The 230,686-nt window shown below is 62.2% G+C and carries 195 protein-coding genes, 3 tRNA genes and 1 other RNA gene (1 of these 199 cut by a window edge); 112 read left to right on the top strand and 87 right to left on the bottom strand.

What is annotated here, in order from left to right; translation table 11 throughout:
• The 5 genes from ACIPZF_RS10420 to ACIPZF_RS10400 form a co-directional block, all read left to right on the top strand.
• Positions 1-850: the end of a TonB-dependent siderophore receptor gene (locus ACIPZF_RS10420; protein ID WP_400798559.1), read on the top strand. 1,544 nt of this gene lie to the left of the window's left edge; the window shows 850 of its 2,394 coding nt (coding positions 1,545-2,394); its start codon lies beyond the left edge, outside the window; the stop codon is at positions 848-850.
• Positions 851-1,772: 922 nt separating this feature from the next.
• On the top strand, positions 1,773-3,332 hold the full coding sequence (locus ACIPZF_RS10415; protein ID WP_400798557.1) for a type I restriction-modification system subunit M: 1,560 nt from the start codon (positions 1,773-1,775) through the stop codon (positions 3,330-3,332).
• On the top strand, positions 3,329-4,609 hold the full coding sequence (locus tag ACIPZF_RS10410; protein WP_400798554.1) for a restriction endonuclease subunit S: 1,281 nt from the start codon (positions 3,329-3,331) through the stop codon (positions 4,607-4,609). Before ACIPZF_RS10415 ends, ACIPZF_RS10410 begins: the two co-directional genes overlap by 4 nt.
• 1 nt (position 4,610) lies before the next feature.
• On the top strand, positions 4,611-5,762 hold the full coding sequence (locus tag ACIPZF_RS10405) for an anticodon nuclease (RefSeq protein WP_400798552.1): 1,152 nt from the start codon (positions 4,611-4,613) through the stop codon (positions 5,760-5,762).
• A 119-nt stretch (positions 5,763-5,881) separates the two neighbouring features.
• Complete coding sequence (locus ACIPZF_RS10400) at positions 5,882-8,980, top strand: type I restriction endonuclease subunit R (protein ID WP_400798918.1); 3,099 nt, start codon at positions 5,882-5,884, stop codon at positions 8,978-8,980.
• A 291-nt stretch (positions 8,981-9,271) separates the two neighbouring features.
• On the opposite strand, the gene ACIPZF_RS10395 is transcribed toward ACIPZF_RS10400, so the two are convergent.
• From ACIPZF_RS10395 to ACIPZF_RS10350, 10 genes are all read right to left on the bottom strand, one after another.
• Entirely contained in the window at positions 9,272-9,547 is a 276-nt protein-coding gene (locus ACIPZF_RS10395) for a hypothetical protein (RefSeq protein WP_400798549.1), read from the bottom strand.
• Positions 9,544-10,524, bottom strand: a complete 981-nt coding sequence (locus tag ACIPZF_RS10390) for an integrase domain-containing protein (protein WP_400798547.1) — start codon at positions 10,522-10,524, stop codon at positions 9,544-9,546. Before ACIPZF_RS10390 ends, ACIPZF_RS10395 begins: the two co-directional genes overlap by 4 nt.
• A gap of 943 nt (positions 10,525-11,467) precedes the next feature.
• A complete protein-coding gene (locus ACIPZF_RS10385; protein WP_400798545.1) occupies positions 11,468-12,724 on the bottom strand; it encodes an integrase domain-containing protein in 1,257 nt (418 codons plus the stop codon).
• 187 nt (positions 12,725-12,911) lie between these two features.
• Positions 12,912-13,303, bottom strand: a transfer-messenger RNA (tmRNA) gene (gene ssrA, locus ACIPZF_RS10380).
• Positions 13,304-13,401: 98 nt separating this feature from the next.
• A complete protein-coding gene (locus ACIPZF_RS10375) occupies positions 13,402-13,695 on the bottom strand; it encodes a hypothetical protein (RefSeq protein WP_400798542.1) in 294 nt (97 codons plus the stop codon).
• Positions 13,696-13,890: 195 nt separating this feature from the next.
• Positions 13,891-14,139, bottom strand: coding sequence for a DUF3077 domain-containing protein (locus ACIPZF_RS10370; RefSeq protein ID WP_400798540.1), 249 nt, complete (start codon positions 14,137-14,139; stop codon positions 13,891-13,893).
• 4 nt (positions 14,140-14,143) lie between these two features.
• A complete protein-coding gene (locus ACIPZF_RS10365; protein ID WP_400798538.1) occupies positions 14,144-14,413 on the bottom strand; it encodes a hypothetical protein in 270 nt (89 codons plus the stop codon).
• Between the two features lie 614 nt (positions 14,414-15,027).
• Positions 15,028-17,859, bottom strand: a complete 2,832-nt coding sequence (locus ACIPZF_RS10360) for an FAD-binding and (Fe-S)-binding domain-containing protein (protein WP_400798535.1) — start codon at positions 17,857-17,859, stop codon at positions 15,028-15,030.
• 74 nt (positions 17,860-17,933) lie between these two features.
• Positions 17,934-19,079: an FMN-dependent L-lactate dehydrogenase LldD gene (gene lldD / locus ACIPZF_RS10355; protein WP_400798533.1), complete on the bottom strand. Its 1,146-nt coding sequence runs from the start codon at positions 19,077-19,079 to the stop codon at positions 17,934-17,936.
• A gap of 63 nt (positions 19,080-19,142) precedes the next feature.
• A complete protein-coding gene (locus ACIPZF_RS10350; RefSeq protein WP_400798530.1) occupies positions 19,143-20,813 on the bottom strand; it encodes a lactate permease LctP family transporter in 1,671 nt (556 codons plus the stop codon).
• A gap of 255 nt (positions 20,814-21,068) precedes the next feature.
• Between ACIPZF_RS10350 and ACIPZF_RS10345 the strand changes: the two genes are divergently transcribed.
• Positions 21,069-21,836 carry an FCD domain-containing protein gene (locus tag ACIPZF_RS10345; protein ID WP_400798528.1) on the top strand — a complete coding sequence of 256 codons (768 nt, stop codon included), beginning with the start codon at positions 21,069-21,071 and terminating at the stop codon, positions 21,834-21,836.
• A gap of 123 nt (positions 21,837-21,959) precedes the next feature.
• Here the strand turns inward: ACIPZF_RS10345 and smpB are convergent, their stop codons facing one another.
• Positions 21,960-22,442: an SsrA-binding protein SmpB gene (smpB, locus tag ACIPZF_RS10340; protein WP_400798526.1), complete on the bottom strand. Its 483-nt coding sequence runs from the start codon at positions 22,440-22,442 to the stop codon at positions 21,960-21,962.
• 163 nt (positions 22,443-22,605) lie between these two features.
• Here smpB and ACIPZF_RS10335 point away from each other — a divergent pair, with 163 nt between their 5' ends.
• The gene (locus ACIPZF_RS10335) at positions 22,606-23,040 is read left to right on the top strand and encodes a type II toxin-antitoxin system RatA family toxin (RefSeq protein WP_400798523.1); all 435 of its coding nucleotides are present in this window, start codon (positions 22,606-22,608) and stop codon (positions 23,038-23,040) included.
• Between the two features lie 61 nt (positions 23,041-23,101).
• On the opposite strand, the gene ACIPZF_RS10330 is transcribed toward ACIPZF_RS10335, so the two are convergent.
• On the bottom strand, positions 23,102-23,638 hold the full coding sequence (locus tag ACIPZF_RS10330; protein ID WP_400798521.1) for an outer membrane protein assembly factor BamE: 537 nt from the start codon (positions 23,636-23,638) through the stop codon (positions 23,102-23,104).
• A gap of 97 nt (positions 23,639-23,735) precedes the next feature.
• On the opposite strand from ACIPZF_RS10330, the gene fur reads away from it, so the two are divergent.
• Positions 23,736-24,140: a ferric iron uptake transcriptional regulator gene (gene fur / locus ACIPZF_RS10325; protein WP_046788147.1), complete on the top strand. Its 405-nt coding sequence runs from the start codon at positions 23,736-23,738 to the stop codon at positions 24,138-24,140.
• Positions 24,141-24,334: 194 nt separating this feature from the next.
• Here fur and recN read toward each other — a convergent pair whose 3' ends face one another.
• Positions 24,335-26,008, bottom strand: a complete 1,674-nt coding sequence (gene recN, locus ACIPZF_RS10320) for a DNA repair protein RecN (RefSeq protein WP_400798518.1) — start codon at positions 26,006-26,008, stop codon at positions 24,335-24,337.
• Between the two features lie 191 nt (positions 26,009-26,199).
• Here recN and grpE point away from each other — a divergent pair, with 191 nt between their 5' ends.
• The 8 genes from grpE to ACIPZF_RS10280 all read left to right on the top strand — a co-directional run bounded on the left by grpE (position 26,200) and on the right by ACIPZF_RS10280 (position 36,603).
• Positions 26,200-26,754 (top strand): nucleotide exchange factor GrpE, encoded by a 555-nt coding sequence (gene grpE, locus ACIPZF_RS10315; RefSeq protein WP_400798516.1) that lies wholly within the window; start codon positions 26,200-26,202, stop codon positions 26,752-26,754.
• Between the two features lie 101 nt (positions 26,755-26,855).
• Positions 26,856-28,781 (top strand): molecular chaperone DnaK, encoded by a 1,926-nt coding sequence (gene dnaK / locus ACIPZF_RS10310; protein ID WP_400798513.1) that lies wholly within the window; start codon positions 26,856-26,858, stop codon positions 28,779-28,781.
• Between the two features lie 198 nt (positions 28,782-28,979).
• Positions 28,980-30,104 (top strand): molecular chaperone DnaJ, encoded by a 1,125-nt coding sequence (gene dnaJ / locus ACIPZF_RS10305; RefSeq protein WP_400798511.1) that lies wholly within the window; start codon positions 28,980-28,982, stop codon positions 30,102-30,104.
• 13 nt (positions 30,105-30,117) lie between these two features.
• On the top strand, positions 30,118-30,921 hold the full coding sequence (dapB, locus tag ACIPZF_RS10300) for a 4-hydroxy-tetrahydrodipicolinate reductase (RefSeq protein ID WP_400798508.1): 804 nt from the start codon (positions 30,118-30,120) through the stop codon (positions 30,919-30,921).
• Between the two features lie 311 nt (positions 30,922-31,232).
• The gene (gene carA / locus ACIPZF_RS10295; protein WP_400798505.1) at positions 31,233-32,369 is read left to right on the top strand and encodes a glutamine-hydrolyzing carbamoyl-phosphate synthase small subunit; all 1,137 of its coding nucleotides are present in this window, start codon (positions 31,233-31,235) and stop codon (positions 32,367-32,369) included.
• 106 nt (positions 32,370-32,475) lie between these two features.
• Complete coding sequence (gene carB / locus ACIPZF_RS10290; RefSeq protein WP_400798504.1) at positions 32,476-35,697, top strand: carbamoyl-phosphate synthase large subunit; 3,222 nt, start codon at positions 32,476-32,478, stop codon at positions 35,695-35,697.
• Complete coding sequence (greA, locus tag ACIPZF_RS10285; RefSeq protein WP_400798502.1) at positions 35,694-36,176, top strand: transcription elongation factor GreA; 483 nt, start codon at positions 35,694-35,696, stop codon at positions 36,174-36,176. Before carB ends, greA begins: the two co-directional genes overlap by 4 nt.
• Positions 36,154-36,603 carry an MFS transporter gene (locus ACIPZF_RS10280; protein ID WP_346615327.1) on the top strand — a complete coding sequence of 150 codons (450 nt, stop codon included), beginning with the start codon at positions 36,154-36,156 and terminating at the stop codon, positions 36,601-36,603. The genes greA and ACIPZF_RS10280 overlap by 23 nt, the downstream gene beginning before the upstream one ends.
• A 12-nt stretch (positions 36,604-36,615) precedes the next feature.
• Here the strand turns inward: ACIPZF_RS10280 and yhbY are convergent, their stop codons facing one another.
• Complete coding sequence (yhbY, locus tag ACIPZF_RS10275; RefSeq protein ID WP_003249945.1) at positions 36,616-36,924, bottom strand: ribosome assembly RNA-binding protein YhbY; 309 nt, start codon at positions 36,922-36,924, stop codon at positions 36,616-36,618.
• A gap of 102 nt (positions 36,925-37,026) precedes the next feature.
• On the opposite strand from yhbY, the gene rlmE reads away from it, so the two are divergent.
• From rlmE to ACIPZF_RS10195, 16 genes are all read left to right on the top strand, one after another.
• The gene (gene rlmE / locus ACIPZF_RS10270; protein ID WP_400798500.1) at positions 37,027-37,653 is read left to right on the top strand and encodes a 23S rRNA (uridine(2552)-2'-O)-methyltransferase RlmE; all 627 of its coding nucleotides are present in this window, start codon (positions 37,027-37,029) and stop codon (positions 37,651-37,653) included.
• Between the two features lie 203 nt (positions 37,654-37,856).
• Positions 37,857-39,761 (top strand): ATP-dependent zinc metalloprotease FtsH, encoded by a 1,905-nt coding sequence (gene ftsH / locus ACIPZF_RS10265; protein ID WP_400798498.1) that lies wholly within the window; start codon positions 37,857-37,859, stop codon positions 39,759-39,761.
• Between the two features lie 8 nt (positions 39,762-39,769).
• On the top strand, positions 39,770-40,621 hold the full coding sequence (gene folP / locus ACIPZF_RS10260; protein ID WP_400798496.1) for a dihydropteroate synthase: 852 nt from the start codon (positions 39,770-39,772) through the stop codon (positions 40,619-40,621).
• 16 nt (positions 40,622-40,637) lie between these two features.
• The gene (gene glmM, locus ACIPZF_RS10255; RefSeq protein ID WP_400798494.1) at positions 40,638-41,978 is read left to right on the top strand and encodes a phosphoglucosamine mutase; all 1,341 of its coding nucleotides are present in this window, start codon (positions 40,638-40,640) and stop codon (positions 41,976-41,978) included.
• Positions 41,979-42,044: 66 nt separating this feature from the next.
• Positions 42,045-42,800: a triose-phosphate isomerase gene (tpiA, locus tag ACIPZF_RS10250; protein WP_400798491.1), complete on the top strand. Its 756-nt coding sequence runs from the start codon at positions 42,045-42,047 to the stop codon at positions 42,798-42,800.
• A 4-nt stretch (positions 42,801-42,804) separates the two neighbouring features.
• Positions 42,805-43,197, top strand: a complete 393-nt coding sequence (gene secG, locus ACIPZF_RS10245) for a preprotein translocase subunit SecG (RefSeq protein ID WP_400798488.1) — start codon at positions 42,805-42,807, stop codon at positions 43,195-43,197.
• A 20-nt stretch (positions 43,198-43,217) separates the two neighbouring features.
• Positions 43,218-43,303, top strand: a tRNA-Leu gene (locus ACIPZF_RS10240).
• A gap of 98 nt (positions 43,304-43,401) precedes the next feature.
• Positions 43,402-43,478 (top strand) — tRNA-Met (locus tag ACIPZF_RS10235).
• A 130-nt stretch (positions 43,479-43,608) separates the two neighbouring features.
• Entirely contained in the window at positions 43,609-44,067 is a 459-nt protein-coding gene (gene rimP, locus ACIPZF_RS10230) for a ribosome maturation factor RimP (protein ID WP_016391791.1), read from the top strand.
• A gap of 59 nt (positions 44,068-44,126) precedes the next feature.
• Positions 44,127-45,608, top strand: a complete 1,482-nt coding sequence (gene nusA / locus ACIPZF_RS10225; protein ID WP_400798485.1) for a transcription termination factor NusA — start codon at positions 44,127-44,129, stop codon at positions 45,606-45,608.
• A gap of 27 nt (positions 45,609-45,635) precedes the next feature.
• Entirely contained in the window at positions 45,636-48,164 is a 2,529-nt protein-coding gene (gene infB / locus ACIPZF_RS10220; RefSeq protein WP_400798483.1) for a translation initiation factor IF-2, read from the top strand.
• Between the two features lie 116 nt (positions 48,165-48,280).
• Positions 48,281-48,679 carry a 30S ribosome-binding factor RbfA gene (gene rbfA / locus ACIPZF_RS10215; protein ID WP_400798480.1) on the top strand — a complete coding sequence of 133 codons (399 nt, stop codon included), beginning with the start codon at positions 48,281-48,283 and terminating at the stop codon, positions 48,677-48,679.
• 3 nt (positions 48,680-48,682) lie between these two features.
• Positions 48,683-49,600, top strand: coding sequence for a tRNA pseudouridine(55) synthase TruB (truB, locus tag ACIPZF_RS10210; protein ID WP_400798477.1), 918 nt, complete (start codon positions 48,683-48,685; stop codon positions 49,598-49,600).
• Positions 49,601-49,746: 146 nt separating this feature from the next.
• Positions 49,747-50,016, top strand: a complete 270-nt coding sequence (gene rpsO / locus ACIPZF_RS10205) for a 30S ribosomal protein S15 (protein ID WP_012274241.1) — start codon at positions 49,747-49,749, stop codon at positions 50,014-50,016.
• Positions 50,017-50,265: 249 nt separating this feature from the next.
• Positions 50,266-52,371: a polyribonucleotide nucleotidyltransferase gene (gene pnp, locus ACIPZF_RS10200; RefSeq protein WP_400798474.1), complete on the top strand. Its 2,106-nt coding sequence runs from the start codon at positions 50,266-50,268 to the stop codon at positions 52,369-52,371.
• 267 nt (positions 52,372-52,638) lie between these two features.
• Positions 52,639-52,989: a BON domain-containing protein gene (locus ACIPZF_RS10195; protein WP_400798472.1), complete on the top strand. Its 351-nt coding sequence runs from the start codon at positions 52,639-52,641 to the stop codon at positions 52,987-52,989.
• A 79-nt stretch (positions 52,990-53,068) separates the two neighbouring features.
• Here ACIPZF_RS10195 and ACIPZF_RS10190 read toward each other — a convergent pair whose 3' ends face one another.
• On the bottom strand, positions 53,069-53,371 hold the full coding sequence (locus ACIPZF_RS10190; RefSeq protein ID WP_400798469.1) for a putative quinol monooxygenase: 303 nt from the start codon (positions 53,369-53,371) through the stop codon (positions 53,069-53,071).
• Positions 53,372-53,431: 60 nt separating this feature from the next.
• Between ACIPZF_RS10190 and ACIPZF_RS10185 the strand changes: the two genes are divergently transcribed.
• The gene (locus ACIPZF_RS10185; RefSeq protein WP_400798467.1) at positions 53,432-53,845 is read left to right on the top strand and encodes a VOC family protein; all 414 of its coding nucleotides are present in this window, start codon (positions 53,432-53,434) and stop codon (positions 53,843-53,845) included.
• A 99-nt stretch (positions 53,846-53,944) separates the two neighbouring features.
• Here the strand turns inward: ACIPZF_RS10185 and ACIPZF_RS10180 are convergent, their stop codons facing one another.
• The 13 genes from ACIPZF_RS10180 to dksA form a co-directional block, all read right to left on the bottom strand.
• Positions 53,945-56,881, bottom strand: a complete 2,937-nt coding sequence (locus tag ACIPZF_RS10180) for a DUF748 domain-containing protein (protein ID WP_400798465.1) — start codon at positions 56,879-56,881, stop codon at positions 53,945-53,947.
• A gap of 78 nt (positions 56,882-56,959) precedes the next feature.
• On the bottom strand, positions 56,960-57,829 hold the full coding sequence (locus ACIPZF_RS10175; protein WP_400798462.1) for an oxygenase MpaB family protein: 870 nt from the start codon (positions 57,827-57,829) through the stop codon (positions 56,960-56,962).
• A 38-nt stretch (positions 57,830-57,867) separates the two neighbouring features.
• Positions 57,868-59,802, bottom strand: a complete 1,935-nt coding sequence (gene acs / locus ACIPZF_RS10170) for an acetate--CoA ligase (protein WP_400798459.1) — start codon at positions 59,800-59,802, stop codon at positions 57,868-57,870.
• Between the two features lie 190 nt (positions 59,803-59,992).
• Positions 59,993-61,657, bottom strand: coding sequence for a glucose-6-phosphate isomerase (gene pgi / locus ACIPZF_RS10165; protein WP_400798456.1), 1,665 nt, complete (start codon positions 61,655-61,657; stop codon positions 59,993-59,995).
• A 144-nt stretch (positions 61,658-61,801) separates the two neighbouring features.
• Positions 61,802-62,665, bottom strand: coding sequence for a pantoate--beta-alanine ligase (gene panC / locus ACIPZF_RS10160; RefSeq protein WP_400798454.1), 864 nt, complete (start codon positions 62,663-62,665; stop codon positions 61,802-61,804).
• Positions 62,662-63,462, bottom strand: coding sequence for a 3-methyl-2-oxobutanoate hydroxymethyltransferase (gene panB / locus ACIPZF_RS10155; RefSeq protein WP_400798451.1), 801 nt, complete (start codon positions 63,460-63,462; stop codon positions 62,662-62,664). Before panB ends, panC begins: the two co-directional genes overlap by 4 nt.
• 246 nt (positions 63,463-63,708) lie before the next feature.
• Positions 63,709-64,188: a 2-amino-4-hydroxy-6-hydroxymethyldihydropteridine diphosphokinase gene (gene folK, locus ACIPZF_RS10150; RefSeq protein ID WP_400798448.1), complete on the bottom strand. Its 480-nt coding sequence runs from the start codon at positions 64,186-64,188 to the stop codon at positions 63,709-63,711.
• Complete coding sequence (locus tag ACIPZF_RS10145) at positions 64,185-65,573, bottom strand: polynucleotide adenylyltransferase PcnB (RefSeq protein ID WP_400798445.1); 1,389 nt, start codon at positions 65,571-65,573, stop codon at positions 64,185-64,187. Before ACIPZF_RS10145 ends, folK (ACIPZF_RS10150) begins: the two co-directional genes overlap by 4 nt.
• 958 nt (positions 65,574-66,531) lie before the next feature.
• Positions 66,532-67,974 (bottom strand): sigma-54-dependent transcriptional regulator, encoded by a 1,443-nt coding sequence (locus ACIPZF_RS10140; RefSeq protein ID WP_400798442.1) that lies wholly within the window; start codon positions 67,972-67,974, stop codon positions 66,532-66,534.
• Between the two features lie 4 nt (positions 67,975-67,978).
• Positions 67,979-70,954, bottom strand: coding sequence for a sensor histidine kinase (locus ACIPZF_RS10135; protein WP_400798440.1), 2,976 nt, complete (start codon positions 70,952-70,954; stop codon positions 67,979-67,981).
• Entirely contained in the window at positions 70,938-71,114 is a 177-nt protein-coding gene (locus ACIPZF_RS10130) for a hypothetical protein (RefSeq protein ID WP_003250005.1), read from the bottom strand. Before ACIPZF_RS10130 ends, ACIPZF_RS10135 begins: the two co-directional genes overlap by 17 nt.
• Positions 71,115-71,322: 208 nt before the next feature.
• On the bottom strand, positions 71,323-72,210 hold the full coding sequence (gene gluQRS, locus ACIPZF_RS10125) for a tRNA glutamyl-Q(34) synthetase GluQRS (RefSeq protein WP_400798437.1): 888 nt from the start codon (positions 72,208-72,210) through the stop codon (positions 71,323-71,325).
• Positions 72,211-72,275: 65 nt separating this feature from the next.
• Positions 72,276-72,722, bottom strand: a complete 447-nt coding sequence (gene dksA / locus ACIPZF_RS10120; protein ID WP_054892595.1) for an RNA polymerase-binding protein DksA — start codon at positions 72,720-72,722, stop codon at positions 72,276-72,278.
• Positions 72,723-72,933: 211 nt separating this feature from the next.
• Here dksA and ACIPZF_RS10115 point away from each other — a divergent pair, with 211 nt between their 5' ends.
• Positions 72,934-74,106, top strand: coding sequence for a pyridoxal phosphate-dependent aminotransferase (locus ACIPZF_RS10115; RefSeq protein WP_400798434.1), 1,173 nt, complete (start codon positions 72,934-72,936; stop codon positions 74,104-74,106).
• A 3-nt stretch (positions 74,107-74,109) separates the two neighbouring features.
• Complete coding sequence (gene sfsA / locus ACIPZF_RS10110) at positions 74,110-74,820, top strand: DNA/RNA nuclease SfsA (protein WP_400798431.1); 711 nt, start codon at positions 74,110-74,112, stop codon at positions 74,818-74,820.
• On the opposite strand, the gene ACIPZF_RS10105 is transcribed toward sfsA, so the two are convergent.
• A complete protein-coding gene (locus tag ACIPZF_RS10105) occupies positions 74,810-75,127 on the bottom strand; it encodes a Rieske (2Fe-2S) protein (protein WP_400798428.1) in 318 nt (105 codons plus the stop codon). The two genes, sfsA and ACIPZF_RS10105, sit on opposite strands and share 11 nt — an antisense overlap.
• A gap of 148 nt (positions 75,128-75,275) precedes the next feature.
• On the opposite strand from ACIPZF_RS10105, the gene ACIPZF_RS10100 reads away from it, so the two are divergent.
• Genes ACIPZF_RS10100 through ACIPZF_RS10085 form a run of 4 tightly spaced genes read left to right on the top strand, consistent with a single transcriptional unit; the run spans position 75,276 to position 78,855 of the window.
• A complete protein-coding gene (locus ACIPZF_RS10100) occupies positions 75,276-76,160 on the top strand; it encodes a hemin ABC transporter substrate-binding protein (RefSeq protein ID WP_400798425.1) in 885 nt (294 codons plus the stop codon).
• A gap of 50 nt (positions 76,161-76,210) precedes the next feature.
• Positions 76,211-77,194 (top strand): FecCD family ABC transporter permease, encoded by a 984-nt coding sequence (locus tag ACIPZF_RS10095; protein ID WP_400798917.1) that lies wholly within the window; start codon positions 76,211-76,213, stop codon positions 77,192-77,194.
• Entirely contained in the window at positions 77,194-77,961 is a 768-nt protein-coding gene (locus ACIPZF_RS10090; protein WP_400798422.1) for a heme ABC transporter ATP-binding protein, read from the top strand. The genes ACIPZF_RS10095 and ACIPZF_RS10090 overlap by 1 nt, the downstream gene beginning before the upstream one ends.
• A 12-nt stretch (positions 77,962-77,973) precedes the next feature.
• Positions 77,974-78,855, top strand: coding sequence for a ChaN family lipoprotein (locus ACIPZF_RS10085; protein WP_400798419.1), 882 nt, complete (start codon positions 77,974-77,976; stop codon positions 78,853-78,855).
• A gap of 359 nt (positions 78,856-79,214) precedes the next feature.
• Here the strand turns inward: ACIPZF_RS10085 and ACIPZF_RS10080 are convergent, their stop codons facing one another.
• Both ACIPZF_RS10080 and ACIPZF_RS10075 read right to left on the bottom strand, forming a co-directional pair.
• The gene (locus ACIPZF_RS10080; RefSeq protein ID WP_400798416.1) at positions 79,215-79,493 is read right to left on the bottom strand and encodes a TfoX/Sxy family protein; all 279 of its coding nucleotides are present in this window, start codon (positions 79,491-79,493) and stop codon (positions 79,215-79,217) included.
• A 177-nt stretch (positions 79,494-79,670) separates the two neighbouring features.
• Entirely contained in the window at positions 79,671-81,233 is a 1,563-nt protein-coding gene (locus tag ACIPZF_RS10075; protein WP_400798413.1) for an AAA family ATPase, read from the bottom strand.
• 117 nt (positions 81,234-81,350) lie between these two features.
• Between ACIPZF_RS10075 and mrcB the strand changes: the two genes are divergently transcribed.
• The 9 genes from mrcB (at position 81,351) to msrQ (ending at position 91,214) form a co-directional block, all read left to right on the top strand.
• Positions 81,351-83,672, top strand: a complete 2,322-nt coding sequence (mrcB, locus tag ACIPZF_RS10070) for a penicillin-binding protein 1B (protein WP_400798410.1) — start codon at positions 81,351-81,353, stop codon at positions 83,670-83,672.
• A 15-nt stretch (positions 83,673-83,687) separates the two neighbouring features.
• Positions 83,688-84,476: a tetratricopeptide repeat protein gene (locus tag ACIPZF_RS10065; RefSeq protein ID WP_400798407.1), complete on the top strand. Its 789-nt coding sequence runs from the start codon at positions 83,688-83,690 to the stop codon at positions 84,474-84,476.
• Positions 84,476-84,808, top strand: coding sequence for a YqcC family protein (locus tag ACIPZF_RS10060; RefSeq protein ID WP_400798404.1), 333 nt, complete (start codon positions 84,476-84,478; stop codon positions 84,806-84,808). Before ACIPZF_RS10065 ends, ACIPZF_RS10060 begins: the two co-directional genes overlap by 1 nt.
• A gap of 408 nt (positions 84,809-85,216) precedes the next feature.
• Positions 85,217-86,941 carry an acetolactate synthase 3 large subunit gene (locus ACIPZF_RS10055; protein WP_400798401.1) on the top strand — a complete coding sequence of 575 codons (1,725 nt, stop codon included), beginning with the start codon at positions 85,217-85,219 and terminating at the stop codon, positions 86,939-86,941.
• Between the two features lies 1 nt (position 86,942).
• Positions 86,943-87,434, top strand: a complete 492-nt coding sequence (ilvN, locus tag ACIPZF_RS10050; RefSeq protein ID WP_003250040.1) for an acetolactate synthase small subunit — start codon at positions 86,943-86,945, stop codon at positions 87,432-87,434.
• 55 nt (positions 87,435-87,489) lie between these two features.
• Positions 87,490-88,506 (top strand): ketol-acid reductoisomerase, encoded by a 1,017-nt coding sequence (gene ilvC, locus ACIPZF_RS10045; protein WP_003250043.1) that lies wholly within the window; start codon positions 87,490-87,492, stop codon positions 88,504-88,506.
• A 150-nt stretch (positions 88,507-88,656) separates the two neighbouring features.
• Entirely contained in the window at positions 88,657-89,508 is an 852-nt protein-coding gene (gene pssA, locus ACIPZF_RS10040; protein WP_400798398.1) for a CDP-diacylglycerol--serine O-phosphatidyltransferase, read from the top strand.
• Between the two features lie 78 nt (positions 89,509-89,586).
• Entirely contained in the window at positions 89,587-90,600 is a 1,014-nt protein-coding gene (gene msrP, locus ACIPZF_RS10035; protein ID WP_400798395.1) for a protein-methionine-sulfoxide reductase catalytic subunit MsrP, read from the top strand.
• Complete coding sequence (gene msrQ, locus ACIPZF_RS10030) at positions 90,600-91,214, top strand: protein-methionine-sulfoxide reductase heme-binding subunit MsrQ (protein ID WP_400798392.1); 615 nt, start codon at positions 90,600-90,602, stop codon at positions 91,212-91,214. The genes msrP and msrQ overlap by 1 nt, the downstream gene beginning before the upstream one ends.
• Before the next feature lie 366 nt (positions 91,215-91,580).
• Here msrQ and tyrS read toward each other — a convergent pair whose 3' ends face one another.
• Complete coding sequence (tyrS, locus tag ACIPZF_RS10025) at positions 91,581-92,780, bottom strand: tyrosine--tRNA ligase (protein WP_400798389.1); 1,200 nt, start codon at positions 92,778-92,780, stop codon at positions 91,581-91,583.
• Between the two features lie 215 nt (positions 92,781-92,995).
• On the opposite strand from tyrS, the gene ACIPZF_RS10020 reads away from it, so the two are divergent.
• Positions 92,996-94,414, top strand: coding sequence for a peptidoglycan DD-metalloendopeptidase family protein (locus ACIPZF_RS10020; RefSeq protein WP_400798386.1), 1,419 nt, complete (start codon positions 92,996-92,998; stop codon positions 94,412-94,414).
• A gap of 4 nt (positions 94,415-94,418) precedes the next feature.
• On the top strand, positions 94,419-95,510 hold the full coding sequence (locus ACIPZF_RS10015) for an anhydro-N-acetylmuramic acid kinase (protein WP_400798384.1): 1,092 nt from the start codon (positions 94,419-94,421) through the stop codon (positions 95,508-95,510).
• A 53-nt stretch (positions 95,511-95,563) separates the two neighbouring features.
• Here the strand turns inward: ACIPZF_RS10015 and erpA are convergent, their stop codons facing one another.
• A complete protein-coding gene (gene erpA, locus ACIPZF_RS10010; protein ID WP_400798381.1) occupies positions 95,564-95,914 on the bottom strand; it encodes an iron-sulfur cluster insertion protein ErpA in 351 nt (116 codons plus the stop codon).
• A 146-nt stretch (positions 95,915-96,060) separates the two neighbouring features.
• Positions 96,061-97,095 carry an N-acetyl-gamma-glutamyl-phosphate reductase gene (gene argC, locus ACIPZF_RS10005; protein WP_400798378.1) on the bottom strand — a complete coding sequence of 345 codons (1,035 nt, stop codon included), beginning with the start codon at positions 97,093-97,095 and terminating at the stop codon, positions 96,061-96,063.
• Positions 97,096-97,237: 142 nt separating this feature from the next.
• Here argC and hemJ point away from each other — a divergent pair, with 142 nt between their 5' ends.
• From hemJ to ACIPZF_RS09975, 6 genes are all read left to right on the top strand, one after another.
• Positions 97,238-97,663, top strand: coding sequence for a protoporphyrinogen oxidase HemJ (hemJ, locus tag ACIPZF_RS10000; RefSeq protein ID WP_400798375.1), 426 nt, complete (start codon positions 97,238-97,240; stop codon positions 97,661-97,663).
• 30 nt (positions 97,664-97,693) lie between these two features.
• Positions 97,694-98,650 carry an NAD(P)H-dependent flavin oxidoreductase gene (locus ACIPZF_RS09995; RefSeq protein ID WP_400798372.1) on the top strand — a complete coding sequence of 319 codons (957 nt, stop codon included), beginning with the start codon at positions 97,694-97,696 and terminating at the stop codon, positions 98,648-98,650.
• Between the two features lie 67 nt (positions 98,651-98,717).
• Positions 98,718-99,500, top strand: a complete 783-nt coding sequence (locus tag ACIPZF_RS09990) for an SDR family NAD(P)-dependent oxidoreductase (protein ID WP_400798369.1) — start codon at positions 98,718-98,720, stop codon at positions 99,498-99,500.
• A 64-nt stretch (positions 99,501-99,564) separates the two neighbouring features.
• Complete coding sequence (locus tag ACIPZF_RS09985; RefSeq protein ID WP_003255518.1) at positions 99,565-99,903, top strand: histidine triad nucleotide-binding protein; 339 nt, start codon at positions 99,565-99,567, stop codon at positions 99,901-99,903.
• A 66-nt stretch (positions 99,904-99,969) separates the two neighbouring features.
• Positions 99,970-100,617, top strand: coding sequence for a 2-polyprenyl-3-methyl-6-methoxy-1,4-benzoquinone monooxygenase (coq7, locus tag ACIPZF_RS09980; RefSeq protein ID WP_400798366.1), 648 nt, complete (start codon positions 99,970-99,972; stop codon positions 100,615-100,617).
• A 9-nt stretch (positions 100,618-100,626) separates the two neighbouring features.
• On the top strand, positions 100,627-101,667 hold the full coding sequence (locus ACIPZF_RS09975; RefSeq protein WP_400798363.1) for a DUF2157 domain-containing protein: 1,041 nt from the start codon (positions 100,627-100,629) through the stop codon (positions 101,665-101,667).
• A 40-nt stretch (positions 101,668-101,707) separates the two neighbouring features.
• On the opposite strand, the gene ACIPZF_RS09970 is transcribed toward ACIPZF_RS09975, so the two are convergent.
• The gene (locus ACIPZF_RS09970) at positions 101,708-102,130 is read right to left on the bottom strand and encodes an OsmC family protein (protein ID WP_004376171.1); all 423 of its coding nucleotides are present in this window, start codon (positions 102,128-102,130) and stop codon (positions 101,708-101,710) included.
• A gap of 192 nt (positions 102,131-102,322) precedes the next feature.
• On the opposite strand from ACIPZF_RS09970, the gene crp reads away from it, so the two are divergent.
• The gene (gene crp / locus ACIPZF_RS09965) at positions 102,323-102,967 is read left to right on the top strand and encodes a cAMP-activated global transcriptional regulator CRP (RefSeq protein WP_400798360.1); all 645 of its coding nucleotides are present in this window, start codon (positions 102,323-102,325) and stop codon (positions 102,965-102,967) included.
• Here crp and ACIPZF_RS09960 read toward each other — a convergent pair.
• The 4 genes from ACIPZF_RS09960 to ACIPZF_RS09945 form a co-directional block, all read right to left on the bottom strand.
• On the bottom strand, positions 102,964-103,668 hold the full coding sequence (locus tag ACIPZF_RS09960) for a biotin/lipoate A/B protein ligase family protein (RefSeq protein ID WP_400798357.1): 705 nt from the start codon (positions 103,666-103,668) through the stop codon (positions 102,964-102,966). The two genes, crp and ACIPZF_RS09960, sit on opposite strands and share 4 nt — an antisense overlap.
• A 169-nt stretch (positions 103,669-103,837) precedes the next feature.
• Complete coding sequence (trpC, locus tag ACIPZF_RS09955; protein WP_400798354.1) at positions 103,838-104,671, bottom strand: indole-3-glycerol phosphate synthase TrpC; 834 nt, start codon at positions 104,669-104,671, stop codon at positions 103,838-103,840.
• Positions 104,668-105,717, bottom strand: coding sequence for an anthranilate phosphoribosyltransferase (trpD, locus tag ACIPZF_RS09950; RefSeq protein WP_400798351.1), 1,050 nt, complete (start codon positions 105,715-105,717; stop codon positions 104,668-104,670). Before trpD ends, trpC begins: the two co-directional genes overlap by 4 nt.
• A 9-nt stretch (positions 105,718-105,726) precedes the next feature.
• Entirely contained in the window at positions 105,727-106,320 is a 594-nt protein-coding gene (locus ACIPZF_RS09945) for an aminodeoxychorismate/anthranilate synthase component II (protein ID WP_400798349.1), read from the bottom strand.
• A gap of 374 nt (positions 106,321-106,694) precedes the next feature.
• Between ACIPZF_RS09945 and estP the strand changes: the two genes are divergently transcribed.
• On the top strand, positions 106,695-108,596 hold the full coding sequence (estP, locus tag ACIPZF_RS09940) for an esterase EstP (RefSeq protein WP_400798346.1): 1,902 nt from the start codon (positions 106,695-106,697) through the stop codon (positions 108,594-108,596).
• A 35-nt stretch (positions 108,597-108,631) separates the two neighbouring features.
• Here the strand turns inward: estP and trpE are convergent, their stop codons facing one another.
• The 9 genes from trpE to ACIPZF_RS09895 all read right to left on the bottom strand — a co-directional run bounded on the left by trpE (position 108,632) and on the right by ACIPZF_RS09895 (position 119,299).
• A complete protein-coding gene (gene trpE / locus ACIPZF_RS09935) occupies positions 108,632-110,110 on the bottom strand; it encodes an anthranilate synthase component I (RefSeq protein ID WP_400798344.1) in 1,479 nt (492 codons plus the stop codon).
• Between the two features lie 67 nt (positions 110,111-110,177).
• Positions 110,178-110,996 carry a phosphoglycolate phosphatase gene (locus ACIPZF_RS09930; protein ID WP_400798341.1) on the bottom strand — a complete coding sequence of 273 codons (819 nt, stop codon included), beginning with the start codon at positions 110,994-110,996 and terminating at the stop codon, positions 110,178-110,180.
• Positions 110,993-111,667: a ribulose-phosphate 3-epimerase gene (gene rpe, locus ACIPZF_RS09925; RefSeq protein ID WP_400798339.1), complete on the bottom strand. Its 675-nt coding sequence runs from the start codon at positions 111,665-111,667 to the stop codon at positions 110,993-110,995. Before rpe ends, ACIPZF_RS09930 begins: the two co-directional genes overlap by 4 nt.
• A 118-nt stretch (positions 111,668-111,785) precedes the next feature.
• A complete protein-coding gene (locus tag ACIPZF_RS09920) occupies positions 111,786-112,613 on the bottom strand; it encodes an ABC transporter permease (protein ID WP_400798336.1) in 828 nt (275 codons plus the stop codon).
• Positions 112,614-112,624: 11 nt separating this feature from the next.
• A complete protein-coding gene (locus tag ACIPZF_RS09915) occupies positions 112,625-113,872 on the bottom strand; it encodes an ABC transporter permease (RefSeq protein ID WP_400798333.1) in 1,248 nt (415 codons plus the stop codon).
• Positions 113,873-113,932: 60 nt separating this feature from the next.
• Positions 113,933-114,967 (bottom strand): ABC transporter substrate-binding protein, encoded by a 1,035-nt coding sequence (locus tag ACIPZF_RS09910; protein WP_400798331.1) that lies wholly within the window; start codon positions 114,965-114,967, stop codon positions 113,933-113,935.
• Between the two features lie 40 nt (positions 114,968-115,007).
• Positions 115,008-116,132 (bottom strand): ABC transporter ATP-binding protein, encoded by a 1,125-nt coding sequence (locus tag ACIPZF_RS09905; protein ID WP_400798328.1) that lies wholly within the window; start codon positions 116,130-116,132, stop codon positions 115,008-115,010.
• Between the two features lie 139 nt (positions 116,133-116,271).
• Positions 116,272-116,904, bottom strand: coding sequence for a response regulator (locus tag ACIPZF_RS09900; RefSeq protein WP_400798914.1), 633 nt, complete (start codon positions 116,902-116,904; stop codon positions 116,272-116,274).
• 7 nt (positions 116,905-116,911) lie between these two features.
• A complete protein-coding gene (locus ACIPZF_RS09895; protein ID WP_400798326.1) occupies positions 116,912-119,299 on the bottom strand; it encodes a PAS domain S-box protein in 2,388 nt (795 codons plus the stop codon).
• Positions 119,300-119,394: 95 nt separating this feature from the next.
• On the opposite strand from ACIPZF_RS09895, the gene ACIPZF_RS09890 reads away from it, so the two are divergent.
• Positions 119,395-120,393 carry an alpha/beta hydrolase family protein gene (locus ACIPZF_RS09890; RefSeq protein ID WP_400798323.1) on the top strand — a complete coding sequence of 333 codons (999 nt, stop codon included), beginning with the start codon at positions 119,395-119,397 and terminating at the stop codon, positions 120,391-120,393.
• A 102-nt stretch (positions 120,394-120,495) separates the two neighbouring features.
• Here ACIPZF_RS09890 and ACIPZF_RS09885 read toward each other — a convergent pair whose 3' ends face one another.
• Genes ACIPZF_RS09885 through ACIPZF_RS09875 form a run of 3 tightly spaced genes read right to left on the bottom strand, consistent with a single transcriptional unit; the run spans position 120,496 to position 122,949 of the window.
• Complete coding sequence (locus tag ACIPZF_RS09885; protein ID WP_400798320.1) at positions 120,496-121,260, bottom strand: TerB family tellurite resistance protein; 765 nt, start codon at positions 121,258-121,260, stop codon at positions 120,496-120,498.
• 1 nt (position 121,261) lies between these two features.
• Positions 121,262-121,933, bottom strand: coding sequence for an N-acetylmuramate alpha-1-phosphate uridylyltransferase MurU (murU, locus tag ACIPZF_RS09880; protein ID WP_400798318.1), 672 nt, complete (start codon positions 121,931-121,933; stop codon positions 121,262-121,264).
• Positions 121,930-122,949, bottom strand: coding sequence for an aminoglycoside phosphotransferase family protein (locus tag ACIPZF_RS09875; protein ID WP_400798315.1), 1,020 nt, complete (start codon positions 122,947-122,949; stop codon positions 121,930-121,932). The genes murU and ACIPZF_RS09875 overlap by 4 nt, the downstream gene beginning before the upstream one ends.
• Positions 122,950-123,080: 131 nt before the next feature.
• Between ACIPZF_RS09875 and ACIPZF_RS09870 the strand changes: the two genes are divergently transcribed.
• The 11 genes from ACIPZF_RS09870 to ACIPZF_RS09820 all read left to right on the top strand — a co-directional run bounded on the left by ACIPZF_RS09870 (position 123,081) and on the right by ACIPZF_RS09820 (position 137,036).
• Positions 123,081-125,885: an LPS-assembly protein LptD gene (locus tag ACIPZF_RS09870; RefSeq protein WP_400798312.1), complete on the top strand. Its 2,805-nt coding sequence runs from the start codon at positions 123,081-123,083 to the stop codon at positions 125,883-125,885.
• Positions 125,866-127,185 (top strand): peptidylprolyl isomerase, encoded by a 1,320-nt coding sequence (locus ACIPZF_RS09865; RefSeq protein WP_400798310.1) that lies wholly within the window; start codon positions 125,866-125,868, stop codon positions 127,183-127,185. The genes ACIPZF_RS09870 and ACIPZF_RS09865 overlap by 20 nt, the downstream gene beginning before the upstream one ends.
• Positions 127,182-128,171, top strand: coding sequence for a 4-hydroxythreonine-4-phosphate dehydrogenase PdxA (gene pdxA / locus ACIPZF_RS09860; RefSeq protein WP_400798307.1), 990 nt, complete (start codon positions 127,182-127,184; stop codon positions 128,169-128,171). The genes ACIPZF_RS09865 and pdxA overlap by 4 nt, the downstream gene beginning before the upstream one ends.
• Positions 128,168-128,968, top strand: a complete 801-nt coding sequence (gene rsmA / locus ACIPZF_RS09855) for a 16S rRNA (adenine(1518)-N(6)/adenine(1519)-N(6))-dimethyltransferase RsmA (protein ID WP_400798304.1) — start codon at positions 128,168-128,170, stop codon at positions 128,966-128,968. The genes pdxA and rsmA overlap by 4 nt, the downstream gene beginning before the upstream one ends.
• A gap of 149 nt (positions 128,969-129,117) precedes the next feature.
• A complete protein-coding gene (apaG, locus tag ACIPZF_RS09850) occupies positions 129,118-129,498 on the top strand; it encodes a Co2+/Mg2+ efflux protein ApaG (RefSeq protein WP_400798302.1) in 381 nt (126 codons plus the stop codon).
• Positions 129,498-130,364 carry a symmetrical bis(5'-nucleosyl)-tetraphosphatase gene (locus ACIPZF_RS09845; protein ID WP_400798299.1) on the top strand — a complete coding sequence of 289 codons (867 nt, stop codon included), beginning with the start codon at positions 129,498-129,500 and terminating at the stop codon, positions 130,362-130,364. Before apaG ends, ACIPZF_RS09845 begins: the two co-directional genes overlap by 1 nt.
• Positions 130,365-130,379: 15 nt before the next feature.
• Entirely contained in the window at positions 130,380-130,712 is a 333-nt protein-coding gene (gene glpE / locus ACIPZF_RS09840; RefSeq protein WP_400798296.1) for a thiosulfate sulfurtransferase GlpE, read from the top strand.
• Between the two features lie 282 nt (positions 130,713-130,994).
• Positions 130,995-132,917: a PrkA family serine protein kinase gene (locus tag ACIPZF_RS09835; protein ID WP_400798294.1), complete on the top strand. Its 1,923-nt coding sequence runs from the start codon at positions 130,995-130,997 to the stop codon at positions 132,915-132,917.
• 118 nt (positions 132,918-133,035) lie between these two features.
• Positions 133,036-134,307, top strand: a complete 1,272-nt coding sequence (locus ACIPZF_RS09830) for a YeaH/YhbH family protein (protein WP_400798291.1) — start codon at positions 133,036-133,038, stop codon at positions 134,305-134,307.
• The gene (locus ACIPZF_RS09825) at positions 134,304-135,872 is read left to right on the top strand and encodes a SpoVR family protein (protein WP_400798289.1); all 1,569 of its coding nucleotides are present in this window, start codon (positions 134,304-134,306) and stop codon (positions 135,870-135,872) included. Before ACIPZF_RS09830 ends, ACIPZF_RS09825 begins: the two co-directional genes overlap by 4 nt.
• A gap of 57 nt (positions 135,873-135,929) precedes the next feature.
• Positions 135,930-137,036 carry a multifunctional CCA addition/repair protein gene (locus ACIPZF_RS09820; protein ID WP_400798286.1) on the top strand — a complete coding sequence of 369 codons (1,107 nt, stop codon included), beginning with the start codon at positions 135,930-135,932 and terminating at the stop codon, positions 137,034-137,036.
• A gap of 95 nt (positions 137,037-137,131) precedes the next feature.
• Here ACIPZF_RS09820 and folK (ACIPZF_RS09815) read toward each other — a convergent pair whose 3' ends face one another.
• Positions 137,132-137,641, bottom strand: coding sequence for a 2-amino-4-hydroxy-6-hydroxymethyldihydropteridine diphosphokinase (gene folK, locus ACIPZF_RS09815; RefSeq protein WP_400798284.1), 510 nt, complete (start codon positions 137,639-137,641; stop codon positions 137,132-137,134).
• Entirely contained in the window at positions 137,632-137,988 is a 357-nt protein-coding gene (gene folB / locus ACIPZF_RS09810; RefSeq protein ID WP_400798282.1) for a dihydroneopterin aldolase, read from the bottom strand. Before folB ends, folK (ACIPZF_RS09815) begins: the two co-directional genes overlap by 10 nt.
• Before the next feature lie 74 nt (positions 137,989-138,062).
• Between folB and plsY the strand changes: the two genes are divergently transcribed.
• Positions 138,063-138,632 carry a glycerol-3-phosphate 1-O-acyltransferase PlsY gene (gene plsY / locus ACIPZF_RS09805; protein WP_400798279.1) on the top strand — a complete coding sequence of 190 codons (570 nt, stop codon included), beginning with the start codon at positions 138,063-138,065 and terminating at the stop codon, positions 138,630-138,632.
• Positions 138,633-138,648: 16 nt separating this feature from the next.
• On the opposite strand, the gene tsaD is transcribed toward plsY, so the two are convergent.
• Positions 138,649-139,674 (bottom strand): tRNA (adenosine(37)-N6)-threonylcarbamoyltransferase complex transferase subunit TsaD, encoded by a 1,026-nt coding sequence (tsaD, locus tag ACIPZF_RS09800; protein ID WP_400798276.1) that lies wholly within the window; start codon positions 139,672-139,674, stop codon positions 138,649-138,651.
• Between the two features lie 204 nt (positions 139,675-139,878).
• Here tsaD and rpsU point away from each other — a divergent pair, with 204 nt between their 5' ends.
• The 5 genes from rpsU (at position 139,879) to ACIPZF_RS09775 (ending at position 148,256) form a co-directional block, all read left to right on the top strand.
• A complete protein-coding gene (rpsU, locus tag ACIPZF_RS09795; protein ID WP_003255575.1) occupies positions 139,879-140,094 on the top strand; it encodes a 30S ribosomal protein S21 in 216 nt (71 codons plus the stop codon).
• A gap of 303 nt (positions 140,095-140,397) precedes the next feature.
• Positions 140,398-142,380: a DNA primase gene (gene dnaG / locus ACIPZF_RS09790; protein ID WP_400798273.1), complete on the top strand. Its 1,983-nt coding sequence runs from the start codon at positions 140,398-140,400 to the stop codon at positions 142,378-142,380.
• A 67-nt stretch (positions 142,381-142,447) separates the two neighbouring features.
• The gene (gene rpoD, locus ACIPZF_RS09785) at positions 142,448-144,298 is read left to right on the top strand and encodes an RNA polymerase sigma factor RpoD (protein WP_400798270.1); all 1,851 of its coding nucleotides are present in this window, start codon (positions 142,448-142,450) and stop codon (positions 144,296-144,298) included.
• Positions 144,299-144,419: 121 nt separating this feature from the next.
• The gene (locus tag ACIPZF_RS09780; protein ID WP_400798267.1) at positions 144,420-148,163 is read left to right on the top strand and encodes an EAL domain-containing protein; all 3,744 of its coding nucleotides are present in this window, start codon (positions 144,420-144,422) and stop codon (positions 148,161-148,163) included.
• 16 nt (positions 148,164-148,179) lie between these two features.
• Positions 148,180-148,256: transfer RNA gene (locus tag ACIPZF_RS09775), tRNA-Ile, on the top strand.
• A gap of 47 nt (positions 148,257-148,303) precedes the next feature.
• Here the strand turns inward: ACIPZF_RS09775 and ACIPZF_RS09770 are convergent.
• The gene (locus ACIPZF_RS09770; protein ID WP_400798264.1) at positions 148,304-148,957 is read right to left on the bottom strand and encodes a hypothetical protein; all 654 of its coding nucleotides are present in this window, start codon (positions 148,955-148,957) and stop codon (positions 148,304-148,306) included.
• A 98-nt stretch (positions 148,958-149,055) separates the two neighbouring features.
• Entirely contained in the window at positions 149,056-149,610 is a 555-nt protein-coding gene (locus ACIPZF_RS09765) for a serine acetyltransferase (RefSeq protein WP_400798261.1), read from the bottom strand.
• Positions 149,611-149,731: 121 nt separating this feature from the next.
• Here ACIPZF_RS09765 and ACIPZF_RS09760 point away from each other — a divergent pair, with 121 nt between their 5' ends.
• The 13 genes from ACIPZF_RS09760 (at position 149,732) to ACIPZF_RS09700 (ending at position 162,118) form a co-directional block, all read left to right on the top strand.
• Positions 149,732-150,193 carry an Lrp/AsnC family transcriptional regulator gene (locus tag ACIPZF_RS09760; RefSeq protein WP_400798259.1) on the top strand — a complete coding sequence of 154 codons (462 nt, stop codon included), beginning with the start codon at positions 149,732-149,734 and terminating at the stop codon, positions 150,191-150,193.
• Positions 150,194-150,358: 165 nt separating this feature from the next.
• Entirely contained in the window at positions 150,359-150,772 is a 414-nt protein-coding gene (locus ACIPZF_RS09755; protein WP_400798256.1) for a toxin, read from the top strand.
• Positions 150,750-151,064: a helix-turn-helix domain-containing protein gene (locus tag ACIPZF_RS09750; RefSeq protein WP_400798253.1), complete on the top strand. Its 315-nt coding sequence runs from the start codon at positions 150,750-150,752 to the stop codon at positions 151,062-151,064. Before ACIPZF_RS09755 ends, ACIPZF_RS09750 begins: the two co-directional genes overlap by 23 nt.
• Positions 151,065-151,225: 161 nt before the next feature.
• A complete protein-coding gene (locus ACIPZF_RS09745; protein ID WP_400798250.1) occupies positions 151,226-152,908 on the top strand; it encodes a flavin monoamine oxidase family protein in 1,683 nt (560 codons plus the stop codon).
• 15 nt (positions 152,909-152,923) lie between these two features.
• Positions 152,924-153,718, top strand: coding sequence for a carbon-nitrogen hydrolase family protein (locus ACIPZF_RS09740; RefSeq protein ID WP_400798249.1), 795 nt, complete (start codon positions 152,924-152,926; stop codon positions 153,716-153,718).
• 10 nt (positions 153,719-153,728) lie between these two features.
• The gene (gene pqqF, locus ACIPZF_RS09735; protein WP_400798246.1) at positions 153,729-156,014 is read left to right on the top strand and encodes a pyrroloquinoline quinone biosynthesis protein PqqF; all 2,286 of its coding nucleotides are present in this window, start codon (positions 153,729-153,731) and stop codon (positions 156,012-156,014) included.
• A 229-nt stretch (positions 156,015-156,243) separates the two neighbouring features.
• The gene (pqqA, locus tag ACIPZF_RS09730) at positions 156,244-156,315 is read left to right on the top strand and encodes a pyrroloquinoline quinone precursor peptide PqqA (protein WP_008365141.1); all 72 of its coding nucleotides are present in this window, start codon (positions 156,244-156,246) and stop codon (positions 156,313-156,315) included.
• Positions 156,316-156,402: 87 nt separating this feature from the next.
• Positions 156,403-157,314 (top strand): pyrroloquinoline quinone biosynthesis protein PqqB, encoded by a 912-nt coding sequence (pqqB, locus tag ACIPZF_RS09725; protein WP_400798244.1) that lies wholly within the window; start codon positions 156,403-156,405, stop codon positions 157,312-157,314.
• A 9-nt stretch (positions 157,315-157,323) separates the two neighbouring features.
• Positions 157,324-158,079, top strand: coding sequence for a pyrroloquinoline-quinone synthase PqqC (pqqC, locus tag ACIPZF_RS09720; RefSeq protein ID WP_400798241.1), 756 nt, complete (start codon positions 157,324-157,326; stop codon positions 158,077-158,079).
• Positions 158,076-158,351 (top strand): pyrroloquinoline quinone biosynthesis peptide chaperone PqqD, encoded by a 276-nt coding sequence (pqqD, locus tag ACIPZF_RS09715; protein ID WP_400798238.1) that lies wholly within the window; start codon positions 158,076-158,078, stop codon positions 158,349-158,351. Before pqqC ends, pqqD begins: the two co-directional genes overlap by 4 nt.
• A complete protein-coding gene (gene pqqE / locus ACIPZF_RS09710; protein WP_400798235.1) occupies positions 158,323-159,471 on the top strand; it encodes a pyrroloquinoline quinone biosynthesis protein PqqE in 1,149 nt (382 codons plus the stop codon). Before pqqD ends, pqqE begins: the two co-directional genes overlap by 29 nt.
• Positions 159,437-161,275 (top strand): prolyl oligopeptidase family serine peptidase, encoded by a 1,839-nt coding sequence (locus ACIPZF_RS09705; protein WP_400798232.1) that lies wholly within the window; start codon positions 159,437-159,439, stop codon positions 161,273-161,275. The genes pqqE and ACIPZF_RS09705 overlap by 35 nt, the downstream gene beginning before the upstream one ends.
• A gap of 96 nt (positions 161,276-161,371) precedes the next feature.
• A complete protein-coding gene (locus ACIPZF_RS09700) occupies positions 161,372-162,118 on the top strand; it encodes a hypothetical protein (protein ID WP_400798229.1) in 747 nt (248 codons plus the stop codon).
• A gap of 51 nt (positions 162,119-162,169) precedes the next feature.
• Here ACIPZF_RS09700 and ACIPZF_RS09695 read toward each other — a convergent pair whose 3' ends face one another.
• Positions 162,170-162,328: a YqaE/Pmp3 family membrane protein gene (locus ACIPZF_RS09695; RefSeq protein WP_003177654.1), complete on the bottom strand. Its 159-nt coding sequence runs from the start codon at positions 162,326-162,328 to the stop codon at positions 162,170-162,172.
• 139 nt (positions 162,329-162,467) lie between these two features.
• Entirely contained in the window at positions 162,468-163,751 is a 1,284-nt protein-coding gene (locus tag ACIPZF_RS09690) for an aspartate aminotransferase family protein (protein WP_400798226.1), read from the bottom strand.
• 209 nt (positions 163,752-163,960) lie between these two features.
• On the opposite strand from ACIPZF_RS09690, the gene ACIPZF_RS09685 reads away from it, so the two are divergent.
• Positions 163,961-164,863, top strand: coding sequence for a LysR family transcriptional regulator (locus ACIPZF_RS09685; RefSeq protein WP_400798223.1), 903 nt, complete (start codon positions 163,961-163,963; stop codon positions 164,861-164,863).
• A gap of 250 nt (positions 164,864-165,113) precedes the next feature.
• On the opposite strand, the gene ACIPZF_RS09680 is transcribed toward ACIPZF_RS09685, so the two are convergent.
• The 9 genes from ACIPZF_RS09680 to bioB all read right to left on the bottom strand — a co-directional run bounded on the left by ACIPZF_RS09680 (position 165,114) and on the right by bioB (position 175,584).
• On the bottom strand, positions 165,114-166,892 hold the full coding sequence (locus ACIPZF_RS09680; RefSeq protein ID WP_400798220.1) for an acyl-CoA dehydrogenase C-terminal domain-containing protein: 1,779 nt from the start codon (positions 166,890-166,892) through the stop codon (positions 165,114-165,116).
• Between the two features lie 99 nt (positions 166,893-166,991).
• Positions 166,992-168,275, bottom strand: coding sequence for a diguanylate cyclase (locus tag ACIPZF_RS09675; RefSeq protein ID WP_400798217.1), 1,284 nt, complete (start codon positions 168,273-168,275; stop codon positions 166,992-166,994).
• A gap of 293 nt (positions 168,276-168,568) precedes the next feature.
• Positions 168,569-170,374 (bottom strand): phenylacyl-CoA dehydrogenase, encoded by a 1,806-nt coding sequence (locus ACIPZF_RS09670; protein ID WP_400798214.1) that lies wholly within the window; start codon positions 170,372-170,374, stop codon positions 168,569-168,571.
• A 336-nt stretch (positions 170,375-170,710) separates the two neighbouring features.
• Positions 170,711-171,007, bottom strand: a complete 297-nt coding sequence (locus ACIPZF_RS09665; protein WP_400798211.1) for a pyrroloquinoline quinone biosynthesis protein PqqE — start codon at positions 171,005-171,007, stop codon at positions 170,711-170,713.
• A 118-nt stretch (positions 171,008-171,125) separates the two neighbouring features.
• Positions 171,126-171,806: a dethiobiotin synthase gene (gene bioD / locus ACIPZF_RS09660; RefSeq protein ID WP_400798208.1), complete on the bottom strand. Its 681-nt coding sequence runs from the start codon at positions 171,804-171,806 to the stop codon at positions 171,126-171,128.
• A gap of 10 nt (positions 171,807-171,816) precedes the next feature.
• On the bottom strand, positions 171,817-172,635 hold the full coding sequence (gene bioC, locus ACIPZF_RS09655) for a malonyl-ACP O-methyltransferase BioC (protein ID WP_400798205.1): 819 nt from the start codon (positions 172,633-172,635) through the stop codon (positions 171,817-171,819).
• Positions 172,628-173,359, bottom strand: a complete 732-nt coding sequence (locus ACIPZF_RS09650) for an alpha/beta fold hydrolase (RefSeq protein WP_400798203.1) — start codon at positions 173,357-173,359, stop codon at positions 172,628-172,630. The genes bioC and ACIPZF_RS09650 overlap by 8 nt, the downstream gene beginning before the upstream one ends.
• Complete coding sequence (gene bioF, locus ACIPZF_RS09645; protein WP_400798200.1) at positions 173,352-174,524, bottom strand: 8-amino-7-oxononanoate synthase; 1,173 nt, start codon at positions 174,522-174,524, stop codon at positions 173,352-173,354. The genes ACIPZF_RS09650 and bioF overlap by 8 nt, the downstream gene beginning before the upstream one ends.
• Position 174,525: 1 nt before the next feature.
• Positions 174,526-175,584 carry a biotin synthase BioB gene (gene bioB, locus ACIPZF_RS09640; RefSeq protein WP_400798198.1) on the bottom strand — a complete coding sequence of 353 codons (1,059 nt, stop codon included), beginning with the start codon at positions 175,582-175,584 and terminating at the stop codon, positions 174,526-174,528.
• 89 nt (positions 175,585-175,673) lie between these two features.
• Here bioB and ACIPZF_RS09635 point away from each other — a divergent pair, with 89 nt between their 5' ends.
• The 4 genes from ACIPZF_RS09635 to rarD all read left to right on the top strand — a co-directional run bounded on the left by ACIPZF_RS09635 (position 175,674) and on the right by rarD (position 179,270).
• Positions 175,674-176,411: a ComF family protein gene (locus tag ACIPZF_RS09635; RefSeq protein ID WP_400798195.1), complete on the top strand. Its 738-nt coding sequence runs from the start codon at positions 175,674-175,676 to the stop codon at positions 176,409-176,411.
• Positions 176,412-176,437: 26 nt separating this feature from the next.
• Positions 176,438-177,202, top strand: a complete 765-nt coding sequence (locus ACIPZF_RS09630) for a TOBE domain-containing protein (RefSeq protein ID WP_400798192.1) — start codon at positions 176,438-176,440, stop codon at positions 177,200-177,202.
• A gap of 141 nt (positions 177,203-177,343) precedes the next feature.
• Positions 177,344-178,318 (top strand): serine/threonine protein kinase, encoded by a 975-nt coding sequence (locus ACIPZF_RS09625; RefSeq protein ID WP_400798189.1) that lies wholly within the window; start codon positions 177,344-177,346, stop codon positions 178,316-178,318.
• A gap of 64 nt (positions 178,319-178,382) precedes the next feature.
• Positions 178,383-179,270: an EamA family transporter RarD gene (rarD, locus tag ACIPZF_RS09620; protein WP_400798186.1), complete on the top strand. Its 888-nt coding sequence runs from the start codon at positions 178,383-178,385 to the stop codon at positions 179,268-179,270.
• A 76-nt stretch (positions 179,271-179,346) separates the two neighbouring features.
• Here rarD and ACIPZF_RS09615 read toward each other — a convergent pair whose 3' ends face one another.
• Complete coding sequence (locus ACIPZF_RS09615) at positions 179,347-179,865, bottom strand: glycine cleavage system protein R (RefSeq protein ID WP_400798185.1); 519 nt, start codon at positions 179,863-179,865, stop codon at positions 179,347-179,349.
• A gap of 455 nt (positions 179,866-180,320) precedes the next feature.
• Here ACIPZF_RS09615 and ACIPZF_RS09610 point away from each other — a divergent pair, with 455 nt between their 5' ends.
• Positions 180,321-182,498 (top strand): malate synthase G, encoded by a 2,178-nt coding sequence (locus ACIPZF_RS09610; RefSeq protein WP_400798182.1) that lies wholly within the window; start codon positions 180,321-180,323, stop codon positions 182,496-182,498.
• A 131-nt stretch (positions 182,499-182,629) separates the two neighbouring features.
• Here the strand turns inward: ACIPZF_RS09610 and ACIPZF_RS09605 are convergent, their stop codons facing one another.
• Positions 182,630-183,076 (bottom strand): response regulator, encoded by a 447-nt coding sequence (locus tag ACIPZF_RS09605; RefSeq protein ID WP_400798179.1) that lies wholly within the window; start codon positions 183,074-183,076, stop codon positions 182,630-182,632.
• A gap of 179 nt (positions 183,077-183,255) precedes the next feature.
• Here ACIPZF_RS09605 and ACIPZF_RS09600 point away from each other — a divergent pair, with 179 nt between their 5' ends.
• The 8 genes from ACIPZF_RS09600 to ACIPZF_RS09565 all read left to right on the top strand — a co-directional run bounded on the left by ACIPZF_RS09600 (position 183,256) and on the right by ACIPZF_RS09565 (position 194,342).
• Positions 183,256-185,193, top strand: a complete 1,938-nt coding sequence (locus ACIPZF_RS09600; RefSeq protein ID WP_400798176.1) for a putative nucleotidyltransferase substrate binding domain-containing protein — start codon at positions 183,256-183,258, stop codon at positions 185,191-185,193.
• Entirely contained in the window at positions 185,190-185,900 is a 711-nt protein-coding gene (locus ACIPZF_RS09595) for a PolC-type DNA polymerase III (RefSeq protein ID WP_400798173.1), read from the top strand. The genes ACIPZF_RS09600 and ACIPZF_RS09595 overlap by 4 nt, the downstream gene beginning before the upstream one ends.
• Positions 185,901-186,000: 100 nt before the next feature.
• The gene (locus tag ACIPZF_RS09590) at positions 186,001-186,519 is read left to right on the top strand and encodes an RNA polymerase sigma factor (RefSeq protein ID WP_400798170.1); all 519 of its coding nucleotides are present in this window, start codon (positions 186,001-186,003) and stop codon (positions 186,517-186,519) included.
• Positions 186,516-187,472: a FecR domain-containing protein gene (locus ACIPZF_RS09585; RefSeq protein ID WP_400798167.1), complete on the top strand. Its 957-nt coding sequence runs from the start codon at positions 186,516-186,518 to the stop codon at positions 187,470-187,472. The genes ACIPZF_RS09590 and ACIPZF_RS09585 overlap by 4 nt, the downstream gene beginning before the upstream one ends.
• Before the next feature lie 200 nt (positions 187,473-187,672).
• Positions 187,673-190,105 carry a TonB-dependent siderophore receptor gene (locus ACIPZF_RS09580; protein ID WP_400798164.1) on the top strand — a complete coding sequence of 811 codons (2,433 nt, stop codon included), beginning with the start codon at positions 187,673-187,675 and terminating at the stop codon, positions 190,103-190,105.
• 82 nt (positions 190,106-190,187) lie between these two features.
• Positions 190,188-191,300, top strand: a complete 1,113-nt coding sequence (locus tag ACIPZF_RS09575) for a PepSY-associated TM helix domain-containing protein (RefSeq protein WP_400798162.1) — start codon at positions 190,188-190,190, stop codon at positions 191,298-191,300.
• A complete protein-coding gene (locus ACIPZF_RS09570; protein WP_400798159.1) occupies positions 191,297-191,470 on the top strand; it encodes a hypothetical protein in 174 nt (57 codons plus the stop codon). Before ACIPZF_RS09575 ends, ACIPZF_RS09570 begins: the two co-directional genes overlap by 4 nt.
• 70 nt (positions 191,471-191,540) lie before the next feature.
• On the top strand, positions 191,541-194,342 hold the full coding sequence (locus ACIPZF_RS09565; protein WP_400798156.1) for a dermonecrotic toxin domain-containing protein: 2,802 nt from the start codon (positions 191,541-191,543) through the stop codon (positions 194,340-194,342).
• Here the strand turns inward: ACIPZF_RS09565 and ACIPZF_RS09560 are convergent.
• From ACIPZF_RS09560 to glnE, 8 genes are all read right to left on the bottom strand, one after another.
• Positions 194,303-195,745 (bottom strand): lipopolysaccharide kinase InaA family protein, encoded by a 1,443-nt coding sequence (locus ACIPZF_RS09560; protein ID WP_400798153.1) that lies wholly within the window; start codon positions 195,743-195,745, stop codon positions 194,303-194,305. The two genes, ACIPZF_RS09565 and ACIPZF_RS09560, sit on opposite strands and share 40 nt — an antisense overlap.
• On the bottom strand, positions 195,745-196,497 hold the full coding sequence (locus tag ACIPZF_RS09555) for a lipopolysaccharide kinase InaA family protein (RefSeq protein WP_400798150.1): 753 nt from the start codon (positions 196,495-196,497) through the stop codon (positions 195,745-195,747). The genes ACIPZF_RS09560 and ACIPZF_RS09555 overlap by 1 nt, the downstream gene beginning before the upstream one ends.
• Positions 196,494-197,228 (bottom strand): lipopolysaccharide kinase InaA family protein, encoded by a 735-nt coding sequence (locus ACIPZF_RS09550; RefSeq protein WP_400798147.1) that lies wholly within the window; start codon positions 197,226-197,228, stop codon positions 196,494-196,496. The genes ACIPZF_RS09555 and ACIPZF_RS09550 overlap by 4 nt, the downstream gene beginning before the upstream one ends.
• Positions 197,228-198,034: a lipopolysaccharide core heptose(I) kinase RfaP gene (rfaP, locus tag ACIPZF_RS09545; RefSeq protein ID WP_400798144.1), complete on the bottom strand. Its 807-nt coding sequence runs from the start codon at positions 198,032-198,034 to the stop codon at positions 197,228-197,230. The genes ACIPZF_RS09550 and rfaP overlap by 1 nt, the downstream gene beginning before the upstream one ends.
• Positions 198,031-199,155, bottom strand: a complete 1,125-nt coding sequence (locus ACIPZF_RS09540) for a glycosyltransferase family 4 protein (protein ID WP_400798141.1) — start codon at positions 199,153-199,155, stop codon at positions 198,031-198,033. Before ACIPZF_RS09540 ends, rfaP begins: the two co-directional genes overlap by 4 nt.
• Positions 199,155-200,213, bottom strand: a complete 1,059-nt coding sequence (waaC, locus tag ACIPZF_RS09535) for a lipopolysaccharide heptosyltransferase I (protein WP_400798138.1) — start codon at positions 200,211-200,213, stop codon at positions 199,155-199,157. The genes ACIPZF_RS09540 and waaC overlap by 1 nt, the downstream gene beginning before the upstream one ends.
• Positions 200,214-201,263, bottom strand: coding sequence for a lipopolysaccharide heptosyltransferase II (gene waaF / locus ACIPZF_RS09530; RefSeq protein WP_400798136.1), 1,050 nt, complete (start codon positions 201,261-201,263; stop codon positions 200,214-200,216). It abuts the gene before it with no gap.
• Between the two features lie 212 nt (positions 201,264-201,475).
• Complete coding sequence (gene glnE, locus ACIPZF_RS09525) at positions 201,476-204,409, bottom strand: bifunctional [glutamate--ammonia ligase]-adenylyl-L-tyrosine phosphorylase/[glutamate--ammonia-ligase] adenylyltransferase (RefSeq protein ID WP_400798135.1); 2,934 nt, start codon at positions 204,407-204,409, stop codon at positions 201,476-201,478.
• A gap of 383 nt (positions 204,410-204,792) precedes the next feature.
• Between glnE and aceE the strand changes: the two genes are divergently transcribed.
• From aceE to ACIPZF_RS09500, 5 genes are all read left to right on the top strand, one after another.
• On the top strand, positions 204,793-207,438 hold the full coding sequence (gene aceE / locus ACIPZF_RS09520) for a pyruvate dehydrogenase (acetyl-transferring), homodimeric type (protein WP_172227487.1): 2,646 nt from the start codon (positions 204,793-204,795) through the stop codon (positions 207,436-207,438).
• A 13-nt stretch (positions 207,439-207,451) separates the two neighbouring features.
• Positions 207,452-209,092 carry a dihydrolipoyllysine-residue acetyltransferase gene (gene aceF, locus ACIPZF_RS09515; protein ID WP_400798132.1) on the top strand — a complete coding sequence of 547 codons (1,641 nt, stop codon included), beginning with the start codon at positions 207,452-207,454 and terminating at the stop codon, positions 209,090-209,092.
• 316 nt (positions 209,093-209,408) lie between these two features.
• Positions 209,409-212,096: a putative bifunctional diguanylate cyclase/phosphodiesterase gene (locus tag ACIPZF_RS09510; RefSeq protein WP_400798131.1), complete on the top strand. Its 2,688-nt coding sequence runs from the start codon at positions 209,409-209,411 to the stop codon at positions 212,094-212,096.
• A 169-nt stretch (positions 212,097-212,265) separates the two neighbouring features.
• Complete coding sequence (msrA, locus tag ACIPZF_RS09505) at positions 212,266-212,934, top strand: peptide-methionine (S)-S-oxide reductase MsrA (RefSeq protein WP_400798128.1); 669 nt, start codon at positions 212,266-212,268, stop codon at positions 212,932-212,934.
• A gap of 3 nt (positions 212,935-212,937) precedes the next feature.
• The gene (locus ACIPZF_RS09500; protein WP_400798126.1) at positions 212,938-213,561 is read left to right on the top strand and encodes a glutathione S-transferase; all 624 of its coding nucleotides are present in this window, start codon (positions 212,938-212,940) and stop codon (positions 213,559-213,561) included.
• Positions 213,562-213,672: 111 nt separating this feature from the next.
• On the opposite strand, the gene ACIPZF_RS09495 is transcribed toward ACIPZF_RS09500, so the two are convergent.
• Positions 213,673-214,173 (bottom strand): ATP-dependent zinc protease, encoded by a 501-nt coding sequence (locus ACIPZF_RS09495; RefSeq protein ID WP_400798124.1) that lies wholly within the window; start codon positions 214,171-214,173, stop codon positions 213,673-213,675.
• Between the two features lie 182 nt (positions 214,174-214,355).
• Here ACIPZF_RS09495 and ACIPZF_RS09490 point away from each other — a divergent pair, with 182 nt between their 5' ends.
• Positions 214,356-215,243, top strand: a complete 888-nt coding sequence (locus ACIPZF_RS09490; protein WP_400798122.1) for an acyltransferase — start codon at positions 214,356-214,358, stop codon at positions 215,241-215,243.
• A 221-nt stretch (positions 215,244-215,464) separates the two neighbouring features.
• Complete coding sequence (locus ACIPZF_RS09485) at positions 215,465-216,814, top strand: APC family permease (RefSeq protein WP_400798120.1); 1,350 nt, start codon at positions 215,465-215,467, stop codon at positions 216,812-216,814.
• A 3-nt stretch (positions 216,815-216,817) separates the two neighbouring features.
• Here ACIPZF_RS09485 and ACIPZF_RS09480 read toward each other — a convergent pair whose 3' ends face one another.
• Complete coding sequence (locus ACIPZF_RS09480; protein ID WP_400798117.1) at positions 216,818-217,396, bottom strand: DUF2780 domain-containing protein; 579 nt, start codon at positions 217,394-217,396, stop codon at positions 216,818-216,820.
• 160 nt (positions 217,397-217,556) lie between these two features.
• Here ACIPZF_RS09480 and ACIPZF_RS09475 point away from each other — a divergent pair, with 160 nt between their 5' ends.
• Positions 217,557-218,039 carry a TIGR02594 family protein gene (locus ACIPZF_RS09475; protein ID WP_400798115.1) on the top strand — a complete coding sequence of 161 codons (483 nt, stop codon included), beginning with the start codon at positions 217,557-217,559 and terminating at the stop codon, positions 218,037-218,039.
• A 38-nt stretch (positions 218,040-218,077) separates the two neighbouring features.
• On the opposite strand, the gene fdhA is transcribed toward ACIPZF_RS09475, so the two are convergent.
• From fdhA to ACIPZF_RS09440, 7 genes are all read right to left on the bottom strand, one after another.
• Positions 218,078-219,277 carry a formaldehyde dehydrogenase, glutathione-independent gene (fdhA, locus tag ACIPZF_RS09470; RefSeq protein WP_400798112.1) on the bottom strand — a complete coding sequence of 400 codons (1,200 nt, stop codon included), beginning with the start codon at positions 219,275-219,277 and terminating at the stop codon, positions 218,078-218,080.
• A gap of 270 nt (positions 219,278-219,547) precedes the next feature.
• Positions 219,548-220,405, bottom strand: coding sequence for a formyltetrahydrofolate deformylase (purU, locus tag ACIPZF_RS09465; RefSeq protein WP_400798109.1), 858 nt, complete (start codon positions 220,403-220,405; stop codon positions 219,548-219,550).
• Between the two features lie 10 nt (positions 220,406-220,415).
• Positions 220,416-221,048 (bottom strand): sarcosine oxidase subunit gamma, encoded by a 633-nt coding sequence (locus tag ACIPZF_RS09460; RefSeq protein ID WP_400798106.1) that lies wholly within the window; start codon positions 221,046-221,048, stop codon positions 220,416-220,418.
• 183 nt (positions 221,049-221,231) lie between these two features.
• Positions 221,232-224,249, bottom strand: a complete 3,018-nt coding sequence (locus ACIPZF_RS09455) for a sarcosine oxidase subunit alpha (protein WP_400798103.1) — start codon at positions 224,247-224,249, stop codon at positions 221,232-221,234.
• A complete protein-coding gene (locus ACIPZF_RS09450; RefSeq protein WP_400798100.1) occupies positions 224,246-224,581 on the bottom strand; it encodes a sarcosine oxidase subunit delta in 336 nt (111 codons plus the stop codon). The genes ACIPZF_RS09455 and ACIPZF_RS09450 overlap by 4 nt, the downstream gene beginning before the upstream one ends.
• 14 nt (positions 224,582-224,595) lie before the next feature.
• A complete protein-coding gene (locus tag ACIPZF_RS09445; protein WP_241805618.1) occupies positions 224,596-225,846 on the bottom strand; it encodes a sarcosine oxidase subunit beta family protein in 1,251 nt (416 codons plus the stop codon).
• Positions 225,847-225,861: 15 nt separating this feature from the next.
• Complete coding sequence (locus ACIPZF_RS09440; protein WP_400798099.1) at positions 225,862-227,115, bottom strand: serine hydroxymethyltransferase; 1,254 nt, start codon at positions 227,113-227,115, stop codon at positions 225,862-225,864.
• Positions 227,116-227,418: 303 nt separating this feature from the next.
• On the opposite strand from ACIPZF_RS09440, the gene ACIPZF_RS09435 reads away from it, so the two are divergent.
• A complete protein-coding gene (locus tag ACIPZF_RS09435) occupies positions 227,419-228,459 on the top strand; it encodes a low specificity L-threonine aldolase (RefSeq protein ID WP_400798096.1) in 1,041 nt (346 codons plus the stop codon).
• Between the two features lie 105 nt (positions 228,460-228,564).
• Here the strand turns inward: ACIPZF_RS09435 and ACIPZF_RS09430 are convergent, their stop codons facing one another.
• Entirely contained in the window at positions 228,565-230,502 is a 1,938-nt protein-coding gene (locus ACIPZF_RS09430) for a methyl-accepting chemotaxis protein (RefSeq protein ID WP_400798094.1), read from the bottom strand.
• Between the last annotated feature and the right edge of the window lie 184 nt (positions 230,503-230,686).

Below are 230,686 nucleotides of genomic sequence, written 5' to 3'. Positions count from 1 at the left end.
GAACGACGCCACCACCAAGGCCGTTTTCCTGCAGCAGAACCTGTCGTTCTACGACCGCGTGATCGCCACCGCCGGTGTGCGTAACGACTCGATGGACCTGTCCAGCAAGGAATACATCGGCGCTGCGGGGACTGAGAAAGACAACTTCTCCGAAACCTCCTACCGCGCGGCGCTGACTTACATCGTCAACGATGAGGTGTCGACCTACGTGAGCATGGTCGAGTCCGTCTCGCCGCCACAGGTTGGCGTGACACCACAGACCGGCAAGCAGTATGAAGTGGGCGTGAAGTACTCGCCCATGGGCATGGATGCACTGTTCTCTGCCGCTGTTTATGACCTGACCCAGGAGAACGTCACCATCGCCGTGGTGTTGCCGAGCGGCATCATCGAACAGCAGACCGTGGGTGAGTCCCGCGTGCGGGGGCTGGATCTGGAAGCCAAGGCGCAGCTGACTCAGGAGATCAGCCTGATCGGGGCGTATTCCTATATGGAGTCCGAGGTGGTGCGTGGGACGTTGCGCAGTGGTGCTTCGCTCAAGGGGAATGAGTTTACGACGGCGCCGAAGCATACGGCTTCGTTGTGGAGCTACTACGACGTGCCGGGGACTGACGTGAGCGTTGGACTGGGGGCGCGGTATGTGGGGGCTTACTACATGGATGCGGCCAATACCAAGAAGAGTGATGGGACTACGTTGTTTGATGCGGCGCTGAATTATCGGATTGCCAAGGGGACGGACCTGGCGCTGAATGTGAGTAATTTGTTTGATGAGCAGCATGTGGTGGGGTCGGGGACGGCGAATTACTACAACCCGGGGCGGGAGGTTACGGCTAAGGTTAGTTATAGCTGGTAGGACTGGGGGGAGCGTGATGCCCGCTGTGCGGTGGGCATTGCGTGAGATGGCGTAGATTGCAGGCACAAAAAAAGACGCCCGAGAGCGTCTTTTTCTTTTTCGGATTTGGTGGGCCGGGGTAATTTGAAACAACTCGGTATCTATTTGTTTTTTCTGGTTAACAATTTATTGGTCAGCTAGCTTGGAATACCAGTTGGAACGCTGCGTGGTCTGGATTCCGATGGACGGAACTTTTTGAGCTCCGCCCTCAGAAACGAATCGGGATCGAATCTCTCTAGGAAATGGTCGCGCTGTTGATTGTTACCCCTACGCGTACTATGTCCCCACTCGCAGGCACATTCACTATTGCGATACATAGGCCCATCTCTGCGATCAGTCCCCACGCTTGATCAGCAGGCGCCTTTACCGGGTCAGCTTCGGTCAGCGGCAACGCAGACGGGGAGCCGCTTATTCCCAAGTGCCTTCAGATGTGTGGTGTCGGTCACGTCTCAAAAGATGTCTTCAAAACGAAGACCGGTACCGAAAATGATCTTTCGAGACCGTCTCATCTGGATAAACTCGCCCAAGTTTGCGACGTGCACAAGCGTGGAGCTGAGCAAGAAAACTCGGGCTACCCTCCGCCCACCCTTAGAGGGCAGATCCTTACGCTGGCAGGGAAAAGCAAGAGAAACGGTATCGGCATTCATCCACACGGCAGGTGGTTTCCCTACGCCATCAAGTCGTAAAAGTCAACGTGTTTTGGTGGGTATGTTATTGATTGTAGGGTACAAAGAAAGCCCACGGCAGTATATCTGATTGAAGAGAGCACATAGAATGAGCATCTGTGTGCCAACGTCGACTCGACACGCACATAACACGATCCAGGTCAGGTCCGAATGCTACGGAATGACCATGTAAACCGCATTGAAACAGGATAAGCAGTATGACCAGTGCCCAACAGCGTTACACCCTGCACCGTCAGATCTGGGCCATCGCCAATGACGTGCGTGGCGCCGTCGATGGCTGGGATTTCAAGCAGTACGTGCTTGGCACCCTGTTCTACCGTTTCATCAGCGAGAACTTCATCGACTACATCACCGGCGGCGACAGCGCGGTTAATTACGCGGCGATGGAGGATGATGATCCGCTAATCGCCGCCGCCAAAGATGACGCCATCAGGACTAAGGGCTATTTCATTGCCCCCAGCCAATTGTTCAGCAACGTGGTCGCCAAGGCGAGCAGCAACGACAGCCTGAATACCGATCTGGCGCGAATCTTTGCCGCTATTGAGAGCTCGGCCAGCGGCTACGCTTCCGAGCAGGACATCAAGGGTCTGTTCGCTGACTTCGACACCACCAGCAACCGCCTGGGCAATACCGTTGCCGACAAAAACAAGCGTTTGGCGGATGTACTCAAGGGTGTGAGCAAGCTGGAGCTTGGCACTTTCGATGCCAGTCACATCGACTTGTTCGGCGACGCCTACGAGTTTCTTATATCCAACTACGCGGCCAATGCCGGTAAATCCGGCGGCGAATTCTTTACCCCGCAGCATGTGTCGAAGTTGATCGCCCAGTTGGCGATGCACAAGCAGACCAGCGTCAACAAGATCTACGACCCAGCTTGCGGCTCCGGCTCGCTGCTACTGCAGGCGAAAAAGCATTTCGACGCCCATGTCATCGAAGATGGGTTCTTCGGCCAAGAGGTGAACCATACCACCTACAACCTGGCGCGGATGAACATGTTTCTGCACAACATTAACTATGACAAGTTCAACATTCAGCTTGGCGACACGCTGCGCGCCCCGCACTTCGGGGACGACAAACCCTTCGACGCCATCGTCTCCAATCCGCCGTATTCGGTGAAGTGGATCGGCAGCGACGACCCCACGCTGATCAACGACGACCGCTTTGCCCCGGCCGGCGTGCTGGCGCCCAAGTCCAAGGCGGACTTTGCATTCGTGTTGCATGCACTGAGCTACCTTTCAAGCAAGGGCCGCGCGGCTATCGTCTGCTTCCCCGGCATCTTTTACCGCAGTGGCGCCGAACAGAAGATCCGCCAATACCTGGTGGACAACAATTATGTGGAGACGGTTATCTCGCTAGCGCCCAACCTGTTCTTCGGTACTACCATCGCCGTGAATATTCTGGTGCTGTCCAAACACAAGCTGGACACCACCATTCAGTTCATCGACGCCAGCGCGCTGTTCAGGAAAGGTACCAACAACAACCTGCTAGAAGACGCGCATATTGCGCAGATCATGCAGGTGTTTGACAGCAAAGCGAGCGTCGAACACTTCGCGCAATCGGTGTCGCTGGAAAAGGTGGCCGGTAATGACTACAACCTGTCGGTCAGCAGTTATGTTGAAGCCAGAGAAACCCGCGAGGTGGTGGATATCGTCCAGCTCAATGCGGAGCTGAAAGCCACCGTCGCCCGGATTGCGCAGCTGCGCACTGAGATCGAAGCCATCGTGGCGCAGATCGAAGGCGAGGAGCTGGAGGCATGAGTGGCGTGGATTTTTTGGATAAGCTGCTGGATGGAGTAGCAGTGGAGTGGAAGTCAGTTGCAGAGGTATTCCACTTGAGAAACGGCTATACGCCGTCAAAATCCAATAGCGACTACTGGAAGAGTGGTACTATTCCTTGGTTTAGAATGGAAGATATCCGTCAGAACGGTCGGATACTTGGTGACGCACTTCAAAAAATTTCAAAAGAAGCTGTAAAAGGAGGAAGGCTGTTCCCGGCCAATTCAATTGTCATTGCAACTTCTGCAACGATCGGTGAGCACGCACTTGTTACTGTCCCGCACTTGGCCAACCAAAGGTTTACTTGTTTGGAGTTGAGATCTGAGTTTGTTAATGATCTCGACATGAAGTTTATTTTTTATTACTGCTTCTTGCTTGCTGCTTGGTGCAAAAAAAATACGACGACGTCTAGTTTTTCCTCGGTGGATATGGACGGCTTTAGGAAATTTAAAATTCCATTGCTTTCGCCAAGTGATCCTAAAAAATCTTTGGAAATACAAGCCGAAATTGTCCGGAAATTGGATGCCTTTACCGAGCTTACCGCCGAGCTTACTGCCGAGCTTACCGCCCGCAAAAAGCAATATAACTACTACCGCGATCAGTTGTTGAGTTTTGAAGGCGGGGAGGTAAGTTGGAAGGCGTTGGGAGATATTGGCGAGTTCATTCGCGGTAAGCGATTTACAAAGGCTGATTACGTCGAAGAAGGCATTCGTGTCATCCACTACGGTGAAATTTACACCCGATATGGTGTATGGGCGGACCACGCATTTTCAAAGGTTCGAGATGACATGGCTAGTTCGCTGCGCTATGCGGAGCCGGGTGATGTTATCTTGGCCGGCGTCGGCGAAACGGTGGAAGATGTTGGCAAGGCTGTTGCGTGGCTAGGAACTCAGAGCGTGGCCATTCACGACGATAGTTATGCTTTTCGCCACTCAATGAATCCTAAGTATGTTTCCTATGCGATGCAAACGGCTTCATTCAATTCTCAGAAGACTAAGCATGTGTCTAGCGGGAAAGTTAAACGCATACTCATTGAGGGTTTTAAAAAAGAAGTTCGTATTCCTGTTCCATACCCCGATGATCATGAAAAATCGCTTGCAGAACAGTCTCGTATCGTAGCTACTCTTGACAAGTTTGACACGTTCATCAACTCCATCAGCGGTGGCTTGCCCCGGGAGATCGAACTGCGCCAGAAGCAATACGAGTATTATCGCGATCTGCTGCTGAGCTTCCCCAAGCCGGAAGAGACGGTGGCCTGAAATGAGCAAGACGTTGACCGAGATCGCCGAGCAGTTAAAAAACGCCAATAAGAAGGTGCAGCTGATCTATGCCTTCAACGGCACGGGCAAGACGCGCCTGTCGCGCGAGTTCAAGCAGTTGGTCGCTAAGGGCGACGGTGAAGAGGCGTTTGATCCACCGGCGGCGTCGCGCCACAAAGTCATCTACTTCAATGCTTTTACCGAAGACCTGTTCTATTGGGATAACGACTTGGCGCTGGATGCCGAGCCCAAGCTGCGGATTCAGCCCAACTCATTCACGGACTGGCTGCTCGCGATGCTTCGTGACCTAGGGCAGGACGGCAACATTGTTAGGTACTTCCAACATCACACAAGCGACAAACTGACCCCGCATTTTAGTGCAGACTTTTCGGAAGTCACTTTTTCGCTGGAGCGCGGTGATGACGAAGGCTCGGGGAATCTCAAGATTTCCAAGGGTGAAGAAAGCAATTTCATATGGAGTATTTTTTACACGTTGCTTGAACAGGTCGTCAGCACACTCAATGTGCCTGAGCCGGAGGACCGTGAGACGCGGGAGTTCGATCAGTTGGAGTACGTGTTCATCGATGACCCGGTGAGTTCACTGGACGAAAACCATCTTATCGAGCTGGCGGTCAATCTTGCAGGGCTGATCAAGGCCAGTCCTTCGGACCTGAAATTCGTCATCACCACCCACAGCCCGCTTTTCTACAACGTGCTGCACAATGAGCTTGGCCTCAACAAGGGTGGCAAAAAAGAGGGTTGCTATTTACTGGGCCGTCTCGAGGACGGCAGCTTTGATCTGTGCGTCAAATACGGCGACTCCAACAAGAGTTTTTCTTACCATCTCCACTTGCGGCAGACCCTTGAGCAGGCGATTGCAGCTGGCCTGGTACAGCGCTACCACTTCACCCTGCTGCGCAACCTCTACGAAAAAACCGCCAGCTTTCTGGGTTATCCGCAATGGTCCGCGCTTTTGCCTGGCGACAAGCAGGCTTACCTGAACCGCATTATGCAGTTCACCAGCCACAGCACGCTGTCCAATGAGAGCGTCACTGAGCCAACCCCGCAGGAAAAGCAGACGGTCAAGTTGCTGCTGGACCATCTGCTGGCCAACTATGGCTACTGGCAGGAAGAAGAGGCGTCAGGTGTCTGAGTGCATGGGCGTCAGCTCATTCATCACCAGGGACATTCCGCTGGCCGTGCATTCGCAATTGCCCACAGTGGAGGAAGTTGAAAGCGAACTCGCACAGGGATATGGGGAGACCTCAAGCAATGACTGATTACAAGACCATCGCCGAGTCCAACACCTTCATCGTGCTCGACAGGTACGCCAGAGAATGGAAAGTTGCAGAGAGTTACCAGAGCGAAGGCGATCTGGAGCGCGAGTTCATCCAGGATCTGGTCAATCAAGGCTATGAGCATTCCACCGGGTTGAAGACGATGCCGGCGCTACTGGCCAATGTGCGCACGCAGTTGCAGGCGTTGAACAGCGTCGAATTTTCCGACGCCGAGTGGGCGCGCTTCGTGGAAAGCTGGTTGGACAAGCCCAGCGAAAGCATCCTCGACAAGACCCGCAAAGTCCACGACGACCATGTGCATGATTTCGTGTTCGATGACGGGCGCATCCAGAATATTTACCTGCTGGACAAGAAGAACCTGGCACGCAACAAGATGCAGGTCATCAAGCAGTTCGAGCAGGCAGGCAGCCACGCCAACCGTTATGACGTGACGATTCTGGTCAATGGTCTGCCGCTGGTGCAGGTGGAGTTGAAAAAACGTGGCGTGGCGATACGCGAAGCCTTCAATCAGGTGCACCGCTACAGCAAGGAGAGCTTCAATATCGAGCATTCGCTGTTCAGGTATCTGCAGCTGTTCGTGATCTCCAATGGCACCGATACGCGCTACTTCGCCAACACCACGCAACGCAACAAGCACAGTTTCGACTTCACCATGAACTGGGCGCAGGCCGACAACAGCCCGATCAAGGATCTGAAGGACTTTACCGCGACCTTCTTCCAGAAGCGCACTCTGCTCGATGTACTGCTCACCTATTCGGTGTTCGACGTCAGCAACACCCTTCTGGTGATGCGCCCATACCAGATTGCCGCCACCGAGCGCATCTTGTGGAAGATCCGCAGTTCCTGGCAGGCCAAGCGTTGGAATAGCACCGAGGGCGGCGGTTATATCTGGCACACTACCGGATCGGGCAAGACGCTGACCAGCTTCAAGGCTGCGCGCTTAGCCACCGAGCTGGAGTTCATCGACAAAGTATTCTTTGTGGTGGACCGCAAGGATCTGGATTACCAGACCATGAAGGAGTACCAGCGTTTTTCACCCGACAGCGTTAATGGCTCGGAGAGCACGGCGGGCCTCAAGCGCAACCTGGACAAGAACGACAACAAGATCATCGTCACCACCATCCAGAAGCTCAACAACCTAATGAAGAGCGAAGGCGACCTGCCGGTGTTCCACCAGCAGGTGGTTTTCATCTTCGACGAGTGCCACCGCAGCCAGTTTGGCGAGGCGCAGAAGAATCTAGAGAAGAAGTTCAAGCGCTTCTATCAGTTCGGCTTCACCGGTACGCCGATCTTCCTGAAAAATGCGCTGGGCGCCGATACAACCGCCAGCGTGTTTGGGCGCGAGCTGCATTCCTATGTAATCACCGATGCTATCCGTGACGAGAAGGTGCTCAAGTTCAAGGTGGACTACAACGATGTCCGTCCACAGTTCAAGGCTCTGGAAACCGAGCAGGACGAGAAGAAGCTCAGCGCCGCGGAGAACCGCCAGGCGTTGCTCCACCCCACGCGCATCCGGGAAATTTCGCAGTATCTGCTCACGCATTTTCGCCAGAAGACCCATCGTTTACAGGGAGCAAACAAGGGCTTCAATGCCATGTTCGCGGTTAGCAGTGTCGATGCCGCCAAGTCGTACTATGAGACGCTGCAGAAGCTGCAGGAAGACAGCGACAAGCCGCTGCGCATCGCTACCATCTTCTCCTTCGCCCCCAATGAAGAACAGGACGCCGTTGGCGACATCGTCGATGAGAGCTTCGAAGTGTCGGCGATGGATAGCACCGCTAAAGAGTTCCTGAGCGCGGTGATTGCTGATTACAACGCGCTGTTCAAAAGCAATTTCGGCGTGGACAGCAAGGGCTTCCAGAACTACTACCGCGACCTGGCGAAGCGCGTGAAGGGTCAGGACATCGACCTGCTGATCGTGGTCGGCATGTTCTTGACCGGCTTCGATGCGCCAACGCTGAACACGCTGTTCGTCGACAAAAACCTGCGCTATCACGGTCTGATCCAGGCCTATTCACGCACCAACCGCATCTTCGATGCCACCAAGACTTTCGGCAATATCGTCACCTTCCGCGATCTCGAGCAGGCTACGGTCGACGCCATCACGCTGTTCGGTGACAAGAACACGCGCAACGTGGTGTTGGAAAAAAGTTACAAACAGTACATGGAGGGCTTCACTGACGCGCTGACCGGTGAGGCGCGGCGTGGGTTCATGGATGTGGTGACGGAGCTGGAGCAACGTTTTCCCGACCCTGCCAACATCATCAAGGAATCGGAGAAGAAAGATTTCGCCAAGTTATTCGGCGAGTACCTACGCGTAGAAAACGTGTTGCAGAACTACGACGAGTTTGCGGCGCTGAAGGCGTTGCAAACAGTCGATATCAGCGACCCGCAGGCCGTGGAAGCATTTAAGCTCGAACACCACCTGGATAACGAGAAGCTTGCCGAGCTGCAGACCATCCGCCTGCCTGCCGAGCGCAAGGTGCAGGACTATCGCTCCACCTACAATGACATCCGGGATTGGCTGAGGCGCGAGAAAGCGGGCAACGAAGTAAGAGAGTCCGCTATCGACTGGGACGATGTGGTGTTCGAGGTGGACCTGCTCAAGTCCCAGGAAATCAATCTAGATTACATCCTTGAGCTGATCTTCGAGAAGAACAAGAAGGTCAATGACAAGGCGGTACTGGTCGAGGAGATGCGCCGGGTGATTCGCGCGAGCCTGGGCAATCGCGCCAAAGAAAGTCTGGTGGTGGACTTCATCAACCAGACCGATCTGGACCGGATTGATGACAAGGCTAGCGTGTTCGATGCTTTTTACACTTTCGCCCAGTCAGAACAGCGGCGCGAGGCGCATGAACTGATCAGCGATGAGGAGCTGAATGAAGTGGCAGCGAAACACTACATTGCCATTTCACTAAAGCGGGAGTTTGCTAGTGATCATGGAACTGAGCTCAGTTCCGTTTTACCTAAGATGAGCCCACTTAATCCGGCTTACTTGGCAAAAAAACAAAGCGTCTTTCACAAAATTGCTTTTTTTGTCGATAAGTTCAAGGGTGTTGGAGGGCAAATTTAATGGGCGACCTGTTTGCGTTCCCATGCCTAATATTTGGAGTGCTGGAATGACTGTCATAACACGGCCTACTAGCGGCTCGTAGGCTGCCGCGAGTCCCCTATTCGTCTTCACAGACCTGTTGGGGACTTCGAAGAATAGCAGCTTGGCGCGGGTGACTGCCTTGGCTCCTAGCGATGACGGCGAGATTCGGGAGGGCGTAGTTAACAGTGGCGTCGAGCTTGGCAGCTTAGGCGCGCAGTCTTGCGGTCCTGACCGAAGGGTCTCTATGGGGGCGATAGCAGCGGGTCTCACTCAGAGATTGAAATCCCATGTTTTTTGTAATCGACGAGCGAGCAGCCGCACGGTCAGCAAATAGTAATACCGTGTTGCATTGCTGCGTCGATTTAGGCGATGTTCGAGAAACCAGGTCACATGCTTTCGCCGCCAAACCCAGGGCGTCTCTCGCTTCCAGCGTTCTGCGATGTCAGCTTGGATAATTTTCGCCTGTCGTAAATGGCGTTGCCGTGTTGCTTGCGACCCGGTCAGCACGCCAGCCAAGAACAGCTCCATATCGAATGGCTTACTCATGCCCGCCCACCAATGTAAGCCGCGACCACGTCAATTCGACCATGCCCCAGTTCATGGCTGATTTTCCTCCGGGCCTCACGATCAAGTCTCCTATCAACCAGGTAACATTGGCCGCCGTTGATAGGCGCGCGGTGTTGGGTGATTTGCTCATAGCGCTCACAAGCGTATGCCGCCCGTAGCTCATGGAAGCCTTTGAGGTTGTGGCTATGGAGGATGTCCCGCGCTGGGCGAATGACTTCTTGCAGAAGGTTCATGTAGCTTTCGCGTGGCTCAATCAGGTTGCGGCTACTCGCAGGTGAAACCCGCCGTGCAAACTTAAGTGCATTTCGAACATGGCCGTCCACCGCAATCCAACGCGGCGCCGAAACACCGGCGCGACCGCCTTTGGTACCATCCTGAATATTAATCCTACCTAGCTCATTGGCTTCACGGCTCAAGCGTGGCAGGTCGGCCAAGATGGCCTCCCGCAAGCGCATGCCGGTGGCTCGCGCTAACAGAACAATCGCGGCGGCCCGTGCATAATGTTGGCCGCAAAGCGCATCGACGATTTGGTGTATCTGTTCGCGGTCTTGGCCCTGCGGCACCGAATGACGAACCCTGGTGCGCTGCATAACCAACGCCTTGCTCGGACTTAGCAATTTGACGTACTGATCACCGCGAAGCGCCGCCATGGTCCTGTTAACACTGGATAGCCGGTTTTGTGCGGTGCTGACGGCGAGGTCACCGCGCCTTACCACTTCAAGTAGATACGCCGCGTAGTCGGCCAACACTTTGCGATCAATCTGCCGCGCATCATTGATGCCGGGCCCCTGTTCGGAGCGGCACCATTTCACGAATGCCTGCCACCGATCACAGTGTGCCTTCACCGTGCCGTAGTGGCCGCCGCCGAACATGTCTTTCAGCGCTTGCGGACCTGCGTAGCTCAATTGCCTGCCGTAGCCGAAATTACGGCCATCTCGTTTACTCACCAATGCCATGTCGGTCACCTCATCGTCCGCTCTTCGATCCTCGCCCCACGTCATCCCGCCAAGAATGTTGAGTGTTATCAGGGATCAAGGCCCCTGCGACCTGTGGGGAATGTCCTCTTCGCGGGACTGGCGACTCCTTACGTCCGGGAGCAAGGGCATCTCATGATCTGGCCTCCTGAGCACCGTTACCGGTGGGCGGGTGGAGGCCGCGCTGGCTGACGAGACCAGCGCCTGAAAGATCCTGAGCCGGGTGAACGCAGCAATGCGATGACCGGGGCATGCCTGACTGTCAGTCAGGTGCAGTCCATTCCCTGGTCTGCGGCACCATCATCTGCATGGCTGTTGCTGGTGACATCGGCGTTTGTCACGCCAATTGTCACGAGGGGAATTGCCGCTGAGCCATGTGCGATCAGGGCTGCAGCAGTGTCAGGAGCGCCCGTCTCTTTCCAGTGAAAGAGACGGGCGCAGGTTGGCGCACGCGAAATGGCCAAGCGGATAGGTTGCTGCTGAGCAGATGGGTAGGGTGGTTGCCGCAGGGGCAACGATATTGAGTGGGCGTCCATCACATGGGTAGTGACCGTACGAGCTGCCGGACGCGAATCGTACTTGCGGGTGAACCACCGCGGGAGCGGCGTGACCTATAAGGCTCGGGTCACCTGGGGTGCTGTCATCGACAGCCTTTGCACGGCCAGTTCTACGCCTATGGATAAACCCGGTCAAGGGCCGAAATTAAGCGCCCTTGAGGACGTGAAAAGCGGTTATCCATCGGTGGAATTACTTGGTAAATCCCGGACAACGTCGTGGCTTTTAGCTCTTCAAAATGAGGTCCATCCAAACAGGGCGGCTTTGCAGCCCTGTTCGGATGGACCCGCGCTGAGAAGCAGATAAGCGAGGCTGCTTGCCCCGAATCTTGGACGCTCAGTTGTTTCCGCAATTCTTGCGCCGTACAGAGCTAGCGGATCGGCACCACGTTCTTGTCTCTGACTTGGCCGTACGCTGAGGCGAGCAGGCTGCCGGTGGCGGCTTTCTGGATGTACTCACTCCACCAGGCCATCATCGGGCGCCGGCGCTCGATGTAGTCGGCTCGGTTGTAGGCGCTGCGCACCTCATCCTTGTCGACATGCGCCAGGGCTACCTCGATGAGCTCAGGATCCCAGCCATGTTCATTCAATATGGTGCTAGCCATCGAGCGCATGCCATGGCTGACCAACCGATCCTGGAACCCCATACGTTTCAACGCCATGTTGGCCGTCTGGCTATTGGCATGGGTGCGTGGATTTCTATCGGCCGTGAAGACGTATTCGCGATGTCCGCTGTGTGTCTTCAATGACTCCAACAGTGCGACAGCATGATCACTCAGCGGGATGCTGTGTGGGCGGCGCTTCTTCATCCGCTCCGGTGGGATAGTCCAGACACGCCTTTCAAAGTCGATGTCTGCCCAGCGTGTGGTCGCCGCCTCGGCGGGGCGAGTCATCGTGTGCAACTGCCATTCGATCAGGCAGCGGGTCGTGCGTTTGATGCTGGCGTTCGCGATCTCCAGCATGAGCTCGGGGAGCTCTTCGGGTGGAAGCGCGGCCATGTTCTCTTTCTTGGGCTTCTTGAATACTGCCCGAATGCCGGTGAGCGGGTTGGCGAAGATCAGGCCGGAATTTACGCCGTAGGTCATGATCTCGTTTAGTCGCTGGCTAAGTCGCTTGACCGTTTCCAAGCTGCCTTTCGCTTCGATTGGACGAAGCAATGCGATCACCATCGGCGCGGTGATTTTCACCAGTGGTGTCGTCCTCAAGTCGGGGAACACGTGCAGCGTGAGCGACCGCCAAATGTCCTCGGCATAGGCCGGGGTCACCGAGTCTTTCTTGAGCTCGAACCAGGCGGTGGCCACGTTCTCAAAGGTGTGTTCCGTTTCTGCACGCTTGGCTTCATTCAGCGTGTTGCGCTGCACCTTCGGATCAATGCCTTGAGCGAGCAGCTCGCGGGCTTCGACTGCCTTCTTTCGTGCGTTCGCCAGTGACAGTTCGGGATAGGTCCCGAAGCCGATGTTGATACGCTTCTTGGTCACAGGTTCGCGGTAGTTGAAATTCCACAGCAACGAGCCATTGCTGCGTACTCGGAGCTGCAAACCGTCACCGTCCGTGAGGACGTAATCCTTGGACGCGGGTTTGACTCCCTTGAGCTGTCGATCGGAGAGGCGGAGGTTTTGAGCAGGCATGAGATTGTCCTCAGGCACTGATTCGGTATTCCAAAGATTAGCACCGGATGAGGTGGAATACCGTCTGGAATACCTGAGTGGCTGGAACTCAAAAACTCTCAAAAGACCGCAAAAGCGCTGGAAGCCGCGTATTTACTGGATCGCAGGCACAAAAAAAGACGTCCGTGGACGTCGTTTTTTGATCATTTGGTGGAGCCGGGGGGATTTGAACCCCCGTCCGCCAGTACTCCGCTGTCGGTACTACATGCTTAGCCGTGTCTACTGATTTAATCCGCAGCCGCCCGACGGGCAGGGTGCTTTGGATGAGTTGGGTAAGTTTTAGTCGCTTTGCCCCCAACGTGCTACACGACGATCCTGTTCTGTATGACAATCATTTCGGGTTTACAGGCATCCCCTGATGATTGCTGGAGCCGAAGCTACCAGGAGAGCGGGCTCAGCTGCTTACGCAGCGAGAGCGTAGCCCTCGTAGTTTTCGTCATTGGCAACTATAGAAAGTTGCAACAGTGGATTTACGAGTTCTGTTACCAACTCGGCATGCACCTAGAGTTTCGCTACCGGCGTCGAATCCTAATCGGCCCCACACTCAGCTCTAGCTGACCGTACCTTTCGGCACGTGGGGTGGAGTATACGCGCTAAAGCGGGCGGCGTCGACTGCGGGTTCGGCCGCCCGCTCCAGGTCAGGCACCGCTGCCGCCGGCCGAGCCGCTGCCTTTCTCGGTTTTCTCCAGGCGTTCCAGCACCTTGCTGGTGATGGCGATGCATTCTTTGGTGTCGCCCGAGGCTTGGGCGGCCTTGGCTTTGTCGACTTGTTCGGTCATGGCTTTGTCCAGGCCTTCGGAGGTGGCGCCGGCGGTGGCCATGCTATCGTCGATTTTCTGCAGGTTGATGGTGCACAGGTCTTCGGCGGCGAACACCGGGGAAGCCAGGAGGGTGGCGGCCGCGAAGAGGGCCGAAAGCGCGGTACCTTTCATGGGTGTCTCCTTGAAGGCCTCTGGAAGGTGGGCCTGTAAGGGTGGACTGTTGGGGGTTGGCCAGGGTTCCATTGAGATAGTGGCTAGGCGGCATGATGGGTGATGCGGGATGTTGCGGGCGAGGGCTTTGCCCTCGATTCGCGGGCAAGCCCGCTCCCACAGGGAATTGTGCTGGGCTGTGGGAGTGGGTGGGGTTTAGTGCGGTTTGGTCAGGCTGCGTTCCATGTCATCGATCAGTGCTTTGGCCATCTCGCTGAGGATCCGTGCGGCGCTGCCGGCCTGGCGGTCGTTTTCCATTTCGGCTTCGGTGGTGAGGTGGCGGATGCAGCCGAGCAGGACGGACAGCTGGCTGAAGGCGTGTTCGAAGGGGACGCCGGGTTGCAGGCGGAAGAGGTCGAATGATTCTTTACCGGCGGTGGTGATCTTTTTCAGTTCGTCATTCATAGGGTCACCTTTGCCTTTGCGCATTGTAGAGGTCGGTCAAGGCGTGCTCGATCAGCGCTCGGGAGGTTTCGGAGGCGTGGGCGGCGTTGCTGAGCATGTTGACGCCGGGTTCGCCGTCGTAGGTGCGGCAGTGTTCGTCGATGGTTTCGATGACGCCGCGTAACAGCTCGCTGGCGTGGGCGAGGGCGTCTGGGGTGGGCATGTCGGTGTGGATGGAGAAGTAGGGGTTGGCGATGAGTTTGAGGCGGGGTGGGTCGGGGACGATTTTTTTCATGGTGAAGATCCGATCAAGGCTAAATAAAAGCTGCCCTTCGTCTTCCTCTCACAGAATAGGGTGGCAGCCGAACGCGGGGTGAGAGACCGGCAAAGATCGGCACAAACCGGCCAGGACGAAGCCTGCCCGCGTTGCGGCTGCCATAGCAGTACTGCCGAAATTTGCGGGCTCTCACACCCAAATCGCCAAAATTGACGACTCTGGGAAATTAGCCCTGATGGGTGTGAGCAACAACAGCGAAACGGCAGCGTGGGTCGTAGGATAATTCCCAAAGCATTCAAACCAGAAGCATTTGGTTGCAGGTTCGGAATGATCTGACGTGTGGGCCGGGTGCCTGTCGGGAGATTTTTTGCGCGTGGGAGATCGAGCGCCGCCCGCGCGGCGCATCGCGAGCAACGTCGGGGCGCCGAACCGTCGCTCCTACGTTTGTTTCGGGCCAATTTTGCCTGCGGGTCAGGCGCGCGAACGCCTTGGTGCATGTCTCGATATCGAGGCGTACAAACAAGGCGGCCGCGCGCGTATGTCACTGACCTAACTGGTCGAAAACAAACGTAGGAGCGACGGTTCGGCGCCCCGACGTTGCTCGCGATGCGCCGCGCGGGCGGCGCTCGATCTCAACATCGCTGCAAATCTCCCGGCGGGCGCATGGGCCGGGTAACGCGGTCCACCAGATAAACCAACCCGTGATAATCAATCCCGCTATGGTTGGACAATCCAATCTCACAGGTCCGGCTGGTGGAAATCCCTTCACTGCAATACTGCACGGCGTCCTTCAGGCCACGCAGCGAGTGCGCATTCAGCTCCGGCGTGGTGAAGCCTTTGTCACCGGCAAACCCGCAACAATGAATCCCCTCCGGTATCACCACCTGCTTGCTGCAGCGCCGCACCAGGTCGATCAGTGCCTGGCTTTCACCCAGGTGCTGGGTGCTGCAGGTCACGTGCACGGCCACGGGGTCTTCCTGCGGGGTGAACTCCAGCTTGTCCATCAGATGGGTGCGGATGAAGCGCACCGGGTCGTACAGGTCGAGGCGGGTGTCGCCCAGGTCTTGCACCAGGCGCAGGGTGCAGGGGCTGGTGTCGCAGTAGATCGGGTCGAGGCCGCCGCGGCTGGCGTGCAGCAGGGCGTTGATCAGCTCCTGGCGTTTGTGTTCGGCCTGTTCGGGGTAGCCTTTGGAGGCGAACGGCTGGCCGCAGCAGAGGCTGTCGGGGTTGTCGGGAAAGACGACTTGGTAACCGGCTTTTTCCAGCAGGGCGCGGGTCTTGTCGAGCAGCGAGCTTTGTTCGCGGTCGGCGAAGGCTGGGCCCATCACCCGTGAGACGCAGGCGGCCAGGTACACCACGCGGGGGCGGGCGTCGTTGCTGGCGGGGCCGAAGGCGATGCTGCGCAGGGGCTGCGGCATGGCTGGGGACCATTGCGGCAGGCGGCCTTTGCTGGCCTTGCTGAGCGTGGCGCTCAGGCGGGCCAGGCGCGGGGCGCCGAGCAGCTTGCGGGCGGTGTTGGCGGCGCTGAGGGTGAGGCGGGCGCCGGCCAGGGCGGTGTTGAAATGGTCGGCCAGCCAGTGGGCGGTTTTGGCGTGGTCGGCGGCCTGGCTGCGCAGCTTCTTCACCAACTCGCCGGTGTTGATGCCGACCGGGCAGCGCTGGGCGCACAGGCCGGTGGCGGCGCAGGTGTCGAGGCCTTGGTACTGGTAGGTTTGCAGCAGTTCGCGGGTGTCGATGCCGGCGCGTTTTTTTGCCTGGATGTCGCGCCACATGACGATGCGCTGGCGGGGGCTGAGGGTCAGGCCTTTGGACGGGCACACCGGTTCGCAGAAGCCGCACTCGATGCATTTGTCGACGATCTCGTCGGCGGCGGGCAGTGGCTTGAGGTTTTTCAGGTGGATGTCGGGGTCTTCGCTGAGCACCACGTCGGGGTTGAGGATGCCATTGGGGTCGAGCAGGCGCTTGAGCGTCCACATCAGCTGATAGGCGTCGTGGCCCCACTCCAGCTCCACGAATGGCGCCATGTTGCGGCCGGTGCCGTGCTCGGCTTTGAGCGAGCCGCCGAACTCGACCGCCACCAGCTGCGCCACGTCGTCCATGAAGGCTTGGTAGCGGGCGACTTCTTCGGCGCTGTTGAAGCCTTGGGTGAAGACGAAGTGCAGGTTGCCTTCCAAGGCGTGGCCGAAAATGATCGCTTCGTCGTAGTGGTGTTTGTCGAACAGCTGGATCAGGCGGTTGACGCCTTCGGCCAGTTGCTCGATGGGGAAGGTCACGTCTTCGATGATCACCGTGGTGCCGGTCTGGCGCACGGCGCCGACGGCGGGGAAGGTGTCTTTGCGGATTTTCCACAGCTGGTTGTACACCGCCGGGTCTTCGCTGAAGTCGACCTTTTGCTCCAGCGGATAGTCGGCGATGGCGGCCATGGTTTGTTGTAGCTGTTCGTGCAGCAGCGTCTGGCTGGCGGCGCGGGACTCGATCAGCAGGGCGCAGGCGTTGTCCGACAGGCCTTTTACCCACAGCGGCATGCCCGGCATGTTCTGCACCGAGCGTAGGCTGCGGCGGTCGAGCAGCTCGACGGCGGACACCGGCTGGCGCTTGAGCACGGTGACTGCGCGGCAGCAGCTTTCCACGCTGGGGAACACCAGCAGGGCGCTGGCCTTGTGTGGGTGGTCGGGCACGGTGTCGTAGGTGACGGCGCTGATGAAGCCCAGCGTGCCTTCGGAACCGACCAGCAGGTGCTGCAGGATATCCAGCGGCTGGTCGTAGTCCACCAGGGCGTTGAGTGACAGGCCTGTGGTGTTCTTGAGCCGGTATTTGTGCCGGATGCGGTCGGCCAGTTCGGTGTTGGCGCGGGTTTCGCGGCCGAGGCGGGCGAGGGATTCGAGCAGCTGGGCGTGGGACGTTTCGAAAGCGGCGACGCTGGCCGGGTCTTCGCTGTCCAGGCGGGTGCCGTCGGCCAGCACCAGGCGCAGGCCGGCCAGGGTGTGGTAGGTGTTCTGCGCGGTGCCGCAACACATGCCGCTGGCGTTGTTGGCGACGATGCCGCCGATCTTGCAGGCGTTGATCGAGGCCGGGTCTGGGCCGATCTTGCGTCCGAAGGGGGCCAGCCAGACGTTGGCCTGGGCGCCGATGACGCCGGGTTGCAGGCGGATCTGCTCGCCTTGGCCACGGATTTCCCGGCCGTTCCAGTTATCGCTGAGCACGATCAGCACCGAGTCGCTGATGGCCTGGCCGGACAGGCTGGTCCCGGCGGCGCGGAAGGTCACCGGCACGCGCTCGCGCTGGGCCAAGTGCAGCAGCCCGACCACTTCGTCTTCGGACTCGACGCGCACCACCAGCTTGGGAATCAGCCGGTAGAAACTGGCGTCGGTGCCGAAGGCCAGGGTCGAGGTGGGGTCGTCGAAGCGGCGTTCGGCGGGTATCAGGCGCTCGGCATCACGCAGGAACGCGGCGGGCAGGCTCATGCAGTCTCCTCGCGGGGCCACGGCGTCTGGTGCGCGGTGTGCCCCGGTCATTCAGGCGGTGTTGTTGCAGGCGTTCAAGCGCCCAGTTCGCGGACCAGCGAATCGCGGCTGATCTCGCTGATGGTCTTGGCGCCGGTCAGCACCATGGCAACGCGCATCTCTTTCTCGAACAGTTCGAGCAGTTTTTTCACTCCGGCCTGGCCATGCACGGCGAGGGCCCAGAGGAAGGCGCGGCCGATCAAGACGGTGTCGGCGCCGAGGGCGATCATGCGCACCACGTCGAGGCCGCTGCGGATGCCGGAGTCGGCGAGGATTTTCAGGTCGCCTTTCACTGCATCGGCAATCGCCGGCAAGGCGCGGGCGCTGGACAGCACGCCGTCGAGCTGGCGGCCGCCGTGGTTGGAGACGACGATGCCGTCGGCGCCGAACTTGACTGCGTCACGGGCGTCGTCGGCGTCGAGGATGCCTTTGATGATCATCGGGCCGTCCCAGAATTCGCGGATCCACTCCAGGTCTTTCCACGAGATCGACGGGTCGAAGTTATTGCCCAGCCAGCCGATGTAGTCGGCAAGGCCCGTGGGGTTGCCGCGGTATTTGGAGATGTTGCCCAGGTCGTGCGGGCGGCCCATCACACCCACGTCCCAGGCCCACTCGGGGCGGGTCATGGCTTGCAGCACGCGGCGCATCGGGCCGTTGGCGCCGCTCATGCCGGAGTGGGCATCGCGGTAGCGGGCGCCGGGGACGGGCATGTCGACGGTGAATACCAGGGTTTTCACCCCGGCGGCCTTGGCCCGCTCCAGGGCGTTGCGCATGAAGCCGCGGTCTTTGAGGACGTACAGCTGGAACCACATCGGCCGGTCGATGGCCGGGGCGACTTCTTCGATCGGGCACACCGACACGGTGGACATGGTGAACGGGATGCCATGCGCGGCAGCTGCGCGTGCCGCCTGCACTTCGCCGCGGCGGGCGTACATGCCAGTGAGGCCGACCGGGGCCAGGGCAACGGGCATGCTCAGGGTCTCGTCGAACAGCTTGGTTTCGAGGCTGAGCTCGGACATGTTCTTCAGCACGCGCTGGCGCAGGGCGATGCTGGCCAGGTCCGAGACGTTGTGGCGCAGGGTGTGCTCGGCATACGCGCCGCCATCGGCGTAGTGGAACAGGAAGGGTGGCAGCTTGCGTTGTGCTGCGGCGCGATAGTCGGTGGAGGCGGAAATGATCATGGATTCTCGCAGCGTGGGTTGAAGGAGATGCCGGGCGCGCCTGGGCGCCCGGCCCCTTTCACTTTAGTGATGAACCAGCATGCCGGTCAGCCAATAGGCCTGGACCAGGGTGATCAGGCCGACGATGGTGGCGAAGAACAGGCTGTGCTTGACGGTGAAGCGGAACAGGTCGGATTCCTTGCCGACCAGGCCGGTGGCGGCGCAGGCCACGGCGATCGACTGTGGCGAAATCATCTTGCCGGTCACGCCGCCGCTGGTGTTGGCCGCCACCAGCAGGGTGTCGTTGACCCCGATCTGGTGCGCGGTGGTGGCCTGCAGCGAGCTGAACAGGGCGTTGGACGAGGTGTCGGAGCCGGTCAGGAACACGCCCAGCCAGCCGAGGAACGGCGAGAAGAACGGGAACGCGGCGCCGGTGCCGGCCAGGACCAGGGCCATGGTCGAGGACATGCCCGAGTAGTTGGTGACGAAGGCGAAGGCCAGCACCATGCCGATCGACAGGATTGGCCAGCGCAGTTCCCAGAAGGTCTCTTTGAAAGTGGTCAGACCAGTTTTGAGGTTGATCTTCAGCACCGCCATGGAGATCAGCGCGGAGAGGAAGATCGCCGTGCCGGTGGCGGAGATCGGGTCCAGCTTGAATACGGCTGGCATTGCGGTCGGCGCGGTGACGATCGGGGCGGTCTTGACCACCAACTGGTCGAGGTGCGGGATGGCGAAGTTGAACACGAAGTTGTACATCGCGCCGCCTGGGGCGAAGGCGGCCTTGAATGGTTTCAGGGTCCAGATGGTGACCAGCACGGTGAGGATCAGGAACGGCGACCAGGCTTTGAAGATTTCGCCGAAGCTGTAGGGGCTTGGCTGGCTGCCGCTCGGTTGTACCACGGCGGCGCCGACGCTGCCCTTGGCTTCGGCGAACGCGCGCTTGGGCTGCCACACTTTCAGGAACAGGGTCAGGCTGATCAGGCTGGCCAGGGCCGAGGTGATGTCCGGCAGTTCTGGGCCGATGAAGTTGGAGGTGAAGTACTGGGTCACGGCGAAGCTCAGGCCGGCGACCAGGGCCGCAGGCCAGGTTTCTTTCACACCGCGCAGGCCGTCCATCATGAACACCAGCCAGAACGGCACGAACAGCGACAGCAACGGCAGTTGGCGGCCGGTCATGGCGCCGATGTGGAAGGCGTCGATGCCGGTCACTTGCCCAGCGACGATGATCGGGATGCCCAGGGCGCCGAAGGCTACCGGTGCGGTGTTGGCAATCAGGCACAGGCCGGCGGCGTACAGCGGGTTGAAGCCCAGGCCCACCAGCAGTGCGGCGGTGATGGCCACCGGGGCGCCGAAGCCGGCCGCACCTTCGAGGAAGGCGCCGAAGCAGAAGCCGATCAGCAGCACTTGCAGGCGCTGGTCGTCAGTGATCGACAGCACCGAGCTGCGGATCACCTCGAACTGGCCGCTCTTGACCGTGAGTTTGTACAGGAACACCGCGGCAACGATGATCCATGCGATTGGCCAGAGGCCGTAAAGGAAGCCGTACCCTGCGGCAGCCAGGGCCATGTCGACAGGCATCTGGAAGGCGAAGATCGCCACCAGGATCGACAGTGCCAGGGTGATGCTGCCGGCGACGTGGCCTTTGAGGCGGAACACGGCCAGGGCCAGGAAGAAGAACACGATGGGGATGACCGCCGCCAGTGCGGACAGGCCAAGACTACCAAGCGGGGAATAGAGTTGTTGCCAGGTTTGCATATGGGGTAACCCCTAATTGTTGTTGGTCAGCACTGGCATTGGATAATTGGTAAGACCAATTTACAATGGCTGGTCGCTAGGTTAAAAGCGCAGTTGTGGGTGTGTCAATTTGTCCTGTGCAAAACTTTGGTCGTGTGCCGATGAGCGGGCGGTTGATGGCCTGGGAAAATCGTCAGCTGATGGGTGCTGGCGTGGCGCGGATCGGCGAGAATGGACGCCCCCTGAAATTTGCCGGGGGTTTGTGGAGAGTGAGTGATGGTTTTTGATCAGGTCCGCCAACGGCGCCTGTCCGACGACATCGTCGATCGGTTGGAAGGGATGATCCTGGAAGGCACGCTGACCTCGGGCCAGCGGCTGCCGGCCGAGCGCGCCCTGGCCGAACAGTTCGGCGTGTCGCGGCCGTCACTGCGTGAGGCCATTCAGAAGCTGGTGGCCAAGGGGCTGCTGGTCAGTCGCCAGGGTGGCGGCAATTACGTGGCTGAGTCACTGGGCTCGACCTTCAGCGACCCGTTGCTGCAGTTGCTCGAACACAGTGCCGAGGCGCAGCGCGACCTGCTGGAGTTTCGCCATACGCTGGAAGCCTCGTGCGCGTATTACGCGGCGCAACGGGCCACGGAACCTGATCGGCTCCGCCTCAAGGCCGCGTTCGACAGGCTGCAGGACTGCTATGCGCGGGCTGACGAGGTGACGCGTGCGGAGGAGGGGACGGCGGATGCGCAGTTTCATCTGGCGATTGCCGAGGCGAGCCACAATGCGGTTTTGCTGCATACCATCCGCGGGCTGTTCGACCTGCTCAAGCGCAACGTGGTGACCAACATTGGTGGCATGTACCAGCAGCGCACGGAAACGCGCGACATGCTGATCAGTCAGCACCGTGAGTTGTATCAGGCGATTGTCGAGGGTAGGGCGGAGGAGGCGCGTGAGGTGTCCAGCCGGCACATTCTGTATGTGCAGGAGGTGCTGGAAGAGGCGCAGCATGAAGCGCAGCGGGTGGCGCGGGCAGAGCGGCGCAGCGGGCGCTGAGATTTTTTTGGCAGTGCCGGCCTCTTCGCGGGGCAAGCCCGCTCCCACAGTTCTTGAGCTCGACGCTGTCACTGTGGGAGCGGGCTTGCCCCGCGAAGAGGCCCGCATGAGCAACAGAAAGACTTAGTCTTCCTTGCCCTTGTTGCGCACCGCCCGCTGCAGCTCGCGGTTGGAATCACGCTCGCGCACGGTATCGCGCTTGTCGTATTCCTTCTTGCCCTTGCCCAGCGCGATCTCGCACTTGATCAGGTGCTTGCTCCAGTACAGCGCCAGGGCCACACAGGTGTAGCCCTTCTGCGCCACCGCAGCCTCCACACGCTCGAGCTCGCGCTTGTTCAGCAGCAGCTTGCGCGTGCGGATGGGGTCGGCGATGACGTGGGTGCTGGCGGTGGTCAGCGGGGTGATGTGGCTGCCGAACAGCCAGGCTTCGCCATCCTTGAGCAGCACGTAGCTGTCGGTCAGGTGCGCCTTGCCGGCCCGCAGGCTCTTTACTTCCCAACCGGACAGGACCAGCCCGGCCTCGAACTTGTGTTCGATGAAGTAATCGTGTCGCGCCTTCTTGTTTTGCGCGATGGTCCCGGTCGGATGTTTCTTTTGTTTAGCCATAGGGGCGGCATTATAGGCAAGTCATTGCGTCGTCGGCTACGGGATTTAGGCGCGCTTGAGCCACCGCAATGAATACCGGACAATACAGGCCCTGTCATACGCACAGAACCTGTTTTCGGCACGCTGCGAAGCGCCGCCACCCAGCCTTGGAAGTGACGCCTGGATGACTACCCATATTCAACGCTCCGCCCTGCTGCCGTACCCTGCCCAGGCGCTTTACGATCTGGTCAATGATGTTGCCAGCTATCCCAAATTTCTGCCCTGGTGCTCGGGTTCGACGGTGATCGAAGCCAGCGACACGCACATGCGCGCCAAGCTGGATGTGGCGAAGGGTGGCATGAGCCAGCATTTCGTTACACGTAACGTGCTGGTGCCGGGGCAGTCGATCGAGATGAACCTGGAGGAAGGGCCGTTCACCCAGCTGCATGGTGTGTGGGTGTTCAAGCCGCTGGGTGAGAAGGCCTGCAAGATCAGCCTGGACTTGTCGTTCGATTATGCCGGGTCGATCGTCCGCGCCACCCTCGGCCCGCTGTTCAATCAGGCCGCCAACACCTTGGTGGATGCCTTCTGCCAGCGGGCTAAAGAACTCTACAGCTGACGTTTCGCCCGCCCACAAAAAAGCCCGGACATTGATCCGGGCTTTTTCATGTCGCCGGCAATTACCGCGGCGAAGTTTCCAGTGGTGCTGGGGTCGGGACCGGCGTAGTCTCGATGGTGTCGATTTCGCGCTGGATGGACTCTTCCACCGAACCAGGTTTGGCCGGTTTTTCTGCCGGCTGCGACGCTGGCTGCTCGGGCTGAGTGCCTGGGCTGACCGTGGTGTCGCCGCTGCCACCGAGGATTTCCTGGTCGCGGCTCACACCTGGCATGAAATCGCCCGACAGGCTGACCAGCTGGTCGCTGTCGTTGAAGAAGATGCTCATGCGCTCCTGCTGGCGTTGGCCGCCACCAGGCTGCAAGCTGTACAGGTAGTCCCAACGATTGGTGTTGAACGTATCCTGGAGCAGAGGGTTGCCCATGATAAACCTTACTTGCCGGCGGGTCATTCCGGGGCGTAATTGGTCTATCATGTCCTGCGTGACGACATTGCCCTGCTGGATGTCGATTTTGTAAACCCCGGGAAACGAGCAACCGGCGAGTGCGAGCAGTCCCACGAAGGTGAGGCTGGTTAGCAAGTGCTTGGTGTTGTTTTGCATCGGTGGGCGACTTCCACTATCTTGGCTGGACAACGTAAACCCCGATCATACCCGTATTAAGAGAAGCTGCGAAGCAGCATCGGCGAGAAAGCTGACCATGGTTGAAAATAGCGAATTGCGCAAAGCCGGTCTCAAGGTGACACTGCCTCGAGTCAAGATCCTTCAGATGCTCGATTCGACCGAGCAACGTCACATGAGCGCCGAGGATGTCTACAAGGCGCTGATGGAGGCTGGCGAGGACGTCGGTCTGGCAACCGTTTATCGCGTACTGACCCAGTTCGAGGCTGCTGGCCTGGTGGTACGCCACAACTTCGATGGCGGCCACGCGGTATTCGAGCTGGCGGACGGCGGCCACCACGACCATATGGTCAACGTGGATACCAGCGAAGTCATCGAGTTCATGGACGCTGAAATCGAGCGCCGCCAAAAGGAAATCGTGGCCGAGCATGGCTACGAGCTGGTGGACCATAACCTGGTCCTCTACGTGCGTAAGAAAAAGTAACGATTTCGATCGTTACCAACAACAAAGGCGACCCTAGGGTCGCCTTTGTGCTTTCTGCTGGCTGCAATGGACCCTTCGGAGGACTGCTGTAGGAGCGACTTCAGTCGCGAACACCGGCAGAGCCGGTGCCATCCACCATGTCGATTGCTTCGCGGCTGAAGCCGCTCCCACAGGATATGTACTCCAGTGGGGCTTCAAGCCTTGCCGCTGACCACCATCTTGCGCGCATGCGCCAGCGATTCCTTGGTCAGGTCGATGCCGCCCAGCATTCGCGCCACTTCTTCTACCCGCTCCCGCTTGCCCAGATTGGCCACGGCGGTGTGGGTGGTATCGCTGTTGCGCACTTTGTGCACGAACAGATGGTGATGCCCCTGCGCCGCGACCTGTGGAAGATGCGTGACGGTCAGCACCTGGCCGCGTTCACCCAGCCGGCGCAGCAATTGGCCGACGATCTCTGCGGTAGGGCCGCCGATGCCCACATCGACCTCGTCGAACACCAGCGTTGGAATGCGCGAGGTCTGCGCGGTGATCACCTGAATCGCCAGGCTGATGCGTGATAGCTCACCGCCCGAAGCGACCTTGGCCAAGCCTTTGAGCGGCTGCCCGGGGTTGGCGCTGACCAGCAGTTCGATCTGCTCAAGGCCATGTGGCGAAGGGTCGTTGCCTTCATTTGGCGTCAGTTCGATGCAGAAGCGACCGCCCGGCATGCCCAGGCGCTGGATTTCCTGCTCCACCGCAATGGCCAGCTGCTGCGCCGCCTGCTGGCGCAAGGCGCTCAGCTCAGTGGCTCGTTCCTGATAATGCTGGGCAAAGGCGGTCAGCTCCTCGCCAAGGCGCTCGACTGACTCGTCGCTGGCATTCAGGCCTTCCAGCTCATCCATCAACTGTTGCTGCAGGTGGGGCAGCTCGGTCGGGTGCACGCGGTGTTTGCGCGCCAGGGTGTAGATGGTGTCGAGGCGCTCTTCCAGGGCTTGCAGGCGCATGGGGTCGGCGTCGAAGTTGTCGAGGAAGCGGTTGAGTTCGCCGATCGCTTCCTCGATCTGGATCTGCGCACTGGCGATCAGGTTAGAGGCCTCGCCCAGGGCTTTTGGCGTGTTGGCGGCGGCGCCCAGGCGGTTGAGGCTGGTGGTGAGGGCGGCGAGCACATTGCCCGAGTCGCTCTCGCTGCACTGGTCGATGACCTGGCGGCAGATGCCGAACAGGGCCTCGGCGTTGGTCAGGTTCTTGTGCTCTTGCTCCAGCTGCTCCAGTTCGTTTTCACCCAGGCCGAGGTTGTCCAGTTCTTCGAGCTGATAGCTGAGCAACTGGTGGCGGGCGCGTTGCTCGTCGCCGGAATTGGACAGGCGCTCCAGCTCCAGGCGGGTTTGATTCCAGCGCTTGGCGGCCAGCTGCACCTGGCGCGCCAGGTCGATGGCGCCGGCGTACTCGTCGAGCAGGCGGCGGTGGGTGTCGGTCTTGAGCAGCGACTGGTGTTCGTGCTGGCTGTGGATGTCAATCAGCAGCTCGCCGAGCGCCTTGAGATCGCCCAGCGGGCAGGGCGTGCCATTGATATAGCCGCGGCTGCGGCCTTCGGCGGTGATGACCCGGCGCAGGATGCACAGGCCTTCGTTGGCCAGGTCGCGCTCGGCCAGCCAGGTATGGGCTTCGGGGATGTCCACCAGGTCGAAGGTGGCCAGGATATCCGCCTTGTCCGCGCCGGGGCGCACCACGCCGCTGTCGGCGCGGTCGCCCAGGGCCAGGCCGAGGGCGTCGAGCATGATCGACTTGCCGGCGCCGGTCTCGCCGGTGATGACGGACATGCCGCGGGCAAGTTCGAGGTCGAGGTGCTCGACGATGGCGTAGTTATGAATGGACAGGTGCACCAGCATTGGGGCGGCTCCCGAAGATCAAGTCTGGTTATTTATACAGTACTTTTTTCGGCTCTGCCAATGCCCTCCGGCAGATTGTTTGCCTGCCCTTTAAAGCCGCTTGCCCCTTGAAGCTGGTTTTTCCGGCCCCATATAGCCGGCAGACACGGCGAGCTTTGCTCGTACCACAGAAATTGCGCAGGAGAGACCTCATGGCTGACGAACAGCTGAAAGATCAAGACCTTAACCCCGAAGAGACTGGTGCAGTGGATAACGGCGCCCGCGTTCAGGAGCTCGAGGAGCAGCTGGCCGCCGCCAAGGATCAATCCCTGCGTGTCGCCGCCGAAGCGCAGAACAGCATTCGCCGCGCCGAACAGGAAGTCGACAAGGCCCGCAAGTTTGCCCTCGAGAAGTTCTCGGGCGACCTGCTGCCGGTGATCGACAGCCTGGAAATGGCCCTGACTCACCTCAACCCTGAGGACGAGCAGGCCAAGAAAACTCGCGAAGGCGTCGAGCTGACCCTGAAGATGTTCCAGGACACCCTCAAGCGCTACAACCTCGAAGCCATCGACCCGCACGGCCAGCCATTCAACCCTGAGCACCACCAGGCGATGGCCATGCAGGAAAACGCCGAGGTCGAGCCGAACAGCGTGCTGAACGTGTTCCAGAAGGGCTACCTGCTCAACGGCCGCCTGCTGCGCCCCGCCATGGTGGTGGTCAGCAAGGCGCCAGCCGCGGCGCAACCTTCTATCGATGAGAAGGCTTGAAATCCGTTTGGGCAACCCCATCTAGGTGTCAAGCATTCAAGTATTACCGCAGTTGGCCAATGTAGCCGCTGCCACCTAATTCAAGTTTCGGGAGAGATAACATGGGCAAAATCATCGGTATCGACCTGGGGACCACCAACTCGTGCGTCTCCATTCTGGAAAACGGTAACGTCAAGGTCATCGAAAACGCCGAAGGCGCGCGTACCACCCCTTCGATCGTGGCCTACGCCAACGACGGCGAGATCCTGGTTGGCCAGTCGGCCAAGCGCCAGGCCGTTACCAACCCGCACAACACGCTGTTCGCAGTGAAGCGCCTGATCGGCCGCCGCTTCGAAGAAGATGTCGTGCAGAAAGACATCAAGCTGGTGCCATACAAGATCGTTAAAGGCGGTAACGGCGACGCTTGGGTACAAGCCGCCGGCAAGGACATGGCGCCACCACAGATCAGCGCCGAAGTGCTGAAAAAGATGAAGAAGACCGCCGAAGACTACCTCGGCGAGCCAGTCACCGAAGCGGTCATCACCGTTCCGGCCTACTTCAACGACAGCCAGCGCCAGGCCACCAAAGACGCCGGCCGCATCGCAGGTCTGGACGTCAAGCGCATCATCAACGAGCCGACCGCCGCTGCACTGGCTTACGGCATGGACAAGGCCAAGGGCGACCACACTGTCATCGTTTATGACCTCGGTGGTGGTACCTTCGACGTTTCGGTCATCGAAATCGCCGAAGTCGACGGTGAGCATCAGTTCGAAGTACTGGCTACCAACGGCGACACCTTCCTGGGTGGCGAAGACTTCGACATGCGCCTGATCGACTACCTCGTCGACGAGTTCAAGAAAGAGTCCGGCATGGACCTGAAGAACGATCCACTGGCCCTGCAGCGTCTGAAAGAAGCTGCTGAAAAAGCCAAGATCGAGCTGTCCTCGGCGCAGTCGACCGATGTCAACCTGCCGTACATCACTGCAGACGCCACCGGTCCTAAGCACCTGAACGTGAAGATCTCCCGTGCCAAGCTGGAGTCGCTGGTAGAAGACCTGGTCAACCGTACCATCGAGCCTTGCCGCATCGCCCTGAAAGACGCCGGCATCGACGCCAGCAAGATCGACGACGTGATCCTGGTCGGTGGCCAGACCCGTATGCCGATGGTGCAGAAGGCCGTTGCCGACTTCTTCGGTAAAGAAGCGCGCAAGGACGTCAACCCGGACGAAGCCGTTGCAATGGGTGCTGCGATCCAGGGCGCCGTTCTGGCCGGTGACGTGAAGGACGTGCTGCTGCTGGACGTCAGCCCGCTGACCCTGGGTATCGAAACCATGGGCGGCGTGATGACTCCGCTGATCGAGAAGAACACCACCATCCCGACCAAGAAGTCGCAGGTGTTCTCGACTGCCGACGACAACCAAGGCGCCGTGACCATTCACGTGCTGCAGGGTGAGCGTAAGCAGGCTGCACAGAACAAATCGCTGGGCAAGTTCGACCTGGCTGACATCCCGCCAGCACCGCGTGGTGTTCCGCAGATCGAAGTGACCTTCGACATCGACGCCAACGGCATCCTGCATGTCGGCGCCAAAGACAAGGCCACCGGCAAGGCTCAGTCGATCGTGATCAAGGCCAACTCCGGCCTGTCCGACGAAGAAATCGAGCGCATGGTGCGTGACGCCGAGGCCAACGCCGAGGAAGACCGCAAGTTCGAAGAGCTGGCCGCTGCCCGTAACCAGGGTGACGCGCTGGTTCACTCGACCCGCAAGATGGTCGCTGACGCCGGTGACAAGGTCACTGCCGAAGAGAAGACTGCCATCGAAGCGGCCGTGGTTGCCCTGGAAGCCGCTGTCAAAGGCGACGACAAGGCTGCCATCGACGCCAAGGTCGAAGAGCTGTCCAAGGTCTCTGCCCCGGTAGCCCAGAAGATGTACGCCGAGCAGTCGGCCGAGCAGCCTCAGGGCGGCGCTCAGCAGGCCGAGCCGGAAGCCAAGCACGATGACGTGGTTGACGCCGAGTTCGAAGAAGTCAAAGGCGACGACAAGAAGTAATCGTTGCATGTTGTCGGCCAGCTCACCGGCGTTTGTCGGTGAGCTGGTAGGATGTCGCCGCGCGGGGGCTTGCTCCCGCGTTGGCGTATCTGGAATTCGAGAATTTTTACAGTATTTGTCTGCTGCCTCGCGTGGTTCGCGGGCAGGTGCTGATGGCGCGGCGCGGATGCCGAACGCCCAACAAGGTGCAAATGACCTATGTCCAAGCGTGATTATTATGAGGTCCTGGGTGTCGAGCGCGGCGCCAGTGAAGGTGACCTGAAAAAGGCCTATCGCCGCCTGGCGATGAAGTATCACCCGGACCGCAACCCGGGCGATAAAGAGTCGGAAGACAAGTTCAAGGAGGCCAACGAGGCCTACGAAGTGCTGTCCGACGCCAGCAAGCGCGCCGCGTTCGATCAGTACGGCCATGCCGGCGTCGACCCAAGCATGGGTGGCGGCGGTGCGGGCTTCGGTGGCGCCAACTTCTCCGACATCTTCGGCGACGTATTCAGCGACTTCTTCGGCGGTGGCCGTGGCGGTGGCCGTGGTGGCGCCGCGCGCGGCAGCGACCTGCGCTACACCCTGGAGCTGAACCTGGAAGAAGCCGTGCGCGGCACCACGGTCAGCATCCGCGTACCGACACTGGTCAACTGCCAGCCTTGTGACGGCAGCGGTGCGAAAAAGGGCTCGACCCCGTCCACCTGCCCAACCTGCGGCGGCATCGGCCAAGTGCGCATGCAGCAGGGCTTCTTCTCGGTGCAGCAGACCTGCCCGCGCTGCCATGGCCAGGGCAAGATCATCACCGACCCTTGCAGCTCGTGCCACGGCGAAGGCCGTGTCGAGGAATACAAGACCCTGTCGGTCAAGGTGCCGGCTGGCGTCGATACCGGCGACCGCATTCGCCTGTCCGGCGAAGGCGAGGCGGGTACCCATGGTGGCCCGACTGGCGACCTGTATGTGGTCATCAACGTGCGCGAGCACGAGATCTTCCAGCGTGACGGCAAGCACCTGTACTGCGAAGTGCCGATCAGCTACACCGATGCTGCCTTGGGTGGCGAGCTGGAAGTGCCGACCCTCGATGGTCGCGTGAAGCTGAAGATCCCGGAAGGCACCCAGACCGGCAAGCAGTTCCGCTTGCGTGGCAAGGGCGTCGCGCCGGTACGTGGCGGTGGCGCGGGCGACCTGCTGTGCCGTGTGGCGGTGGAAACCCCGGTCAACCTCAGCCGTCGCCAGCGCGAGCTGCTTGAAGAGTTGCGTGACTCGCTCGAAGGCGACAGCTCCCACTCGCCAAAAGCCAGTGGCTGGTTCGATGGCGTGAAGCGCTTCTTCGGCGATCTCTGACAAGGACAAAGCTATGCGACGTATTGCAGTGATGGGCGCGGCAGGGCGGATGGGCAAGACCCTCATCGAGGCCGTGCAGCAAACCCCGGGTGCCGGGCTGACGGCGGCGATCGACCGCCCGGACAGCTCGCTGGTGGGGGCTGATGCTGGTGAGCTGGCGGCCCTGGGCCGGATCGGCGTGCTGCTGTCCGATGACCTGGCCAAGGTCGCCGACGAATTCGACGTGCTGATCGACTTCACCCACCCTTCGGTGACCCTGAAGAACCTGGCGTTCTGCCGCAAGCACGGCAAGGCGATGATCATCGGTACCACCGGTTTCTCTGTCGAGGAGAAGCAGTTGCTGGCCGAGGCGGGCAAGGACATCCCAATTGTGTTCGCTGCCAACTTCAGCGTCGGCGTCAACCTCAGCCTCAAGCTGCTGGACATGGCGGCGCGGGTGCTGGGCGACGATGTCGACATCGAGATCATCGAGGCGCATCACCGGCACAAGGTCGATGCACCGTCGGGGACCGCGCTGCGCATGGGTGAAGTGGTTGCCAATGCGCTTGGGCGGGACCTGCAGGAAGTGGCGGTGTATGGCCGTGAAGGGCAGACCGGCGCGCGTGATCGCAAGACCATTGGTTTCGCAACCGTGCGTGCCGGTGATGTGGTTGGTGATCACACTGTGTTGTTCGCTGCTGAAGGTGAGCGTCTGGAGATCACTCACAAGGCCTCCAGCCGCATGACCTTTGCCAAGGGTGCGGTGCGTGCCGCGCTGTGGCTGGATGGGCGTGAGGCGGGTCTGTACGACATGCAGGATGTGCTGGAGCTGCGTTGATCCTTCAGATCGGCGGGGTTCTTTTCGCGGATGAATCCGCTCCTACACGGTTTTTCGATATACCTGTAGGAGCGGATTCATCCGCGAGGGGACATCACGGTTCATCGCCTCTGTCGCAATCATGTGTTTTAGAGGCACATTTACGGTAGACCCAAAAAGCACTTTTCTGTAAGCTACAGCTTTAGTGTGTCCACTAAAAGCGCGCAGCGAATTGAATTCAGCACATGAAAGCGGGGTGACGTGTCCATACGTCACTCCGCTTTTTTGCAACCTGCGATCGCCCTTTCATGCTTGATTTACGGGAGGTCTTCTTGACAAAGCCAGCCATACTCGCCCTTGCCGACGGCAGTATTTTTCGCGGTGAAGCCATTGGTGCCGACGGTCAGACCGTTGGTGAGGTGGTATTCAACACCGCTATGACCGGCTACCAGGAAATCCTTACAGACCCTTCCTACTCGCAGCAAATCGTTACCCTGACCTATCCGCACATCGGCAACACCGGGACCACCCCGGAAGACGCCGAATCGAACCGTGTCTGGTCCGCTGGCCTGGTCATCCGTGACCTGCCGCTGCTGGCCAGCAACTGGCGTAACACCCAGTCGCTGCCTGACTACCTGAAGGCCAACAATGTCGTCGCCATCGCTGGCATCGACACCCGCCGCCTGACCCGTATCCTGCGTGAAAAGGGCGCTCAGAACGGTTGCATCCTCGCCGGTGACGACATCAGCGAAGAAGCCGCCATCGCCGCTGCCCGCGCCTTCCCAGGCCTGAAGGGCATGGACCTGGCCAAGGTCGTTTCCACCAAGGAGCGTTACGAGTGGCGCTCCAGCGTGTGGGAGCTGAAAACCGACAGCCACCCGACCATCGACGCTTCCGAGCTGCCGTACCACGTGGTCGCTTTCGACTACGGCGTCAAGCTGAACATCCTGCGCATGCTGGTCGCCCGTGGCTGCCGCGTGACCGTGGTGCCTGCCCAGACCCCGGCCAGCGAAGTGCTCGCGCTCAACCCCGATGGCGTGTTCCTGTCCAACGGCCCTGGTGATCCGGAGCCTTGCGACTACGCCATCCAGGCGATCAAAGAGATCCTCGAAACCGAGATCCCGGTGTTCGGCATCTGCCTCGGCCACCAGCTGCTGGCCCTGGCCTCCGGTGCCAAGACCGTGAAGATGGGCCACGGCCACCACGGTGCCAACCACCCGGTCCAGGACCTGGACACCGGCGTGGTCATGATCACCAGCCAGAACCACGGTTTCGCCGTCGACGAAGCCACCCTGCCGGGCAACGTCCGCGCCATTCACAAGTCGCTGTTCGACGGCACCCTGCAGGGTATCGAGCGTACCGACAAGAGCGCGTTCAGCTTCCAGGGCCACCCTGAAGCGAGCCCAGGCCCGACCGACGTCGCGCCACTGTTCGATCGTTTCACCGATGCCATGGCCAAGCGCCGCTGAGCATCCTGCATCAAGGCCCCGGGGCGGCATCTGCCGCGCCCGGCCGCGCCTGACCCAGATTGTTCAAGACGGCTTGCCGACTGACCCGCGGATTTGAGTGACAACCATGCCAAAACGTACAGACATCAAAAGCATCCTGATTCTCGGCGCTGGCCCGATCGTGATCGGCCAGGCCTGCGAATTCGACTACTCCGGCGCCCAGGCTTGCAAAGCCCTGCGTGAGGAAGGTTTCCGCGTCATCCTGGTGAACTCCAACCCGGCCACCATCATGACCGACCCGGCCATGGCCGACGCCACCTACATCGAGCCGATCAAGTGGCAGTCGGTGGCCAAGATCATCGAGAAAGAGCGCCCGGACGCCGTGCTGCCGACCATGGGTGGCCAGACCGCACTGAACTGCGCCCTGGACCTGGAGCGCCACGGCGTTCTGGAGAAGTTCGGCGTCGAGATGATCGGTGCCAACGCCGACACCATCGACAAGGCCGAAGACCGTTCGCGCTTCGACAAGGCGATGAAGGACATTGGCCTTGAGTGCCCGCGCTCCGGTATCGCCCACAGCATGGAAGAGGCCAATGCGGTCCTCGAGAAGCTCGGCTTCCCATGCATCATTCGCCCATCGTTCACCATGGGCGGCACTGGCGGCGGTATCGCCTACAACCGTGAAGAATTCGAAGAAATCTGCACCCGTGGTCTGGACCTGTCGCCGACCAAGGAGCTGCTGATCGACGAATCGCTGATCGGCTGGAAAGAGTACGAGATGGAAGTGGTCCGCGACAAAAAGGACAACTGCATCATCGTCTGCTCGATCGAGAACTTCGACCCGATGGGCGTGCACACCGGCGACTCGATCACCGTTGCTCCAGCGCAGACCTTGACCGACAAGGAATACCAGATCATGCGCAACGCCTCGCTGGCGGTGCTGCGTGAAATCGGCGTCGAAACCGGCGGCTCCAACGTGCAGTTCGGTATCTGCCCGAACACTGGCCGCATGGTCGTCATCGAGATGAACCCGCGGGTATCGCGTTCGTCCGCCCTGGCGTCGAAGGCCACCGGCTTCCCGATCGCCAAGATCGCCGCGAAGCTTGCCATCGGTTACACCCTGGATGAGCTGCAGAACGACATCACCGGCGGCCGCACCCCGGCGTCCTTCGAGCCGTCGATCGACTACGTCGTCACCAAGCTGCCGCGCTTCGCCTTCGAGAAATTCCCGAAAGCCGACGCCCGCCTGACCACCCAGATGAAATCTGTCGGTGAAGTCATGGCCATCGGCCGTACCTTCCAGGAATCCCTGCAGAAAGCCCTGCGCGGCCTGGAAGTCGGTGCCTGCGGTCTGGACCCGAAAGTCGACCTGGCCAGCCCAGAGGCTGCCAGCATCCTCAAGCGCGAGCTGACCGTGCCGGGTGCCGAGCGTATCTGGTACGTGGCCGACGCCATGCGTTCGGGCATGACCTGCGAAGAAATCTTCGCCCTGACCGGCATCGACATGTGGTTCCTGGTGCAGATGGAAGATCTGATCAAGGAAGAAGAGAAGGTCAAGACCCTGGCCCTGTCGGCCATCGACAAGGCCATGATGCTGCGCCTCAAGCGCAAGGGCTTCTCTGACCAGCGCCTGGCCGTTCTGCTCGGCATCACCGACAAGAACCTGCGCCGTCATCGCCACAAACTGGAAGTGTTCCCGGTCTACAAGCGCGTCGACACCTGCGCCGCCGAGTTCGCCACCGACACCGCCTACCTGTACTCCACCTATGAGGAAGAGTGCGAGGCCAACCCGTCGACCCGCGACAAGATCATGATCCTGGGTGGCGGCCCCAACCGTATCGGCCAAGGCATCGAGTTCGACTACTGCTGCGTACACGCAGCCCTTGCGCTGCGTGAAGACGGTTACGAGACCATCATGGTCAACTGCAACCCGGAAACCGTCTCCACCGACTACGACACCTCCGACCGCCTGTACTTCGAGCCGCTGACCCTGGAAGACGTGCTGGAAGTCTGCCGCGTCGAGAAGCCGAAGGGCGTGATCGTCCACTACGGCGGCCAGACCCCGCTGAAACTGGCGCGCGCCCTGGAAGAAGCCGGCGTACCGATCATCGGTACCAGCCCGGACGCCATCGACCGTGCCGAAGACCGTGAGCGCTTCCAGCAGATGGTTCAGCGCCTGAACCTGCTGCAGCCGCCAAACGCTACCGTGCGCAGCGAAGACGAAGCCATCCGCGCTGCCGGCGGCATCGGTTACCCGCTGGTGGTTCGCCCGTCCTACGTACTGGGCGGCCGTGCCATGGAGATCGTCTACGAGCTGGACGAACTCAAGCGCTACCTGCGTGAAGCCGTACAAGTGTCCAACGACAGCCCGGTACTGCTCGACCACTTCCTCAACTGCGCCATCGAGATGGACGTGGATGCGGTCTGCGACGGCACTGATGTGGTGATCGGCGCGATCATGCAGCACATCGAACAGGCCGGTGTTCACTCCGGTGACTCGGCGTGCTCGCTGCCGCCGTACTCGCTGAGCAAGGAAGTCCAGGACCAGGTTCGCGAGCAGGTCAAGAAAATGGCCCTGGAGCTGGGCGTTGTCGGCCTGATGAACGTGCAGCTGGCCCTGCAGGGCGACAAGATCTACGTGATCGAAGTCAACCCACGTGCCTCGCGTACCGTACCGTTCGTTTCCAAGTGCATCGGTACCTCGCTGGCGATGATCGCTGCCCGTGTAATGGCGGGTAAAACCCTGAAAGAGCTGGGCTTCACCCAGGAAATCATCCCGAACTTCTACAGCGTCAAGGAAGCCGTCTTCCCGTTCGCCAAGTTCCCAGGGGTTGACCCGATCCTCGGCCCTGAGATGAAATCGACCGGTGAAGTCATGGGTGTCGGCGACAGCTTCGGTGAAGCGTTCGCCAAGGCTCAGATGGGTGCCAGCGAAGTGCTGCCAACTGGCGGTACCGCGTTCATCAGCGTGCGTGACGACGACAAGCCACAAGTGGCTGGCGTTGCCCGCGACCTGATCGCCCTGGGCTTCGAAGTGGTTGCCACTGCAGGTACCGCCAAGGTGATCGAAGCGGCCGGCCTGAAAGTGCGCCGCGTGAACAAGGTGACCGAGGGCCGCCCGCACGTGGTCGACATGATCAAGAACGACGAAGTGTCGCTGATCATCAACACCACCGAAGGTCGCCAGTCGATCGCCGATTCCTACTCGATTCGTCGCAATGCGCTGCAGCACAAGATCTACTGCACCACTACCATTGCGGCCGGTGAAGCCATCTGCGAAGCGTTGAAATTCGGCCCTGAAAAGACCGTTCGTCGCTTGCAGGATCTGCATGCAGGACTCAAAGCATGAGCATTACCAAGTACCCGATGACCGTCCAGGGCGCTCGCGCCCTGGAAGAGGAGCACCTGTTCCTGAGCAAGACCGAGCGCCCGCGCCTGAGCCAGGCCATCGGTGAAGCGCGTGAGCTGGGCGACCTCAAGGAAAACGCCGAATACCATGCCGCTCGTGAAGAGCAGGGCATGGTCGAGGCGCGTATCCGTGATATCGAAGGCCGCCTGCAGAACGCGGTGGTGATCGACGTGACCACCATTGCCCATACCGGCAAGGTCATCTTCGGTACCACTGTGGAGCTGGCCAATACCGAGACTGACGAGCGGGTGAAATACCAGATCGTTGGCGAAGATGAAGCTGACGTGAAAAAGGGCAAGCTTTCGAGCAGCGCCCCTATCGCCCGTGCGATCATCGGCAAGGAAGAAGGCGACGTCGTCGTCATCAAGACGCCAAGTGGCACGGTCGAGTACGAGATTGTCGAAGTCCAGCACATCTGACCGGCGCCTGCGGGCGCCATCCCTCGAGGGGATCCTCTGGCAACTGGCCCAGGTTTTCTGGGTCGGCGGCCTGTGGGTGTTCCATGTAGGGCTGGTGCCGGCGCTCAAGGTCAGTGGCCTGGCACCTTTGCTGGTGCAGGACATCGCCGGGCAGATCGACCGCTGGTTGATTGGCGTGGCGCTGTTGGGGTTACTGACCCAGCTTGCCGTTCTGGCGAGGGTGGATGGCCTGGCGGCCTGGTGGCGGCAATTTCGCGGCCAGATGTTGTTGCTGGGGTTTGCAGCCTGTGTGGGGTACTACACCTTGCGCTACGGTATCTCGGTCGGCGAACGCTGGCAGATGTTCTGCTTCCTGGTGCTGGGTTTTTCCGGCATCGTGCTGGTGGCCCAGCCGGTTCCGGTCAGGGCGCGCAAGGCGCGCCACTGATCGGCGCCACCCTTACTTGTAGCGGTGGATGTTGGACAGCTGCTTGTTAGGCTGTGGGTTCTTGCGGTAAATCAGCGCTTTCTTGCCGATGGTCTGCACCAGCTCGGCGCGGCCAGCCTTGCACAATTCTGCGATGGTTTCGGCGCGCTCTTCGCGATCTTCCGAACGAATTTCGACCTTGATCAGCTCATGGTCGACCAGTGCGCGCTCCAGTTCAGCGATCACGCCTTCATTCAAACCGTTGCCCGCAACGATCAGGACCGGCTTCAGGTCATGACCAATGGACTTGTATTGCTTCTTCTGCTCGTTATTGAGCGGCATAATCTGACCCTTTCCGTCTGATTCTGTAAAATTGACCGGCATTTTACCCGAGGGCCACCGGCTCCGCCCAGTCAATCACGACGCATATCATCGAGGTGCCCCGTGGTACAACGTTCCAAAAGCAGCGCAAACTGGTTGCGCGAGCATTTCAATGACCCTTTTGTAAAACAGGCGCAGAAGGACGGCTACCGCTCGCGCGCGAGCTACAAGCTGCTTGAGATCCAGGAGAAAGACCGCCTGATCCGCCCTGGCATGAGCGTGATCGACCTGGGCGCGGCCCCAGGCGGGTGGTCGCAGGTGACCAGTCGTCTGATTGGTGGTCAGGGCCGCCTGATCGCCTCCGACATCCTGGAAATGGACTCGATTCCCGACGTGACCTTCATCCAGGGCGACTTCACCACGGACGAAGTGCTGCAGCAGATCCTCGAAGCCGTCGGTGATTCGCACGTAGACCTTGTGATTTCCGACATGGCCCCCAATATGAGTGGTACGCCTGAAGTGGACATGCCGCGCGCCATGTTCCTCTGTGAGTTGGCGCTTGACCTGGCAACCCGTGTGCTCAAGCCGGGTGGTGATTTCCTCATCAAGATTTTCCAGGGCGAAGGCTTCGACATGTACCTGAAGGACGTGCGTACCAAGTTCGACAAGGTACAGATGCGCAAACCGTCCTCTTCGCGTGACCGTTCGCGTGAACAGTACCTGCTGGGCAAGGGCTTCAAAGGCGTATGAAAGGCGTGCTGCGGGGTGGCCGATAGTTATTTCCAATCGGCCCTCCCGTCTGGATCGTCCGAACTTCGTGTAGTCTAGGTTTCACAAAGGGTTACAGACGGTGCCTGCGGATGCGTAGGTAATGTAGTAAGTTAGGGCGATGAATATCATGCGAGGCACGGCTGCGTCGTGCGCCGGCCTCAGAGGGTAGCGAATTGAACGACATGGCAAAGAATCTGATCCTGTGGTTGATCATCGCAGCTGTCCTGGTGACAGTGATGAACAACTTCTCCAGCCCTAACGAGCCGCAGACCCTCAACTACTCCGACTTCATCCAGCAGGTCAAGGATGGCAAGGTCGAGCGTGTGACCGTCGACGGCTACATCATTACCGGCAAGCGCGCCGACGGCGACAACTTCAAGACCGTTCGCCCGGCCATTACCGACAACGGCCTGATCGGCGATCTGGTCGACAACCACGTGGTCGTCGAAGGCAAGCAGCCAGAACAGCAGAGCATCTGGACTCAGCTGCTGGTAGCGAGCTTCCCGATCCTGGTGATCATCGCCGTGTTCATGTTCTTCATGCGCCAGATGCAAGGCGGTGCAGGCGGCAAGGGCGGGCCGATGAGCTTTGGCAAGAGCAAGGCGCGCCTGCTGTCCGAAGACCAGGTCAAGACCACCCTGGCCGACGTCGCAGGCTGCGACGAAGCCAAGGAAGAGGTCGGCGAGCTGGTCGAATTCCTGCGCGATCCGGGCAAGTTCCAGCGCCTGGGTGGCCGCATCCCGCGCGGCGTGCTGATGGTCGGCCCGCCCGGTACCGGTAAGACCTTGCTGGCCAAGGCCATCGCCGGTGAAGCCAAGGTGCCGTTCTTCACCATTTCCGGTTCTGACTTCGTCGAAATGTTCGTGGGTGTCGGTGCAAGCCGCGTCCGCGACATGTTCGAGCAGGCCAAGAAGCACGCGCCGTGCATCATCTTCATCGACGAAATCGACGCCGTCGGTCGCCACCGTGGCGCCGGCATGGGCGGCGGTCATGACGAGCGTGAGCAGACCCTCAACCAATTGCTGGTTGAGATGGACGGCTTCGAAATGAACGACGGCATCATCGTTATCGCTGCCACCAACCGTCCGGACGTTCTGGACCCGGCACTGCTTCGTCCTGGTCGCTTCGACCGTCAGGTTGTGGTTGGCCTGCCGGACATCCGTGGCCGCGAGCAGATCCTCAAGGTGCACATGCGCAAGGTACCGGTTGGCGAGAACGTCAACCCGGCGGTCATTGCCCGTGGTACCCCTGGCTTCTCCGGTGCCGACCTGGCCAACCTGGTCAACGAGGCTTCGCTGTTTGCCGCGCGTTCCAACAAGCGCCTGGTCGAGATGAAAGAGTTCGAACTGGCAAAAGACAAGATCATGATGGGCGCCGAGCGCAAGACCATGGTCATGTCCGAGAAAGAAAAGAAAAACACTGCCTATCACGAGGCCGGTCACGCCATCGTCGGTCGCCTGGTGCCAGAGCACGACCCGGTCTACAAGGTTTCGATCATTCCTCGTGGTCGCGCCCTGGGTGTGACCATGTTCCTGCCCGAGGAAGACCGCTATAGCCTCTCCAAGCGCGCGCTGATCAGCCAGATCTGTTCGCTGTATGGTGGCCGTATCGCCGAAGAAATGACCCTGGGCTTCGATGGTGTCACCACGGGTGCTTCCAACGACATCATGCGCGCCAGCCAGCTGGCCCGGAACATGGTCACCAAGTGGGGCCTGTCCGAGAAGCTCGGCCCGCTGATGTACGCAGAAGAAGAGGGTGAGGTATTCCTCGGTCGCAGCGCGGGCAGCCAGCATGCCAGCGTCTCCGGTGAGACGGCCAAGCTGATCGATTCCGAAGTGCGCAGCATCATCGACCAGTGCTACGCCACGGCCAAGCAACTGCTGATCGACAACCGCGACAAACTCGAAGCGATGACCGAAGCGCTGATGAAGTACGAGACCATCGATGCCGATCAGATCGACGACATCATGGCCGGTCGTACGCCACGCGAACCGCGTGATTGGGATGACGACAAAGATTCGGGCACGCCTGCTGCCCAGAACGATCGTCCGGAATCGCCGATTGGCGGCCCAGCGGCTCAACACTAAGGGCGTCTATGAGCTCCAAGCTGTACCCGACCCGGTTGCCTTGCGGCAACCGGGTTCTTGATTTGTCCCGAACCCATGTCATGGGCATCCTCAACATCACCCCTGACTCCTTCTCCGACGGTGGTCGCTTCAGCCAGCGCGACGAGGCGCTGCGCCATGCCGAAGCGATGGTTGCGGCGGGTGCTACCCTGATCGACATCGGTGGTGAGTCGACACGCCCCGGTGCGCGGGCAGTGTCGGTAACCGAAGAGCTCGAGCGGGTGGCGCCGATGGTCGAGGCCATCAACAGCCGCCTCGATGTGGTGATCTCGGTCGATACTTCTACGCCAGCAGTCATGCGCGAATCGGCTCGGCTAGGTGCCGGCCTGATCAACGATGTGCGCGCCCTGGAGCGCGATGGCGCCCTCGACGCCGCAGCGGATACCGGCTTGCCGGTGTGCCTGATGCACATGCGTGGCGAGCCGGGAAATATGCAGGACGATCCGCACTACGAAGATGTAACCGCTGATGTAACGCGCTATCTTGAACAGCGTATGGCCGCTTGTGCAGCGGCGGGCATCGGTGCCGAACGGATCGTTCTCGACCCGGGCTTCGGGTTCGCCAAGACCTTGGCGCACAACCTTAGCCTGTTCAAACACCTGGAAGCGCTTTATCGCCTTGGGCGCCCTCTGCTGGTGGGCGTTTCACGCAAGAGCATGATCGGCCTGACGTTGAATCGCCCAGTCGATGAGCGGCTGTACGGCAGCCTGGCGCTGGCGGCGTTGGCCATGACCAAGGGCGCAAGTATTCTGCGCGTCCATGATGTGGCCGAGACCGTTGATATCGTGCGCATGATTGCCGCAGTCCAGAATGCCGAATAAGAGCATTGGAGTTCCTATGAGCAGAAAATATTTTGGTACCGACGGCATCCGTGGCCGCGTCGGCGAATACCCGATCACGCCAGACTTCATGTTGAAGCTGGGATGGGCGGCAGGCATGGCTTTCCGCAAGCAGGGTAACTGCCGCGTACTGGTGGGCAAGGACACGCGCATTTCCGGTTACATGTTCGAGTCCGCGCTCGAAGCCGGCTTGTCCGCCGCAGGTGCCGACGTGATGCTGCTCGGGCCCATGCCGACGCCAGCCATCGCCTACCTGACCCGCACCTTCCATGCCGAAGCAGGCATCGTCATCAGTGCGTCGCACAACCCGCACGATGACAACGGCATCAAATTCTTCTCCGGCCAGGGCACCAAGCTGCCGGACGAAATCGAGTTGATGATCGAGGAGCTGCTTGACCAGCCGATGACGGTGGTCGATTCGAGCAAGCTGGGCAAGGTTTCGCGCATCAACGATGCCGCAGGCCGCTACATCGAATTCTGCAAGAGCAGCGTACCGACCAGCACCAGCTTCGAGGGCCTCAAGCTGGTGGTCGATTGCGCCCATGGCGCGACCTACAAGGTTGCGCCGAGCGTATTCCGCGAGCTGGGTGCTGACGTCACGGTGCTGCATGCGCAGCCAGATGGTCTCAACATCAATGAAAACTGCGGTTCGACCCATATCGAGTCGCTGCAGGCTGCCGTGCTGGTAGGGCACGCTGATCTGGGCATCGCGTTCGATGGCGATGGCGACCGGGTGCTGATGGTCGACCATACCGGCACCATCGTCGACGGTGACGAGTTGCTGTTCATCATTGCCCGAGACCTGCACGAGCGCGGCAAACTGCAGGGCGGTGTGGTTGGCACCCTGATGAGCAACCTGGGCCTGGAGCTGGCCCTCAAAGACCTGGATATCCCGTTCGTGCGGGCCAAGGTCGGCGACCGTTACGTCATGGCTGAGCTGCTTGAGCGCAACTGGCTGGTGGGTGGCGAGAACTCCGGGCATGTCGTGTGCTGCAACCACACCACCACTGGCGATGCGATCATCGCTGCGCTTCAGGTGCTGCTATCGCTGAAACGCCGGGGTGAAACCCTGGCACAAGCCCGTCAGGCGCTGCGCAAGTGCCCGCAGGTGCTGATCAACGTGCGCTTCGGTGCGAGCAAGGTAGACCCGCTGGAGCACCCTGCGGTCAAGGAGGCCAGTGCCAAGGCGACCGAGGACATGGCGGGGCGGGGGCGTGTACTGTTGCGCAAGTCCGGGACCGAGCCACTGGTGCGAGTGATGGTCGAAGGCGATGACGAAAACCAGGTGCGCGGACACGCCGAAGCCCTGGCCAAGCTGGTCGCTGAAGTTTGTGTCTGAATTGGGCTTGCCAGCGCAGATCGGGTTGGGTAAGATCTGCGCCCACTTTGACCGACGAGGTAAAGCATGCGTCGCCCCATGGTAGCTGGTAACTGGAAGATGCACGGTACCCGCGCCAGCGTCGCTGAGCTGATCCAGGGTTTGGGCAATATGCCCGTGCCACACGGTGTTGAAGTCGCGGTGTTTCCGCCGTCGCTGTTCATCAACCAGGTTGTTGATGGCCTGCACGGCAAGGGGATCACTGTCGGAGCACAGAATTCTGCAGTAAAGCCCGAACAGGGTGCGTTGACCGGTGAAGTTGCACCGAGTCAGCTGGTTGAAGCAGGTTGCAAGTTGGTGCTGATTGGCCACTCCGAACGCCGCCAGATTATTGGTGAAAGTGAAGAGGTGCTGAAAGACAAGTTTGCAGCCGCTCAACTTAGTGGTTTAATGCCGGTGCTCTGTGTAGGGGAAACCCTTGAAGAGCGCGAAGCGGGCAAGACGCTCGAAGTTGTCGGGCGTCAACTAAGCAGTATCATCGACGCGTTCGGTGTTAAGGCTTTTGCCAGTGCGGTTATTGCTTATGAGCCGGTTTGGGCCATTGGCACAGGTTTGACGGCTTCGCCTCAACAGGCTCAGGATGTGCATGCTGCCATCCGGGCGCAGTTGGCGGCCGAAGACGCCGAAGTTGCAGAAAACGTGCAGCTTCTCTACGGCGGTAGCGTGAAGGCGGCCAATGCGGCCGAACTGTTCGGCATGCCGGATATCGATGGGGGGCTCATTGGTGGAGCATCCCTGAACGCAGACGAATTCGGTGCAATTTGTCGCGCCGCAGGAAACTGAACAAATGCTGGAAACAGTCATCGTTGTTTTTCATCTGTTGGCAGCGCTGTCGCTTGTAGTGCTGGTACTGTTGCAACAGGGTAAAGGTGCGGAAGCAGGTGCATCTTTCGGCGCAGGTGCTTCTAATACTGTGTTCGGGAGTCAAGGCTCGGCAACGTTCCTAAGTAAATTCACTGCAATACTCGCTGCCACTTTCTTTTTGACAGCACTTGGGTTAGGATACTTCGCGAAGCAACAAGCTCACCAGCTTAGCCAAGCAGGTCTTCCAGATCCCGCAGTATTGGAAGTGAAAGAGCAGAAGCCGGCAGTCAATGATGATGTACCGGTGCTCCAGCAGCAGAAGAGTGAAACCACCAACTCTGGTGATGTACCTCCTCCGGCAGAAGAGCAGAAGTAACGGGTTTCAAATGTAGTATTGCCGAGGTGGTGGAATTGGTAGACACGCAACCTTGAGGTGGTTGTGCCCATAGGGTGTAGGGGTTCGAGTCCCCTTCTCGGTACCAATTGAAGCTTGAGAGCCCGCTTTAGCGGGCTTTCTTGCAGGTGGAAGTTGGATTGACCCAGCAACGGGTTCGGTCTTATACTTTCGCCCCAGCTTTGTCGCGGGGTGGAGCAGCTTGGTAGCTCGTCGGGCTCATAACCCGAAGGTCGTTGGTTCAAATCCAGCCCCCGCAACCAGCTTCAGCGGAGCCCCTTTTCAGGGGCTTTTTGCTAGCCGAACAGTTTTCGGCGTCGTTGTCCAACGGCGCTTTCAGGGATGGGCGCTTCGCCCATTTTTTATTTGCACAGCATGCACGAGGGGGTTCAGGTGTCGAGCAAGCTAGAACAGTTGCAGGCCTTGTTGGCCCCGGTTGTCGAGGGTCTGGGCTATCAGTGCTGGGGGATCGAGTACGTTTCCCAGGGTAAGCATTCGGTATTGCGCATCTACATCGACAAGGAAGGCGGCATCCTGGTGGAGGACTGCGAAGCGGTCAGCCGTCAGGCCAGCGCCATTCTTGATGTGGAAGATCCGATCAGCAGTGAATACACCCTTGAGGTGTCCTCTCCTGGCATGGATCGCCCGCTGTTCACACTGGAACAGTTTGCCTCGCATGCCGGCGAACAAGTGAAGATCAAGCTGCGTACGCCCTTCGAGGGTCGTCGTAACTTCCAGGGCCTTCTCCGCGGTGTGGAGGAGCAGGATGTGGTGGTCCAGGTGGACAATCACGAGTTCCTGTTGCCGATCGACTCGATCGACAAGGCCAATATTATTCCCAGTTTTGACTGAGACGTGCCGGGCCCGGCGGACTATCCGGGCCCAATGGCTTGCGCAAGGCGAGGCGTACGATGAGCAAAGAAGTACTGCTGGTTGTTGAATCGGTATCCAACGAAAAAGGTGTACCGCCCGGCGTCATTTTCGAAGCGCTGGAAGTGGCCCTGGCTACTGCAACCAAAAAACGTTTTGAAGACGAAGTCGATCTGCGTGTGGAAATCAACCGCCACACCGGTAGCTACGAGACGTTCCGTCGCTGGACCGTGGTCGACGAGAACGACCTGGACGATCCAGCGATCGAAACCTGGCTGGACAAGATCAAGGACACTCACCCGGAAGCGAAAGTCGGTGATGTGATCGAAGAAAAGATCGAGTCCATCGAATTCGGTCGTATCGCCGCCCAGACCGCCAAGCAGGTCATCGTGCAGAAGGTCCGTGAGGCCGAGCGCGCCCAGGTGGTCGACGCCTACCGCGAACGCGTTGGCGAGATCATCTCCGGCACCGTGAAAAAGGTCACCCGCGACAACGTCATCGTCGACCTGGGCAACAACGCCGAGGCGCTGCTGGCCCGCGAAGACATCATTCCACGTGAGACCTTCCGGGTTGGCGTGCGCCTGCGTGCGCTGCTCAAGGAGATCCGCACCGAGAACCGTGGTCCACAGCTGATCCTGTCGCGCACCGCGCCGCAGATGCTGATCGAGCTGTTCCGCATCGAAGTGCCGGAAATCGCCGAAGGCCTCATCGAAGTCATGGCCGCCTCCCGTGATCCGGGGTCGCGTGCCAAGATAGCCGTCCGCTCCAAGGACAAGCGTATCGATCCGCAAGGTGCCTGTATCGGCATGCGTGGTTCGCGCGTCCAGGCCGTATCCGGAGAGTTGGGTGGTGAGCGTGTGGATATCGTCCTGTGGGACGATAACCCGGCGCAATTTGTCATCAACGCCATGTCGCCGGCCGAAGTCGCGGCGATCATCGTTGATGAAGATGCCCATGCAATGGACATCGCCGTCGCCGAGGACAACCTGGCCCAGGCCATTGGCCGTGGCGGTCAGAACGTTCGTCTGGCCAGTCAACTGACTGCCTGGACCCTGAACGTGATGACCGAGAAGGACATCCAGGCCAAGCAGCAGGCAGAAACCGGTGACATCCTGCGCAATTTCATCGATGAACTGGAAGTCGACGAGGAGCTGGCCCAAGTGCTGGTCGACGAAGGCTTTACCAGCCTCGAAGAAATTGCCTACGTACCGTTGGAAGAAATGCTCAACATCGATGGCTTTGACGAGGAAATCGTCAATGAGCTCCGCGCTCGAGCCAAGGACCGTTTGTTGACCAAGGCCATCGCTACCGAAGAAAAACTGGCAGACGCCCATCCGGCCGAAGACCTGCTCTCCCTCGAGGGCATGGACAAGGACCTGGCGGCGGAACTGGCGGTGCGCGGCGTGGTTAACCGCGAAGACCTGGCCGAGCAGTCGATTGACGACCTGCTCGACATCGACGGCATCGACGAAGAGCGTGCCGGCAAGTTGATCATGGCCGCCCGAGCCCACTGGTTCGAGTAATTAGGCGCGGCCTGAGGAGAGAAGTGCATGACGCAAGTCACGGTGAAAGAACTGGCCCAAGAGGTCGAGGCACCGGTTGAGCGCCTGCTGCAGCAGATGCGTGAGGCAGGTCTGCCGCACACCGACGCCGGTCAGGTAGTGACCGACAATGAGAAGCAGACCCTGCTGACTCATTTGAAGAGCAGCCACAAGAGCAAGGCGGAAGAGCCGCGCAAGATTACCTTGCAGCGCAAGACCACCAGCACCCTGCGTGTCGCCGGTAGCAAGAGCATCAGCGTAGAAGTACGCAAGAAGAAAGTATTCGTTCAGCGCAGCCCGGAAGAAATCCAGGCTGAGCAGAAGCGTGAGCAGGACGAGCGCCGCGCGGCTGAAAATGCCGCTCGCGACAAGGTCGAGGCCGAAGTTCGCCAGCGCAACGAAGAACAGGCCCGTCGCCAGTCGGCCGAAGCAGCTGCCGCTGCACCGGCGCCGGCTGCCAAGGCTGCTCCGGCCCCTGCCGCTGCCCCGGCTCCAGTAGTCGCCGACGCACCTGCGTCGGAAGACGCCGCTGCCCGTGCCGCAGAGCGCAAGAAGGACGAGACCCGTCGCAACGAAAGCCGCACTCGCGATGACGACCGTCGTCGCGGCGAGGCGCCGCGTGTGTCGATCAAGGTCAAGGTCAAGGAGAAGGAAAAAGCGCCGACTCCACGTGCCGCTCCGCGCACTACCGACGAAGAGAGCGATGGCGGTCGTCGTGGTCGTGGTGGCAAGAGCAAGCTGAAGAAGCGTAATCAGCATGGCTTCCAGAACCCGACTGGCCCCGTCATCCGTGACGTGACCATCGGCGAGACCATCACCGTTTCGGAGCTTGCCAACCAGATGTCCGTCAAGGGCGCTGAAGTGGTCAAGTTCATGTTCAAGATGGGTACTCCGGTCACCATCAACCAGGTGCTCGACCAGGAAACCGCTCAGCTGATCGCCGAAGAGCTGGGCCACAAGGTCACCCTGATCAGCGACACCGCCCTGGAAGACTCCCTGGCCGAATCGCTGAAGTTCGAAGGCAAGGCCGAATCGCGGGCCCCGGTCGTCACCGTCATGGGTCACGTTGACCATGGCAAGACCTCGCTGCTCGACTACATCCGTCGTGCCAAGGTTGCCGCTGGCGAAGCCGGTGGTATCACCCAGCACATCGGTGCCTACCACGTGGAAACCGACCGCGGCATGGTCACCTTCCTCGATACCCCGGGCCACGCTGCGTTTACCCAGATGCGTGCCCGTGGTGCCAAGGCGACCGACATCGTCATCCTGGTGGTGGCGGCGGACGACGGCGTGATGCCGCAGACCCGTGAAGCTGTTCAGCATGCCAAGGCAGCTGGCGTTCCGCTGGTCGTTGCAGTGAACAAGATCGACAAACCGGGTGCCGACCTCGATCGCATCCGTAACGAGCTGTCCGTCGAAGGCGTGACCTCCGAGGAATGGGGTGGTGACACGCCGTTCGTCAAGGTTTCGGCGAAGATGGGTACCGGTGTCGACGAACTGCTTGAAGCCGTACTGCTGCAGGCCGAAGTCCTCGAGCTGACCGCCACGCCGACCGCTCCAGGTCGTGGTGTGGTCGTCGAATCGCGCCTGGACAAGGGCCGTGGCCCAGTGGCGACCATCCTGGTTCAGGACGGTACCCTGCGCCAGGGCGACATGGTCCTGTGTGGTTCCAACTATGGCCGCGTGCGTGCCATGCTCGACGAGAACGGCAAGCCTGTGAAGGAAGCCGGCCCGTCGATCCCGGTCGAGATCCTCGGCCTCGACGGTACTCCGGAAGCCGGTGACGAGCTGTCCGTGGTTGCCGACGAGAAGAAAGCTCGCGAAGTTGCCCTGTTCCGTCAAGGCAAGTACCGCGAGGTCAAGCTGGCCCGTGCTCACGCCGGCAAGCTGGAAAACATCTTCGAGACCATGGGTCAGGAAGAGAAGAAGACCCTCAACATCGTCCTCAAGACCGACGTGCGCGGTTCCCTGGAAGCACTGCAGGGTTCGCTCGGTGGCCTGGGCAACGACGAAGTTCAGGTGCGCGTCATCGGTGGCGGCGTCGGTGGTATCACCGAGAGCGATGCCAACCTGGCGCTGGCGTCCAACGCGGTGCTGTTCGGCTTCAACGTGCGTGCCGATGCCGGTGCGCGCAAGATCGTCGAGCAGGAAGGTCTGGATATGCGTTACTACAACGTGATCTACGACATCATCGAAGACGTCAAGAAAGCCCTGACCGGCATGCTCGGCAGCGATGTTCGCGAGAACATCCTGGGTGTCGCCGAAGTGCGTGACGTGTTCCGTTCGCCGAAGTTCGGCGCCATCGCTGGCTGTATGGTCATCGAGGGTACCGTGTACCGCAACCGTCCGATCCGCGTACTGCGCGACGACGTTGTGATCTTCGAAGGCGAGCTGGAATCGCTGCGTCGCTTCAAGGACGACGCTTCCGAAGTGCGTTCGGGCATGGAGTGCGGTATTGGCGTCAAGAGCTACAACGACGTCAAGGTCGGCGACAAGATCGAAGTCTTCGAGAAAGTCCAGGTTGCTCGTACCCTTTAAGGGCGGGCATGGCGCCAGCCCCCGCCGCAGGGCGGTGGGCAGCGCCTCAGTAGGTAGCGCCCGGTCAGGCTTCAGCCTGACCGGGCGTTTGCCGCTTTAAGTTACAGGTAGCAAGAATGGCCAAAGAATACAGCCGTACCCAACGTATCGGAGATCAGATGCAGCGCGAGCTGGCAGAGCTGATCCGCCGTGAAGTCAAAGACCCCCGCGTCGGCCTGGTGACCATCACCGCCGTGGACGTCAGCCGCGACCTGGGCCATGCCAAGGTCTTCATCACCGTCATGGGCGAAGAAACCCCGGACGCCGTGCAGCAGTCGCTCAAGGCGCTGAACAGCGCTGCCAGCTTCCTGCGCCTGCACCTGGGCCGCTCGATGCAGCTGCGCAGCGTGCCGCAGCTGCACTTCCACTTCGATGAAAGCGTCAGCCGTGGTGTTCACCTGTCGGCGCTGATCGAGCGTGCAGTGGCCGAAGACCGCCTGCACAAGGATGCCGACGAGCAGGACACCAAGGAGTAAGCGGTGGCCCAGGTCAAAAGTATCCGCCGCAACGTCAGCGGCATCATCCTGCTCGACAAGCCGCTGGGGTTCACCTCCAACGCCGCCCTGCAGAAAGTCCGCTGGTTGCTCAACGCAGAAAAGGCCGGCCACACCGGCAGCCTCGACCCACTGGCCACCGGCGTGCTGCCGCTGTGCTTCGGTGAGGCGACCAAGTTCTCGCAGTACCTGCTCGATTCCGACAAGGGCTACGAAACCGTCATGCAACTGGGGCAGACTACCAATACTGCCGACGCTGAAGGCGAGGTTTTGCAGACCCGCGAGGTGACCGTTGGTCGTGCCGACATCGAGGCGCTGCTGCCACGTTTTCGCGGCCCGATCAGCCAGATACCGCCGATGTACTCGGCGCTCAAGCGTGATGGCCAGCCGCTTTACAAACTGGCACGTGCAGGAGAGGTAGTGGAGCGCGAGCCGCGTTCTGTTACTATTGGCCGCTTGGAGTTGCTCGAGTGCGAAGGCACCCGTGCACGGTTGAGCGTAGGTTGCAGCAAAGGCACCTATATCCGCACCCTGGTGGAGGATATCGGCGAGGCCCTTGGCTGCGGCGCCTATGTTGCCGAGCTGCGCAGGACCCACGCCGGCCCCTTCGAGCTGGCCCAGACCGTAACCCTCGAAGAACTCGAACAGGCCCACGCCGAAGGCGGCAACGAAGCGCTCGATCGCTTCCTGATGCCCTCCGACAGTGGCCTGCAGGATTGGCCGTTGGTTGGCCTCTCCGAGCACAGTGCGTTCTACTGGCTGCATGGCCAGGCGGTACGCGCCCCGGATGCGCCGCAGTTCGGCATGGTCCGGGTACAGGATCACAACGGTCGCTTCATCGGTATCGGTGAAGTGAGCGAAGACGGGCGCATTGCGCCGCGTCGACTGATTCGGTCGGAATGATCGAAACCGCAGGTCAGGGTTTGTGCCCGAGCCTGTGGATACAAGGGTGGCTGTCAGTAGGCACGGTCACACCTTTTTTATTAATACAGGGATTTGTCCCTGGCCTATTGGACCCGTTCGCGGGTTCCGTTATCAGGAGAAGCCTCATGGCCCTCAGCGTTGAAGAAAAAGCTCAAATCGTTACCGACTTCCAGCAAGCTGCTGGCGACACTGGTAGCCCGGAAGTTCAGGTCGCTCTGCTGACCGCGAACATCAACAAGCTGCAAGGCCACTTCAAGGCCAACGGTAAAGACCACCACTCGCGTCGTGGCCTGATCCGCATGGTTAACCAGCGTCGTAAGCTGCTGGACTACCTGAAGGGCAAAGACACCACTCGTTACAGCGCCCTGATCGGTCGCCTGGGCCTGCGTCGCTAATAGCGGCCTGGTCAGTGGTGTGCATGGCGTGTCGCAGGCTTCGCAGGGGCTGCTTTGCAGCACTTGTGTCGGACACGCCACGCGTATCTTCGAGGTTGGCAGCCTGGCAATGTTGAGCGGATTTTCCGCTTGGCGCCAGGCTCCCAGCCTCGTGTTGTATCTGGACGGTCAACGGGGCCGATTCCCTGTTCTGCCCAAGAATTCGCAAGAAACCAGTTCCCCCAGAGCCACTGAAGAAGGTAGGAAACCGTGAACCCGGTAATCAAGAAATTCCAGTTCGGTCAATCGACCGTTACGCTCGAAACGGGCCGCATCGCCCGTCAGGCCTCCGGCGCCGTGCTGGTCACCGTCGACAACGATGTCACCGTGCTGGTGACCGTGGTCGGTGCCAAGCATGCCGACCCGAGCAAAGGCTTCTTCCCGCTGTCCGTGCACTACCAGGAAAAGACCTACGCCGCAGGCAAGATTCCAGGTGGCTTCTTCAAGCGTGAAGGCCGCCCATCCGAAAAAGAAACCCTGACTTCGCGCCTGATCGACCGTCCGATCCGCCCGCTGTTCCCTGAAGGTTTCATGAACGAAGTGCAGGTCGTCTGCACCGTCGTTTCCACCAGCAAGAAGACCGATCCTGACATCGCTGCGATGATCGGTACCTCGGCTGCCCTGGCGATCTCCGGCATTCCGTTCGAAGGCCCGATCGGCGCTGCCCGCGTTGCTTTCCACGAAAGCACCGGTTACCTGCTGAACCCGACTTACGAGCAACTGGCTGCCTCGAGCCTGGACATGGTCGTTGCCGGTACCGCCGACGCCGTGCTGATGGTTGAGTCGGAAGCCAAAGAGCTGACCGAAGACCAGATGCTGGGCGCCGTACTGTTCGCCCACGATGAATTCCAGGCCGTTATCCAGGCTGTCAAAGAGCTGGCTGCCGAAGCTGCCAAGCCGACCTGGGACTGGAAACCCGCCGCTGCCAACACCGAGCTGTTCAACGCCATCCGCGCTGAATTCGGCGAGGCTGTTTCCCAGGGCTACACCATCACCGTCAAGGCCGACCGCTACGCGCGCCTGGGCGAGCTGCGCGATCAGGCGATCGCCAAGTTCTCCGGTGAGGAAGGCCAGCCATCGGCCGGCGAAGTGAAAGAAATCTTCGGCGAGATCGAATACCGCACCGTTCGCGAAAACATCGTCAACGGCAAGCCGCGTATCGATGGTCGTGACACCAAGACCGTGCGCCCGCTGAACATCGAAGTCGGCGTACTGCCGAAAACTCATGGTTCGGCCCTGTTCACCCGTGGCGAAACCCAGGCCCTGGTCGTCGCGACCCTGGGTACTGCGCGTGACGCACAGCTGCTGGACACTCTCGAAGGCGAGAAGAAAGACCCCTTCATGCTGCACTACAACTTCCCACCGTTCTCGGTAGGCGAGTGTGGCCGCATGGGCGGTGCAGGCCGTCGCGAAATCGGCCACGGCCGTCTGGCCCGCCGTTCGGTCCAGGCCATGCTGCCTGCCGCTGACGTGTTCCCGTACACCATTCGTGTGGTTTCGGAAATCACCGAGTCCAACGGCTCCAGCTCCATGGCTTCGGTCTGCGGTGCTTCCCTGGCCCTGATGGACGCCGGTGTACCGATGAAGGCACCGGTTGCCGGTATCGCCATGGGCCTGGTCAAAGAAGGCGAGAAGTTCGCCATCCTGACCGACATCCTCGGTGACGAAGACCACCTGGGCGACATGGACTTCAAGGTTGCCGGTACCGCCAAAGGCGTTACCGCACTGCAGATGGACATCAAGATCAACGGCATCACCGAAGAGATCATGGAAATCGCCCTGGGCCAGGCCCTGGAAGCGCGCCTGAACATCCTCGGCCAGATGAACCAGATCATCGGTCAATCGCGTACCGAGCTGTCGGCCAACGCACCGACCATGATCGCGATGAAGATCGACACCGACAAGATCCGTGACGTCATCGGCAAAGGCGGCGCCACCATCCGCGCCATCTGCGAAGAAACCAAGGCTTCGATCGACATCGAAGACGACGGCTCGATCAAGATCTTCGGCGAAACCAAGGAAGCGGCAGAGGCAGCTCGCCAGCGCGTTCTGGGTATCACTGCCGAGGCCGAGATCGGCAAGATCTACGTGGGCAAGGTCGAGCGTATCGTCGACTTCGGCGCCTTCGTCAACATCCTGCCGGGCAAAGACGGTCTGGTGCACATCTCCATGCTCAGCGATGCGCGCGTAGAGAAGGTCACCGACATTCTGAAAGAAGGTCAGGAAGTCGAAGTACTGGTACTGGACGTGGATAACCGCGGCCGTATCAAGCTGTCGATCAAGGACGTAGCTGCGGCCAAGGCCTCGGGCGTGTAAGCGACTGCTGAGGCGGTAACAAAAGGGCTCCTTCGAGGGGCCCTTTTTTATTGGCTGTAGGGAACCATTTGCGTACTTGCATCTTGCACGCAGTTTTCTCTCAAGACTTGCAAATTGCACGATCGATGAACGCACGGAGTTGATCTAAGTCATTGATTTATAAGGAATCAAGCGAAGCGGAAAAGCTGGCACAGCCCCTGCAACTACCTTCATACCTGCCGCCAGGACTAACGGCGCAGACCTTTCGAATAAACAGGAGTGACCCACATGAAGAAGTTCGCCATTGCTGCCGCTACTGCTACCGCTCTGACCCTGACCATGGCTAACGCGGCTCTCGCCCAGCAGTCCACCCAGGCCCCAATGACGCTGGCTGCCGGTGAAGTGACTGAAGCCAAAGAAGCTACTTCCGATACCTGGATCACCACCAAGGTCAAAGCAGACCTGCTGACCGAAAAAGGCATCCCAGGCTCTGATATCAAAGTAGAAACCAACAAAGGCGTGGTGTCGCTGTCGTCGACTACCGCTGTGACCGATTCCCAGAAAGAGATGGCCGTTGCCATCACCAAGAAGATCAAAGGCGTGAAAGCCGTATCGGCTGACGGCCTGAAAGCCGAATAAGGATTGTCCCGTCGGCCAAACGGATTTGGCCACTTTTCTACAAGAGCCCTGGCTTCGGCCAGGGCTTTTTCATGGGCGCTCAAAACAACGGATTGCGGGCTATCACGTCGCTTTCGAAGTATTCCTGTTGCGCAATCAGTGGTTCCACGAGCGGGCGGCTGTCGCGAAAGTGCGCCGTGCGGGTGTGCGCTTCATAAGCTTCATCGTCACGGTAGATCTCATACAGATAAATGACCTCCGGATCGGCCCGGTCCTGGGCCACATCGAACACCAGGCAGCCCGGCTCGGTGGCCACGGAAGCTGCGGCATTGACCTTGATGGCGGTGAGAAAAGCTTCCGCGCAGCCTGGCTTGACGCGGGTCTTGATGAAGAGACTGTACACAAAGCGATCCTTTTGTTTTAAATTCTAATTTGAATTGTATACAAAAATGGAGCCGCGCCTATGTCTGAATTACCTGCACGTCCCGGTCGCCTGAACGGCCTGCGCCATATCGCCCTGTTGGTGCCGAACCTGGAAGAGTGCGAGCGCTTCTATGTCGATGTGATGGGAATGGAAGTGCTGAACCGGGCCAATGAAGATCTGGTCTACCTGACCTGTGGCAACGACAACCTGTCGCTGGGCCGCGGGGCTGGGGCTGCCAATGGGCTGCAGACGTTGGACCACTATGGGTTCATCGTGGATACGGTGGAAGAGCTGGAGGCCTGGTATCAGTACTTCAAGGCGCGTGGGGTGACGCTGCTCGATCGGCCGTTCAACCATGGTGATGGAGCGCGGAGTTTCCATTTGCTGGACCCGGCGGGGAACAAGGTGCAGCCGCTGTATCACCCGGCGGTTTCGGGGCAGCGATTGGGGTGAACCTGCACCGGCCCTTCGCGGCTGAAGCCGCTCCTACAGGCCTGCGGGGTACCCGTAGGAGCGGCTTCAGCCGCGAAGGGCCGGCCCTGCTTACCGAGATTACTCAGCATCCAAATGCATAGGCGTAATCACCCGACCATCTTTCTCCGCCTGCCCCAGCGTCGTATCAATGAAATAAACCCGGTCATCTTCAAGCTTACCCTTGTCGACCAGATAATCCTTGATACTACTGGCCCGCTCCTGCCCCAAGGTGCGCAGCAACGGCGCACTCTCGGCCCACGATTTGATGACCGCATCGCGTAGCTTGCCGGCGCGCTCTTCGTCGCTCAGCTCTTTCCACTCAGCCGGCGGCTGCTGCTTCAGGCGAGTCCGGTAGATACCTTCGAGCATGGCCGGTTTATCACTGTCGTCGACCACTAGCATCGAGGCATTGGCCGGCACCTTGTCACCACGACGCTGCAGGATCTTGTACCAGGTCGCCTGGTATTCACGCTCCAGGCGCTGCTGGGCGATCAGTGGCCCATCGCTGCTCTGGGCGCTGGTGCCTTCGATTTCCAGGCGCAATTCAGGGCGTTTCTTGAGGGCCGAGGCGAGCTTGTCCAGGGCCGACTGCGCATCGCCGCTGAGCTCGCTGGAGCCCGCAGCGAACGAGACGTTGCCCAGATCTTCCGAGCCGCCCCCGGCGATCAGGCCGCCGATGAACTTGAACGGCGCCTGTGCGGCGCGCAGCACCAGGTTGCGCAGGGTTTGCCAGACGATCGGCATGACGCTGAATTGCGGGTTGTTGAGGTCGCCAGTCACCGGCAGCTCGATGGAAATCTTGCCTTCGGTATCCTTGAGCAGCGCCACCGCCAGACGGATCGGCAGGTCGACGGCATCCGGGCTGTCGACCTTTTCACCTAACTGCAGCTGCTCGACCACCAGTTTGTTCTCGGCCTTCAGCTGACCATTGGTGATCAGGTAATGCAGGTCAAGATTGAGGCGGCCCTTGCGGATGCGGTAACCGGCGAACTTGCCGGAGTAGGGCGTCAACGTGGTCAGTTCGACGCGCTTGAAGCTGGTGGCGATATCCAGGCTGGCCATCGGGTTGAACGGGTTGAGCGCGCCTTTGATGGTGACCGGCGCGTAACGGTCGACCTTGCCCTTGATATCCACCTTGGCCGGCGCTGGCTTGCGGTTGTCGATGGTGCCGATCTGGCCGTTGAGCTGCTGCACCGCTGTGGCGAAATTGGGGGTCAGGGTGAGGTCGGCGAAGTTGGCCGAGCCGTCATTGATGCTGATCTGGCCAATGCGGATGCCCAGCGGCTTGCTGCCGGCGGCGCTGGCCGGTTTCGCCTGGCTCGCAGCGGGCGCGTCGGCGGGCTGCGGGATCAGCAGGTCATCGACGTTGGTGGTGCGGTCTTCGTTGATGATGAAACGGGCATAGGGCTGCAGCAGGGTCACCTTGTCGATCGACAAGGCGTCGCCGTGCACGTATGAAAGGCCATCCACATTCACCTGCTGCCATTTGACGAAATCGCGGTCCTTGATGGTGTCCAGGGTGTGCAATTGGTTGACTTGGGCTTTTCCGCCCACGGTGAAGGCCAGTGGCTCGGTGCTCTTCAAGTCGACCTTGAGGTCGCTGGCAAGCATGCCGCTGCGCAGTTCAAGGCGGATAAAAGGGCTGATGTAGGCCTGGGCGACACGCAGGTCGATGTCGCGCGTGCTGACATCGAGCTTGGCGGTGACCGGCGCCAGGTTGACCTCTCCGGCCGCCTGCAGCTTGCCCTGCTTGCCAACGCCGGTGTCGAGCTTGAGCGTGAAAGGCGACTGGTTGAGGCTGTCGAAGCCCTGCATATCCAGGTTCAACGGGCCGACGTCCAGCGCTACTGGCTCTTTCTGGCTACGGTCGGCCAGATGCACCAGATAGTTGCGCAGTTGCACGTCCTTGAGCAGCACTTGCCAGGGTTTGCTTGGCTCCTTGGCGGCCTGTTCTTCGGGGGTAGACTCGGCAGCTGCGGGTTCCTGTATCTCTTTCGGCGTGGCCTTGGCCGGCTGGCTGGCGAACAGCTTCTGCCAATCGAGCTGGCCGTCCTGTTCCAGCGCCGCCCAGGTCTCCAGCTTCTCGCTGCGGATCTTGCCGACGGTGACCAGCTGCTTGGTCAAGTCGATGCTGGTTTCGCTGACATCCAGGCTGGCCAGGCGCGCCAGTTGGCGACCATCCGGCGCCTTGATGGCGAACGGCGCGACGCGTAGCGAGGTGTTGTCCAGCAACAACTCGGTGGCTTTGGACAGGTTCAACTTGTAGTGGGTATCGAGGTTGAACACGCCATCTTCCAGTACCAACGGCACGGCGTCGCGCACATAGGGCCAGAACAACTTCATCTTGCCGTCGGTGACTTTCAGCGTGCCCTCGGAAGCGATGGGCGACAAGCTCAGCGTGCCGCTCCAGTCGATGCGCCCGCCGTTGGGGCCGTTGGCCACCAGCGTCATGTCGGCATTGTCATCCGGCAGGGTGCTGAGGTTCTTCAGCTCCAGGTTCATGTCGTCGTAGAGGAAGACGATCGGTTCGCTCGGGCGCTGGTCCTCGAAGTGCAGGTAGCCGCCATTGAGCTTGATGCTGCCGATGCGCAATGGGAACGGGTCGCTGGGCGGCTCGTCGGGTTTGGCTTCGCTGGGCGGCAGCTTGAACAGCTGGGTGAGGTTGAGCGTGCCGTCCTTGGCGAACAGCACCTCGTTGCGCGGTTTGTCGAGCTCCACGGCGGTCAGGTGCAGCGCCCGGGTCCACAGGCTGTCCAGCGCCAGATTGGCGTACAGCCGCTCGAAGCCGACCTGCTCCTTGCCCGGTTCTCCAATCTGCAGGCCCCACAGGGTCAGTTCGAGGCTGAACGGGTTGAGTTCGATACGCTGCAGGTGCGCCGGCACGCTGGCGTATTGCGCCAGCTGCTGGTTGGCGATGCGCAAGCCGACACCGGGAAGAATGAGGAAGCCAAGCAGGCTGTAGAGGGCCACGAGAGCCAGCAGGGCGCCGAGGGCGCGAGTCAATCCTTTGTACATGTGTCGCTTCGTCTGTCTAAGCCGGAGTCCTTGGAGTATGGCAGGTTAAATCGGTTCCGCCGTTGCGATGATTTGCCTTCACTCGATGCCCATGCGCCGCTTGGCCCGATGTGCCGAACCGTCGCGCATGGCCCAGCGCAACACCGGCGCCGTGCGTTTGAGGCCCATGCGGATCATGCGCTGCTGCAGCGGGCTCTGGTGCAGGCCGAGCATGGCCTGAGCCCAAGCGGGCAACAGGTCGATGCCCGCGTTGAGCATCAGCTTGCCGACTGGTTCGGCGAGGCGGCTCGGGGCAGGGGCTTGGAGCAGGATCTGCACCACCTCCAGGCTGCGTGCATCGCAGTGCAATTGTGGGCGCATGCGTTGCAGGTAGTCCTCGACCTGCTGGCATGAGCGCGGTACGTCACGGGCACCGAGGCGTTCGGCGATCAGGGCGATCTCGTCGTAGTAGGCGTCCTGATCGGCGCGAGGCAGCAGTGGGTCGCGATAGCGCAGGTGGGCTGCCAGGAAACTGCTGACTTCGGCCACGTGCACCCAGGTCAGCAGATCAGGGTCGCTGGCGGCATAAGGGCGGCCGTCCGGCCCAATCCCGGTCACCTGCAGGTGAATGGTGCGGACTTTTTCGATCAGCCACTCGGCGTCGCGGGTCGAACCGAAGGTGGTCCCGGAGATGAACTGGCTGGTGCGCCGCAGGCGGCCAAGCAGGTCCTGGCGGAAGTTGGAATGGTCCCACACGCCCGCCAGCGCCAGCGGGTGCAGCACCTGCAGCATCAGCGCGCTGATACCGCCGACCAGCATGCTGGGGAAGTCGCCATGCACGCGCCAGCTGATACTCTGGGGGCCGAACAGGCCCGGGTCACCTTTGGGAGATTCCAGGTCGAGCTGGCCGAGGGCCAGCCCGGTGAGGCTCATGACCTGGGTTTCGATGCGGCGGCGTAAGGCTTCCATGGCGACCTGCAGTTCAGGGCGACCACGCAGGCCGCCGGCTATTGATTGAGGCGTTTGTCTATCAAGCCCTGCACCACGCTCGGGTCGGCCAGGGTCGAGGTATCGCCCAGGTTGTCGAGCTCGTTGCAGGCGATCTTGCGCAGTATACGCCGCATGATCTTGCCCGAGCGGGTCTTGGGCAGGGCGGGCGCCCACTGGATCAGTTCGGGCTTGGCGAAGCTGCCGATCTCTTTGCTGACCAGTGCCAGCAACTCGGCCTTGAGCGCATCGTCCGGAGTCACGCCGTTCATGGTGGTGACGAAGGCGTAGACTCCCTGGCCCTTGAGGTCATGGGGGTAACCGACCACGGCAGCTTCGGCGACGCTGTCGTGCAGCACCAGCGCGCTTTCCACTTCGGCGGTGCCGATGCGGTGGCCGGAGACGTTGATCACATCATCGATGCGCCCGGTGATCCAATAGTCGCCATCGGCATCGCGGCGGGCGCCGTCGCCGGTGAAGTAGTAGCCTGGCATGGGTTTGAAGTAGGTGTCGACCATGCGTTGGTGGTCGCCGTAGACGCTGCGGATCTGCCCCGGCCAGCTCGCCTTGATCGCCAGCAGGCCGGCACCGGGGCCTTCGATCAGCTTGCCTTTTTCATCCAGCAGCACTGGCTGCACACCGAACATGGGCTGGGTCGCGCAGCCGGGTTTGAGCTTCTGTGTGCCGGGCAGCGGGGTGAGCATGATGCCGCCGGTTTCGGTCTGCCACCAGGTGTCGACGATGGGGCAGCGTTTTTGCCCGACTTCCTCGAAGTACCATTCCCAGGCTTCAGGGTTGATCGGCTCGCCGACGCTGCCGAGCAGGCGCAAGCTTTCGCGCGAGGTGCTCTTTAGCGGCCCCGAGCCCTCGCGCATCAATGCCCGCAGGGCAGTGGGGGCGGTGTAGAAGATGTTCACCTTGTGCTTGTCGACCACTTGCCAGAAGCGCGAGGTGTCCGGGTAGTTGGGCACGCCCTCGAACATCAGCGAAATGGCGCCATTGGCCAGCGGGCCGTAGACGATATAGCTGTGGCCAGTGACCCAGCCGACGTCGGCGGTGCACCAGAACACCTCGCCGTCGCGGTAGTCGAACACCACCTTGAAGGTCATGGCGGCCTGCAGCAGGTAGCCGGCGGTGGTGTGCAGCACGCCTTTGGGTTTGCCGGTGCTGCCGGAGGTGTAGAGGATGAACAGCGGGTCTTCGGCGTCCATCGCTTCGGGCGGGCAATCTTCGCCTGCCTTTTCGGTGACTTCGTGATACCAGAGGTCGCGGCCCTCGTCCCAGACGACATCACCACCGGTGCGGCGCACCACCAAGACACTGCTGACGTTCGGGCAACTGACCAGCGCCTTGTCGACGTTCTGCTTGAGCGGAACGCGCTTGCCGCCGCGTACGCCCTCATCGGCGGTGATCACGGTGCGACAGTCGGCGTCGAGGATGCGGTCGCGCAGGGCATCCGGGGAGAAGCCGCCGAACACCACCGAGTGCACAGCACCGATGCGCGTGCAGGCGAGCATGGCGTAGGCCGCTTCGGGGATCATCGGCATGTAGATGCACACCCGGTCGCCTTTCTTGACGCCGCGTGCCTTCAGGGCGTTGGCCAAACGGCAGACCTGACGGTGCAGCTCGCGATAGGTGATGGCCTTGGAGTCATTGGGGTCGTCGCCTTCCCATAGCAGGGCGGTTTGCTCGCCCCGTTGGGCCAGGTGGCGGTCGATGCAGTTGTAGCTGACGTTGAGCTGGGCGCCGTCGAACCAGCGCGCCGCGCCGGTCTTGAGGTCGCATTGTTGCACGCTGGACCAGGGTTTGATCCAGTCCAGGCGCTTGGCCTGTTCGGCCCAGAAGGTGTCAGGGTCGTCGACCGACTGGCGGTAGAGGCGCTGATAATCGTCGGCTGAGAGGATGGCGGACTGGCTGACTGCCAGAGCCTGAGGATACTGCTTGATATCGAACATGGCGGGTGGTCCTGCTCTTGTGAGGGGCGAGGGACTGCGGCGGCTATTCGATAAGACAGTGTAGCTGGGAGAGGTGTTCAAGCTGTGCCGGCCACTTCGCGGGGCAAGCCCGCTCCCACAAAGTTTTGCATTGTTCACATAACTTGTGGGAGCGGGCTTGTCCCGCGAAGTGGCCGACTAGAGCATTAGGTCACCCGCGGTGACGGCCGCGGAAGTAGTTGATCAGGCCCTGGGTCGAGCCATCTTCGGCGCTGTCTTCGAGGCTACCGACGATACGTTGGTAAACGCCTTTACCCAGCTCCTTGCCCAGCTCCACGCCCCACTGGTCGAAGGCGTTGATGCCCCAGACGACGCTTTGCACGAAGACCTTGTGCTCGTACATCGCCACCAGCGCGCCGAGGCGACGGGGGCTGATGCGCTCGACCACCAGGGTGTTGCTCGGGCGGTTGCCCGGGATCACCTTGTGCGGCGCGAGTTTTTCGATGTCCGCTTCGTTCAGGCCCTTCTGGCGCAGTTCGGCTTCGGCTTCATCGCGGGTTTTACCCAGCATCAGTGCCTGGCTCTGCGACAAGCAGTTGGCGTACAGCCACTGGTGGTGGTCGGCGACCGGGTTGAAGCTCACCACCGGGACGATGAAATCAGCCGGAATCAGCTGGGTGCCCTGGTGCAGCAACTGGTGGTAGGCATGCTGGCCGTTGCAGCCCACGCCACCCCAGATCACCGGGCCGGTATCGGTCTTCACCGGGGTGCCGTCGGTCAGCACGCTCTTGCCGTTGGACTCCATGTCCAGCTGCTGCAGGTGTTTGGTGATGTTGCGCAGATAATGGTCGTACGGCAGGATCGCGTGGCTGCGCGCACCCCAGAAGTTGCCATACCACACGCCCAGCAGCGCCAGCAGCACCGGCATGTTCTTGTCGAACGGCGCGGTCTGGAAATGCTGGTCCATGGTGTAGGCGCCCGACAGCAGCTCCTTGAAGTTGGCGGTACCGATGGCCAGAGCGATCGGCAGGCCGATCGCCGACCACAGCGAATAGCGCCCACCCACCCAGTCCCACATCGGGAAGATGTTCTCTTCGCGGATGCCGAACGCCACGGCGGCGGCCTTGTTGCTGGAAACAGCAATGAAGTGGCGATACAGCTCGGCTTCCGAACCGCCCTGGGCCAGGTACCAGGTACGCGCGGCCATGGCGTTCTTCAGCGTTTCGAGGGTGTTGAACGACTTCGACGAAACGATGAACAGCGTGGTTTCGGCGCGCAGGCTGGCCGACAGTTCGTGGAATTCACTGCCGTCGATGTTCGCCAGGTAATGGCAGCGCACGCCACGTTGGGCGTAGGGCAGCAGGGCTTCGGAGACCAGTTCGGGGCCGAGGAACGATCCGCCGATGCCGATATTGACCACGTCGGTGATCGGCTTTTCGCTGTAACCGCGCCACAGGCCGTCGTGGATGCGCCCGACCAGTTCGGTGATCTGGTTCAGCACCTTGTGCACTTCCGGCATCACGTTGACGCCGTTGACGCTCAGCTTGTCGCCTACCGGGCGGCGCAGGGCGGTGTGCAGCACAGGGCGACCTTCGGAGGCGTTGATGATCTCACCGCTGAACATCGACTGGATCGCATCCTGCAGGCCGACTTGTTCGGCCAGGTTCACCAGCAGGTCACGGGTTTCTTCGTTGATGAGGTTTTTCGAGTAGTCGAGGAACAGGCCGCAGCTGCTCAACGAAAACTGATCGAAGCGCTTGGCGTCGGCGGCGAAAGCTTCGCGCATGCTGAAATCTTGCATGGCGTCGCGGTGTTGCTGAAGTGCCTGCCAGGCAGGCAGGGCCGTAACATCGTGGGGTGTACGGTAATACGCCATTGCGCAGAATTCCTTATTGCGTGGTGGTGCTTGGACAGGGCAGCGATTGCCGGGTTCAGGCTGGCCATCATTATAGGCAATGGTTTGCAGCTGGGAATGGGGCGGGGAATGGATTTTGGGGGCCGCAAGGCAGCCCCCGAGTTGTCATGCCGTCTGTTCTTCCACATGCAGGTAGAGGTTGTCGATCAGGCGGGTGTTACCGAGGTAGGCGGCAACGAGGATCACCAAGTCACGGTCGCCGAACGTTGCGGGGCGCAAACTCACCGCATGGCGAACTTCCAGATAGTCCGGGCGCAGGCCCGCTGCTTTCAGGGCTTGTCTGCCGTCCTCGACCAGGGCCGAGAAGTCGACTCGACCTCGAGCAATCGCTGCGCCAATCTGTTTCAAGGTCTGATAAACCACAGGCGCGGTAGCACGCTGTTCGGCGCTCAGGTACCCGTTGCGCGACGACAGCGCCAAGCCATCTTCAGCGCGCACGGTGGGCTCGCCAATGATCTGGATCGGCATGTTCAGGTCACGCACCATGGCGCGAATCACCGCCAGTTGCTGGTAGTCCTTTTCACCAAACACCGCCAGATCCGGCTGCACCATGTTGAACAGCTTGTTGACCACGGTCGCCACGCCCTCGAAGTGCCCCGGGCGGCTGGCGCCACACAGGCCTTCGGAAAGGTTTGGCACACTGACGCGGGTCTGTACCGCCATGCCGTCCGGGTACATTTCCTCGACAGTGGGTGCGAACAGCAGGTTGCAACCCGCCTCGAGCAGGCGCTCCTGGTCGGCGGCAAGGGTGCGTGGGTATTTGTCGAGGTCTTCGTTGGCGCCGAACTGCAACGGGTTGACGAAGATGCTGGCAACCACGAAGTCGGCCCGCTGGGCCGCTTTGGTTACCAGTGCCGCATGGCCGCTGTGCAGGTTGCCCATGGTCGGCACGAAGCCGATACGCTTGCCTTCGCTGCGCGCTCGGGCGACGGCGGCGCGCAGTTCGCGGACGGTCTTGACGGTGTTCATGCGCTGAATCCGTGTTCAATCGCTGGGAAAGTGACGTCCTTGACTGCCTTGACGTAGGCAACGAGGGCGCTCTGGATATCAGGTTGGCCAGCCATGAAGTTCTTCACGAACTTAGGTACTCGCCCGCTCAATGACAGACCCAGCATGTCATGCAGCACCAGCACTTGGCCGTCGGTAGCACTTCCTGCACCAATACCGATGACCGGGATGCTGACGGCCTGGGTGATTTCGGCCGCCAGTTCGCTGGGCACGCACTCCAGCAGCAGCATGGCCGCGCCGGCTTGCTCCAGGGCAATGGCGTCGGCGCGCATCTGCCGCGCCTGCGCTTCCTGGCGCCCTTGCACCTTATAGCCGCCGAGCACGTTGACGGTCTGCGGGGTCAGGCCCATGTGCGCGCACACCGGCACGCCGCGTTCGGCCAGCAGGCGGATGGTCTCGGCCAGCCAGGCGGCGCCTTCGAGCTTGATCATGTGGGCGCCGGCCTGCATCAGTGTGGCGCAGTTGGCGAAGGCCTGCTCGGGTGTGGCGTGGGCCATGAACGGCAGGTCGGCGAGAATCAGCGCGCCATCGTTGCCGCGCTTGACGCAGGCCGTGTGGTAGGCCATTTCCGCGGTGGTGACGGGCAGGGTGCTGTCATGGCCCTGCAGGACCATGCCCAGCGAATCGCCCACCAGCAACACGTCGACACCGGCCTGGCTGGCGGCCTTGGCGAAGGTCGCGTCGTAGCAGGTCAGCATGGTGATCTTTTCACCCTTGGCCTTGAGGCCGTGAAGGGTGGTCAGGGTTACTTCAGGCATGTAGGAATATCCTCGTTCAGGCGCTGTGAAAAACGACTGCAAACAACGCGTGTAGTCATCTTCCGGAGCGGCACATCATCGCGCGTGATGTTCGGGCACAGGTCCGTCCGGCCTAAATACGGGTGTGCGGCACGGTGCCACACGGGACGCCTATAGTCGTGAGCGAGGGGGGGGAAGTCAATGACCTGTTACCGCATTGTTACTAACAGGGTGTTACTGGCGTTACCTTGAGCCGAAACGCCCGTATTACAGGCGTTCCAGGCCGACGAACGGGCAGGCTGCGAGCAGTTCGGCGAGGGCGCGCCCATCAGCCAGCTGGAAGTCGTCTGCCACTAGCTCAGCCAGGGGATACAGCACGAAAGCGCGGGCATGCATGTGGTAATGCGGTACCTGCAGGCGCGGCACATCGATGACCTGGTCGCCGAACAGCAGGATATCCAGGTCGAGCGTGCGCGGGCCCCAGCGCTCTTTGCGCACGCGGCCCTGGTCATTCTCGATGGCTTGCAGGGCGTCGAGCAGGGCCAGGGGGGCGAGCGATGTGTCCAGCGCGGCGACCGCGTTGGTGTAACGCGGTTGGCCCGGCAACAGGGAATCACTGGTGTACAGCGCCGAAGCCGCCGCTAGGCGCGTGCCGGCGACCTGATCCAGCGCCTCCAGGGCGCTGCTCAGTTGCTCGGCGGGTGCATCCAGATTACTGCCCAGGCCGATATAGGCGCGGGTGGTCACTCGAACGCCTCGTCACCGCTGCGTTTGCGCTTGTTGGGGCTGCGCTTGCGTTTGCGCGGGCCGGCACCGGTCCCTTCATCACGGCTGCCCAGTTCGCGGATCATCTCGCGTCGCTGGCTGTCGTTGGCGTCCTGGTAGTCGGTCCACCACTGGCCGAGGTCGTCGGTCTCTTCGCCGGCGCTCTCGCGCAGCAGCAGGAAGTCGTAGCCAGCACGGAAGCGCGGGTTGTCGAGCAGCATGTCGGCGCGTTTGCCGCTGCGGCGCGGCAGGCGCTCCTGCATGTCCCAGATCTCGCGGATCGGCAGGGTGAAACGCTTGGGAATGGCGATGCGCGCGCACTGTTCGGCGATCAGGTCGTGGGCCGCGCCATTCATGGCCGGGATCGGCGGCACGCCTTGGTTCTGCAGGTGCAGCACGCGGCTTGGCAGGGCTGGCCAGAGCAGGGCGGCGAAGAGGAAGGCCGGGGTCACCGGCTTGCCCTGCTTGACGCGCAGGTCGGTGTTGCTCAGCGCCTGGCTGATCAGGGTGTGGGTGTAGGTCGGGCGCTCTTCCAGGGCATGCGCACTGGCGGGGAACAGCGGCTCGAACAGCTCCAGGTCGACCAGCATCTCGAAGGCGATGGCGCCCTGGCCGCTGAGGAACAGCTTGAGGCATTCCTCGAACAGGCGCGCTGGCGGGATTTCGCGCAGCAGCGGGGCCAGGCCACGGATCGGCTGGAAGGTGTGCTTCTCGATGCCGAAGTCGAGCTTGGCGGCAAAACGCACCGCACGCAGCATGCGCACAGGGTCTTCCTGGTAGCGATGGGTCGGGTCACCGATCAGGCGCAGCAGGCGGTTGCGGATGTCGTGTACGCCATTGGCGTAATCGAGGATGCGCTCGCTGACCGGGTCGTAGTACAGCGCATTGATGGTGAAGTCGCGGCGTTGCGCGTCTTCTTCCAGGGTGCCGTATACGTTGTCGCGCAGGATGCGGCCACTGGCATTGTGCGACGAACGGTGGCTGTCGCCCTGATCGTCGTCGGAGTGAGGGGCGCGGAAGGTCGCGACTTCGATGATCTCACGGCCGAAATGCACGTGGACCAGCTTGAAACGGCGGCCGATGATGCGCGCATTGCGAAACTCCGCTCGCACCTGTTCGGGCGTGGCGCTGGTGGCCACGTCGAAGTCCTTGGGCGTGATGCCCAGCATCAGGTCGCGGACACAGCCGCCGACCAGGTAGGCCTGATAGCCCGCGCTTTGCAGGCGCTCGACAATGTTCACCGCATGGCGGCTGAATTGGTGGCGCTGCAGCGAATGTTGGCTCTTGTTGATCACCTCAGGCGTGGTGCGCTTGTGGTGCTGGCCCGCTACGGGGGGGCGGAAAGACTGGAACAGCTTCTTCAGCATGGGATGCACTGTGTGAAGGAATGTTCGGCCAAGAATAGGAGAATGGCCGCATGATGGGCGGGGATTCTAGCATTTACTCGGGGAATGGTGTAGGCGGTAGCAGGATCGCCTGCTGGAAGGGAGAAACGACAAGGGGAGCCTAAGCTCCCCAAGAAGTCGTTGCGTGCTCTTATTGTTTTTTTGCCGGGCTTCTTGTTTTTGTTGAGTGCCCTGCCCACAAATCTCGAAGCTTGTGGACGACCCCCAATCCAGGGGTAAAGAGCAAACGGATTGCTTTGGCCGCTGATGTCACGCTGACCTTTCGGTCCAACCAGTTCAGGCGCTGCTTTTTAGTGCAGTTTTTGTTGTTCTCTGCCTGGTCGTGGGGCAAGCCCCAAACACGCATCCTCTCCAAAAGAATCAGTTAGCTGCGCCTCCGCCGTCTTGTTTTTATTGTGCGTGAGCCGTTTCGTCTTGTTCTTATTCTGAGTTGCAGTGCTTGTTATTGTTCTTGTACTAAGCATATAGCAGATGGCGTGCCAACTTTTCGAAACCCAGTAAAACCGGGGGGTTGCGGAGAATCAGTGGTGGCGGCGCGGTCGCAAATGTGGAGATTTCGTTACCGTACGCCTCGGCAACTGTTACGCCTGAGCGGTGTGGGTAACAGATTTTTGCGGGAACTGATGTGTTACCTGGGTGTTCGCCTTGAGGTGTTCAGCGCCTCTGAGATCGAGCGCCGCCCGCGCGGCGCATCGCGAGCAACGCTCGCTCCTACGTTTGTTTCGGGCCAATTTTGTCTAAGGCATTTGCGCGCGAACGCTTTGTCGCATGACGCGATATCGCGTCGTACCAACAAGGCGGCCGCGCGGGTCTGGCACAGACGTTACTGGCCCGAAATAAACGTAGGAGCGAGCGTTGCTCGCGATGCGCCGCGCGGGCGGCGCTCGATCTCAAGGGCAACGACAATGTCGCGGCATACTCAGTTATCGCTGGTAGCGTTGCTCTTGCGCCGTGGAATGCCCAGGCGCTGGCGGCGTTCCCACAGGCACTTGCGGCTGACACCGAGCTTGCGCGCCAGCTCGGTCTCGGTCATGTGGTCCTGATGCTCGAGCACGAAGTGCTGGAAGTAATCCTCCAGCGACAAGTCTTCGGTCGGCTCATGGCTGGCGCTGTTGGCGCTGGCCGCAACCAGGGCGTTGTCGAGCAGGTCATCGTCGTCCAGGTCGCCCAGCTCGATATCGATGCCCAGCAGGTCGGCGGAAATTTCCGCGCTCTCGCTGAGAATCACCGCACGCTCTACAGCGTTCTCCAATTCCCGCACGTTGCCTGGCCAGCTGTAGTGACGGATGGCCTGCTCCGCTTCGGTCGAGAAGTGCAGATCGTCACGGCCAATGCGCGCGCTCTGGCGGGCAAGGAAGGCGCTGGCGATCTCGTTGACGTCGCTGCCACGTTCACGCAAGGCAGGCAACTTCAGGGCGATCACGTGCAGGCGGTAATAAAGGTCTTCGCGGAATTGCCCGGCCTTGGCCAGGTTCTTCAGGTCTCGGTGAGTCGCGGCGATCAGGCGCACATCGACCTTTTGCGACTGCACCGAACCGACCCGGCGAATTTCGCCTTCCTGCAGCACCCGCAGCAGCCGGGCCTGGGCTTCGAGCGGCAGCTCGCCGATTTCGTCGAGGAACAGCGTGCCGCCGTCCGCAGCCTCTACCAAGCCGGCACGGCCTGCGCTGGCACCGGTGAACGCGCCTTTTTCGTGGCCGAACAGTTCCGATTCGATCAGGGTTTCGGGAATGGCCGCGCAGTTCACCGAGATCATCGGCGCTTTGGCGCGCCGTGACAGGTTGTGCAGGGCGCGGGCGACCAGCTCTTTGCCGGTGCCCGATTCGCCTTGGATCAGCACATTGGAATCAGTAGGCGCGACCTTGCGGATCTTGCTGTACATATCCTGCATCGGCGGGCACGAACCAATGATGCCGATTTCGCCGTTGGCCGACGCCGGGCTGGCTTTCTCGGCCGGCGCCGCCTTGCCATTGCCGCGAGGCTCGGCAACGGGCGCCGGCGCTGGCATGTTTTGCCGGTCGCGCAGGATCCGTGCCACGGCCTGGAGCATCTCGTCGTGGTCGAACGGCTTGGCGATGTAGTCCACCGCGCCCATTTTCATCGAGTCGACCGCCGAGCGCAGGCTGGCGTAACTGGTCATGATCAGCACCGGCGTGCCCTGGCCGAGCTTGATCAGCTCGGTGCCAGGCGCGCCGGGCAGGCGCAGGTCGCTGACGATCAGGTCGAAGGTGGCAATGCTGAAGCGTTCCTGGGCTTCCTGGACCGAGCCGGCTTCGCTGACTTGGTACTGGTTCCGCTCGAGCAGGCGACGCAAGGCCGAGCGGATGATGGTTTCGTCTTCGACGATCAGAATATGCGGCATTGATTCAATTCTCTCGACGGTCTCGAATTTCAGGGGACGTCGCTACGACATGCCGGGGCAGGGTCACGCGGATCCGTGTGCCACGTTGCCGTTCGATGTCGGCCGGGCTGTCGATGGTGATTTGCCCATAATGCTCTTCCACGATGGAATAGACCAGAGCGAGCCCCAGTCCGGTTCCTTCGCCCGGGTCCTTGGTGGTGAAGAAAGGTTCGAACAGGCGGTCCATGATGTTTTTCGGTATGCCGCTGCCCTCGTCTTCGACGATCAGGTCGACGGTGTGATCGTTCGCCTCGCTGCGCACACGCACGGCGCTGCCTGGCGGTGAGGCATCGCGGGCATTGGAGAGCAGGTTGATCAGCACCTGGGCCAGGCGCTGTGGGTCACCTTCGGCCCAGTGGTCCGGGTCGCAGAGGTTGTAGAACTGTACTTCGAAATTGCGCCGGTTCAACGCCAGCAGACCGATGGCATCCTGCGCCACTTCGGCCAGGCACACCGGCTCTTCGCTGTTCTGGTGGCTGCCGCCGGCGTGGGCGAAGCTCATCAGTGACTGGACGATGCGCGATACCCGTTTGGTCTGTTCGAGAATCTGGCTCGACAGCTCGGTTATCTCGCCATCGCCTTCACGTTCTTCGCGCAGGTTCTGCGCCAGGCAGGCGATGCCGGTGATCGGGTTGCCGATCTCGTGGGCCACGCCAGCGGCCAGGCGGCCAATGCTGGCCAGGCGCTCGGAGTGCACCAGCTTGTCTTCCAGGGCCTGGGTTTCGGTGAGGTCTTCGACCAGCAGCACCAGGCCACTGTTGCCAGGTGCCAACGGTTCGTCGATGGCCGCCTTGTGCAGGTTGAGCCAGCGCGGTTGGCCATCCAGCGCCAGGCGCTGCTTGTGCAAGTGTTCATCGGGCACGTCGATGAAGCCCTGCAGCAGGCCGCGCCAAGGCTCGCCGATGGTCACCAGGCGGGAGCCGACCACGTGCTTGGCGGCGATCCCGGTCAGTTCTTCCATGGCCTTGTTCCACATCAGGATTTCCTGATCCTTGGCCAGCGAGCAGACGCCCATGGGCAGTTCCTGCAGGGTCTGGCGATGGTAGCGGCGCAGGGCATCGAGCTCGGCGGCGAGGCCGGTGAGGCGCGAGTGGTAGTCTTCCAGGCGGCTTTCGATGAAGTGGATGTCTTCGGTGACGTAGTTTTCGTTGCCGGATTTGTACGGCAGGAACGTCTCGACCATGTCCTGGGCCACGCTCGGCCCCATCAGGCCCGAGAGGTTGGCCTCGATGCGGTCGCGCAGGCGGCGCAAGGCATACGGGCGACGTTCGTCGAACGGCAGGTACAGATCACGCAGCGCTTGTTCCACTTCCTTCTGCGCCGCCTTGGCGCCCAGTGGCTTGGCCAGTTGCGTGGCGAATTCCTGCGGCGAGGCGGCATGCAGTTCGCGGCGCTGCGGGCGGCGCACGTTGTCCACCGCGCAGGCCTCGGCGGCGCTGACTTCTTCGCTGCTGGCGTTGGTGAACAGCGAAATCAGCGTGAACAGCAGGACGTTGGCTGCCAGCGAGGCGATCGCTGCCATGTGCCAGCTGGTGTCGTCGAGCACATAGATCATGTCCAGCAGTGGGATGTAGAAGCCCTGCAGGTTGCCCAGCAGCGGCAGCAGCATGGTCACCATCCACACCAGCGTGCCGGCCAGCAGGCCGGCGATGAAGCCGCGTCGGTTGGCGGTCGGCCAGTACAGTACCGACAGCACGCCGGGCAGGAACTGCAAGGTGGCGACGAAGGCGACGATGCCCAGGTTGGCCAGGCTCTGGTGGTTGTTCTGGGTCAGGTAGAACATGAAACCGGCAGTGATGATCGCGACGATCAGCGCCCGGCGGGTCCACTTCAACCAGCGGTAGATGTTGCCCTCGGCCGGCGGCTGGTACAGCGGCAGCACCAGGTGGTTGAGGGCCATGCCCGACAGCGCCAGGGTGGTGACGATGATCAGCCCGCTGGCGGACGCCAGGCCACCGACGTAGGCCAGCAGCGCCAGCGCTTTGTTGTCGGCAGCGATGCCAAGGCCCAGGGTGAAGTACTCGGGGTTGGTGCTGGCGCCCAGGCGCAGCCCGGCCCACAGCACCAGCGGCACGGCCAGGCTCATCAGCAGCAGGAACAGCGGCAGGCCCCAGCTGGCGCTGACCAGTGAGCGCGGGTTGAGGTTTTCGGTGAAGGCCATGTGGTACATGTGCGGCATGACGATGGCCGAGGCGAAGAACACCAGCAGCAGGGTGCGCCATGGGCCTTCCTGCAGCGGGGTGTGCAATGCCGCCAGGGCGGTCTGGTTCTGCAGCAGCCACACTTCCAGCTCATGCGGGCCGCCGAATACGCCATACAAGGCATAAAGCCCGACGCCTCCGAGGGCCAGCAGCTTGATCACCGACTCGAAGGCGATGGCGAACACCAGGCCTTCATGCTTCTCGCGGGTGGCGATATGGCGTGAGCCGAAAAAGATGGTGAACAGGATGATCAGTGCGCAGAAGGCGAACGCCACCCGGGCCTTGACCGGCTCGCCGGTGAGAATGCTGATCGAGTCGGCCACCGCTTGAATCTGCAGGGCCAGCAGGGGCAGCACGCCGATCAGCATGATGATGGTGGTCAGCGCGCCGGCCCAGGTGCTGCGAAAGCGGAAGGCAAGCAGGTCGGCCAGCGACGACAGCTGGTAGGTACGGGTGATCTTGAGGATCGGGTAGAGCAGCACCGGCGCCAGCAGAAAGGCACCGGACACCCCCAGGTAACAGGCAAGGAAGCCGTAGCCGTATTGATAGGCCAGGCCCACCGAGCCATAGAAGGCCCAGGCGCTGGCATAGACGCCGAGCGACAGGGTGTAGGTCAGCGGGTGGCGAATGATCGAACGTGGGATCAGCCCACGCTCGCTGATCCAGGCCACACCGAACAGCACCATCAGGTACCCGGCGCTGATCAGGATCATCTGGGTCAGGCTAAAGCTCATCGGCATCTCGTTGGCTCTGCAGGATGAAGGTGACGACGATCAGGATCAGCCAGAGCAGGTAAGGGCGGTACCAGGCTCCGGTCGGTTCGATCCACCAGTCCATGATGGCCGGGGAGAACAGGTAGATCCCCACGACCAGAAGCAGGACCAAACGATAGATGTACATGCTGGCCTCGATGGTTGGGCGCTGCGGGCTTGGACTTATTATTGGCGCAAATGACTGGGGCGATGCTAGCGGGAATCGGTGGGGTTAGCCAAGGGTTTGAAAATATTGGGCTTTTGATTTTGAGAGGAGTGTTGCCTGTGCTGGCCTCATCGCGGCTGAAGCCGCTCCTACCGGTACCGCAGTGGGAGCGGCTTCAGCCGCGAAGGTTTCAGCGAAGATCAGCCTCTGGCACCGTCGTGCGCTGCGCAATCGCCTCAGGCCGCCACTGCTGCCGCGCTACCGCGAGGACTTCAGCGGGTGTGGCAGCCATCAACGCCGGGTCGGCTTCCTGGCCCAACGCCCGCAAGGCGCGCAACAGCAGGGGCGTTGCCTGATCCGCTGCAAGCGGCGGCGAACGGTATGACTTGCCCAGCTTGTGCCCATCGGGCTGAACGATCAGGGGTATGTGCAGGTACCGCGGCTGGGAGAAGCCCAGCAGCTCCTGCAGGTACAACTGGCGTGGCGTGTTGTCGAGCAGGTCGGCGCCGCGCACGATGTCGGTTACACCCTGCCAGGCGTCGTCCAGAACCACCGCCAATTGGTAGGCATAAAGCCCGTCACGGCGCTGAATCACGAAATCGCCCACTTCGCGGCCCAGGTGCTGTTCGAATGTACCTTGAACTCGATCATTGAAGCGGTAGATCAGTTCCGGCACTCGCAGGCGGATAGCCGCGCCTTCACGGGCGTGCCCGGCGTTTCGGCAAAAGCCCGGATAGATGCCGTTGTAGCCTTCCAGCTGTTTGCGCGAACAGGTGCAGGCGTAGGCCAGGCCCATGCTGAACAGGCGGTCTACCACCGCGGCGTAGGCGTCGTGGCGCTGGCTTTGAAACACCACCTCGCCATCCCATTCCAGCCCGTAGCGCTCCAGGGTCTGCAGGATCGCATCGCGCGCACCGGGCATTTCCCGGGGCGGGTCGGTGTCTTCCATGCGCAGCAGCCAGCGGCCATCGACCGCGCGAGCATCGAGCCAGGAGGCGAGGGCGGCGACCAGCGAGCCGAAGTGCAGAAAACCGCTGGGGGTAGGGGCGAAGCGTCCGATGTAGCGCGAGTCGTTCATGGCTGTGGGTACGTCTGAAAATGAAACGGGGCGCCTGATGCGCCCCGTTCGGATAGGAAGAAGACTCAGCCTTTGCCGACGGTCTTTTCCTTTTTCTCCGCGATTTCCTTGCAGTCGAAGCACAGGTCCGCAGTCGGACGCGCCTCAAGGCGACGCAGGCCGATTTCGATGCCACAGGAGTCGCACCAGCCGTACTCTTCGTCCTGGATCTTCTGCAGGGTCTTGTCGATCTTCTTGATCAGCTTGCGCTCGCGATCGCGGTTGCGCAGTTCCAGGGCGAATTCCTCTTCCTGGCTGGCACGGTCGGCCGGGTCGGGGAAGTTGGCCGCTTCGTCCTTCATATGCGTCACGGTCTGATCCACGCTCGTCATCAGCTCAAGCTTCCAGGCGCCCAGAAGTTTGGTGAAATGCTTGCGCATGGGCTCACCCATGTACTCTTCGCCCTTGGTCTCTTTATAGGGCTCTACACCGTACATGGTCTGGTTGGTTTTTTGCTTTTCTACGGTGGACATGAATAGACCGCCTCTCACTCATCTGATCCAATGCGCAGGATGCTCCATCTCCGGCGACCGCCGGCCCTGCGACTGCGAGCCGCCGAACTTACCAGATAGATCGGGGGTGCGCTAGCCCGTCCAATCCTCCGTATTGACAGCGGCCCGGGCCACACGTTCGGTCGGCTGCAGCGGTAGAATCACCAGTTTAGACCCAATTGAGAGAAGGCCCATGGCTCAGTCCTACAGTGCGCGCAGCCGCGCCATCGAACCCTTCCACGTCATGGCGTTGCTGGCGCGGGCCAACGAGCTGCAGGCGGCCGGGCACGATGTGATCCACCTTGAAATCGGTGAGCCGGACTTCACCACCGCGGCACCGATCGTCGAGGCTGGCCAGGCCGCGCTGGCTGCCGGGCATACCCGTTACACCGCCGCACGCGGCCTGCCGGCGCTGCGCCAGGCGATCGCGGGCTTCTACGACCAGCGATACGGCGTGGCGGTCGACCCTGAACGCATCCTGATCACCCCTGGCGGCTCTGGAGCCCTGCTGCTGGCCAGCAGCCTGTTGGTGGACCCGGGCAAGCACTGGCTGCTGGCGGACCCAGGTTACCCGTGCAATCGCCACTTCCTGCGCCTGGTGGAGGGCGGCGCGCAGTTGGTGCCGGTGGGGCCCGAGGTGAATTACCAACTGACCGCCGAGCTCATCGACCGTCACTGGGACCAGGACACCGTCGGTGCGTTGGTCGCCTCGCCGGCCAACCCGACTGGCACGGTGCTCGATCGCGATGAACTGGCCAGCCTGTCCAAAGCCACCCGCGCGCGCAACGGCCACCTGGTGGTCGATGAGATCTACCACGGCCTGACCTACGGCATGGATGCACCCAGTGTCCTGGAAGTGGACGACTCCGCGTTCGTCCTGAATAGTTTTTCCAAGTATTTCGGCATGACTGGCTGGCGCCTGGGCTGGCTGGTCGCCCCGCCTGATGCCGTCGCTGACCTGGAAAAGCTGGCGCAGAACCTCTACATCAGCGCACCAAGCATGGCCCAGCACGCTGCGCTGGCTTGCTTTCAACCCGACACCCTGGCGATTTTCGAAGCGCGCCGCGCCGAGTTCGCACGTCGCCGCGATTACCTGCTGCCCGCATTGCGCGATTTGGGCTTCCGCATAGCGGTGGAACCTCAGGGCGCGTTCTATCTTTATGCAGACATCAGTACCTTTGGCGGTGATGCCTTCGCCTTCTGCCGGCACTTCCTGGAAACCGAGCACCTGGCATTCACGCCGGGCCTGGACTTCGGCCGCCACCTGGCCGGCCATCATGTACGTTTTGCTTACACCCAGAGCCTGCCGCGCCTGGAGGAGGCGGTCCAACGCATTGCCCGTGGCCTGCGGACCTGGCAGGGGTAGTCGATGTTCTTTCCTTTACTCGAACAGGGGCGCCTGCTGCGCCGCTACAAACGCTTCCTGGCAGATATCGAACTGGCCAACGGCGAGCAACTGACCATCCACTGCCCCAACACGGGCTCCATGCTCAACTGCATGCGCGAGGGCGGGCAGGTCTGGTTCAGCCGCTCCAACGACCCGAAACGCAAACTGCCGGGCACCTGGGAAATCAGTGAGACGCCGCAGGGGCGGCTGGCGTGTATCAATACAGGCCGGGCCAATGCGCTGATCGAAGAGGCGCTGCGCGCCGGGGTGATTGGTGAACTGGCAGGCTTCACTGCACTCAAGCGCGAGGTGGCCTACGGCGAAGAGGGCAGTCGTGTGGACTTCCGCCTGGAATTCGCCGACAGGCCTGCCTATGTCGAGGTCAAGAGCGTCACGTTGGGTTACCCGGGTACGGCCGTGGCGGCTTTCCCGGACGCGGTAACCCAGCGCGGTGCGAAACACCTGCGCGAGCTGGCAGCCTTGGCTCGGCAAGGTATTCGTGCGGTGCAGCTGTACTGCGTGAACTTGACCGGTATCGAAGCCGTGCGCCCGGCAGAAGAAATCGACGTGGCTTATGCCAATGCCCTGCGTGCTGCGGTGGCGGATGGGGTGGAAGTGCTTGCCTACGGGACGCGCCTGGATGCCGAGCAGATCGTCGTCGACCGCCCGTTACCGGTACTGCTCAATCCTTGAGCCAGATGCCCTGGCTGTCTTCCAGGCAGGCCAGGGCCTGCAACATGTCTCCTTCGCAGGGGCCGGCCACGCATTCGCCGCTTTCGATGAGGAACAGGGCGCCGTGATGGGCACAGTGGATCAGGCTGGCGCTGTCGTCGAGAAACGCGTCCGCCTGCCAGTTCAACGGGATGCCCCGGTGCGGACAGCGGTTGCGGTACAGGTGCACCACGCCGTGGCGACGTACGCCGAACAATTCGAGGCCGGCTACGCTGAAGGCGCGGCTGTGGCCCTCGGCCAGTGCTGCGGAAGTACAAAGGAAGTGCATTGCAGGGACGACTCGTGAAACAAAGTGATGGCTTGACGCTTCAATGCGAATAATTATCAAATTGCCCGCATTCGCTGCGCCGGCCTTCTATGGTGCGCAGTTCCGCCGTTCGCCACAAGGCGTACGGCTCGCCTTCAGAAGGAAACCGATGATGCGTCGTCCTGCTGCCTTGCTCGCTCTGTGCGCAGCCCTCGTTGCTTCCACCCAGGCCCTGGCCGCCGACCTGCCGCAACGCTGGGTCAGCGCTGGCGGCGCGTTGAGCGAGTGGATCAGCGCGCTGGGTGGTGAAACACGCCTGGTGGGGGTCGACACCACCAGCCAGCACCCCGAGTCGCTGAAGGCTCTGCCAAGCATCGGCTATCAGCGGCAATTGTCGGCAGAAGGCATTCTCAGCCTGCGTCCTGATGTGCTGGTGGGCACTGAAGAAATGGGCCCGCCACCGGTGCTGGCGCAGATTCGCAAAGCAGGCGTTCGGGTCGAGCTGTTCTCCAGCAAGGCTGAGCTGGCTGCCGTCGATGCCAACCTCAAGCAGTTGGGTACGCTGCTGGGTAGCGAGCAAAAGGCTGCAGAGCTGGCTGCGGCCTATCATCAGCAACTCGAAGCACTGCAGGCTCAGGTCAAGCAAGCCCAGGCCAGCCACAAGGCGCCCGGGGTGTTGCTGTTGGTCGGCCATGCGGGGGCGAAGCCGCTGATCGCCGGCCAGGGCACTGCGGGTGACTGGCTGCTGCGTCAAGCCGGGGCGCGTAACCTGGCTGAGCACCAGGGCTACAAGAATTTCTCCAATGAGGCGCTGGCGGCGCTGGATCCGGATGTAGTGGTGTTCTCCGATCGCGCCCTGGTCGGTGACCAGGCCTTGCAGGCATTGCTCAAGGAAAACCCGGCCCTGACCGCTTCCCGTGCGGTACGTGACAAGCGCCTGGTATCGCTTGACCCGACCTTGCTGGTCGGCGGTCTGGGCCCACGCTTGCCAGTCGCCCTGCAGGGCCTGGCGGCAGCATTCTATCCGGCGGCCAAGGTAAGCCTCACGCAATGAAGCAGCGCGTCCAGCCACGAACACTGATCATCTGTCTGAGCTTGCTGTGCCTGTTGGCGGTATGGCTTTCATTGGCCCTGGGGCCTGTCAGCCTGCCGCTGTTCGATACCTTGCGCGCGGGGTTACGGCTAGTGGGGGTGCCCATTGCCGGTGATGACTTGCAGCAAGCTGAAATGATCCTCGGCCAGATTCGCTTGCCGCGCACGTTGCTGGGGTTGGCGGTTGGCGCGGTACTGGCGCTGTCGGGCGTGGCCATGCAGGGGCTGTTTCGCAACCCGCTGGCCGATCCGGGCCTGGTGGGTGTGTCCGCCGGGGCGGCGATGGGTGCCGCCGTGGCCATCGTGGGTGGCAGTTGGTTTGGCGGGATGCCTGAGGCATTGGCGCCTTATCTGTTGTCATTGTGTGCCTTCGTCGGTGGGCTTGGGGTGACCGCGCTGGTCTATCGCCTGGGGCGTCGCGACGGGCAGACCAATGTCGCCACGATGTTGCTGGCTGGCGTGGCGATGACGGCGTTGGGCGGCGCTGCGGTGGGCCTGTTTTCCTATCTGGCTGATGACGCCACCTTGCGCACGCTTACGTTCTGGAACCTGGGCAGCCTCAACGGTGCCAGCTATGACCGGCTGTGGCCTTTGCTGATCATTGCCACGGGAGTAGCGCTCTGGCTGCCCCGCCGCGCGCGAGCGCTGAATGCCTTGCTGCTGGGCGAATCCGAGGCGCGGCATCTGGGTATCGAAGTGGAGCGGCTCAAGCGCGAACTGGTGTTCTGCACGGCGTTGGGTGTGGGTGCCGCAGTAGCGGCCGCAGGGCTGATCGGCTTCATCGGCCTGGTGGTGCCGCACCTGGTGCGCTTGCTGGCCGGGCCGGATCATCGAGTGGTGTTGCCGGCATCGCTGCTGGCCGGCGGCGTGCTGATGCTGCTCGCCGACCTGGTGGCGCGGTTGGCGCTGGCGCCTGCCGAGTTGCCGATCGGCATTGTCACGGCCTTTATCGGCGCTCCGTTCTTTCTGGTTTTGCTGATTCGAGGGCGCAGCTGATGTTGCAAGTCGAGGGCCTGCACCTGCGGCGCGGGAGCAATGAGGTGCTGCATGACATCCACCTGCAGTTGCACCCTGGCCAGGTCATCGGTGTGCTAGGCCCGAACGGAGCGGGCAAGAGCAGCCTGCTGGGCGTGCTGTGTGGCGAGCTGGCGCCCAGCCAGGGTCGGGTGACGCTGCGGGACCGGCCGTTGGCCGACTGGGCCGGACCGGAGCGGGCCAGGCGCCTGGCGGTGCTGCCGCAGATATCCAGCCTGGGCTTTTCGTTCCGGGTCGAGGAGGTGGTGGGCATGGGGCGTATGCCGCACGACAGCGGCCAGGTGCGTGACGCTGAGATCGTCGAGCAGGCCCTGCGTGCAGCGGATGCCTGGCACCTGCTGGGGCGCAGTTACCTAGCGCTTTCGGGCGGTGAGCGGCAACGGGTTCACCTGGCGCGGGTGCTGGCCCAGCTATGGCCGGGCGAGGAGGGCACGACCCTGCTGCTCGACGAGCCTACGTCGATGCTCGACCCGCTGCACCAGCACACCACCCTGCAGGCTGTGCGCAGCTTTGCCGATCGCGGCGCGGCAGTGTTGGTGATCCTGCATGACCTCAACCTGGCGGCGCGCTACTGTGATCGTATCCTGTTACTCGAACAGGGCCGCTGCCATGCCCTGGCCTCACCTCAGCAGGTGCTGACGCCCGAGGCATTGAAGGCCGTTTTTGGCATTGATGTGCTGGTTCAGGCTCACCCGGAGCGTGGCCATCCGCTGATCATCACGCGTTAGGAGGCATTGTCGATGCGGGCTCCCTTGCTGTCTGGTCTCGTGTTGTGCCTGGTACTGGCTGGCTGTCAGGCCAACTTGCCGCCGTTGCCAGCCTGGCAGAGTAGTGAGGGGCGCGACAGCGAGCAGCTGGGGCAAATCCACGATCTGGCCAGCGGCCAAGTCATCAGCCCCGAACAGTTGGTCCGGCAATTGGCCGGCGTACCGCGCGTGCTGGTGGGTGAAAAACATGACAATCCCGACCATCACGCCCTGCAACTCTGGTTGATGCGCGCCCTGCAGGCCGAGCGCCCCCAGGGAAGTCTGTTGCTGGAGATGCTGCAGCCTGAGCAGCAACCTCAGGTCGACGCGCTCCAGGCCCAGGCCCAGCTGCCGGAGGATCTGCCCAAGGCTCTGGCGTGGCAAGAGGGCTGGGACTGGCAGCTGTATGGGCCGATTGTGCGCGAAGCATTGGCTACCCACATTCCACTGCTGGCGGCCAATCTGTCGTTGAGCGAAATGCGCCAGGCCTATCGGCAGCCGACACCCTTGTCGGGGGCGCAATCCAATGCGCCGGCGGTGAAGGCGGCACTGCTCGAACAGGTACGGGCCGGTCATTGCAATCTGCTGCCTGAGAGCCAGCTGCCGGCCATGCTGGCTGTGCAGCAACAGCGTGATCGGCGGATTGCCGAGCGGTTGTTGGCGGCGCCTCAGCCGGCGTTGTTGTTTGCTGGCGCATACCACGCACGCAAGGATTTGGGCGTGCCATTGCATCTGGCTGACCTGGGCGCGAAAGGGCAGAGCAAGGTGTTGGTACTGGCTGAGGTGGGTGAGCAGGTTGGGCCGAGTATGGCCGACTACGTGTGGTACACGGCGGCGACACCGGAGCAGGATTATTGCGCACAGTTGCGCAGGTGAAGTGAGCAGGTGCTTGCCACGACGGTTTCTTCGCTCATGAGATCGAGCGCCGCCTGCGCGGCGCATCGCGGATGAATCCGCTCCTACATCCTGTCAGGCCATGGCACGTTGCAACCGATGTAGGAGCGGATTTATCCGCGATGCGCCGCGCGGGCGGCGCTCGATCTCAAGGGCGCTGAAGATTTTGCGACAAGCAAAAAAAAGACCCGGCAAAAATGCCGGGTCAATAACCGTGATTAGCCTGATGAGGAGATAATCTGAGAGTCCGAACCAGGGGCTTTCAGTTTATCCAACCAGTCTCGCGACCAGTTGTGATAATCATAACGATTCTCATTTCGTCGTCAATCCCCTATGCAGATTTATTTCATATTTTTTTGCGCTGGGCATTTCGCGTCCAGTTGTTGATTGAGCGCTTCTTTGCGCTCGGCCGGCAAATCGTTCCAGTGCATGTCCAGCAGCGCGCCTTCAATGGCGTACAGCAACACCTTCGATGCCCGGAATCCTCGCGTTTTCACGGCCTGGTAAGCACCTACAGCGCCGAGCCGCCGCAAATCCGATGCACTGTGAATACCGGCCGCATGCAACCACTGCGCAGAGGTCTTGCCAAGATTCTTCAGATGCTGCAATTCATCGTTCATCGAGCCTCCTTGCGATGGCTGAACGGGTCTTGGGGATAAATCGCGAGCAGGTCAGAGAGGAGTGTAGCGGGGGTTGGGAAATGCGCGGCCTTTTGCCATCGGGGGCGACGAGATGCCCTGTTTGCGGAGGGCGCAGCCGTTTGGGCCGACCAAGTGTCGGCCCAAACTGGCAGCGGTTTACAGGCCCGGCAGGCGCTGACGGATCTGATCGATCACTTTGTCCATGCTGGCGGCGTCCTGGGTATCGACACGCGTGCTCTGCTGCAGCTCCATCTCATCGAGCGGCTCACGGCTGGCCTGCTGTGCCTTCACCACTTCCAGGGTAGCGTCCGACGGGTCGGTATTTTCTGCCTGACGCTGCTCCAGCCAGCTGGCGATTACCGCTTCAGGGGCCTGGCAATCGAGGATCAGGAACGGCACGCCGGTCTCGCTGGCGACCTGCGCCGCGGCCTTGCGCTGTTCGCGTTTGAGGTAAGTGGCATCGAGCACCACTGAGAAGCCTGCGCGCAGGATGGTCGCGGCCAGCTGGTGCAGGCGCTGGTAGGTGGCGACGCTGGCGTCTTCGTTGTAGATGCCGGCTTGCAACTGGCCTGCCTGGGCTTGCTGCTGCTCACCGAACAGGCGCTTGCGCTCCACGTCCGAGCGTACGCGAATGGCGCCCAGTGCTTCGACCAGGCGCATGGCCACGTGGCTCTTGCCCACGGCCGAGACGCCCTGGGTGACGGCCAGCAGGCGCGAAGGGATCGCGCTGTAGCTTTCGGCCAGATTGGCGTAGTTGCGGTAGGTGCGCAGGCTGGTGGCGCGCTGCACGCCGTCGGCATCGGCGGGCATGCTGAACAGGGCGATCTTGGCACGGACCAGCGCGCGGTAGGCCTTGTAGAAGTTGAGCACTTCCAGGCCCTCGTAGTCGCCGGTCAGCTCCAGGTACTGGCTGACGAAGCGACGTGCCAGGCACTTGAGGCCGCGGTCTTCGAGGTCCATGGCGAGGAAGCCGGTGTCGGCCCAGACGTCGGTCTTGCGGAACGGTTCGTTGAATTCGATGCAGTCGAAGATCACCACCTGGCCATCGATCACCGTGGCATTACCCAGATGAATGTCGCCATGGCATTCGCGAATGAAACCATTGGCCTTGCGCGCGGTGAACAGGCCTTCGAGGCGCTCGAAGCTGCTGCGCGCCCATGCCTGCAGGTTGTCCAGCTGCTGCAGGTCGGCCTTGTCGGTGAGGAACGGGCGAATCTGCTCGAAGTTCTGCTCGACCGGCGCCATGACGCTTTCGGGTGAGCCGAACGGCTGATCGGCAGGCACTACCGGGGTCTGCAGGTGGAACTCGGCGATCTGCCTGGCCAGCTGATCGATGTGGCCGGCGTTCAGTTCGCCATTGGCCTGCAGGGTGTTGAGCATTTGCCCCTGGGGAAACTGGCGCATTTTCAGCGCGTACTCGATCGCCACGCCTTCACCGCCAATCTGCGGGGCCTCGGCGCTGCCGGTGATCGGCAACACGTCCAGGTACAGGCCTTCGGTCAGGCGCTGGTTCAGGCGCAACTCTTCGTTACAGAAATGCTGGCGCTGGTCCAGGCCAGTGAAGTCGAGGAAGCCGAAATTCATCGGCTTCTTGATCTTGTAGGCGTACTCGCCGGTCAGCAGAACCCAGGAGATGTGTGTCTCGATGAGCTGGAACCCGTCCACGGGGTGAGGGTAGAGGGCAGGGTTCTGCAATGCTGTGATCAAGGCTTGGCTCACGGGAAATCCTTCCGGGGGCAGGGAATTCGAAGGCGCCATTATGGTCAATGGTGCCGCCCCTGCCTACCGCCAGAGGGCGCCTGCCCAGCCTTTATAAAGTGCGTATAATCCGCCGCCATGACTCGAACCCGAAATTCCCGTACCCCTCAGAAACGCCCGACCGGCCGCTCGCGCGCCTGGCTGGGCTGGGCCTTGAAGCTCAGCCTGGTCGGTTTGGTGATCGTCGCCGGCTTCGCGGTTTACCTCGATGCCATCGTCCAGGAGAAGTTCTCCGGCAAGCGCTGGACCATCCCGGCCAAGGTGTACGCCCGGCCACTGGAGCTGTTCGTCGGCCAGAAACTGAGCAAGAACGACTTCCTCACCGAACTCGACGCGCTCGGCTACCGGCGTGAAAGCGCGGCCAATGGCCCGGGCGCTGCAGCCGTCAACGGCAATACCGTCGACCTGAACACCCGCGGCTTCCAGTTCTACGAGGGCATGGAGCCTGCGCAGTTCGTGCGTGTGCGCTTCTCGGGCGACTACGTTGCGGGGCTGTCGGGTGCCAACAATGGCAAGCTCGATGTGGTGCGCCTCGAGCCGCTGATGATCGGCGGTATCTACCCGAAGAACCTCGAAGACCGCATCCTGATCAAGATCGACCAGGTGCCGCCGTACCTGCTCGAAACCCTGGTGGCCACGGAAGACCGCGACTTCTACAGCCACTTCGGCGTGTCACCCAAGTCCATCGCCCGTGCGATGTGGGTCAATACCTCGGCCGGTTCCATGCGCCAGGGCGGCAGTACCTTGACCCAGCAGTTGGTGAAGAACTTCTACCTGACCAGCGAGCGCAGCCTGAGCCGCAAGGCGACCGAAGCGATGATGGCCGTGCTGCTGGAAATGCACTACGACAAGCGCGAAATCCTCGAGGCCTACCTCAACGAGGTGTTCGTCGGCCAGGATGGGCAGCGCGCGGTGCATGGCTTCGGCCTGGCCAGCCAGTTCTTCTTCAGCCAGCCGCTGGCGGAGCTCAAGCTGCATCAGATCGCCTTGCTGGTGGGTATGGTCAAGGGACCGTCCTACTACAACCCGCGACGCTATCCCGAGCGTGCACTGGCGCGGCGTAACCTGGTCCTGGATCTGGTGGCCGAACAGGGCGTGGCGAGCCAGGAAGCGGTCGATGCGGCGAAGAAGATGCCGCTGGGCGTGACCAAGCGTGGCAGCCTGGCCGACAGCTCGTTCCCGGCCTTCCTCGACCTGGTCAAGCGTCAGCTGCGCCAGGACTATCGCGATGAAGACTTGACCGAAGAAGGCCTGCGCATCTTCACCAGCTTCGACCCGATCCTGCAGATGAAGGCCGAGACGTCCATGAACGAGACGTTCAAGCGTCTGGCTGGGCGCAAAGGTTCCGATGCCGTCGAATCGGCCATGGTCGTGACCAACCCGGAAACCGGCGAGGTGCAAGCGCTGATCGGCAGTCGTCAGTCCGGTTTCGCTGGCTTCAACCGTGCCATCGACGCCGTGCGGCCAATCGGTTCGCTGGTCAAACCGGCCGTCTACCTGACCGCGCTGGAGCAGCCGAGCAAGTACACCCTGACCAGTTGGGTGCAAGACGAACCCTTCTCCGTCAAAGGTGCCAACGGCCAAGTGTGGCGCCCGCAGAACTACGACCGCCGCCCGCATGGCACGATTTATCTGTACCAGGGCCTGGCGAATTCCTACAACCTGTCGACCGCCAAGCTGGGGCTGGAAGTGGGCGTGCCCAATGTGATCAAGACCATCGGGCGGCTCGGTGTGAACGTCGACTGGCCTGCCTTCCCGGCGATGCTGCTGGGTGCCGGTGGCATGTCGCCGATGCAGGTCGCGACCATGTACCAGACCATCGCCAACGGCGGCTTCAATACGCCGATGCGCGGTATCCGCAGTGTGCTCACTGCCGAAGGCGAGCCGCTCAAGCGCTACCCGTTCCAGATCCAGCAGACTTTCGACCCGGGCTCCATCTACCTGGTGCAGAACGCCATGCAGCGTGTGATGCGCGAAGGTACCGGCCGTTCGGTGTACAACGTACTGCCCAGCTCGCTGACCCTGGCGGGCAAGACGGGCACCAGTAACGACTCGCGTGACAGCTGGTTCTCAGGCTTCAGCCAGGACCTGCTGGCGGTGGTGTGGATGGGCCGTGACGACAACGGCAAGACCCCGTTCACCGGTGCTACCGGCGCCCTGCAGGTGTGGACCAGCTTCATGAAGAAGGCCGACCCGCTGCCGCTGGACATGCCGCAGCCGGACAACGTGGTGCAAGCCTGGATCGACCCGTACAGCGGGCAAGGTTCCGACGGAAGCTGTCCGGGTGCGGTGCAGATGCCGTATATTCGCGGGAGCGAACCGCCCGCCGGCGCAACCTGTGGTGGTGAGCAAAATCCGGCAGAATCGGTCATGGACTGGGTCAAAGGCTGGATGAATTAAGCCCTGGCAGCATTGATGAGGTGTGAAGTGAATAAGTGGTTGTTTCCTGCCGTGACGGCACTGGTGGTGCTCCAGGGTTGCTCCAGCGTTCAGCGTGGCAACATCCCGGTGGTCGATTCGAGCACCCGCGTTTCCAACAGCGAGCGCGTGACCGCCAGCCGTTCGGCGGCCGGCATGAGCAACGGCACTTCGCAGGCGCAGTCGCTGCCCGAGGACTCCGGTGTGACCGTGATGATTCCGCAAGGTGCGGGCGCAGCAGGCATCCAGACCTTCCCAGCGGGTAGCGGCGCGGCGCCAATCAGCAGCACGCCGATCACTACTGGGCCAGTGACCTCGGCACCGATGACGACCAATCCCAACCCGATCGCCGACGAACCCTTCGACATCGCTTCGATGAACAGCGCACCCGCCGCGAACAGCGCTCCCACCGGCATTCCGCGCAGCGGTGCGGCATCCGGCGGCCTGTCGGCGGACGAACAACTTGACGGCCCGGTGCTGGCGCTGCTGACCACCGCGCAGTCGCAACAGGGCAGTGGCGACTTCAATGGCGCCGCTTCCAGCCTGGAGCGCGCCCAGCGGATCGCTCCGCGCGAGCCGCAAGTGCTGTTCCGCCTGGCCCAGGTCCGTCTGTCGCAAGGTGATGCCGCACAGGCCGAACAGCTGGCGCGCCGCGCCCTGACCTACGCCAACGGCCGCCCCGACCTGCAAGCGGAGCTGTGGAACACCATCGCCCAGGCGCGCGAAAAGCAGGGCGATAGCGCGGGCGCGGCGCTGGCTCGGCAAAAGGCGCGGGTCAATTCGTGATGATCGAGCAACGTATCCTGGATATCGCCGACCACCTGCTGCTCATCGAGCAAGAACTGCACGTGCAGGGCTGGTGGCAGGACGAGCCGCCAAGCGACGAAGCGCTGAACAGCACCGTGCCATTTGCCGTCGATACCATGAGTTTCGAGCAGTGGCTGCAGTGGATTTTCCTGCCTCGCATGAAGATCATCATCGAGCTGGGCCATCCGCTACCTAACGCCTCTGGCGTTCTGGTGATGGCCGAAACCGTGTTCGTCGACCGGCCGGAGCAAAGTCGCGAGCTGCGCCGACTGCTGGCAGCATTTGATCAATTGATCGCTCCTTCCGCCTGATTTCTTCTCTTTTTTCATCAAGGGCCGCAGATTGTGGCCCTTTTTTATGGAAAACGTATTAATTCTGCTGCTGACTAGGTTTTTAGTGGTGGCAGGAATTCATCTTGAGGAAAAATTGGCAATAATTTTTCTTGACTTGTTGCCGCCAAATCACAAGAATCCAGATTCCGCTGTAGAGGGACTGCCAGAAGCAGACCCGCTAAGCAGATCATGAGGCGCACACCCGCGCCGACCTGTTACACCCCGCAACGCGTTACCTCGCGCTGGGTGGGATAACCCCGCAACACTCTGGGGCGCTCCCAATACTTGCTCAGTCAGTGCTGACGTTCGCTCATGCTCTGCTTGGCAGTAAACCTATTAAGACCCGTTCATTAGGGACGGTATTCTGGCGTTTTAGAGGTGAACAACGTGGAGCTTTTATCTGGCGCTGAGATGGTCGTCCGCTTCTTGCGCGACGAAGGCGTTAAGCACATCTACGGGTACCCTGGTGGTGCTCTCCTGCATGTTTACGACGCCCTGTTCAAAGAACCGGAAGTCGAGCACATCCTGGTTCGTCACGAACAGGCCGCAACCCATATGGCGGACGGCTACGCCCGCGCCACCGGCAAGGCCGGTGTGGTGCTGGTAACCTCCGGCCCGGGCGCGACCAATGCCATCACCGGTATTGCCACCGCCTACATGGACTCGATTCCGATGGTCATCCTGTCCGGCCAGGTGCCTAGCACCATGGTGGGTACCGATGCCTTCCAGGAAACCGACATGATCGGTATCTCGCGGCCGATCGTGAAGCACAGCTTCATGATCAAGAATCCGACCGAGATTCCTGAAGTACTCAAGAAAGCTTTCTACCTGGCGCAATCCGGTCGCCCAGGCCCGGTCGTGGTCGACATTCCAAAAGATATGACCAATCCGGCCGAGAAATTCGAGTACGTCTACCCGAAGAAGGTCAAGCTGCGCTCCTACAGCCCCGCGGTCCGTGGCCACTCCGGCCAGATCCGCAAGGCAGCCGAGATGCTCCTGGCGGCCAAGCGCCCGATCGTCTATGCCGGTGGCGGCGTGATTCTCGGCGGCGGCTCCGAAGCCCTCACCGAAATCGCCAAGTCGCTGAACCTGCCGGTCACCAATACCCTGATGGGCCTTGGTTGCTTCCCGGGTACCGACCGCCAGTTCGTCGGCATGCTCGGCATGCACGGCAGCTACACCGCCAACATGGCCATGCACAATGCCGACGTGATCTTCGCCGTCGGTGCGCGTTTCGATGACCGCGTGGTCAACGGCCCGGCCAAGTTCTGCCCGAACGCCAAGATCATCCACATCGACATCGACCCGGCGTCGATCTCCAAGATGATCAAGGCCGACGTGCCGATCGTAGGCCCAGTCGACAGCGTGCTCAGCGAAATGCTCGGCATCCTCAAGGAAATCGGTGAGCAGCCAGACAAGGCCGCGGCCGAAGCCTGGTGGAAGCAGATCGACGAATGGCGTGGCAATGGCGACCTGTTCCCCTACAACAAGGGCGACGGTAGCGTCATCAAGCCGCAGACCGTGATCGAGACCCTCTGCGAAGTGACTCATGGCGATGCCTTCGTTACCTCCGACGTCGGTCAGCACCAGATGTTCGCGGCGCAGTACTACCGCTTCAACAAGCCGAACCGCTGGATCAACTCCGGTGGCCTGGGCACCATGGGCTTCGGTTTCCCGGCGGCCATGGGCATCAAGCTCAACTTCCCTGATCAGGACGTGGCCTGCGTCACCGGCGAAGGCAGCATCCAGATGAATATCCAGGAGCTGTCCACCTGCATGCAGTACGGCCTGCCGGTGAAGATCGTCAACATGAACAACGGCGTGTTGGGCATGGTCCGCCAGTGGCAGGACATGGCCTACAACGGTCGTCACTCGCATTCCTACGTCGAGTCGCTGCCTGACTTCGTCAAGCTGGCCGAGGCCTATGGCCATGTGGGTATCCGCATCACCAGCCTGAAGGACCTCAAGCCGAAGCTGGAAGAAGCGTTTGCGATGAAGGACCGCCTGGTGTTCATCGACATCGCGGTCGACCGTACCGAGCACGTCTATCCGATGCAGATCAAGGATGGCTCGATGCGTGACATGTGGCTGAGCAAGACGGAGCGTACCTGATATGCGGCACATCATTTCCCTGCTGCTGGAAAACGAACCCGGTGCTCTGTCCCGCGTGGTCGGCCTGTTCTCCCAGCGCAACTACAACATTGAAAGCCTGACCGTGGCGCCGACCGAAGACCCGACCCTGTCGCGTCTGACGCTGACCACCGTTGGCCATGACGAAGTGATCGAACAGATCACCAAGAACCTCAACAAGCTGGTCGAAGTGGTCAAGCTTGTCGACCTGTCGGAAAGCGCTCACATCGAGCGTGAACTGATGCTGGTCAAGGTCAAGGCCACCGGTGCCCAGCGTGCCGAGATCAAGCGCACCACGGATATCTTCCGTGGCCAGATCGTCGACGTGACCGCCAGCGTGTACACCGTACAACTGAGCGGTACCAGCGACAAACTGGACAGCTTCATCCAGGCCATCGGCACTGCATCGATTCTCGAAACCGTGCGCAGTGGCGTCACCGGCATTGCCCGTGGCGACAAAGTGCTCAGCATCTAAATTCAAAAATTAGCGATGGCTCCGCAGGGGCCGAGATATAACCAGGGGTATTTTCATGAAAGTTTTCTACGATAAAGACTGCGACCTTTCCATCATCCAGGGTAAGAAAGTCGCCATCATCGGCTACGGTTCCCAAGGCCACGCCCAGGCGTGCAACCTGAAGGACTCCGGTGTAGACGTTACCGTCGGTCTGCGTAAAGGTTCGGCCACCGTTGCCAAGGCAGAAGCCCATGGCCTGAAAGTCGCCGACGTTGCCACCGCTGTCGCTGCGGCCGACCTGGTGATGATCCTGACCCCGGACGAGTTCCAGGGCGCCCTGTACAAAAACGAGATCGAGCCGAACATCAAGAAGGGCGCTACCCTGGCCTTCTCTCACGGCTTCTCGATTCACTACAACCAGGTCGTGCCACGTGCCGACCTCGACGTGATCATGATCGCGCCGAAGGCCCCAGGCCACACCGTACGTTCCGAGTTCGTCAAAGGCGGCGGCATCCCTGACCTGATCGCTATCTACCAGGACGCCTCGGGCAACGCCAAGAACGTCGCTCTGTCGTACGCTTCGGGCGTTGGCGGCGGCCGTACCGGCATCATCGAAACCACCTTCAAGGACGAGACCGAAACCGACCTGTTCGGTGAGCAGGCCGTTCTGTGCGGCGGTACCGTCGAGCTGGTCAAAGCCGGTTTCGAAACCCTGGTCGAAGCGGGCTACGCGCCGGAAATGGCCTACTTCGAGTGCCTGCACGAACTGAAGCTGATCGTTGACCTCATGTACGAAGGCGGCATCGCCAACATGAACTACTCGATCTCCAACAACGCTGAATACGGTGAGTACGTCACCGGTCCGGAAGTCATCAACGAAGAATCCCGCAAGGCCATGCGCAACGCTCTGAAGCGCATCCAGGACGGCGAATACGCGAAGATGTTCATCTCCGAGGGCGCCACCAACTACCCATCGATGACCGCCAAGCGCCGCAACAACGCCGCTCACGGTATCGAAATCATCGGCGAGCAACTGCGCTCGATGATGCCGTGGATTTCGGCTAACAAAATCGTCGACAAGACCAAGAACTAAGTCTGATCGAACGATGGAAAACGCGGCTTCGGCCGCGTTTTTTCGTTCTGGCGGTCAGCATCTGGTATAAAGCAGACCAGTGGCCTGCCTTCAGAACCGGTTTCGCAGGCCCGTGTCGAACATTTTCCATCCTGTTGCAAGGTACCCTCCATGAGCGAACGTCCCGAAGAGCCGAACAAGCCCTCCGACGCCGAAAGCCTGCTACCTGTCGATGAGCACGTTGAAGAAGGGCATGACGCCGAAGGGCGCAAGGTGCGCCATCGCGGCATCTATCTGTTGCCCAACCTGTTTACCACCGCCAACCTGTTTGCCGGTTTCTATTCCATCATCAACTCGATGAGCGCGCAGAGCGCCTTGAGTGCCGGCGACCCGCGCGAGGCGAGCAAGTACTTCGCCTTTGCCGCCATTGCCATCTTCGTGGCCATGGTGCTGGACGGCCTCGATGGCCGTGTCGCGCGCATGACCAATACCCAGAGCGCCTTCGGTGCCGAGTACGACTCGCTGTCGGACATGGTCGCCTTCGGAGTTGCCCCGGCCTTGCTGGCCTTTGGCTGGGCGCTGGGTGACATGGGCAAGGTCGGCTGGATGGTCGCCTTCATCTATGTGGCTGGCGCTGCGCTGCGTCTGGCGCGCTTCAACACCCAGGTCGGTACCGCCGACAAACGTTATTTCATCGGCCTGGCCAGCCCGGCTGCCGCGGGTGTGGTCGCAGGTACCGTGTGGGCCTTCAGCGACTATGGCATTCAGGGCTCCAAGCTGTCGTTCCTGGTGGCGCTGCTGGTTGCCGCAGCCGGCATGCTGATGGTCAGCAACATCAAGTACAACAGCTTCAAGGAGCTGGACCTCAAGGGACGTGTTCCTTTCGTCGCGATCCTGGCCGTGGTTCTGGTGTTCGCTGTGGTGTTCAGCGACCCGCCACGCATTCTGCTGCTGATCTTCCTTGCCTACGCGGCATCAGGGCCGATTCAGTACCTGCTGCGTGGTCGTCGTCGCAAGGCGTGACAATGATTTAATGATGGAATAACCCTCAGGCTCCATAGTCTTACTGGTACATCCGTTATCCAGTGCTATGGAGCCGTCATGCTCATCAAGCTTCCCCGGTCTTCCGACTGCAAGGCATCGGAGATCACCCCCGAAGGCATCTATCTTTCCCGCCGCACTCTGCTGGGTGGCTCGCTCGCCGGGCTTGCCCTGGGTGCTGTGCCGTTTGCCGCGCGAGCGGCCGAGGCATCGCGTTACGCAGGTGTCGAGGCGGGCGCAGCGCCTGCCTGGTTCAGCGATAAGCTCGCCGGTACACGCTGGCAGGCCGTTACGGTCAAGGACGAGGCGATCACGCCGTTCAAGGATGCTACTCACTACAACAACTTCTATGAGTTCGGGCCTGACAAGGGCGACCCGGCAGCCAATGGCGGGAGCTTGAAGACAGAGCCGTGGTCAGTGGTGGTCGATGGCGAGGTGGGCAAGCCTGGTCGCTATGCCCTGGAAGATTTCGTCAAGCCCCACGCGCTTGAGGAGCGTATCTATCGACTGCGCTGTGTCGAGGCTTGGTCGATGGTCATTCCTTGGCTGGGCTTTCCCCTGGCTGAAGTGCTCAAGCAGGTCGAGCCGACGTCGAAGGCGCGTTATGTGCGATTCGAAACCCTGCAGGATCCGCAGAGCATGCCGGGCCAACGCTCGGGCTTCGCGTTGATCAAATGGCCTTATGAAGAAGGCTTGCGCCTGGATGAAGCGATGAATCCTCTGGCCATTCTCGCGGTCGGCATGTATGGCCGCGAACTGCCCAATCAGAACGGTGCACCGCTGCGCCTGGTGGTGCCGTGGAAATATGGGTTCAAGAGTATCAAGTCGATCGTGCGGATCAGTCTGGTGGCCGAGCAGCCGCGCACTACCTGGGAGAGCCTGGCTCCCGATGAATATGGCTTTTATGCCAACGTAAACCCTGAGGTCGACCACCCGCGCTGGACTCAGGCGCGTGAGCGGCGATTGCCCAGCGGCCTGTTCAGCCCGAACGTGCGGCAGACACAGATGTTCAATGGCTACGCTGATGAAGTGGCGTCGCTGTACGCCGGGCTAGATCTGCGGAAGAACTACTGATGCGTTATCCCTGGCTGCGTTTGGCTATTTTTATCGTGGGCTGTCTGTTTCCGCTCTGGTGGCTATATGAAGCGGCAATGAGCCTGCTGGGGCCGGACCTAGGGAAGATCCTGATGGATCGGTTGGGGTTGGGGGCGTTGATCTTCCTTTTGATCACGCTGAGCATGACTCCGCTGCAGAAGCTGACGGGGTGGTCGGGCTGGATCGTGGTGCGTCGTCAGCTGGGGTTGTGGTGCTTTGCTTATATAGTGCTGCACATCCTTTGTTACCTGTTCTTTATCCTGGGGTTGGATTGGGGGCAGTTTGCCGTCGAGTTACGCAAGCGGCCCTACATTATTGTGGGTGCGTTGGGTTTCCTTGGCTTGCTGGCGTTGGCGGTGACCTCCAATCGCTACAGCCAGCGCCGCTTGGGTGCGCGCTGGAAGAAGCTGCATAAGCTGGTGTATGTAATTCTCGGTTTGGGTTTGCTGCATTTCCTGTGGATCGTTCGCTCGGACCTGCGCGAGTGGGCGATCTATGCGGCGGTTGGCGCATTGCTCATGGTGTTGCGGGTCCCGGCGGTGGCGCGGCGGGTGCCTAGGATTGTTGGGCGGCGGGGGAGGGTGGTTTCGTAGAAGTGCTTGTCTTGAGGGTTTTTTGTTCTTGAGATCGAGCGCCGCCCGCGCGGCGCATCGCGAGCAACGCTCGCTCCTACGTTTGTTTTTGGCCAGTAACGTCAGTGAGCGCCGCGCGCGACCGCCTTGTTTGTAAGACTCGGTATCGCGTGGGGCACCAAGGCGGCCGCGCGCAAATCCCACAGACATAATTGGCCGGAAACAAACGTAGGAGCGGATTTTATCCGCGATGCGCCGCGCGGGCGGCGCTCGATCTCAAGAACGAAAGAAACCTCAAGACAAGCACCCGCCAGCAACGCCCCAAAAAAACAAAGCGGGGAGGCCTTTCGGCCTCCCCGCTTCTATATAGCTACAAACTCCGGGCAATCACTCAGCCTTGAGGCTGACCCGGCCAAATGCCTTCTTGCCCGCCTGACATACATGGGTCGCGCCAAGCTTGAACATGAAATCGCGATCAACCACCGCACCATCGACCTTCACGGCACCACCATTAAGCAGATCCCGCGCCTGCGCCGAGTTCTTCACCAGCCCCGCACGGTTCAACACGGCAGCGATTGGCAGGTCTTCAGCCGCAGCAACCTCGATCTCGGGCAGGTCTTCCGGCAACTCACCCTCTTTCATACGGTTGCCCGCCGCACGGTGAGCGTTGGCAGCAGCCTCTTCACCATGGAACCGCGCCACGATCTCTTCCGCCAGCTTGATCTTGATGTCGCGAGGGTTCGCACCATTGGCAACATCGGCTCGGAACTGCTCGATCTCCTCCATCGAACGGAAGCTCAACAATTCGAAGTAACGCCACATCAGCGTGTCGGGGATCGACACCAGCTTGCTGTACATCACACCCGGCGCTTCCTGGATACCCACATAGTTGCCCAGCGACTTGGACATCTTCTTAACGCCGTCGAGCCCTTCGAGCAACGGCATGGTCACGATGTTCTGTGCTTCCTGGCCATAGGAGCGCTGCAGCTCACGTCCCATCAGCAGGTTGAACTTCTGGTCGGTACCTCCCAGCTCAACATCAGCCTTCAGCGCCACCGAGTCATAACCCTGCACCAGCGGGTAAAGGAACTCGTGAATGGCGATCGGCTGATTGGTGGTGTAACGCTTATCGAAGTCATCGCGCTCGAGCATGCGCGCCACGGTGTACTGCGACGCGAGGCGAATGAAGTCGGCCGGCGTCAGCTTGTCCATCCAGGTGGAGTTGAAGGCAACCTCGGTCTTGGCCGGGTCAAGGATCTTGAAGACCTGCTGTTTATAGGTCTCGGCATTCTCCAGGACCTGCTCGCGGGTCAACGGCGGGCGCGTCGCGCTCTTGCCGCTCGGATCGCCGATCATCCCGGTGAAGTCACCAATCAGGAAGATGACCTGGTGGCCCAGCTCCTGGAACTGGCGCAGCTTGTTGATCAGCACGGTGTGCCCCAGGTGCAGGTCAGGCGCGGTCGGGTCGAAACCTGCCTTGATACGTAGAGGCTGGCCGCGCTTGAGCTTCTCCACCAGTTCCGACTCGACCAACACTTCTTCCGCACCGCGCTTGATAAGCGCCAGCTGCTCTTCAACCGACTTCATAGACAGACCCGCAAGGCTCAGATTCAAGGGGAGCCAACCATACAAGATCGGCCATCAAATACAAGTTTCGCAATGGAATGTGACCTGACCGCAGCCTTGCGGCGTCTACGCGCCCTTGCGCGAAACTGGATTTGGTTATATTTTATACAGTTATTTCATCTTCATCATGTCATTCATCTTTTCCATATTCATTTTTCTTCAAAAGTCACCTACCTATGACCAACGAAACGCCTAAAGCGCCCCCGCTTTATCCGAAAAGCCATCTGTTGGCCGCCAGTGGCATCGCCGCCCTGCTCAGCCTGGCCCTGCTGGTATTTCCCTCCAGCGAAGTCGAAGCCAAAAAGACCACCCTCAGCCTCGAACTGGAAAGCCCAGCCGAGCAACTGAAGGACGAATCCAACGCCGCACCTCTGGTGCAAGCTGGTGCCGATCAAGGTTCGCCTTTCGCACAGATTGAAGGCGCCGAATCGCAAACCGAGCAAGCTGCACAACAAGCCCCGGCAGCTGAACAGAAACCCGAAGCCAAGGACCCCGGCCACCGCGAAATCACTGTGGCGCGCGGTGACACGCTGTCTACCCTGTTCGCCAAGGTTGGCCTGCCCGCCAATGCCGTGCACGACCTGCTGGCCAGCAACAAGCAGGCCAAGCAGTTCAGCCAGCTCAAGCATGGCCAGGTGCTGCAGTTCGAGCTCGACAAGGAAGGCCAACTGGCCAGCCTGCACAGCAAGGTCAGCAACCTCGAAACCATCCGCCTGACCAAGACCGCCAAGGGTTATACCTTCGATCGCGAAATCAGCAAGCCGCTGATACGTACCGCTTACGCCCATGGCGTGATCAAGAGCTCGCTGTCGGCCTCGGCCCAGCGCGCCGGGCTGTCCCACAGCATGACCATGGACATGGCCAAGGTGCTGGGCTACGACATCGACTTCGCTCAGGACATCCGCCCAGGCGACGAATTCGACGTGGTCTACGAGCAGAAGGTCATGGACGGCAAGGTCGTCGGCACCGGCAACATTCTTTCCGCGCGCTTCACCAACCGCGGCAAGACCTACACCGCAGTGCGATACACCAACAAGCAAGGCAACACCAGCTATTACACTGCCGACGGCAACAGCCTGCGCAAGGCATTCATCCGTACACCCGTGGACTTTGCCCGCATCAGCTCGCGCTTCTCTGCTGGTCGTAAGCACCCAATCCTGAACAAGATCCGCGCACACAAGGGCGTCGACTACGCCGCGCCACGTGGCACACCCATTAAGGCTGCCGGCGACGGCCGCATCGAACTGGCTGGCCGCCGTGGTGGTTACGGCAACACCGTGATCATCGCCCACGGCAACAGCTACAAGACGCTCTACGGCCACATGCAGGGTTTTGCCAAGGGCATCAAGACCGGCAGCAGCGTGAAGCAGGGCCAGATCATCGGCTACATCGGTACCACCGGCCTGTCCACCGGCCCCCACCTGCACTACGAATTCCAGGTCAACGGCGTCCACGTCGACCCGCTGAGCCAGAAAGTGCCGATGGCCGACCCGATCGCCAAGGCCGAGCGCCAGCGCTTCCTGCAGCAGAGCCAGCCACTGGTAGCCCGTATGGACCAGGAAAAAGCCACCCTGCTCACCGCGAACAAGCGCTGATCGCATGGCGCTCTACCTGGGGGTGATGTCCGGCACCAGCCTCGATGGCCTGGACATCGCCTTGATCGAACAAGGCGAGCAGCTCGAACTGCTCGCCACCCATTATCTGCCAATGCCCGGCGAGCTGCGCCAGCAGTTGCTCGCCCTGTGCGCCAGTGGGCCTGACGAGATCGCACGCGCTGCACTGGCGGAGAACCGCTGGGCCAGCCTGGCGGGCGAAGGGATCCGGCAGCTGCTGGCCAAGCAAGGGCTCAAGGCTGACGCTATCCGCGCCATTGGCAGCCACGGGCAGACCATTCGCCATGAGCCCGCCCGCGGCTTTACCGTGCAGATCGGCAACCCGGCGTTGCTCGCCGAACTCACCGGCATCAGCGTGGTGGCCGACTTCCGTCGTCGCGATGTGGCAGCGGGCGGCCAAGGCGCGCCCCTGGTGCCAGCGTTTCATGAAACGCTGTTCAGCCACCTGGGCCAGCGCCTGGCCATCCTCAACGTGGGTGGCTTCAGCAACCTCAGCCTGATCGATCACGACAAGCCGGTCCACGGCTTCGACTGCGGCCCGGGCAACGTGCTGCTGGATGCCTGGATCGAGCGCAAGCGCGGTCAGCCGTATGATGCCGATGGAGCTTGGGCCGCCAGTGGCGTGGTTCAAGCCGATTTGCTCAGCAGCCTGCTGGGCGACCCTTTCTTCGCCGGCAGTGGCCCGAAGAGCACCGGCCGCGAAGTGTTCAACCTGCCTTGGCTGGATGGCCACCTCGCCCGCCTGCCGCACTACCGAGATGAAGATGTCCAGGCCACCCTGCTGGAGTTGACCGCACGCAGCATCATCGAGTCCCTGCAGAGCGCCCAGCAAGGCACCGAAGCACTCCTGGTGTGTGGTGGTGGAGCGCGCAATGGTGCTTTGATGGCCCGCCTTGGCGCACTATTGCCCAATGCTCAGGTCACCAGCACCGGGGCACATGGCGTCGACCCGGACTGGGTCGAGGCCATGGCCTTTGCCTGGCTCGCCCACTGCTGCCTGGAAGGCATTGCCGCCAACCGCCCGAGTGTGACGGCAGCCAAGGGGCTTCGGGTGCTTGGTGCGATCTACCCGGCCTGATCCGACAAAGCAAAACGCCGCGCAATTGCGCGGCGTTTTCGTTCAGCCAGGGCTCAGATCGAGAACGATGAACCGCAGCCACAGGTGGTGGAAGCATTCGGGTTCTTGATCACGAAGCGCGAACCTTCCAGGCCTTCCTGATAGTCCACCTCGGCGCCCGCCAGGTACTGGAAGCTCATGGGGTCGACCACCAGCGACACGCCTTCGCGCTCGACGATGGTGTCATCTTCAGCCACATCTTCATCGAAGGTGAAGCCGTACTGGAAACCCGAGCAGCCGCCGCCAGTCACGAAAACCCGCAGTTTCAGGCGATCATTGCCTTCCTCCGAAACCAGGGTCTTCACCTTGTGCGCAGCGCCTTGGGTGAACTCCAAAGCCGTGGGGGTGAAGGTTTCGACGCTCATGTTGACTCTCCCGGCGCAGTTGCCGCCATAAAACTCGATGACGCGCATTATCCGCTTCTCCGAGAAAATCGGTCAAGAATTGTGCGGCTTTAGTCGCGGCAAACAAAAAGGTCCGCGCGCGGCGGACCTTTTCGACTGGCAAACGCTTACGGCAGCAGGCCAGCGTGGGACAGGCCCATGCGCTCGTCCAGGCCGAACAGGATGTTCAGGTTCTGCACCGCCTGGCCCGACGCGCCCTTGACCAGGTTGTCGATCACCGACAGCACCACCACCAGGTCACCATCCTGCGGGCGATGAACGGCGATACGGCAGACGTTGGCACCGCGCACGCTACGGGTTTCCGGGTGGCTACCGGCTGGCATCACGTCGACGAACGGTTCGTTCGCATAGCGCTTTTCGAACAGCGCCTGCAGGTCGACAGACTTGTCAGCGACCGTTGCGTACAAGGTGGAATGGATGCCGCGGATCATTGGCGTCAGGTGCGGCACGAAAGTCAGGCCAATGTCCGTGCCCGCGGCGAGGCGCAAGCCTTGGCTGATTTCCGGCAGGTGGCGGTGACCCTTGACCGCATAGGCCTTCATGCTCTCGCCCGACTCGCAGAACAGCGAGCCCACCGCAGCGCCACGGCCAGCACCGCTGACGCCCGACTTGCAGTCGGCGATCAGGCGCGACGGGTCGGCCAGGCCGGCTTCGAGCAGCGGCAGGAAGCCCAGTTGGGTAGCGGTCGGGTAGCAGCCTGGCACAGCAATCAGGCGCGCTTGACGGATCTTCTCACGGTTGACTTCCGGCAGACCGTAGACGGCATCCTTGAGCAGCTCTGGCGCGCCGTGTGGCTGACCGTACCACTTGCCCCACTCGGCAGCGTCCTGCAGCCGGAAGTCGGCGGACAGGTCGATGACCTTGGTCCCGGCTGCCAGCAACTCACCGGCCAGGGCGTGAGCGACGCCATGCGGGGTAGCGAAGAACACCACGTCGCAGGCTGCCAGGGCCTTGCTGTCCGGCACGCTGAACGCCAGGCCGTCATAGTGGCCGCGCAGGTTCGGGTACATGTCGGCGACCGCCACGCCCGCCTCGGAGCGCGAAGTGATGACCGCCACTTCGGCCTGTGGATGCTGCGCCAACAGACGCAACAGTTCGACCCCGGTGTAACCCGTGCCGCCGACGATACCGACCTTGATCATAACGCTTGCCCCTTATCAACGAGCCGTCTGGAAAGCGCACGATAATAGGGGCGTGGGGCGTCTGTAACAACTCTTCGGGTGACCCTTCGGGCGCTTGGCCTCTACTATCTGACGACCGTGAATACCTGAAGGAACTCTATAAATGCTCTACCTATGGATCAAAGCGCTGCACATCGTCAGCGTGGTCTGCTGGTTTGCCGGCCTGTTCTACCTGCCGCGGCTGTTCGTCTACCACGCCCAGAGCGAGGACAGCATCAGCCAGGAACGCTTCATCACCATGGAGCGCAAGCTGTACCGCGGCATCATGAACCCGGCGATGATCGCCACCTACGTGTTCGGTGCCTGGATGCTGTACCTCACTCCCGGCTGGCTGAGCCAGGGCTGGTTGCACGCCAAACTTACCCTGGTGATCCTGCTCACCGGCTACCATCACATCTGCGGCGCCCAGCGTAAACGCTTCGCCAACGGCACCAACACCCGCAGCCACGTGTACTACCGCTGGTTCAACGAGGTGCCGGTGCTGATCCTGCTGGGTATCGTAATTCTCGTGGTGGTCAAACCGTTCTGACGATAACCGTCCTGCACTGGAGCCTTGCCCATGTCCCTGCCCGCTTCGCTCGAACAACGCCTGCGCTTGCCCGTGGTGGCCGCGCCGATGTTCCTGATTTCCAACCCTCAGTTGGTCCTGGCCTGCTGCGGCAGCGGCGTGGTCGGCAGCTTCCCGGCCCTGAACCAGCGTGACAGCGCCGGTTTCAAGGCCTGGCTCGAAGAAATCGAAGCAGGCCTGGCGCAGCTACCAGCACCAGCGCCGTATGCGGTAAACCTGATCGTCCACCCCACCAACCCACGCCTGCAGGCAGACCTCACGCTGTGCGTCGAACATCGCGTGCCGATCGTCATCACCAGTCTTGGGGCGGTAAAGGAAGTGGTGGATGCCGTGCACAGCTACGGCGGCCTGGTATTCCATGACGTGACCACACGGCGGCATGCCGAGAAAGCCGCCGAGGCAGGCGTCGATGGCCTGATCGCCGTGGCGGCAGGTGCCGGCGGCCATGCCGGTACCTGGAGCCCGTTCGCCCTGGCGGCTGAAATCCGCCAGTTCTTCGACAAGACCCTGCTGCTGGCCGGCTGCATCAATCACGGCCACGAGATTCTCGCCGCTCAGGTACTGGGCGCCGACCTGGCCTATATGGGGACGCGCTTCATCGCCACCCAGGAGAGCCACGCGCAGGATGCGTATAAACAGATGCTGCTCGATGCTCATGCCGCAGACATCGTCCACACCCCTGCGGTGTCCGGCATCCCGGCGAGCTTCCTGCGCCCGAGCCTGGAGCAGGCCGGGTATGACATGGCCGCGCTGAAAACAGGCCACGACCAAGGCAAGCTCAAACCCATCGATGATGAAGCCAAGGCCTGGAAAACCGTCTGGTCCGCCGGCCAAGGCGTAGGTGATATCAATGACCTGCCGACCGCCGCGGCATTGATCGAACGCCTGCACCGCGAGTATCAGGCAGCCCTGGAACGTAGCCACGCTTTGCACACCAAGGCCTTGTAGCAAAAGGCAACACCTTGCCGGGCCAAGCTGTACACTAAGCGCCCTCTTCAGCCCCCAGGAGCCTTGCATGACCCGTTACGCCATGATCACTGGTGCTTCCAGCGGCCTGGGCCTGGCTCTCGCGGAAGCCCTGGCACGGCGCGGGCGCAACCTGATCCTGGTGGCACGCCATCGCGAAACCCTGGAGCCGGTGGCCATCGAGCTGACTCAGCGATTCGGCGTCGAAGTGCTGTTGCGCGCTTGCGACCTCAGCCAGCCGCTGCGCCTGTCTGGGTTCGTGCTCGAACTTGAAGAAGGCGAGCGGCGCATCGACCTGCTGGTCAACTGCGCCGGCCAACGCACCTACGGCCCCTTCCTCGCCCACGAATGGGCCGACGAACAAGACCTGCTGGAAGTGAACATCCTCGCCATGAGCCGCCTGTGCCACGCCATCGGCAACCTGATGGCCGTGCAAGGCGGCGGGCAGATTCTCAATATCGCCGGCCTGGCCGCCGTGGCGCCGGGCCCGACGATGGCCACCTATGCCGCCAGCAAGGCCTACGTGATGAGTTTCACTGAAGCCTTGCGCGAAGAACTGAAGCCCACCGGCATCAAGGTTTCGGTCCTTTGCCCCGGCCCGGTGCGCTCTTCGCACCGTCGCATCCCCAGGCTCGAAGGCAACAGCCGCTGCCTGAGCCCCGAGGAAGTCGCGCTGTACACCGTGCGCGCGCTGGCGCGCAACCGCGCGTTGATCATGCCTGGGCGCCGCAACCGCTGGCTGGCGTTTACCCCACGCCTGCTGCCGCGCTGGCTGACACGCAAGGTTGCTGGCTTCATCCACCGCCGTTACTGCCCCGTCGGAATGGAATAGCCACTGGGCGATCAGCGCCTGGCTCAGTACACTCGGCCGGGACACTCACCATGGAGCAAGTGCTGTGGACGATCTTTTCCTCAAAATCATCAACCGGGAAATCCCGGCTGACATCATCTACGAAGATGACCAGATCCTGGCCTTCAAGGACATTGCCCCAGCGGCGCCCGTTCACTTTCTGGTCATCCCGAAGAAACATATCCGCACCCTGAATGACTTGACCGAAGAGGACAAGGCCCTGGCTGGCCACATCCTGTTCACCGCGCAGCGCCTTGCGGTCGAGCAAGGCTGCGAAGAAGGCTTCCGTGTGGTCATGAACTGCAACCCTAAGGGCGGCCAGACCGTTTACCACATCCACATGCACGTGCTTGGCCAGCGCCAGATGAACTGGCCGCCGGGCTGACCCAAGGCAAGCCCGCCCCGGGCGATTGAGGTAGACTGTCGGGCATCACTTCAGCGGAGGTGCCCGATGGCTACCGAACGTCACTACTCGCCGCTCGACCGCTTGTTGCTGCAGGCCGATACCGCAATGCGCACCTTGCTGCCCTTCAGCGGCCAACCATCCCGGCCGTCCCCGGCCATCGTCCAGCCGGACGTCGAACTGGACGACCAGCAGACCCGCCACATTGCCGGGCTCATGCGCATCAACCATACCGGCGAAGTCTGCGCCCAGGCGCTGTACCAGGGCCAAGCCCTGACCGCCAAGCTGCCGCAGGTGCGCAAGGCCATGGAGCATGCTGCCGAGGAGGAAATCGACCATCTGGCCTGGTGCGAACAACGCATCCGCCAGCTGGGCAGCCACCCGAGCGTGCTCAACCCGTTGTTCTATGGCATGTCGTTCGGCATCGGCGCCCTCGCCGGTCTGGTCAGCGATAAAGTCAGCCTGGGCTTCGTCGCCGCCACCGAGCATCAGGTGTGCAAGCATCTGGATGAACACCTGGAACAGATCCCCGACGAGGACGAAAAATCCCGCGCCATTCTCGAACAGATGCGCGTGGATGAAGAGCAACATGCCGAATCCGCCCTCGAAGCCGGCGGCTACCGCTTCCCGGCGCCGGTACGTTTCGGCATGAGCATGCTGGCCAAGGTCATGACCAAGAGCACCTACCGCATCTGAGGCACAGCCATGACGGACCGTATCGACGCCAAGGACCTGGCGCGCGCCGTGCAAGCCGGTATTCTCCAGCCGGGCCAGGACCAGGCTCTGCTGGATTTCCTGCGCCAGCAGCCAGCGACACGTGGCAGCTTCCAGCTGGCCCATGTCGCGTTCTACTTCGGCGCGCTGCTGATCATGGCAGCGATGGGCTGGTTGCTGACCGAGGCCTGGATGCAGATCGGCGACTGGGCGCTGCTGGTCATCGCTTCGCTGTACGTTGCCCTGCTCACCCTGTTCGCCCTCAACCTGCAAAAGCGCCAGCAACCCATCGCCGCCGGCGTGCTGGCGGCAGTCGCAGTGAGTATCGTGCCATTGGCCGTATTTGCCATCGAACGCCTGGTCGGCTGGTGGCCACTGGATGACCGGCAAACCGACTACCACCAGTACTACACCTATGTGCAGGGCGGCTGGCTGGTGATGGAAGCCGCCACGGTAGTCGCCGGTTTGCTGATGCTGCGCTTGATCCCCTACCCGTTCATCGTGATGCCGATCGCCGTCGCGTTATGGTTCATGTCGATGGACCTCAGCGAGTGGGTGTTTGGCTCGCCATTTACCTGGGATCAGCGGCGCACGGTTTCACTGTGGTTCGGGCTAGGGTTGCTGCTGATAGTCCTGTTGGTCGACGGACGTACCCGCGAAGATTACGCCCAGTGGGGCTACCTGGCCGGCTTGGCGGCATTCTGGGGCGGGCTGACGATGATGGAGAGCGACAGTGAACTGGGGAAGGCGCTGTATTGCCTGATCAACCTTGGGCTGATGGCAATGGCGGTGCTGCTGCGCCGGCCAATGTTCATGGTCTTCGGGGCGTTGGGGGTAGCGGCTTATCTGGGCTATCTGTCTTACGAGGTGTTTGCCGAATCGTTGCTATTCCCGGTGGTGGTGACGCTGATCGGGTTGGCGATTATCGGCTTGGGGTTGGCGTATCAGAAGCGGCGGGAGCATTTGAGCCAGTCATTGCGACGTCGTTTACCACGCTGGTTGCTGGTCGCTCTACCCGCCTTGCGCAACTGAAGATCGCCGAGGCCGCTGTTGCGGCCCCAGGATTTTGCACTCAACCCAGCTCTACGATCTCATAGCCGTGGGTAATTTCCACGCCAGCGCGCTCGAGCATGATCGACGCCGAGCAGTACTTCTCCGCCGACAACTCGACCGCACGCTTGACCTGCGCCTCCTTCAGCCCACGGCCTTTCACCACGAAGTTCATGTGGATCTTGGTGAATACCTTCGGGTCTTCGCTGGCGCGCTCGGCTTCCAGGAAAGCTTCGCAGCTTTCCACAGCCTGGCGCGATTTCTTCAGGATGCTGACCACGTCGAAGCTGCTGCAGCCGCCCAGGCCGAGCAGGAGCATTTCCATCGGGCGCACGCCCAGATTACGGCCACCGGCTTCGGGCGGGCCATCCATCACCACCACGTGGCCGCTCCCCGATTCGCCGAGGAACATTGCTTCACCGGCCCACTGGATGCGTGCCTTCATCTGTCCGTACTCCTGAATTTCGCAAAAGGGTGTCAGCTTAAGCCTTGTATGCCTGTCGGAAAAGCTCAACAGGCGTCGCATTAGTACCGAAACATCTTGCAGTGTCTGATAAGCTGGCGCCAATTGACTGACGCGTCGCGTGCAGTCGATCACTAACAAGAGCCTATGCGTCGCATCGAACAGGATTTCGTGATGGTTGCCTCCGCCCTACCCGCCAAGATCAAGAATATCGACAAGCTGCTGGTGCACTGCCAGCGCCGCCGCTACACCGCCAAGAGCAACATCATCTGTGCCGGTGACCGGGCTGAAACGCTGTCGTTCATCATCAAAGGTTCGGTAACCATCATCATCGAGGATGATGAAGGCCACGAAATGATCATCGCCTACCTTAACAGCGGCGATTTCTTCGGCGAACTCGGCCTGTTCGAATCCACAGGCAGCGATCAGCAGCGCAGTGCCTGGGTACGCGCCAAGACCGAATGCGAAGTGGCGGAAATCAGCTACGACAAATTCCGCGACTTGGCCCGCCACGACCCGGACATCCTCTACGCCCTCGGCAGCCAGATGGCCCAGCGCCTGCGCAATACCACACGCAAGGTCGGCGACCTGGCATTCTTCGACGTCACCGGCCGGGTGGCCCGCTGCCTGCTCGACCTGTGCAAGCAGCCGGATGCCATGACTCACCCGGACGGCATGCAGATCAAGATCACCCGTCAGGAAATTGGCCGTATCGTCGGTTGTTCGCGGGAGATGGTCGGCCGCGTCCTCAAAGACCTCGAGGAACGCAGCCTGGTACAGGTCAAGGGCAAGACCATGGTGGTCTACGGGACCCGTTAATCTTTTGGCAGGGCCGCCAACACTTCGTCATACGCCCGCGACAGGCGCTCGAACCAGGGCGCTTCGGGGGCCACTTCGTGCAGGGCGATATGGCTGTCGGCCCGGCAGCGCTGCTCCAACTCGCAGCATTCATTGAAGCGGTTGACTGCCGCAACCATCGACTCGCGCTCGTTATCCAGTAGCAACGCACCGTGCACCAGCACCACTGGGCGCTTGCCGCCCAGGCCCTGGCGCCAGCGCTGGGCGGTGCCGACCAGCTTGCGGCCGTTGAGGTTGACGTTGTAACGGCCATCGCAGAAAGCGCCGTCGATTTCGCCGACCGAAGCCACGCCGCCCCATTCGCGCAACACATCGCACAGCGGCAGGCACAAACGCTCGTAGGCGCGCTCGATACGGCCGTGGTCGCCTTCGCTGCGAGGCGCCACATAGACCAACGCTACGTTCACTGTCGAATGCGACTGCGGCACTGGCTCGCCGCCGGTTTCGCGCAGCAACACCGGCCAGCCGGCGATCGCCAGCTCCGAACAGGCTGCCTCGAAATTGTCCAGCCGGCTCATGCGTCGCGGCATGACCAGCGCATGGTCGGTGGGGCGCCAGAACAACACGCCGCTTTCGCGCTCGCCACGGCAGACGGCGGCCAGCAGGTCTTGTTCGGCATGCAGGCCTTGTTCGACGGTCAGGGCCAGAGGTTGGTCAGTCATTGTCCACCTTTGTTGTTGGGCTCACTGGCCTCTTCGCGGGGCAAGCCCGCTCCCACAGGAAATTGACCAAGTTCGACATTGCAGTGAACATGTGGGAGCGGGCTTGCCCCGCGAAGAGGCCAGTACAGACGCACAAAAAAGCCGGCATTACGCCGGCTCTACGTTTCTATCAGTCCAATTGCTGAACAGTCTTCTTCACCTGTTCGGGGAAAAACAACCGCTGCAACTCCAACCCTGGCTGCTCAGCCCGCATGAACGCTTCACCGACCAGGAACGAGTACACCTCGTTGATCTCCATCAGCTCGACATCGGCACGGTTGAGGATGCCGCTCTCGGTAATGGCCAGGCGGTCACGCGGGATACGTGGCAGCAGGTCGAGGGTGGTTTCCAGGCTGACTTCGAAGGTATGCAGGTTACGGTTGTTGACCCCGACCAGTGGCGTGTCCAGGGTTTTCAACGCACGCTCCAATTCGTCGCCGTCATGCACCTCGACCAGCACATCGAGGCCGACATCCTTGGCCGTGGCGGCCAGTTCGGCCATCTTCACGTCGTCCAGCGCCGAGACGATCAGCAACACGCAGTCGGCACCCAGCGCACGAGCCTCGACGATCTGGTACGGGTCGACCATGAAGTCCTTGCGGATCACCGGCAGCGACACGGCGGCACGCGCTTGCTGCAGGTACTCGTCAGCACCCTGGAAATAATCCACATCGGTCAGTACCGACAGGCAGGTCGCCCCGCCCCTTTCGTAGCTGACGGCAATTTCCGACGGCACGAAGTTCTCGCGGATGACACCCTTGCTCGGCGAAGCCTTCTTGATTTCGGCGATCACCGCGGGCTGCTTGCGCTTGGCCTGCTCGATCAGTGCATTGGCAAAGCCGCGCGGCGCATCGGCCGCCTTTGCCAGGCGCTCCAGTTCGGCGAGGCTGACGCGGGCACTGCGCTCGGCAACTTCCTGAAACTTGCGGGCGATGATCCTTTCCAGCACCGTCGGGACACTCATGCTTCGTTCTCCACCTTGAATACCGCTGTAAAGGCACCCAGCTCCTGCAGTTTCTCCCAGGCCAGCCCGGTGTGCAGTACGTCGTGGGCCAGTTCCACACCCTGAGCAAGGGTCATGGCATGATCGGCTGCATACAGTGCCGCGCCCGCATTGAGCACGATCATCTCTGCGGCCTTTTGCCCGTTTTCGGTCTTGCGCCGGCCCAACGCGTCCCGGATCAGCTCCAGCGACGCCTGCGGGCTCTCGACCGCCAGGCCGTGCAGGCTCTGACTCTTCATGCCGAGGTCTTCAGGCTCGACCCAATATTCAGTGATCTGGTCGTTCTTCAGCTCGGCAACGAAGGTCGGGGCAGCCAGGCTGAACTCGTCCAGGCCGTCCTTCGAGTGCACCACCAGCACGTGCTTGCTGCCCAGGCGCTGGAGTACTTCAGCCAGCGGGCGGCACAAAGCCTGACTGAACACACCGACTACCTGGTGCTTCACACCGGCCGGATTCGTAAGCGGGCCAAGCATGTTGAACAGGGTGCGCAGCCCCATGTCGCGGCGCGGGCTGGCAGCATGCTTCATCGCGGAGTGATGCGTCTGGGCGAACATGAAACCGATGCCGAGGCTGTCGATGCAGCGCCCGACCTGGGTTGGCGTCAGGTTCAGGTAGATACCGGCGGCTTCCAGCAGGTCAGCGCTGCCGCTTTTACCGGAAACAGCCCGGTTGCCGTGCTTGGCCACAGTACAGCCCGCCGCAGCGAGGACGAACGCCGAGGCCGTGGACACGTTGAAGATGTTGGCGCCATCACCACCGGTACCGACGATGTCGACCACGCCATCGAGGCTTTTCAGCTCGACCTTGTCGGCCAGTTCGCGCATCACCGAAACCGCGCCGACGATCTCGTCGATGCTCTCGCTCTTCATGCGCATGCCCATCATGAAGGCGCTGATCTGCGCCTCCGTGCACTGGCCAGTCATGATCTGGCGCATCACATCGCGCATCTCTTCGGTGGAAAGGTCCAGGTGGCCGACGATACGGCTCAACGCGCTCTTGATATCCATGCTGGGTCCTTAGCGGCGGCCGCCGGTCTGCTTGAGGAAGTTGGCGAACAGCTCGTGGCCCTGCTCGGTCAGGATCGACTCGGGGTGGAACTGCACCCCTTCGATATTAAGCGTTTTATGGCGCAGGCCCATGATCTCGTCGACCGAGCCATCGTCATGGGCGGTCCAGGCAGTCACTTCCAGGCAATCCGGCAGCGTTTCGCGCTTGACCACCAGGGAATGGTAGCGGGTTACGGTGAGTGGATTGTTGAGGCCGGCGAACACGCCCAGGTCGCGGTGGAATACCGGGCTGGTCTTACCGTGCATGACCTGGCGGGCACGCACCACATCACCGCCAAAGGCCTGGCCGATGGACTGGTGCCCCAGGCAAACGCCAAGGATCGGCAGCTTGCCGGCAAAATGCAGGATGGCTTCGATGGATACACCGGCTTCGCTCGGCGTGCACGGGCCAGGCGAGACAACAATGCGCTCGGGGTTGAGCGCTTCAATCTCGGCCACGGTGATTTCGTCGTTGCGAATGACTTTGACCTCGGCACCGAGCTCGCCAAGGTATTGAACGACGTTGTAAGTGAATGAGTCGTAATTGTCGATCATCAGTAACATCGGGCTGAACCTCTAGAATCTACTGACTTTAAAAGTCGAACCTTCCTACGCCTTAATCAGACACGACGCTGCCACTAACGGCATTCGGAAACGAACAGGAAGGCAAACAGGGACGGGCCGGGCTGGCCGGCAGGGGATAAAGTCAGGCGCGCCAACGCCAACGGGCGTGGGCCTTGATAACGCGCATCAAGAGTTTGCTGACGATCAACACAGGATAAGTCTCGCTCATACTTGCAGGCACAGTAGCCTACCGAGGCGGCGGGCGCAATATGCCGGTAAACACCGGGAAACGAATGGACTTGGAAGGCCTGCCCGGCGATTTGCTATGGTCGATCGGGTTGACCTCATAAAAACAATGAAAAGGATGTTCATCGATGCAAAAAGCACCGTTACTGCGCTTTACCCTGGCTACGTTGGCGCTGGCTTGCAGCCAGGCATTGGCGGCCCCCTCCCCTTACTCGACGATGATCACCTTCGGCGACAGCCTGGCCGATGCCGGGCAGTTTCCCGACCTGACCGGCGGTACTGCGGGGCAGCGGTTTACCAACCGTGATGCCGACGGCAATTTCGCACCTGTATCACCCATGATTCTCGGCGCGAAACTCGGTTTTGGAGGAAGCGAACTCGGACCTTCGACTTCGCCCGGCAACCTCGCCCGCGGAATTGCCGATGGCAATAACTGGGCTGTCGGCGGCTATACCACCCAACAGATTCTCGACTCGATCACGAATACCTCAGAAGCGGTCATCCCCCCCGGACAACCAGGGGCTGGCCTGGTGCTGCGGGAGAAACCCGGCTATCTGGCCAACGGGCTGCGCGCCGACCCCAACGCACTCTACTACCTGACTGGCGGCGGCAACGACTTCCTGCAAGGGTTGGTGAACAGCCCCGCCGATGCCGCAGCCGCCGGTTCACGCCTGGCCGCCAGCGCCCAGGCGCTGCAACGGGGCGGGGCCCGCTACATCATGGTCTGGCTGCTCCCCGACCTTGGCCAGACCCCGAACTTCAGCGGCACCCCGCAGCAAAATCCGCTGTCGCAACTCTCCGGCGTGTTCAACCAGGCGCTGGTCAGCCAACTCGGCCAGATCGACGCCGAGATCATCCCGCTGAATATTCCGGTGCTGCTGAGCGAAGCCTTGGCCAGCCCGACGCAATTCGGCCTGGCCAGTGACCAGAATCTGGTTGGCACCTGCTATAGCGGCGACAGCTGCGTGGAGAATCCGGTGTATGGCATCAACGGCAGCAATCCCGACCCGACCAAGCTGCTGTTCAACGACTCGGTGCACCCGACCATCGCCGGCCAGCAACTGATCGCCGATTACGGCTACTCGATCCTCTCCGCCCCGTGGGAGCTGACGCTGTTACCGGAAATCGCCCATGCCAGCCTGCGCGCGCATCAGGATGAATTGCGCAACCAGTGGCAGACGCCCTGGCAAGCGGTCGGCCAGTGGCAAGCCTTCGTCGCCACCGGTGCGCAAGACCTGGACTTCGACGACCAACGCAGTGCGGCCAACGCCGATGGGCGCGGCTACAACCTGACCCTCGGTGGCAGTTACCGGTTGAACGATGCCTGGCGCCTGGGGCTTGCCGGCGGTGTCTACCGGCAGAAACTGGAGGCAGGCGAACAGGACTCGGACTACAAGCTCGACAGCTACCTGGCCAGTGCCTTCGCCCAGTTCCGCCAGGACCGTTGGTGGGCAGACGCCGCGCTGAGCGCCGGGCACCTGGACTACCGCGACCTGAAACGCACGTTCGCCCTGGGCGTGAATGACCGCAGCGAAAAAGGCGACACCGATGGCGAAGCCTGGGCGGTGACCGGGCGCCTGGGCTACAACCTGGCGGCCGATAGCAGCAACTGGCAACTGGCGCCGTTCATCAGCGCCGACTATGCGCGGGTCAAGGTCGATGGCTATGAGGAAAAGAGCGGGCGTGCGACAGCCCTGGGCTTCGACGACCAGGAGCGTACGTCGCGACGCTTGGGTGTCGGGCTGCTAGGCAGTGTGCAGGTGTTGCCGAGCACCAAGCTGTTCGCCGAAGTGGCGCAGGAACATGAGTTCGAGGATGACCAGCAGGATGTGACGATGCATTTGACGACATTGCCGGCCAATGACTTCACCTTGACCGGGTATACGCCGCACAGTGATTTGACCCGGGCGAGCCTGGGGGTGAGCCATGAGTTGGTGGCTGGGGTGCACTTGCGCGGGAACTACAACTGGCGCAAGAGTGATGAGTTGACCCAGCAGGGGGTGAGCTTGGGGGTCAGCGTCGACTTTTGAATTGTCGGGGGCCGCGATGGGGGCTGCACAATTTACTAGGCAGGCGCCTGCTCAGCCAAGGCCACCGCCCGGAACATCGCCCGGCGCTTGTTGATGGTTTCTTCCCACTCCAGCGCCGGCACCGAATCGGCAACGATACCGCCGCCGGCCTGCACATGCAGCTCGCCGTCCTTGATCACTGCGGTACGAATGGCAATCGCGGTGTCCATGTTGCCGTTCCAGGCGAAGTAACCCACCGCACCACCGTAGACGCCCCGCTTCACCGGTTCCAACTCGTCGATGATTTCCATGGCGCGAATCTTCGGCGCCCCCGACAAGGTACCCGCCGGCAGAATCGCCCGCAGTGCGTCCATGGCGGTCAGCCCCTCGGCCAGCTGGCCGGTGACGTTGGAAACGATGTGCATCACGTTGGAGTAACGCTCGATCACCATCTTCTCGGTCAGGCGCACGCTACCGGTTGACGACACCCGGCCCACATCGTTGCGGCCCAGGTCGATCAGCATCAGGTGCTCGGCGATTTCCTTGTCGTCAGAAAGCAGGTCGTCTTCCAAGGCACGGTCCGCCTCTTCGGTCGCACCGCGCGGGCGGGTACCGGCAATCGGCCGCACGGTGACCAGGTTGTCTTCCACACGCACCAGCACCTCAGGCGAGCTGCCAACCACGTGGAAGTCGCCGAAGTTGAAGAAGTACATGTACGGCGTCGGGTTGAAGCAACGCAGTGCCCGGTACAAGTCGATCGGCGCTGCCTTGAAGTCGATCGACATGCGTTGCGACGGCACCACCTGCATGCAGTCACCGGCGAGGATGTATTCCTTGACCGTGTCCACCGCGCGCTCGTAGTCATCCTGGGTGAAGCTGGAGCGGAACGCCGGCTCGGCCGCCATCGGCCGGCTCAGGTCCAGGCCGCGGCGTGGGGTGATCGGCTCGCGCAATTTGGCCAGCAAGCCTTGCAGGCGCGCCTGGCCTTGTTCGAAAGCCTGCTCCTCGGACGGGTCGACCAGCACGATTGCGTGCATCTTGCCGGCCAGGTTGTCGAATACCACCACGGCATCCGAGACCATCAGCAGAATGTCCGGCACACCGAGTGGATCAGGGTTCGGGCAGGCGCCCAGGCGTTTTTCCACATAGCGCACGCAGTCGTAGCCGAAGTAGCCGACCAGGCCGCCGTTGAAGCGCGGCAGGCCAGGAATATCGGCGACCTTGTAGCGGTCCTTGAAGGTTTCGACGAAGGCCAGCGGGTCTTCCACCTCATGGCTTTCGACCTGCTCGCCATCCTGCAGGATGCTGACATGGTAGCCATGCACGCGCATCACCGTGCGCGATGGCAGGCCGATCATCGAGTAACGGCCCCATTTCTCACCGCCTTGCACCGATTCGAGCAGGTACGAGTTGGCCTGGTCGGCCAGCTTCAGGTAGATCGACAGCGGGGTGTCGAAGTCGGCCAGGGTTTCACAGGCCATGGGAATGCGGTTGTAGCCAGCAGCGGCCAGGCGCAAGAATTCTTCGCGGGTCATGAGTAGCCTCGGAGCAATGATGAGAGTCAGGCAAACGGACGGGCCGGCACGCGCCGGCGGGCAGAAGTCAGGCGCGCCAACGCCAACGGGCCAGGGCCTTGATGACTTTCATCCAGAATTTGCCAGTAACCACCACGGTGGGCTCTCTGTCTTGTGAGGCTTGAAGGTCCGCCAACGTTATCCCAGTGTCGGTGACGACGCAACCAGGCAACAGCAGGCGCAAGTCGCCGATCACCAGGCTGGGAGATTCCTCGTCGATCGGCCGACCATGGTTGTAGCCATAGCTCAGGCCAACGCACTGCACGCCGGCGGCCTTGGCCGCCAGCACGTCGCTGCGCGAATCGCCGACGAACAGCGCCTGCCCGGCCTCGACGCCAGCCATTTTCATGACGAACAGCAACGCGGCAGGGTCGGGCTTTTTCTGTGGCAGGGTGTCGCCGCCGATGATCCAGCGGAAGTAGCGGCCAATCTTCATCTGATCGAGCAACGGCGCAACGAAGCGCTCGGGCTTGTTGGTGATCAGCGCCATCTCCACGCCCTGCTTGCGCAGCCAGCGCAGGGTGTCGTGGACGCCGGGGTAGACCACCGTCAGCTCATGGCTTTGGGCGTAGGCTTCCATGAACAGCGTCAGGCCGCGCTCGGCCAGTTCATCATCCACCGCCGTGTGGTCGAGGCCGCCGGCAAGGGCGCGGCGCACCAGTACCGGTGCACCGTTGCCGACCCAGTGCCGCACGGCGTCGAGCCCTGCGGCAGGTCGGCCAAGTTCGAGCAGCATGCGGTCGACGGCTGCGGCCAGGTCTGGGACTGAATCGATCAGGGTACCGTCTAGATCGAACATCACCAGCCTGGGCAGCGTCCCCGGGAACAGCTGCTCGAAGCCGCTCATGGGCGGGCCTGAGCCAGTTCGGCGCGCATCTTGGCGATGACTTCCTGGTAATCCGGGGCGTTGAAGATCGCCGAGCCGGCCACGAAGGTATCGGCGCCAGCGGCAGCGATTTCGCGGATGTTGTTGACGTTGACGCCGCCGTCGATTTCCAGGCGGATGTCCCGGCCACTGGCGTCGATCAGGGCGCGCGCTTCACGCAGCTTGTCGAGGGTGCCGGGGATGAACTTCTGCCCGCCGAAACCTGGGTTGACGCTCATCAGCAGGACCATGTCGACTTTGTCCATCACGTACTTCAGCGCATCCAGGCTGGTGGCCGGGTTGAACACCAGGCCGGCCTTGCAGCCGCCGTCCTTGATCAATTGCAACGAGCGGTCGATGTGCTGGGAAGCTTCCGGGTGGAAGGTGATGTACGTGGCGCCGGCTTCGATGAAGTCGCCGATGATGCGGTCGACCGGGCTCACCATCAGGTGCACGTCGATCGGCGCGGTCACGCCGTACTTGCGCAGCGCGCTGCAGACCATCGGGCCGATGGTCAGGTTGGGGACGTAGTGGTTGTCCATGACATCGAAGTGGACGATGTCGGCACCTGCTTCCAGCACCGCATCGACATCGGCACCCAGGCGGGCGAAGTCGGCGGAGAGGATGGAGGGGGCAATAGCGTAGGGCTGCATGGCGCACCTGTTGGCAGAATCACGGTGGCGCGCATTGTAACTGTTTTAGCCTGTGCTGGCCTCTTCGCGGATGTAGGAGCGGCTTCAGCCGCGATGGGGCCAGCACAGCCAACAAAAATCAGCCCGGCTGCTGCGTCCTCAGCTTCTCACTGCGCCCACGCAGCCATTCCAGGGTCAGCAACAACACCACCGAAAAGGCGATCAACAGTGTCGCCGCCGCCGCAATCGTCGGGCTCAGGTTCTCGCGAATCCCACTGAACATCTGCCGCGGCAGCGTGGCTTGCTCAGGCCCGGCCAAAAACAGCGTCACTACCACTTCGTCGAACGAGGTGGCAAAGGCGAACAGCGCCCCCGAAATCACCCCAGGCGCGATCAACGGCAAGGTCACCTTGCGGAAAGCCAGCAGCGGCGAGGCGCCCAGGCTGGCCGCCGCGCGCACTAGGTTGTAGTTGAACCCCTGCAAGGTCGCCGACACGGTGATGATGACGAACGGCACCCCCAGCACCGCATGCACCAGGATCAACGAGATAAAGCTGTTACCCATGCCCAGCGGGGCGAAGAACAGGTAGCTGGCCACGCCAATGATCACCACCGGCACCACCATCGGCGAAATCACCAGCGCCATGACCAGCGACTTGCCAGGGAAATCTCCGCGGGTCAGGCCGATCGACGCCAAGGTGCCGAAGACCATGGCCAGCACCGTAGCCGCCGGGGCGACAATGATGCTGTTCCTCAGCGCACGCATCCACTCGGCCGAGGCAAAGAAGTCCTGGTACCACTGCAGCGAAAAGCCCTGCAGCGGGTACACCAGGAAGCTGCCACTGTTGAACGACAGCGGCACGATCACCAGCACCGGCAGCACCAGGAACAGCAGGATCAGGCAGCAGAGAATCCGCAGGCTGTAGAACCACACCCGTTCCACGGGCGACATGTAGGGGCTAAGCATCACAAGGCTCCTCAGCTCAGGCGCAGGCGGCTGGCGCCGACCAGCCAGCTATAGATCAGGTACAACAGCACGGTCGCCAGCAGCAACAGCCCGCCCAGCGCGGTGGCCATGCCCCAGTTGATGCTGGTGTTGGTATAGAAGGCGACGAAGTAGCTGACCATCTGGTCGTTGGGGCTGCCGAGCAGCGCCGGGGTGATGTAGTAGCCAATGGCCAGAATGAACACCAGCAGGCAACCGGCGCCAACGCCCGCGTAGGTCTGCGGGAAGTACACGCGCCAGAAGCTGGCGAACGGGTGGCAGCCCAGGGAGATCGCGGCGCGCATGTAGCTCGGCGAAATGCCCTTCATCACGCTGTACAGCGGCAAAATCATGAACGGCAGGAGGATGTGCACCATCGAGATGTACACGCCGGTGCGGTTGAACACCAGCTCCAGCGGCTGGTCGATGATGCCCATCGCCATCAGCGCGCTGTTGATCAACCCGCCCGACTGCAGCAGCACGATCCACGCTGCCACACGCACCAGGATCGAAGTCCAGAACGGCAGCAGCACCAGGATCATCAGCAGGTTGCTCTGCCGGGTCGGCAGGTTGGCCAGCAGGTAGGCCAGTGGGTAGGCCAGCAGCAGGCAGATGACCGTGATCACCACACCCATCCACAGGGTGCGGGCAAAAATGTCCAGATAAATAGCCTGATCCGGGGTGGCCTTGGCCAGCTCGCCGAGATCGTCGATGCGGTGGTCGACAGACGCCAGCAGGTAATAAGACGTAACGCTGCTGGTGTTGCGGCGCACCGCTTGCCAGTAGGCCGGATCGCCCCAGCGTTCATCGAGGGCCTGCAAGGCTTCCTTGTAAGAAGCGGGCTCAGTCTTGAATGGCAGCGCTCGGGCAGTCTTCGACAACAGGCTGCGGTAACCGGCCAATTCCATGTTCAAGCGCTTGGACAGATCGCCCAGCGACTGATTCTTCCGCGCCTCGGGCAGGTCCAGGCTCAGCGCCTTGTACACGTCCTCGCCCGGCAGGCCTTTGCCATCCCACTGCTGCACCGCCTGGACGGTGCGCGGCAGCCCGGCGACCACCTCAGGGTTGCTGACGCTCTTGTACAGCAGCGCCGCGATCGGCACCAGAAACACCAGCAGGAGAAACAGCGCCAGTGGCGCGATCAACGCCTGCGCCTTCCAGCGGTTGACCCGCTCGGCGTGCTTGAGGCGCTGCTTCAGATTTGGACCTGCGCCTTCGTTGAGGGGCACTGCAATGGCCATGGCGAACTCCGCAAAACAGGCTGAGATTGGGGCCGAAGTACGGCCCCGCTTCCCGGTTTCTTACTTCTTCGCCGCCCAGGCGTTGAAGCGTTGCTCCAGCTGCTCGCTGTTGTCGGCCCAGAAGGCCACGTCGATCTGCACCTGGTTGGCGATGTTCTCAGGTGTGGTCGGCATGTCCTTCTTCACCGCATCGGCCAGCAAGGGGACGGCCTTGGAGTTGGCCGGGCCATACGCGATGTTCTCGGAGTAGGTTTTCTGCTGCTCGGGCTGAACGGTGAAGGCGATGAATTTCTTCGCTTCTTCTACATCCTTGGCACCTTTCGGGATGGCCCAGGCGTCGAAGTCGTAGATGCCGCCGTTCCATACCACCTTGAGGTTGCTCTCTTTCTGCACGGCGGCGATGCGGCCGTTGTAGGCCGAGCTCATGACCACGTCACCCGAGGCCAGGTACTGCGGCGGCTGAGCGCCCGCTTCCCACCACTGGATGCTCGGCTTGAGCTCGTCGAGCTTCTTGAAGGCGCGGTCTACGCCTTCCTTGGTGCCAAGTACCTGATAGACATCCTTCGGCGCCACGCCATCGGCCATCAGCGCGAATTCGAGGGTGTACTTGGCGCCTTTGCGCAGGCCACGCTTGCCGGGGAATTTCTTGGTGTCCCAGAAATCCGCCCAGCTCGTGGGTGCGGTCTTGAGCTTGTCGGCGTTGTAGGCCAGCACCGTGGACCAGACGAAGAAGCCAACGCCGCAAGGCTGGATGGCGCCCTTCACATAGTCGCTCTCGTTGCCGAACAGGGCCGGGTCGAGTTCCTCGAACATGCCCTCGTCGCAGCCACGGGCCAGCTCCGGCGACTCAACCTCGACCAGGTTCCAGGACACGCTGTTGGTGTCGACCATGGCTTTGACCTTGGCCATTTCACCGTTGTACTCACCGGCGACGATCTTGCCCTTGCCGGCCTTTTCCCAAGGCTCGTAGAACGCCTTGACCTGGGCCGCCTTGTTGGCGCCACCGAAGGAAACCACGGTCAGGTCAGCCGCCATGGCCTGGCCGGCGGCGAACAGGCCAAGGGCCAGGGCGGTCAGTTTCAACTGCTTGCGCATTATTATTCTCTCCACAGTACAGGGTTGGTGAAGCAATCCATCAGTGGGCTTCGGCAATCGGATCGAGCGCGCGCGCGTGCTCCACCTCCCAGCCCAGCGGTACCACATCGCCCACGGCCAGGGCCGGGTCGAGTTCGGCGATCGGCTGCTTCACGAAGAAGTCGGCCTTGCCGCAGACTTCCAGGCGCACCCGCACGTGGTCGCCCAGGTAGATGAACTCGGCCACGCGGCCGGAGAAGCGGTTGACGCAATGTTCGCTGTGGCCGTTAAGGCGCACGCGCTCGGGGCGCACCGACAGGGTCACCGGCTCCCCGGCCTGGCCAACATTCACTGCCAATGCTTCGACCCGCTCGCCCCGCGCCAGCTGCACCTGGCAGCGGTTGCCGTCGCTGGCCAGCAAGATGCCGTTGATGCGGTTGTTCTCGCCGATGAAGTTGGCGACGAAGGTGTTGCTTGGCTCTTCATAGAGCGTGCGCGGGTCGGCGATCTGCTGGATCTCGCCCTGGTGGAACACCGCCACGCGGTCGGACATGGTCAGCGCCTCGCCCTGGTCGTGGGTCACGTAGACAACAGTCACGCCCAGGCGCTGGTGGATGTGCTTGATCTCCATCTGCATGTGTTCACGCAGCTGCTTGTCGAGGGCCCCGAGCGGTTCGTCCATCAGCACCAGTTGCGGCTCGAACACCAGAGCCCGCGCCAGCGCCACGCGCTGTTGCTGGCCACCGGACAGCTGGCCGGGGTAGCGCTTGGCGAAGGCATCGAGCTGGACCATGCTCAGCACGCGCTTGACCCGCTCGCTGATATCGGTCTTGCTCAGGTTGCGTACGCTCAGCGGGAAGGCCAGGTTCTCGGCCACGGTCATGTGCGGGAACAGCGCGTAGTTCTGGAACACCATGCCGATGTCGCGCTTGTGCGGCGGCACGTTGTTGATCGAGCGGCCGGCCAGCTGGATCTCGCCGGCGGTGGGGGTTTCGAAACCGGCCAGCATCATCAGGCTGGTGGTCTTGCCCGAGCCGGAGGGGCCGAGCAGGGTGAGGAATTCACCCTTGCGAATGTCCAGGTTGAGGTCTTTGACGATCAGCGATTCGCCGTCGTAGCTCTTCTGCACACCCCGGAAACTGACCAGCGTCTCGCCGGTGGCAGCGTTGGAATTCGCCTCGCTCATGCCTGCACCTTCTTGTTGGAATGACTGCGTAGGCAAAGACTAGAGGAGGCGTCAGCGCCCGAAAATCGGGGGTACTGAGAGAATGCCATCATCCAGGTGGAAGATTGTGTGTAGGGCAATCCCTACAAGGATGTCGCAATCAGACCAGCTTGTGCTCCATGGCGTATTTCACCAGTTCCGCCAGCGAGTTGACCTTGAGTTTCTGCATCAGCCGCGCCTTGTGGGTGCTGATGGTCTTGCTTGACAGCGCCAACTGCTGGGCGATGTCGTTGACGTTGGCGCCCTGGGCCAGGCGTTCGAACACCGAGAACTCCCGTTCCGACAGCAAGGTATGCAGCGGTCGCGTTTCGGTCAGGCCCACTTCGAAGACCATGCGGTCGGCCAAGGCCGGGTCGATGTAGCGCCCACCGCCCGCCACCCGGCGGATCGCCATCAGCAGCAGGGCGGGATCGCTGTCCTTGGTGGCATAGCCGGCCGCACCCGCCTTGAGCGCACGTGCGGCCATCTGCGCTTCGTCGTGCATCGACAGCATCAGGATCGCCGGTGGGTTGTGCAACGCACGGATCCGCGGGATCGCCTCCAGGCCATTCACCCCCGGCATGGAGATATCCAGCAACACCACTTCGCACGGCGTATGGCGCAACGCTTCGAGCAACTGCTCGCCATTACCGGCCTCCCCGGCCACCTGCATGTCCTTGGCCAGGCCGATCAATTGCTTGATGCCTTCGCGGACAATGGTGTGGTCTTCGGCCACCAACACTCGAATCACGATCGCGCTCCTATTCCAATGCAATGGTCACGCTCAGGCTGGTGCCCTCGCCCGGCTCGCTGTGCAACGCCATGCTGCCACCGAGCATCAATACTCGCTCACGCACGCCGACCAGGCCGAATGAGGTTGGCCGGGGCTGGTCGAGGCAAAAACCGCTGCCGTCATCACTGATCGTCATACGCAGCTTTTCGCCTTCACGCACCAGCTCGATCTCCACGCTGTGCGCCTGGGCGTGGCGCATGACGTTGGTCAGCGCCTCCTGGAGGATGCGGAACAACCCCGTGGCCTTGGCATCACTCAATGCTGGCAGATTATCCGGCACCTGCACCAGGCAGGGAATCTGCGTGCGCGCCTCGAAGCGCCGGGCCTGCCACTCGATGGCCGAGGCGATGCCGGCGTCGAGAATCGGTGGGCGCAGCGCCGTGGCCACGTCGCGCACCAGTTGGAACAACTGGGCGATCAGGCGCTTCATGCTGGCCAGGCGCTCGTGCAGGCCTGGGTCCAGCTCAGCAAAGGCCAATTCGCACATCGACACTTCCAGCTTGAGCACAGTCAGCATTTGCCCCAGCTCATCGTGCACTTCACGGGCGATGCGGGCTTTTTCTTCCTCGCGCACGCTCTCCAGGTGGGCCGACAGTTCGCGCAATTGCTCCTGAGACTTCTCCAGCGCCAACTCGGCTCGCTTGCTCTGCGTGATGTCCCAGACGATACCGTCCCAGACCACCCGGCCATCGGCCAGGCGCCGGGTACTGGCCTTGATATCAGCCCAACGCTGCTCGCCTTCGCGGGTCAGGATGCGCCCTTGCCATGACCAGTCCCGGTCGCTGGCGATGGCCAGGTCCTGTACCTGGTGATAGTCCGCCCGGTCCTGCGGGTGCACCAGGTTGCGCAAGCCCATCTGCGGGTGCTGGATTTGTGCCGGCGAGTAACCGACCAGCGCCTCGCTGCCCTCGCTGATGTAGGGAAACTCCGGCTCGCCTTCGGCAGGGGCCGGTTCCAGACGGAACACCAGCCCCGGCACATTGCCGGCGATGCCCTTGAGCCGCGCCTCGCTTTCACGCAGCGCCGCCAGGGCGCGATGGCGTTCGGTGACATCGGCGATGTAGACCACCAGGTATTCGGCATCGCGAAAGCGCAGGAAGCTCAACGACAACTCCACCGGCAGCAGGCTGCCATCGGCGCACCGGCATTGCGCCTCGAACTGCCGCGCCCCGGCCTCCCCGGCACGCGCGCCCTTCCACAGCTGCAGCCAGCGATCCATGGTCAGGTTCGGTTCGAAGTCGATCAGCGGGCGCTCCAGCAACGCGGCCTCGGCGTAGCCAAGCATGCGCTCCGCCGCGTGGTTGGCGTAACGCACATGGCTGTCCCAATTGACCCAGAGGATGCCCACCGTGCTCTGGTCGATGGCGAACTGGCTCAGGCGCAGCGCTTCTTCGCGCACTTGCCGCTCGGCCAGGCTCTCGCGCGCTGCCAGCAGGCCTCGCTCGACCCGACGCTGCTCGCGGCGCTGCCACACCAGCGTGGCCAAAGCGCACAACAGCAACATGCCGAACAGCAAGGCGAGGTTCTGCCAGAACCCGGTCGAGTCGCTCAGGCGCGGGTATTTAGGCTGCAGCCAGCGCTGGTGCAGTTGCTCCAGCTCCCTGGCCGGCATGGCCTGCAGGCCGCGTTCGAGGATATCGGCGAGCAACGGCCAGTCACGCCGCGAGCCCACCCGCAGCAGTTGCGGCAGGCCGATGTCGCCGACCACGGCCAGCTCACCGAACTCGCTCTCACGCGACAACCGACTGAGCTGGGCTTCATCCATGACCGCGTAGCTGGCCTGGCCGCCCGCGACCAGTTGCAAGGCCTCGCGCTCGTTGGGTACGCCCTGCAGATTGAGGTTGGTGTAGTTGCCACGCAGGTAGTCGGCCAGCACGCTGGGCATGCGCACCGCCACGCGCTCGTCGGCTTCGAGTTTTTCCAGCTCCACGGCCAGCGCCCCGGTACGTGGTCCGACCACCAGTTGCGGCACGCGCATGTAAGGGTCGCTGAACAGCCACAGGCGCAGGCTGGCCGGTGTTTGCGTCAAGCCTGGGGCGAAGTCGATTTCGCCCGCCTGCAGGGCATGTTCGAGGCTCGCCTGATCGGCGAAGTTGCGCCAGGTCAAGTCCAGCTTCAGCGCCTGCGCCAGCCAGTTCACCAGCTCGACATTGGCCCCGTAGAGCTGTTGCAGGCGGCGGTCGAACTGCGCGTAAGGCGCCTGCAGCACCAGGCCGACCCGCAGGCTGCGGTGGCTGTCCAGCCACTGCTGCTGGGCCGGGTCGAGCGCAACGCCAGGCGCAGCCTCAGGCCTTGCCAAGGCGATCAAGGGTAGCCACAAGCAGCCGATAACCAACAGGCGACGCAATCGCTTCATCTACACGCTCGTCTTGGCAAGGACGGCCATGCAGCATGGCCGTCGCGGGCAAATACTATTAGGCTGCCGGTATCATTCTGGCCTTGGGTTGATTCATGTCCACACTTTATCGCACGACGCTGGCAATGTGCTGCCTGGCCTCGCTCCTCCCTCTCGGCGCCCTGGCCGCCGATGCCGAGCAACCGGCCGCGACCACAGAAGCGCCCGCTACCCCCGCACCGCGCCCACCCTTGCTGGAGCGTAGCCAGGAAGATGCCCAGGCCCTTGAGCGCCTGGTGCCCAAGGCCGAGCAGCAAACGCTGCAAGCGGGTACCGAGAGCTTTCTGGCCCTGTGGAAACCGGCCAATGACAGCGACCCGCAAGGCGCTGTGATCATCGTCCCTGGCGCTGGTGAAACAGCCGACTGGCCCAATGCGGTCGGCCCGCTGCGGCGCAAATTCCCCGATGTCGCCTGGCACAGCCTGAGCGTCAGCCTGCCCGACCTGCTCGCCGACAGCCCGCAGGCGCGGGTCGAAGCCAAGCCAGCAGCCGAGCCTGCGAACGACAAAGGCGAAAGCGCGCCGGCCAAGGACACCCCCGCCGATGCCAATGCCAACGTCGCCCAGGCGACGGCGGCCGATGCGGATACGGCGGAAAGTACCGATGCCGAGCAAGCCGGCGAGCAGAACGACACGGCCGATGCCGAACGCATCTTCGCCCGCCTTGACGCGGCCGTGGCTTACGCCCAACAGCACAACTCGCGCAGCATCGTGCTGATCGGCCATGGCAGTGGGGCTTACTGGGCGGCCCGCTATCTGAGCGAGAAGCAGCCGCCGCAGGTGCAAAAGCTGGTGATGATCGCCGCGCAGACGCCGGCGCGGGTCGAGCACGACCTGGAAAGCCTGACGCCGACCCTCAAGGTGCCGACCGCCGACCTGTACTACGCCACCCGCACTGGCGACCGCAATGCCGCCGCGCAACGCCTGCAGGCCAGCAAGCGGCAGAAGGACAGCCAGTACAAGCAGCTGTCGCTGATTGCCATGCCGGGGAACAAGGCAGCCGAGCAGGAGCAGCTGTTCCGCCGGGTGCGAGGGTGGATGTCGCCGCAGGAATAATTGTACCGGTCTCTTCGCGGGCAAGCCCGCTCCCACAAGCACAGCACCGTTCTCAAGTGCGGTGTTGTACCTGTGGGAGCGGGCTTGCCCGCGAAGAGGACCTCAGAGCCCCCGCCGCTTACGGATCAATGCATAAGCCTGATGCAAATCACGCGTCCGCTCGGTCGCTTCGCGCACCTGAACTTCACTGGCACCACTGCCGGCCAGCTTATCCGGATGGTACCGGCTGACCAGGCGACGATAGGCCTGCTTGACCTGGTCACCCTCAGTGTCCACATCCACCCCCAGCAAACGCAGCGCTGCCGCATAGGTCATCACGCCGCTGGCCGCGTTCATCTTGCGCGGCTCGTACTCCAGTGAAATGGCCTGTACCTGGCGCTGGCTCAAGCCCAGTTTCTGCCCCCAGTCCAGCAGCAGCTCCCGCTCATGCTGCCCCGCCTTGCCATCGGCCCAGGCCATGCGCCAACACGCGCGCAGAGTGCCTTCGGCCGCATGCGGCTGCAGACGGATACGGCGCAGGTGGTGGCCCAGGCGATCTTTACCCGCCTTGCCACGGTTGAACGCAGCGATCGCACGCAGCCGCGCAGCCTCGGCCAGATCCAGGCGCACCATTTCCTGACGGGCCTGCTGGATATGCTGCTCCGCCACCCGGCCATCGCTCTTGGCCAGCCGGCCCAGCAGGACGAACAACAACTCTTCGTCACGCATTGGCGCACGGCCACTCAGCCGCTCGCGCATGTCGTCCCAGCCCTGCACGCGCAGACGCCGGTCCATCGCCTGGCCAAGCAACCCGCCCAGCAGGGCGCCAGGAATGCTGGCGACAGCGAACCCTGCACCCAATCCGATCACCGTGCTTGGCCACCACATGTCAGGCGCGCTCGCCAATCAAGCGCTCGGCTTCGGCCAGGCGCTCCTGGGTGCCGACATCGACCCAGTTGCCACGGTAGTGTTCGCCACTGACCTTGCCCGCCGCCATGGCCTTGCGCAGCAACGGCGCGAGCTTGAAGGCACCTACCTGGCAGCCTTCGAACAACGCAGGGTGCAGCACCGAAAGGCCGCTGAAGGTCAGGGTGCCGGGCGCATCGTCCCCGTCCACGACCTGATCGCCCTGCAAACGGAAATCGCCACGCCCGTGGTGCCCTGGGTTGTCGACCAACACCAGGTGAGCCAGGCCCTGCAGGGGTGAACGCAGGCGGGTGAAGTCGAAGTCGGTCCAGATGTCGCCATTGACCAGGGCGAAAGGCTCATTGCCCAGCAACGGCAAGGCCTTGAAGATCCCGCCCCCGGTTTCCAGCGGTTCACCCTCGGGCGAATAGCGGATACTCAGGCCGAAACGGCTGCCGTCGCCCAGATGGTCCTCTATCTGCTGGCCAAGCCAGGCATGGTTGATCACCACCTCGGTGTAGCCTGCGCCGGCCAGCGCGTTCAGGTGGTATTCGATCAATGGCTGGCCGGCCACCGGCAGCAACGGCTTGGGGGTGTGCAGGGTCAGCGGGCGCATGCGCTCGCCCTTCCCCGCCGCGAGAATCATCGCTTTCATGCACGCGCTCCGGCTTTCAGTTCGGCGATCAGCTGGCCCAGCTCGGCGAGCTCCGGGCGGCGGCCGATCACTTCATCTATATAGGCGAAGAAACGTGGCACGTCGGCCAGGTAGCGGGGTTTGCCGTCACGGTGGCAGATCCGGGCGAAGATGCCGATCACCTTCAGATGACGCTGCACGCCCATCAGATCGCTGGCGCGCTGAAAGTCCTCGAACGACGATTGCACCGGGATGCCGGCGTCTTGCGCCTTGTCCCAGTAATGGCGCAACCAGCCTTCGACGCGGGCCTGCGGCCAGCTGAGGAACGCGTCTTTGAACAGGCAGGTAATGTCGTAGGTAACAGGGCCATAGACCGCATCCTGAAAGTCCAGCACGCCCGGGTTGGGCGTGCTCTGCATCAGGTTGCGCGGCATGTAGTCGCGGTGCACCAGCACCTTGGGCTGCGCCAGGGCGCTGTCGATCAGCCGTTGGCTGACGCGCTGCCAGGTCGCTTTTTGCGCTTCGCTCATGGCCAGCCCGAGCTCGCGCCCCACGTACCACTCTGGGAACAGCTCGACTTCACGGCGCAGCAGGGCGTCGTCATAGCTCGGCAGCGGCGCCTCCATTGGCAGGCGCTGGAAGGCCAACAGAGCCTCGATGGCATCGGCGAACAACGCATCGGCGTTATCGCCATCAATGATGTCCAGGTATGTCTGGTGCCCCAGGTCGCCCAACAGCAGGAAACCCCGCTCCAGATCCTGGGCATGTATCAGCGGCACATGCACGCCCGCACTGGCCAGCAGGTGGTCGATGGCGACGAATGGTCGGCAGTTTTCCTGTGGCGGCGGCGCGTCCATGATCACGAAACTGTGGCCTGCGCCCTGCCAGCGGAAGTAGCGGCGGAAGCTGGCATCGCTGCTGGCGGCGGTCAGGCTGCCCTCGGGCACCTCGCCCCAGGCGTTGTCGCGAAAGAGTACTTCGAGCTGTTCGGCGAGCCAGACAGTCAGTTGTTGCAGGCGTACATCGTGTTCAGGCATTACAAGGGTCTCCGACGGCCCCTAGCCGTCAAGCGGGTCATGCTTTATTATCCAGCATCTTTTTCAGACCATCGAGAGGCGTGCGGCCCCACACGCGGGCAGATGGCACGCAGGAAGCCCGGACTAATAAGATGGCATTGAAATCCCCCGCGTTTCGTAGAAAGTTTCCGTTGCTGGTCACCGGCAGTCTGCTGGCCCTGCAACCATTTGCCACCTCGTACGTGGTCGCAGCCGAGCAGTTCGACTGCCAAGTGTCCGCCTCTGGTGGTTGGGACTGCAAGCCCAAGAGCCCAGTCAACAACCTGCCACCGCGCCCTGTGCACGAGGGTACTGCCGTCACTTCCGGCACCGAGGCCCCATCGGCCGAGGCCGAAAGCGCTGACAAGCCGGTGCTGGTCACCGAGAGCAAAGGCCGTGGCCTGAAGTCGCGCAGCGAAGATTACAGCCATCTCGACTGGGTCCCCCGCGACAAGCTCACCGCCGCGCAGCTGGCCGAAACCGGCCCGTACTGCGGCGGTGCGTATGTCGAACCGACCCGCCCGGGCATGGCCGACACCACGCCCAAGGACGAGTCGCCGACCTACATCAACGCCAAGGTCTCCAAGTACCAGCAGGAGCAGCAGATCGCTACCCTCGCCGGTGACGTGGTGATGCGCCAGGGCAGCATGCAGGTCGAAGCCGACGAGGCCAACCTGTACCAGGCCGAGAACCGTGGCGAGCTCAAGGGCAACGTCAAGATTCGCGACAACGGCTCGCTGGTCGTCGGCGACGAGGCACAGATCCAGCTCGACACCGGCGAAGCCCAGGTCGACAACGCCGAATACGTGATGCACAAGTCGCACATCCGCGGCAACGCCCTGTACGCCAAGCGTGGCGAGAACGCCATCATCCGTCTGAAAGACGGTACGTACACCACCTGCGAACCGGGCAGCAACGCCTGGCAGCTCAAGGGCAACAACATCACCCTGAACCCGGCCACCGGCTTCGGTACCGCGACCAACGTCACCCTGCGGGTCAAGGATTTCCCGGTGTTCTACACACCGTACATCTACTTCCCGATCGATGACCGTCGCCAGTCCGGCTTCCTGCCGCCGTCGTTCAGCAGCACCAGCGACACCGGCTTCATGCTGGTCACGCCGTACTACTTCAACCTGGCGCCAAACTATGACGCCACGTTGTACCCGCGCTACATGACCAAGCGTGGCTTGTTGATGGAAGGCGAATTCCGCTACCTGACCAAGTCCAGCGAAGGCCAGTTCGGCGGCGCGTACCTGAACGACAAGAACGACGATCGCAAAGACCAGACTGACTACAAAGAACAGCGCTGGATGATCAACTGGCAGCACAAAGGTGGCCTGGACGAGCGCCTGATGACTGAAGTCGATTACACCGATATCAGCGATCCGTTCTACTTCCAGGACCTGGAAAGCGATCAGATCGGGGTTGAAACCCACGATGTGGTCAACCAGCAGGGTGCACTCACCTGGCGCGGCGATACCTATACCGCACGCCTGAATGCACAAGCCTACGAGATGGCGACCCTGTCGCAGATCACGCCGTACAACAAGCTGCCGCAACTCACCGTCGATGGCATGCTCCCTTACCATCCGGGTGGTGTCGACTTCAGCTACCAGACCGAGGCCGTGCGCTTCGATCGTGATCTGAAGGACGACTTCGTCACCGACGAGGATGGCAACCCTGACTTCAGCGCAGGCGCCGCTGGCCGTCGTCTCGACGAGAACGTAAGCGGTATCGCGCGGGCCAACGGCAACCGACTGAACTTCGCTCCGGCAATCAGCCTGCCGATGCAAGCCAGCTATGGTTACGTCACGCCGAAGCTGAAATACGTCTACACGAACTACGACCTCGATCTCGACAGCCAGGGCAAACAACAGGCTATCGCACAATCGGGAACGCCCGGCTACGGCAGCTACAGCAGCTCCATCAGCCGCGATGTACCTGTGTTCAGTGTCGACAGCGGCCTGTACTTCGACCGCAACACCTCGATGTTCGGCAACAACTATCGCCAGACCCTCGAACCGCGCCTGTTCTACCTCTATGTCCCGTACAAGGACCAGAAGGACATCCCGCTGTTCGACACCAGCGAAACGCTGTTCAGCTACGACTCGCTGTTCCGCGACAACCGCTTCAGTGGTTGGGACCGTATCGGTGACGAGAACAAGCTGTCGCTCGGCGTGACTACCCGCTGGATCGAAGACAACGGCTTCGAACGTCAGAACTTCAGCATTGGCCAGGCGTACTACTTCAAGGATCGCAAAGCCCAGCTGCCGGGTATCGATTACCGTACCCGCGATGACGCTCAATCCGATGTTTCGCCTTATGCACTGGTGTACAACTACTACTTCAACCGCGACTGGCGCTTCAATTCGGACTTCAACTGGGACCCGGACAGCCGCAGCACCCGCTCGGGTAGCGCGATGTTCCACTACCAGCCTGAAGACAACCCGAACAAGATCGTCAACCTCGGCTATCGCTATCGCAACGACACCATCGCCTACGACTCGGCAACGGGTACCTGGAAAGTGGGTGGCGGCGACTATGGCACGCCGGGCAGCGCCAACTACATCAAGGACTACTACAAGATCCAGCAGCACGACTTCTCGGTCATCTGGCCGATCGTGCCGCAATGGAACGTCATCGCCCGCTGGCAGCACGACTACAACCGCAACCGCACCCTGGAGGCCATGGGCGGTTTCGAGTACGACAACTGCTGCTGGAAGCTGCGCCTGATCAACCGTTACTGGATCGACTACGACGACTTCAGCCAGGCCCTTCCGCAGAACGAAAAAGGCGACCATGGCATCTTCCTGCAGATCGTGCTGAAAGGCCTCGGTGGCGTGGTAGGCAACAAGGTCGAATCTTTCCTCGACCAAGGCATTCAAGGTTACCGTGAACGTGAAGACCAAGCTTATTGATCGTCTGCGCCCAGTGTTGCTGGGTGCTGTATTGCTGAGTGGCGCGGTGCATGCCGCGGTGCAACCTCTGGACAGCGTCGTGGCCATCGTCGATAACGACGTGATCATGAAGAGCCAACTGGACCAACGCGTTCGGGAAGTAGAGCAGACCATCGCCAAGCGCGGTGGTGGCTCGCCACCCCCAGGCGCACTGGACCAGCAGGTACTGGAACGCCTGATCGTCGAAAACCTGCAGCTGCAGATCGGCGAACGTTCGGGCATCCGCATCACCGATGAGGAGCTGAACCAGGCCATCGGCACCATTGCCCAGCGCAATGGCATGTCGCTGGATCAGTTCCGCGCAGCCCTGGCCCACGATGGCCTGTCGTTCGACGACGCACGTGACCAGGTCAAGCGCGAGATGATCATCAGCCGCGTGCGCCAGCGCCGCGTGGCCGAGCGCATCCAGGTTTCCGAGCAGGAAGTGAAGAACTTCCTCGCCTCGGACATGGGCAAGATGCAGATGTCTGAAGAGTACCGCCTGGCCAACATCCTCATTCCGACACCTGAAGCCGCCAATTCGGACGACATCAGGAAGGCTGCGGACAAGGTTGGCGGTGTCTACCAGCAACTGCGTAATGGCGCCGACTTCGGCCAGATGGCAATTGCCAACTCCAAGAGTGAGAACGCCTTGGAAGGCGGCGAGATGGGCTGGCGTAAAGCCGCGCAACTGCCACCGGAATTCGCCAAGCTGCTGAGCGGCATGAGCGTTGGCGACATCACCCAGCCCCTGCGTATCCCCAGCGGCTTCATCATCATCAAGCTCGAAGAGAAGCGCGGTGGCAGCGAGAACGTGCTGCGTGACGAAGTTCACGTGCGCCACATCCTGATCAAGCCAAGCGAAGTTCGCAGCGAAGCGGCCACCGAGCAGCTCGCCGAAAAACTCTACGAGCGGATCAATAACGGTGAAGACTTCGCCACCCTGGCCAAGAGCTTCTCGGAAGACCCGGGTTCGGCGCTCAACGGCGGCGACCTCAACTGGGTCGACCCGAACAGCCTGGTGCCGGAGTTCCGCGAGCAGATGGCCGACGCCCAGCAAGGCGTGGTGACCAAACCGTTCAAGACCCAGTACGGCTGGCATGTCCTGGAAGTGCTGGGCCGCCGCGCCACCGACAGCACCGAACAGGCCCGCGAGCAACAGGCCCTGAGCGTTCTGCGCAACCGCAAGTATGACGAAGAGCTGCAGACCTGGCTGCGCCAGATCCGCGACGAAGCCTACGTTGAAATCAAGCTGCCTGGCGCTGACCAGGCCGCACAGTGAAGCCCCTGCGCTTCGCCGTCACCCCCGGCGAACCAGCCGGCATAGGCCCCGACCTGTGCCTGCTGCTCGCCGCCGACGCCCAGCCCCACCCTCTGATCGCCATCACCAGCCGTGACCTGCTCGCCGAGCGGGCCACGCAGCTGGGGCTGGCTGTCAGCCTGCTGCCGGTAGCCCCGGGCCAATGGCCCGACCAACCGGCGCCAGCAGGCAGTCTGTACGTTTGGGACACCCCCCTTGCCGCCCCCGTGGTCCCGGGCCAGCTGGACAAAGCCAATGCGGCCTTCGTTCTGCAAACCCTGACCCGTGCCGGCCAAGGCTGCCTGAACGGCGACTTTGCCGGGATGATCACTGCCCCTGTGCACAAAGGCGTGATCAACGAAAGCGGCATCGCCTTCTCAGGCCATACCGAATTCCTGGCGGATCTGACCCACACCGCGCAAGTGGTGATGATGCTGGCCACCCACGGCTTGCGCGTGGCCCTGGTGACCACACACCTGCCACTGCGGGACATCGCCGACGCCATCACCCCTGAGCGCCTGGAGCGGGTCACGCGTATTCTGCATGCCGACATGCGCGACAAGTTCGGCATTGCCAACCCACGCATCCTGGTTTGCGGGCTCAACCCGCATGCCGGCGAAGGCGGCCACCTGGGCCGCGAAGAAATCGACATCATCGAACCGGCACTGGCCCGCCTGCGCACCGAAGGCATGGACCTGCGCGGCCCGCTGCCGGCCGATACCCTGTTTACCCCCAAATATCTGGAGCACTGCGACGCGGTGCTGGCGATGTACCACGACCAGGGCCTGCCCGTACTCAAGTACAAAGGCTTCGGCGCAGCTGTGAACGTTACCCTGGGCCTGCCGATCATCCGCACGTCGGTCGATCATGGCACCGCCCTGGACCTTGCCGGGACTGGCAAGGTAGACACCGGCAGCCTGCGCGTCGCACTGGAAACCGCCTACCAGATGGCCGAGAACCGACCATGAACGAGCAATACCAACACCGGGCGCGCAAGCGCTTCGGCCAGAACTTCCTGCACGACGCCGGCATCATCGACCGCATCCTGCGCGCCATCAATGCCAAGGGCGGCGAGCACCTGCTGGAGATCGGCCCCGGCCAGGGCGCCCTCACCGAGGGCCTGCTGGGCAGCGGCGCACAGCTGGACGTGGTCGAGCTGGACAAGGACCTGGTGCCGATCCTGCAGCACAAGTTCGCCGGCCGCGACAACTTCCGCCTGCACCAGGGCGACGCCCTGAAGTTCGACTTCAACCAGTTGGGCGTACCGGCGCGTAGCCTCAAGGTGGTCGGCAACCTGCCCTACAACATCTCCACCCCGCTGATCTTCCACCTGCTCAGCCATGCCGGGCTGATCCGCGACATGCACTTCATGCTGCAGAAGGAAGTGGTCGAGCGCATGGCCGCAGGGCCGGGTGGCGGTGACTGGGGCCGGCTGTCGATCATGGTGCAGTACCACTGCCGGGTCGAGCACCTGTTCAATGTCGGCCCTGGTGCGTTCAACCCGCCGCCGAAAGTGGATTCGGCGATCGTGCGCCTGGTGCCGCATGAAGTCCTGCCATTCCCGGCCAAGGATCACCTGCTGCTCGAGCGCGTCGTGCGCGAAGCTTTCAACCAGCGCCGCAAGACCCTGCGCAACACTCTCAAAGGGCTGCTCGACAGCGCAGCTATCGAAGCTGCTGGCGTCGACGGCAGCCTGCGCCCTGAACAGCTGGACCTGGCAGCCTTCGTGCGCCTGGCCGACCAGTTGGCCGATCAGCAAGCCTGATTTCGCCCATACCGGCCTCTTCATCCTCCTGTGGGAGCGGGCTTGCCCCGCGAAGAGGCCGGTGCTGATACCACCCCTTCCCAAGCTAGCCCTCCCCCCTGCCAATGGCCTAGACTGCGTTATTGCGTCAGTTCGCCCAAGGCCTTTGCATGTCCGACTCCCGCTATCAGATCGACGTCAGCGTCGTGACCCGTTACCTGAAAGATCAATCCGACCCCGAAAGCGATCGCTTCGCCTTCGCCTACACCATCACCGTGCAGAACAACGGCTCGGTCACCGCCAAGCTGATGTCTCGCCACTGGCTGATCACCAATGGTGACGGCGAGGTCGAGGAAGTGCGCGGCGCCGGGGTGATCGGCCAGCAACCGACCATCGAACCCGGCCAGAGCCATACCTACAGCAGCGGCGCCGTCATCAGCACCCGCGTGGGCACCATGCAAGGCAGCTACCAGATGTTCGCCGAAGACGGTAAGCGCTTCGACGCCAACATCGCACCTTTCCGCCTCGCGGTACCGGGAGCCCTGCACTGATGGCCACCTATGCCGTCGGTGACCTGCAAGGCTGCCTGCAACCGCTCAAGTGCCTGCTCGACCGCGTCAATTTCAACCCAGCCGTGGACCGCCTGTGGCTGGTCGGCGACCTGGTCAACCGCGGCCCCGAGTCGCTGGAAACCCTGCGCTACCTCTACAGCATCCGGCAATCGCTGGTCTGCGTCCTGGGCAATCACGACTTGCACCTGCTGGCCGCCTGGCACAACGTCGAGCGGCTGAAAAAAAGCGACACCCTGCGCGAAATCATCGAAGCATCAGACGCCGACCTGCTGTTCGACTGGTTGCGACGGCAGAAGCTGCTGCATTACGACGAGCCACGGGGCATCGCCATGGTCCATGCCGGTATCCCACCGCAGTGGACGCTGGGCACCGCCCTTGAGCTGGCCGCCGAAGTCGAGGAAGTGCTGCGCGACGATGGTCGCCTGAAGCTGTACCTCGACGGCATGTACGGCAATGAGCCGAACAAGTGGAGCAAACACCTCAGCGGCGTGGAGCGCCTGCGGGTGATCACCAATTACCTCACCCGCATGCGCTTCTGCACCGCCGAAGGCAAACTCGATCTCAAAAGCAAGGAAGGCCTGGGTACAGCCCCCAAAGGCTACAAGCCCTGGTACGCGCACAAGGGCCGCCGCTCGCGGCACGTGAAGATCATCTTCGGCCACTGGGCCGCCCTGGAAGGCCGCGTCGACGAGCCAGGCATCATCGCCCTGGACACCGGCTGCGTATGGGGCGGCGCGATGACCCTGTACAACGTCGACAGCGGTGAATATCACCGTTGCGACTGCGCCGACGGCGGCACCCTACCCACGTCGCCACAACCGGCTAAACTCAATGACCACCCCTGAAGGAAAGCCCCACCCATGAGCGAATTCAAGCGCATCCCCCCTGAGCAGGCCCTGGAGCTTCGCAAGAAGGAAGGTGCGGTCGTCGTCGACATTCGCGACCCACAGGCCTATGCCGCTGGTCATATCACCGGTGCTCTGCATCTGGATAACCAGTCGGTGCCCGATTTCATCCGCAATGCCGACCTCGACGCGCCGACCCTGGTGGTCTGCTACCACGGCAACTCCAGCCAGAGCGCGGCCGCCTACCTCGTCAACCAGGGCTTCTCCGACGTATACAGCGTCGATGGCGGCTTCGAACTGTGGCGCGCCACCTACCCGGCCGAGACCGCCCAGGGCAACGCCGAATAATTTTTTCATTTGTACTACAGCCCGCGTCCCACGCGGGCTGGCGCCTCACCTGACGAACGGTCGTTCGCAACTTCTCCGCCGCTTGCCCTTGACCTTGCGGATAACCAACTATTCTTAAGCGCAGGCCATCCAAAAAAGGGGAGAGCCGGTACACCGGCGTGCGGGTCATCGGTAGCGTTACAGGGTGTTCTGGGGGGTATACAGCAATCGGCGAACCCGGTTGCATGCCAGCATCAGCTGACTGATCCGGCGTCGTCTCCACGTATCGAGCGAGGTGACGTCATGAGTATTTTTAGCCACTTCCAACAACGTTTCGAGTCCACGCGCCAGGAAGAACTCTCGCTGCAGGAGTACCTCGAGCTGTGCAAAGAGGATCGCAGTGCCTACGCCTCGGCGGCTGAACGGCTGTTGCTGGCCATCGGTGAGCCAGAACTGATCGACACCTCAAGCAACTCCAGACTGTCGCGCATCTTCTCCAACAAGGTGATCCGCCGCTATCCGGCCTTTGCCGACTTCCATGGCATGGAAGAGTGCATCGACCAGATCGTGTCGTACTTCCGCCACGCCGCCCAAGGCCTGGAAGAGAAGAAACAGATCCTCTATCTGCTGGGCCCGGTGGGCGGCGGTAAATCGTCGTTGGCCGAAAAACTCAAGCAGCTGATGGAAAAGGTCCCTTTTTACGCGATCAAGGACTCGCCGGTATTCGAATCGCCGCTGGGCCTGTTCAACGCCACCGAAGATGGCGCCATTCTCGAAGAAGAGTACGGCATCTCACGGCGCTATCTGAACACCATCATGTCGCCCTGGGCCACCAAGCGCCTGCAGGAATTTGGCGGCGATATCAGCAAGTTCAAGGTGGTCAAGCTGTACCCTTCGATCCTCAACCAGATAGCCATCGCCAAGACCGAACCGGGTGACGAGAACAACCAGGACATCTCGGCGCTGGTCGGCAAGGTGGATATTCGCAAGCTCGAAGAATTCCCGCAGAACGACGCCGACGCCTACAGCTACTCGGGCGCGCTGTGCCGGGCCAACCAGGGCCTGATGGAATTCGTCGAGATGTTCAAGGCGCCGATCAAGGTCCTGCACCCACTGCTCACCGCCACCCAGGAAGGCAACTACAACAGTACCGAAGGCCTCGGCGCGATCCCCTACTCCGGGATTCTGCTGGCCCACTCCAACGAATCGGAGTGGCACACCTTCCGCAACAACAAGAACAACGAAGCGTTCATCGACCGGATCTACATCGTCAAGGTCCCGTACTGCCTGCGCGTCAGCGACGAGATCAAGATCTACGACAAGTTGCTGATCAACAGTTCGCTGGCCAAGGCCCACTGCGCACCCGATACCCTCAAGATGCTGGCCCAGTTCACCGTGCTCTCTCGCCTCAAAGAGCCGGAAAACTCCAACATCTACTCGAAGATGCGGGTCTACGACGGCGAAAACCTCAAGGATACCGACCCGAAAGCCAAGTCGATCCAGGAGTACCGCGACTCCGCGGGCGTCGACGAAGGCATGAACGGTCTGTCGACCCGCTTCGCCTTCAAGATCCTCTCCAAGGTGTTCAACTTCGACCCGCATGAAGTGGCGGCCAACCCCGTGCACCTGCTGTACGTGCTGGAACAGCAGATCGAGCAGGAACAGTTCCCGGCTGAAGTGCGCGAACGCTACCTGCGCTATCTGAAAGAGTACCTGGCGCCGCGCTACATCGAGTTCATCGGCAAGGAAATCCAGACTGCGTACCTGGAATCCTACAGCGAGTACGGCCAGAACATCTTCGACCGCTATGTGCTGTACGCCGACTTCTGGATCCAGGACCAGGAATACCGCGACCCGGAAACCGGCGAAATCCTCAACCGCATCGCCCTCAACGAAGAGCTGGAAAAAATCGAAAAACCGGCCGGCATCAGCAATCCGAAGGATTTCCGCAACGAGATCGTCAACTTCGTGCTGCGTGCCCGGGCCAACAACAACGGCAAGAACCCGAGCTGGCTCAGCTACGAGAAGCTGCGGGTGGTGATCGAGAAGAAAATGTTCTCCAACACCGAAGACCTGCTGCCGGTCATCAGCTTCAACGCCAAGGCCAGCAAGGAGGATCAACAGAAACACAACGACTTCGTCACGCGGATGGTGGAGCGTGGCTACACCGACAAGCAGGTGCGCCTGCTGTCGGAATGGTACCTGCGGGTCAGGAAATCGCAATAAAGCGGCAAGCTACAAGCCGCACGCCCAAGGCTGGCTTGCCAGCTGCGGGCGGCGGCGGCTGATTTACATGCAGCTCGTAGCTTGAAGCGTGCAGCTGTTCCCAGCTACCGGAGGGACCATGAGCTACGTTATCGACCGACGCCTGAACGGCAAGAACAAGAGCACGGTCAACCGCCAGCGCTTTTTGCGGCGCTACCGTGAACACATCAAGAAAGCCGTCGAAGAGGCCGTGAGCCGCCGTTCCATCATGGACATGGAGCACGGCGAACAGATCAGCATTCCGGGACGCGACATCGACGAACCGGTGCTGCACCATGGCCGTGGCGGCAAGCAGACCATCGTGCATCCGGGTAACAAGGAATTCACAGCAGGCGAACATATCCCCCGGCCGCAAGGCGGTGGCGGCGGCGGTGGGCGCGGCAAGGCCGGCAATTCCGGCGACGGCATGGATGATTTCGTCTTCCAGATCACCCAGGAAGAGTTCCTCGAATTCATGTTCGAAGACCTCGAACTGCCCAACCTGGTCAAACGCCACCTGACCGGCGCCGACACCTTCAAGACCGTGCGAGCCGGCATTGCCAACGAAGGCAACCCGTCACGCATCAATATCGTGCGCACCCTGCGCTCGGCCCACGCCCGGCGCATCGCCCTGACCGGCAGCAGCCGTGCGCTGCTGCGCGAGGCACAGAAGGAGCTGGCGCGGCTTAAAGTAGAAGAGCCCGACAACTTCACCGATATCCAGGAAACCGAGCAAGAAATCGAGCGCCTCAAGGCACGCATCAATCGCCTGCCCTTCCTCGACACGTTCGACCTCAAGTACAACCTGCTGGTCAAACAGCCCAATCCCAGCTCCAAGGCGGTGATGTTCTGCCTGATGGACGTGTCCGGCTCGATGACCCAGGCCACCAAGGACATCGCCAAGCGCTTTTTCATCCTGCTGTACCTGTTCCTCAAACGGAATTACGACCGCATCGAGGTGGTGTTCATTCGCCACCACACCAGCGCCCGCGAAGTGGACGAGGAAGAGTTCTTCTACTCCCGCGAGACCGGCGGCACCATCGTTTCCAGCGCCCTGAAAATGATGCAGGAGATCATGGCCGAACGTTACCCGGCCAGCGACTGGAACATCTACGCCGCCCAAGCCTCCGACGGCGACAACTGGAACGATGACTCGCCCATCTGCCGCGAGATCCTTTCCAAGCAAATCATGCCGCACGTGCAGTACTACACTTACGTCGAGATCACCCCGCGTGAGCATCAGGCGCTGTGGTACGAGTACGAGCGGATTGGCGAGGCCTTCCCCGACACATTCGCCCAGCAGCAGTTGGTTTCGGCCGGCGATATCTACCCGGTCTTCCGTGAACTCTTCCAGCGCAGGTTAGCCACATGACCGCCAGAGCACAGAGACGCCAACCCATTTCCACCGGGTCCGAGTGGACGTTCGAGCTGATCCAGACCTACGACCGGGAAATCAGCCGCCTGGCCGAACGTTATGCCCTGGATACCTATCCCAATCAGATCGAGGTAATCACCGCCGAGCAGATGATGGACGCCTACGCCTCCGTCGGCATGCCGCTGGGTTATCACCACTGGTCTTACGGCAAGCAATTCCTCAGTACCGAGAAGTCCTACAGCCGCGGCCAGATGGGCCTGGCCTACGAAATCGTGATCAACTCCGATCCGTGCATCGCCTACCTGATGGAAGAAAACACCATGTGCATGCAGGCACTGGTGATCGCCCACGCGTGCTATGGCCACAACAGCTTCTTCAAAGGCAACTACCTGTTCCGCACCTGGACCGATGCCACCTCGATCATCGATTACCTGGTGTTCGCCAAGCAGTACATCGCCCAGTGCGAGGAACGCCATGGCATCGATGCCGTGGAAGACCTGATCGACTCCTGCCACGCGTTGATGAATTACGGCGTGGACCGCTACAAGCGTCCCTATCCCATCTCCGCCGAGGAAGAGCGTCGGCGCCAGAAGGACCGCGAAGAGCACCTGCAGCGCCAGATCAACGACCTCTGGCGGACGATTCCCAAGAGTGCCGACAAAGGCGGCGAGCGCGACGATGCGCGCTTCCCCGCCGAGCCTCAGGAAAACATCCTGTATTTCATCGAGAAAAACGCGCCATTACTGGAGCCGTGGCAGCGAGAAGTGGTGCGCATCGTGCGCAAGATCGCCCAGTATTTCTACCCGCAACGCCAAACCCAGGTGATGAACGAAGGGTGGGCGACCTTCTGGCACTACACCCTGATGAACGACCTGTACGACGAAGGCCTGATCACTGAAGGCTTCATGATGGAGTTCTTGCAGTCGCACACCAGCGTCGTGTTCCAACCGGGTTTCGACAGCCCGTATTACAGTGGCATCAACCCCTATGCACTGGGTTTTGCCATGTACACCGATATCCGCCGCATGTGCGAAAACCCTACTGAGGAGGATCGCCGCTGGTTCCCCGACATTGCCGGCAGTGATTGGTTATCTACCCTGAAGTTCGCCATGAGCAGCTTCAAGGATGAGAGCTTCATCCTGCAGTATTTGTCACCCAAGGTGATCCGCGACCTCAAGCTGTTCAGCATCCTCGACGATGACCAGCGTGACGACCTGCTGGTGCCGGCCATTCACGACGAAGCCGGCTACCGGGTGATCCGCGAATTGTTGGCAGCCCAATACAATCTCGGCAACCGCGAACCCAACGTACAGATATGGAGCATCGACCGCCGCGGCGACCGCTCGCTGACCTTGCGCCACCAGCAGCACAACCGCAAACCGCTGGGCGACTCCACTGAGGAAGTGCTCAAGCACCTGCACCGCCTGTGGGGCTTCGACATCCATCTGGAGACCGTCCAGGGCGACCAGGTGGTCAAGACCCACCACATGCCGCCACGTGGCGAGCATGGGGACAGCGGCGACTATGGCCGCATGGACCTCGCTGTCATCCATCACCTCTAGCCAGCACCCGCCATTCCTGCCGACAGGGTATCCTGTGGGCAGTAATGGAGGCTGCACATGCAAATCTACAAAGTCGGCGGCGCGGTGCGCGACCGCCTGCTCGGGCGCCCGGTCAGCGACATCGACTGGCTGGTGGTCGGCGCTACAGTCGAACAGATGCACGCTAAAGGCTTTCGCCCTGTCGGTGCTGATTTCCCGGTTTTCCTGCATCCCAAAACGGGCGAGGAATACGCGCTTGCGCGCACCGAGCGCAAGAGCGGGCGCGGCTATGGCGGGTTCACCTTCCATGCCAGCCCAGACGTCACACTCGAAGAAGACCTGATCCGTCGCGACCTCACCATCAATGCGATGGCGGAGGACGAACAGGGGACTGTCTACGATCCTTATCACGGCCAGGACGACCTCGAAGCTCGCATTTTGCGTCACGTTTCCCCGGCGTTCGCCGAAGATCCCTTGCGCGTATTGCGAGTTGCCCGCTTCGCTGCACGCTACGCGCCCAAGGGCTTCAAAGTCGCTGACGAAACGCTGGAGCTGATGCGTCAAATTGCCGATTCTGGCGAGCTGCAGGCACTGACCGCCGAGCGCAGCTGGAAGGAGATCGAGCGGGCGTTGATGGAAAGCGCGCCGCAGGTATTCATCCAGGTGCTGCGAGAATGTGGCGCCCTTGAAGAGCTGATGCCGGAGCTTGCGCATGGTGCGGATACGCTGGCGTCGCTGCAGCAGGCAGCAGAGCACCAGCAGCCGCTATCAGTGCGCTGGGCGTGTTTGCTCCGGGGCTTGGAGCCGGCAGCGATCAAGGCGCTCAACCAGCGCTTCAAGGCGCCGCGCGAATGCCAGGAACTGGCGGTGTTGGTCGGGGAGTTCGCTGAACGTGCCGATCAGGCACTGGAACTGTCCGCCTCAATCCTCTTGGAGATGCTGCAAAAATTCGATGTTTATCGACGACCGCAACGCTTCGAAGATTTCATCGCCGCGTGCCAGATGGGGGCATTGGGGCGGGGCCAGTCAAGTTATCCACAGGCTGACCATTTGCGCGGGGCGGCTGCAGCAGCCCGGGCGGTGGATGTGAAGCCCCTCGTTGAGGCTGGGCTTACTGGCCAAGGGCTGGGCGAAGCACTCAAAGGTGAGCGGCTGAAGGCCCTCACGGCTTACAAGCTCGGTTGAACACACCGGCCTCTTCGCGGGGCAAGCCCGCTCCCACAAGGACGGCGAGGATCTCTGTGGGAGCGGGCTTGCCCCGCGAAGAGGCCGGCACGGGCTCAAGCTGGCGTCAGCTGCAACCCGCGCCACTCAAAGGCAACCGGTGCCAACACCTGATCAATCTGCGCTTCCTGCCACAGCTGCGCCATGCACTTACCCACTCCCGGATGCACCAGTTCAGGCGCCAGCAGGGACAGCGGCCACAGTACAAAGGCATTCTTCAGAATCTCTGCCCTCGGCAACACCAGCCCATCGAACGTACCGCACAGATCGTCATACATCAGCACGTCGATATCCAGCGGCAAGCCCTTGCGCTCAGGCGCATAGCGACCATTGTCAGCCTCGATGAACTTCAGCCGACGGTCCAGCTCCATCAAGGGCAGGTCGGTCTTGCCGGTCACCACGAAGTTGATGAACGGGCCGCTCTTGATCCCCACCGCCTGGCTCTCGAACGCCGGAGAACAGCGCATTTCGGTGAGAATCGCTGACAACGCGTCGAGCCCGGCACACAGATGCGCGTGGCGCTGCGTGTTACTGCCAAGGCCAAGGTAAACCGTACTCAGAGACATCCGCGCTCGATCTCCACGCCAACACCGCCACGGGCGGCAGGGACGGCGCCAGGTTTGGTCAGCTTGAGGCGTACCCAGGGAATGTGAAACTCGTCCATCAGGGTGGCGGCCAGGCGCTCGGCGAAGGTCTCCACCAGTTCGAAACGCGCCTGCTCGGCAAACGCCTGGATTCGCGCCGAAATGCTGGCGTAACACAGTGCCAGGCTCAGGTCATCCCCGGCCGCTGCCGGGCGATTGTCCCAGGCGAAACTCAGATCCAGGCGCAGACACTGGCGAATATCCCGTTCCCAGTCATAGGCACCGATGACGGTCTCGACTTCCAGGCCTTCGATGAACACTCTGTCCAAGCACTTCTCTCCACAGCACGACAAGGGCGACTGGCGCCGTTAGAATCAGGGCGTCCTCGCCCGGAATAGTTAGCATGTTTTGGTTACTGGCGCTGCTCGCCTACCTGCTCGGCTCGCTGTCCTTCGCCATCGTCCTCAGCCGCCTCACGGGCAGCCCGGACCCGCGTTCCAGCGGTTCAGGCAATGCCGGCGCCACCAACATGCTACGCCTGGCAGGCCGTAAACTGGCGATCCTGACCCTGCTTGGCGACCTGTGCAAGGGATTGTTGCCGGTGCTGCTCGCACGCCTGGCCGGACTGGACCTGCAGGAACAAGCCTGGATCGGCGTCTGCGCGGTGCTTGGCCATCTGTTCCCCCTGTACTTCCGCTTCAAAGGCGGCAAGGGCGTGGCGACTGCGGCAGGCATGCTCATGGGCCTGTACTTCCCCGCCGCATTACTGGCGATCGGCGCCTGGCTGCTGACTTTCTACCTGACTCGCACCAGCTCGCTCGCCGCGCTGGTGGCTACACCACTGACCCTGCCCCTGCTGGCCTGGCGCGAGCCCGAAGCGTTGCTGCCGATCAGCGTGCTGACCCTGATGATCGTCTGGCGCCACCGCAACAATCTGCGCGACCTTTTTGCCGGGCGCGAACGGCATTTCTGACGCTCGCGCACACTTCTCACAAAGGCGGCAGCTGCTCCATGGGCCAGCGTGCCTGCACGCTGATCGCCAGGTCCTGCTGCTGCCCGGCCAACAGCCGCTGACAACCGGCATAGGCAATCATCGCACCATTGTCGGTACAGAATTGCGGACGGGCGTAGTACACGTTGCCCTTGATGCTGGCGAGCATGTCTTCGAGCGATGCGCGCAGCGCCTTGTTGGCGCTCACGCCACCGGCAATGACCAGCCGCTTGAGGCCGGTCTGCTTCAGGGCGCGCTTGCACTTGATGGTGAGTGTCTCTACCACCGCCTGCTGGAACGCCAGGGAAACGTCGCAACGGGTCTGCTCGTTGTCATCACCCGCATCGCGGCACTGCTGCCAGGTGTTCAGGGCGAAGGTCTTGAGGCCGCTGAAGCTGAACGCCAGGCCTGGGCGATCGGTCATCGGTCGCGGGAACTTGAAGCGCCCCGGCACCCCCCGCTCGGCCAGACGCGCGATTTCCGGGCCGCCTGGGTAATTGAGGCCGATCAGCTTGGCAGTCTTGTCGAATGCCTCGCCTGCGGCGTCGTCCAGGCTCTCGCCCAGCAGCTCGTATTGGCCAATGCCATCGACTCGAACCAGCTGAGTATGGCCGCCAGAAACCAACAAAGCGACGAACGGGAACTGCGGAGGATTTTCCTCCAGCATCGGCGCCAGCAGGTGGCCTTCCATATGGTGCACACCAATCGCCGGAATATCCCAGGCAAACGCCAGGGCCTGGGCGCACGAAGCGCCGACCAGCAGTGCACCGACCAGGCCAGGGCCGGCGGTATAGGCGATGGCATCGATCTCGGTGGCCACGCAACCTGCCTCGGCCAGCACCTGACGGATCAGTGGCAGCATGCGCTTGACGTGGTCGCGCGAGGCAAGCTCGGGCACTACCCCGCCAAACACGCGGTGCAGGTCGATCTGGCTGAACAGCGCGTCGGCTAACAAACCGCGCTCACTGTCGTATAATGCGACGCCGGTTTCGTCGCAGGATGTTTCCAATCCCAGTACTAGCATGGGCTCGTCCCTTGTGGGGGCTGAATTCGAAGCCGCGCATGATAGTCCCCGTGCCGGGTGCCGACCAGCGGTTTTCGATCAGAGGCTTTGCATTCCGGCGTACTAAGGGTTAACATCCGCAACCCTTGAAAACCGACGTTCTCCAGCACACCTTTGTTTTGCCAGGAGCACGTCTACCCCGGTAATGAATTAAGGTAGCCCTGGATGCCAGCCGTCAAAGTTAAAGAGAACGAACCCTTCGACGTAGCTCTGCGTCGTTTCAAGCGCTCCTGCGAAAAAGCCGGTGTACTGGCTGAAGTTCGTAGCCGCGAGTTTTACGAGAAGCCGACCGCCGAGCGTAAGCGTAAAGCAGCTGCTGCTGTTAAGCGTCACGCCAAGAAAGTTCAGCGCGAACAGCGCCGCGCCGTTCGCCTGTACTGATTCAGTACAAGCGTTCAACGCAAAGCTTCTGCCCTGCCCGGCTCACCGCCGGGCCCATGGCAGCGGTCTGTTTTAACCTTGAGCAGCTAAGCGCAAGGCGTCCATCGCAGCACGCAATGGGCATAACGCATTACATACGTCAGAGCTGGTTTCGACCAGTGCGTGCACGTCCTCACTGACGAGCCTCCGGTTGATCTGGTAGCTGCAGACGAGCACACATTCCCTCGCACTTCCCCTAGCAGCACTCGCCCCAAACGGCGCGCTAGCGATTAGACTTGCCAGTTGCCAGATGACGAGACTGCCATGGCCGGGCTGATTCCCCAAAGCTTCATTGACGACCTGATCAACCGCCTCGACATCGTCGACGTGGTGAGTTCGCGCGTCCAGCTGAAAAAGACCGGCAAGAATTATTCGGCCTGCTGCCCGTTCCACAAGGAAAAAACCCCTTCCTTCACGGTAAGCCCCGACAAGCAGTTCTATTACTGCTTCGGCTGCGGTGCCGGCGGCAATGCCCTCGGCTTCGTCATGGACCACGACAACCTGGACTTCCCCCAGGCCGTCGAGGAACTGGCCCGCGCCGCCGGCATGGAGGTTCCTCGCGAAGAAGGCCGTCGCGCCCAGAAGCCGCGCCAGCCGACCGACTCGCCGCTGTATCCGCTGCTCGACGCAGCTTCCGAGTTCTATCGCCAGGCCCTGCGCAATCACCCGACCCGCAAGGCAGCGGTGGACTACCTCAAAGGCCGCGGCCTTTCCGGGGAAATTGCCCGCGATTTTGGCCTGGGCTTCGCACCACCGGGCTGGGATAACCTGCTCAAGCACCTGGGTGCCGACACCCTGCAGCAGAAGGTGATGATCGACGCTGGCCTGCTGATCGAGAACGCCGAGAGCGGCAAGCGCTACGACCGCTTCCGCGACCGGGTGATGTTCCCGATCCGCGACAGCCGTGGCCGGATCATCGCCTTTGGCGGGCGGGTGCTGGGTGACGACAAGCCCAAGTACCTCAACTCCCCGGAAACCCCGGTGTTTCACAAGGGCCAGGAGCTTTACGGGCTGTACGAAGCGCGCAAGCACAACCGCAACCTCGACGAAATCATCGTGGTCGAGGGCTACATGGACGTCATCGCCCTGGCCCAGCAGGGCCTGCGCAACGCTGTCGCCACCCTTGGCACCGCCACCAGCGAAGAGCACCTGAAGCGCTTGTTCCGCGTGGTGCCCAGCGTACTGTTCTGCTTCGACGGCGACCAGGCCGGACGCAAGGCCGCCTGGCGCGCCCTGGAGTCGACCCTGTCGGCCCTGCAGGACGGGCGCCGGGCGCGCTTCCTGTTTCTGCCCGAAGGCGAGGACCCGGATAGCCTGGTGCGCGCCGAAGGCACCGATGCCTTCAGGGCCCGTATCAACCAGCACGCACAGCCGCTGGCCGACTACTTCTTCGAGCAGTTGAGCAATGAGGCCGACCCGCGCTCGCTGGAAGGCAAGGCGCACATGGCAACGCTGGCTGCACCGTTGATCGAAAAGATCCCCGGCGCCAACCTGCGTCAGCTGATGCGCAACCGCCTGAAGGAAATCACCGGCCTGGACCCGCAACAGGTCGAGCAACTGGCGCAGCAGGCGCCGGCTGCCAACAGCGTGCCGGACTATGACCCTGGCTACGACTACGACGCCATGGCCAGCTACACCCCTGACTACGGCGACATGCCGCAGCACGACTACGCGCCAGCGCAACAGGAGCAGCAGTGGAAGCCGAACAAGAGCGGCGGCAAGAAGCCATGGAGCGACAAACCCTGGGACAAGAACCGCAAAGGCGGCAAACCCTGGCAACAGCGCGATGAGGCGCCGCCGCGCACACCTGCACCGGTGGAGCCCCCGACGCTCGCGGCATTGCGCACATTGCTGCATCACCCGCTGCTGGCCGGCAAGGTCGAGGACGCCAGCCATTTCGCCGATGAAGAACACCTCTACAGCCAATTGCTGGTCGCACTGATCGAAGCCGCGCAGAAAAATCCTGGGCTAAGCTCAATGCAGCTGATCGCACGCTGGCATGGCACCGAACAAGGCCGTCTTCTGCGGGCTTTGGCTGAAAAGGAATGGCTGATCGTCGCCGACAGCCTTGAACAACAGTTTTTCGACACCATTACTAGCTTGTCCGCCCGCCAACGCGAGCGCAGCCTGGAACAACTGCTCAGGAAATCACGTCAAAGCGAATTGACCAGCGAGGAAAAATCACAGCTTCTCGCCCTGCTGAGCCGTAATGTTCCCGCACAAACGCCGACCTCATCTGGCGCGTGAGGCCCATGCTCGGGTATAATCCTCGGCTTGTTTTTTGCCCGCCAAGACCTTCAGTGGATAGGGTGTTATGTCCGGAAAAGCGCAACAGCAGTCTCGTATCAAAGAGTTGATCACCCGCGGTCGTGAGCAGGGCTACCTGACTTACGCGGAGGTCAACGACCACCTGCCTGAGGATATTTCAGATCCGGAACAGGTGGAAGACATCATCCGCATGATCAACGACATGGGGATCAACGTATTCGAGAGTGCTCCGGATGCGGATGCCCTTCTGTTGGCGGAAGCCGACACCGACGAAGCCGCGGCCGAAGAAGCCGCAGCAGCGTTGGCGGCCGTTGAAACCGATATTGGCCGCACGACCGACCCGGTGCGCATGTACATGCGCGAAATGGGGACCGTCGAGTTGCTGACCCGCGAAGGCGAAATCGAAATCGCCAAACGCATCGAGGAAGGCATCCGTGAAGTCATGGGCGCCATCGCTCACTTCCCGGGCACTGTCGACTACATCCTCGGCGAATACAATCGCGTCACCACCGAAGGTGGCCGTCTGTCCGACGTTCTCAGCGGTTATATCGACCCTGACGACAACATCGCCGCGCCGACCGAAGAAGTGCCGATTCCTGGCGCCAAGGCCGCCGCCGCGAAGGAAGAGTCCGACGACGAAGAGGAAGAATCCGAAAGCGGTGACGACGAGGAAGAGACCGAAAGCGGTCCAGACCCTGTCGTCGCAGCCCAGCGTTTCGGCGCGGTATCCGACCAGCTCGTCAACACCCTCAAGGTGCTGAAAAAGCATGGTCGCGACCATGCCGAGAGCATCGGCGCGATGCAGGCATTGGCTGATCTGTTCATGCCGATCAAGCTGGTACCGAAGCAGTTCGACGTGCTGGTCGAGCGCGTACGTGATGCCCTGAGCCGCCTGCGTCAGCAAGAGCGTGCGATCATGCAGCTGTGCGTACGTGATGCGCGCATGCCACGTGCCGACTTCCTGCGCCTGTTCCCGAGCAACGAAACCGACCAGACCTGGAGCGGTGACCTGGCCAAGCGCAACACCAAGTGGGCTGCCGCCCTGGGTGAAAAGAACGCCGCCATCGTCGCTTGCCAGCAGAAGCTGATCGACCTTGAGACCGAGACCGGCCTGACCGTTGCCGAGATCAAGGAAATCAACCGTCGCATGTCCATCGGCGAGGCCAAGGCCCGCCGCGCCAAGAAAGAAATGGTCGAGGCGAACCTGCGTCTGGTGATTTCCATCGCCAAGAAGTACACCAACCGTGGCCTGCAATTCCTCGACCTGATCCAGGAAGGCAACATCGGTTTGATGAAGGCGGTGGACAAGTTCGAATACCGTCGCGGTTACAAGTTCTCGACCTACGCCACCTGGTGGATTCGTCAGGCCATTACCCGCTCGATCGCCGACCAGGCGCGCACCATCCGTATTCCGGTGCACATGATCGAGACGATCAACAAGCTCAACCGCATTTCCCGCCAGATGCTGCAGGAAATGGGTCGCGAACCGACCCCGGAAGAGCTCGGTGAGCGCATGGAGATGCCTGAGGACAAGATCCGCAAGGTGCTCAAGATCGCCAAAGAGCCGATCTCCATGGAGACGCCGATCGGTGACGACGAAGATTCGCACCTGGGCGACTTCATCGAGGACTCGACCATGCAGTCCCCGATCGACGTGGCCACGGTCGAAAGCCTCAAGGAAGCGACCCGCGACGTACTCTCGGGCCTGACCGCACGCGAAGCCAAGGTGCTGCGCATGCGTTTCGGTATCGACATGAACACCGACCACACCCTCGAAGAGGTGGGCAAGCAGTTTGACGTGACCCGTGAACGGATCCGTCAGATCGAAGCGAAGGCGTTGCGCAAACTGCGCCACCCGACCCGCAGCGAGCATCTACGCTCCTTCCTCGACGAGTGATGACGAACCCCGGCCCAGGCCGGGGTTTTTCTTATGTGACAGATGGTCGTGGCAAGTAGCTATCCCTTGAGCTGAATGGCCGTCTACACTCGACTTCAGACTATCTGAATGCGAGGCTGCCATGCCGCCAATGCCGGCCATTCTGTTGCTGCTCCTGATCTTGTGGAACACAACGGCCGGCGCCCTGACCCTGACTGACGAAGAAAAATCCTGGCTGACTGCCCACCCGCAGTTGAAGCTGGGCGTCGACGCTTCCTGGCCACCGTTCGAATTTCGGGACCAGGAAGGCCGGTACCAGGGATTGGCCGCCGATTACATCGCCTTGCTTCAGGAACGCCTGGGTGTAACGCTCAAGCCCATCGAGCCCAGCAGCTGGACCGAGGTGTTGCAGCAGGCGCGCGAGAGCCGCATCGACCTGTTGCCTGGCGTCATGTCGACCCCAGAACGCCAGGGGTATCTGGCCTTCACTCGCCCCTACCTGGATTTCCCCATCGTCATCCTCGCTCACGAAGGTGGCCCGCAACCGCGTACCCTCAAAGATCTGTACGGCCTGAAAATCGCCGTGGTAGAGAACTATGCCCCCCACGAGCTGTTGCGTACCCATCACCCCGACCTCAACCTGGTGGCCATGCCCAATGTCAGCTCGGCGCTGCAGGCCTTGGCCACCGACGAAGTGGATGCAGTGGTCGGTGACCTCGCCTCGAGCATCTGGAGCCTGCGCCAGCTCAAACTCGACGGTTTGTATGTCAGTGGCGAAACGCCCTATCGCTACCAGCTGGCCATGGCCGCCCCGCGCGATAAAAAGATCCTCATCGGCATCCTCGACAAGGTCATGGCCGACATGTCCAGCGATGAGATCAGCCAGATCCAGCAGCGTTGGGTGGGCAATGTAGTGGACCAGCGCACCTTCTGGCACGACATGCTCATCTATGGCCTGCCCGCCGTCCTGCTGCTGGTCGCCATCCTCGCTGCGGTGATCCGCATCAATCGCCGCCTCAGTTCGGAGATCTCCCGCCGCATCGCGCTGGAACAGGAGTTGCGCAGCAGTGAGTACCACTACCGCGGCCTGATCGAAAGCCTTTCCGCGATCGCCTGGGAGGCCGACGCCAACGACTTCACCTACAGCTACGTTTCGCCGCATGCCGAAGACCTGTTGGGCTACCCCCTTCATGACTGGCTCAAACCTGGCTTCTGGCGCAGCATCCTGCACCCGGAAGACGCACTCTGGGCCCAGGCCTACTGCGAAAGCGAAACGGCAGCGGGCCGCGATCACAGCCTGGATTACCGGGTGATGTGCGCTGACGGCCAGGCGATTTGGGTACGCAATATCGTCAGCATGATCGAACACGGCCACCGGCCGGTGATGCGTGGGCTGATGATCGATATCAGCGAGACCAAACGTACCGAGGATGCCCTGCGCCTATCGGAACAGAAATTTGCCTCGGTCTTTCAGCAGTGCCCTGACATCCTGCTGATTGCCCGGCACAGCGACGGCTGCTTGCTGGAGGTGAATGAGGCCTTTGAGGAGCAGATTGGCTTGACACCAGGGCAAGTGATAGGCCGCACGGCTACCGAGCTCGACTTGTGGGGTGTGCAAGGCACAGGGCCGGTACTGCTCGAACGCCTGCACCAAGGCGGCATCCGCAACCTGGAAATGAGCTTCCGCCGTAGCAATGGGCAAATGTTCACCGGCCTGACCTCCGCTGAAACCTTTGAACTCGATGGCACCCTGGCCTTCGTGGTGGCCGTGCGCGACATCAGTCAGCTGAAAGAAACCCAGCAACAGCTGCAAACCTCTGAAGAAAAATTCGCCAAGGCATTCCACGCCTCGCCCGACGGCCTGTTGCTGTCGCGCCAGAGCGATGGCCTGCTGCTGGAAGTGAACGAAGGCTTCTGCCGCCTGACCGGTTACGACCTCAATCCGAACATCGATCAGACTTCGTTCGACCTGGGCATCTGGGTGGACCTGAACGAACGCAAACGGCTGATCGACCAGCTCGCCCGTGAAGGCTTCGTGCGCGACTTCAGCTGCCATATCCGCCGCAGCGATGGTCAGATCCGCCTCTGCGAGCTGTCTGCTCGGCCGCTGCCGATCGGCGGCGTCGACTGCATGCTGACCATGGCCCGCGACATTACCGAACGCCACCTGATGCAGGAAAAACTGCAACTGGCGGCCACTGTGTTCGAGAATACCGCCGAAGGCGTGCTGATCACCGACATCGACCAGCGCATCAGCGCAGTCAACCGCGCCTTCAGCGAGATTACCGGTTACAGCGAAATCGAGGCGCTCGGCCAGACCCCGCGCCTGCTCGCCTCCGGCCAGCACGACAGCGCTTTCTACGCCGCCATGTGGCACCAGCTCACCGACGAGGGCCACTGGCAAGGTGAAATCTACAACAAGCGCAAGAACGGCGAACTCTACCCTGGCTGGCTGACCATCAGCGCCGTGCGCAACAGCGACCGCGAAGTTACCCACTTCGTTGCCGTGTTCGCCGACATTTCCAGCCTCAAGCACGCCCAGGCCAAGCTCGACTACCAGGCCCACCACGACCCGCTCACCGGGCTGCCCAACCGTGCCCTGTTCGAGAATCGCCTATCGGCCGTGCTCACCTGCGCGCAAGTGTCCAACCGTCAGGGCGCGGTATTGTTCCTCGACCTGGACCGCTTCAAGCACATCAACGACAGCCTTGGCCACCCGGTCGGCGACTTGCTGCTCAAAGGCATCGCCCAGCGCCTCAAGGAGCAGGTGCGCGATGTCGACACCGTAGCGCGTCTGGGCGGCGACGAGTTCATCATCCTGCTGCCCGGCCTGCACAAACCCAGCGACGCCAGCGCCATCGCCAACAAACTGCTGGCCTGCTTCAGCGCGCCCTTCCAGGCCGGCGAGCACGAGTTCTTCACCAGTGCCAGCATCGGCATCAGCCTTTACCCCCAGGACGGCACCGACGTCGCCACACTCATCCGCAACGCCGACGCCGCCATGTACCGCTCCAAGGCCAAGGGCCGCAACCGCGTTGAAGCCTACACCCGTGACTTGACAGCCCAGGCCAGCGAACGCATCGCCCTTGAGCACGAACTGCGTCGCGCCGTGGAACGCAACGAAATGAGCTTGTGCTACCAGCCCAAGTTCAGCCTCAAGACCCAGACCCTGGTGGGCGCCGAAGCGCTGATCCGCTGGAATCACCCAACCTTCGGTGAAGTCCCGCCAGAGCACTTCATCCACCTCGCCGAGGAGAACGGCACAATCCTTCAGCTCGGAGATTGGGTACTGGAACAGGCTTGCCAGCAAATGCATCAGTGGAAGCGGGACTATCAAGCCTTCGGCCCGCTGTCGATCAACCTCGCCGGCGCGCAACTGCGCCACCATGGCCTGGCCAAACGCATCGAGCAATTGCTGAAGACTTACAATCTCAAGGCCGGCGACCTGCAACTGGAGATCACCGAGAACTTCATCATGAGCCAGGCCGAAGAAGCCCTGGCCGTGCTGCATCAGCTCAAGCAGTTGGGCGTGCAACTGGCGATCGACGATTTCGGTACCGGCTACTCGTCACTGAGCTATCTCAAGCGCCTGCCGCTGGACATCCTCAAGATCGACAAATCGTTCATCCGAGGATTGCCTGACGACCCCCATGACGCAGCTATCGCCCGGGCCATCATCGCGCTCGGCCGCAGCATGCAGCTGACGATCATTGCTGAAGGAGTGGAAAACCTGGCGCAACAGCGCTTCCTGGCGGTCGAAGGGTGCGAACAGATTCAGGGCTATATCGTCAGCCTGCCGCTGCCACCTGATGAATTTGCCGCAACGTTTCTTCGTATAGCACTAAGCGATCTTTCGGATGGCACGCTTTCAAAACCCTCGTTATAATCCGGGCACTTACTGAGGGCCTATAGCTCAGTTGGTTAGAGCAGAGGACTCATAATCCTTTGGTCCACGGTTCGAGTCCGTGTGGGCCCACCAGACATGAAAAAGCCGCGCAGACTGCGCGGCTTTTTCGTTTTCAAGACTCAGAAATCCAGACGCAACGCCGTCCGCCACAGATTCTTCAACGGCGAACGCCAATGCTTGCGCCAATTCTTTTCCCACCACGCATCTTCATTGCACACGACCGCTTCCAGATCACTGCCCGTCACAGCCGCCGCGTGCTGGCGGAACATCATCGGGAACACGCAGTGCTGCTTGATCCTGCGTTTGAACATGACATCGACCGGCTCGCCCGCGTATGGCGTATTGGCCAGTATCCGGCAACCCTCGCGCGACAGCACATAGGCATGCAAGGCAACCACCCTGCCGCGAGCAATGAAGGGAAACCAGGTGAGCCAGGTACGTCCCATCGAGTAACCCAGGTGCAGAGCCTCGAAACGATGTGAACGCATGAAACGGTTCACCCAACGTACCCGGGAAGCCTTCAGCTCGTAGTGCTTGACGTCATCCTCGAACACCAGAATCCGCTCCAGCCCTTGAGCCAGAGCATGCTGGGCAAGCTGCTGATGCGACTCGTAGCAGCCCCGTTGCGGATCCTTGTCTTTCTCTACGACGTGGAACGTCACGGGGTTGTCGAGCTGTGTGGCAATGCTTTGCTGAAACAACGCGCGGCGGTCAGCGCGTGTGTCCAGCGAAATGCAGTAGACGGCATTTACGTCGAAATGAACCTTGCTCACCCATCAATCCTTTAAATCGTACCTGTCCGCAACCAGCGGACCAGCACGAATGATAACGAGCAGCGAATGGCATCACAAAGCTATCAAGTAACTAAGTATTAATGCTTACGGGTAGCGATCTTCGTTTCTCGCGGATTGTAGAAGGTGCAGCCCGCTTCGATATCCCGCGTGACCAGCGACATGGCACCAATGACCACATTGTCGCCAATGTCTATCTGATCGGCGATGATGCAGCTATTGGCACCCAGGCTGACGTTATCGCCAATATGCAGCGCGTAGTGCTCCAGGCCCAGCGTCTTGATACCGATCGAGCAGTTTTGGCGGATGAAGAAGTTGCGCCCGATGCTCACATGACGAGTGATCACGACCCCAGGCAAATGAGCGATGCGCAGGCCTGGGGCGATCTGCGCCCCGATGTCGATATCCACCGCATATTTCAGGTTGAGCCGCTGCTGCATGCCACGGGCGTAGCGCCTGCCCAGGCGGCCGCAGCCATCGAGGTACTGCGCCAGGCGGTAGGCGAAGAGAAAGCGCAGTTTGTTGTCCTTGCGGGCGCGACGCAGGACGTTGAACAGTAGGCTGATCCGGCGCCCGGTTTTTTTCTTGTTGGAAACTTCCTGTCGCCAGCATTCCATCAAGATTTCAAGATTCACAACGTGGGTCCACTGAGACTGCCCGACCATAATGCCGCAATATCGGCAGTGGTGCAGCCCTTGCGCTTGATCTGCCTGCCACTGGCTGGCTAGGCTAGCGAGCCCACCGCAGAGACTCGCCATGCCGGACGCCCGCACCATCACCCTCGACGAAATCGACCGCCAGCTGATCGCTCTGCTGCAGATCAACGCCCGCGAGAGCGTCGCCACCCTCGCCCGCCAATTGGGCATCGCCCGCACCACGGTCAATTCGCGCCTGGCGCGGCTGGAGAAAGGCAAGGTCATCACCGGCTACGGTGTGCGCCTGGGCCAGCGGCTGATTGATGGTGGGCTGCAGGCTTATGTCGGGATCAAGGTGCAGCCGCGTTCAGGCAAGGAAGTGGTACGCCGCCTGAGTGCCATGGGGCAGGTGCAGCAGCTGTGCGCGGTGAGCGGCGAGTTCGATTATGTGGCCTGGCTGCGCAGCGATTCACCGGAACAACTGGACCAGCTACTCGACCAGATCGGCAGCGTCGAAGGGGTTGAGAAGACCACGACTTCGATCATCCTGAGCAGCAAGGTGGATCGTGGGCAGCCGAGATGATTGGCAGTCATCTCAGGTCGACGACCATCGTAGGAAAAATCCCTAATTCATTGGAATTTAACGATTATTTGGTAATTCCAGACATCTCCTGAAACTCGTTACACGGTGCAACTCAATGGTGCTCGCACATGGCACCTACGGGTATAGGCTGGAAAAGGCAGCCCATTGACGGGTCGCTCAAGCCCCTTCAGACTATACGCAGATAACGTACACTACAAGGATGCCATTTTTGTCGAGTTGCCGCCTTTCGAACGCCACCGGTCCACGTATCTGAGCGATGACGAATTCCGCTCACTACAGCAAATTCTGTTGAAGTCTCCCTGTTCGGGAGACCTGATCAAAGGTACCGGTGGCCTCCGGAAAATCCGTTTCTCTGATCCAGACCGTCACAAAGGCAAGCGAGGCGGCATCCGGGTCATTTACTACTACTGGTCACCAGGTTTTCAGTTTTGGTTATTCACGCTGTACGGGAAGGATGTGCAGGATGACCTAAGCGATCCTCAGCGCAAGACGCTGAAAAACCTGCTTGAACGCGAATATCTGATGAGGACAATTCATGCCCCGCAACCTCTTCACTGAACTTACCGAAGGCTTCGACGCGCTGGCAAATGAGCGCGCAGGGAAAATGACCCTTCGCACGCACAAGGTCACGTTCCAGGAGTTGGCCCCCCTGGCACCCAACGAGCTGATTGAATTGCGCGAGCGCTTGAACATGTCACGCGCACTTTTCGCGAATTATCTGAGAACCAACGCCCGTACGCTCGAAAATTGGGAACAAGGACGCTCCAGGCCCAATGCCCAGGCAATCGCGTTGATCCGGCTGGTACAGAAATTCCCGGAAACAGTAGATCGATTGGCCGCACTGACTTGATTCGTCATTAATCAGCATAGGTTCGTCATTACGACACCCAAAGCTACAATTAGCCATCACTCTGCATCTTATTAACGACCACCCCGCTTCATAAAATGACCACCAGGCATCTCCTATACTCAGGCTCCGCCCCCGCGCAGCCGCTCTGGCAAGGTCACTTCATGAACAAGAACAACCGCCACCCCGCCGACGGCAAAAAGCCCATCACCATCTTTGGTCCGGATTTTCCGTTCGGTTTCGACGATTGGCTGGAGCACCCGGCCGGCCTGGGCAGCATCCCGGCAGCAAGGCACGGTGAAGAAGTCGCCATCGTCGGCGCCGGCATCGCCGGGTTGGTGGCGGCCTACGAGTTGATGAAACTCGGCCTCAAACCGGTAGTGTACGAAGCGTCGAAGCTCGGTGGCCGGCTGCGTTCGCAGGCCTTCAACGGTACCGATGGGATCATCGCCGAACTCGGCGGCATGCGCTTTCCGGTGTCCTCCACCGCCTTCTATCACTATGTCGACAAGCTGGGCCTGGAGACCAAGCCATTCCCCAACCCGCTGACTCCCGCTTCGCGCAGCACGGTCATCGACCTCGAAGGCCAGACCTACTACGCCGAGAAGGCCAGCGACCTGCCCGCGCTCTTCCACGAGGTGGCCGACGCCTGGGCCGACGCGCTGGAAAGCGGCGCGCAGTTCGCCGATATTCAGCAGGCGATTCGCGAGCGCGATGTTCCGCGCCTCAAAGCACTGTGGAACACGCTGGTGCCGCTGTGGGACGACCGCACCTTCTATGACTTCGTCGCCACTTCGCGTTCGTTCGCCAAGCTGAGTTTCCAGCACCGCGAGGTGTTCGGCCAGGTCGGTTTCGGTACGGGAGGCTGGGACTCGGACTTCCCCAACTCGATGCTGGAAATCTTCCGCGTGGTGATGACCAACTGCGACGATCACCAACACCTGATCGTCGGCGGCGTGGAGCAGGTGCCGCAAGGCATCTGGCGTCATGTACCGGAGCGTTGCGCGCATTGGCCCGAGGGCACCAGCCTGAGCTCGCTGCATGGCGGTGCGCCGCGTACCGGGGTAAAGCGCATCGCCCGTGCTGCCGATGGGCGCCTGGCGGTGACCGACAACTGGGGCGACACCCGCCACTACGGCGCCGTGCTCGCCACCTGTCAGAGCTGGCTGTTGACCACGCAGATCGACTGCGAAGAGTCGCTGTTCTCGCAAAAGATGTGGATGGCCCTGGACCGCACCCGCTACATGCAGTCATCGAAGACCTTCGTCATGGTCGACCGCCCCTTCTGGAAGGACAAGGACCCTCAAACCGGTCGTGACCTGATGAGCATGACCCTCACCGACCGCCTGACCCGCGGCACCTACCTGTTCGACAACGGCGACGACAAGCCGGGCGTCATCTGCCTGTCCTACGCGTGGATGAGCGACGCCTTGAAAATGCTGCCGCACCCGGTCGAAAAGCGCGTGCAGCTGGCCCTGGATGCCTTGAAGAAGATCTACCCAAAAACCGACATCGCCGGGCACATCATCGGCGACCCGATCACCATTTCCTGGGAGGCCGACCCGCACTTCCTCGGTGCCTTCAAGGGCGCGTTGCCGGGCCACTACCGCTATAACCAGCGCATGTACGCGCATTTCATGCAGCAAGACATGCCAGCCGAACAGCGCGGCATGTTCATTGCTGGCGACGACGTGTCATGGACGCCGGCCTGGGTCGAAGGCGCGGTGCAGACCTCGCTCAATGCCGTGTGGGGTATCATGAATCACTTCGGTGGCCACACCCACCCGGACAATCCAGGCCCAGGCGATGTGTTCGATGAACTCGGGCCCATCGCCCTGGCCGACTGAAATCAAGGAGGCAGCATGCGTATCGCTCTGTTCCAGGGCGCACCCAATCCGCTGGACGTGCCCGGCAACCTGCAACGGCTGCGCCATCAGGCGCAACGGGCGGCCGAGCGTGGTGCGCAGTTGCTGGTGTGCCCGGAGATGTTCCTGAGCGGCTACAACATCGGTTTGAAGCAGGTCGAACGGTTGGCCGAGACGGACGATGGTCCATCGGCCCTGGAAGTGGTGGAGATCGCCCAGGCGCACGGTATCGCCATCGTCTACGGCTACCCTGAGCGTGCTGATGACGGGACAATCTACAACAGCGTGCAGTTGATCGATGCCCATGGCCGCAGCCTGTGCAACTACCGCAAGACGCACCTGTTCGGCGAGCTGGATCGGGCAATGTTCAGCGCGGGAGCCGACCACTTCCCCGTGGTCGAGCTCGCAGGCTGGAAAGTCGGGTTGCTGATCTGCTACGACATCGAGTTCCCGGAGAATGCCCGGCGCCTGGCATTGAGCGGGGCCGAGCTGATCCTGGTGCCGACAGCGAACATGACGCCCTACGATTTCGTCTGCCAGGTGACGGTGCGCTCGCGGGCGCAGGAAAACCAGTGCTACTTGGTGTACGCCAACTATTGCGGGGCCGAGGGTGAAATCCAGTATTGCGGGCAGAGCAGCATCATCGGGCCGGACGGCAGCCTGTTGGCCATGGCTGGGCGCGATGAGTGCCAGTTGCTGGCGGACATCGAGCATGATCGGGTGATGAAGGGACGCGAAGCGTTTCCGTATCTGGCTGACCTGCGCCAGGAACTGCACCTGCGCAGGGGCTGAGTGAACGCCCATGCCTGACGCCCTCCGTGCGCTCACCCTGGCCAACGGCCTGCACCTTACCCTGCGCCATGCGCCGCGGCTCAAGCGCGCGGCTGCAGCCCTGCGGGTGCATGCCGGCAGCCACGACGCCCCGGTGAAATGGCCGGGGCTGGCGCATTTTCTCGAACACCTTTTCTTCCTGGGCACCAAGCGCTTTGCGCTGGATGACGGCTTGATGCGCTACGTCCAGGCGCTTGGCGGTCAGGTCAATGCCAGCACTGGCGAACGCGCCACCGATTTCTTCTTCGAAGTGCCACCCGCCGCTTTGGCCGGGGGGCTGGAGCGGTTGTGCCAGATGCTCGCCGAGCCGGACTTGAGCATCGAGCGCCAGCGCCGTGAGCGGGAGGTGATACATGCCGAGTTCATCGCCTGGTCACGCAACCCGCAGGCGCAAAAGCGCTACACCCTCCTGCAGTCAGTGGCACCCACGCATCCGCTGAGCGGTTTTCATGCTGGCAATCGGCACACCCTGGCTCTTCAGGAACCAGCGTTCCAGCAAGCCCTCGCAGGTTTTCATCAACGCTTCTATCGAGGTGGACAGATCACCTTGAGCCTGTGCGGCCCGCAATCGCTGGATGAGCTGGAACTGCTCGGCAGGCGGTTCGCGGGGCTGTTTGCGCCTGGGGAACGGGCTGCGCAAATTCAGCCGCCAGCTCTCACCCACAGGTCGACCAGCCTGGTGTTTGCACACGAAAGCCTGCCACCAGGTGCCGATCACGCATTGGAGGCATTGATTGCCTGTCTGAGCGACAGCAGACCGGGCACTTGGCTCGATGCCTTGCGCCAGCGCGGGTGGCTGCAAGGCTTCAAAGCCGAGCCACTGTACAGCTTCGCCGGCCAGATGCTTTGGCATATCGACCTGAAGCTCGGTGCCGACGTTTGTTCCGAGCAAGCTCGCGACCTGCTGCTGGGTTGGTTCGACTTCATCCGCCAGGTCGATCCTGAGCAACTCAACGCCCAATTCAGCCTGCTGCAAGAAAACCAGGCACGCAGCGCCAGCCCGCTTGATCTGGCCCGCCGCGACAGTGCAGGGCTGCCGTTCGCGGCATTGGATGCACAAGGGCTGCTGGCGCTGCGGGCGTTACTCGAAGACCTGCCACGCCGTGAAGGTGGGCAATGGCAGTTGCCTGCACCTGACTCGCTGCTACTTGCCGACTTGCCTGCCACCCAGGCACAGCCGCGACCTGCAGCGCTGGCGGTCAGCGATCTGCTCCCCACAACCCGCCAGTACGCCGCGGTTTATCTGCGCTGGAAGGTGCCCGCGTCACTCCACCAGCCCCTCTATGACGTGCTCGATCGCGCTTTGCAGCCCCTTCTGGCACGTTGCGAGCGCGCTTCATTGCAGCTGCAATCGAGCACCGTGGGTGAGACCTGGCAACTCCGCTGCAGCGGTCAGCCTGCCGCCGTTGTCGGCGCAGTCGAGCGTGCCCTGGCGCAGTTGCGCTCAGCCCATGAGTGGGCGCTACCTGCAGAACAGCAACCCGCCCTGATTCCGATCAGAGCCCTGCTCAAGCAATTGCCCGATGCGCTGGTAGGCGCGACGCCAATGCCACAACCGGGCGCCCCGCTCGATCAGCAGGCGCTGGACGACGCCTGGCGCGACAGCCAATGGCACGGCCTGGCCGTCGGCTTCGATGCTGTCGCCCTGCAATCACTGAGCACCGTGCTACAAGCGTGCCCCGGCCAGATCGGCGCCCCCGTTGCCGTGCCCCGCTGGCAGGGCCGCCGCTGGCACCATGCGCAGGTGCCGGGCACTGAACACGCACTGTTGCTGTTCTGCCCCGTGCCTGCCGATCAGCAGGCCTGCGGCCGCCTCCTCGCTCAATTGCTGCAGGGGCCGGTGTACCAACGGCTGCGCGTGGAGCTGCAACTCGGCTATGCAGTGTTCAGTACCTTTCGTCAGATCGAAGGCGTCGGCGGCCTGTTGTTCGGCGTGCAATCGCCCCACGCGACCCAAGCCGAAATCCTCGATCATCTGGCAACCCTGCTGCGCCAAGGCGTAACCCTTGACCCCGCTGCCCGCCAAGCCTTGGCCGAACAATTCGACGAATCGGCGATGGCCAACGCCGACGTCGCCGAATGGGCATGGCAGACACACCTGGCGACACAAACCGACGACCTGCCTGCGCTGCGCCGGTCTATTCTGATGATGCGACAAGCGGATCTGGACGCCCTATCAAGCTCGCTGCTCAACGCCCAATCCAACTGGCTGTGCCTGGCAAACGCGCCTGCCCCCAACCAGTGGGAGCGGCTTTAGCCGCGAAACGACTGACGCGTTGGATGGCACCGGCTTCGCCGGTGTTCGCGGCTGAAGCCGCTCCTACAGGGATTGTTACATTTACCGCAAGGGCCCTTTTCCAAGAATTAACCTTTCGGTACATAATTTTCTTGTAAGATAACGCTATCTCAGCCAATGGAACCTCCTGCTCCAGGCGGCAACCAATCTAGTAGCTGACATGCCCCAACCCATCTGAAGGAGAACGCCCATGTGGACCAAACCTGCATACACTGACCTGCGTATCGGCTTCGAAGTGACCATGTACTTCGCCAGCCGCTAAGCCCAGCTTGCACCACGACGCCTCGGCCCGCCGGGGCGTCGTCGTTTTTTGCACAGGGTTTTTGCCCAGTTCGGACAGAGAACAGCCATGTACATCCAGATTCTCGGCTCCGCCGCTGGCGGCGGCTTCCCGCAGTGGAACTGCAACTGCGTCAACTGCAAGGGCTATCGCGACGGCAGCCTGCGCGCCACGGCACGCACCCAGTCATCGATCGCCCTCTCCGATGACGGTGTGCACTGGATCCTGTGCAACGCCTCACCGGACATCCGCGCCCAGCTCCAGGGTTTCGCGCCGATGCAGCCGGGCCGGGCAGTGCGCGACACCGGCATCAACGCCATCGTCCTGCTGGACAGCCAGATCGACCACACCACCGGCCTGCTCAGCCTGCGCGAAGGCTGCCCGCACCAGGTATGGTGCACCGACATGGTCCACCAGGACCTCACCACCGGCTTCCCGCTGTTCAACATGCTCAGCCACTGGAACGGTGGCCTGCAGTGGAATCGCATCGAGCTCGAAGGCAGCTTCGTCATCGAAGCCTGCCCCAACCTCAGGTTCACGCCATTCCCGCTGCGCAGCGCCGCGCCGCCGTACTCGCCGCACCGCTTCGACCCACACCCCGGCGACAACCTCGGCCTGCTGGTCGAAGACACGCGCACCGGCGGCAAGCTGTTCTACGCGCCTGGGCTCGGTCAGGTCGACGACAAGCTGCTGGCGATGATGCACGGCGCCGACTGCCTGCTGGTCGACGGTACGCTGTGGGAGGATGATGAAATGCAACGCCGTGGTGTCGGCACCCGTACCGGACGCGAGATGGGCCACCTGGCGCAGAACGGCCCCGGCGGCATGCTCGAAGTGCTGGATGGCTTCCCGCGCCAGCGCAAGGTGCTTATCCACATCAACAACACCAACCCGATTCTCGATGAAGATTCCCCGGAGCGCGCCGAAGTGCAGCGCCGCGGCGTGGAAGTCGCCTTCGACGGCATGAGCATCGAGTTGTAAGGAGGCTTGATGAGCGACGCATTGCCACTGTCGCCTGCCGAATTCGAGCAGGCCCTGCGCGCCAAGGGCGCTTTCTACCACATCCATCACCCGTATCACGTGGCGATGTACGAAGGACGCGCCACCCGCGAACAGATCCAGGGCTGGGTGGCCAACCGCTTCTACTACCAGGTGAACATCCCCATGAAGGATGCCGCGATTCTGGCCAATTGCCCGGACCGCGAAGTGCGCCGTGAGTGGATCCAGCGCCTGCTCGACCACGACGGCGCCCCCGGGGAAGAGGGCGGCATCGAAGCCTGGCTGCGCCTGGGTCAAGCGGTCGGCCTCGACCCCGACCAGCTGCGCTCCCAGGAGCTGGTACTGCCCGGCGTGCGCTTCGCCGTCGATGCCTACGTCAACTTCGCCCGCCGCGCTAGCTGGCAGGAGGCCGCCAGCAGCTCGCTGACCGAGCTGTTCGCCCCGCAGATCCACCAGTCGCGGCTGGACAGCTGGCCGCAGCACTACCCGTGGATCGACCCGGCCGGCTACGAGTATTTCCGCACCCGCCTGGGCCAGGCCCGGCGTGACGTGGAACACGGCCTGGCCATCACCCTGCAGCATTACACCACCCGCGACGGCCAGGAGCGTATGCTGGAAATACTGCAGTTCAAGCTGGATATCCTCTGGAGCATGCTCGATGCCATGAGCATGGCCTACGAGCTGAACCGTCCGCCGTATCACACCGTCACCCAGCAACGGGTGTGGCACAAGGGGATCGCCCTATGAGTTTCGACCGCAAGCAAGTCCCGAACTGGCGCCCTGGCTACCGTTTTCAATACGAACCGGCGCAAAAAGGCCACGTGCTGCTGTACCCTGAAGGCATGATCAAGCTCAACGAAAGCGCCAGCCTGATCGGCGGCCTGATCGACGGCAAACGCGATGTCACGGCGATCATCGCCGAGCTGGAACAGCAGTTCCCGGGTGTGCCTGAAGTCGCTGACGATATCGAGCAATTCATGGAGGTGGCCCGTGGCGAACACTGGATCACCCTCGCCTGAGGTGCCGGTCGGCCTGCCGTTGTGGCTGCTGGCCGAACTGACCTACCGCTGCCCGCTGCAGTGCCCGTACTGTTCCAACCCGCTGGACTTCGCCCAGCAGGGCAAGGAACTGAGCACTGAGCAGTGGTTCAAGGTGATGGCCGAGGCCCGCGAGATGGGCGCGGCGCAGATCGGTTTTTCCGGCGGCGAACCGCTGGTGCGCCAGGATCTCGCGGCGTTGATCGGCGAAGCGCGGCGACTGGGTTACTACACCAACCTGATCACCTCCGGCATCGGCCTGACCGAAGCGCGCATCGCTGCGTTCAAGGAAGCGGGCCTGGACCATATCCAGATCAGCTTCCAGGCCAGCGACGAGCAGGTCAACAACCTGCTGGCCGGCTCGAAGAAAGCCTTTGCGCAAAAGCTCGAGATGGCCCGGGCGGTAAAGGCCCATGGCTATCCCATGGTGCTCAACTTCGTCACCCACCGGCACAACATCGACAAGATCGACCGCATCATCGAGCTGTGCATCGCCCTGGAAGCCGATTTCGTCGAGCTCGCCACTTGCCAGTTCTATGGCTGGGCCCATCTCAATCGCCTGGGCCTGCTGCCAACCCGCGAACAACTTGAACGCGCCGAACGCATCACTAATGAGTACCGCGACAAGCTCAAGGCCGACGGCAGCCCGTGCAAGCTGATCTTCGTCACCCCCGACTACTACGAAGAACGCCCCAAGGCCTGCATGAACGGCTGGGGCAGCCTGTTCCTGACCATCACTCCGGACGGCACCGCCCTGCCCTGCCATGGCGCGCGGCAGTTGCCTGTACAGTTCCCCAACGTGCGCGACCACGACCTGCACCACATCTGGTATGACTCGTTCGGTTTCAACCGATTCCGTGGCTATGACTGGATGCCCGAACCCTGCCGTTCGTGCGACGAGAAAGAGAAGGACTTCGGCGGCTGCCGCTGCCAGGCCTTCATGCTCACCGGCGATGCCAGCAATGCCGACCCGGTGTGCGCCAAGTCGGCCGACCACGGCATCATCCTCAAGGCCCGCGAGGAGGCAGAGACTGCCCAACTCGCCATTGAACAGATGACCTTTCGCAATGAGCGCAACTCCCGTGTCATCGCCAGAGGCTAAGCTCAGTGCCGCGCAGGCCGTAGCCGCCGGTACCGATTTTGCCGAACTCAAGACCAGCCCCCAGGGCCTGTTCTGGAACGAATTCCGCCCCGCCGATGGCGCCTGCCGCATCTGGCACTGGCGCGACCAGCAGGCCCGATGCCTGACACCGGACGGATTCAGCGTACGCAGCAGGGTGTATGAGTATGGGGGTGGCAGCTTCTGCCTGGGCGACGATGCGCTCTGGTTCGTCAATGAAAAGGACCAGCAGGTCTACCGCCAAGGGCTGGATGGCGCAGCACCGGTTGCCTTTACCAGCAATGAGCAGAGCCGCTATGGCGACCTGCAATGGCACAACGGCCAGGTGCTGGCGGTCGAGGAATGCCATGGCGATGGCGTCGAGCATCGCCTGGTGGCATTGACCGAAGGCATCACTGAAGTGCTGGCCGAGGGTGCCGACTTCTACGCTTCGCCGACCGTCAGCGCCGATGGCGAACGCCTTGCCTGGATCGAATGGGATCGTCCCGCACAGCCGTGGACGCTGACTCGGCTGATGTGTCGCGATCGGCTCGGTGATGGCAGTTGGGCCACGGCTCGCTGCATCGCGGGGGATGATGAATCATTGCAGCAACCGCGCTTCGACGCTGAGGGGCGCTTGTATTGCCTGTCAGATCGCAACGGCTTCTGGCAGCCCTGGGGTGAACTCAGCGGCCTGTGGCAGGCTTTGCCGGCCAAAGCGGCGGATCACGCTGCCGCCCCCTGGCAGCTCGGTACCAGCACTTGGCAGGCAATTGGGCCGCAAAGCTATCTGGCCATGTGGTTCGAAGCCGGTTTCGGGCAGCTTGGGCTACGTAACGCCGATGGTCAAGTGGAGCGTTTCGCCAGCGCCTACACCCGCTTTCGCAACCTGGCCATGGATGCCGAGTACCTCTACGCCATCGCCGCCTCGCCTATCAGCCCGCCAGCCGTGATCGCCATCGACCGCTTGAATCACGAGGTTCGTGTTCTGGCGGGTGGCGCCGAGGTGCTGCCGGCTGAATCTATCAGCCTGCCACAATCGATGCTTTACCCCAGCGACGGCGAGATTGCCCATGGTTTCTTCTATCCGGCAGCCAACGCCAAAGGCCCCTCGCCGCTGGTGGTGTTCATCCATGGCGGTCCGACCTCGGCCTGCTATCCGGTGCTCGACCCGCGCATCCAATATTGGACCCAACGCGGCTTCGCCGTCGCCGACCTGAACTACCGCGGCAGCACGGGTTATGGTCGCGAGTATCGCCAGGCCCTGCACCTGAACTGGGGCGAACACGATGTACAGGATGCCTGTGCGGCAGTCGAACATCTGGCCGAACGAGGTGTGATCGATGCCAGTAACGTGTTCATTCGCGGTGGCAGTGCCGGCGGCTACACCGCACTTTGCGCCCTGGCATTTCGTGATGTTTTCCGGGCGGGCGCGAGCCTTTACGGGGTCAGCGACCCCATTGCCCTGGGCCGGGCCACGCATAAGTTCGAAGGCGATTATCTGGACTGGCTGATTGGTGATCCGCAACAGGATGCCGCGCGATATCGCCAACGCACGCCACTGGTGCATGCCGAGCAGATCAAAGTGCCGGTAATTTTCTTCCAGGGTGAGCTGGATGCGGTGGTGGTACCGGAGCAGACCCGCAGCATGCTTGCAGCGCTCAAGGCCAATGGTGTTCAAGCCGAGGCGCATTTCTATGCGCAAGAACGGCATGGCTTCCGAAAGGCGGAAAACTTGGCGCATGCGCTGGAACAGGAGTGGCTGTTCTTCCGAAGTCTGATCTGCAATCAAGATGGCAAACAGTAGCAACGCACTCACATGGAAATCCTGTCAATGGACTGCCTAGGGCTCTTCCCTTAGGTTCAAGACGCAGTTTTTTTGAACCCACGTGAGGGCACTGTGATGAATAAATCTTTGCAAGTTACTCAGGGTTTTCTGGATTGGACCGGGACCACGCTGCCGAATAGTTCAACCACGCCACAACCACGAAAAAACCCCCTTGAGATCTTTCGTCGCATCGAGCTTCAACCCGGCAGCAGGATCCATGTTGTTCAGGATGCCGAGCGGGGAATGGTCTGGCTTTTCGACAAACCCTCCAATGCTTCTGACACCGATAGCTATCGATGCGAATCCAACGGCATCATTTCCCAAGGCAAATCCTATGAGAGTTGGAAAGAAAGGGAAACCTACGATATTTCCTGGAGTAGCAAGTTAGACGATACCGAAAGCAGCACCTTTGGTGACTTCGTTATCTTCCAGTGGAAGTCCTACCCTGAAGGTATTCAAAATTATCCTTTTCTGTTCACGGTCCACCAGAACCAATTGAGACTGGTTCACTCCAACCGGGCCGGTAAATGGATAGTCGTTTGGCGAGGCTCGATTGAGAGCAGAAAATGGTTCGACGTTAAAGTTAGGGTAACCCTGTCTAAGAACGAACTAGCCGGCAGCTTGGAGCTGTCCTTTAACGGCGAGCCTCAACAGTTCCAGCGCAACCGTGAAGATGAAGCCGAGATCAGTGACATTCTGGTCTGCCGTACGCTGGATGAAGGGCGTGGAATTTATCCGAAGTGGGGCGCCTACAATCGGCACCAACACCTCCACGCCATCAAACATTACGTCGACCTGATGCGCATCAAGCGTATTCGCTGAGTAAAAAAGCGGTTGAAGGCCGGGCAGTCTTCAACCGCTGTTCTTGAAGTCTCAGCGCTTGGCGATGATGTACACCGCATGCACGATGCCCGGAATGTACCCCAGCAAGGTCAGCAGGATATTCAGCCAGAACGCCCCGCCGAACCCCACCTGCAGAAACACACCCAGCGGCGGCAGAAGGATGGCGATGATGATGCGAATAAAGTCCATGCGAGTCTCTCCTCAAAGGGTCTAAACAGAGACTAGCTGGGCATCGCAGAGGTTCCACCCGGCAAAAAAAACGCCCCGGGCCAAGTGAAACAGGCCAGGGGCGATGCGCAGAAACGCCAGACGGTTCGTTGAATTTGAGTTACGCCGATACTTCGCGGCGGGCTTGCTGCTGTTGCGCATGCAGGCGGGCAAAGGCCCGGGCCAGGCGCAGGAGCATTTCGTCGATATTGCCTTTGCTCACAGTCAGCGCCGGCGAGAAGCGCACCACATCGGCTTGCGGTGCATTGAGCAGCAGACCCTCGTGCAAGGCTGCCTGCACCAGGTCTTTCGCCAGGGGTTCGTGCAACTGCAGGGCCCAAAGCAGGCCTTGGCCACGCACTTCGCCCTGCCCGTACCGGCCAGCCAGGCGGCTGAGGCCGTCGCGCAGGTGACGCCCGCTGTCTCGAACCTGCTCGAAGAAGCCCGGTTCCAATACGGTGTCCAGCACAGCCAGGCCGGCGGCACTCATCAGCGCGTTGCCGTGGTGGCTGCCCTCTAGCTCGCCGGGTTCCGCGCAGCAGGCCGTGCCACGGGCCAGCAAGGCAGCCAGCGGCACGCCCCCACCCAAACCCTTGCCCAGCGTGATGATGTCGGCGCGCACGCCGTAGGTTTCTTCGGCCAGCAGCGCACCACAGCGGCCGATGCCGGTCTGCACTTCGTCGAGGATCAGCAGAATGCCCAGCTCACGGCACAGCTTCTCGACACCCTGCAAGTACTCCCTGGTCGCCGGGATCACGCCAGCCTCACCCTGGATCGGTTCGAGCATGATCGCCACGGTGCGCGAATCGACTTGCGCATGCAGCGCCGCCAAGTCGTTGAACGGCACCTTGCTGAATCCCGGTAAACCTGGCTCGCAGCGGTTGCACGGCAGCGGGTCGGATGCCGACAAGGCCCCAAGGCTACGGCCATGGCAGCCCTGGCTGGCCGTGATGATGTGATAGGCGCCGTTGCGGTGCAGTCGGCCCCATCTGCGCGCCAACTTGATCGCTCCTTCGCAGGCCTCCGCTCCGCTGTTGAGCAGATACGCCTGCTCACTGCCGGTGCTTTGGCACAGACGGTTGACCAGCGCCAGCAGGCCACGGCTGTGAAAGCCCGAGCCCGGGTTGATCAAAGCCTGGGCCTGATTGCCCAGCGCCTTGACCAGCGCGCCGGGGCTGTGGCCGAGGCTGTTGACCGCGCAGCCCTGGGTGAAATCCAGGTAGGCCTGCCCTTCGCTGTCCCACAACCAGGAGCCTTGGCCACGCACGAACACTTGCGCGGCACGTTCGCTGCTCGGCATCAGACGTTCGCGGGACAACGGCGGCGCATCCGCCACGACCACCGGAGCACGCTTGGGTTCGGTAGCTGCGGCGGGGGCCGAGCGACGCAGGTTGAACAGGTTCATCGGGGCTCCAGCCAGGCACGGTAAGGGGGGCCAGCAGCCGGCCTTGTCGCCGGCGCTTGATATTTTGTCTTGCCTATCAAAAGTGTTTTTCAAACGGGGTAATAATGCGCTGATTACTAGCTTTAACCCGTTGGAATACGGCGATAGACTAGGCTTCGTCCGCGTCTGCGGCCATTTCGTTTTTTCAGCTTTTTCGATAAGTGTTTCTTATGGATTTTCGCCAACTGCGTTATTTCGTCGCGGTGTACGAAGAGGGTCATGTCGGCCGCGCCGCCGAGCGCCTGTCACTGTCTCAACCAGCGCTCTCGCAGCAGATTCGCCAGCTCGAGCACAGCCTCGACCTGAATCTGTTCGAGCGCAGTAACAAGCGCTTGTTACCGACCCTGGCCGCGCACACTCTCTACAACCACGCGCTGCCTTTGCTCGACGGGCTGCAACGCGCCCATGAGGCCATGCGCAACTTCAAGGGCCAGTCGCTGCGCACGCTGGCCATCGGCGTGCTGCAGACCGTGCGCCCTAGCCTGGTGCCACAGCTGCTGGAACGGGTACGCAAGGCCCAGCCGCACCTCGTGGTGCAGATCTATGAATTGTCAGGGCTGGAAATCGAACGGCGGCTGCTCAATGGCAACCTGGACATCGGCATCAGCTATCTGCCACCGCGCCAGCCGGGGCTGCATGGCATGCTGCTGTACGAAGATGAGTTGCAGTTGGTCATCCCCGATACCCACCCCTTGAAGGACTTCAAGAAGGTGTCGATCAGGCAAGCAGCAGAATTGCCGATGCTGATGCTCGGCGAAGAATTCCAGATTCGTCAGATCTGGAAGGAACAGCTGGCCAGCCAGGGACGCCGACCTCAGGTGCAAGCGGAGATGAACAACATGGGCGGCATTCTTGACAGCTTGGCCCACACCGCGCTGGCCACCATCCTGCCGGGCCGGGCCAAGGATGCCGCCGAGGACGACCAAGGATTGCTGTGGAAGCCCTTGAGCGAGCCACGGGTGCCGTTGAAAGTTGGCCTGGTGTTCCGTGACGCCCAACGCCAGCAGGCCTCGGTGGAGTTGCTGCGCACGTTGCTCGAAGAAGAAACGGACGCTCGACACCTGCTCGCCTGATAAAACATGCGCACAAAGAAAACCCCGCCGAAGCGGGGTTTTCCAGACTGTTTCCCTGTGACGTCCTTATCGCCCCACCGTCCTGGCAGGAAATCCTTCGTTGTCCCTGTTCTGTCCTTTGCGCTTCCTGCGCAACGTCCATGTACAAAGATTAGCCGTGGATCCAATCTGACACCAGTGGCGAAAGGTCACCACGGCGTGTAGGAGATCGCTTACAAAAAGGACACATTCACAAACATGTTGCCTGCCGTTAGAACTGCTCGGCATCCAACAGGTATAGCGATTCGCTGCCCGCCTTCACCGAAGCCACCAGCGAATCCACCCGCGGCAGCAATCGCGCATAGTAGAACCGCGCCGTCCCCAGCTTGGCCGAGTAGAACGCTTCATCGCCCTCGCCGGCCTTCGCTGCACGCGCCATCAGCGCCCACATGTAGGCATAGGCCACATAACCAAAGGCGTGAAGGTACTCCACCGAGGCGGCGCCGATCTCGTTCGGGTTGCTTTTGGCCTGCTGCAGCACCCACTCGGTCAGGCCGTCGAGTTGATCGAGGTAAGCTCCCAGCGGTTTGGCAAACTCGTCCAACTCACCACCTGCACCGGCTATGAACTGGCGAATCTCGTCGGAGAACACCTTGTAGTAAGCGCCGCCGCTCGCCACCACCTTGCGCCCCATCAAGTCGAGGGCCTGAATGCCGTTGGTGCCTTCGTAGATCTGGGTGATGCGTACATCGCGCACCAGCTGCTCCTGGCCCCACTCGCGAATGTATCCATGGCCACCGAACACCTGTTGGCCGTGAACGGCACACTCCAGGCCCAGGTCGGTGAGAAACGCCTTGGCCACCGGTGTCAGCAGCGCCACCAGCTCTTCGCTGCGTTTACGGGTGGCCGGCTCTTCGCTGTATTTGGCACTGTCTAACTGCATCGCCACGTAGGTGGAGAACGCACGGCCACCTTCGATCAGCGCTTTCATGGTCAACAGCATGCGGCGCACGTCAGGGTGGACGATGATCGGGTCGGCGGCCTTGTCCTTGGCTTGCGGGCCGGTAGGGGCACGGCTCTGCAGGCGGTCGCGGGCGTACTCCACGGCATTCTGGTAGGAACGCTCGGCCGTGGCCAGGCCCTGAATACCAACACCGAGGCGCTCGTAGTTCATCATGGTGAACATCGCCGCCAGGCCCTTGTTAGGCTCGCCGACGATATAGCCAACGGCTTCGTCGAAGTTCATCACGCAGGTGGCAGAGGCCTGAATCCCCATCTTGTGCTCGATCGAGCCACAGGTCGCCGGGTTGCGTGCGCCGAGGCTGCCGTCGGCGTTCACCATGAACTTGGGCACCAGGAACAGCGAGATGCCCTTGGGCCCGGCCGGTGCATCCGGCAGCTTGGCCAGCACCAGGTGGATGATGTTCTCGGTCAGGTCGTGTTCGCCGCCGGTGATGAAGATCTTCGTGCCGCTGACCTTGTAGCTGCCATCGGCCTGGGGCTCGGCCTTGGTGCGGATGATGCCCAGGTCGGTGCCGGCATGCGGTTCGGTCAGGCACATGGAACCGGCCCACACGCCGGCGTACATGTTCGGCAGATACTGTTGCTTGAGTGCTTCGCTGGCGTGAGCGTTGATCGACAGGCAGGCACCCGCGGTCAGCATCGGGTACAGGCCGAAAGCCAGGCTCGAAGCGTTGACCATTTCTTCGACCTGAGCCGAAATCGCCTTGGGCATGCCCATGCCGCCGAACTGCGGGTCACCGCCAACGCCGACCCAGCCACCTTCGGCGTAGGTGTTGTAAGCCTCGATGAAGCCAGCCGGGGTACGCACCGCGCCATTGTCCCAGTGGCAGCCCTCTTCATCCGCAGCGCGGCTGAGCGGGGCGATGGACTTGCTGGTGACCTTGCCGGCCTCTTCCAGGACGGCGATGGCGGTTTCGGCGTCGACCGCCTCGGCCAGCTCAGGCAATTGCGCCCACAGCTCTGCCACGTTGAAGACTTCATTCAGAACGAAGCGCATGTCGCGCAGCGGCGCTTTATAGTCAGCCATGACAACCTCTCGCTAGTCGAATCCAGGGGTTGAATTCAGTGTAACCGAACAACTTTTGCGAGACATAGGGTCATCACGCGACCGAATGGTCAATTGTGGTCACGCCATACGAACTGCCCCGCGCCGTGATTGTTGTCCATGAACCATGACACAGTTACGCCCCGCGCCCTTGGCACTGTACAGCGCCTGATCGGCGGCCTTCAGCACTTCTTCCGGGTTGCGATGTTCGGCCACACGTTCGGCCACGCCGATGCTGATGGTTACCGACACCGTGCCACTGGCGCTGCCATTGCGCCGTTGACGCCCGGCGGAGTCGTCCTGCGGGCGGTTGTTCTGATCGCGCAGGTGCATGGTGTAGTTGGCGATCATCTCGCGCACCGCTTCAACGTGCGGTACGCATTCTTCTGCCGTCTTGCCGGCGAACACCAGGGCGAATTCCTCACCGCCATAGCGGTAGGCTCGCCCGCCACCTGTAACCTTGGACAGGCGGCTGGCCACCAGGCGCAGCACCTGGTCACCGACATCGTGGCCATGGGTGTCGTTGAATTTCTTGAAGTGATCGACGTCGGTCATGGCGATCACGTAATTGCGCCCCAGCCGTTGCATGCGCTCATTGAGCGCGCGACGCCCCGGCAGGCCGGTGAGCTCGTCGCGAAAGGCCATCTGGTATGCCTCGTGGGACACCGCCGCGGCAATCATCAGCATCACCTGGCTGCACATGATGTTCAGGGTGAAGGGCAGGATGAAGGTCTTGGGCAGCATCCAGAAGATGCCGATCAGGCCAATGAGCTGAGCCGCGTGCAAGGGCCTGGGTTCGCGCAGGTATTGCACCACCAGCAGAATGAACACGCCGATGAACAACGGGTAGACCATCTGGATCAGGCTCATCCACTGACCATGCAGCGACGGCCAGCGGATTTCCGCCAACCAGCCCAGCAGCGCCTCGGGGAAGCTCTGCTCCAACGCCACCGCCACGCTACCGACGGCGAACAACACGGCAAAGCGGGCGAGCAGATCCTGGGCAAGATGCGTGCGCTCCTGCCAGGCGCCGAACAGGCCATATAACGCAGGCAGCAGCAGGCACACCAGGTGGAAAATCACCGCCGCGTCGTCGCGCACGCGGCCGTTGTCGCGGTAGTAGTCGGTCTGGGTATCGAGCAGGAAGTAGGCGATGTACACCGTGACCATCAGGAACAGTTCGCGCTGGCGGCGGTAAACCGCGCAGTAGGCGCCGCCCAGCAGCAGGACCAAGGTGGGCAGGACGTTGAACAGGGACGTGAAAAAGACGCTGAGGTCTCTCACGTAAGCCGCCGCAAGCCCCGCCACCAACAAAATCAGCGAAGGCAGGAAGTGGCTCGCGCGTACAGCGTTTAAACGAAACAAGGGTAATCTCCGACCCGGCAGATCAATAATGGCATTGTGCCTTTACTTCATCGGCAGCGCACATGAATTGATGAATACACCGCTGTGTTAACGGCAGCCGGGCCGCAGGGCTTGAGCTTTTCTTGTAACCGGATCTTGGGGGGGACCTGGTAGGAGCGGCTTCAGCCGCGATCACCGGCAAAGCCGGTGCCATCCACCGCGTTGCCTGCTTTCGCGGCTAAAGCCGCTCCCACAGAAAACGCGAAAACCCGCCTGCCGATGAAGGCAGGCGGGTTTCCGTGAAACCTGGCGGCTTAGTAGGACAGGCCGAAGTGCTCTTCGTCCATCGCCATCAGGTTGTTGGCGCCCGACAGCATGGTCGCTACATGGGTGCGGGTACGCGGCAGGATACGCTGGAAGTAGAAGCGCGCCGTCTGCAGCTTGGCGGTGTAGAACGCCTCTTCCGACGTACCGGCAGCCAGTTTCTCGGCAGCCAGGCGGGCGATGTCGGCCCAGAAGTAAGCCAGGCAGGCATAACCTGAGTACATCAGGTAATCCACCGAAGCGGCGCCCACTTCCTCGCGGTCCTTCATGGCGGCCATGCCCACTTTCATGGTCAGCTCGCCCCATTCCTTGTTGATCGCGGCCAGCGGTTCGACGAACTCTTTGACCGCCTCGTTGCCTTCCTGCGCCTGGCAGAACTTGTGCACGATCTTGGTGAAGCCCTTGAGCGCTTCGCCCTGGGTCATCAGCACTTTACGGCCGAGCAGGTCGAGCGCCTGGATGCCGGTGGTGCCTTCGTACAGCATGGAGATACGGCTGTCGCGCACGTTCTGCTCCATGCCCCACTCGGCGATGAAACCGTGGCCGCCGTAGATCTGCACGCCGTGGTTGGCCGCTTCGAAGCCGACTTCGGTCATGAACGCTTTGGCGATCGGGGTGAGGAAGGCCAGCAGGGCGTCGGCCTTCTTGCGCTCTTCTTCATCCTGGCTGTACTTGACGATGTCCACCTGCTTGGCGGTGAAGTAGACCATGGCGCGGTTGCCTTCGGCGAAGGCCTTCATGGTCAGCAGCATGCGGCGCACGTCCGGGTGGACGATGATCGGGTCGGCCGCCTTGTCCGGCGCTTTCGGGCCAGTCAGCGAACGCATCTGCAGGCGGTCACGGGCATACTTCAGGCCGCCCTGGAAGGCTACCTCGGCATGGGCCAGGCCTTGCAGCGCGGTGCCCAGGCGGGCGGTGTTCATGAAGGTGAACATGCAGTTCAGGCCCTTGTTGGCTGGGCCAATCAGGTAGCCGGTGGCACTGTCGAAGTTCATCACGCAGGTGGCGTTGCCGTGAATGCCCATCTTGTGTTCGAGCGAACCGCAGCTCACGCCGTTGCGCTCACCCACGCCGCCTTCGGCGTTGGGCAGGAACTTCGGCACGATGAACAGCGAGATACCTTTGGTGCCAGCCGGTGCATCGGGCAGGCGGGCCAGGACGATATGGACGATGTTGCCGGCCATGTCGTGTTCACCGGCAGAGATGAAGATCTTGGTGCCGGAAATCTTGTAGGAACCGTCGGCCTGAGGCTCGGCCTTGGTGCGCAGCATGCCCAGGTCGGTGCCGCAGTGAGGCTCGGTCAGGCACATGGTGCCGGTCCACTCGCCGGACACCAGCTTGGTCAGGTAGGTGTGCTGCTGTTCTTCGGTGCCGTGGGCCGAGATGGTGTTCATCGCGCCATGGGACAGGCCTGGGTACATGCCCCACGACCAGTTCGACTCACCGACCATTTCGCTCAGCGCCAGGCCCAGCGACTCGGGCAGGCCCTGGCCACCGTGGGCAACGTCATGCGCCAGGCTCGGCCAGCCACCTTCGACGAACTGCTCGTAAGCTTCCTTGAAACCGGTTGGGGTCTTAACGCCGGACTCGCTCCAGGTGCAGCCTTCGAGGTCGCCGACACGGTTCAGCGGGGCCAGCACCTGCTCACAGAATTTCGCGCCTTCTTCGAGGATCGCGTCGACCATGTCGGGCGTGGCGTCCTGGCAACCCGGCAGGCTCTGATAGTGCGCCTCATAGCCAAGCAGCTCGTCGCGAACGAAGCGAATATCACGCAAGGGGGCTTTGTAATCAGGCATTGCGATGAACCTCTGTGATGAGTCCGGTGGGGAGACCGCTGATACCGACCAGCTCTTGCCGGCTTTCGGTCAAACAGGTGTTTGAAACTTACGTTTAGGACTGACCGATGTCAAGGAGGGACTATAGTGCCATTTACGCCGCGAAAGATGGCAGTTATGCCATTGCTCATTTTCAAGGAACGAAAACGACTGTGGGAGCGGACTTGTGTGGGAGCGGGCTTGCCCCGCGAAGACGTCAGACCAGACAACCTGTTGTGTCTGTACTGACGCCTTCGCGGGGCAAGCCCGCTCCCACACAAGACCACTCCCACAGAGATAACCGTGTGATAGATGCTATCAGGCGTAGGTATCGATGAACCGACCAAGCATTTCGTCGGAAGCCTTGGCGACCTTGGCACCCAGCTCGACTTCGGTTTTGCCCAGTGCCAGTTGCACGGTACTGGTGGCAAGGTCCATCTGCTGGCTGCGATCGACCGCGCGCAGGCGCTCGGCCTGAAAGTCGCTGGACTGGCTGGTGGCGGCGCGTTCGACGCCAGTGTTGGCGATCTGGCTGGCCGCCTGGTCGACGCGGTTCTGCCCGCTCTGAATGGCGCTGAGGCCTGCGTAATACGCAGAGCTACCGGTGATTTCCATGTCAAGACTCCAATGACGCTGGATGTGAACAGTGGCAATTAAAGCAGGCCAGGGCACAAAAGGCCCGTTTAAATCCCTAATAGCTCAGTGCCATCCAATAGACCTGGGGCATGCAAGCTCAATCCAGCAGGTCCAGTTGCAGATGCTCCGCCACGGCATCTGCAGTGGCTACCTTGAGCTTTGGCACCCGCCCCAGGCAGGGCGCTGGCAAGCGCTCGGCCAGGCTGGCGAGGTTCTCTTCCAGGCGCGCCGTGCGCGGCTCGATGATATTGGCAACCCAGCCCGCCAGTTGCAGGCCGTCACGGGCGATCGCTTCCGCGCTGAGCAACGCATGGTTGATACAACCCAGCCGCACCCCGACCACCAGAATCACCGGCAGCTTCAGGGCAATGGCCAAGTCCGACAGGTTGGCGTGATCGGACAGCGGCACCCGCCAGCCGCCCGCACCTTCGACCAGCGTGAAATCCGCGCCCTGGTCCAGCACGTGCTGCATGGCCTTGCGCAGGGCCGGCACCTCCAGCGCAACACCCGCCTCGCGCGCAGCCACATGCGGCGCGATGGCGGGCTCGAAGGCAACGGGGTTGACCTCTTCATAGGCCAGCTTGATCGAGCTTTCGTCGATCAGTGCCAGAGCGTCACTGTTGCGCAGCCCCTTGGCCGTCATCGTGCAACCGGACGCCACCGGTTTCGCCCCCAGCGTACTCAGGCCCTGCAGCCGCGCCGCATGCAACAACCCGGCGGCAATGGTGGTCTTGCCGACATCGGTATCGGTCCCCGCGATGAAATAGGCCTGGCTCATGTCGCTCCTCTCACGCCTGTGGCTTGCGCAACACACCATAGACCACCTGATAGGTGGCTGGCAGCCCTTGCGGTTGACGGAATGCTTCGTACGCCTGCAATAACCTTTCCATGCGCGCGCGCCCGGTCAGGCCCGACGGGCGCCCAGGGTTGAGATTGTGCGCACCCAAAGCCTTGAGTTCGTGGGTCAGCCCGCGCACATGCGGGTAGTGCAGCACATGAGCCTGCTGACGCAACCCGATCTGCTCCAGGCCACTGGCCGCGCACAGCCGCTGATAATCCTCGAAGCGGCGGAAGCGGTTGACGTGCACCAGGCCATCGACCGCCTGCCAGCTGGCGCGCAACTCGTCCAGGGTACCGACACACAGGCTGCTGAAGGCCAGCACACCACCCGGTCGCAATACCCGTCTTGCTTCTTCCAGCACGCTGCCGAACAGGCTGCACCACTGCACGGCCAGGCTGGAAAACACCAGGTCGACGCTGCCATCACGCAGCGGCAGGCGTTCGGCATCGCCTGCCACGTGATACTGCGCGCCGCCCTGCTCGCCCCGGGCGTGGCGCAACATGCCTTCGGCGATGTCCACGGCCAGGCCACTGGCCGGCGCGAAGCGTTCGGCCAACACGCGGCTGAAAAAGCCGGTGCCACTGCCCAGGTCGAGCCAGCGCGAGGGCATCAGGGTGTCCGGCAACTGCTCCAGCAGGCTGACACCCACCGCGCGCTGCAAGGCGGCCACGCTGTCGTAGCTGGCTGCCGCGCGGGAAAACGAAGCCGCCACCTGGCGCTTGTCCGGCAGCGCGCCGGGCAGGGTTGGACGGGAAAGGTCAGTCATCGCCACTCTCATGCAAAAAACTCTTGATGCCCTCGGCCAGCTCCAGCGGATATTCCAGCAGGAAGGCATGGGAACTGTCTTCGACCAGGCCAACCTCGACGTCTGGCAGCAGCTCGCTCAGGGCCTTGGCCGCCTCGGGCGGAACCAGGGCATCGCCACCCGCGAACAGATGCAACTGCGGGCCACCATAAGCCTGCAGCGCATCGCGGGTGTCGAGCTTGGCCAGTACTTCAAGGCCGGTGGCCAGATAAAGCGGATCGGTATCCGGCACGCCAACGCCCAGCTGACGCAATAGCGTGCGGGGCTGCAGGGCGCCGTCGCTGCACAGGGTGCGAAAGCGCTTGAGGGTCACTGAGGTGTGGCTGCGGCAACCGTCGAGAAAGGTGCCGAAGGTGTCTTCGGCCATGCCGTGGGGCCAATCGGCACGCGCGACGAAACTGGGGTTGCTGGCCAGGGTCAGCAGCCCGCAGCAATGGTCGCCGCGCTTGCGCGCAAGCTCGCTGGCGAGCATGCCGCCAAGCGACCAGCCGCCCAGCCAGGTGTCAGTCGGTACGGTACGGTCCAGGTGGTCGACCCACGCCTGCACATCGGCGTCGGCCAGCTCCGGCAGGGGCATCAATTCGACCTGCAGGCGGGCATCCTGGGCGCGCAGGCTGGCGGCCAGCGGTTCCAGCGCCGCGGTACCCAGGCCCCAGCCGGGTAGAAGGATCAGTCGGTTACGCATCAGCGGCCTCCAGCTGTGGATAACACTCGGCCAATGCATTCAACAATAGCTGCACCTGCGCCTCACTGTGCGCGGCGCTCAAGGTCACCCGCAGGCGTGCGCTGCCAGCAGGCACGGTGGGCGGGCGGATGGCGGTGACCAGCAGCCCGCGTTCGCGCAGCATCTGCGACAGGCGCAGGGCCTGTGCACTGTCGCCGATCAGGATCGGCTGGATCGGCGTCGGGCTGTCCATCAGCTGCAGGCCGATCTGTTCGGCGCCCAGGCGGAACTGGCGAATCAACGCGGCAAGGTGCTCACGGCGCCAGGTTTCGCGGCGCAGCAGCTCCAGGCTCTTGAGCGTGGCACAGGCCAACGCTGGCGGCTGACTGGTGGTGTAGATGTAGGGCCGGGCGAATTGCACCAGCGCTTCGATCAATTCTTCGCTGCCGGCGACGAAGGCACCTGCCGTGCCGCAGGCCTTGCCCAACGTGCCGATCAACACCGGCACATCCTCGATGCCCAGCCCGAAGTGCTCGACGATGCCGCCGCCCTGGGCACCCAAGGTACCCAGCCCATGAGCATCGTCGACCATCAGCCAGGCACCCCGCGCACGCGCAACCTTGGCCAGGGCCGGCAGGTCGGCAAGGTCGCCGTCCATGCTGAACACCCCGTCGGTGACCACCAAGGTGTTGCCGGTCGCCTTGTCCAGGCGCTTGGCCAGGCTGGCGGGATCGTTGTGCAGGTAACGGTTGAAACGGGCACCACTGAGCAACCCGCCATCGAGCAGCGAGGCGTGGTTGAGGCGGTCCTGCAGCACCGTGTCGCCCTGCCCCACCAAGGCGGTGATGGCGCCGAGGTTGGCCATGTAACCCGTGGAAAACAGCAGCGCTCGCGGGCGGCCAGTGAGCTCGGCCAGCGCTTCTTCGACCTGGTGGTGCGGCGTGCTGTGGCCGATCACCAGGTGCGAGGCACCGCCCCCCACTCCCCAGCGCTCGGCGCCGGCCTGCCAGGCGGCGATCACTTCGGGATGGTTGGCCAGGCCCAGGTAGTCATTGCTGCAGAAGGCCAGCAACGGCTGGCCATCGACCACGACGTGCGGCCCTTGCGGGGTTTCCAGCAGGGGCCGCTGCCGATACAGGTCTGCGGCGCGCCGTTCGGCCAGGCGCGCCGCCAGATCGAAGGCCATGTCAGGCCGTTGCTGCGTTGTAGAACAGCTCGCTGCTGCGTTGCTCGACCAGCGCCTGCTCGATGGCGGCCTGGTGCACTTCGTCGGCATGCTCTTCGCGGGCTTCGGGTTTGATGCCCAGACGCGCGAACAGCTGCATGTCCTTGTCGGCTTGCGGGTTGGCGGTGGTCAGCAGTTTCTCGCCATAGAAGATCGAGTTGGCGCCGGCCATGAAGGCCAGGGCCTGCATCTGCTCGTTCATCTGCTCGCGGCCGGCGGACAGGCGCACGTGCGACTTGGGCATCAGCAACCGCGCGACCGCCAGCATGCGGATGAAGTCGAAGGGGTCGACGTCTTCTTCCTCGGCCAGCGGGGTGCCGGCGACTTTCACCAGCATGTTGATCGGTACCGACTCCGGGTGCTCAGGCAGGTTGGCCAGCTGGATCAGCAGGCCGGCGCGGTCGTCCAGCGACTCGCCCATGCCGAGGATGCCACCGGAGCAGATCTTCATCCCGGCATCGCGCACGTAGGCCAGGGTCTGCAGGCGCTCGCTGTAGGTGCGGGTGGTGATGATGCTGCCGTAAAACTCCGGCGAGGTGTCGAGGTTGTGGTTGTAGTAGTCGAGGCCGGCCTGGGCCAGGGCCTGGGTCTGGTCCTGGTCGAGCTTGCCGAGGGTCATGCAGGTTTCCAGGCCCATGGCCTTGACCCCTTTGACCATCTCCAGCACGTAGGGCATGTCCTTGGCCGACGGGTGTTTCCAGGCCGCGCCCATGCAGAAGCGGGTCGAACCGATGGCCTTGGCCCGGGCGGCTTCTTCCAGCACCTTCTGCACTTCCATCAGCTTCTGTTTTTCCAGCCCGGTGTTGTAGTGGCCGGACTGCGGACAATATTTGCAATCTTCCGGGCAGGCGCCGGTCTTGATCGACAGCAGCGTCGAAACCTGTACGCGGTTCGGGTCGAAATGCGCGCGGTGCACGGTCTGCGCCTGGAACAGCAAGTCATTGAACGGCTGCTGGAACAGCGCCTTGACCTCGGCCAGGGTCCAGTCGTGACGTGTTGTTGCAGTTGTGCTGGCGCTCATCGGCGTTTCCTTGTTTAGGCTGTAACTGGCGCCGGGACAGGAATGCCCGCCAGCGCATCACGGATAGCTCGCATAGTCATGGAAGGCCTATGAACTGTCAACCTTGGTTAAAAGCTCTGGTTTACAAGTGTATAACTATTGATCAAATGTGTTTGTTGTGCGACGAGCCCGCCGAACAACCTTACCCATTATGCGTAGCCTGTGAGCAGGAGCTGCCCTGGCTAGGTGATCACTGCCTTCGCTGCGCGTTGCCACTACCGATGGCCGGACTGACCTGCGGCCCGTGCAGCCGTCGCGCACCGGCCTTCGATCAGGTCATCGCGCTGTGGCATTACGGCTTTCCGGTGGATGCGCTGATCAGCCGTTTCAAGCACAACCGGCAATGGCCGCTGGGGCGGTTGATGGCCGAAATGCTGGGCCATGGCCTGCAGCATCGCTATGCCGAAGGGCTGGCAAAGCCCGAGCTGCTGTTGCCTGTGCCGCTGGCCAGGCGTCGACAGCGCGAACGCGGCTTCAACCAGGCCGGCCTGTTGGCGCGCTGGTTATCCAAGGGGTTGGCGATCGCCTGCGACGAGCAACTTTTGCTGCGCACGCGCGAAACGCCCGCGCAGCAAGGTCTGGATGCCAGGGCCCGGCGGCGCAATTTGCAGCGGGCCTTTGCCCTGGCCGATGCAGGTCACTTCGATGGCCTGCATGTAGCCGTGGTCGATGATGTGCTGACCACTGGCACCACCGCTCAAACCATCGCCGCCCTGCTGCGTGATGCCGGTGCACGCCGGGTCGATGTGTATTGCCTGGCACGCACGGCAAAACCGGGGCAAGCTTGACGGGTCAGTCTCAGATAGGCGTCATCATGTCCCTGCCCGCTCTCCTCACCCAGCACATCGCCCGCCGTCCGCAACGCATCGCTCTGCTGCAGCACATCGCCGAGCAAGGCTCGATCACCCGCGCCGCCAAGGCGGCCGGCATCAGCTACAAGGCCGCCTGGGACGCCATCGACGAACTCAACAATCTGGCCAGCCAGCCCCTGGTCGAGCGCAGTACCGGCGGGCGTGGCGGCGGCGGAGCGCGGCTGTCGGACGAAGGCGAGCGGGTGCTGCGCCTCTACCAGAAGCTGCAGGCGCTGCAGGCGCAGATACTGGAAGCCGCCGAAGAGACCAGCGACCTCGACCTGCTTGGGCGCCTGATGCTGCGCACCAGTGCGCGCAACCAACTGCAAGGTCAGGTCAGTGGTTTGCGCCGCGAAGGCCGGCACGACCGGGTGAGCCTGGCGCTGGGCGGGGGGCTGGAGATCGAAGCATTGATCACCCACGACAGCACCGCTCGCCTGGAGCTGACCCTGGGCACCATGGTGGTGGCCTTGCTCAAGGCCGGATGGGTGCAGTTGCTGGGCGCCGAGGAGCAACCTGAGGCTGGCAGCAATGTGCTCATGGCGACCGTCGAGGAGGTGCTGGCCGATGGGCACGAGCCTAGTGAAGTGCGGCTGGCACTGGAGAATGGGCAGACCCTGTGCGGGTTTGCCGAGGCGGATTGGTTGGTACGTGAGGCGGTAACGGCAGGCAGCGAGATTCGGGTGCAGTTCCATGCTGCCCATGTTTTGCTGGGGGTGCCGGTTTAGCCTGGCCGCGCTTCGCGCGGTTCGCGGGGCAAGCCCGCTCCCACATTTACATCGCAGACTTTGACCTTGTGGGAGCGGGCTTGCCCCGCGAAGTGGCCGGCACTGATACCATGAGCCCCTGCAGCCCACCCCGGAGCACTCATGTCGCATCCCTTCGCTACCCTCACCCCCGACCTGGTCCTCGACGCCGTGGAAAGCCTCGGTTTTCTCAGCGACGCGCGCGTACTGGCCCTGAACAGCTACGAGAATCGCGTGTACCAGGTGGGTATCGAAGACCAGCAGCCGTTGATCGCCAAGTTTTACCGCCCGGAGCGCTGGAGCAACGCGGCGATTCTGGAAGAACACCGTTTCACAGCCGAACTCGCCGATTGCGAAGTGCCGGTGGTCGCGCCGCTGCAGCACGATGGCCAGACCCTGTTCGAACACCAGGGTTTCCGCTTTACCCTGTTCCCACGGCGCGGCGGTCATGCGCCGGAACCCGGCAACCTTGACCAGCTCTATCGCCTCGGGCAACTGCTAGGCCGCATGCACGCCGTTGCCGCGACCCGCCCGTTCGAACATCGCGAAGCGCTGACTGTGGATAACTTCGGTCATGATTCGCTGCAAACCCTGCTGGAGGGCGACTTCGTACCACGAGAGTTGCTGCCCGCATTCGAGTCCGTGGCGCGCGAGCTGCTGAAGCGGGTCGAGGATATCTATGCGCGCACACCGCATCAGGTCATGCGCCTGCATGGCGACCTGCACCCCGGCAACCTGATGCATCGCGACGACGTCTATCACGTCGTCGACCTCGACGACTGTCGCATGGGCCCCGCCGTGCAAGACCTGTGGATGATGCTCGCAGGCAGCCGCGAGGAACGTCTCGGCCAATTGGCCGAGCTGATCGACGGCTACAACGAGTTCCACGACTTCGACCCACGCGAACTGCCCCTGATCGAACCCCTGCGCGCCTTGCGCCAGCTGCACCACAGCGCCTGGCTGGCGCGGCGCTGGGACGACCCGGCATTCCCGCGCAGCTTCCCCTGGTTCGGCCAGCCACGTTACTGGGGCGACCAGATTCTTGCCCTGCGCGAGCAAACGGCGGCCCTGGATGAGCAACCACTGAAATTGTTCTAAATCCCCGCCAGGGTCTGACTACAATAGGCGTCGCTGTATTTAGCTACCTAAGCAAGGATTCTGCATGCACGCCGCAAACCCGCGTCGCGGGTACATTCTTGGCCTTTCGGCCTACATCATCTGGGGCTTGTTCCCGCTGTACTTCAAAGCCATTCAGAGCGTTCCGGCGGTGGAGATCATCGTCCACCGGGTGCTCTGGTCGGCCCTGTTCGGCTCTCTGCTACTGTTGGTCTGGAAACACCCAGGCTGGTGGCGCGAACTGCGTGAAAACCCGCGTCGCCTGACGATCCTTGCCCTGAGCGGGACGCTGATCGCGGCCAACTGGCTGACTTATGTGTGGTCGGTGAACAACGGCCGCATGCTCGAAGCCAGCCTGGGCTACTACATCAACCCCTTGGTCAACGTGCTGCTGGGCATGCTCTTGCTGGGTGAGCGCCTGCGTCGCCTGCAATGGCTGGCGGTGGGGTTGGCCGCCGTGGGTGTGGCGCAGCAGGTATGGCAGGTCGGCAGCCTGCCGTGGGTATCGCTGGTGCTGGCGCTGACCTTTGGCTTCTACGGCCTGATCCGCAAGCAGGCGCCGGTTGCCGCACTCCCCGGCCTGGTGGTGGAAACCTGGATGCTGGTGCCGCTGGCATTGGGATGGCTGCTGCTGCACCCCGCCGCAATGAGCGCCCAAGGTGAGTTCTACACCACCAGCGAAGCGCTGTGGCTGATGGCCGCTGGGCCAGTGACGCTGATCCCGCTGGTGTGCTTCAACGCCGCCGCGCGCCACCTGCCGTATACGACCCTGGGCTTCCTGCAGTACCTGGCGCCGACCTTGGTGCTGCTGCAGGCAGTGCTGCTGTTTGACGAACACCTGTCGTCGAGCAGTCTGGTGGCATTTATCTGCATCTGGGCGGGTTTGGCGCTGTACAGCGTCGATGCCTGGCTGAATCTGCGCAAGCGCGCCTGATCACAGTTTCCCGGTGGGAGCGGCTTCAGCCGCGAACACCGGCGAAGCCGGTGCCATCTACCGAGGTGCTTGCGGATCAATCTTCCGGCCGCAACTTCAACTCCACCATCAAGTCATCCGCCAGGCTCTCCAGCTTCTGCTGCAGGTCATCCAGCGACAAGGTCAACGGCAGCGCCAGCAAGGCGTCGGCATGGAACAGTGGCTCGCTGCTCATCGGTGCCGGGCGCACTTCTGTAGTGAAGCGCTCCAGGTTCACGCCCTGTTCAGCCAGCAAGCGGGTAATGTCGCGCACGATCCCTGGCCGATCATTACCCACCAGCTCCATGGCGATCGGCTTCCAGGTGCAGGAAGGCTCGATGCCGCTCTCGGCGATCAGCACACGAATTTCGTATTTGCCCAACGCCTGCAGCGACTTCACCAACTCGTCATAGTTTTCCGCAGGCACCGCCACCCGCAGGATCCCGGCGAACTGCCCGGCCATGCGCGACATGCGGCTCTCCAACCAGTTACCGTTGTGGTCGGCGATGCACTGGGCAATGCGTTCCACCTGGCCGGCCTTGTCCGGGGCGATCACGGTCAGTACAAGATGATCCACAGGGGTTACCTCTGCGTCGGGCCGCCCAAAGCGGCGGAAATTCGGGGGATCGACTCAGTATAGGCAAGGCGCGGCAACCTGCCGCAGGACAGTCTGCGGAACTAATCGTGTACTGTTTCAAGATTTATCTGGAACAATCCCTAAGTTTTTTGCGAACATAGCCACTCCCAGCGTGACCCGACGCGACCAACCGGTCGCAGAACGGCGCTTTTAGTCTGATGTTTACCCGCCTGCTGCTTCATGTAGTATGCGTTGGCGCAGACTACAAAACGTCGTTTCGATGTCTGCCAAGGCGCCTGTGAAAATACGCCAACCGCCCGCCAGCCTGTCTGGCGAGCCGCACCCAGCCGCTCTCGTAGTGGCGAGAGCATGTACTGGTGCCGTGTTTAGAGAAGCGCTACAGGCTTAATACAGAAGAGCGAAAGCGAAATAGCTGAGCAGAGGTGAGGCAAGCAATGACTGGATACGTTCAAGTCGGTGGCCTTCAGGTCGCCAAGGCCCTGTACGACTTCGTCAACGACGAAGCGATCCCTGGAACCGGCATCGAAGCCGACAAGTTCTGGGCCGGGGCGGCAGAGATCATTAAAGACCTCGCTCCAAAGAACAAAGCCCTGCTCGCCAAGCGCGACGAGCTGCAAGCCAAGATCGACGCCTGGCACCAGGCACGCCAAGGCCAGGCGCACGACGCCGTAGCCTACAAGAGCTTCCTCCAGGAAATCGGCTACCTGCTGCCACAAGCCGACGATTTCCAGGCCACCACGCAAAATGTAGACGAAGAAATCGCCCACATGGCCGGCCCGCAGCTGGTCGTGCCGGTGATGAACGCCCGCTTCGCCCTGAACGCCGCCAACGCCCGCTGGGGTTCGCTGTACGACGCGCTGTACGGCACCGATGCCATCAGCGATGAAGGCGGCGCGGAAAAAGGCCAGGGTTACAACAAGGTGCGTGGCAACAAGGTCATTGCCTTCGCCCGCGCCTTCCTCGACGAAGCCGCGCCGCTGGCCGCAGGTTCGCACGTCGACTCCACCGCCTACCGCATCGACGGCGGCAAGCTGGTGGTTGCCCTCAAGGGTGGCAGCAACAGCGGCCTGCGCGATGACGCTCAGCTGATCGGCTACAAGGGCGACGCCGCCGCACCGACTGCCGTGCTGCTCAAGCACAACAACCTGCACTTCGAAATCCAGGTCGACGCCAGCACCCCGGTCGGCAGCACCGACGCCGCTGGCGTCACCGACATCCTGATGGAATCGGCGCTGACCACCATCATGGACTGCGAAGACTCGGTCGCCGCCGTCGACGCCGACGACAAGGTCATCGTCTACCGCAACTGGCTGGGCCTGATGAAAGGCGATCTGGCCGAAAGCGTGAGCAAAGGCGGCAAGACCTTCACTCGCACCATGAACCCAGACCGCGAATACGCCGCGCCCAATGGCGGCAGCGTCACCCTGCACGGTCGTTCGTTGCTGTTCGTGCGCAACGTCGGCCACCTGATGACCAACCCGGCGATTCTCGATGCCCAAGGCAACGAAATCCCGGAAGGTATCCAGGACGGCCTGTTCACCAACCTGATCGCCCTGCACAACCTCAACGGCAACACCAGCCGCAAGAACACCCGCACTGGCAGCGTGTACATCGTCAAGCCGAAGATGCACGGCCCTGAAGAAGTCGCGTTCGCCGCCGAAATCTTCAGCCGCGTCGAAGACCTGCTGGGCATGCCGCGCAACACCGTCAAGGTCGGCATCATGGACGAGGAGCGCCGCACCACGGTCAACCTCAAGGCCTGCATCAAGTCGGCCGCCGAGCGCGTGGTGTTCATCAACACCGGCTTCCTCGACCGTACCGGTGACGAAATCCACACCTCGATGGAAGCCGGCGCCGTGGTGCGCAAGGGCGCCATGAAGAACGAGAAGTGGATCGGCGCCTACGAGAACAACAACGTCGACGTTGGCCTGGCCACCGGCCTGCAAGGTCGCGCGCAGATCGGCAAGGGCATGTGGGCCATGCCCGACCTGATGGCGGCGATGCTCGAGCAGAAGATCGCCCACCCGCTGGCCGGTGCCAACACCGCCTGGGTACCGTCGCCGACGGCCGCCACCCTGCACGCCCTGCACTACCACAAGGTCGACGTGCAGGCCCGTCAGCGCGAGCTGGCCAGCCGCACTCCGGCGTCGGTCGACGATATCCTGACCATCCCGCTGGCGGCCGATACCAACTGGTCTGAGGAAGAGATCCGCAACGAGCTGGACAACAATGCTCAGGGTATCCTGGGCTACGTGGTGCGCTGGATCGACCACGGCGTGGGTTGCTCGAAGGTGCCGGACATCAACAACGTCGGCCTGATGGAAGACCGCGCCACCCTGCGTATCTCCGCTCAGCTGCTGGCCAACTGGCTGCGCCATGGCATCGTCAGCCAGGAGCAGGTGCTTGAGAGCCTCAAGCGCATGGCTGCGGTGGTCGACAAGCAGAACGCCAACGACGCCCAATACCGCCCGATGGCAGCGAACTTCGACGATAACGTCGCGTTCCAGGCCGCCGTGGAGCTGGTAATCGAGGGTGCCAAGCAGCCCAACGGTTACACCGAGCCAGTGCTGCACCGTCGCCGTCGCGAGTTCAAGGCGCGTAACGGGTTGTAATCGGACGGGGCCGCTGTGCGGCCCATTCGCGGCGCAAGGCCGCTCCCACAGATATCTCGCAATGCTTCAGACCTGCGCGATACCTGTGGGAGCGGCCTTGTGCCGCGAATGGGCTGCAAAGCAGCCCTAGATCACTCGATCCTCAATTCTTTCTTTACCAGCTCCAGCAACCTTCCCAGATCCACAGGTTTGAGCAGAAAATCCACCACACCCAGGTGCATCACATCCACCGCCTCCTTCACATCGGTGTCGCCCGACACCACGATGATCGACAACGCCGCCCGCTCCGATTCTCGAATCTGCCGAATCAAGTCCATGCCATCATTGGGCTGCATCCGTAGATCAGTGATCATCAAGGCGATTCGTGGCTCGTAATGCAACTTGAACATCGCCTCCTGCGCCCCGTCTGCAGTCATGCTCTCGATGCCCCGGCTTTTCAGGTACAGCTTGAGCGCCTCGCTGTTCACCGGGTTGTCATCGACAATCAGCACCACAGGCTTCGGCGCCACAGGCGCACTCACCACGGCCAATGCCTCACGTTCGGCGTCACTCAGGATGTCGTCGTCAACCATGGTCATCTCATCAAAAAATGCTTGCTCACCGGTAAGACCGCTCCCTGCGAAATAGATCACACCGCGCTCATAGACTTACGTCCAATGGGCACCACACCGCCGTCAGCCGACCATGGGGGTCGAGAACAACAAGGCCGGCACCTATATAGATATATATAGTTCGGCGTAGCGATACGGTCAGTTTCATGAGCAAAAAGGACGCCTACAGTCAGGCAGGCAGGACGGCTGTGCTGCAGAACATCCAGAGCACACTGCAGTTCCTGCAGCGTTTTCCGCCGTTCAACCAGATGGAACTCAGTCACCTGGCGTTCCTGGTGGAGCAGTGCCAGCTGCGTTTCCATGCCCGCGGTGAAAGCATCATCAAGCCCGCCGACGGGCCGGTCGAGCATTTCTATATCGTCAAGCAAGGCCGCGTGGTCGGTGAGCGCCAGCACCTGGTCAAGCCGGGTGTGGAAACCACCTTCGAGATCACCAGCGGCGAATGCTTCCCCCTGGCGGCGCTGCTCGGTGAACGCGCCACCCGCACGGAACACCTGGCCGGTGAAGACACGTTCTGCCTGCAGTTGAACAAGGCCGCGTTCATCCGCGTGTTTTCGATGTCGGAGGTGTTCCGCGATTTTGCCCTGCGCGGCGTCAGCAGCCTGCTCGACCAGGTCAACCAGCAAGTGCGCCAGCGCGCCGTGGAAACCCTCGGCACCCAGTATTCGCTGAACACCCCGCTGGGCGAGCTGGCCATGCGTCACCCGGTGGTCTGTTCGCCAGACTTGCCGCTGCGTGAGGCCGTGCGGTTGATGCACGAACAGCAGGTCGGCAGCATCGTGGTGGTCGACCCGCAGCGTTACCCGGTGGGCATCTTCACCCTGCGCGACCTGCGTCAGGTGGTGGCCGCCGCCGATGCCGACCTGGGCGCGCCGATCGACCGGCACATGACGGCCAATCCGTTCTATCTCAGCCCCCAGGCCAGCGCCTTCGATGCCGCCATGGCGATGACAGAGCGGCACATCGCCCATGTCTGCCTGGTGGACAACCAACGGCTGTGCGGCGTGGTGTCCGAGCGCGACCTGTTTTCCCTGCAGCGGGTCGACCTGGTGCACCTGGCCCGCACCATCCGCCACGCCCCGCGCCTGGACACACTGTTGTCGCTGCGCGGCGAGATCGGCCAGCTGGTCGAACGCATGCTCGCCCATGGCGCGTCCTCGACCCAGATCACCCAGATCATCACCCTGCTCAACGACCACACCGTGTGCCGGGTGATCGAACTGGCACTGGCCGAGCGCGGCGACCCGGGCGTGCCGTTCAGCTGGCTGTGCTTCGGCAGCGAAGGGCGCCGTGAACAGACGCTGCACACCGACCAGGACAACGGCATCCTCTTCGACGCGAGCGACACCCTTGAGGCCGAAGCCATTCGCGCCCGTCTGCTGCCACTGGCCCAATACATCAACCAGTGCCTGGCCCAATGCGGCTTCACCTTGTGCAAGGGCAATGTCATGGCCGGCAACCCCGAGCTGTGCCTGTCGCGCAGCGAATGGGCGCGGCGCTTCGCCGGTTTCATTCGCGAAGCCAGCCCGGAAAACCTGCTGGGGTCGAGCATCTACTTCGACCTGCGTGTGGTCTGGGGTGACGAACAAGGCTGCGAACAGTTGCGCCGCAGCGTGCTGGAGCAAGTCGCCGACAACCGCATCTTCCAGCGCATGATGGCCGACAACGCCCTGCGCCAGCGGCCACCGGTGGGCCGCCTGCGCGAGTTCGTGCTGACCCGCCAGGGCAACGACAAGACCGCGACCCTCGACCTCAAGGTGCAAGGCCTGACGCCCTTCGTCGATGGCGCCCGGCTGTTGGCCCTGGCGAACGGCATCGGCGCCTGCAATACCCTGGAACGCCTGCGCCAGCTGGTCGACAAAGGCGTTATCGAGCCCCTCGACGGTGCGGCGTACGAAGAGGCCTACCACTTCATCCAGCAAACCCGCATGCAGCAGCACCAACGCCAGACCCGCGAAAACCTGCCGTACTCCAACCGGCTCGACCCGGACAGCCTCAACCACCTGGATCGGCGCATCCTGCGTGAGTCGCTGCGCCAGGCCCAGCGCCTGCAAAGCAGCCTGGCGCTGCGGTACCAGCTATGAGCCTGTTCGCCTGGCTACGCCCCGCCACCCCGGTGCTGAGCGAGGCGTTGCAACAGCGCGTGGCTCAACTGCCCAAGGCCGCACCGCTGGGCGTGTGCTCGCTGCGTGAACAGCGCTGGGTGGTGCTCGACCTTGAGACCAGCGGCCTGAACCCCAACCGCGATCAAGTGCTGTCGATCGGCGCGGTGGCGATCGAAGACGGCGCCATCGACTTCTCCCAGCAGTTCGAACGCACCCTGCACCGCCCGACACAGAAGACCAACGCCAGCGTGCTGATCCATGGCCTGGGCCCGAGTGCCCTGGCTGCTGGCAGCGACCCGGCCGAAGCGCTGCTGGAGCTGTTGGAGTTCATGGGCGACAGCCCGGTGCTGGCGTTCCACGCCCCCTTCGATCAACGCATGCTGGCCCGGGCGCTGAAGGAAAGCCTGGGCTATCGCTTGCAACAGCCGTTCCTCGACGTGGCCGAACTGGCCCCCCTGCTCAACCCCGATACCGTGCTGCGCGAAGCCGGGCTGGACGACTGGGTCGCGCGCTTCGGCCTGCAGGTAGAGGAACGCCATCACGCCAGCGCCGATGCCCAGGTTACCGCCGAACTGGCCTTGATCCTGTTCAGCCAGGCCCGCCGCCAGCAGCTCGACAGCCCGTTGCAGCTCGAACAGCGCCTGCGCTCCTGGCGCCGGCGCAATGTGCATCACCACGGCCTGTGATGGCAATCCGATAAGCGTCCATTGCGCGGCGCCCCCCGCCTCTGTAACAATCGCGAATAATTATCGTTAGTTAATGCATTCGTTCCGGGGGGGACACTGCTTGTCTTCTGCTCAGAGCCCACACGCCGAACTGGTCGGTACCCTGTACCGCGACCATCGCAGCTGGCTGCTCGCCTGGCTGCAGCGCAGCATGGCCTGCCGCCAGCGCGCCGAAGACCTGAGCCAGGACACCTTCGTGCGCCTGCTCGGCCGCGAGCAGCTGGACAGCCCCCGCGAACCGCGCGCGTTCCTTGCCGCCGTGGCCAAGGGGCTGATGTTCGACCACTTCCGCCGCGCTGCGCTGGAGCAGGCCTATCTGGCCGAGCTGATGCGCTTGCCGGAAGCCGAACACCCCTCACCGGAAATGCAGCACCTGATCCTCGAAGACCTCAAGGCCATCGACCGCCTGCTCGGCAAACTGTCGAGCAAGGCCCGCGCTGCCTTCTTGCACAATCGCCTGGATGGCATGGGCCACGCCCAGATCGCCGAGCGCCTGGGCGTGTCGGTGTCGCGCGTGCGCCAGTACATTGCCCAGGGCATGCGCCAGTGCTACGTGGCCCTGTACGGGGAGCCGACGTGAACAATGCACCGGTTTCCGCCGGGGTTCTGGAAGCCGCCATCGCCTGGAAGCTGAGCCTGGACGATGCCACTGGCACGCCCGACGAGCGCAACGAATTCCTGCGCTGGCATGCCGCCAGCGAAGAACATGCCCGCGCCTGGCGCCAGCTTGGCACCCTCGACCAACGCGTGAGCGCTGCCGCCGGCCCGGCACGCCAGGCCCTGCAACAATCGCGCGCAGGGCTGCGGCGCCGAGTGGCGAAGGTCGGCGGTGGTATGGCCGGCATGTTCCTGCTCGGCTCGCTGCTGGCCTGGGTCGGTGCGCCGTCGCTGTCGGCCAGTTACTGGCTGGCGGACCAGCGCACCGCCACCGGTGAACTGCGTACCCTGCGCCTGGAAGACGGCACGCTGCTGAGCCTGAACACGCACACTGCTGTGGATATCGACTACCAAGGCGATCAGCGTGTGCTGGTGCTGCACCAGGGCGAAATTTCGGTCGAAACCGGCCATGAAGACCCACGCCCCTTGCTGGTGCGCACCGACGATGGACGCCTGCGTCCGTTGGGTACGCGCTTCCTCGTCCGCCGCGAGGCCGACGGCACGCGCCTGGAGGTGATGCAGGCCTCGGTCGGCGCCATGCCGATGAACAGTGGCGACGAGCGAGTGCTGCGCGAAGGTCAGCAGGTGCTGATGAACGCCAATGGCCTGGGCGAAGTCGCCCCGGTCGAGGCCGGCGCGGATGCCTGGACGCGCGGGATGCTGGTGGTCGACAACGTACGCCTGGCCGACCTGCTGGCGCAGCTGGGGCAATACCGCAGTGGTCACCTGGGCGTGGCCGATGAAGTGGCTGACCTGCGCGTGACCGGCAGCTTCCCGCTGACCAATACCGACCTGGCCCTGGCCTCGCTGGTGCCGGCGCTGCCGGTGAAGATCGAGCGGCATACGCAGTGGTGGGTCACGGTGGTGCCCAAATAGATAAGCGGTAAATCCTTCGCGGGCAAGCCCGCTCCCACAGGTTCTGCGCAGTGTTCGAGGGCTGTCGAGACCTTGTGGGAGCGGGCTTGCCCGCGAAGAGGCCAGCACAGAACAACAAAATATTTTCAGACTCCCCTGTCACTTCTCAAATCTCGCTCGGCAAGGAAGCAGTTAGCACTTATCCGTCGAGGAGCCGCTGCATGTCCCGTGCTGTTGATCGTATCCTGCGCCCCAGCCTGATGGCCCTGGCCATCGCCCTGGCCGCGCCATTGGCCAGCCCTGCCCTGTTCGCCGCCGAGCAATCCGCCCAGCGTGCCTATGACCTGCCCAGCGCCCCGCTGGCCACCACCCTGAACCAGATCGCAAGCCAGACGGGCATCGCCCTGGCCATCGACCCGGCACTGGTCAGCGGCCGCACCTCGGCGCCGGTCAGCGGCCAGTACAACGGTCTGGGCGCCTTGCAGGCGGCCCTGCGCGGCACCGGCCTGCAACTGCAGCAAAGCAGTGTCGGCAGCTACAGCCTGGTGGCGGTACCGGAAGGCAGCCTGGCCTTGCCAGAAACCAGCGTGAACGCCAATAGCGACAGCGAAAGCGCCTGGGGCCCGGTCGAAGGCTACCTGGCCAAGCGCAGTGCGGTCGGCACCAAGACCGACACCGCGCTGGTCGAAATCCCTCGCTCCATCTCCGTCGCCACCCGCCAGCAGATGAGCGACCGTGGCGTGCACAGCCTGGACGATGCCGTGCGCTACATGCCGGGCATCGTCTCCGCCAGCTACGGCAGCGACACCCGCTATGACTGGATGCGCGTGCGTGGCTTCGAGCCGACCCAGTTCCTCGACGGCCTGCCGCTGCCGCGTGGCGTGTATGCCAACCCCAAAGCCGAAACCTGGAACCTCGACCGCCTGGCCCTGCTGCGCGGCCCGGCGTCCTCGCTGTATGGCCAGACCCCACCCGGCGGCCTGCTGGACATGGTCAGCCGCCGCCCGCAAGCCGAAAGCGCCCACGAAATTGAGGTGCAGTACGGCAGCGACAACCACCGCCAGATCAACTTCGCCAGCACCGGCAAGATCGATGACGAAGGCCGCTTCCTGTACGGCGTCAGTGGCGTGATTCGCGATGGCGGCACGCAGATCGACCACATCGACGACAAGCGCTACAACATCGCCCCGAGCCTGACCTGGAACATCGACGACGACACCTCGTTGACCCTGCTGACCCAGTTCACCCGCGACGATACCGGCGCCACCAGCCAGTTCCGCCCAATCCAGGGCACCAAGATCGACATGCCATTCGGCAAGATCTCGCACCACAAGAACCTGGGCGACCCGGACTACGAGTTCTACGACCGCACCTACTACGCGCTGGGCTATGCCTTCGAGCACCGCCTCAACGATGTCTGGCAGTTCCGCCAGAACCTGCGCTACACCAAGACCGACCTGGCCTTCCAGACCATCACGCCAGGCAGTTACTACTCGCCAGGCGGGCCAGTGCAAGACGACGGCACCGTCAGCCGCATGTCGACCAACACCGATGAAGACATCAGCCAGTTCGCCGTGGACAACAACTTCCAGGCCGACTTCGCCACCGGTGAGGTCACCCACACTTTGCTGCTGGGCCTGGACCACCAGCGCGTCAACACCAACTACCTGTCGATCTTCGGCTTCGGCTTGCCAGACAGCAATGTCAACAATCCCGTTTACGGCGTGCCGATCACCCGCCCCGACCGTTCCACGGCGTTCTACGACTACAACCAGAAAACCCGCCAGACCGGCGTGTACATCCAGGACCAGATGGCCCTGGGCAACTGGCGCCTGACCTTGGGCGGCCGCGAAGACTGGGTGCACACCAGTACCAAGTTCCTCAACCAGGGCGATGCCACCAATACCCAGCGCGACAAGAAGTTCAGCGGCAACGCGGCGATCAGCTACGTGTTCGACTCGGGCTTCGTGCCGTACCTGTCCTACGCCGAGTCGTTCCAACCGACCGCCAACGCCAGTGCCACGGCGACGGACTCGTTCAAGCCGACCGAAGGCAAACAGTGGGAACTGGGCATCAAGTACCAGCCACCAGGTTCCAACACCCTGCTTTCGGCAGCCGTGTATGACCTGACCCAGAAGAACGTCTCGGTCACCAACAATGTCGGCGGCGTGCCGATCACCAGCCAGACCGGTGAAGTGAAAGTCCACGGCCTGGAGCTGGAAGCCATTTCCGACGTCACCGAAAACCTCAAGGTGACCGCGGCCTACACCCTGGCCAAATCGGAAGTGCAGGACGGCCTGTACAAGGGCAATCGCCTGCAATTGATGCCTAACCAGCAAGCCTCGCTGTGGGCCGACTACACCTGGCACAGCGGCGTGCTTGACGGCTTCGGCATCGGAGGCGGCGCGCGCTACACCGGCAATACCTACGGCGACCAGGGCAACACCTGGCTCGGCAAGGCCAATGCCTATACCGTATTCGATGCCTCGGTGCACTACGACCTTGGCCGCCTGAGCAACAGCCTCAAAGGTGCATCGGTCGCGGTCAACGCGACCAACCTGTTCGATAAGGACTACATTTCCACCTGCGACAGTTACTACTGCTACTACGGGGATGAACGCAGCGTCGTCGCCAGTGCCTCCTACAAATGGTAAGCAGCTGACGATGTGAGCTGGCAAACCAGGCCGTCCCCGTGGGACGGCTTTGGTGTTTCTGGACCTTGAGAAACAAACTGTTATGAAAAGCCCAACCATCCGCCGCTGGTCCGTGATCCACACCTGGAGCAGCCTGGTCTGCACCCTGTTCATGCTGCTACTGGCAGTCACCGGCCTGCCGCTGATCTTCCACCACGAACTCGAACACCTGCTCGGCGATGCTCCCGAGCTGCGCGAGATGCCTGCGGGCACGCCACATCTGGATTTGCAGCAACTCGTGCTGAAGGCCGAACAGCACCGCCCAGGCGAAGTGATGCAGTATTTCGGCTATGACGAGGACGAGCGCAACGGCGTGGTGGCAATCACCGCCGCCACCGCTGATACCGAGCCCAATTCGTCGCACACCTTCATGCTCGACGCCCGCACCGGCGAAGCCGTGGCCATGCCGGCAGCCAACGGCGGCTTCATGATGGTCATGCTGCGCCTGCACGTGGACATGTTCGCCGGGCTCCCCGGCAAGCTGCTGCTGGCGTTCATGGGGCTGCTGTTCATTGTCGCCATCGTCTCCGGCACCGTGCTCTACGCGCCCTTCATGCGCCGCCTGGGCTTCGCCACGGTGCGCAGCGACAAGTCGCGCCGCCTGCGCTGGCTCGACCTGCACAACCTGATCGGCGTGGTGACCCTGGCGTGGGCTCTCACGGTAGGCGTCACCGGCGTGATCAGCGCGCTCTCCGACCTGGTAATCGCCGCCTGGCGCAACGACAGCCTGGCGGCGATGGTCGCACCCTACCGTGACGCACCACCGCTCACCGAGCGCGCTCCCGCCTCCCGCTTGCTCGACATTGCTGAGCAGGCCGCACCTGGCATGCGCCCGGACTTCATCGCCTTTCCCGGCACCCGTTTCTCCAGCGAACACCACTACGCGGTGTTCATGAAAGGCGGCACGCCGCTGACATCGCACCTGTTCACCCCGGTGCTGATCGACGCACGCTCGCTGCAGGTCACCGCAGTCGGTGAACGGCCCTGGTACCTTGACGCCATGGGCCTGTCGCAGCCACTGCACTTCGGTGACTATGGCGGGCGGCCGATGCAGATCCTCTGGGCCGTGCTGGACGTGCTGACCATCATCGTGCTGGGTAGCGGTGTGTATCTGTGGCTGGGCAAGCAGCGCCGGCCACGGGAGGCAAAGGCATGAGCCACCGTTCACAATCCAGCGCCAGGGTGTTTGCCTGGCCGGCAGCCATCGCCATGCTCGGCGCGCTGGGGCTGTTCGCCGCGCTGCTCGGCGATGGCGCGTGGGACGCGCTGGCCTGGCTTGGCCTGGGCATACCCGCGTGGCTGGGCCTGCGCAGCCTGTGGCGGTGAGGTAGCCCGCTACCGCGCTGCCACGGCGCGTCCATTCACCATGCCTGCTCCCTGAGACCAGGAGCTGCGCATGCTACCCCTGCAACGTATCGAATTTCTCCACCAGCAACTGCTGGACCTGCTCGCAACCATGCCGGTGCCCGCCCTGCCCCTGCCCTCGCGCGCGCAATTGCACGGCGATCTTGCCGCATTCTGGGCTGGCGCCGACAGCCAGGGCCGCTCACGACGGGTACGCCTTGCCGACATCCGCCGCGCGATGATGCACGCTGAACTGTCCTTGCGCCTTGCGGACGAAACCTTGAGCGCAGAGGCGGCCAGCGTTATCAGCTCATTTCTCGACCTGCCCCGGTCCTGGCAACGCCGACACCAGCCAAAAGCACAACGCGCCCAGGCCTACCGCCCGTTTCTGCTGCGCAACAGTCCGGCCTGGCGGGCCGCGCTGCCGGGCATGTTCGTGATCGTCACCGGTACGGAGGAAGGGCAAAACCTCGCCCCTGATCAGGCGAGCGGCCCAGTGCTGCTCTGTGGGCTGTGCCAGGGCATCGAGGTATACCCTTCGCTGGCCGAGCTGCATCAGGAACTGGCCGAGCGCCTCGATGACCCCGTGCAATCCCAGCCGCTCCTGCATTTGCTGGTGAACGAAGAGCATAGGGAGAACGCCCGGCAGGCCGACCGCCTGCGCTATGAATGGTACGCCGATGACCCGTTGCAGGCGCAGGTCGACTGCCTGATCGAAGCGCAGCGTCTACGGCTGAACCTGGCCTGGGCGAATCTGCTCGCCGATGCACCCGAGGCCGCCGAAACCCTGAAGAAGGCCATGGCGCTCGGCGATGAGTCCGGCAGCAAGGCACTGCTCGACACCCGCTACGCGCTGCTGCTTGAAAAGAACCTGCCCAACTGGCTGCGCACCGCCAGCCCGTCGGCGCTCGCGCACATCATGCAAGGCATGCAGGAACTCATCGCTGCCGGCCAGAGCGTCGCGGCGCCCGGCATTCTCACGTTGCGCCAGTTTCAGCAAGCCAACACGTTACGCGAGTGGACCAGGGCGCGCCTGCAAGTACAGCTGCGCAACGACCTGGGCTTGACGTTGGCGCCTGAGAACGTGCTGGTTCAGGTTACCCACACCCAGCAGACCGGGCCGTGGATCTACCCCCTGCAACCCTCGAGCTACGTCACCTGGCGAGGGTTTGAAAAGGTCAGCGGCGAGATGGTTGAAACCGTTCGCGCCAGCTACCCGCTCGATGTGCTTGCCCTGCGCAACCTGGCCTGGTTCGACTACGACTACTGGCTGAGCGCGCGAGTGACCAGCCGGGATGGCAGGGCCCTGCCCAGCGAACTGAGCAGTGCCTATATCAAGACGCTGGTCAGGCGCCTGAACGTTGGCGACAGCTACGCCAGCTACCTGCGTACGCAATTGCTCGATTCGCCCGACGGCAAGTGGCGCCTGCACGCCCATACCAAGGTCAACCGGGCACGCTTGCGCGCCGAGGCCGCCAAGGCGCGCTACGCCGGGCACCTGTCGGCCGCTTGGGCGGAGCGGGATTACCGCTGGGTGCAGCAGGTGTTGTCACAACCGCACAATGCCCTGCGTCCGCGCGTGGATGGCCATCGAGTGGTCGTGCATCAGTTGCTGGTCAACCGGCACACCGTGCAGGACGTGTTGCTGCTCGCCAGCCCCTCCCCCAGCGTCACCTCGTTCGTGCTCTACACACCCAATGCCCCCGACCGTCGCGCGTGGCGCTCGTATGCCAGCCCGCGAGCACTGCTTCGGCATTTGCGCAAGCAACCCGCCCTGCGCCACTACGTCACTCAGCGCCTGCCGCTGTTGCCCTCAGCCGATGTCGAACGTCTGCTGCTCAAGGGGCAACTGGGCAAAGTACTGCAGACTCCCGCCATCGAAGACGACGTGTTTTTCGCCTGGTACCGGGCCGAAGTGCGCAGCCTCCTGGCAGCGGTCGATGCCGACAGCCATACCACAGCGCAAGCCGATGCCAGGCAGGCACTGACCCTGGCCATGACCGTCCTCGACCTGATCAGCATATTCCTGCCGGTCAAGGTGATGATCCCGCTGGCATTGGGGCGCATGGCACTGGAGATCTGGAACGGTGTCGAGGCCTATCGCGAGGAAGACCTCAACGGGGTCCTGAGCCATGCCTACAATGCGCTCAGCTACATCAACGACGCCGGTACCAGCCTGGCCAGCACCGGCATGCTGCGCCGCATCATGCGCGGCATGCCCAAGCAACCCCCGATGCCATTGCCCCTGCACTTCAGTGTCACGCCTTCCACCAGCAACCTGCGCTACCGAATCGACGGGGTGTATGGCGAAGAGGTGCACGAAAAAGTCTCGACCTTCGAGGGCTTGTCCGAGTACTTCATACAGGATGCGCACAAGCGATACTTCAAGGTGTCCTTCGATGGCAGCCGGTGGCGCGCGATCGACCCGGACCGGCCCGATGCGTATCTGACTCAACCGGTCAAGCGCCTGGCCGATGGCAACTGGGTAATCGATTCGCCATTGCTGTGGTATGACGGGCTGCCCGACCTGCAACGCCTGTTCGATGATTGCCGCCTGCAAGCACCCCTCACCGGCACCCCGGTCGACACGGTGCAAGGCCTGTATCAGGCGCCCGAGCAGCTCTATCTGCAAACCAACAGCGGTCAGCTGCCCCTGCGTCAGCACCTGGTACCCGGCCGCTATCATCTGCCTATACCGGCTGCCGATGAGGCCGGCGTGGTGCCTTGGGCGGTCATGCGTTGGCAGGATGGCGAATGGCGCATTCGCCTGCGTCAGGCAGGGCGCAGCAGCGACTGGCTGGCCCTGCCCGAGGCTTACTCGGTCAGCTTGGGCAGCAGCCGGTCGAGCCGCTGATGCAAGGCGCTGCCACTTGGCCAGTTGCGCAGCAAGCGCGCCCGGTCACGGGCGTAGGCCGGGGCGAAGCTCAGCTGGGTGGCGTGCTGGCACATGGCGTCGAGGTCGATCAGTGACCACTGGCCATTCACCCAGAACAGGTTATGGCCCTTGAAGTCGCCGTGGCTGATGCGCTCGCGGATCAGCTGCTGCATCAGCCGCACCAGGGCATCGACCTGTTCCTCGGGGGCGTCGCCGTTCTCCACGTAGGGCGCGAAGCACGCGGTCAGGTCCGGGCCATCGACATATTCGGTGACCAGGTAGGCTCGGCTACGCAGGCCCATCACCCGCTGCTCCAGCACCGCCAGCGGGCGCGGGGTGGCGATGTCGAGGAACGCCAGGCGGTGCCCTTCGATCCATGAATGCCAGGCCCGGCTCGGGCGCCAGAAGCGCTTGAACCAATGGGCGGTGTTCTTGATGTTGTAGCGTTTGAGCACCAGCGAGCGACCACCCGCCTCGATGCGCGCGACGCTGGCGGCGCCGCCGGTTTTGTACAGATGACCTTGATCGATCAGCGCATCGGCCTGCTCCAGCACCGGTACCAGGGCATCGACTTCATTGCGGCGAATCGCGCGCAAGCCCGACAGGTTGCGCTGAACGCTGAACAGCGTGCATTCGCGGCCGGCCTTCTCCAGGTAATCTTTCAGGCGCCAGTTGCGTACCTTGTCCACCTGTTTCTGCAGCGCTTCCAACGGCAACGCGTGCTCGGCGTTGGCCAGCAGGTAATGCACCAGCAACTCTTCGATGAACGGCTCCAGGCGCTTGGGCAGTTGGGCGAACAACACCCCGAGGTTTTCCAGCACGCGGGGGCGCGACAGCTGCTGGCCTGGGGTTTCGGCCTTGATGCCGGCGCCGTCGATCAGGTACAGCTTTCCGCCATGGCGCAGCAGATTGTCCAGGTGCAGGTCTTCCTGCCACAGGCCCTTGGCATGCATGTGCGCCACGGCGGTCAGTGCTTCACCCAGCACCAGGTGCTGCTCGTCGGCCAATACCGGCAGGTCGGCCACCGCGTCCCAGGCATCGGCCAGGCTTTCGGCGCCGTCGAGGAACTCGAACAACAGCCAGCCGCCCTCGCCTTCCTTGAGGCCGTCGGCGAGCAGTTTCGGTGTGGTCAGGCCATGCTCGGCCAACAGCTTCACACCGTCCAGTTCGCGCTGGAAATGGCGCGCGGCGCTACCGCCCACCAGCAACTTGGCCAGGACCGGGGTACCTCGCCATACACCGGCACCGACATAGCGCTGGCCCGGCAATACCCGCAGCAGGCTCAGCAGCTGCAATTCGGCGCTGCCCGCGGCATCGGCCAGGGTGATGGACAACGGCAGCACTGGGCTGCGCCCGGCATCCTTCAATTCAGACAAACGCATCAGCGGGCCTCTTTTTCACGACGGCGTTGCGTCAGACGTTGCAGCCAGACACCGACCAGCGGTGCATCGGCCGGCTGGCTCAGGTAGGCGGCGAGCAGCTGGCGCACGTCCGCCTCGTTCCACACGCTGGCGCGGCGCAGCAGCGGCTCCAGGTCCTTCAGGCGGTCACGCTTGCCAAACAGCAGTGGCCGGGTTTTTTCCAGGTCGATCAGTTGCGCGTCCCAGCCTTCGCGGCGCTGGCGCAGGAAGATGTGCTTGGGGTAGAAGCAGCCGTGTACCTGCCCCGCGCTGTGCAGCGTGCGCGCCAGCTGGCCACAGGCCTGGAGGATGCCGTTGCGCGCCGCCTCGCTGAGCTGCGGCCACTGGGCCAGTAGGCTGTCCAGGTCGCTCCACTCGTCCAAGGCGCGGGTCAGCAGGATCGCCCGGTGCTGGCCGGCCTGTTTGCGCTCGCCATAGAACACCGCCTGCAACGCCGGGATGTGCAGCTTCTGATAGCGGCTGATGTTGCGAAACTCGCGGGCGAAGGTCGGTTCGCCGAACGGGCTGTGCAGGGTGCGGGTCAGGTAATCGCTCTGGCGCTTGAGGTAATAGCCTTTACCTTCAAGCTCCAGGCGATAGACGCTGCTCCAGCCGCCACGTCCGGTGTTGGGTTCGTCCACGGCGTCGAGCTGCAGCGCCCACAGCGCTTCGAAGTCGTTCAGGCCATGGCGTTTGAGCAGCGCGAGGTCCGCGCTGGCCAGGTAGTCGGTCATTCCCTTCCCTCGAAGAAGCTCAGCACCTGGCGAATCCGCCGCTTGTCGCGCGCGTTCAGGCGCTCGCGCCCGCGGTACTGCAGGTAAAAGCGCAGGCGCTGGGTCGCCGTCAGGTGGTATTTGGCGACCTTGTCCAGGCACGCCAGGTCCTTGACCAGCCGGTGGCGCCACATAAAGCCGCGCCAGAAGTCGCCGGTCGGGCAGTCGATGAAGAATAGCGTGCCCTGGTCATCAACCAGCAGGTTGCGCCATTTCAGGTCGTTGTGGGCAAAACGGTGCTCGTGCATGACCCGGGTATGGCGCGCCAGCTGGCTGCTGACGTGCTCGACCCAGGTACGGTCGGCCAGACGCGGATCGTTGCGCTCGGCCAGTACCGACAGGTCTTCGGTATTGGGCAACTCGCGGGTGATCATCGCGCCGCGGCCGAAGGCCAGGCCATTGCGCTCCAGGCCCCAGGCCACCACTTCGGCGGTAGGGATGCCCCACTTGGCGAACTGCTTGAGGTTCTGCCATTCGGCCTTGATGCGTGGCCGGCCCAGGTAGCGGCGCATGTGTTTGCCGGCCCCGGTGTAGCGCTTGACGTAGTAGTTGACCCCGTCACGCTCGACACGAATGACCTCGCTCAGTGGGTCTCGGGTCAGGCGCTCGCCCTGCAGGGCGAACACCGCATCGATACTGCCGAAGTCCGCCGCCAGCTGCTCGTAGCCCGGCGCCAGTGTCCAACCCGCCATCAGAGTGCATCCCCATAGCGTTGCTTGCGGTCGTAGAGTTTCTGCGCCTTGCGCTCCAGCCAGGCGAGCAGCGCGGCCTCTTCAGCGAGCACCTGACGCAGCGGGCGCTGGAAGTAACCGCGCAGGAAGCGCAGCTTGTCGCGCCGGGTCAGGCCGATGTCCAGCGCCGAGAAGTACAGCGCGGCCAGGTCCTTGTCGCGCCAGCGGCGGCTGATTTTCGCGCGGGTCTGTGCGCGGTGCAGGTCGATCACCGACAACTTGAAGTCATCCGGCGTCACCGGGCGGTCGGTGTGCAGCAAAAAGTGGCAGATGTAGCAGTCGCGGTGGTTGACCCCGGCGCGGTGCATGCCGCCGGTCATCTTCGCCACTTCGGCGATCAGCGCACGCTTGAGGCGCGGCTGCGGCGGCTGCTTGACCCAGTCGAGGCTGAAGTCTTCCAGGCTGATGGTCGGCGCCAGTTCTTCGGTGACGATGAACGAGTGCTGGCTGGCCGGGTTGCTGCCGCGTTCACCATAGGCAACGGCGGTCATGGTCGGCACGCCGACTTCATGCAGGCGCTGGATGGCCTTCCACTCCTGGCCTGCGCCGAGCACCGGCAGCTTGGCGCTGAACAGGTTCTTGAAGATCTCGCCCCAGCCAATGCCGCGGTGGATCTTGACGAAGAAGCCCTCGCCATCCACCTCGGTACGCAGCGTGCGGCGCCCTTCCAGCTCGCGGTACACCTCGCCTTGCAGGGCTTCCACGGCTTCGAAGGGATCACGCCCGGCCCACAGGCGCTTGAACGGTTCGGCCAGTATCAGCTTCATGCAGTCTCCTGCCCAAGGATCACGTCGGCGGCATGCTGCGGCATGCTGTAGAGGTCGGCGCTGTCGGCGAAAGCCAGGCCATTGCGCGACCAGTCGGCGCGCGCCTGCGGGTCTTCGAGCATGCGTTGCAGGTAAGCGTTGAGCTGCTCCTGCTCGAACGGCTCGTCGAGCACCAGGCCGCAGTCGGCCTCGGCGATGTAATGGGCATAGCCGCAAACCTTGGACACCAGCACCGGCAGGCCCGCCACCAGGGCTTCGAGCAGCACGGTGCCGGTGTTCTCGTTGTAGGCCGGGTGGATCAGCAGGTCGGCACCCAGCAGGAAGCGGGGAATGTCACTGCGCCCCTTGAGGAACTGCACCTGCTCGCCCAGGCCCAGGGCCGCGCTTTGCAGCTGAAACACCTTGGGATCGTCCTGGCCAATGACCATCAACTTGGTGCGTTTGCGCAACGCCGACGGCAGCGCGGCCAGAGCCTTGAGGCTGCGGTCGACGCCCTTGGTCTTGAAGCCGGAGCCGATCTGCACCAGCAGCAGGTCGTCATCGCCCAGGTTGAATTCCTTGCGGAACTCTGCGCGGATCTCGGCGGCATTGGCCGGCGCGCGACGGTCCTGGGAAATGCCAGGCGGCAGCAGGTGGAAGCGCTCCACGGGGGTGCCGTAGTGCTTGATGAACAGCGGCTGCTGCACCTCGGAAATCATCAGCACCTCGGTGCGCGACTCCTTGGCGAACACCGCCCGCTCGTACTCGGCGAAGTGCCGGTAGCGGCCCCAGCGGCGGTACAGGCCGCCGCGCAGGGTCTGGGCCTTGTCTTCGAAGCAGCCGTCGGCGGCGTAGTACACGTCCAGGCCTGGCATCTTGTTGAAGCCGATCAGCCGGTCGACCGGGCGCTTGGCCAGGTCAGCCTCCATCCAGGCGCTAAGTTTTTCGTTGCGGCGGTGGTTGAACAGCGCCTTGACCGGCGCCACCAGCACCTCGAAGCCCGGCGGAATGTCACCTTCCCAGATCAGCGTGTACACGCGGATCTGGTGGCCCCGCTTCTGGCATTCCAGGGCAATGCGCATGAAATCGCGCTGCAGCCCGCCGAAGGGGAAATATTTGTAAAGCACGAAAGCCAGTTGCATCAACGGACATCCTCAGCCAGCAGCAACGCGCTCAAGCGGCTCGCCACATGCTCGGGATTCAGGCGAGTGAAGCACAGCGGCCACTCGCGTTTGAGATCGAACCGGCGCAGGTCGTCGGCGCTCGGTTTGTAGGTGCATTTCTTCTGCAGGCACGGGGCACAGGGGAAATCGCTGGCCTGGTGAACCTGCACGCGGCCATAGGCGCCGGTAAGGCCTGGGTTGGTCGGCCCGAACAGGGAAATGGTCGGCACGTCCAGCGCTGCGGCCAGGTGGCCGAGGCCGGTGTCCACGGCCACGCAGGCCTTGGCTGCCGCCAGCACACGGGCGACGCCGGCAAGGTTCAATTTGGGGAGTACCTGGCAGTTGTTCAAGCCCTGGGCGATCCGCTCGGCGCGCGCCTTCTCGGCCGGGTTGCCCCACGGCAGGCGCACCTGCAGCTTGCGCCGGCCCAGGCGCTCGGCCAGCTCGCGCCAGTAGGCTTCGGGCCAGTGCTTGGTTGCCCAGGTGGTGCCATGCAGGAACACCACGTACGGCGCGGCCGGCGGCAGTTGCAGGCGGTCGAGGTCGAGGCCGTAGTTGCCGATGCCTTCGGGCAGGTCGTAGGCCAGGGCCATGGCGAACAATTGGCGCACGCGCTCTACCGCGTGCTGGCCGGTGGCGACCGACAGGCGCCGGTCATAGAAGCGGCTGGCCCAGCCTTCACGGGCCGAATAACGGTCGAGGCCGGCCACCGGGGCCTTGATGTAGCGGGTCAGCCAGGCCGATTTGACCAGGCCCTGGGCATCGATCACCAGGTCATACTTTTGCGCGCGCACGCGTTGCTTGAACGCTTTCCACTCGCCGCTCTTGATGGTCTGCCAGATGTTCTTGCGCCAGCGGCGGATGGCCACCGGGATGACCTGGTCGACTGCCGGATGCCAGCTGGGGATTTCGGCAAAGCCTTCTTCCACCACCCAGTCGAAACGAATGCCCGGGATCGCGTGGGCGGCATCGGTCAGCGCTGGCAGGGTGTGAATCACATCACCCAGCGACGAGGTCTTGATGATCAGTACCCGCACTTAGTCGACCTCGGCCACGGTATCGATCAGGTTCGGCCCGCCCAGGCTGTGCAGGGCGGCGATGACTTTGCCAGGCTCCAGCAGACGCAGGCAATTGTAGTGGCCGAAGCGGCAGGTGCGGTCGAAGCATGGGCTGCACTCGATGCCGGTGCGCACGACCTCTACCTGCTCGGCCAACGGCGGGGTGAAGCCAGGCGAGGTGGAGCCATAGACCGCCACCAACGGGCGGTTCAACGCCGCTGCCACGTGCATCAGCCCGGAGTCGTTGGACACCACGGCATCGGCGCAGGCCATCAGGTCGATGGCCTCGGCCAGCGAGGTTTCGCCCGCCAGGTTGCAGGATTCTTCACGCAAACCCGGGATCAGCCGGTCGCGGATCTGTTCGCCCACTGGGTGATCGTTCTTCGAGCCGAACAGCCATACCTGCCAGCCCTGGCGGATCATGGCATCGGCAACGGCGGCATAGTGCTCGGCCGGCCAGCGCTTGGCCTCGCCGAACTCGGCGCCCGGGCACAGCGCCAGTACCGGACGGTCCAGCGCCAGGCCGAACTTGGTCAGGGCCGCCTCGCGGCTCTGCGCTTCGATTTGCAGCAGCGGCCGTGGGTAAGGCTGCGGCAACTCGGCACCCGGCGCGTAGGCCAGGGCCATGAAGCGCTCGATCATCAGCGGGTAGCGGGCCTTGTCCAGCTTGCGCACATCGTTGAGCAGCCCGAAGCGCATCTCGCCTCGCCAGCCGGTGCGTTTGGGGATGCCGGCGAAAAACGGCACCAGCGCCGATTTCAGCGAGTTGGGCAGCAGGATCGCCTGGTCGTACTGGCCGGCCAGGGACTTGCCGATGCGCCGCCGCGTGGCCAGCTCCAGCGCGCCATGGCCGAGCGGGAAGCTCAAGGCCTGGCGCACTTCGGGCATGCGTTCGAGGATCGGCCGGCTCCACTCGGGGGCCAGCACATCGATCACGCAGTCGGGGTGCTGCTGTTTCAGGCACTGGAACAGGGTCTGCGCCATCACCATGTCGCCGACCCAGCTGGGGCCAATGATCAGTATTCTCATGCTTAGTCCAGAAACGCTCGGGGAGGCTGCAGACTGCGGTACAGCCTGGCCTCCCCTCTTTATATTCAGGCTATGTGGCGTGCAGTGTACCACTCAGGTTCTATCAGGGCCTCTTCGCGGGGCAAGCCCGCTCCCACAGGTCCTCCACTGTTTTCAAATGCAGTGGGGGACCTGTGGGAGCGGGCTTGCCCCGCGAAGCAGGCGCCGCGAAGTCAAGTCAGACCCAACTCCCCCCAGATCCGCCGCACTTCACGGCGCTCATCGGCAAACTGCGCCGCGTCGATCACCCCGGCCTGCTTCTGCAGGGCCTGGCGATGCGACGCCGAGCGGAACGCCTTGTACACCTCACGCAACAGCACCGCGTCACTGGCCGGCATCAGTCCTGCCTGCTCCAGCTCTTCCAGAATGCGGATGTTATCGGTCCATCGGAGTATGGCCGGATGGTCATGGGACCAGGCCAAAGCGGCGTATTGCACCATAAATTCAATATCGACGATACCGCCGGCATCCTGCTTGATATCGAACGCCACGCCCGTGTCGAAGGCGTTGGCAGCCGTACCCGCGGCGGTGGCCTTGGTGCCCAGGTTGTCACGCATCTTGGCGCGCATCTCGCTGACTTCGCTGCGCAACTTCTCCAGGTCGCGGGGCTGCCCAAGCACCTTGGCGCGCACACCTTCGAACGCCGTGGCCACTTGCTTGCAGCCGACCAGCACGCGGGCGCGTACCAGGGCCTGGTGTTCCCAGGTCCAGGCCTCGTTTTGCTGGTAGCGCTCGAACGCACCCAGCGAACTGACCAGCAGCCCCGAAGCACCGGACGGGCGCAGGCGCATGTCGACGTCGTAGAGCTGGCCGGAGTTGGTCTGGGTAGTCAGCAAGTGAATGATGCGCTGGCCCAGTCGAGTGAAGAACTGCGCGCTGTCGATCGGCTTGGCGCCGTCGGTTTCTGCCTGTGGATCGCCATCGTGGATGAACACCAGGTCCAGGTCCGAACCATGGCCCAGCTCCAGGCCACCGACCTTGCCATAACCGATGATGATGAAGCCGGGGTCGCACAGGCTGCCGTCGCTGCGCTTGGGCTGGCCGTAGCGGGCCACGGTGTGGCGCCAGGCCAGGGCCAGCACCTGGTCGAGGATGGCTTCGGCCAGCCAGGTGAGGTAGTCGCTGACTTTCATCAACGGCAGGCTGCCGCTGATTTCCGAGGCGGCCACGCGCAGGCTGTGGGCCAGCTTGAAGTGACGCAACGCCTCCATTTGTTGTTCGAGGTCGTCCTCGGGGATGCGGGTCAGTCGCTCGCGCAACTCGGCCGCCAGCTCCGGCGCCAGCGGCGGGCTGAACAGCCGGCTTTCATTGAGCAGTTCGTCGAGCAGCAGCGGGTAGCGGGCCATCTGCTCGGCGATCCAGGGGCTGGCCGCGCACAGGGTCAACAGGCGGCGCAAGGCGCCGGGGTTCTCGGTGAGCAGGACCAGGTAAGCAGAACGCCGCGCCACCGCTTCGACCAGCGGCAGCACACGCTCCAGCACCAGGTCCGGGTTGTCATGTTCCACGGCCTGGGCCAGCAGCCGTGGGATAAAGGCGTCCAGGCGCTCGCGGCCGATGCGCTGGATCGAGCGCAGTTGTGGGCTGGCACGCAACGCGGCCAGGCGGCGCAAGGCTTCGGCAGGTTGTGCGAAGCCGGCTTCCTGCAGTTGACGGCCAGCGGCCTCCTCATCCTGCGCCTGCTCCCACAGCGGCGACCATTCGCCGCCCACCACGAGTTCGCCTTCGCCGTCTTCGTCATCCGGGTCGGCGATGACCTGGCGGAAGTGCCAGTCAACCCGGCCGCGCCAGTGCATCAGCTGGTCATGGAAGCTCTGCCAGTCGGCGAAGCCGAGCATATAGGCCACGCGTTCACGATCGATTTCGTCATCGGGCAGCATTTGCGTCTGGCGGTCGGCGATGGCCTGGATGGCATGCTCGGTATAACGCAGGAACTCATAGCCCTCACGCAGCTCCGCGACCACCGCCGGTGGCAGGTAACCCTGGCCTTCCAGGGTAGCCAGCACCTTGAGCAACGGCCGCTGCTGCAGGCTCAGGTCACGCCCGCCATGAATCAGCTGGAACGCCTGGGCGATGAACTCCACTTCACGGATGCCACCGGCGCCAAGCTTGATGTTCTCGGACATGCCCTTGCGCCGTACTTCCTGCTGAATCAGCTGCTTCATGGTGCGCAGCGCTTCGATCGCCGAGAAGTCCAGGTAACGCCGGTAGACGAACGGGCGCAGCATTTCCTGCAGCTGCGCGCCAGCGGCCTGGTCGCCAGCGACCACCCGCGCCTTGATCATCGCATAGCGTTCCCAGTCGCGGCCCTGGTCCTGGTAATACTGCTCCAGGGCATTGAAGCTGAGCACCAGCGCACCGGCCGAGCCATAAGGGCGCAGGCGCATGTCGACACGGAACACGAAGCCGTCGACGGTGACCGGGTCGAGTGCCTTGATCAGGCGCTGGCCCAGGCGGGTGAAAAACTCCTGGTTGTCCAGCGAACGCTTGACCCCTTCGGTCTCGCCGCCTTCCGGGAAGGCGAAGATCAGGTCGATGTCCGACGACAGGTTCAGCTCCACCGCGCCCAGCTTGCCCATGCCCAGCACCACCATGTGCTGCGCCTCGCCGCTACGGTTGCCGATTGGCGTGCCGAACTGCTGGCAGTGGCGCGGGTACAGCCATTGATAGGCTTCGTCGATGGCGGCGTCGGCCAGGTCAGACAGGTCGCGGCAAGTCTCGCCCAGCTCGGCCTGGCGGCTGATGTCGCGCCAGATGATGCGCAACTGCTGGCGGTTGCGCTCGCGGCGCAGGTTGCGTGCCAGCTCGTCTTCGCTCTGCGCCGCCTGGGCCGCTGCGGCGACATGCCCGCGCAGTTCGCCCGGGGCGTAACGGCGCTCCAGATCGCCGCTGGCCAGCAACGCAAATAATAGGGCGGGGTCACGCTGGGCCAGACCGAGGACGAAGTCGCTGGCGGCGGCCACCTGGTCGAACTGCTGCCGATGAGCGGCGCTCCAGGCATTCAGGTCGAGCTCGGGGCGGCTGGCCAGCGCATCCAGCATAAACTGCTGATTACGCGCGACCAGTGGTTGCAGGGTGGCAGGCAGTTCGAGCGGCAAAGGCAGGCGCATGGTCTATCCTTGATCGGCGTGAAAGTGAGAGGAAAAAGCGGCCACGGGGACGCTGGAGCACGGTTGGACTGTCGTACAAAAGTTGGAAATAGCTGAAAAAAGGCAAACATTGGCAAGAAACATCAACAAATCCCCGCTCATGGCACACCGCCAACCAACATGAACGTTTTTCCTCACAAGCCAAGGTGCGACCAAACGTCGCATTTGTGTAGTTTTACTACTATCCCTGGCGCGCAAAAGCATGAAATGCCGGAGCAAATGTAGTAAAACTACACGCCGCCGGTTCATACCCCGGTAGTCCAAGAATTCACGACGTCTGCCCATAAGGCCAGTCGCAAACTCAGGCCCCCGATTCTGGTGGCCTTTCCGCCCTGGAGCAAGCCATGCAAGACCTCGATCCAATCGAAACCCAGGAATGGCTGGATGCCCTGGAGTCGGTCCTCGACAAAGAAGGCGAAGACCGCGCTCATTACCTGATGACCCGCATGGGCGAGCTGGCCACCCGCAGTGGCTCCCAGCTGCCGTACGCGATCACCACGCCATACCGCAACACCATCCCTGTCACCCACGAAGCACGCATGCCTGGCGACCTGTTCATGGAACGCCGCATTCGCTCGATGGTGCGTTGGAACGCGCTGGCCATGGTGATGCGCACCAACCTGAAGGACTCGGACCTGGGCGGCCACATCTCCAGCTTCGCCTCCAGTGCCACCCTGTACGACATCGGCTTCAACTACTTCTTCCAGGCCCCGACCGACGAACACGGCGGCGACCTGGTGTTCTTCCAGGGCCACGCCTCGCCAGGCGTCTACGCCCGCGCTTTCATGGAAGGCCGCATCAACGAAGAGCAGATGAACAACTTCCGTCAGGAAGTGGACGGCAAGGGCCTGTCTTCGTACCCGCACCCTTGGCTGATGCCTGACTTCTGGCAGTTCCCGACCGTTTCCATGGGTCTGGGCCCGATCCAGGCGATCTACCAGGCGCGCTTCATGAAGTACCTGGAAGCCCGCGGCTTCATCCCGGCCGGCAAGCAGAAGGTCTGGTGCTTCATGGGCGACGGCGAGTGCGACGAGCCGGAATCCCTCGGCGCGATCGCCCTGGCTGGCCGCGAGAAGCTGGACAACCTGATCTTCGTCATCAACTGCAACCTGCAGCGCCTCGACGGCCCGGTTCGCGGCAACGGCAAGATCATCCAGGAACTCGAAGGCGTGTTCCGTGGCGGTGGCTGGAACGTCAACAAAGTCGTCTGGGGCCGCTTCTGGGACCCACTGCTGGCCAAGGACACCAACGGTGCCCTGCAGCGCCGCATGGACGAAGTCATCGACGGCGAGTACCAGAACTACAAAGCCAAAGACGGCGCGTACGTTCGTGAAAACTTCTTCAATACTCCAGAACTCAAGGCCATGGTCGAAGACCTGTCCGACGACGAGATCTGGAAGCTCAACCGTGGCGGCCACGACCCGTACAAGGTCTACGCGGCGTACCACCAGGCTGTGAACCACAAAGAGCAGCCGACCGTCATCCTGGCCAAGACCATCAAGGGTTACGGCACCGGTGCTGGCGAAGCCAAGAACACCGCGCACAACACCAAGAAGGTCGACGTCGACAGCCTGCGTCACTTCCGTGACCGCTTCGACATCCCGGTCAAGGATGCCGACCTTGAGAACCTGCCGTTCTTCAAGCCGGAAGAAGGTTCCGCCGAAGCCAAGTACCTGGCCGAGCGCCGTGCAGCCCTGGGCGGCTTCGTGCCACAGCGCCGCGCCAAGAGCTTCAGCGTGCCGACCCCGCCACTGGAAACGCTGAAAGCGATCCTGGACGGCTCGGGCGACCGCGAAATCTCCACCACCATGGCCTTCGTGCGTATTCTGGCGCAGCTGGTCAAGGACAAGGACATCGGCCAGCGCATCGTCCCGATCATCCCGGACGAAGCCCGTACCTTCGGTATGGAAGGCATGTTCCGCCAGCTGGGCATCTACTCGTCGGTCGGCCAGCTCTACGAGCCAGTCGATAAAGACCAAGTGATGTTCTACCGCGAAGACAAGAAGGGCCAGATCCTCGAGGAAGGCATCAACGAAGCCGGCGCCATGTCGTCGTTCATCGCTGCCGGTACCTCGTACAGCTGCCACAACCAGCCGATGCTGCCGTTCTACATCTTCTACTCGATGTTCGGCTTCCAGCGCATTGGCGACCTGGCCTGGGCCGCTGGCGACAGCCGCACCCGTGGTTTCCTGATCGGCGGTACCGCCGGCCGTACCACCCTCAACGGTGAAGGCCTGCAGCACGAAGACGGTCACAGCCACATGATGGCGGGCACCATCCCGAACTGCCGTACCTACGATCCGACCTACGGCTACGAGCTGGCGGTGATCATCCAGGACGGCATGAAGAAGATGACCGAAGAGCAACAGGACATCTTCTACTACATCACCGTGATGAACGAATCCTACCAGCAGCCAGCCATGCCGGCCGGTGTCGAGGAAGGCATCATCAAGGGCATGTACCTGCTCGAAGAAGACACCCGCGAAGCGGCGCACCACGTTCAGCTGATGGGCTCCGGCACCATCCTGCGTGAAGTGCGTGAAGCGGCGAAGATCCTGCGTGAAGAGTTCAACGTCGGTGCCGACGTGTGGAGCGTCACCAGCTTCAACGAACTGCGTCGCGACGGCCTGGCCGTGGAACGCGCCAACCGTCTGAAGCCTGGCCAGAAGCCACAAGAGACCTATGTCGAGCAGTGCTTGAACGGTCGCAAAGGCCCGGTCATCGCCTCCACCGACTACATGAAGCTGTTCGCCGAGCAGATTCGCCAGTGGGTGCCGAGCAAAGAGTTCAAAGTCCTGGGTACCGATGGTTACGGTCGCAGCGACAGCCGCAAGAAGCTGCGTCACTTCTTCGAAGTCGACCGCCACTTCGTGGTGCTGGCTGCCCTGGAAGCTCTGGCTGACCGTGGCGAGATCGAACCGAAAGTGGTGGCTGACGCTATCGTCAAGTTCGGCATCGATCCGGACAAGCGCAACCCACTGGACTGCTGAGGAGTATTTTTAAGTGAGCGAACTCATTCGCGTACCTGACATCGGCAGCGGTGAAGGTGAAATCATCGAGCTGTTCGTCAAGGTCGGTGACCGTATCGAGGCTGACCAGAGCCTGCTGACCCTGGAGTCCGACAAGGCCTCCATGGAGATCCCGGCTCCCAAGGCCGGCGTCATCAAGGAACTGAAGGTCAAGCTGGGCGATCGCCTGAAAGAAGGCGACGAGCTGCTGGTCCTGGAAGCCGAGGGCGCCGCTGCGGCGCCTGAGGCTCCGGCCGCGGCCGCACCTGCCGCTGCGCCGGCCGCCGCTGAAAAGCCGGCTGCCGAAGCCGCCCCTGCGCCGGCTGCAGCCCCTGCTGCCGCCAGCGTGCAGGACATCCACGTGCCGGACATCGGCTCGTCGGGCAAGGCCAAGATCATCGAAGTGCTGGTCAAGGTCGGCGACACCGTCGAAGCCGACCAGTCGCTGATCACCCTGGAGTCCGACAAGGCCTCCATGGAGATCCCGTCGCCTGCTGCAGGCGTGGTCGAAGAAGTGCTGTGCAAGCTGGAAGACGAAGTCGGCACTGGCGACCTGATCTTCAAGCTGAAAGTCGCTGGCGCCGCACCGGCTGCCGCTCCTGCGCCGGCCGCCGCTGCGCCGGCCAAGGCTGAGGCGGCTCCGGCTGCCGCACCTGCCGCTGCCGCCCCGGCTGCTGCCCCTGCTCCGGTCGCCACCGCGCCGGCTGCTGGCAACAATGCCAAGGTGCACGCAGGCCCGGCCGTTCGTCAGCTGGCCCGTGAATTCGGTGTCGAGCTGGGCGCTGTGGCTGCCACCGGCCCGCACGGTCGCATCCTGAAGGAAGACGTGCAGGTTTACGTCAAAGCGATGATGCAGAAGGCCAAAGAAGCTCCGGCAGCCGCCGGCGCAACTGGCGGCGCTGGCATCCCGCCGATCCCTGCCGTGGACTTCAGCAAGTTCGGTGAAGTGGAAGAAGTGGCCCTGACCCGCCTGATGCAGGTCGGTGCCGCCAACCTGCACCGCAGCTGGCTGAACGTGCCGCACGTGACCCAGTTCGACTCCGCCGACATCACCGAGCTGGAAGCTTTCCGCGTTGCGCAGAAAGCCGTGGCCGAGAAGGCTGGCGTCAAGCTGACCGTGCTGCCACTGCTGCTCAAGGCCTGCGCCTTCCTGCTCAAGGAACTGCCGGACTTCAACAGCTCGCTGGCGCCAAGCGGCAAGGCCATCATCCGCAAGAAGTACGTGAACATCGGCTTCGCCGTGGACACTCCGGACGGCCTGCTGGTCCCTGTGATCAAGAACGTCGACCAGAAGAGCCTGCTGCAACTGGCTGCCGAAGCCGCTGCACTGGCCGAGAAGGCGCGCAGCAAGAAGCTGTCGGCCGACGACATGCAGGGCGCTTGCTTCACCATCTCCAGCCTCGGCCACATTGGCGGCACCGGCTTCACGCCGATCGTCAATGCGCCTGAAGTGGCGATCCTCGGTGTGTCCAAGGCCACCATGCAGCCGGTCTGGGATGGCAAGGCCTTCCAGCCGAAGCTGATGCTGCCGCTGTCGCTGTCGTACGATCACCGTGTGATCAACGGCGCTGCCGCCGCGCGCTTCACCAAGCGCCTGGGCGACGTCCTGGGCGACATCCGCACCATGCTGCTGTAAGGCGGCACGCTGCCCCTCCTCGGAGGGGCGGTACTCTTTTCGAGCTGCCACGCTCGTACCTCAACCCCGTCAGTGTTGGCGGGGCTTTTTTTTGCCTGGCGAAAAAGATTTGGCGGCTGGGAGATCGAGCGCCGCGCGGGCGGCGCTCGGTCTCCCAGGCGCTAAATCTCTTGCGTCGAACTAAGGATTTCAACCCAACGGCCGAAAACATACACATGACATCCCTCATGGCCGCTTGCCAGCCTTGGGGACATGATGCAACCTTGCCAGATACGCCGCCGTCCAGGCCGCGTCACCCTCTTCAAGCGAGCCTTCGATGAAAAGCCAACCCGATGCCGCCAGCCGTGTGGCGGCCGAGGTCGTCACGCAGCTTCCCGTGCCCTCGCGGCTCGGCATGCTGCGTTTCGAAAGGCTCAACGAGGCCACCTGGGCAATGCTCTACCTGGACCCGGCCTGCGAGCGCCAGTTCGGCCTGCAGGCCTCAGAGCTGTGTGCCCTGATCGACTCGCCGTATGCCAGCCTCATGGAACCCGAGGCGCGCTACCGGTTGCACGATGAAATCCAGCAGCAACTGCACGCCCGCGGCTATTACCGGGTGCGCTACACCCTGCATGCACAGCCGCGCGCCTTGCGCTTGCTGGAAGCCGGCGAGGCCTACAAGCAGCACAACCGCCAACTGCTGCGTGGCTTTCTGACGGTGCTCGACGACCAGGCCGACGACATCGACCTGGACGCCAACGACCTCGAATCGCGCAACAACCGCCTGCAACTGGCCCTGCAACTCAACCAGCGCACTCAGCAAGAACAGCTCGAACACCTGGAGCGCGTGCGCGGCCAGCAGGACCTGATCCTGCGCCTCGCCCGCCAGCGCTACAGCGCGGAAAACACGCTGCTCGAAGCCGCCCAGCTGATCACCCGCAGCGCCTGCGAGATCTACAAGGTCGACAGCGCCAGCATCTGGCACCTGGAAGACCAGCGCCTGGAGCCAATCAGCGCCTGGTTGCGCAACGAGCAAGTGCATCGCCTGCCCGAGCCGATCGATGCCAGTCGCTTCCCCGATTACCTCGACGCCCTCCACGCCAGCCGCGCCATCGACGCGCACAACGCCAACCACGACCCGCGCACCCGGCAGCTGGCCGAAACCCTGTTCGCCGACAATAACGCCATGCTCGATGCCAGCATCCGCGTCGATGGCCAGGTAGTCGGCGTGCTGTGCCTGGAGCAGACCGGCCAGCCGCGGGCCTGGCAGTCCGATGAAATCGCCTTCGCCGGCGAGCTGGCCGACCAGTTCGCCCAGGTCATCACCAACCACAACCGACGCACCGCCGCCAGCGCCCTGCACCTGTTCCAGCGTGCTGTCGAGCAGAGCGCCAGCGCCTTCCTGCTGGTCAACCGCGAAGGCGTGGTGGAGTACGTCAACCCCAGCTTCACGGCGATCACCCAGTACAGCACCGATGAGGTCCAGGGCCGCCACCTGGCCGACCTGCCGGCGCTGGAAAACCTCAGCGAGCTGCTGTTCGACACGCCGTCGAGCCTGGCCATGGGCAACAGCTGGCAGGGCGAGTTCAAGAGCCGGCGCAAGAGCCTGGAGCCGTACTGGGGACAGCTGTCGATTTCCAAGGTGTACGGCGACAACCGTGAGCTGACCCACTACATCGGCATTTACGAAGACGTCACCCAGACCAAGCTGGCCCAGCAGCGCATCGAGCGCCTGGCCTACACTGACAACCTGACCAACCTGGGCAACCGCCCGGCGTTCATCCGCAGCCTCGACGAGCGCTTCGCCCGCGATGGTGAAAGCCCGATCTGCCTGCTGCTGGTGGACATCGACAACTTCAAGCGGATCAACGACAGCCTGGGCCATCAGACCGGCGACAAACTGCTGATCAGCCTGGCCCGGCGCCTGCGCAACAGCCTCAGCGTCGGCGGTGTGCTGGCCCGCTTCGCCAGCAACGAGTTCGCCGTGCTGCTGGACGACACCAGCCTGGAAGACGGCCAGGGCGTGGCCCAGCAACTGCTGCGTACCCTCGACAAACCGATGTTCGTCGACAACCAGCTGATCAACGTCACCGCCTCCGTGGGCCTGGCCTGTGCGCCGCTGCACGGCAGCGACCCGACTACCTTGATGAAGAACGCCGGCCTTGCGCTACACAAGGCCAAGGCCAACGGCAAGCACCAGGTGCAGGTGTTCACCGAGGTGCTCAATGCCGAAGCCAGCTACAAGCTGTTCGTCGAGAACAACCTGCGCCGCGCCCTGACCCAGAACGAGCTGGAGGTGTTCTACCAGCCCAAGCTGTGCCTGCGCAGCGGTCGCCTGCTGGGGCTCGAAGCGCTGCTGCGCTGGAACCACCCCGAGCGCGGCATGATCCGCCCGGATCAGTTCATCAGCGTGGCCGAAGAAACCGGCCTGATCATCCCCATCGGCAAGTGGGTGGTGCGCCAGTCGTGCCGCATGAGCCAGGAGCTGCGCGAAGCCGGCATGGGCAATCTGCACGTGGCCATCAACCTGTCGCCCAAGCAGTTTTCCGACCCCGACCTGGTGGCCTCGATCGGCTCGATCCTCAAGGAAGAAGCCCTGCCCCCACACCTGCTGGAGCTGGAACTGACCGAAGGCCTGCTGCTCGAAGCCACCGAGGACACCCATCGTCAACTCGACGAACTCAAGGCCCTGGGCCTGACCCTGGCCATGGACGACTTCGGCACCGGTTACTCGTCACTGAGCTACCTGAAGAAATTCCCGATCGACATCATCAAGATCGACCGCAGCTTCATCAACGAGATCCCCGACAACCAGGACGACATGGAAATCACCTCGGCCGTGGTTGCCATGGCCCACAACCTGAAGCTTAAGGTGGTGGCCGAGGGTATCGAGACCCCGGAGCAACTGGCGTTTCTGCGCCGGCACCGCTGTGACGTGGGCCAGGGGTATCTGTTCGACAGGCCGATTCCAGGGCGCGAGCTGGCGGAAAAACTCAAGCGCTATCCGCGCGGTCCAATGGCCTGACAGCAGCGTCATCCTCGGGCACTATAGAGTCCATTCGGGCCCCTTCGCGGGGCAAGCCCGCTCCCACAGGTACTGCACTGCCCTTGAGAACAGTGCAGAACCTGTGGGAGCGGGCTTGCCCCGCGAAGGGCTCACAATCTATCCCACTGAAAAACACAGAGGAACGGCCATGGTCCTGCGTTCGGAAATCCTGGTGAACAAAAACGTCATGCCCACCGCGGAGCAGGCCCTGCCTGGCCGCGAAACGCCAATGTCTTTGCCCGAGTTCCATTACGTGTTCGAAGGCACCCCGCTGCTCGGCCCGTTCTTCGAAGGCAACATCGACTTTGCGATCTTCGGCCTGGGCTGCTTCTGGGGCGCCGAGCGCCGCTTCTGGCAGCGTGAAGGCGTGGTCAGCACCGTGGTCGGCTACGCTGGCGGCTTCACCCCCAACCCGACCTACGAGGAAGTCTGCTCGGGCCTGACCGGCCACACCGAAGTGGTGCTGGTGGTGTTCGACAAGGACAAGGTCAGCTACCGCGAGCTGCTGGCGATGTTCTGGGAGCTGCACAACCCGACCCAGGGCATGCGCCAGGGCAACGACATCGGCACCCAATACCGCTCGGCGATCTTCTGCACCAGCCCAGAGCAGCTCGAACAAGCCAACGCCAGCCGCGACGCCTTCCAGGCCGAGCTGAGCAAGGCCGGTTTCGGCGAGATCACCACCGAAATCGACCAGGCGCCGACCGTGTTCTTCGCCGAGGCCTACCACCAGCAATACCTGGCCAAGAACCCCGAAGGCTACTGCGGTATCGGCGGCACTGGCGTGTGCCTGCCGCCAAGTCTGCAGGGCAACTGAACCATGAGCACGATGACCCTGTTCCACTCGCCGCTGTCGCCGTTCGTGCGCAAGGTCATGGTGGTGCTGCACGAGACCGGCCAGCTCGACCGCGTTGCGCTGCAGCCGGTGAACATCAGCCCGGTCAGCGGCGACGAGCAGCTGAACCAGGGCAACCCGATCGGCAAGATCCCGGCCCTGCGCCTGGAAGACGGCAGCGTGCTGCATGACAGCCGGGTCATCTGCGAGTTTCTCGACCAGCAGCATGTCGGCCTGCCGCTGCTGCCCCGTGAGGGCTCGGCGCGCTGGCGGCGCATGACCTTGGCGGCCCAGGCGGATGCGATCATGGATGCGGCGGTGTCGAGCCGCTACGAGAGCTTCCTGCGGCCAGAGGACAAGCGCTGGGACGGTTGGCTGGAGGTGCAGGGCGAGAAAATCCGGCGAAGCCTGGCCAATCTTGAGCAGGAACATCTGGCCGAACTGATTTCAGGCTTTGATCTGGCCGCTATTGGTGTCGCCTGTGCGCTGGGGTATCTGGATTTGCGTCAGCCTGATTTTGGCTGGCGTGAGCGCCAGCCAGGGTTGGCCGCGTGGTATGCCGAGGTGGCCAAACGGCCTTCGATGGTCGCAACCGCACCCACTGCCTGATCCGGCAAGTAGCGCCGCAAGACCCCGTGGGAGCGGCTTTAGCCGCGAAGCAAGCGACGCGGTGGATGGCACCGGCTTCGCCGGTGTTCGCGGCTGAAGCCGCTCCCACGATCAGCAGTCAGGCTTGCCCGCCGTGAATCGCTTGGCCGGGTTCACGGCGGCCTTGAACTCACGAAGCGCCTTGGCCCCGATCAGCAGTGGATAGTTGAAGCTGCTGCGGTCGACCAGGTTCACCTCCACCGTGCGCTTCTCGTCGCCCAGGCACAGCTCCAGGTCGACCACCGGCCGGCGCGATAGCTCGGGCGCATCGCCCTCGTCTTCTTCATCGGCGCGGTTCTTGATCTTGCTGATGCGCGCAACCTTGTGCTCGTAGACCTTGCCATCCGAATCCTTGGTCGCCAGGCGGAATCGCACCCAGTCATCGCCATCGCGGGTAAAGCGTTCGATATCCTTGGCCGACAGCGATGCGGTGTAGGCACCGGTGTCCATCTTGGCCTTCAGGGTTTCGCCGAGCTCCGGCAAGGATATGTTCTCGTAGCGGCCATAAAGCGTGGGTTCTGCGGCCATGACCGGCAACGCCAACAACGACAACAGGGCAAGCAGTGGTTTCACAGGCAGGCTTCCTTGAGAGGGGTCGGTGCTTAGACTGTGCAAGCAGGATAGGTTCGCTGCCGCTAGGGTAAACAACATAATGTGAAACATTTGTCCGCGCCGCTGGGCATTGGACATTTGGCGTAGCCAGCGGCGCTGCTTATCATTGCCGCCCGTCCTTATTCCACAACAAGAGTTTCCTTATGCGTCGCCTGCTGACCGGCATTCTCACGACCACCCTGCTGCTGATCAACACCGTGGTGATGATCTGCCCGCTGCTGGCCTGCGCCCTGCTCAAACTGGTGCTGCCGGGCCGCTGGCGTGACTATGCCTCCGCGGGCGTAATGTGGTGTGCCGAAGCCTGGTCGGAAGTCGACAAGGCCATCTTCGCCCTGTGCATCCCCACCCAATGGGACATTCGCGGCGTCGACAACCTGCGCAAGGACACTTCGTACCTGGCAGTGAGCAATCACCAGACCTGGGTCGATATTCCGGCGCTGATCGAAAGCCTCAACCGCCGCACGCCGTTCTTCAAGTTCTTCCTGAAGAAGGAGCTGATCTGGGTGCCGCTGCTGGGCCTGGCCTGGTGGGGCCTGGACTACCCATTCATGAAGCGCTACAGCAAGGCCTTCCTGGAGAAGCACCCCGAGCTCAAGGGCAAGGACCTGGAAATCACCAAAGCCGCCTGTGAGCTGTTCAAGCGTCAGCCGGTGACCGTGGTCAATTACCTGGAAGGCACCCGCTTCACCGAGGCCAAGCGTGAGGAGCAGCAGTCGCCCTATCGCTACCTGCTCAAGCCCAAGGCTGGCGGCGTGGCCTTTGTGCTGGCGGCGTTGGGCGAACAGCTGGATGCGCTGCTGGACGTGACCATTGTCTACCCAGGCAACAAGGCGCCAGGCTTCTGGGACCTGCTCAATGGCAGCATCAATCGGGTGATTATCGACATTCAGGTGCGTGAGCTGGACCCGGCGCTGTGGGCGGGGGATTACGAAAGTGATGCCGCGTTTCGGCAGACGGTGCAGGCTTGGGTGAACCAGCTGTGGGTGGAGAAGGATCAGCGGATCGAACAGCTCCGGGCCGAGATGGGCTGATTGTGGGTTACCTGTGCGGGCCTCTTCGCGGGGCAAGCCCGCTCCCACAAATACTCCTGTGGGAGCGGGCTTGCCCCGCGAAGAGGCCCGCACGGGTGTTGAACAATCCCAATTAAAAATCGGGCTAATAATCAGCATAAGGATTACTTCTTTGTCACATTCCACCTAAGTGGATAAAAATCGATCAAAGCACAACTACAAAAAATTGCCTGGATCGATCGATGGCCAACCAACCTTGCTCCGCCCCCGCCCAGCTCCGCCGTGTCCTGGGCCTCCCCGCCCTGGTGTTCTTCGGCTTGGTGTACATGGTCCCGCTGACCATTTTCACCACCTACGGCATCGTCACCGAAATGACCGGTGGCCGCACTGCAGGGGCTTACCTGGTCACCTTGCTGGCCATGTCGTTCACCGCCATTTCCTACAGCTTCATGGTCAAACGCTTCCCGATCGCGGGCTCGGCGTACTCCTACACCAACATGGCCTTCGGCCCGAATGTCGGCTTTCTTGCCGGCTGGTCACTGCTGCTCGATTACCTGTTCATTCCGATGATCAACTACCTGCTCATCGGCCTGTTCCTCAACATCGCCTTCCCGGCCATCCCGGCCTGGACCATCGTGCTCGCCTCGATTGCCCTGGTGACGGTGCTCAACGTGGTCGGCATTCATTCGGTGGCCAAGGCAAGCAACCTGATTGTCGGTGCTCAGATCGTCTTCATCGGTGTGTTTGTCGCACTGTCCTGGCAATCGCTGGCCGGCCAGCCGGTAGACCTGCTGTCGCCACTGATGGGTGACGGCACACAGCCAGGCTTCGGCCCACTGATGGCCGGTGCTGCCGTACTGTGCCTGTCGTTCCTGGGTTTCGATGCCGTTTCGACCCTGGCCGAAGAGTGCCGCGATGCCCGCCGCGATGTGCCCCGGGCGATCATCCTGACCACGCTGTTCGCTGGCGTGCTGTTCACCGCGCTAGCTTATGTCAGCCAGCTGGTGCTGCCGGGCAGCAGCTTCGTCAATGTCGACGCCGCAGCCAATGAGGTGATGTTCAAGGCGGGCGGCCAGTTCCTGGCCAACTTCTTCACCGCTGCGTTCGTCGCCGGCAGCCTGGGTTCGGCGCTGGCTTCGCAGGCCGCCGTGTCGCGCATCCTGTTCACCATGGGCCGCGATCGTGTGTTGCCGCAGCGCAGTTTCGGTTACCTGTCGCCGCGCTTCGGCACGCCGGTGTTCGCCATCCTGCTGGTCTCGGCGTTCTCGCTGCTGGCACTGGTGATCGACCTGACCACCCTCGCCTCGCTCATCAGCTTCGGTGCGCTGGTGGCCTTCTCGGCCGTGAACCTGGCGGTGGTGAAGACCCACCTGATGACCGACGCCAGCCAGCGCAGCCTCAAAGGCCTGCTGCAATACGGCCTGGTGCCGCTGATCGGCCTGGGCCTGACCTTGTGGCTGTGGACCAGCCTGTCGGCGCTGACGCTGGTCATCGGCCTGTGCTGGTTCGCACTGGGGCTGGCCTACCTGGCGGTACTGACCGCCGGCTTCCGCCGCCCGGTGCGTCTGGTGGATTTCTCCGAAACGGCTTGAGCCTTACACCGACGGCTGTTGCACCAACGGTGCCGGGGTAGTCCACAGGCTACCCAGGTTCTGCAACAGCGACCCAGCAATGCCCTGCTGCCCCAGGTACTGGAGGATCAGCGGGGCGAACTGCCCGATCATGCCGGTATCCATCCCCAGCGCCTTGAAAGCGGCGTCCAGGTCGGTGCGGTTCTCCACGTCATTGCCCAGTGCCTTGCTCAACGCCGACTGGTTTTCGCTGTTGTCGCCGAGCAATTCACCCAGGCCGCTCAGGCCACCCAGGGCATTGGCGCCTGAAAGCAGGTCGAGCCCCGGGACGGCCTTGGTCAGCTGGCCATAGTCGTCGCTGCTGAGGTTGTTGCGCGCCAGCCCCAGCATCGCCCCTGCGCCGCCCACGGCCTGCTCGGGGGTGATCTTCAGCTCGTTGCCCAGGGTGTTGAGCAGGTTGGCCTGCGCTTCGGGTGCCTGTACCTGGCCCTGCTGCTTCTGCGCCTGCATGGCGGAGACAGCATTGGCGGCATCGCCAAGGTTGAAGGCGAATACCGGGCTTGCGGCCAGGGTCATCAGGGTTGCCAGGGTGAACACTTTCATGGGAAGGACCTCGTTGGCCGTGTTGGCCTGGGAAACGAGGCATTCGACTGACGCGATGGGGCTTGGTTCCGAGCCGGTTATCAGGGCAATCCTGCCTGCGGCCATTCCAAGCCGAGGCTCGATAACGTGGCTGTTCCACTACCGACAGCGAGAGCGGCCCATGAGCAACCATCCCTGGCTCGACGAAGCACGCAAATACATCGGCCTCGAAGAAATCGCCGGCGCCAAGCACAACCCGGAGATCCTGCAGATGTGGAAAGACATCAGGCGCGGGGGCATCAAAGACGACGAGACGCCTTGGTGCGCGGCCTTCGTCGGCGCGATGCTGGAGCGGGTGGGGGTACGCTCCTCACGTTTCGAAAGCGCGCGGTCCTACCTTGGTTGGGGAATCAAGCTGGAACGACCGATCCCAGGCTGCATCGTGGTTTTCACCCGTGTGGGCGGTGGGCATGTCGGCTTCGTGACCGGTGAAACCGCCAATGGCAACTTGTTGGTGCTCGGTGGCAATCAGAGCGACGCTGTGAACATCCGGGCATTCGAGCTGAACCGCGTCAGCGGTTATCGCTGGCCGGCAGGGGTGCCGCTGGTGGCCGAACCCCTGGCGGTGCTGGATGACGCGCCGCTGTCCTCCTCGGAAGCATGAATGACAACGCCCCCTTGCGGGGGCGTTGAGTGCGAAGGTTACGCCGCGCCCCACATCTTGTGCGGGTCGATCACGAACTTCTTCGGTACCCCTGCATCGAACTCGCCATAGCCTTCCGGCGCCTGGTCGAGGTTGATCACCTGCACCCCCACCACCTCGGCGATGTTGATCCGGTCCCACATGATCGCCTGCATCAACTGGCGGTTGTATTTCATGGTCGGGGTCTGGCCGGTGTGGAAGCTGTGCGACTTGGCCCAGCCCAGGCCGAAGCGGATGCTCAGCGCGCCGATCTTGGCGGCGGCGTCCACCGCACCCGGGTCTTCGGTCACGTACAGCCCTGGGATACCAATGCTGCCGGCAACGCGGGTCACCTGCATCAGCGAGTTCAGCACGGTGGCCGGAGCCTCGTGCTTGGCACCCTCGTGGCCATGGCCGCGTGCTTCGAAACCAACGGCATCGACGGCACAGTCCACTTCCGGTTCACCGAGGATGTCGACGATCTGCTCGTGCAGCGGGGTGTCCTTGGACAGGTCGACCACCTCGAAGCCCTGGGACTTGGCGTGGGCCAGGCGGGCCGGGTTGAGGTCACCGACGATCACGCAGGCGGCGCCCAGCAGGCGAGCGGAAGCAGCAGCGGCCAGGCCAACCGGGCCGGCACCGGCCACGTAAACGGTGCTGCCTGGGCCGACGCCCGCAGTCACGGCGCCGTGGTAGCCGGTGGGCAGGATGTCGGAGAGGCAAGTCAGGTCACGGATCTTCTCCATGGCCTTGTCGCGGTCCGGCAGTTTCAGCAGGTTGAAGTCGGCATAAGGCACCAGCACGTATTCGGCCTGGCCGCCGGTCCAGTCGCCCATGTCGACATAACCGTAGGCACCACCGGCGCGGGCCGGGTTGACGGTGAGGCAGACACCGGTGTGCATCTCTTTGCAGGAGCGGCAGCGGCCGCAGGCAACGTTGAACGGTACCGACACCAGGTCGCCGATTTTCAGACGTTCGACATCACGCCCCAGCTCGACGATTTCACCGGTGATTTCATGGCCTAGAACCAGGCCGACCTGGGCAGTGGTGCGGCCACGGACCATGTGCTGGTCGGAGCCGCAGATGTTGGTGGAAACCACCTTGAGGATAACGCCGTGTTCGATTTTCTTGCCGCGCGGGTCCTGCATTTTCGGGTAGTCGATGTGTTGCACTTCGACTTTGCCGGCGCCGAGATAGACCACTCCACGATTGCCAGACATTGCTTTTACCTCGCTTGGTTTTTATGTATGCAGCGTTGGTTGAAGCGCCGCCATCCATGGGCGGCATGTGTTACTGGAATGCAGGGAATTGTGGGCTTGATGGGGCCAGGTGCGCTGACTGAAAACGACAGGGGGATGCCTTTTTACGGCAGTTGGAAATGAGTTGGCCCCTTCGCGGGACAAGCCCGCTCCCACAGGGTCACCGCCATGTTCGAAACAGCGGTGAACCCGTGGGAGCGGGCTTGCCCCGCGAAGAGGCCAGTACGGCTATCAGAGAACGACAGTCCGATTGGCGTTCAGGAACACCCGCCGCTCGATGTGATACCCGACCGCCCTCGCCAAAGTCAGGCACTCGATATCCCGCCCCTTGGCAATCAGATCCTCAGGGTAATGGCTGTGGTCCACCACCTCGACCCCCTGGGCAATGATCGGCCCTTCATCGAGGTCGTTGTTGATGTAGTGCGCCGTGGCCCCGACCATCTTCACGCCCTTGTTGTACGCCTGGTGATAAGGCTTGGCGCCCTTGAACCCCGGCAACAGCGAGTGGTGAATGTTGATCGCCCAACCATCCAGGCGCCGGCACAGCTCGGGCGACAGCACCTGCATGTAGCGGGCAAGGATGACCAGTTCGGCACCGGTTTCCTCGATCACCTGCAGCACCTTGCGCTCTTGCCCAGGCTTGTCGTTGGGGTCGAGGGTGAAGTGGTAGTAAGGGATCTTGTGCCAATGCGCCAGCGGCTCGAGATCGGGGTGGTTGGACACCACCGCCACCACGTCCATACCTAGCTGGCCGATGCGCTGGCGGTACAGCAGGTCGTTCAGGCAGTGGTCGGCCTTGGACACCATGATCACCACCTTGGGGCGGTGATTGGGCGCGGTCAGCTCGAAGGCCATGCCGAACGCTTCGCTGCGCTCGGCGAGGCCTGCGCGGAAGCCCGCCTCGTCGAAATCGTCCGGCTGGCGGAATTCGACGCGAATGAAGAAGCGCCCCGACTGCCGGTCATCGAAGGAGTGGTGCTCCGTCACGTAGCAGCGCTGCTCGAAGAGGAAACGCGTCACCACGTCGACGGTGCCGAGCATGCTCGGGCAGTCGGCGGTGAGAATCCAGGTATCCGGTGCCCGACTCATGTTCTGCTCCTTAAGCCTCGATGCTCAGGCCGTATTCGGCCGAAGCGTCCTGCAGCCACAGCCACCAGTAGTCGGCGAAGCTGCGGCGAATCACCAACTCCCAGGTGTCTTCGGCGGTGCGACGGATCACCAACTGCGACTTGGCGAACACAGTGCCGACAGCCTTGCCCACCGGGAAGTTGTTTGGGTGAACATCATAGCTGGTGGATTTCATCAGCACTTCGCGCAGGTGCGGGCCGCGCAGTTCCAGCAGGCTTTGCCCGCCGCTGACATTGACCACCTGGATGTGCTGGCCTTCGAGGGCCGCGCGCAGTTTCTGCTCGACGGCGAACTCTTGACCGCCTGGGACGATCAGCAGCCACTCATCCGGGCCAAGCCATTGCAGCGACATCTCGCTGTTGGCGACCACGGTCAGGGCCACCGGCAGCTCCAGGCCCAGGGCCTTGTGCACGCCTGCGGCGAATTCCGGGTTGTGGCCGTCGCCACGCAGGGTCAGGTGACCGAGGAATTTTTTCTCACGCAAGGTCACGCCTGCGTTCTTGCGGCCTTTGCCAACCAGGCTGGCCAGGTCGGCATGGTGCAGCGGCGACTGAGCCTTGGCCTCGGCGCCGGGGTTTTGCTGGAAGACGTTGATAGCGCTCATTTCTTACCTGCCTTGAATTCTGTTGTCCGTAAGACCAGCGGTCAGAAGCAATGCCCAAATGCGAGTGATGTTGCCTGTGGGAGCGGGCTTGTCCCGCGAAGGGGCCGGTGTAGCCGCCATCGCATTCGCGGGGCAAGCCCGCTCCCACAGGGCTCGCATTTCAAGCAAAACTGCCAGTGAGTCTTAAACGTTCTGCCGCTCACCCTTCGGATCGAAGAACACCGAAGACACGATCTCGGCCTCGATCACGCTGCCATCCGCTTGCGGCGAGTAAACGCGCTCGCCCATGCGCTTGAGGCCACCCTTGACCACACCCATGGCGAACGAATAACCCAGGGAGTTGGCCGCGTAGCTGGAGGTGACGTGGCCGACCATGTCCATCGGGATCGGCTGTTTCGGGTCGAACACCAGCTGGGCGCCCTCCGGCAGCCACTTGGTCGGGTCGACCGGCTTCAAGCCCACCAGCTGCTTGCGGTTCTCGCGCAGGCAGTCTTCGCGGTTCATGCCACGCAGGCCGATCCACGAGAACGGCTTGTTGCGGCCCACGCACCAGCTCATGTTGAGGTCGTCCGGGTTCATCGAGCCGTCGGTGTCCTGGCCGACGATGATGAAGCCCTTCTCGGCACGCAGTACGTGCATGGTTTCGGTGCCATACGGGGTCAGGTTGTACTTTTTGCCTGCCTCGATGACCTTTTCCAGCACGCCCATGGCGTAGTTGGCCTGCACGTTGACTTCGTACGACAGCTCACCGGTGAACGAGATCCGGAACACCCGCGCCGGCACGCCCCCGACGGTGCCTTCCTTCCAGGTCATGAACGGGAAGGCTTCCTTGTCCAGGTCGATGTCGTCGGTCAGCTCGCTGAGCAGCTTGCGGCTGTTGGGGCCGGACAGGGTCAGGGTGGCCCAGTGGTCGGTGACCGAGGTGAAGTACACCTTCATCTCCGGCCATTCGGTCTGGTGGTACAGCTCCAGCCACTGCAGCACGCGTGCGGCGCCGCCGGTGGTGGTGGTCATGTAGAAGTGGTTGTCGCCGACGCAGGCGGTCACGCCGTCGTCGAAGACCATGCCGTCTTCCTTGCACATCAGGCCGTAGCGGGCCTTGCCCACGTCGAGCTTGGTCCAGGCGTTGGAGTAGATGCGGTTGAGGAACTCGCGCGCGTCCGGGCCCTGGATGTCGATCTTGCCCAGGGTCGAGGCGTCGAGCAGGCCCACGCTGTCGCGCACGGCCTTGCATTCACGGGCCACGGCGGCGTGGATGTCTTCACCGGCTTTGGGGAAGTACCACGGGCGCTTCCACTGGCCGACGTCCTCGAACTCGGCGCCGTTCTTCACATGCCAGGCATGCAGGGCGGTGAAACGCACCGGCTCGAACAGGTGGCCACAGTGACGGCCCGCTACCGCGCCGAAGGTCACCGGCGTGTAGTTGGGGCGGAACATGGTGGTGCCCATTTCCGGAATGGTGATGCCGATCGAACGGGCGGCGATGGCCAGGCCGTTGATGTTGCCCAGCTTGCCCTGGTCGGTGCCGAAGCCCAGCGCGGTGTAGCGCTTGACGTGCTCGACCGACTCGAAGCCTTCACGGGTGGCCAGCTCGATACCGGCGGCGGTCACGTCGTTCTGCTGGTCGACGAATTGCTTCGGCCCCTTGCTGCCTTTGTCGTGCGGCACCTGGAACAGCGCCACGGTGGCCTCGTCCTTGCGCGCAACGGTCTTTGGCAGGGTGGCGGTGGTGGACTTGAAGCCGGCTTCGCTGGCTGCACGGGCGCCGCCTTCGAAACCATTGGCGATCACGTCACCCAGGGCGTACACGCCGTTGATGCCACCGACGCACTCACGCTTTTGCGGCGCATCGCCTGGCACGAAGCCAAGGATGTCGTCACGCCATACCGGGCGACCGCCCAGGTGCGAAGCCAGGTGAACGATCGGGCTGTAGCCGCCGGAGGTGGCGATCAGGTCGCAGTCGAGGGTTTCGCCTGGGCTGGTGACTTTGTGCGCCTGCACATCGATGGCCGCCACGCGGGCGCCAGTGACGTGTTTGCTGCCTTTGGCCTCGACCACGGCGCTGGAAGTGAGGATGCGAATGCCCTTGGCACGCGCCTCTTCAACCAGCGAACCGCGTGGGTTGTGGCGGGCGTCGGCGATGGCGACGACCTGCAGGCCAGCGTCGTGCCAGTCCAGCGCGGCGCGGTAGGCGTGGTCGTTGTTGGTCGACAGCACCAGCTTGCGGCCGGGCGCCACGCCGTAACGGCGAACATAAGTGGACACAGCGCCGGCCAGCATGTTGCCCGGCACGTCGTTGTTGCCATACACCAATGGGCGTTCGTGGGCGCCGGCAGCCAGTACCACGCGCTTGGCGCGGACACGGTGCACACGGTGGCGGACCTGGCCGATCGGCGCGCGATCACCGAGGTGGTCGGTGAGGCGCTCGTGAATGGTCAGGAAGTTGTGGTCGTGGTAGCCGTTGACCGTGGCGCGTGGCAGCAGGGTCACTTCCGGCAGGCTTTCCAGCTCCTTGACCACGGCGTTGACCCAGTCGGCGGCAGGTTTGCCGTCGAGGGTTTCGCGGGAGTCGAGCAGGCTGCCGCCGAACTCTTCCTGCTCGTCAGCCAGGATCACCCGGGCACCGCTGCGCGCAGCGGCCAGAGCGGCGGCCAGGCCAGCAGGGCCGGCGCCGACGATCAGCACGTCGCAGTGCTGGTTCATGTAGTCGTAGCTGTCCGGGTCGTTCTGCAGCGGCGCACGGCCCAGGCCGGCTGCTTTACGGATGTACTTCTCATAAGTCATCCAGAACGATTTCGGGTACATGAAGGTTTTGTAGTAGAAGCCCGGCGGCATCATGCTGCCGCCGACCTTGCCGAGGATGCCCATGACGTCGTTGTTGACGTTCGGCCAGCCGTTGGTGCTGGTGGCTACCAGGCCGGCGTACAGCGCCTGTTGCGTGGCACGCACGTTGGGGATCTGGGTGGCTTCGCTGGAGCCGATCTGCAGGATCGCGTTCGGCTCTTCGGTACCGGCGGCGATGATGCCGCGAGGGCGCGAGTACTTGAAGCTGCGGCCGACGATATCGACGCCGTTGGCCAGCAGCGCGGCGGCCAGGCTGTCACCGGCATAGCCCTGGTAGGTCTTGCCGTTGAAGGTGAAGTTCAGCACCTTGCTGCGGTCGATACGGCCGCCGCTGGCGAGGCGATAGGTCTGGCTCATACTTTTTCCCCTTGCCCTTTGACGGTCGACGGTGCGCTGCTTGGCTTGCCGTTGGCGGTCACCTGCGGCTTCTCGCCGATCTTGTAGGTTTCCAGAATCTCGTAGGTCACGGTGTCGCGGGTGACGTTGAAGTACTGACGGCAGCCGGCAACGTGGTCCCACAGCTCATGGTGAATACCGCGCGGGTTGTCGCGGAAGAACATGTAGGTGCCCCACTCCTCGTCGGAGCAGGCAGCCGGGTCCAGCGGGCGGGCGATGTGCGCCTGGCCAGAGGCGTGGAACTCTTCTTCGGAGCGCAGCTCGCCGCAGTGGGGACAGAAAATATGCAACATGACGGTGTCTCCGGTTAGTGGGCGACGGCGGCGGCGCCGTGTTCGTCGATCAGTGCGCCGTTGTAGAAACGGTCCATGGAGAACGGCGCAGCCAGCGGGTGCATCTCGCCTTTGGCAAGGCTTGCGGCGAAGACGTTGCCCGAACCCGGGGTCGCCTTGAAGCCGCCGGTGCCCCAGCCGCAGTTGAAGAACATGTTCTTGACCGGGGTCTTGGAGATGATCGGGCAGGCGTCCGGCGAGGTGTCGACGATGCCGCCCCACTGGCGGTTCATGCGCACGCGCGAGAGGTTGGGGAACATCTCGACGATCGCCTGCAGGGTGTGCTCGATCACAGGGTACGAACCGCGCTGGCCGTAGCCGACCCAGCCGTCGATACCGGCGCCGATCACCAGGTCGCCCTTGTCGGACTGGCTGATGTAGCCGTGCACGGCGTTGGACATGATCACACTGTCGATGATCGGCTTGATCGGCTCGGATACCAGGGCTTGCAGCGGGTGCGATTCCAGCGGCAGGCGGAAGCCGGCCAGCTTGGCCATGTGCCCGGAGTTACCGGCGGTGACCACGCCGACGCGCTTGGCGCCGATGAAGCCTTTGTTGGTTTCCACGCCGATGACCGCGCCGTTTTCCTTGCGAAAACCGATCACTTCGGTCTGCTGGATCAGGTCCACGCCGAGGGCGTCGGCGGCACGGGCATAGCCCCAGGCCACGGCGTCGTGACGGGCCACGCCACCACGGCGCTGAACGGTCGCGCCGAGGATCGGGTAACGGGTGTTCTTCGAGCAGTCCAGGTACGGGATTTCGGCCGCGACCTGGGCAGTATTGAGCAGCTCGCCATCCACGCCGTTGAGGCGGTTGGCGCTGACCCGGCGCTCGGAATCACGAATGTCCTGCAGGGTGTGGCACAGGTTGTAGACGCCACGCTGGGAGAACATCACGTTGTAGTTGATGTCCTGGGACAGGCCTTCCCACAGTTTCATGGCGTGTTCGTACAGCTGCGCCGACTCGTCCCACAGGTAGTTGGAACGCACGATGGTGGTGTTACGGGCGGTGTTGCCGCCGCCCAGGTAACCCTTCTCGACCACCGCGACGTTGGTGATGCCGTGTTCCTTGGCCAGGTAGTAGGCCGTGGCCAGGCCGTGGCCGCCACCGCCGACGATGACCACGTCGTAGACCTTCTTGGGGGTCGGCGTGCGCCACATGCGCTGCCAGTTTTCGTGGTGGCTGAGGGAGTGTTTGAAGAGGCCGAAGCCCGAGTAGCGTTGCATGGTCGTTTACTCCACTCAGCGGTAAACAGGGAAGTCTGCGCACAGGGCGGCGACGTTTTTCGCCACATCGGCTTCGACGTCGGCGTCACCGAGGTTGTCGAGGATGTCGCAGATCCAGCCGGCCAGGGCTACACATTGCGCGACCTTGAAGCCGCGGGTGGTGACGGCCGGGGTGCCGATGCGCAGGCCCGAGGTGACGAACGGCGACTGCGGGTCGTTCGGCACGGCGTTCTTGTTGACGGTGATGTGCGCGCGGCCCAGGGCGGCGTCGGCGTCTTTACCGGTCAGGCCCTGGCGAATCAGGCTGACCAGGAACAGGTGGTTGTCGGTACCGCCGGAAACCACGTCGTAGCCACGGTCGATGAACACTTCGGCCATGGCCTGGGCGTTTTCGATGACCTGCTTCTGGTAGCTCTTGAACTCAGGCTCCAGCGCTTCCTTGAAGCACACGGCCTTGGCGGCGATGACGTGCATCAGCGGGCCGCCCTGGGCGCCGGGGAAGACTGCAGCGTTGAGCTTCTTCTCGATCTCTTCGTTGGACTTGGCCAGGATCAGGCCGCCACGCGGACCGCGCAGGGTCTTGTGGGTGGTGGTGGTGACCACATCGGCATACGGCAGAGGGTTCGGGTACAGGCCAGCAGCGACCAGACCGGCGACGTGGGCCATGTCGACGAACAGCAGCGCCCCGACCTTGTCGGCGATGGCACGGAAGCGCGGGAAGTCGAGGGTCTTGGAGTAGGCCGAGAAACCGGCAACGATCATCTTCGGCGTGTGCTCGACCGCCAGGCGCTCGACCTCATCGTAGTCGATCAGGCCGGTATTGGTGTCGATACCGTATTGAACAGCGTTGTACAGCTTGCCCGAAGACGACACCTTGGCGCCGTGGGTCAGGTGGCCGCCGTGGGCCAGGCTCATGCCGAGGATGGTGTCACCGGCCTGCAGCAGGGCCAGGTAGACCGCGCCGTTGGCCGAGGAGCCGGAGTGCGGCTGAACGTTGGCGTAGTCGGCACCGAACAGTTGCTTGGCGCGCTCGATGGCCAGCGCCTCGACCTTGTCGACGTGCTCGCAGCCACCGTAGTAGCGCTTGCCCGGGTAGCCTTCGGCGTACTTGTTGGTCAGGCCGCTGCCTTGGGCCTGCATCACGCGCTTGCTGGTGTAGTTCTCCGAGGCGATCAGCTCGATGTGATCTTCCTGGCGCTGTTCTTCGGCATTCATCGCCGCCAGCAGTGCGTCGTCATAACCCTGGATCTGGTCTTGCTTGCTGAACATCGTGTATCTCCCGGCAGCGATCGTTTTTGTCTGTAGAGCACTGTGGCCCTTTGTGGCGATGGTATGACTGGCCGGGGTGGGTCAGATGCCTGCGCACGCCTTGCAATGGCGCGTTTACGACATTCGGTTTTGGCGTGTTCGTGCCGGCCCTTTCGCGGGGCAAGCCCGCTCCCACAATGTCCGGCATGCACAGACCCACTGTGGGAGCGGGCTTGCCCCGCGAAGAGGCCGGCACAGCTTGTATAGGCAACCGTTTCAGCAATGGTTTAGAGTGCTGTTCTGCGTCGTTCACAGGACCGTGCCATGACAGACAAGAGCCAACAATTCGCCAGCGACAACTATTCCGGCATCTGCCCCGAAGCCTGGGCCGCGATGGAAAAGGCCAACCACGGCCACGACCGCGCCTACGGCGACGACCAGTGGACCGAGCGCGCCTCGGAATACTTTCGCAAGCTGTTCGAAACCGATTGCGAAGTGTTCTTCGCCTTCAACGGCACCGCCGCCAACTCCCTGGCCCTGGCCTCGCTGTGCCAGAGCTACCACAGCGTGATCTGCTCCGAGACCGCCCACGTCGAAACCGACGAATGCGGCGCGCCGGAGTTCTTCTCCAACGGCTCCAAGCTGCTGACCGCGCCCAGCGTCAACGGCAAGCTGACGCCCGAGTCGATCCGCGAAGTGGCGCTCAAGCGCCAGGACATCCACTACCCCAAACCGCGTGTGGTGACCCTTACCCAGGCCACCGAAGTGGGCACCGTGTACCGCCCCGACGAGCTCAAGGCGATCAGCGCCACCTGCAAGGAACTGGGCCTGAACCTGCACATGGACGGCGCGCGCTTCACCAATGCCTGCGCCTTCCTGGGCTGCAGCCCGGCGGAGCTGACCTGGAAGGCCGGTGTCGATGTGTTGTGCTTTGGCGGTACCAAGAACGGCATGGCGGTCGGTGAGGCGATTCTGTTCTTCAATCGCCAGTTGGCCGAGGACTTCGACTACCGCTGCAAACAGGCCGGGCAGCTGGCCTCGAAAATGCGCTTCTTGTCCGCGCCTTGGGTTGGGCTGCTGGAAGACGGCGCCTGGTTGCGCCATGGCAACCACGCCAACCATTGCGCGCAGTTGCTGGCGTCGTTGGTCAGTGATTTGCCGGGGGTGGAGCTGATGTTCCCGGTGGAGGCCAACGGGGTGTTTCTGCAGATGCCGGAGCCTGCGATCGAAGCGCTGCGTGGCAGGGGGTGGCGGTTCTATACCTTTATTGGTAGCGGTGGGGCGCGGTTCATGTGTTCCTGGGATACCGAGGAGGCGCGGGTGCGTGAGCTGGCGGCGGATATCCGCGCGATCATCGGCGCCTGACCTGACGCATTCGCGGGCAAGCCCGCTCCCACAGGAATTGCATCGGGCTCAAAGCCTGCGCCTATTCTGTAGGAGCGGGCTTGCCCGCGAAGAATTCAACGCCGATTAAAGCTTGAAGCCCCCCATCTGCCGCGCCAGATCATCGGCCAACCCGCGTAATGCCTGGCATTCCTCCCGGCACCCTTGCACCTCCGCCGCCGTCTCCCTGGCCAAGTCGGAGATCCCCTGCACCGTTCGGTTGATCTCCTCGGTCACCGCCGACTGCTCTTCCGTCGCCGTGGCCACCTGGTGATTCATGTCGCTGATGTGCTCGACCTGATCGGTGATCGCCCCCAACGAAGCCCCAGTCCGCTGGCTCGACTCGACCCCGCTGCCAGTGGCCTGCTGCCCGGCCTGCATCGACGTCACCGCCGACCCCGCGCCCTGCTTGAGGCGCTGGATCATGTGTTGCACTTCATCGGTGGACAGCTGTGTGCGCCGTGCCAAGGTGCGCACCTCATCCGCGACCACGGCAAAGCCACGCCCCATCTCCCCTGCCCGCGCAGCCTCGATGGCGGCGTTCAGCGCCAACAGGTTGGTCTGTTCGGAAATGCTACGGATTACCGCTAGTACTTCATCGATCGAGGCGACTTCGTCGGCCAACTGGGTTACCGCTTCCGCCGCCTTGCCGATATCGCCGGACATGCCCTCGATGCCCTGAATCGAACGCCGCACCACTTCCCGCGCCTGCAGGGCTTCTTCTCGCGCCGACTGCGAGGCCTGGGCAGCGTCCCCGGCGTTGCGGGCAATGTCCTGCACGGTCAGCCCCATTTCGTGCACGGCAGTGGCAACCATCTCGGTCATTTCCTGCTGACGCCCGGAACGGTCGGCGGTGTTATCCACAACCTGGGTCACCTGCTCCACCGCCCGATGCAAGCGCTCGGTGGTGCGCAGCACTTCGCCGATCAGGCTGCGCTGGCTATCGAGAAAACGATTGAAGCCGCGCGCCAGATCTCCCAGTTCGTCCTGGCGCGAATCATCCAGACGGTGGCTCAGATCTCCCCCACCGCTGCCGATCTGCACCAGCGCGGCGGTGACGCGGCGGATAGGCCGCACCAGCCCCCGCGCCAGCAGCACAACAAGCAGCAACGACAGCAGCGCCACACCACCACCGATCAGCGTGGTCAGCCAGACCGCCTCGCGCATCTGCGCGTAGATCTCGGCCTCAGGCACCTCGGCAACCAAGGTCCAGTTCAGGTCGCGCAGTGGCAAGCCCAACGCCAAATAGTCTTCGCCATCGCGCTGGAAGCGGCTGGTGCGCAGGCCCTGGTCGCCCGTCATCACCGCCTTGGCCGCATTCGCATCGAGCTGTTCGGCGAGCTGGCGCTTGCCGCTGAAGGCGTTGTCAGGGTGCACCTGGATCAGGCCATCGTTGCGCACCAGAAACACTTTGCCGTGCTCGCCGAAGCTGAAGTCGTGGATCAGCTGCGACAGCTCGGTCATCCGCAGGCCCATGCCGGCCACGCCCACCAGCTTGCCGTCTTTCTCAACGCGATAGTCGATGAACAGCGCCAGCTCACCCGTGGCACCGTCGATGTCGATATTGATCAGGCGCTCGGCGCCGCTGTCGATGTAGCCGTAGAACCACTTGTCCTTGGGGTTTTCGCGGCTGAGGGTGCGGTCCAGGCCATTCTCGTTGTAGTAATGGCCGGTCTCGGTCGAGACGAACAGCGTGGTGAACGCATGATTGCGCTGCTTGGCAGCCTGCAGGTATTCGAGGAAGCGTGGTGCTTCGGCCGGGTCCTCGCCGGCCGCCAGCCAATCACGCAGCAGCGTGTTGCCGGCAATGTCCGCCGCCGCCACCAGCGGTTGGCCAAGCATGCGCTCGATATCGTTGCGGATCGCTTCGATGCTCGCCGGCAGCGCCGTGTCGACCAGGTAGCGTTCGGTGAGGCGGTTAAGCGCCACCGTGAAAATGATCACCACCACCAGGATGCTCGCCAGCAGGGCCGCGCCCATGCTCGCAATCAATTGCCACTGGATGCTCTTACGCCAGATACGCATGCCCCTGCTCCCCGCTAATTATTGTTTTGCGAGAAGTGTATACACTTACGTATCCAGTTATTCCAGTGATCTAAGACAACAACACGAACCCTGTAGATACCGTCTTGACCCTCACCCTGCAAGAGCGATTTTGGGGTCAAACGGTATCCCCGACTTCACCACCCCGTAAACCAGGTGCAGCAGC

The sequence above is a fragment of the Pseudomonas sp. NPDC089752 genome, from assembly GCF_044748725.1.
Taxonomy (GTDB): Bacteria; Pseudomonadota; Gammaproteobacteria; order Pseudomonadales; family Pseudomonadaceae; genus Aquipseudomonas.
This window is presented reverse-complemented; position numbering and strand designations above follow the sequence as displayed.

Excerpts from the sequence above, each read along its gene's own strand:
- ACIPZF_RS10405 (WP_400798552.1), top strand. The coding sequence starts at position 4,611 with ATGAGCAAGACGTTGACCGAGATCGCCGAGCAGTTAAAAAACGCCAAT.
- ACIPZF_RS09760 (WP_400798259.1), top strand. The coding sequence starts at position 149,732 with ATGCCGGACGCCCGCACCATCACCCTCGACGAAATCGACCGCCAGCTG.
- ACIPZF_RS09670 (WP_400798214.1), bottom strand. The coding sequence starts at position 170,374 with ATGCCTGATTACAAAGCCCCCTTGCGTGATATTCGCTTCGTTCGCGAC.
- rpe (WP_400798339.1), bottom strand. The coding sequence starts at position 111,667 with ATGCAGCCCTACGCTATTGCCCCCTCCATCCTCTCCGCCGACTTCGCC.
- ACIPZF_RS09780 (WP_400798267.1), top strand. The coding sequence starts at position 144,420 with ATGCCGCCAATGCCGGCCATTCTGTTGCTGCTCCTGATCTTGTGGAAC.
- ACIPZF_RS09930 (WP_400798341.1), bottom strand. The coding sequence starts at position 110,996 with ATGAGCGGCTTCGAGCAGCTGTTCCCGGGGACGCTGCCCAGGCTGGTG.
- ACIPZF_RS10330 (WP_400798521.1), bottom strand. The coding sequence starts at position 23,638 with ATGCAAAACAACACCAAGCACTTGCTAACCAGCCTCACCTTCGTGGGA.
- ACIPZF_RS09450 (WP_400798100.1), bottom strand. The coding sequence starts at position 224,581 with ATGTTGCATATTTTCTGTCCCCACTGCGGCGAGCTGCGCTCCGAAGAA.
- rarD (WP_400798186.1), top strand. The coding sequence starts at position 178,383 with ATGCACGCCGCAAACCCGCGTCGCGGGTACATTCTTGGCCTTTCGGCC.
- ACIPZF_RS09895 (WP_400798326.1), bottom strand. The coding sequence starts at position 119,299 with ATGAAGCGATTGCGTCGCCTGTTGGTTATCGGCTGCTTGTGGCTACCC.
- ACIPZF_RS10360 (WP_400798535.1), bottom strand. The coding sequence starts at position 17,859 with ATGAGCCTGCCCGCCGCGTTCCTGCGTGATGCCGAGCGCCTGATACCC.
- ACIPZF_RS09870 (WP_400798312.1), top strand. The coding sequence starts at position 123,081 with ATGGCATTGAAATCCCCCGCGTTTCGTAGAAAGTTTCCGTTGCTGGTC.
- ACIPZF_RS09540 (WP_400798141.1), bottom strand. The coding sequence starts at position 199,155 with ATGCAACTGGCTTTCGTGCTTTACAAATATTTCCCCTTCGGCGGGCTG.
- rpoD (WP_400798270.1), top strand. The coding sequence starts at position 142,448 with ATGTCCGGAAAAGCGCAACAGCAGTCTCGTATCAAAGAGTTGATCACC.
- dnaJ (WP_400798511.1), top strand. The coding sequence starts at position 28,980 with ATGTCCAAGCGTGATTATTATGAGGTCCTGGGTGTCGAGCGCGGCGCC.
- ACIPZF_RS09745 (WP_400798250.1), top strand. The coding sequence starts at position 151,226 with ATGAACAAGAACAACCGCCACCCCGCCGACGGCAAAAAGCCCATCACC.
- ACIPZF_RS09625 (WP_400798189.1), top strand. The coding sequence starts at position 177,344 with ATGTCGCATCCCTTCGCTACCCTCACCCCCGACCTGGTCCTCGACGCC.
- crp (WP_400798360.1), top strand. The coding sequence starts at position 102,323 with ATGGTTGCCTCCGCCCTACCCGCCAAGATCAAGAATATCGACAAGCTG.
- rsmA (WP_400798304.1), top strand. The coding sequence starts at position 128,168 with ATGAACGAGCAATACCAACACCGGGCGCGCAAGCGCTTCGGCCAGAAC.
- trpE (WP_400798344.1), bottom strand. The coding sequence starts at position 110,110 with ATGACCCGCGAAGAATTCTTGCGCCTGGCCGCTGCTGGCTACAACCGC.
- ACIPZF_RS10105 (WP_400798428.1), bottom strand. The coding sequence starts at position 75,127 with ATGCACTTCCTTTGTACTTCCGCAGCACTGGCCGAGGGCCACAGCCGC.
- murU (WP_400798318.1), bottom strand. The coding sequence starts at position 121,933 with ATGAAAGCGATGATTCTCGCGGCGGGGAAGGGCGAGCGCATGCGCCCG.
- ACIPZF_RS10385 (WP_400798545.1), bottom strand. The coding sequence starts at position 12,724 with ATGCCTGCTCAAAACCTCCGCCTCTCCGATCGACAGCTCAAGGGAGTC.
- ACIPZF_RS10395 (WP_400798549.1), bottom strand. The coding sequence starts at position 9,547 with ATGAGTAAGCCATTCGATATGGAGCTGTTCTTGGCTGGCGTGCTGACC.
- pgi (WP_400798456.1), bottom strand. The coding sequence starts at position 61,657 with ATGGCGTATTACCGTACACCCCACGATGTTACGGCCCTGCCTGCCTGG.
- ACIPZF_RS09575 (WP_400798162.1), top strand. The coding sequence starts at position 190,188 with ATGAAAAGCCCAACCATCCGCCGCTGGTCCGTGATCCACACCTGGAGC.
- ACIPZF_RS10195 (WP_400798472.1), top strand. The coding sequence starts at position 52,639 with ATGAAGAAGTTCGCCATTGCTGCCGCTACTGCTACCGCTCTGACCCTG.
- rpsO (WP_012274241.1), top strand. The coding sequence starts at position 49,747 with ATGGCCCTCAGCGTTGAAGAAAAAGCTCAAATCGTTACCGACTTCCAG.
- ACIPZF_RS10100 (WP_400798425.1), top strand. The coding sequence starts at position 75,276 with ATGATGCGTCGTCCTGCTGCCTTGCTCGCTCTGTGCGCAGCCCTCGTT.
- ACIPZF_RS10400 (WP_400798918.1), top strand. The coding sequence starts at position 5,882 with ATGACTGATTACAAGACCATCGCCGAGTCCAACACCTTCATCGTGCTC.
- ACIPZF_RS10345 (WP_400798528.1), top strand. The coding sequence starts at position 21,069 with ATGGTTTTTGATCAGGTCCGCCAACGGCGCCTGTCCGACGACATCGTC.
- ACIPZF_RS09915 (WP_400798333.1), bottom strand. The coding sequence starts at position 113,872 with ATGGCCATTGCAGTGCCCCTCAACGAAGGCGCAGGTCCAAATCTGAAG.
- pqqF (WP_400798246.1), top strand. The coding sequence starts at position 153,729 with ATGCCTGACGCCCTCCGTGCGCTCACCCTGGCCAACGGCCTGCACCTT.
- panC (WP_400798454.1), bottom strand. The coding sequence starts at position 62,665 with ATGAACACCGTCAAGACCGTCCGCGAACTGCGCGCCGCCGTCGCCCGA.
- ACIPZF_RS10175 (WP_400798462.1), bottom strand. The coding sequence starts at position 57,829 with ATGGAAGCCTTACGCCGCCGCATCGAAACCCAGGTCATGAGCCTCACC.
- ACIPZF_RS09595 (WP_400798173.1), top strand. The coding sequence starts at position 185,190 with ATGAGCCTGTTCGCCTGGCTACGCCCCGCCACCCCGGTGCTGAGCGAG.
- ACIPZF_RS09695 (WP_003177654.1), bottom strand. The coding sequence starts at position 162,328 with ATGGACTTTATTCGCATCATCATCGCCATCCTTCTGCCGCCGCTGGGT.
- ACIPZF_RS09480 (WP_400798117.1), bottom strand. The coding sequence starts at position 217,396 with ATGAAAGTGTTCACCCTGGCAACCCTGATGACCCTGGCCGCAAGCCCG.
- ACIPZF_RS10060 (WP_400798404.1), top strand. The coding sequence starts at position 84,476 with ATGATCGAGCAACGTATCCTGGATATCGCCGACCACCTGCTGCTCATC.
- ACIPZF_RS10065 (WP_400798407.1), top strand. The coding sequence starts at position 83,688 with ATGAGGTGTGAAGTGAATAAGTGGTTGTTTCCTGCCGTGACGGCACTG.
- tyrS (WP_400798389.1), bottom strand. The coding sequence starts at position 92,780 with ATGAAGTCGGTTGAAGAGCAGCTGGCGCTTATCAAGCGCGGTGCGGAA.
- hemJ (WP_400798375.1), top strand. The coding sequence starts at position 97,238 with ATGCTCTACCTATGGATCAAAGCGCTGCACATCGTCAGCGTGGTCTGC.
- ACIPZF_RS09995 (WP_400798372.1), top strand. The coding sequence starts at position 97,694 with ATGTCCCTGCCCGCTTCGCTCGAACAACGCCTGCGCTTGCCCGTGGTG.
- mrcB (WP_400798410.1), top strand. The coding sequence starts at position 81,351 with ATGACTCGAACCCGAAATTCCCGTACCCCTCAGAAACGCCCGACCGGC.
- ACIPZF_RS09890 (WP_400798323.1), top strand. The coding sequence starts at position 119,395 with ATGTCCACACTTTATCGCACGACGCTGGCAATGTGCTGCCTGGCCTCG.
- dnaG (WP_400798273.1), top strand. The coding sequence starts at position 140,398 with ATGGCCGGGCTGATTCCCCAAAGCTTCATTGACGACCTGATCAACCGC.
- ACIPZF_RS09445 (WP_241805618.1), bottom strand. The coding sequence starts at position 225,846 with ATGCAACGCTACTCGGGCTTCGGCCTCTTCAAACACTCCCTCAGCCAC.
- pqqC (WP_400798241.1), top strand. The coding sequence starts at position 157,324 with ATGAGCGACGCATTGCCACTGTCGCCTGCCGAATTCGAGCAGGCCCTG.
- aceE (WP_172227487.1), top strand. The coding sequence starts at position 204,793 with ATGCAAGACCTCGATCCAATCGAAACCCAGGAATGGCTGGATGCCCTG.
- ACIPZF_RS09820 (WP_400798286.1), top strand. The coding sequence starts at position 135,930 with ATGCAAATCTACAAAGTCGGCGGCGCGGTGCGCGACCGCCTGCTCGGG.
- ACIPZF_RS09910 (WP_400798331.1), bottom strand. The coding sequence starts at position 114,967 with ATGCGCAAGCAGTTGAAACTGACCGCCCTGGCCCTTGGCCTGTTCGCC.
- panB (WP_400798451.1), bottom strand. The coding sequence starts at position 63,462 with ATGCCTGAAGTAACCCTGACCACCCTTCACGGCCTCAAGGCCAAGGGT.
- ACIPZF_RS10335 (WP_400798523.1), top strand. The coding sequence starts at position 22,606 with ATGACTACCCATATTCAACGCTCCGCCCTGCTGCCGTACCCTGCCCAG.
- ACIPZF_RS09690 (WP_400798226.1), bottom strand. The coding sequence starts at position 163,751 with ATGAACCTGTTCAACCTGCGTCGCTCGGCCCCCGCCGCAGCTACCGAA.
- ACIPZF_RS09435 (WP_400798096.1), top strand. The coding sequence starts at position 227,419 with ATGACAGACAAGAGCCAACAATTCGCCAGCGACAACTATTCCGGCATC.
- plsY (WP_400798279.1), top strand. The coding sequence starts at position 138,063 with ATGTTTTGGTTACTGGCGCTGCTCGCCTACCTGCTCGGCTCGCTGTCC.
- ACIPZF_RS09610 (WP_400798182.1), top strand. The coding sequence starts at position 180,321 with ATGACTGGATACGTTCAAGTCGGTGGCCTTCAGGTCGCCAAGGCCCTG.
- ACIPZF_RS10390 (WP_400798547.1), bottom strand. The coding sequence starts at position 10,524 with ATGGCATTGGTGAGTAAACGAGATGGCCGTAATTTCGGCTACGGCAGG.
- ACIPZF_RS10080 (WP_400798416.1), bottom strand. The coding sequence starts at position 79,493 with ATGAACGATGAATTGCAGCATCTGAAGAATCTTGGCAAGACCTCTGCG.
- ACIPZF_RS09475 (WP_400798115.1), top strand. The coding sequence starts at position 217,557 with ATGAGCAACCATCCCTGGCTCGACGAAGCACGCAAATACATCGGCCTC.
- ACIPZF_RS09440 (WP_400798099.1), bottom strand. The coding sequence starts at position 227,115 with ATGTTCAGCAAGCAAGACCAGATCCAGGGTTATGACGACGCACTGCTG.
- ACIPZF_RS09580 (WP_400798164.1), top strand. The coding sequence starts at position 187,673 with ATGTCCCGTGCTGTTGATCGTATCCTGCGCCCCAGCCTGATGGCCCTG.
- ACIPZF_RS10365 (WP_400798538.1), bottom strand. The coding sequence starts at position 14,413 with ATGAAAAAAATCGTCCCCGACCCACCCCGCCTCAAACTCATCGCCAAC.
- msrA (WP_400798128.1), top strand. The coding sequence starts at position 212,266 with ATGGTCCTGCGTTCGGAAATCCTGGTGAACAAAAACGTCATGCCCACC.
- ilvN (WP_003250040.1), top strand. The coding sequence starts at position 86,943 with ATGCGGCACATCATTTCCCTGCTGCTGGAAAACGAACCCGGTGCTCTG.
- apaG (WP_400798302.1), top strand. The coding sequence starts at position 129,118 with ATGTCCGACTCCCGCTATCAGATCGACGTCAGCGTCGTGACCCGTTAC.
- ACIPZF_RS09740 (WP_400798249.1), top strand. The coding sequence starts at position 152,924 with ATGCGTATCGCTCTGTTCCAGGGCGCACCCAATCCGCTGGACGTGCCC.
- glnE (WP_400798135.1), bottom strand. The coding sequence starts at position 204,409 with ATGCGCCTGCCTTTGCCGCTCGAACTGCCTGCCACCCTGCAACCACTG.
- ACIPZF_RS10135 (WP_400798440.1), bottom strand. The coding sequence starts at position 70,954 with ATGCCGATGAGCTTTAGCCTGACCCAGATGATCCTGATCAGCGCCGGG.
- rfaP (WP_400798144.1), bottom strand. The coding sequence starts at position 198,034 with ATGAAGCTGATACTGGCCGAACCGTTCAAGCGCCTGTGGGCCGGGCGT.
- waaF (WP_400798136.1), bottom strand. The coding sequence starts at position 201,263 with ATGAGAATACTGATCATTGGCCCCAGCTGGGTCGGCGACATGGTGATG.
- rbfA (WP_400798480.1), top strand. The coding sequence starts at position 48,281 with ATGGCCAAAGAATACAGCCGTACCCAACGTATCGGAGATCAGATGCAG.
- ACIPZF_RS09630 (WP_400798192.1), top strand. The coding sequence starts at position 176,438 with ATGTCCCTGCCCGCTCTCCTCACCCAGCACATCGCCCGCCGTCCGCAA.
- ACIPZF_RS09960 (WP_400798357.1), bottom strand. The coding sequence starts at position 103,668 with ATGACTGACCAACCTCTGGCCCTGACCGTCGAACAAGGCCTGCATGCC.
- grpE (WP_400798516.1), top strand. The coding sequence starts at position 26,200 with ATGGCTGACGAACAGCTGAAAGATCAAGACCTTAACCCCGAAGAGACT.
- ACIPZF_RS10185 (WP_400798467.1), top strand. The coding sequence starts at position 53,432 with ATGTCTGAATTACCTGCACGTCCCGGTCGCCTGAACGGCCTGCGCCAT.
- ACIPZF_RS10090 (WP_400798422.1), top strand. The coding sequence starts at position 77,194 with ATGTTGCAAGTCGAGGGCCTGCACCTGCGGCGCGGGAGCAATGAGGTG.
- ACIPZF_RS09455 (WP_400798103.1), bottom strand. The coding sequence starts at position 224,249 with ATGAGCCAGACCTATCGCCTCGCCAGCGGCGGCCGTATCGACCGCAGC.
- ACIPZF_RS10350 (WP_400798530.1), bottom strand. The coding sequence starts at position 20,813 with ATGCAAACCTGGCAACAACTCTATTCCCCGCTTGGTAGTCTTGGCCTG.
- folK (WP_400798284.1), bottom strand. The coding sequence starts at position 137,641 with ATGTCTCTGAGTACGGTTTACCTTGGCCTTGGCAGTAACACGCAGCGC.
- msrQ (WP_400798392.1), top strand. The coding sequence starts at position 90,600 with ATGCGTTATCCCTGGCTGCGTTTGGCTATTTTTATCGTGGGCTGTCTG.
- ACIPZF_RS09835 (WP_400798294.1), top strand. The coding sequence starts at position 130,995 with ATGAGTATTTTTAGCCACTTCCAACAACGTTTCGAGTCCACGCGCCAG.
- ACIPZF_RS09605 (WP_400798179.1), bottom strand. The coding sequence starts at position 183,076 with ATGACCATGGTTGACGACGACATCCTGAGTGACGCCGAACGTGAGGCA.
- smpB (WP_400798526.1), bottom strand. The coding sequence starts at position 22,442 with ATGGCTAAACAAAAGAAACATCCGACCGGGACCATCGCGCAAAACAAG.
- ACIPZF_RS09875 (WP_400798315.1), bottom strand. The coding sequence starts at position 122,949 with ATGCCTGAACACGATGTACGCCTGCAACAACTGACTGTCTGGCTCGCC.
- ACIPZF_RS09845 (WP_400798299.1), top strand. The coding sequence starts at position 129,498 with ATGGCCACCTATGCCGTCGGTGACCTGCAAGGCTGCCTGCAACCGCTC.
- msrP (WP_400798395.1), top strand. The coding sequence starts at position 89,587 with ATGCTCATCAAGCTTCCCCGGTCTTCCGACTGCAAGGCATCGGAGATC.
- ACIPZF_RS09490 (WP_400798122.1), top strand. The coding sequence starts at position 214,356 with ATGCGTCGCCTGCTGACCGGCATTCTCACGACCACCCTGCTGCTGATC.
- pqqD (WP_400798238.1), top strand. The coding sequence starts at position 158,076 with ATGAGTTTCGACCGCAAGCAAGTCCCGAACTGGCGCCCTGGCTACCGT.
- ACIPZF_RS09565 (WP_400798156.1), top strand. The coding sequence starts at position 191,541 with ATGCTACCCCTGCAACGTATCGAATTTCTCCACCAGCAACTGCTGGAC.
- ACIPZF_RS09430 (WP_400798094.1), bottom strand. The coding sequence starts at position 230,502 with ATGCGTATCTGGCGTAAGAGCATCCAGTGGCAATTGATTGCGAGCATG.
- ACIPZF_RS10410 (WP_400798554.1), top strand. The coding sequence starts at position 3,329 with ATGAGTGGCGTGGATTTTTTGGATAAGCTGCTGGATGGAGTAGCAGTG.
- yhbY (WP_003249945.1), bottom strand. The coding sequence starts at position 36,924 with ATGCCGCTCAATAACGAGCAGAAGAAGCAATACAAGTCCATTGGTCAT.
- dapB (WP_400798508.1), top strand. The coding sequence starts at position 30,118 with ATGCGACGTATTGCAGTGATGGGCGCGGCAGGGCGGATGGGCAAGACC.
- ACIPZF_RS09550 (WP_400798147.1), bottom strand. The coding sequence starts at position 197,228 with ATGGCGGGTTGGACACTGGCGCCGGGCTACGAGCAGCTGGCGGCGGAC.
- ACIPZF_RS10370 (WP_400798540.1), bottom strand. The coding sequence starts at position 14,139 with ATGAATGACGAACTGAAAAAGATCACCACCGCCGGTAAAGAATCATTC.
- ACIPZF_RS09600 (WP_400798176.1), top strand. The coding sequence starts at position 183,256 with ATGAGCAAAAAGGACGCCTACAGTCAGGCAGGCAGGACGGCTGTGCTG.
- ACIPZF_RS09665 (WP_400798211.1), bottom strand. The coding sequence starts at position 171,007 with ATGGAAATCACCGGTAGCTCTGCGTATTACGCAGGCCTCAGCGCCATT.
- ACIPZF_RS09570 (WP_400798159.1), top strand. The coding sequence starts at position 191,297 with ATGAGCCACCGTTCACAATCCAGCGCCAGGGTGTTTGCCTGGCCGGCA.
- ACIPZF_RS09970 (WP_004376171.1), bottom strand. The coding sequence starts at position 102,130 with ATGAAGGCACGCATCCAGTGGGCCGGTGAAGCAATGTTCCTCGGCGAA.
- ACIPZF_RS10375 (WP_400798542.1), bottom strand. The coding sequence starts at position 13,695 with ATGAAAGGTACCGCGCTTTCGGCCCTCTTCGCGGCCGCCACCCTCCTG.
- bioF (WP_400798200.1), bottom strand. The coding sequence starts at position 174,524 with ATGGCCTTCGATCTGGCGGCGCGCCTGGCCGAACGGCGCGCCGCAGAC.
- dnaK (WP_400798513.1), top strand. The coding sequence starts at position 26,856 with ATGGGCAAAATCATCGGTATCGACCTGGGGACCACCAACTCGTGCGTC.
- pqqB (WP_400798244.1), top strand. The coding sequence starts at position 156,403 with ATGTACATCCAGATTCTCGGCTCCGCCGCTGGCGGCGGCTTCCCGCAG.
- tpiA (WP_400798491.1), top strand. The coding sequence starts at position 42,045 with ATGCGTCGCCCCATGGTAGCTGGTAACTGGAAGATGCACGGTACCCGC.
- ftsH (WP_400798498.1), top strand. The coding sequence starts at position 37,857 with ATGGCAAAGAATCTGATCCTGTGGTTGATCATCGCAGCTGTCCTGGTG.
- infB (WP_400798483.1), top strand. The coding sequence starts at position 45,636 with ATGACGCAAGTCACGGTGAAAGAACTGGCCCAAGAGGTCGAGGCACCG.
- estP (WP_400798346.1), top strand. The coding sequence starts at position 106,695 with ATGCAAAAAGCACCGTTACTGCGCTTTACCCTGGCTACGTTGGCGCTG.
- ACIPZF_RS09510 (WP_400798131.1), top strand. The coding sequence starts at position 209,409 with ATGAAAAGCCAACCCGATGCCGCCAGCCGTGTGGCGGCCGAGGTCGTC.
- ACIPZF_RS09680 (WP_400798220.1), bottom strand. The coding sequence starts at position 166,892 with ATGGCTGACTATAAAGCGCCGCTGCGCGACATGCGCTTCGTTCTGAAT.
- bioC (WP_400798205.1), bottom strand. The coding sequence starts at position 172,635 with ATGACTGACCTTTCCCGTCCAACCCTGCCCGGCGCGCTGCCGGACAAG.
- ACIPZF_RS10180 (WP_400798465.1), bottom strand. The coding sequence starts at position 56,881 with ATGTACAAAGGATTGACTCGCGCCCTCGGCGCCCTGCTGGCTCTCGTG.
- pssA (WP_400798398.1), top strand. The coding sequence starts at position 88,657 with ATGAGCGAACGTCCCGAAGAGCCGAACAAGCCCTCCGACGCCGAAAGC.
- recN (WP_400798518.1), bottom strand. The coding sequence starts at position 26,008 with ATGCTGGTGCACCTGTCCATTCATAACTACGCCATCGTCGAGCACCTC.
- coq7 (WP_400798366.1), top strand. The coding sequence starts at position 99,970 with ATGGCTACCGAACGTCACTACTCGCCGCTCGACCGCTTGTTGCTGCAG.
- ACIPZF_RS09750 (WP_400798253.1), top strand. The coding sequence starts at position 150,750 with ATGCCCCGCAACCTCTTCACTGAACTTACCGAAGGCTTCGACGCGCTG.
- ACIPZF_RS09705 (WP_400798232.1), top strand. The coding sequence starts at position 159,437 with ATGAGCGCAACTCCCGTGTCATCGCCAGAGGCTAAGCTCAGTGCCGCG.
- ACIPZF_RS09460 (WP_400798106.1), bottom strand. The coding sequence starts at position 221,048 with ATGAGCGCTATCAACGTCTTCCAGCAAAACCCCGGCGCCGAGGCCAAG.
- greA (WP_400798502.1), top strand. The coding sequence starts at position 35,694 with ATGAGCATTACCAAGTACCCGATGACCGTCCAGGGCGCTCGCGCCCTG.
- ACIPZF_RS09885 (WP_400798320.1), bottom strand. The coding sequence starts at position 121,260 with ATGTGGTGGCCAAGCACGGTGATCGGATTGGGTGCAGGGTTCGCTGTC.
- fur (WP_046788147.1), top strand. The coding sequence starts at position 23,736 with ATGGTTGAAAATAGCGAATTGCGCAAAGCCGGTCTCAAGGTGACACTG.
- ACIPZF_RS09990 (WP_400798369.1), top strand. The coding sequence starts at position 98,718 with ATGACCCGTTACGCCATGATCACTGGTGCTTCCAGCGGCCTGGGCCTG.
- ACIPZF_RS09920 (WP_400798336.1), bottom strand. The coding sequence starts at position 112,613 with ATGCTTAGCCCCTACATGTCGCCCGTGGAACGGGTGTGGTTCTACAGC.
- ilvC (WP_003250043.1), top strand. The coding sequence starts at position 87,490 with ATGAAAGTTTTCTACGATAAAGACTGCGACCTTTCCATCATCCAGGGT.
- acs (WP_400798459.1), bottom strand. The coding sequence starts at position 59,802 with ATGTTCGATATCAAGCAGTATCCTCAGGCTCTGGCAGTCAGCCAGTCC.
- bioB (WP_400798198.1), bottom strand. The coding sequence starts at position 175,584 with ATGAGCGCCAGCACAACTGCAACAACACGTCACGACTGGACCCTGGCC.
- ACIPZF_RS09905 (WP_400798328.1), bottom strand. The coding sequence starts at position 116,132 with ATGAGCGAGGCGAATTCCAACGCTGCCACCGGCGAGACGCTGGTCAGT.
- ACIPZF_RS09685 (WP_400798223.1), top strand. The coding sequence starts at position 163,961 with ATGGATTTTCGCCAACTGCGTTATTTCGTCGCGGTGTACGAAGAGGGT.
- argC (WP_400798378.1), bottom strand. The coding sequence starts at position 97,095 with ATGATCAAGGTCGGTATCGTCGGCGGCACGGGTTACACCGGGGTCGAA.
- ACIPZF_RS09975 (WP_400798363.1), top strand. The coding sequence starts at position 100,627 with ATGACGGACCGTATCGACGCCAAGGACCTGGCGCGCGCCGTGCAAGCC.
- erpA (WP_400798381.1), bottom strand. The coding sequence starts at position 95,914 with ATGAGCGTCGAAACCTTCACCCCCACGGCTTTGGAGTTCACCCAAGGC.
- ACIPZF_RS09555 (WP_400798150.1), bottom strand. The coding sequence starts at position 196,497 with ATGACCGACTACCTGGCCAGCGCGGACCTCGCGCTGCTCAAACGCCAT.
- ACIPZF_RS10115 (WP_400798434.1), top strand. The coding sequence starts at position 72,934 with ATGGCTCAGTCCTACAGTGCGCGCAGCCGCGCCATCGAACCCTTCCAC.
- ACIPZF_RS09945 (WP_400798349.1), bottom strand. The coding sequence starts at position 106,320 with ATGTTACTGATGATCGACAATTACGACTCATTCACTTACAACGTCGTT.
- nusA (WP_400798485.1), top strand. The coding sequence starts at position 44,127 with ATGAGCAAAGAAGTACTGCTGGTTGTTGAATCGGTATCCAACGAAAAA.
- ACIPZF_RS10130 (WP_003250005.1), bottom strand. The coding sequence starts at position 71,114 with ATGTACATCTATCGTTTGGTCCTGCTTCTGGTCGTGGGGATCTACCTG.
- glmM (WP_400798494.1), top strand. The coding sequence starts at position 40,638 with ATGAGCAGAAAATATTTTGGTACCGACGGCATCCGTGGCCGCGTCGGC.
- carB (WP_400798504.1), top strand. The coding sequence starts at position 32,476 with ATGCCAAAACGTACAGACATCAAAAGCATCCTGATTCTCGGCGCTGGC.
- ACIPZF_RS09830 (WP_400798291.1), top strand. The coding sequence starts at position 133,036 with ATGAGCTACGTTATCGACCGACGCCTGAACGGCAAGAACAAGAGCACG.
- fdhA (WP_400798112.1), bottom strand. The coding sequence starts at position 219,277 with ATGTCTGGCAATCGTGGAGTGGTCTATCTCGGCGCCGGCAAAGTCGAA.
- ACIPZF_RS10415 (WP_400798557.1), top strand. The coding sequence starts at position 1,773 with ATGACCAGTGCCCAACAGCGTTACACCCTGCACCGTCAGATCTGGGCC.
- ACIPZF_RS10145 (WP_400798445.1), bottom strand. The coding sequence starts at position 65,573 with ATGCTGAAGAAGCTGTTCCAGTCTTTCCGCCCCCCCGTAGCGGGCCAG.
- ACIPZF_RS09635 (WP_400798195.1), top strand. The coding sequence starts at position 175,674 with ATGAACTGTCAACCTTGGTTAAAAGCTCTGGTTTACAAGTGTATAACT.
- tsaD (WP_400798276.1), bottom strand. The coding sequence starts at position 139,674 with ATGCTAGTACTGGGATTGGAAACATCCTGCGACGAAACCGGCGTCGCA.
- gluQRS (WP_400798437.1), bottom strand. The coding sequence starts at position 72,210 with ATGAACGACTCGCGCTACATCGGACGCTTCGCCCCTACCCCCAGCGGT.
- purU (WP_400798109.1), bottom strand. The coding sequence starts at position 220,405 with ATGAGTCGGGCACCGGATACCTGGATTCTCACCGCCGACTGCCCGAGC.
- ACIPZF_RS09500 (WP_400798126.1), top strand. The coding sequence starts at position 212,938 with ATGAGCACGATGACCCTGTTCCACTCGCCGCTGTCGCCGTTCGTGCGC.
- ACIPZF_RS09700 (WP_400798229.1), top strand. The coding sequence starts at position 161,372 with ATGAATAAATCTTTGCAAGTTACTCAGGGTTTTCTGGATTGGACCGGG.
- trpC (WP_400798354.1), bottom strand. The coding sequence starts at position 104,671 with ATGAGTGTCCCGACGGTGCTGGAAAGGATCATCGCCCGCAAGTTTCAG.
- folP (WP_400798496.1), top strand. The coding sequence starts at position 39,770 with ATGAGCTCCAAGCTGTACCCGACCCGGTTGCCTTGCGGCAACCGGGTT.
- lldD (WP_400798533.1), bottom strand. The coding sequence starts at position 19,079 with ATGATCATTTCCGCCTCCACCGACTATCGCGCCGCAGCACAACGCAAG.
- rpsU (WP_003255575.1), top strand. The coding sequence starts at position 139,879 with ATGCCAGCCGTCAAAGTTAAAGAGAACGAACCCTTCGACGTAGCTCTG.
- dksA (WP_054892595.1), bottom strand. The coding sequence starts at position 72,722 with ATGTCCACCGTAGAAAAGCAAAAAACCAACCAGACCATGTACGGTGTA.
- secG (WP_400798488.1), top strand. The coding sequence starts at position 42,805 with ATGCTGGAAACAGTCATCGTTGTTTTTCATCTGTTGGCAGCGCTGTCG.
- ACIPZF_RS10140 (WP_400798442.1), bottom strand. The coding sequence starts at position 67,974 with ATGCCGCATATTCTGATCGTCGAAGACGAAACCATCATCCGCTCGGCC.
- ACIPZF_RS09485 (WP_400798120.1), top strand. The coding sequence starts at position 215,465 with ATGGCCAACCAACCTTGCTCCGCCCCCGCCCAGCTCCGCCGTGTCCTG.
- glpE (WP_400798296.1), top strand. The coding sequence starts at position 130,380 with ATGAGCGAATTCAAGCGCATCCCCCCTGAGCAGGCCCTGGAGCTTCGC.
- ACIPZF_RS10015 (WP_400798384.1), top strand. The coding sequence starts at position 94,419 with ATGGCGCTCTACCTGGGGGTGATGTCCGGCACCAGCCTCGATGGCCTG.
- trpD (WP_400798351.1), bottom strand. The coding sequence starts at position 105,717 with ATGGATATCAAGAGCGCGTTGAGCCGTATCGTCGGCCACCTGGACCTT.
- sfsA (WP_400798431.1), top strand. The coding sequence starts at position 74,110 with ATGTTCTTTCCTTTACTCGAACAGGGGCGCCTGCTGCGCCGCTACAAA.
- ACIPZF_RS09650 (WP_400798203.1), bottom strand. The coding sequence starts at position 173,359 with ATGCGTAACCGACTGATCCTTCTACCCGGCTGGGGCCTGGGTACCGCG.
- ACIPZF_RS09560 (WP_400798153.1), bottom strand. The coding sequence starts at position 195,745 with ATGCGTTTGTCTGAATTGAAGGATGCCGGGCGCAGCCCAGTGCTGCCG.
- ACIPZF_RS10020 (WP_400798386.1), top strand. The coding sequence starts at position 92,996 with ATGACCAACGAAACGCCTAAAGCGCCCCCGCTTTATCCGAAAAGCCAT.
- ACIPZF_RS10085 (WP_400798419.1), top strand. The coding sequence starts at position 77,974 with ATGCGGGCTCCCTTGCTGTCTGGTCTCGTGTTGTGCCTGGTACTGGCT.
- bioD (WP_400798208.1), bottom strand. The coding sequence starts at position 171,806 with ATGAGCCAGGCCTATTTCATCGCGGGGACCGATACCGATGTCGGCAAG.
- ACIPZF_RS09825 (WP_400798289.1), top strand. The coding sequence starts at position 134,304 with ATGACCGCCAGAGCACAGAGACGCCAACCCATTTCCACCGGGTCCGAG.